This is a genomic window from Kineosporiaceae bacterium (genome assembly GCA_016713225.1).
Lineage (GTDB): Bacteria > Actinomycetota > Actinomycetes > Actinomycetales > Kineosporiaceae > JADJPO01.
In genome coordinates this window covers 1-230,686 of record JADJPO010000002.1, presented here as the reverse complement: position 1 = coordinate 230,686, position 230,686 = coordinate 1, and the positions used below count along the sequence as shown (strand labels likewise).

The 230,686-nt window shown below is 70.0% G+C and carries 195 protein-coding genes, 2 tRNA genes, 11 pseudogenes and 1 riboswitch (1 of these 209 cut by a window edge); of the genes and pseudogenes, 103 read left to right on the top strand and 105 right to left on the bottom strand.

The window, feature by feature from the left end; all coding sequences use genetic code 11:
- On the top strand, positions 1-110 hold the end of the coding sequence (locus IPK24_07155) for a hypothetical protein (GenBank protein ID MBK8075334.1). 166 nt of this gene lie to the left of the window's left edge; the window shows 110 of its 276 coding nt (coding positions 167-276); the start codon falls outside the window, past its left edge; the stop codon is at positions 108-110.
- Here IPK24_07155 and IPK24_07150 read toward each other — a convergent pair.
- Complete coding sequence (locus IPK24_07150) at positions 94-2,127, bottom strand: hypothetical protein (GenBank protein ID MBK8075333.1); 2,034 nt, start codon at positions 2,125-2,127, stop codon at positions 94-96. The two genes, IPK24_07155 and IPK24_07150, sit on opposite strands and share 17 nt — an antisense overlap.
- Before the next feature lie 135 nt (positions 2,128-2,262).
- Here IPK24_07150 and IPK24_07145 point away from each other — a divergent pair, with 135 nt between their 5' ends.
- Positions 2,263-4,293, top strand: a complete 2,031-nt coding sequence (locus IPK24_07145; GenBank protein MBK8075332.1) for a hypothetical protein — start codon at positions 2,263-2,265, stop codon at positions 4,291-4,293.
- Between the two features lie 3 nt (positions 4,294-4,296).
- On the opposite strand, the gene IPK24_07140 is transcribed toward IPK24_07145, so the two are convergent.
- A complete protein-coding gene (locus IPK24_07140) occupies positions 4,297-5,049 on the bottom strand; it encodes a 1-acyl-sn-glycerol-3-phosphate acyltransferase (protein ID MBK8075331.1) in 753 nt (250 codons plus the stop codon).
- Positions 5,050-5,087: 38 nt separating this feature from the next.
- On the opposite strand from IPK24_07140, the gene IPK24_07135 reads away from it, so the two are divergent.
- The 4 genes from IPK24_07135 (at position 5,088) to IPK24_07120 (ending at position 9,140) form a co-directional block, all read left to right on the top strand.
- Positions 5,088-7,226 carry a M3 family metallopeptidase gene (locus tag IPK24_07135; GenBank protein MBK8075330.1) on the top strand — a complete coding sequence of 713 codons (2,139 nt, stop codon included), beginning with the start codon at positions 5,088-5,090 and terminating at the stop codon, positions 7,224-7,226.
- Positions 7,227-7,310: 84 nt separating this feature from the next.
- Positions 7,311-8,078 carry a Rieske (2Fe-2S) protein gene (locus IPK24_07130; GenBank protein MBK8075329.1) on the top strand — a complete coding sequence of 256 codons (768 nt, stop codon included), beginning with the start codon at positions 7,311-7,313 and terminating at the stop codon, positions 8,076-8,078.
- 57 nt (positions 8,079-8,135) lie between these two features.
- The gene (locus IPK24_07125; protein MBK8075328.1) at positions 8,136-8,642 is read left to right on the top strand and encodes a Rieske (2Fe-2S) protein; all 507 of its coding nucleotides are present in this window, start codon (positions 8,136-8,138) and stop codon (positions 8,640-8,642) included.
- Between the two features lie 147 nt (positions 8,643-8,789).
- Positions 8,790-9,140, top strand: coding sequence for a hypothetical protein (locus IPK24_07120; protein MBK8075327.1), 351 nt, complete (start codon positions 8,790-8,792; stop codon positions 9,138-9,140).
- 4 nt (positions 9,141-9,144) lie between these two features.
- Here the strand turns inward: IPK24_07120 and IPK24_07115 are convergent, their stop codons facing one another.
- Positions 9,145-9,537 carry an acyl-CoA thioesterase gene (locus IPK24_07115; GenBank protein ID MBK8075326.1) on the bottom strand — a complete coding sequence of 131 codons (393 nt, stop codon included), beginning with the start codon at positions 9,535-9,537 and terminating at the stop codon, positions 9,145-9,147.
- A 408-nt stretch (positions 9,538-9,945) separates the two neighbouring features.
- Between IPK24_07115 and IPK24_07110 the strand changes: the two genes are divergently transcribed.
- Positions 9,946-10,998, top strand: a complete 1,053-nt coding sequence (locus tag IPK24_07110) for a hypothetical protein (GenBank protein MBK8075325.1) — start codon at positions 9,946-9,948, stop codon at positions 10,996-10,998.
- A gap of 20 nt (positions 10,999-11,018) precedes the next feature.
- On the opposite strand, the gene IPK24_07105 is transcribed toward IPK24_07110, so the two are convergent.
- The gene (locus IPK24_07105) at positions 11,019-11,528 is read right to left on the bottom strand and encodes a hypothetical protein (protein ID MBK8075324.1); all 510 of its coding nucleotides are present in this window, start codon (positions 11,526-11,528) and stop codon (positions 11,019-11,021) included.
- Between the two features lie 63 nt (positions 11,529-11,591).
- Complete coding sequence (locus IPK24_07100) at positions 11,592-12,437, bottom strand: 3-hydroxybutyryl-CoA dehydrogenase (GenBank protein ID MBK8075323.1); 846 nt, start codon at positions 12,435-12,437, stop codon at positions 11,592-11,594.
- 118 nt (positions 12,438-12,555) lie between these two features.
- On the opposite strand from IPK24_07100, the gene IPK24_07095 reads away from it, so the two are divergent.
- Positions 12,556-13,737, top strand: a complete 1,182-nt coding sequence (locus tag IPK24_07095) for a DUF3604 domain-containing protein (protein MBK8075322.1) — start codon at positions 12,556-12,558, stop codon at positions 13,735-13,737.
- Between the two features lie 35 nt (positions 13,738-13,772).
- Here the strand turns inward: IPK24_07095 and IPK24_07090 are convergent, their stop codons facing one another.
- The gene (locus IPK24_07090; protein MBK8075321.1) at positions 13,773-14,210 is read right to left on the bottom strand and encodes an OsmC family peroxiredoxin; all 438 of its coding nucleotides are present in this window, start codon (positions 14,208-14,210) and stop codon (positions 13,773-13,775) included.
- 120 nt (positions 14,211-14,330) lie between these two features.
- Between IPK24_07090 and IPK24_07085 the strand changes: the two genes are divergently transcribed.
- The 3 genes from IPK24_07085 (at position 14,331) to IPK24_07075 (ending at position 16,221) form a co-directional block, all read left to right on the top strand.
- Positions 14,331-15,611, top strand: coding sequence for a geranylgeranyl reductase family protein (locus tag IPK24_07085; protein MBK8075320.1), 1,281 nt, complete (start codon positions 14,331-14,333; stop codon positions 15,609-15,611).
- A 130-nt stretch (positions 15,612-15,741) separates the two neighbouring features.
- Positions 15,742-15,942 (top strand): hypothetical protein, encoded by a 201-nt coding sequence (locus IPK24_07080; GenBank protein ID MBK8075319.1) that lies wholly within the window; start codon positions 15,742-15,744, stop codon positions 15,940-15,942.
- Between the two features lie 111 nt (positions 15,943-16,053).
- Positions 16,054-16,221: a hypothetical protein gene (locus IPK24_07075; protein MBK8075318.1), complete on the top strand. Its 168-nt coding sequence runs from the start codon at positions 16,054-16,056 to the stop codon at positions 16,219-16,221.
- Positions 16,222-16,353: 132 nt separating this feature from the next.
- Here IPK24_07075 and IPK24_07070 read toward each other — a convergent pair whose 3' ends face one another.
- From IPK24_07070 to IPK24_07060, 3 genes and pseudogenes are all read right to left on the bottom strand, one after another.
- On the bottom strand, positions 16,354-17,961 hold the full coding sequence (locus IPK24_07070) for an amino acid permease (protein ID MBK8075317.1): 1,608 nt from the start codon (positions 17,959-17,961) through the stop codon (positions 16,354-16,356).
- Positions 17,962-18,054: 93 nt separating this feature from the next.
- Complete coding sequence (locus IPK24_07065; protein MBK8075316.1) at positions 18,055-18,984, bottom strand: phosphotransferase family protein; 930 nt, start codon at positions 18,982-18,984, stop codon at positions 18,055-18,057.
- Between the two features lie 218 nt (positions 18,985-19,202).
- Positions 19,203-20,476: pseudogene (locus IPK24_07060) on the bottom strand (MFS transporter).
- A 159-nt stretch (positions 20,477-20,635) separates the two neighbouring features.
- On the opposite strand from IPK24_07060, the gene IPK24_07055 reads away from it, so the two are divergent.
- Entirely contained in the window at positions 20,636-23,281 is a 2,646-nt protein-coding gene (locus IPK24_07055) for a GcvT family protein (GenBank protein ID MBK8075315.1), read from the top strand.
- A gap of 173 nt (positions 23,282-23,454) precedes the next feature.
- Here IPK24_07055 and IPK24_07050 read toward each other — a convergent pair whose 3' ends face one another.
- Both IPK24_07050 and IPK24_07045 read right to left on the bottom strand, forming a co-directional pair.
- On the bottom strand, positions 23,455-23,982 hold the full coding sequence (locus tag IPK24_07050) for a ferritin (protein MBK8075314.1): 528 nt from the start codon (positions 23,980-23,982) through the stop codon (positions 23,455-23,457).
- 62 nt (positions 23,983-24,044) lie between these two features.
- Complete coding sequence (locus IPK24_07045) at positions 24,045-24,884, bottom strand: hypothetical protein (GenBank protein MBK8075313.1); 840 nt, start codon at positions 24,882-24,884, stop codon at positions 24,045-24,047.
- Positions 24,885-25,061: 177 nt separating this feature from the next.
- On the opposite strand from IPK24_07045, the gene IPK24_07040 reads away from it, so the two are divergent.
- The 7 genes and pseudogenes from IPK24_07040 (at position 25,062) to IPK24_07010 (ending at position 31,787) form a co-directional block, all read left to right on the top strand.
- A complete protein-coding gene (locus IPK24_07040) occupies positions 25,062-26,705 on the top strand; it encodes an acyl-CoA synthetase (protein ID MBK8075312.1) in 1,644 nt (547 codons plus the stop codon).
- Positions 26,706-26,715: 10 nt separating this feature from the next.
- Positions 26,716-27,552, top strand: coding sequence for an enoyl-CoA hydratase (locus IPK24_07035; GenBank protein MBK8075311.1), 837 nt, complete (start codon positions 26,716-26,718; stop codon positions 27,550-27,552).
- A gap of 168 nt (positions 27,553-27,720) precedes the next feature.
- Positions 27,721-28,768 (top strand): annotated as a pseudogene (locus tag IPK24_07030) (energy-coupling factor ABC transporter permease).
- Between the two features lie 13 nt (positions 28,769-28,781).
- Positions 28,782-29,555 carry a cobalt ECF transporter T component CbiQ gene (gene cbiQ, locus IPK24_07025; protein MBK8075310.1) on the top strand — a complete coding sequence of 258 codons (774 nt, stop codon included), beginning with the start codon at positions 28,782-28,784 and terminating at the stop codon, positions 29,553-29,555.
- A complete protein-coding gene (locus tag IPK24_07020; protein MBK8075309.1) occupies positions 29,552-30,325 on the top strand; it encodes an ATP-binding cassette domain-containing protein in 774 nt (257 codons plus the stop codon). The genes cbiQ and IPK24_07020 overlap by 4 nt, the downstream gene beginning before the upstream one ends.
- A gap of 138 nt (positions 30,326-30,463) precedes the next feature.
- Positions 30,464-31,024, top strand: a complete 561-nt coding sequence (locus IPK24_07015; GenBank protein MBK8075308.1) for a hypothetical protein — start codon at positions 30,464-30,466, stop codon at positions 31,022-31,024.
- Positions 31,025-31,076: 52 nt separating this feature from the next.
- A complete protein-coding gene (locus tag IPK24_07010; GenBank protein MBK8075307.1) occupies positions 31,077-31,787 on the top strand; it encodes a DUF2993 domain-containing protein in 711 nt (236 codons plus the stop codon).
- 26 nt (positions 31,788-31,813) lie between these two features.
- On the opposite strand, the gene IPK24_07005 is transcribed toward IPK24_07010, so the two are convergent.
- Positions 31,814-32,602, bottom strand: a complete 789-nt coding sequence (locus tag IPK24_07005; protein ID MBK8075306.1) for a class I SAM-dependent methyltransferase — start codon at positions 32,600-32,602, stop codon at positions 31,814-31,816.
- 175 nt (positions 32,603-32,777) lie between these two features.
- On the opposite strand from IPK24_07005, the gene IPK24_07000 reads away from it, so the two are divergent.
- Positions 32,778-33,605, top strand: a complete 828-nt coding sequence (locus IPK24_07000) for a dioxygenase (GenBank protein MBK8075305.1) — start codon at positions 32,778-32,780, stop codon at positions 33,603-33,605.
- A 37-nt stretch (positions 33,606-33,642) separates the two neighbouring features.
- On the opposite strand, the gene IPK24_06995 is transcribed toward IPK24_07000, so the two are convergent.
- Positions 33,643-33,906 carry a metal-sensitive transcriptional regulator gene (locus IPK24_06995; GenBank protein MBK8075304.1) on the bottom strand — a complete coding sequence of 88 codons (264 nt, stop codon included), beginning with the start codon at positions 33,904-33,906 and terminating at the stop codon, positions 33,643-33,645.
- A 94-nt stretch (positions 33,907-34,000) separates the two neighbouring features.
- Complete coding sequence (locus IPK24_06990; protein ID MBK8075303.1) at positions 34,001-34,501, bottom strand: hypothetical protein; 501 nt, start codon at positions 34,499-34,501, stop codon at positions 34,001-34,003.
- 286 nt (positions 34,502-34,787) lie between these two features.
- Here IPK24_06990 and IPK24_06985 point away from each other — a divergent pair, with 286 nt between their 5' ends.
- The 6 genes from IPK24_06985 (at position 34,788) to IPK24_06960 (ending at position 40,619) form a co-directional block, all read left to right on the top strand.
- Entirely contained in the window at positions 34,788-36,068 is a 1,281-nt protein-coding gene (locus IPK24_06985) for a hypothetical protein (GenBank protein MBK8075302.1), read from the top strand.
- Positions 36,065-36,775 (top strand): response regulator transcription factor, encoded by a 711-nt coding sequence (locus tag IPK24_06980; protein MBK8075301.1) that lies wholly within the window; start codon positions 36,065-36,067, stop codon positions 36,773-36,775. The genes IPK24_06985 and IPK24_06980 overlap by 4 nt, the downstream gene beginning before the upstream one ends.
- Positions 36,776-36,797: 22 nt before the next feature.
- A complete protein-coding gene (aroQ, locus tag IPK24_06975; GenBank protein MBK8075300.1) occupies positions 36,798-37,247 on the top strand; it encodes a type II 3-dehydroquinate dehydratase in 450 nt (149 codons plus the stop codon).
- A 236-nt stretch (positions 37,248-37,483) separates the two neighbouring features.
- On the top strand, positions 37,484-38,590 hold the full coding sequence (locus IPK24_06970; GenBank protein ID MBK8075299.1) for a DUF222 domain-containing protein: 1,107 nt from the start codon (positions 37,484-37,486) through the stop codon (positions 38,588-38,590).
- 73 nt (positions 38,591-38,663) lie between these two features.
- Positions 38,664-39,314 (top strand): DUF222 domain-containing protein, encoded by a 651-nt coding sequence (locus IPK24_06965; protein MBK8075298.1) that lies wholly within the window; start codon positions 38,664-38,666, stop codon positions 39,312-39,314.
- 129 nt (positions 39,315-39,443) lie between these two features.
- Positions 39,444-40,619: an acyl-CoA dehydrogenase family protein gene (locus tag IPK24_06960; protein ID MBK8075297.1), complete on the top strand. Its 1,176-nt coding sequence runs from the start codon at positions 39,444-39,446 to the stop codon at positions 40,617-40,619.
- Positions 40,620-40,646: 27 nt separating this feature from the next.
- Here IPK24_06960 and IPK24_06955 read toward each other — a convergent pair whose 3' ends face one another.
- The 5 genes from IPK24_06955 to IPK24_06935 all read right to left on the bottom strand — a co-directional run bounded on the left by IPK24_06955 (position 40,647) and on the right by IPK24_06935 (position 47,703).
- Positions 40,647-42,353 carry a hypothetical protein gene (locus IPK24_06955; GenBank protein MBK8075296.1) on the bottom strand — a complete coding sequence of 569 codons (1,707 nt, stop codon included), beginning with the start codon at positions 42,351-42,353 and terminating at the stop codon, positions 40,647-40,649.
- Positions 42,354-42,491: 138 nt separating this feature from the next.
- Entirely contained in the window at positions 42,492-44,000 is a 1,509-nt protein-coding gene (locus tag IPK24_06950; protein MBK8075295.1) for a hypothetical protein, read from the bottom strand.
- A gap of 32 nt (positions 44,001-44,032) precedes the next feature.
- Positions 44,033-45,610 carry a DUF4173 domain-containing protein gene (locus IPK24_06945; protein ID MBK8075294.1) on the bottom strand — a complete coding sequence of 526 codons (1,578 nt, stop codon included), beginning with the start codon at positions 45,608-45,610 and terminating at the stop codon, positions 44,033-44,035.
- Between the two features lie 117 nt (positions 45,611-45,727).
- Complete coding sequence (locus IPK24_06940; protein MBK8075293.1) at positions 45,728-46,783, bottom strand: HAMP domain-containing histidine kinase; 1,056 nt, start codon at positions 46,781-46,783, stop codon at positions 45,728-45,730.
- Between the two features lie 5 nt (positions 46,784-46,788).
- Positions 46,789-47,703 (bottom strand): response regulator transcription factor, encoded by a 915-nt coding sequence (locus IPK24_06935; GenBank protein MBK8075292.1) that lies wholly within the window; start codon positions 47,701-47,703, stop codon positions 46,789-46,791.
- 62 nt (positions 47,704-47,765) lie between these two features.
- On the opposite strand from IPK24_06935, the gene IPK24_06930 reads away from it, so the two are divergent.
- Positions 47,766-50,168: a bifunctional diguanylate cyclase/phosphodiesterase gene (locus IPK24_06930; GenBank protein MBK8075291.1), complete on the top strand. Its 2,403-nt coding sequence runs from the start codon at positions 47,766-47,768 to the stop codon at positions 50,166-50,168.
- 18 nt (positions 50,169-50,186) lie between these two features.
- On the opposite strand, the gene IPK24_06925 is transcribed toward IPK24_06930, so the two are convergent.
- The 7 genes and pseudogenes from IPK24_06925 to IPK24_06895 form a co-directional block, all read right to left on the bottom strand.
- A complete protein-coding gene (locus tag IPK24_06925; protein MBK8075290.1) occupies positions 50,187-51,725 on the bottom strand; it encodes a multicopper oxidase family protein in 1,539 nt (512 codons plus the stop codon).
- Positions 51,726-51,795: 70 nt separating this feature from the next.
- A complete protein-coding gene (locus IPK24_06920; GenBank protein MBK8075289.1) occupies positions 51,796-52,566 on the bottom strand; it encodes a VOC family protein in 771 nt (256 codons plus the stop codon).
- Complete coding sequence (locus tag IPK24_06915) at positions 52,563-53,810, bottom strand: PQQ-dependent sugar dehydrogenase (protein ID MBK8075288.1); 1,248 nt, start codon at positions 53,808-53,810, stop codon at positions 52,563-52,565. Before IPK24_06915 ends, IPK24_06920 begins: the two co-directional genes overlap by 4 nt.
- A 30-nt stretch (positions 53,811-53,840) precedes the next feature.
- Entirely contained in the window at positions 53,841-55,118 is a 1,278-nt protein-coding gene (locus IPK24_06910; GenBank protein MBK8075287.1) for an FAD-dependent oxidoreductase, read from the bottom strand.
- Positions 55,115-56,248 carry a PEP/pyruvate-binding domain-containing protein gene (locus tag IPK24_06905; protein MBK8075286.1) on the bottom strand — a complete coding sequence of 378 codons (1,134 nt, stop codon included), beginning with the start codon at positions 56,246-56,248 and terminating at the stop codon, positions 55,115-55,117. The genes IPK24_06910 and IPK24_06905 overlap by 4 nt, the downstream gene beginning before the upstream one ends.
- A pseudogene (locus IPK24_06900) lies at positions 56,241-58,018 on the bottom strand (PEP-utilizing protein mobile subunit). Before IPK24_06900 ends, IPK24_06905 begins: the two are co-directional and overlap by 8 nt.
- A 124-nt stretch (positions 58,019-58,142) precedes the next feature.
- Entirely contained in the window at positions 58,143-59,714 is a 1,572-nt protein-coding gene (locus tag IPK24_06895) for a HAMP domain-containing protein (protein MBK8075285.1), read from the bottom strand.
- Between the two features lie 224 nt (positions 59,715-59,938).
- Here IPK24_06895 and IPK24_06890 point away from each other — a divergent pair, with 224 nt between their 5' ends.
- The 6 genes from IPK24_06890 to IPK24_06865 all read left to right on the top strand — a co-directional run bounded on the left by IPK24_06890 (position 59,939) and on the right by IPK24_06865 (position 66,266).
- Entirely contained in the window at positions 59,939-60,748 is an 810-nt protein-coding gene (locus IPK24_06890; GenBank protein MBK8075284.1) for a tryptophan-rich sensory protein, read from the top strand.
- 243 nt (positions 60,749-60,991) lie between these two features.
- Positions 60,992-62,104, top strand: a complete 1,113-nt coding sequence (locus IPK24_06885; protein MBK8075283.1) for a hypothetical protein — start codon at positions 60,992-60,994, stop codon at positions 62,102-62,104.
- Complete coding sequence (locus IPK24_06880; GenBank protein ID MBK8075282.1) at positions 62,101-64,794, top strand: HAMP domain-containing protein; 2,694 nt, start codon at positions 62,101-62,103, stop codon at positions 64,792-64,794. The genes IPK24_06885 and IPK24_06880 overlap by 4 nt, the downstream gene beginning before the upstream one ends.
- Positions 64,791-65,222, top strand: coding sequence for a roadblock/LC7 domain-containing protein (locus tag IPK24_06875; protein MBK8075281.1), 432 nt, complete (start codon positions 64,791-64,793; stop codon positions 65,220-65,222). The genes IPK24_06880 and IPK24_06875 overlap by 4 nt, the downstream gene beginning before the upstream one ends.
- A 35-nt stretch (positions 65,223-65,257) precedes the next feature.
- Positions 65,258-65,653: a DUF742 domain-containing protein gene (locus IPK24_06870; GenBank protein ID MBK8075280.1), complete on the top strand. Its 396-nt coding sequence runs from the start codon at positions 65,258-65,260 to the stop codon at positions 65,651-65,653.
- On the top strand, positions 65,631-66,266 hold the full coding sequence (locus IPK24_06865) for an ATP/GTP-binding protein (GenBank protein ID MBK8075279.1): 636 nt from the start codon (positions 65,631-65,633) through the stop codon (positions 66,264-66,266). The genes IPK24_06870 and IPK24_06865 overlap by 23 nt, the downstream gene beginning before the upstream one ends.
- Here the strand turns inward: IPK24_06865 and IPK24_06860 are convergent.
- Positions 66,263-67,978, bottom strand: coding sequence for a thiamine pyrophosphate-binding protein (locus tag IPK24_06860; protein ID MBK8075278.1), 1,716 nt, complete (start codon positions 67,976-67,978; stop codon positions 66,263-66,265). The genes IPK24_06865 and IPK24_06860 overlap by 4 nt on opposite strands.
- A gap of 69 nt (positions 67,979-68,047) precedes the next feature.
- Here IPK24_06860 and IPK24_06855 point away from each other — a divergent pair, with 69 nt between their 5' ends.
- From IPK24_06855 to katG, 7 genes are all read left to right on the top strand, one after another.
- The gene (locus IPK24_06855; protein MBK8075277.1) at positions 68,048-68,929 is read left to right on the top strand and encodes a homocysteine S-methyltransferase family protein; all 882 of its coding nucleotides are present in this window, start codon (positions 68,048-68,050) and stop codon (positions 68,927-68,929) included.
- A 96-nt stretch (positions 68,930-69,025) separates the two neighbouring features.
- Positions 69,026-69,661, top strand: coding sequence for a sigma-70 family RNA polymerase sigma factor (locus tag IPK24_06850; protein ID MBK8075276.1), 636 nt, complete (start codon positions 69,026-69,028; stop codon positions 69,659-69,661).
- Between the two features lie 167 nt (positions 69,662-69,828).
- Positions 69,829-70,392 carry a hypothetical protein gene (locus tag IPK24_06845; protein MBK8075275.1) on the top strand — a complete coding sequence of 188 codons (564 nt, stop codon included), beginning with the start codon at positions 69,829-69,831 and terminating at the stop codon, positions 70,390-70,392.
- A gap of 26 nt (positions 70,393-70,418) precedes the next feature.
- On the top strand, positions 70,419-71,825 hold the full coding sequence (locus IPK24_06840) for a sensor domain-containing diguanylate cyclase (GenBank protein ID MBK8075274.1): 1,407 nt from the start codon (positions 70,419-70,421) through the stop codon (positions 71,823-71,825).
- A 54-nt stretch (positions 71,826-71,879) separates the two neighbouring features.
- On the top strand, positions 71,880-72,194 hold the full coding sequence (locus IPK24_06835) for a hypothetical protein (GenBank protein ID MBK8075273.1): 315 nt from the start codon (positions 71,880-71,882) through the stop codon (positions 72,192-72,194).
- Positions 72,195-72,330: 136 nt separating this feature from the next.
- A complete protein-coding gene (locus IPK24_06830; GenBank protein MBK8075272.1) occupies positions 72,331-72,759 on the top strand; it encodes a transcriptional repressor in 429 nt (142 codons plus the stop codon).
- A gap of 92 nt (positions 72,760-72,851) precedes the next feature.
- A complete protein-coding gene (katG, locus tag IPK24_06825; protein MBK8075271.1) occupies positions 72,852-75,068 on the top strand; it encodes a catalase/peroxidase HPI in 2,217 nt (738 codons plus the stop codon).
- Between the two features lie 74 nt (positions 75,069-75,142).
- On the opposite strand, the gene IPK24_06820 is transcribed toward katG, so the two are convergent.
- Positions 75,143-75,316, bottom strand: a complete 174-nt coding sequence (locus IPK24_06820) for a CsbD family protein (GenBank protein MBK8075270.1) — start codon at positions 75,314-75,316, stop codon at positions 75,143-75,145.
- 297 nt (positions 75,317-75,613) lie between these two features.
- On the opposite strand from IPK24_06820, the gene IPK24_06815 reads away from it, so the two are divergent.
- From IPK24_06815 to IPK24_06800, 4 genes and pseudogenes are all read left to right on the top strand, one after another.
- The gene (locus tag IPK24_06815) at positions 75,614-75,880 is read left to right on the top strand and encodes a hypothetical protein (protein MBK8075269.1); all 267 of its coding nucleotides are present in this window, start codon (positions 75,614-75,616) and stop codon (positions 75,878-75,880) included.
- Positions 75,881-76,053: 173 nt separating this feature from the next.
- Positions 76,054-76,269, top strand: a complete 216-nt coding sequence (locus IPK24_06810) for a CsbD family protein (protein MBK8075268.1) — start codon at positions 76,054-76,056, stop codon at positions 76,267-76,269.
- A gap of 297 nt (positions 76,270-76,566) precedes the next feature.
- Positions 76,567-77,154, top strand: coding sequence for an ATP-binding protein (locus IPK24_06805; GenBank protein ID MBK8075267.1), 588 nt, complete (start codon positions 76,567-76,569; stop codon positions 77,152-77,154).
- A gap of 308 nt (positions 77,155-77,462) precedes the next feature.
- A pseudogene (locus IPK24_06800) lies at positions 77,463-77,904 on the top strand (hypothetical protein).
- A gap of 444 nt (positions 77,905-78,348) precedes the next feature.
- Here the strand turns inward: IPK24_06800 and IPK24_06795 are convergent.
- The 5 genes from IPK24_06795 to IPK24_06775 form a co-directional block, all read right to left on the bottom strand.
- On the bottom strand, positions 78,349-79,380 hold the full coding sequence (locus IPK24_06795) for a hypothetical protein (GenBank protein MBK8075266.1): 1,032 nt from the start codon (positions 79,378-79,380) through the stop codon (positions 78,349-78,351).
- Between the two features lie 188 nt (positions 79,381-79,568).
- On the bottom strand, positions 79,569-80,486 hold the full coding sequence (locus tag IPK24_06790; protein ID MBK8075265.1) for a CPBP family intramembrane metalloprotease: 918 nt from the start codon (positions 80,484-80,486) through the stop codon (positions 79,569-79,571).
- Positions 80,487-80,984: 498 nt separating this feature from the next.
- Positions 80,985-81,176 (bottom strand): hypothetical protein, encoded by a 192-nt coding sequence (locus IPK24_06785; protein MBK8075264.1) that lies wholly within the window; start codon positions 81,174-81,176, stop codon positions 80,985-80,987.
- 476 nt (positions 81,177-81,652) lie between these two features.
- A complete protein-coding gene (locus IPK24_06780) occupies positions 81,653-82,462 on the bottom strand; it encodes a nucleotidyl transferase AbiEii/AbiGii toxin family protein (GenBank protein ID MBK8075263.1) in 810 nt (269 codons plus the stop codon).
- Positions 82,431-83,453, bottom strand: a complete 1,023-nt coding sequence (locus IPK24_06775) for a hypothetical protein (protein MBK8075262.1) — start codon at positions 83,451-83,453, stop codon at positions 82,431-82,433. The genes IPK24_06780 and IPK24_06775 overlap by 32 nt, the downstream gene beginning before the upstream one ends.
- Positions 83,454-84,250: 797 nt before the next feature.
- Between IPK24_06775 and IPK24_06770 the strand changes: the two genes are divergently transcribed.
- Both IPK24_06770 and IPK24_06765 read left to right on the top strand, forming a co-directional pair.
- On the top strand, positions 84,251-85,093 hold the full coding sequence (locus tag IPK24_06770; protein MBK8075261.1) for a Dam family site-specific DNA-(adenine-N6)-methyltransferase: 843 nt from the start codon (positions 84,251-84,253) through the stop codon (positions 85,091-85,093).
- A gap of 556 nt (positions 85,094-85,649) precedes the next feature.
- The gene (locus IPK24_06765) at positions 85,650-87,395 is read left to right on the top strand and encodes a DGQHR domain-containing protein (protein MBK8075260.1); all 1,746 of its coding nucleotides are present in this window, start codon (positions 85,650-85,652) and stop codon (positions 87,393-87,395) included.
- 170 nt (positions 87,396-87,565) lie between these two features.
- On the opposite strand, the pseudogene IPK24_06760 reads toward IPK24_06765, so the two are convergent.
- Both IPK24_06760 and IPK24_06755 read right to left on the bottom strand, forming a co-directional pair.
- Positions 87,566-88,051, bottom strand: a pseudogene (locus tag IPK24_06760) (transposase).
- A 71-nt stretch (positions 88,052-88,122) separates the two neighbouring features.
- Entirely contained in the window at positions 88,123-88,485 is a 363-nt protein-coding gene (locus tag IPK24_06755; protein MBK8075259.1) for a transposase, read from the bottom strand.
- A gap of 345 nt (positions 88,486-88,830) precedes the next feature.
- Between IPK24_06755 and IPK24_06750 the strand changes: the two genes are divergently transcribed.
- From IPK24_06750 to IPK24_06735, 4 genes and pseudogenes are all read left to right on the top strand, one after another.
- A complete protein-coding gene (locus IPK24_06750) occupies positions 88,831-89,538 on the top strand; it encodes a hypothetical protein (protein ID MBK8075258.1) in 708 nt (235 codons plus the stop codon).
- 120 nt (positions 89,539-89,658) lie between these two features.
- Positions 89,659-90,961: pseudogene (locus IPK24_06745) on the top strand (ISL3 family transposase).
- 74 nt (positions 90,962-91,035) lie between these two features.
- Positions 91,036-91,953, top strand: a complete 918-nt coding sequence (locus tag IPK24_06740) for a hypothetical protein (GenBank protein MBK8075257.1) — start codon at positions 91,036-91,038, stop codon at positions 91,951-91,953.
- On the top strand, positions 91,950-92,777 hold the full coding sequence (locus IPK24_06735) for an ATP-binding protein (GenBank protein MBK8075256.1): 828 nt from the start codon (positions 91,950-91,952) through the stop codon (positions 92,775-92,777). Before IPK24_06740 ends, IPK24_06735 begins: the two co-directional genes overlap by 4 nt.
- A 111-nt stretch (positions 92,778-92,888) precedes the next feature.
- On the opposite strand, the gene IPK24_06730 is transcribed toward IPK24_06735, so the two are convergent.
- The 6 genes and pseudogenes from IPK24_06730 to IPK24_06705 all read right to left on the bottom strand — a co-directional run bounded on the left by IPK24_06730 (position 92,889) and on the right by IPK24_06705 (position 97,990).
- The gene (locus IPK24_06730; GenBank protein MBK8075255.1) at positions 92,889-94,199 is read right to left on the bottom strand and encodes an IS256 family transposase; all 1,311 of its coding nucleotides are present in this window, start codon (positions 94,197-94,199) and stop codon (positions 92,889-92,891) included.
- A 45-nt stretch (positions 94,200-94,244) separates the two neighbouring features.
- A pseudogene (locus tag IPK24_06725) lies at positions 94,245-94,694 on the bottom strand (site-specific integrase).
- 153 nt (positions 94,695-94,847) lie between these two features.
- Entirely contained in the window at positions 94,848-96,338 is a 1,491-nt protein-coding gene (locus tag IPK24_06720; GenBank protein ID MBK8075254.1) for an IS1634 family transposase, read from the bottom strand.
- 143 nt (positions 96,339-96,481) lie between these two features.
- The gene (locus tag IPK24_06715) at positions 96,482-96,769 is read right to left on the bottom strand and encodes a hypothetical protein (protein MBK8075253.1); all 288 of its coding nucleotides are present in this window, start codon (positions 96,767-96,769) and stop codon (positions 96,482-96,484) included.
- 69 nt (positions 96,770-96,838) lie between these two features.
- Positions 96,839-97,459, bottom strand: coding sequence for a hypothetical protein (locus tag IPK24_06710; GenBank protein MBK8075252.1), 621 nt, complete (start codon positions 97,457-97,459; stop codon positions 96,839-96,841).
- A 72-nt stretch (positions 97,460-97,531) separates the two neighbouring features.
- Positions 97,532-97,990: a hypothetical protein gene (locus tag IPK24_06705; protein ID MBK8075251.1), complete on the bottom strand. Its 459-nt coding sequence runs from the start codon at positions 97,988-97,990 to the stop codon at positions 97,532-97,534.
- An 849-nt stretch (positions 97,991-98,839) separates the two neighbouring features.
- Between IPK24_06705 and IPK24_06700 the strand changes: the two genes are divergently transcribed.
- Positions 98,840-99,049 (top strand): helix-turn-helix domain-containing protein, encoded by a 210-nt coding sequence (locus IPK24_06700; GenBank protein MBK8075250.1) that lies wholly within the window; start codon positions 98,840-98,842, stop codon positions 99,047-99,049.
- A complete protein-coding gene (locus IPK24_06695; GenBank protein ID MBK8075249.1) occupies positions 99,046-100,509 on the top strand; it encodes a tyrosine-type recombinase/integrase in 1,464 nt (487 codons plus the stop codon). The genes IPK24_06700 and IPK24_06695 overlap by 4 nt, the downstream gene beginning before the upstream one ends.
- A 45-nt stretch (positions 100,510-100,554) precedes the next feature.
- On the opposite strand, the gene IPK24_06690 is transcribed toward IPK24_06695, so the two are convergent.
- The 3 genes from IPK24_06690 to IPK24_06680 form a co-directional block, all read right to left on the bottom strand.
- Positions 100,555-100,627, bottom strand: a tRNA-Arg gene (locus tag IPK24_06690).
- Positions 100,628-100,723: 96 nt separating this feature from the next.
- Positions 100,724-101,134, bottom strand: a complete 411-nt coding sequence (locus IPK24_06685; protein ID MBK8075248.1) for a cupin domain-containing protein — start codon at positions 101,132-101,134, stop codon at positions 100,724-100,726.
- A gap of 24 nt (positions 101,135-101,158) precedes the next feature.
- Positions 101,159-101,743 carry a hypothetical protein gene (locus tag IPK24_06680; protein ID MBK8075247.1) on the bottom strand — a complete coding sequence of 195 codons (585 nt, stop codon included), beginning with the start codon at positions 101,741-101,743 and terminating at the stop codon, positions 101,159-101,161.
- 396 nt (positions 101,744-102,139) lie between these two features.
- On the opposite strand from IPK24_06680, the gene IPK24_06675 reads away from it, so the two are divergent.
- Positions 102,140-103,951: a phosphoenolpyruvate carboxykinase (GTP) gene (locus tag IPK24_06675; GenBank protein MBK8075246.1), complete on the top strand. Its 1,812-nt coding sequence runs from the start codon at positions 102,140-102,142 to the stop codon at positions 103,949-103,951.
- 392 nt (positions 103,952-104,343) lie between these two features.
- Here the strand turns inward: IPK24_06675 and IPK24_06670 are convergent.
- Positions 104,344-104,437, bottom strand: a tRNA-Ser gene (locus tag IPK24_06670).
- Positions 104,438-105,011: 574 nt separating this feature from the next.
- Between IPK24_06670 and IPK24_06665 the strand changes: the two genes are divergently transcribed.
- Entirely contained in the window at positions 105,012-106,583 is a 1,572-nt protein-coding gene (locus IPK24_06665; GenBank protein ID MBK8075245.1) for an LCP family protein, read from the top strand.
- Positions 106,584-106,697: 114 nt separating this feature from the next.
- Here the strand turns inward: IPK24_06665 and IPK24_06660 are convergent, their stop codons facing one another.
- Together IPK24_06660 and IPK24_06655 are read right to left on the bottom strand one after the other, a co-directional pair.
- Complete coding sequence (locus tag IPK24_06660; protein ID MBK8075244.1) at positions 106,698-107,960, bottom strand: cytochrome P450; 1,263 nt, start codon at positions 107,958-107,960, stop codon at positions 106,698-106,700.
- 31 nt (positions 107,961-107,991) lie between these two features.
- Entirely contained in the window at positions 107,992-109,344 is a 1,353-nt protein-coding gene (locus IPK24_06655; protein ID MBK8075243.1) for a glutamine synthetase, read from the bottom strand.
- Positions 109,345-109,477: 133 nt separating this feature from the next.
- On the opposite strand from IPK24_06655, the gene IPK24_06650 reads away from it, so the two are divergent.
- From IPK24_06650 to IPK24_06635, 4 genes are all read left to right on the top strand, one after another.
- Complete coding sequence (locus tag IPK24_06650; protein MBK8075242.1) at positions 109,478-110,284, top strand: acetoacetate decarboxylase family protein; 807 nt, start codon at positions 109,478-109,480, stop codon at positions 110,282-110,284.
- A 40-nt stretch (positions 110,285-110,324) separates the two neighbouring features.
- Entirely contained in the window at positions 110,325-110,831 is a 507-nt protein-coding gene (locus IPK24_06645) for a MarR family transcriptional regulator (protein MBK8075241.1), read from the top strand.
- Between the two features lie 117 nt (positions 110,832-110,948).
- The gene (locus IPK24_06640) at positions 110,949-111,434 is read left to right on the top strand and encodes a hypothetical protein (protein ID MBK8075240.1); all 486 of its coding nucleotides are present in this window, start codon (positions 110,949-110,951) and stop codon (positions 111,432-111,434) included.
- Positions 111,435-111,439: 5 nt separating this feature from the next.
- Positions 111,440-112,792 carry a hypothetical protein gene (locus tag IPK24_06635; GenBank protein ID MBK8075239.1) on the top strand — a complete coding sequence of 451 codons (1,353 nt, stop codon included), beginning with the start codon at positions 111,440-111,442 and terminating at the stop codon, positions 112,790-112,792.
- Between the two features lie 24 nt (positions 112,793-112,816).
- Here the strand turns inward: IPK24_06635 and IPK24_06630 are convergent, their stop codons facing one another.
- From IPK24_06630 to IPK24_06610, 5 genes and pseudogenes are all read right to left on the bottom strand, one after another.
- The gene (locus IPK24_06630) at positions 112,817-114,034 is read right to left on the bottom strand and encodes a pyridoxal phosphate-dependent aminotransferase (protein ID MBK8075238.1); all 1,218 of its coding nucleotides are present in this window, start codon (positions 114,032-114,034) and stop codon (positions 112,817-112,819) included.
- Positions 114,035-114,121: 87 nt separating this feature from the next.
- Complete coding sequence (locus tag IPK24_06625) at positions 114,122-115,399, bottom strand: GNAT family N-acetyltransferase (GenBank protein MBK8075237.1); 1,278 nt, start codon at positions 115,397-115,399, stop codon at positions 114,122-114,124.
- Positions 115,400-116,254 carry a fumarylacetoacetate hydrolase family protein gene (locus tag IPK24_06620; protein ID MBK8075236.1) on the bottom strand — a complete coding sequence of 285 codons (855 nt, stop codon included), beginning with the start codon at positions 116,252-116,254 and terminating at the stop codon, positions 115,400-115,402.
- Positions 116,255-116,397: 143 nt separating this feature from the next.
- Entirely contained in the window at positions 116,398-117,423 is a 1,026-nt protein-coding gene (locus tag IPK24_06615) for a catechol 1,2-dioxygenase (GenBank protein ID MBK8075235.1), read from the bottom strand.
- 1 nt (position 117,424) lies between these two features.
- A pseudogene (locus IPK24_06610) lies at positions 117,425-118,938 on the bottom strand (aldehyde dehydrogenase).
- Positions 118,939-119,180: 242 nt separating this feature from the next.
- On the opposite strand from IPK24_06610, the gene IPK24_06605 reads away from it, so the two are divergent.
- The gene (locus IPK24_06605) at positions 119,181-120,689 is read left to right on the top strand and encodes an APC family permease (GenBank protein ID MBK8075234.1); all 1,509 of its coding nucleotides are present in this window, start codon (positions 119,181-119,183) and stop codon (positions 120,687-120,689) included.
- A gap of 72 nt (positions 120,690-120,761) precedes the next feature.
- Here IPK24_06605 and IPK24_06600 read toward each other — a convergent pair whose 3' ends face one another.
- Both IPK24_06600 and IPK24_06595 read right to left on the bottom strand, forming a co-directional pair.
- Positions 120,762-121,778, bottom strand: a complete 1,017-nt coding sequence (locus IPK24_06600) for a Rieske 2Fe-2S domain-containing protein (GenBank protein MBK8075233.1) — start codon at positions 121,776-121,778, stop codon at positions 120,762-120,764.
- A gap of 38 nt (positions 121,779-121,816) precedes the next feature.
- A complete protein-coding gene (locus IPK24_06595) occupies positions 121,817-122,797 on the bottom strand; it encodes an oxidoreductase (protein MBK8075232.1) in 981 nt (326 codons plus the stop codon).
- 219 nt (positions 122,798-123,016) lie between these two features.
- Between IPK24_06595 and IPK24_06590 the strand changes: the two genes are divergently transcribed.
- On the top strand, positions 123,017-123,724 hold the full coding sequence (locus tag IPK24_06590; GenBank protein MBK8075231.1) for a type 1 glutamine amidotransferase: 708 nt from the start codon (positions 123,017-123,019) through the stop codon (positions 123,722-123,724).
- Positions 123,725-123,876: 152 nt separating this feature from the next.
- On the top strand, positions 123,877-125,364 hold the full coding sequence (locus IPK24_06585) for an APC family permease (GenBank protein ID MBK8075230.1): 1,488 nt from the start codon (positions 123,877-123,879) through the stop codon (positions 125,362-125,364).
- Between the two features lie 114 nt (positions 125,365-125,478).
- Here the strand turns inward: IPK24_06585 and IPK24_06580 are convergent, their stop codons facing one another.
- A complete protein-coding gene (locus tag IPK24_06580; GenBank protein MBK8075229.1) occupies positions 125,479-126,267 on the bottom strand; it encodes an SDR family oxidoreductase in 789 nt (262 codons plus the stop codon).
- 35 nt (positions 126,268-126,302) lie between these two features.
- Positions 126,303-127,265, bottom strand: coding sequence for a TIGR03619 family F420-dependent LLM class oxidoreductase (locus IPK24_06575; protein ID MBK8075228.1), 963 nt, complete (start codon positions 127,263-127,265; stop codon positions 126,303-126,305).
- 92 nt (positions 127,266-127,357) lie between these two features.
- Between IPK24_06575 and IPK24_06570 the strand changes: the two genes are divergently transcribed.
- Both IPK24_06570 and IPK24_06565 read left to right on the top strand, forming a co-directional pair.
- Positions 127,358-127,885 carry a winged helix-turn-helix transcriptional regulator gene (locus IPK24_06570; GenBank protein ID MBK8075227.1) on the top strand — a complete coding sequence of 176 codons (528 nt, stop codon included), beginning with the start codon at positions 127,358-127,360 and terminating at the stop codon, positions 127,883-127,885.
- Positions 127,886-127,912: 27 nt separating this feature from the next.
- Positions 127,913-128,368, top strand: a complete 456-nt coding sequence (locus tag IPK24_06565) for a hypothetical protein (protein ID MBK8075226.1) — start codon at positions 127,913-127,915, stop codon at positions 128,366-128,368.
- A 19-nt stretch (positions 128,369-128,387) separates the two neighbouring features.
- Here the strand turns inward: IPK24_06565 and IPK24_06560 are convergent, their stop codons facing one another.
- Positions 128,388-130,520 (bottom strand): diguanylate cyclase, encoded by a 2,133-nt coding sequence (locus IPK24_06560; protein MBK8075225.1) that lies wholly within the window; start codon positions 130,518-130,520, stop codon positions 128,388-128,390.
- Positions 130,521-130,679: 159 nt separating this feature from the next.
- Between IPK24_06560 and IPK24_06555 the strand changes: the two genes are divergently transcribed.
- Complete coding sequence (locus IPK24_06555) at positions 130,680-131,729, top strand: DUF695 domain-containing protein (GenBank protein ID MBK8075224.1); 1,050 nt, start codon at positions 130,680-130,682, stop codon at positions 131,727-131,729.
- A 42-nt stretch (positions 131,730-131,771) separates the two neighbouring features.
- Here the strand turns inward: IPK24_06555 and IPK24_06550 are convergent, their stop codons facing one another.
- Positions 131,772-133,022 (bottom strand): DUF445 domain-containing protein, encoded by a 1,251-nt coding sequence (locus tag IPK24_06550; protein MBK8075223.1) that lies wholly within the window; start codon positions 133,020-133,022, stop codon positions 131,772-131,774.
- A 193-nt stretch (positions 133,023-133,215) separates the two neighbouring features.
- Complete coding sequence (gene mscL / locus IPK24_06545) at positions 133,216-133,623, bottom strand: large conductance mechanosensitive channel protein MscL (protein ID MBK8075222.1); 408 nt, start codon at positions 133,621-133,623, stop codon at positions 133,216-133,218.
- 175 nt (positions 133,624-133,798) lie between these two features.
- On the opposite strand from mscL, the gene IPK24_06540 reads away from it, so the two are divergent.
- The gene (locus tag IPK24_06540; GenBank protein ID MBK8075221.1) at positions 133,799-135,760 is read left to right on the top strand and encodes a S8 family serine peptidase; all 1,962 of its coding nucleotides are present in this window, start codon (positions 133,799-133,801) and stop codon (positions 135,758-135,760) included.
- 10 nt (positions 135,761-135,770) lie between these two features.
- On the opposite strand, the gene IPK24_06535 is transcribed toward IPK24_06540, so the two are convergent.
- Entirely contained in the window at positions 135,771-136,316 is a 546-nt protein-coding gene (locus IPK24_06535) for a hypothetical protein (GenBank protein ID MBK8075220.1), read from the bottom strand.
- A gap of 58 nt (positions 136,317-136,374) precedes the next feature.
- Here IPK24_06535 and IPK24_06530 point away from each other — a divergent pair, with 58 nt between their 5' ends.
- On the top strand, positions 136,375-137,595 hold the full coding sequence (locus IPK24_06530) for an LCP family protein (protein MBK8075219.1): 1,221 nt from the start codon (positions 136,375-136,377) through the stop codon (positions 137,593-137,595).
- A 644-nt stretch (positions 137,596-138,239) separates the two neighbouring features.
- Here the strand turns inward: IPK24_06530 and IPK24_06525 are convergent.
- The 7 genes from IPK24_06525 to IPK24_06495 form a co-directional block, all read right to left on the bottom strand.
- Positions 138,240-139,097 carry a carbohydrate ABC transporter permease gene (locus IPK24_06525; GenBank protein MBK8075218.1) on the bottom strand — a complete coding sequence of 286 codons (858 nt, stop codon included), beginning with the start codon at positions 139,095-139,097 and terminating at the stop codon, positions 138,240-138,242.
- Positions 139,094-139,972: a sugar ABC transporter permease gene (locus IPK24_06520; protein MBK8075217.1), complete on the bottom strand. Its 879-nt coding sequence runs from the start codon at positions 139,970-139,972 to the stop codon at positions 139,094-139,096. The genes IPK24_06525 and IPK24_06520 overlap by 4 nt, the downstream gene beginning before the upstream one ends.
- Positions 139,973-140,069: 97 nt before the next feature.
- The gene (locus tag IPK24_06515) at positions 140,070-141,350 is read right to left on the bottom strand and encodes an extracellular solute-binding protein (protein MBK8075216.1); all 1,281 of its coding nucleotides are present in this window, start codon (positions 141,348-141,350) and stop codon (positions 140,070-140,072) included.
- On the bottom strand, positions 141,347-142,777 hold the full coding sequence (locus tag IPK24_06510) for a beta-N-acetylglucosaminidase domain-containing protein (protein MBK8075215.1): 1,431 nt from the start codon (positions 142,775-142,777) through the stop codon (positions 141,347-141,349). The genes IPK24_06515 and IPK24_06510 overlap by 4 nt, the downstream gene beginning before the upstream one ends.
- Entirely contained in the window at positions 142,774-143,544 is a 771-nt protein-coding gene (locus IPK24_06505; GenBank protein MBK8075214.1) for an SIS domain-containing protein, read from the bottom strand. The genes IPK24_06510 and IPK24_06505 overlap by 4 nt, the downstream gene beginning before the upstream one ends.
- Positions 143,541-144,548, bottom strand: coding sequence for an ATPase (locus tag IPK24_06500; protein MBK8075213.1), 1,008 nt, complete (start codon positions 144,546-144,548; stop codon positions 143,541-143,543). Before IPK24_06500 ends, IPK24_06505 begins: the two co-directional genes overlap by 4 nt.
- Entirely contained in the window at positions 144,541-145,317 is a 777-nt protein-coding gene (locus IPK24_06495) for a GntR family transcriptional regulator (protein ID MBK8075212.1), read from the bottom strand. Before IPK24_06495 ends, IPK24_06500 begins: the two co-directional genes overlap by 8 nt.
- Before the next feature lie 164 nt (positions 145,318-145,481).
- On the opposite strand from IPK24_06495, the gene IPK24_06490 reads away from it, so the two are divergent.
- Positions 145,482-146,057, top strand: coding sequence for a GNAT family N-acetyltransferase (locus tag IPK24_06490; protein MBK8075211.1), 576 nt, complete (start codon positions 145,482-145,484; stop codon positions 146,055-146,057).
- Between the two features lie 311 nt (positions 146,058-146,368).
- Here IPK24_06490 and IPK24_06485 read toward each other — a convergent pair whose 3' ends face one another.
- Positions 146,369-146,932 (bottom strand): hypothetical protein, encoded by a 564-nt coding sequence (locus tag IPK24_06485; GenBank protein ID MBK8075210.1) that lies wholly within the window; start codon positions 146,930-146,932, stop codon positions 146,369-146,371.
- Positions 146,933-147,240: 308 nt separating this feature from the next.
- Here IPK24_06485 and IPK24_06480 point away from each other — a divergent pair, with 308 nt between their 5' ends.
- On the top strand, positions 147,241-149,823 hold the full coding sequence (locus IPK24_06480; GenBank protein ID MBK8075209.1) for a polysaccharide deacetylase family protein: 2,583 nt from the start codon (positions 147,241-147,243) through the stop codon (positions 149,821-149,823).
- Positions 149,824-149,892: 69 nt separating this feature from the next.
- On the opposite strand, the gene IPK24_06475 is transcribed toward IPK24_06480, so the two are convergent.
- The 3 genes from IPK24_06475 to IPK24_06465 are packed head-to-tail and all read right to left on the bottom strand — an operon-like array spanning position 149,893 to position 152,112.
- Entirely contained in the window at positions 149,893-150,603 is a 711-nt protein-coding gene (locus IPK24_06475) for a DUF4097 family beta strand repeat protein (protein MBK8075208.1), read from the bottom strand.
- A gap of 1 nt (position 150,604) precedes the next feature.
- Complete coding sequence (locus IPK24_06470; protein ID MBK8075207.1) at positions 150,605-151,261, bottom strand: response regulator transcription factor; 657 nt, start codon at positions 151,259-151,261, stop codon at positions 150,605-150,607.
- Positions 151,262-151,287: 26 nt separating this feature from the next.
- Positions 151,288-152,112 (bottom strand): hypothetical protein, encoded by an 825-nt coding sequence (locus tag IPK24_06465; protein MBK8075206.1) that lies wholly within the window; start codon positions 152,110-152,112, stop codon positions 151,288-151,290.
- A gap of 700 nt (positions 152,113-152,812) precedes the next feature.
- Between IPK24_06465 and IPK24_06460 the strand changes: the two genes are divergently transcribed.
- On the top strand, positions 152,813-155,038 hold the full coding sequence (locus tag IPK24_06460) for an MMPL family transporter (protein MBK8075205.1): 2,226 nt from the start codon (positions 152,813-152,815) through the stop codon (positions 155,036-155,038).
- A gap of 154 nt (positions 155,039-155,192) precedes the next feature.
- On the opposite strand, the gene IPK24_06455 is transcribed toward IPK24_06460, so the two are convergent.
- Positions 155,193-155,630, bottom strand: coding sequence for a pyridoxamine 5'-phosphate oxidase family protein (locus IPK24_06455; protein MBK8075204.1), 438 nt, complete (start codon positions 155,628-155,630; stop codon positions 155,193-155,195).
- A gap of 216 nt (positions 155,631-155,846) precedes the next feature.
- Here IPK24_06455 and IPK24_06450 point away from each other — a divergent pair, with 216 nt between their 5' ends.
- The 3 genes from IPK24_06450 (at position 155,847) to IPK24_06440 (ending at position 159,702) form a co-directional block, all read left to right on the top strand.
- Positions 155,847-157,412, top strand: coding sequence for a PrsW family intramembrane metalloprotease (locus tag IPK24_06450; protein MBK8075203.1), 1,566 nt, complete (start codon positions 155,847-155,849; stop codon positions 157,410-157,412).
- 147 nt (positions 157,413-157,559) lie between these two features.
- A complete protein-coding gene (locus IPK24_06445) occupies positions 157,560-158,846 on the top strand; it encodes a citrate synthase (protein ID MBK8075202.1) in 1,287 nt (428 codons plus the stop codon).
- 19 nt (positions 158,847-158,865) lie between these two features.
- Positions 158,866-159,702, top strand: a complete 837-nt coding sequence (locus IPK24_06440) for a DUF4037 domain-containing protein (protein ID MBK8075201.1) — start codon at positions 158,866-158,868, stop codon at positions 159,700-159,702.
- Here the strand turns inward: IPK24_06440 and IPK24_06435 are convergent.
- Positions 159,635-160,258, bottom strand: a complete 624-nt coding sequence (locus IPK24_06435) for a YgjV family protein (protein MBK8075200.1) — start codon at positions 160,256-160,258, stop codon at positions 159,635-159,637. The genes IPK24_06440 and IPK24_06435 overlap by 68 nt on opposite strands.
- Before the next feature lie 64 nt (positions 160,259-160,322).
- Here IPK24_06435 and fgd point away from each other — a divergent pair, with 64 nt between their 5' ends.
- Positions 160,323-161,372, top strand: coding sequence for a glucose-6-phosphate dehydrogenase (coenzyme-F420) (fgd, locus tag IPK24_06430; GenBank protein MBK8075199.1), 1,050 nt, complete (start codon positions 160,323-160,325; stop codon positions 161,370-161,372).
- Here the strand turns inward: fgd and IPK24_06425 are convergent.
- Entirely contained in the window at positions 161,360-162,589 is a 1,230-nt protein-coding gene (locus IPK24_06425) for a CoA transferase (GenBank protein ID MBK8075198.1), read from the bottom strand. The two genes, fgd and IPK24_06425, sit on opposite strands and share 13 nt — an antisense overlap.
- Before the next feature lie 47 nt (positions 162,590-162,636).
- On the opposite strand from IPK24_06425, the gene IPK24_06420 reads away from it, so the two are divergent.
- Both IPK24_06420 and IPK24_06415 read left to right on the top strand, forming a co-directional pair.
- Positions 162,637-163,437 (top strand): enoyl-CoA hydratase/isomerase family protein, encoded by an 801-nt coding sequence (locus tag IPK24_06420; protein ID MBK8075197.1) that lies wholly within the window; start codon positions 162,637-162,639, stop codon positions 163,435-163,437.
- A gap of 269 nt (positions 163,438-163,706) precedes the next feature.
- A complete protein-coding gene (locus tag IPK24_06415; protein ID MBK8075196.1) occupies positions 163,707-165,251 on the top strand; it encodes a GGDEF domain-containing protein in 1,545 nt (514 codons plus the stop codon).
- A 94-nt stretch (positions 165,252-165,345) separates the two neighbouring features.
- On the opposite strand, the gene IPK24_06410 is transcribed toward IPK24_06415, so the two are convergent.
- Together IPK24_06410 and IPK24_06405 are read right to left on the bottom strand one after the other, a co-directional pair.
- Positions 165,346-166,575 carry an alpha/beta hydrolase gene (locus tag IPK24_06410; GenBank protein ID MBK8075195.1) on the bottom strand — a complete coding sequence of 410 codons (1,230 nt, stop codon included), beginning with the start codon at positions 166,573-166,575 and terminating at the stop codon, positions 165,346-165,348.
- A 77-nt stretch (positions 166,576-166,652) separates the two neighbouring features.
- Positions 166,653-167,543, bottom strand: a complete 891-nt coding sequence (locus IPK24_06405; protein MBK8075194.1) for a hypothetical protein — start codon at positions 167,541-167,543, stop codon at positions 166,653-166,655.
- A 311-nt stretch (positions 167,544-167,854) separates the two neighbouring features.
- On the opposite strand from IPK24_06405, the gene IPK24_06400 reads away from it, so the two are divergent.
- Positions 167,855-168,580: a TIGR00266 family protein gene (locus IPK24_06400; GenBank protein MBK8075193.1), complete on the top strand. Its 726-nt coding sequence runs from the start codon at positions 167,855-167,857 to the stop codon at positions 168,578-168,580.
- Positions 168,581-168,590: 10 nt separating this feature from the next.
- The gene (locus IPK24_06395) at positions 168,591-169,475 is read left to right on the top strand and encodes a diacylglycerol kinase family lipid kinase (GenBank protein MBK8075192.1); all 885 of its coding nucleotides are present in this window, start codon (positions 168,591-168,593) and stop codon (positions 169,473-169,475) included.
- 25 nt (positions 169,476-169,500) lie between these two features.
- Here IPK24_06395 and IPK24_06390 read toward each other — a convergent pair whose 3' ends face one another.
- Positions 169,501-169,938 carry a PPOX class F420-dependent oxidoreductase gene (locus tag IPK24_06390; protein ID MBK8075191.1) on the bottom strand — a complete coding sequence of 146 codons (438 nt, stop codon included), beginning with the start codon at positions 169,936-169,938 and terminating at the stop codon, positions 169,501-169,503.
- A 322-nt stretch (positions 169,939-170,260) separates the two neighbouring features.
- Here IPK24_06390 and IPK24_06385 point away from each other — a divergent pair, with 322 nt between their 5' ends.
- Positions 170,261-172,252, top strand: a complete 1,992-nt coding sequence (locus IPK24_06385) for a hypothetical protein (protein ID MBK8075190.1) — start codon at positions 170,261-170,263, stop codon at positions 172,250-172,252.
- An 11-nt stretch (positions 172,253-172,263) separates the two neighbouring features.
- On the opposite strand, the gene idi is transcribed toward IPK24_06385, so the two are convergent.
- Positions 172,264-172,833 (bottom strand): isopentenyl-diphosphate Delta-isomerase, encoded by a 570-nt coding sequence (gene idi / locus IPK24_06380; protein MBK8075189.1) that lies wholly within the window; start codon positions 172,831-172,833, stop codon positions 172,264-172,266.
- Between the two features lie 265 nt (positions 172,834-173,098).
- On the opposite strand from idi, the gene IPK24_06375 reads away from it, so the two are divergent.
- Positions 173,099-174,121, top strand: coding sequence for a hypothetical protein (locus tag IPK24_06375; GenBank protein MBK8075188.1), 1,023 nt, complete (start codon positions 173,099-173,101; stop codon positions 174,119-174,121).
- A gap of 10 nt (positions 174,122-174,131) precedes the next feature.
- Entirely contained in the window at positions 174,132-175,076 is a 945-nt protein-coding gene (locus IPK24_06370) for a hypothetical protein (GenBank protein ID MBK8075187.1), read from the top strand.
- Between the two features lie 23 nt (positions 175,077-175,099).
- On the opposite strand, the gene IPK24_06365 is transcribed toward IPK24_06370, so the two are convergent.
- Positions 175,100-175,612: a cupin domain-containing protein gene (locus tag IPK24_06365; protein MBK8075186.1), complete on the bottom strand. Its 513-nt coding sequence runs from the start codon at positions 175,610-175,612 to the stop codon at positions 175,100-175,102.
- Between the two features lie 140 nt (positions 175,613-175,752).
- On the opposite strand from IPK24_06365, the gene IPK24_06360 reads away from it, so the two are divergent.
- Positions 175,753-176,505 carry a hypothetical protein gene (locus IPK24_06360; GenBank protein MBK8075185.1) on the top strand — a complete coding sequence of 251 codons (753 nt, stop codon included), beginning with the start codon at positions 175,753-175,755 and terminating at the stop codon, positions 176,503-176,505.
- A 27-nt stretch (positions 176,506-176,532) separates the two neighbouring features.
- Here the strand turns inward: IPK24_06360 and IPK24_06355 are convergent, their stop codons facing one another.
- From IPK24_06355 to IPK24_06330, 6 genes are all read right to left on the bottom strand, one after another.
- Positions 176,533-177,264, bottom strand: a complete 732-nt coding sequence (locus IPK24_06355; GenBank protein MBK8075184.1) for an ABC transporter permease subunit — start codon at positions 177,262-177,264, stop codon at positions 176,533-176,535.
- Between the two features lie 7 nt (positions 177,265-177,271).
- A complete protein-coding gene (locus IPK24_06350; protein MBK8075183.1) occupies positions 177,272-178,222 on the bottom strand; it encodes an ABC transporter ATP-binding protein in 951 nt (316 codons plus the stop codon).
- Positions 178,219-179,103 carry an ABC transporter permease gene (locus tag IPK24_06345; GenBank protein MBK8075182.1) on the bottom strand — a complete coding sequence of 295 codons (885 nt, stop codon included), beginning with the start codon at positions 179,101-179,103 and terminating at the stop codon, positions 178,219-178,221. Before IPK24_06345 ends, IPK24_06350 begins: the two co-directional genes overlap by 4 nt.
- Entirely contained in the window at positions 179,087-180,049 is a 963-nt protein-coding gene (locus IPK24_06340; GenBank protein MBK8075181.1) for an ABC transporter ATP-binding protein, read from the bottom strand. The genes IPK24_06345 and IPK24_06340 overlap by 17 nt, the downstream gene beginning before the upstream one ends.
- A gap of 65 nt (positions 180,050-180,114) precedes the next feature.
- A complete protein-coding gene (locus tag IPK24_06335) occupies positions 180,115-181,281 on the bottom strand; it encodes a hypothetical protein (GenBank protein MBK8075180.1) in 1,167 nt (388 codons plus the stop codon).
- Between the two features lie 235 nt (positions 181,282-181,516).
- Positions 181,517-182,161, bottom strand: a complete 645-nt coding sequence (locus IPK24_06330) for a transcriptional regulator (GenBank protein ID MBK8075179.1) — start codon at positions 182,159-182,161, stop codon at positions 181,517-181,519.
- 37 nt (positions 182,162-182,198) lie between these two features.
- Positions 182,199-182,329: riboswitch (cobalamin riboswitch) on the top strand.
- On the opposite strand from IPK24_06330, the gene cobO reads away from it, so the two are divergent.
- Positions 182,314-182,883, top strand: coding sequence for a cob(I)yrinic acid a,c-diamide adenosyltransferase (gene cobO, locus IPK24_06325; protein MBK8075178.1), 570 nt, complete (start codon positions 182,314-182,316; stop codon positions 182,881-182,883). (Overlaps the previous riboswitch by 16 nt.)
- Here cobO and IPK24_06320 read toward each other — a convergent pair.
- Together IPK24_06320 and IPK24_06315 are read right to left on the bottom strand one after the other, a co-directional pair.
- Positions 182,877-183,422 carry an HXXEE domain-containing protein gene (locus IPK24_06320; GenBank protein ID MBK8075177.1) on the bottom strand — a complete coding sequence of 182 codons (546 nt, stop codon included), beginning with the start codon at positions 183,420-183,422 and terminating at the stop codon, positions 182,877-182,879. The two genes, cobO and IPK24_06320, sit on opposite strands and share 7 nt — an antisense overlap.
- A 24-nt stretch (positions 183,423-183,446) precedes the next feature.
- Positions 183,447-184,268, bottom strand: coding sequence for an enoyl-CoA hydratase/isomerase family protein (locus tag IPK24_06315; protein ID MBK8075176.1), 822 nt, complete (start codon positions 184,266-184,268; stop codon positions 183,447-183,449).
- 337 nt (positions 184,269-184,605) lie between these two features.
- On the opposite strand from IPK24_06315, the gene IPK24_06310 reads away from it, so the two are divergent.
- A complete protein-coding gene (locus IPK24_06310; GenBank protein ID MBK8075175.1) occupies positions 184,606-185,823 on the top strand; it encodes a hypothetical protein in 1,218 nt (405 codons plus the stop codon).
- A gap of 19 nt (positions 185,824-185,842) precedes the next feature.
- Positions 185,843-186,517 carry a hypothetical protein gene (locus IPK24_06305; protein ID MBK8075174.1) on the top strand — a complete coding sequence of 225 codons (675 nt, stop codon included), beginning with the start codon at positions 185,843-185,845 and terminating at the stop codon, positions 186,515-186,517.
- A gap of 42 nt (positions 186,518-186,559) precedes the next feature.
- Here IPK24_06305 and IPK24_06300 read toward each other — a convergent pair whose 3' ends face one another.
- Entirely contained in the window at positions 186,560-186,988 is a 429-nt protein-coding gene (locus IPK24_06300; protein MBK8075173.1) for a nitroreductase family deazaflavin-dependent oxidoreductase, read from the bottom strand.
- Positions 186,989-187,024: 36 nt separating this feature from the next.
- Between IPK24_06300 and IPK24_06295 the strand changes: the two genes are divergently transcribed.
- Positions 187,025-188,125 (top strand): DNA polymerase IV, encoded by a 1,101-nt coding sequence (locus IPK24_06295; GenBank protein MBK8075172.1) that lies wholly within the window; start codon positions 187,025-187,027, stop codon positions 188,123-188,125.
- 10 nt (positions 188,126-188,135) lie between these two features.
- Here IPK24_06295 and IPK24_06290 read toward each other — a convergent pair whose 3' ends face one another.
- A complete protein-coding gene (locus IPK24_06290; protein ID MBK8075171.1) occupies positions 188,136-188,936 on the bottom strand; it encodes a deoxyribonuclease IV in 801 nt (266 codons plus the stop codon).
- A 49-nt stretch (positions 188,937-188,985) separates the two neighbouring features.
- Between IPK24_06290 and IPK24_06285 the strand changes: the two genes are divergently transcribed.
- Entirely contained in the window at positions 188,986-190,215 is a 1,230-nt protein-coding gene (locus IPK24_06285) for a DUF480 domain-containing protein (GenBank protein MBK8075170.1), read from the top strand.
- Between the two features lie 53 nt (positions 190,216-190,268).
- On the opposite strand, the gene IPK24_06280 is transcribed toward IPK24_06285, so the two are convergent.
- Positions 190,269-191,429, bottom strand: coding sequence for an FIST C-terminal domain-containing protein (locus IPK24_06280; protein ID MBK8075169.1), 1,161 nt, complete (start codon positions 191,427-191,429; stop codon positions 190,269-190,271).
- Entirely contained in the window at positions 191,426-192,631 is a 1,206-nt protein-coding gene (locus tag IPK24_06275; protein ID MBK8075168.1) for a hypothetical protein, read from the bottom strand. The genes IPK24_06280 and IPK24_06275 overlap by 4 nt, the downstream gene beginning before the upstream one ends.
- Before the next feature lie 284 nt (positions 192,632-192,915).
- Between IPK24_06275 and IPK24_06270 the strand changes: the two genes are divergently transcribed.
- The gene (locus tag IPK24_06270; GenBank protein MBK8075167.1) at positions 192,916-193,764 is read left to right on the top strand and encodes a 3-hydroxyacyl-CoA dehydrogenase family protein; all 849 of its coding nucleotides are present in this window, start codon (positions 192,916-192,918) and stop codon (positions 193,762-193,764) included.
- Positions 193,765-194,059: 295 nt separating this feature from the next.
- Here IPK24_06270 and IPK24_06265 read toward each other — a convergent pair whose 3' ends face one another.
- The 9 genes from IPK24_06265 to IPK24_06225 form a co-directional block, all read right to left on the bottom strand.
- Positions 194,060-194,752 carry a response regulator transcription factor gene (locus tag IPK24_06265; protein MBK8075166.1) on the bottom strand — a complete coding sequence of 231 codons (693 nt, stop codon included), beginning with the start codon at positions 194,750-194,752 and terminating at the stop codon, positions 194,060-194,062.
- Positions 194,653-197,124 carry an ATP-binding protein gene (locus IPK24_06260; protein MBK8075165.1) on the bottom strand — a complete coding sequence of 824 codons (2,472 nt, stop codon included), beginning with the start codon at positions 197,122-197,124 and terminating at the stop codon, positions 194,653-194,655. The genes IPK24_06265 and IPK24_06260 overlap by 100 nt, the downstream gene beginning before the upstream one ends.
- A gap of 70 nt (positions 197,125-197,194) precedes the next feature.
- Positions 197,195-200,497, bottom strand: a complete 3,303-nt coding sequence (locus IPK24_06255; protein ID MBK8075164.1) for a DEAD/DEAH box helicase — start codon at positions 200,495-200,497, stop codon at positions 197,195-197,197.
- 156 nt (positions 200,498-200,653) lie between these two features.
- Positions 200,654-203,053, bottom strand: coding sequence for a 2OG-Fe(II) oxygenase (locus IPK24_06250; GenBank protein ID MBK8075163.1), 2,400 nt, complete (start codon positions 203,051-203,053; stop codon positions 200,654-200,656).
- Positions 203,054-203,078: 25 nt separating this feature from the next.
- Positions 203,079-203,501, bottom strand: a complete 423-nt coding sequence (locus IPK24_06245; protein ID MBK8075162.1) for a hypothetical protein — start codon at positions 203,499-203,501, stop codon at positions 203,079-203,081.
- A 65-nt stretch (positions 203,502-203,566) separates the two neighbouring features.
- Complete coding sequence (locus IPK24_06240; protein ID MBK8075161.1) at positions 203,567-203,986, bottom strand: SRPBCC family protein; 420 nt, start codon at positions 203,984-203,986, stop codon at positions 203,567-203,569.
- Between the two features lie 38 nt (positions 203,987-204,024).
- A complete protein-coding gene (locus tag IPK24_06235; protein MBK8075160.1) occupies positions 204,025-206,559 on the bottom strand; it encodes an ABC transporter permease in 2,535 nt (844 codons plus the stop codon).
- Position 206,560: 1 nt separating this feature from the next.
- Complete coding sequence (locus IPK24_06230) at positions 206,561-207,391, bottom strand: ABC transporter ATP-binding protein (GenBank protein ID MBK8075159.1); 831 nt, start codon at positions 207,389-207,391, stop codon at positions 206,561-206,563.
- Between the two features lie 50 nt (positions 207,392-207,441).
- Entirely contained in the window at positions 207,442-209,034 is a 1,593-nt protein-coding gene (locus IPK24_06225) for an alpha/beta hydrolase (GenBank protein ID MBK8075158.1), read from the bottom strand.
- A 315-nt stretch (positions 209,035-209,349) separates the two neighbouring features.
- On the opposite strand from IPK24_06225, the gene IPK24_06220 reads away from it, so the two are divergent.
- The 3 genes and pseudogenes from IPK24_06220 (at position 209,350) to IPK24_06210 (ending at position 211,361) form a co-directional block, all read left to right on the top strand.
- On the top strand, positions 209,350-209,979 hold the full coding sequence (locus IPK24_06220) for an SRPBCC family protein (protein MBK8075157.1): 630 nt from the start codon (positions 209,350-209,352) through the stop codon (positions 209,977-209,979).
- Positions 209,976-210,705 (top strand): annotated as a pseudogene (locus IPK24_06215) (DUF4389 domain-containing protein). Before IPK24_06220 ends, IPK24_06215 begins: the two are co-directional and overlap by 4 nt.
- Positions 210,706-210,707: 2 nt before the next feature.
- Positions 210,708-211,361, top strand: a complete 654-nt coding sequence (locus tag IPK24_06210) for a CYTH domain-containing protein (protein MBK8075156.1) — start codon at positions 210,708-210,710, stop codon at positions 211,359-211,361.
- Between the two features lie 52 nt (positions 211,362-211,413).
- On the opposite strand, the gene IPK24_06205 is transcribed toward IPK24_06210, so the two are convergent.
- On the bottom strand, positions 211,414-211,992 hold the full coding sequence (locus IPK24_06205) for a heme-binding protein (protein ID MBK8075155.1): 579 nt from the start codon (positions 211,990-211,992) through the stop codon (positions 211,414-211,416).
- 61 nt (positions 211,993-212,053) lie between these two features.
- Here IPK24_06205 and heR point away from each other — a divergent pair, with 61 nt between their 5' ends.
- The gene (heR, locus tag IPK24_06200) at positions 212,054-212,851 is read left to right on the top strand and encodes a heliorhodopsin HeR (protein ID MBK8075154.1); all 798 of its coding nucleotides are present in this window, start codon (positions 212,054-212,056) and stop codon (positions 212,849-212,851) included.
- A gap of 57 nt (positions 212,852-212,908) precedes the next feature.
- On the opposite strand, the gene IPK24_06195 is transcribed toward heR, so the two are convergent.
- Positions 212,909-213,331: a hypothetical protein gene (locus IPK24_06195; GenBank protein MBK8075153.1), complete on the bottom strand. Its 423-nt coding sequence runs from the start codon at positions 213,329-213,331 to the stop codon at positions 212,909-212,911.
- Between the two features lie 103 nt (positions 213,332-213,434).
- On the bottom strand, positions 213,435-215,075 hold the full coding sequence (locus IPK24_06190) for a methyl-accepting chemotaxis protein (GenBank protein ID MBK8075152.1): 1,641 nt from the start codon (positions 215,073-215,075) through the stop codon (positions 213,435-213,437).
- Positions 215,076-215,352: 277 nt separating this feature from the next.
- Between IPK24_06190 and IPK24_06185 the strand changes: the two genes are divergently transcribed.
- The 3 genes from IPK24_06185 to IPK24_06175 are packed head-to-tail and all read left to right on the top strand — an operon-like array spanning position 215,353 to position 218,325.
- Positions 215,353-216,417, top strand: coding sequence for a hypothetical protein (locus IPK24_06185; protein ID MBK8075151.1), 1,065 nt, complete (start codon positions 215,353-215,355; stop codon positions 216,415-216,417).
- A gap of 6 nt (positions 216,418-216,423) precedes the next feature.
- On the top strand, positions 216,424-217,371 hold the full coding sequence (locus IPK24_06180; protein MBK8075150.1) for a hypothetical protein: 948 nt from the start codon (positions 216,424-216,426) through the stop codon (positions 217,369-217,371).
- A gap of 45 nt (positions 217,372-217,416) precedes the next feature.
- The gene (locus IPK24_06175) at positions 217,417-218,325 is read left to right on the top strand and encodes an HNH endonuclease (GenBank protein ID MBK8075149.1); all 909 of its coding nucleotides are present in this window, start codon (positions 217,417-217,419) and stop codon (positions 218,323-218,325) included.
- Between the two features lie 69 nt (positions 218,326-218,394).
- Here IPK24_06175 and IPK24_06170 read toward each other — a convergent pair whose 3' ends face one another.
- Positions 218,395-219,069, bottom strand: coding sequence for a TetR/AcrR family transcriptional regulator C-terminal domain-containing protein (locus IPK24_06170; protein ID MBK8075148.1), 675 nt, complete (start codon positions 219,067-219,069; stop codon positions 218,395-218,397).
- A gap of 186 nt (positions 219,070-219,255) precedes the next feature.
- Between IPK24_06170 and IPK24_06165 the strand changes: the two genes are divergently transcribed.
- The 9 genes and pseudogenes from IPK24_06165 (at position 219,256) to IPK24_06125 (ending at position 230,026) form a co-directional block, all read left to right on the top strand.
- The gene (locus tag IPK24_06165) at positions 219,256-220,224 is read left to right on the top strand and encodes an NAD(P)-dependent alcohol dehydrogenase (GenBank protein ID MBK8075147.1); all 969 of its coding nucleotides are present in this window, start codon (positions 219,256-219,258) and stop codon (positions 220,222-220,224) included.
- 99 nt (positions 220,225-220,323) lie between these two features.
- Positions 220,324-221,067 (top strand): hypothetical protein, encoded by a 744-nt coding sequence (locus IPK24_06160; protein MBK8075146.1) that lies wholly within the window; start codon positions 220,324-220,326, stop codon positions 221,065-221,067.
- A 175-nt stretch (positions 221,068-221,242) separates the two neighbouring features.
- Positions 221,243-221,878 (top strand): hypothetical protein, encoded by a 636-nt coding sequence (locus IPK24_06155; protein MBK8075145.1) that lies wholly within the window; start codon positions 221,243-221,245, stop codon positions 221,876-221,878.
- Positions 221,879-222,365: 487 nt separating this feature from the next.
- Positions 222,366-223,547 carry a Fic family protein gene (locus tag IPK24_06150; protein MBK8075144.1) on the top strand — a complete coding sequence of 394 codons (1,182 nt, stop codon included), beginning with the start codon at positions 222,366-222,368 and terminating at the stop codon, positions 223,545-223,547.
- 553 nt (positions 223,548-224,100) lie between these two features.
- Complete coding sequence (locus IPK24_06145; protein ID MBK8075143.1) at positions 224,101-224,478, top strand: transposase; 378 nt, start codon at positions 224,101-224,103, stop codon at positions 224,476-224,478.
- Positions 224,479-224,491: 13 nt separating this feature from the next.
- Complete coding sequence (locus IPK24_06140) at positions 224,492-224,752, top strand: transposase (protein MBK8075142.1); 261 nt, start codon at positions 224,492-224,494, stop codon at positions 224,750-224,752.
- Between the two features lie 514 nt (positions 224,753-225,266).
- A pseudogene (gene ltrA / locus IPK24_06135) lies at positions 225,267-226,719 on the top strand (group II intron reverse transcriptase/maturase).
- A 131-nt stretch (positions 226,720-226,850) separates the two neighbouring features.
- Positions 226,851-227,569: pseudogene (locus IPK24_06130) on the top strand (IS256 family transposase).
- Between the two features lie 732 nt (positions 227,570-228,301).
- Positions 228,302-230,026, top strand: a complete 1,725-nt coding sequence (locus IPK24_06125; GenBank protein ID MBK8075141.1) for a hypothetical protein — start codon at positions 228,302-228,304, stop codon at positions 230,024-230,026.
- Between the two features lie 267 nt (positions 230,027-230,293).
- On the opposite strand, the gene IPK24_06120 is transcribed toward IPK24_06125, so the two are convergent.
- Positions 230,294-230,632, bottom strand: a complete 339-nt coding sequence (locus IPK24_06120; protein ID MBK8075140.1) for a hypothetical protein — start codon at positions 230,630-230,632, stop codon at positions 230,294-230,296.
- Positions 230,633-230,686: the final 54 nt, after the last annotated feature.

Sequence of the window (230,686 nt, the reverse complement as noted above, 5' to 3'; positions counted from 1 at the left end):
TCGCGCTGGGGCTGGATTCCGCGCGACGCGAGATCCGGGTCTATCGCTGCCCGTGGTGCAACGGTGGGTGGCACACCACCAGCCAACCACCGGTTACCGCGCCACGGTGAACCGCACCACGCCGGCGGCGTCCAGGTCGGTGCCGTACCGATGTGCCGCGGCGCGGTGTTCCTCGAGCGCCAGACGCAGCCACGGCATCCGGATCGCCGGAGGTACGGCCAGGGCGGTGGCCGCTGCGCCGGGAGCCACCCGGGCGGGCGCTGTGTTGTCCCCGAGACCGCCTTCGAGACCGCCCCCGAGGCCATCCCCGAGGCGATCCCGGAGACTGCCCCCGGCGCTGACCTGGGTGCCGTCCGACAGGGCGATCAGCCGCGCCGTCGCCACCAGGAGCGCATCGAGCGACTGCTCCTCCTCGGTCGCCGCCAACGGTTCGGGCATCGCCTGGCCATGCACGGTCTCGAGCAGCTCCGCGAGCAAGCGGTGGTCGCCGAGCTGATGCGCGGCCCGCACGGCGAGGTACGCCGCGTCGGCCACGACCACGGACCATCGGCTCCGCTCGCCGGCATCCGGCAGGGTCGCCGCCAGCGTGTGCAGGGTCAACAACGCGGGGACCACCTGATCGACAGCCTGTCGCGCGTCACCGATGGCCAGGTCGTGAGCCGCCAACTGGACGGCGAGCCGGGCCGCCGGGAGGCGCGCGCCGGCGGCCACCATCGCCTCGTGGCAGTCGCGCAACGCCACCTGACGCTCCTGCGGCCCACCCACGTCGGACGCCGTCACCGTCAGCAGCGCCGGCATCCACGACAGCGTCGGGAGCGCATACCGGCTACGCGGGTCGGCGCTCGCCCGGGCCACCAGATCCTCGAAGCGCGCCACGGCGGCCCGGGCCTGCTCTCGGCGCCCGGTCCGCACCAGTTCCTGCACCTCGAGCATGGCGGTCCCGGCAGCCTTGCCCAGTTCGCCGACGTCCACCAGGCGCTCGCGCAGGCCGGCCAGGACCGACCCGGTGGCCTCGTGCGGCACCTCGGCGAGGACCTCGGCCAGCTGGGCGACGACAGCGCTCTCGGGATCGCCCAGCACCTGCGCCGCCTGCGCGAACAGTCGGCCTGCCCGTGCCTGATCGCCACGGTGGAACGCCGAGGCGGCCAGCAGCCGCAGGCAGGCCGCCGCACCCGCGAGGTGGCCGACCTCGACGAGTTCGCCGTGGGCTCGGCGCAGCAAGGGCTCGGCCGCCTGGGCGTCGCCGCGCGACATCAGGGCATTGCCCCAGGCGAGGTGGACGGCGCCGGCCCCGCCACGGTCGGCGAGAGCGTCGAACTCCGCGTCCGCCGTCCGGAACCAGGTCTCGGCCAGGTCGGTCTCGTGACGGGCGAACGCCGTGATCCCCAGGTGTAGCGCGGCGTTCGCAGCCCCCGGGGCGCACGGCGCGCCACCGGCCAGGTACCCCGCACGCGCCTCACGGAACCGGTCGAGCGCCTCGTCGAGCCGCACGGCCTCCGCCGCGTCCCGGCCCGCGGCCAGCGCGGCGTCCGCGGCACACACCCCCCAGAACCGAGCCTGGTCGGTGGCGCCGCACCGCTCGGCGAGCTCGGCCGCCCGGCGATAGTCCTCGGCGGCTCCACCGTGGTCCCCGGTCTGGCGCCGCAGCGCGGCGAGCTCGGCCAGGCAGGCCGCTCGGGGCTGTGGCAGATCGAGCTCCTCGAACAACCCACAGGCGCGATGCAGGGCGACCACGGCGCCCGCGTCGTCCCGGCCGTGCAGGGCACGCCCGCGTGCCATGAGCACGTACGCCGCCCCGGCGCGCGACCCCAGCTCGAGCAACAGCTGTTCGGTGTACCGCAACGACTCCTCGAGCGAGGCGCCGTCCGGGGGCCCGGGCGCGGGCAGGCCGGCGCGGCGGTCCTCGTCCCAGCGCTCGGTGACCACCACGCCGAGCACGTCGACGAACTCACACGCCGCGGCCGGCGCCACGTCCTCGCGCACCAGGCAGCGCAGCTGCTCGGCATACTCTGCCCGGCCGGCGGCATCGCCGGCACACACCGCGTCGGCGTAGTCCGCCATCACCGGGAACAGCAGCTCGCCGAGCCGGTGCTGTTCCTCCTCGGCGTCCTCCTCGATCGAATCCATCAACCCCCCAGGTCACGTAGGGCGCCGACGACGACCTCGGCCTGACACCACCCGAGTCTATGGAGCCACCGGCCCGGGGGCAGGAGGTGGATCGAGGTATCGCCCTGGCGGAGACGTCCGCCAGGATGGCCAGCTGTGGACGAGGCAGCGAAGAGCTCCTGGCCGAGATTGCGTCAGGCGCACGGTCGGTTGTGGGACGCCCTGTGGGGCAGCGATGCCGAGCTGGACGCGGCCGTCGAGGCCGTCGCCGAGGCTCTGCTGGAGGCCGAGGATCTGATCGAGGCCGTCGATGAGCTCGACGACATGGTCACGGCGCAGCTGGATCAGGGCCTACGGATCGCACTCGACAGCGGGCAGGATCGCGACGCGCTCGGCGTGCGGCTCTACGCCGCCTGCATCGAGGACCTCTACACCGGCCTGGACTGGCCCTTCCCTGCCGCCGATACCCGGCTTCAGCGGGGGCAGCTGGCGCTCGACCTGAACCTGCTCGACGAGGCCGAGACCCTGTTGCGTGAGGCCGCGACCGCCCTCGACGAAGATCAGGACTTCCACGCCGGCACCCCCTGGCATCTGCTGGGTGAGGCTCTGAGGCGACAGCACCGGAACGCCGAGGCCGTCGAGGCGTATGCCCGGGCCGCCGAGATCTCGGCCGCCTGCTCGGCCCATGGCCAGGCCGCAGAGTCATTCGACGCCCTGGCCGGACTGGCCGTGACCACCGATCCGGAGCGCGCCGCGACAGCCTTCGAGCGCGCTGCCGGGCACTGGCGTCACGTGGAGGAGCACGCGGAGGCGGACGAGAGCGAGATCCTGGCCGGGCGGGCCGCCGTCGAGCTGCTCTCGGGCTGCGACGCGGCGGACACCGAGCGCCGGGAACGGTTCGCCCGGAAGGCGTTCGAGATCGGACGGCGCCTGGACGACGATGCGCTGGCGGCCATGGGCGCGTTGCAGCTCGGCCTGGTGCACCTGGAGCGATTGGACGCTGCTCCGGCGATCGACGTCCTGCAGTTCGGGGTCGAGAGCTGCGAACGCCTCACCGACCGCTCGCTGCAGGCCCTGACGCTGGGCATGCTCGCCGTGGCTCAGCTGCTGCGCCCGGACCTGGCGGCCGCCGAGCACGTGATCCGTCGCGCGCTGGCCCTGGCCGATCACCTCGAAGACCAGGATTTCGTCGACCTGCTCGTGACCACTCTGGCGTCCCTGACCCAGTCGCGGGCCGATCTCACCACCGCACAGCAGCTCATCGAGGTGGTGCAGGGCCGATTGATCGATCAGGACCTGGCGTTCCTGCGCGACCAGAAGGCCATCATGGAACGCCTTGCGGCCGAGGATGTCTCGGGCATGCACGAGCTCGCCGAACGGATGGTCGCCCGGGCCGGCGACGACCCGCGGTCGGCCGAGCACGCAGCCTTCGCGCTGGGCATCCTGATCCTGATGGACGCCGCGGCCCAGGACGGCGCCACAGCGACTGCGCGGTTGGCGCAGCTCGACCGCATCGTGCAGCTCGCGCGCACGGACGGGGATCGTTTCGGCGCCCGCGGGCTCGAGCTGGTCATGCCGCTGTACCGGGCTCTGGCCGCCCTGGCCCGGGGTGATCGCCAGGTCTCGATCGGCGAGCTGGAACGCTGGCACGGCGAGCTGCTCGCCGGCCGGGGCGGCAGTAGCGCCCTCGCCGCCCGGGCCGCGGCGCTGCTGGGGTTCGTCCACGGGGAGTCCGGCCGTGCCGACTCGGCCGTCGCGTGGCTGGTCCCCGCAGTGGTGTTCCACCTGCGGGAGTTCTCCCTGGTACCCAGCAGCTCCGAGCGAGCGGCGATCCGGCGTCAGCTCGATGGCGCGGTCGCGGCGGCACTGCGTGCCATCGCGGCCACCGGGGACGCCGTCCTGCTCAGCGAGTTCCTCGAGACGATCCGATCGCAGAGCATGCCCGACCCGGTCGACGACTCACCGGACCAGACGCGGTCGGTGGCCGCACTCGTGACACTGCTGACCCCGGGCCGGCTCGGCATCCACCAGGACTGGATCGAGCAGGAGACGAGCATGTCCGTGCCGCCACGGGTGGTGATGCCCTGGGGACGCATCGCCCTGGAGCACGTCGACGAGCAGGTGGCACGGTATGCCCCCGGTCCCCGGTCGTCTCCGGGGCTGGTACGCCTCCAGGTGCCGCGCTGACGCTCAGACCCCGCCGCGCTTGGCGCGATCCTCGGCGTCCAACTGCGCAGCCTCCTCGGGTGTCGGCGCAGACCCGCCCAGTGCGGCCGGCAGCCACCAGGTGTCCTCCGGGCCGGAGGGGTGTTGCGGATAGCTGTGCTGCACCCGATCGAGCATGGCCGCCATGGCCGAGATCAAGGTCTCGGACGACGCCTCGGCCGCGGCACCCTTGCCCACCGTGATCGGCTCGCCGAACGCCACCGTGATCGCCTTGCCCCGGTGACGGAAGTCCTTCGGCCGGGCCTTGGTGAAGATCCGCTGCCCACCCCACACCACCGCCGGGATCAGCGGGACGCCCGCGGCGGCCGCCATCCGCACGGCCCCCGGCTTGAAGTCCTTGAGCATGAACGAACGGCTGATGGTCGCCTCGGGGAACACCCCCACCAACTCGCCGCTCTTCAGCGCGGTCAGCGCCTCCTTGAATGCCGCCGAGCCCGCGGTGCGATCGACCGGGATGTGGTGCATGCCGCGCATCAGCGGACCCGACACCGGGTGGCGGAACACCGCGTCCTTGGCCATGAACCGGATGTACCGGTGGTGGCGCAGGGCGCCCAGGCCGAGGAAGGTGAAGTCCAGGTAGCTGACGTGGTTGCTGGCGATCACGGCACCACCGGTGCGCGGGATGTTCTCGAGGCCCTCGAAGGAGAACTTCAGGCCCAGGGCCGCGAACAGGCCGCGAGCTACGCCGACCACCGGGGGATAGACAAGGTCTCGCACGCTGCGAAGCGTAGAACGCCCCCGCCTAGAGTGTCGGCATGACGTTCGGTTCGACCGGCCTGCCCGCCGACAATCCCTTCAGCGCGCCGAGCGATCTGCCGTTCGGGCTGCCGCCGTTCGACCGGATCCGGCCCGATCACTACCGGCCCGCGTTCGCGGCGGGCATGGCGGGGCAGCGCGCCGAGGTCGAGGCCATCGCGACCGATCCCGAGCCGGCGACCTTCGTCAACACGGTCGAGGCCCTCGAACGGTCCGGCGCCCTGCTCACCCGGGTGGCGCAGGTGTTCTTCAACCTCACCAGCTCGGTCCTGACCGATGAGTTGGCCGCGATCGAGGCCGAGGTGACGCCACAGCTGGCTGCCCACAGCGACGCGATCCACCTCGATCGCCGGCTGTTCGCCCGCCTGGCCGCGCTGCATGCCGTTCAGCACGACTCGCCGGCCGGGTCGGGCGCCGACTCGAGCGCCGATTCGGGCGCCGATTCGGGCGCCGATTCGGGCCTGGACGACGAACAGCAGCGCCTGCTCGATCGGTACCACACCGACTTCGTCCGGGCCGGGGCCGCCCTCCAGCCGGCCCAACAGGACCGGTTGCGCGAGATCAACGCCGAGCTCGCCACGCTGGGCACGGCGTTCAAGAACGACCTGCTCGCCGACACGGTCGAGTTGGCGGTTCACGTCAGCGACCGCGCCGAGCTCGACGGGCTGCCGGACGGCGCGATCTCGGCCGCCGAGCAGGCCGCCTCGCCCCGCGGACTCGACGGGTACCTGCTCACCTTGGGCCTGCCCAGCAGTCAGCCCGAGCTGGAGCAGCTCACCCATCGCGGGCTGCGCGAGCGGCTGCACCGCGCCTCGGTGGCCCGAGGCGGGCGGGGTAGCGCCCACGACACGCGAGCCGCGGTGGCCCGGGTGGTCGCGCTGCGGGCGGAGCGCGCCGTCCTGCTCGGCTACCCGGATCACGCCGGCTACGTGATCGAGGACGAGACCGCCGGCTCACTGGCCGCGGTCGACGCCATGCTCTCGGGCCTGATCGCCCCGGCCGTCGCGAACGCCGAACGTGAAGCGGCAGAACTGGAGTCGGCGTTGCACGCCGACGGCCACGACGGCCCGCTGCAGGCCTGGGACTGGCCCTATTACGCCCGCATCGTGCGCGATCGCACCTACCAGGTGGACGTCGCCTCGCTGCAGCCGTACTTCGAGCTCGAGCGCGTCGTCACCGACGGCATCTTCTTCGCCGCCAACGCCTTGTACGGGTTGAGCTTCACCCCGCGCACCGACCTGGCCGGCTACGCCGACGACGTGCAGGTGTTCGAGGTCACCACTGAGGACGGCGCCGCGCTGGGTCTGTTCCTGGCCGACTGGTATGCCCGCGACTCCAAACGCGGCGGTGCCTGGATGAGCAGTTTCGTCGACCAGTCACGCCTGCTGGACGCCGCACCGGTCATCGTCATCAACCTCAATGTGCCGCGTCCGGCCGCGGGCGAACCGACGCTGCTGACGCTCGACGAGGTCGAGACCGCCTTCCACGAGTTCGGTCACGTCCTGCACGGCCTGCTGTCCGACGTCCGGTACCCGAAGCTGTCGGGCACCAACGTGCCGCGCGACTTCGTCGAGTTCCCCTCGCAGGTCAACGAGATGTGGGGGTTCCACCCCGAGGTGCTGCCCCGCTATGCGCGTCACCACGTCACCGGCGAGCCGCTGACCCAGGCGGTGATCGACGCCCTGATCGCCTCACGCGCCTACGGCCAGGGATTCACCACGACCGAATACCTGGCCGCCACCCTGCTCGATCTGGAGTGGCACCGCCTCACCCCCGCGGCCGCGGCGGCCATCGGCCCGGACGACGTCATCACCTTCGAGCGGGATGCCTTGGCGCGCAACGGAGTTGCTCTGGAACGGATCCCGCCGCGATACCGCAGCACGTACTTCGCGCACATCTTCGCCGGCGGCTACAGCGCGGGGTACTACAGCTACCTCTGGAGCGAGGTGCTGGACGCCGACATGGTGGAGTGGTTCGCCGAGAACGGTGGCCTACGCCGCGAGAACGGCCGACGCTTCGCCGACCACCTGCTCTCGCGCGGGGGTTCGGTGGACCCATTGGCGGCGTTCGTCGCCGTCCGGGGCCGGGCGCCGCGTGTCGAGCCGCTGTTGGCGCGACGCCACCTGCAGACCTCCTGAGGGTCTGCCAACTCAGGCTGATGCGTCAGCTTCTTGGGGTATGCTCCGCGGCACCGTGAACGCCGCCGCTTGGGAAGGGGCCTCATGAGCCGTCCGTCGAACCACCACCCGCACCACGCCGACCGTGACGCCGAGGCGTCCTTCGCGGTCGCGACCGGATCCACCGGGTCAGTGCAGCGTCGGTCGGTGATCCGCGCCGGCGCTGTGGTGGTCGGTATGGGTGCTTTCGGCACGACTCTGGCCGGTTGCGGGTCCGATGCCGATCCGGCCACCGGCGCCGCACCGGCTCCGACCGACGCGACATCGTCGGCGTCCGGCTCGGCATCGCCGACTGCCGAGGCGTCGGCCTCGGTACAGCCCACGCGCACGCCGTCGTCCACCTCGGCCAAGGTCAAGGCCAAGGCCTCGACAACCACCTCGCGGACCACATCCGAGGACGACGACGAGACGAGTTCCACCCGAACTACCTCGAAGACGGCCACGACCAGCAAGACCACCTCCAAGCCCACCACCACGACCAAGAAGCCCACCACCACGACCACGACAAAGACCGCCGCCCCCGACCCGACCGATATCTCGCTCGCGCAGATCCCGGTCGGCGGGGCCGTGGTGCGCACCATCAAGGGCCGCGCCGTCGTCCTGTCCCGCACCGGCTCGAACTCGGTGGTCGGCTTCGATGCCCACTGCACGCACCTCGGTTGCATCGTGCGGGCCTCGGGCGGCCGACTCGACTGCCCCTGCCACGGATCGGCCTTCGACCTGAGCTCGGGGGCGGTGCTGCAAGGACCTGCCACCTCCGCGCTCCCCCGGATCTCGGTTCGGGTGCACGACGGCGGTGTCAGCGTCGGCTGACGACGCCGGAAACGTAAGTTGTCCACCAGAGACATCAACTCCAGGAGGAAACACTCGATGACCACCCCGAAGCCGACCGAGTCCACGCGCCCCACCCGGCGCACCGTCCTGACCGCCGGCGCCGGCGCCGTCGCCGGAGTCGGCACCCTCGGAGCGCTGAGCGCCTGCGGGTCGGATGATCCTGCCGCCACGGCCTCCTCGGCCGCCGGAGCTGCGGGCTCGGTGGCGGCCTCCGCTGCCGGGGGGGCTGCTTCGGCCGCTGCCTCCGCTGCCGGTGCTGCCGCCGCCAAGCTGGCCGACATCCCGGTGGGTGGCGCCACCGTCGCCGAGATCGCCGGGCAGAAGGTCGTCCTGGCCCAGCCCGAAGCCGGCAAGGTCGTGGCCTTCGACGCCACGTGTCCGCACCGAGGCTGCGTGGTCGCACCCGCCGGAGCGAAGTTGACGTGCCCCTGCCACGGGTCGACCTTCGACGCCGCCACCGGAGCGGTCGAACAGGGTCCGGCGACCACGGGCCTGAAGAGCCTGCCCGCGACGGTCTCCGGCGACGGGGTCACCCTCGGCTGACGCCTCCATCCGCCGCAGCGGCCGTCGTCCGAATGGGCGACAGCCGCTCCTGCTTTGGGTTGGTCTTGCCTCGAGGAGCCCTGGACTGCTCATCACCACCCGGTCGCCGGACGACGATGGGGGCATCGACAGGAAGGACCAGAGGCGATGTTCGTCCCTCATCAGCAGGACGCCAGCCGGGTGCTGCACGAGAAGCTCAGCACGACTCGGGTCGGCCTGCGCTGGGAGCGCATCCTGCGCACCCACGAACGTGAGGTGGACGCCCTGATGGCGGTGCACCCCGACGTCCGGCGGCACGTGAACGAGGCCCTGGCCCACCTCGCCGACGCCGGCGAGAACTGCCGTGCCCTGGACGATACGACCATCGGCGTGGCGACGGTGGTGCTCGACGACCTGCAGCGGCTGGGTGGCTTCGAACTCAAGGCCGCCGTCACCGGGCTGCGCGAAGAACTGGCGATGGCCCGCGGTCGCAGCCTGGACGACGTCCTCGCGGGCTGAGACCTCAGCCGCGCAGCACCGCCATCAGCGCGGGAGGAATCTCGCGCTTGCCCGACCCGTCATCGGCCACCACCACGTACACGGTGCGGCCACGGCAGATGGCGACGCCGTCCCGGAGCACCTCGAAGCTGAGCGTGAAGCTGGTCCGCCCGACGTGCTCGACGCCCACCGCGATCTCGGCCGACTCGCCGTACGCCAGTCCAGAGGTCCACTCGAGCTCGGTGTGAACCAGCGAGACGTCATAGCCCGCGGCCAGCAGCTCGGGGTAGGGCAGGCCACCGTGGGCCAACCACCCCGCCAGCGCGTCGTCGAAGTAGGCGAGATACCACATGTTGAACACCACGCCCTGGCGGTCGACCTCGAGGTAGCGCGGAGTCAGTCGATGTCGGTGGTCCATGTGTCCGATAGGTCGTCGAGAGGGCGGCGACAGACGTCGCACGGCCGTGGGCAGGCCGAACTCTAACGCGGTCTGCGCGCGCCTCACGCCCAGACGGGAGTTTCGCGATGGGCTGACGGTGCCCAGTGCCGGATCAGTCACTCGGGACACCCATCGCGTCACAAATGACAGTGATCGCTCGACCTTGACATGCGCGCTCAGCTGTTGGGATCTTTGGAGCGAATTGTGACTCTTCACCACAATTTTCACGATGAAGCTTCGCTGCATCTTCCGTTGTCGCCCACGACACCTCAGGAGCCGACCATGAAACGGACGAGACTGTTCTTGGTGGTCTCCATACTGTCCCTCGCGGGGGCGGGCACCTACGCTCCGGGCGCAGCGGCAGTCGGATCGAACGCCAACCCCGCCGTGGACTTCAGCATCTCGACTGTTCGCGCAGCTGCCACGAAGGCTGCGAGGACCACCACCGCAACCGCCGCTGACCACCGGCTGGGATCGCAGGGGCTTCAGGTGGTGACCTCGCCGGCGGGCGACGCGGCGATCGTCGATACGTCCTTGATCAACCGGGGGATCATCTCGGCGGCGAGCCCTTCGTTCGTCAGCCTCTCCTGGGATGCTCATTCGCCGACAACCCGATACACGGTCACTCGGGATGGACGGCCGCTCACCCAGCTCGGGCCGGGCGTGACGACCTTCCGGGACACCAGCGTGACCGGCGGTGCGACCTACACCTACCGCGTCTCACCGAGCACCTCGGCCAGTGCTGACGCCACGATGTGGAGTATGAAGGTCGAGGTGCCCTCGTCAGCAGACACGTCGTCGGCTGCTGCTCTCACCGACGCCGCCCTGAAGCGGATGGCCGCGGCCGGCGTAGGGACCACCTCGACGCTGTCCTGGGTGACCTTCATCCCGCAGGCCCGCATCGACGCGCCCGTCATCGCCGGCAAGGCGATCTGCACCTACGGCTCGGGCTACCAGTTCGGCGGCGACAACCACGGATTCGTCTGGACAGCAGCGAGCAACCGAACCGCGGTTCATGCCGTCGTCACGTGGAGCACCAAGGCAGTCTCGAGCCACACGAGCATCGGCACGACGAATGTCTACCGAAAGAGCACCGGGGCGCTGGTTGCGCAAAGGACGGCATCCGCATCTCAGACCTACGCCAAGAAGCTGGGTTCTGGGTCGAACTATGTGGACATCCACATGGTCACTCACGCCTCGAACCCGTTCTGCCCCAGCGTTGCAGGCGCAATCGACGGCGCGTTCTCGATCACTCTGACCCAGAGCGGGAGCTACGCGATCTTCAGCGGAAAACACCGGCAGATGCCCAACCACTACGTGTACCTGTACGACCAGAGCGCAGTGAAGGATGTCTACAAGCTCACCTATGCCAACCCCTTGTGCCTCTTTGGTGCGGCCACCTGTGCCCTGGCGACCTTCTGGGGGTCAGGGAGCTTCTGACATCCAGGCGAGCGAATCGCTCACTCCTCGCTGTCATCCTGAACGGCCGTCCATTGCTCAGGCATGAACGTCGGCGTGCGCCGCCTCCAGATCAGAGCGCCGGCAGCAAAGGTGAGGATCCAATATCCCGACAAGACCGACAGCATGATGTGCAGGTACACCGAATCCCCGGACGTCGGAATGTCGATCAGGAGCATCACCAGCAGGGCATTGGCGACGAACACACCCCCCGCGAGCCACCACCGGTCGGACCGATAGTGCCCACGAGCGGAAAGACCGAGGACGGCCAAGGCATCGACGAACGTACAGAGAACAGGCGCCAGCACCAGCGGCAAGGAGAAAGACGCCACGACCCAGTTCTCGCCTGTCGATTCCCGAGTGCCGATGCGCAGGAGTACGTCGGTCGCCACCACGCTGACGAACCACGATGGCCACGCTGCGACGAGGGCAATGGTGGCGATGTCGCGCGCGGACGGCGAACCGTTCCCCGGAGATCTCCGCGGAACGTTCTGCCTGTCTCTGCTAGCCACTGGCACACCCTCCCTTCGGCACAGCCCGTGCCTCACGGTGCCCTGCGCGCTGCCGCCTCGTCGTCACTCGTAGGTGTAGAACCCACGCCCAGCCTTGCGGCCCAGCAGCCCGGCCTCGACCATGCGCGCCAGCAGCGGCGGCGGGGCGTAGAGCGGCTCCTTGAACTCATCGTAGAGCGACTCGGCCACGGCCTTGGTGGTGTCCAGGCCGATCAGGTCGGCCAGCGCCAGCGGCCCCTGCGGGTGGGCGGCGCCGAGCACCAGGCCCCGGTCGATGTCCTCGGCGGTGGCGAAGCCCGACTCCATCATGCGGATCGCCGAGAGGATGAACGGGATCAGCAGGGCGTTGACCACGAACCCGGCGCGGTCCTGGCAGTCGATCGCCGTCTTGTTCAGCTTGGTCTCGACGAAGGCATGCGAGCGCTGCAGGGTCTCTTTCGAGGTGAGCAGGCTGGGCACCAACTCGACCAGCTTGAGCACCGGCACCGGGTTGAAGAAGTGAATGCCGATCACCTGCGAGGGACGCTTGGTCCCGGCACCGAGTTTCATGATCGGGATCGAGGAGGTGTTCGAGCCGAGGATGGCTCGCGGGTCGATCACGATCTCGTCCAGCCGGTGGAACAGCTCGATCTTCGCGGCCTCGTCCTCGAGAATCGCCTCGATCACGACCTGTCGATCAGCCATCGCCTCCAGATCGGTGACCAGGTGAATCCGGTCGAGTACCTCGGCCGCCGACGCGATCTTGCCCTTGGCCTCGGCGCGCGTCAGGGACTTCTCCAGCCTGCGGCGTCCGGCCTCGAGGGCACCGGCGGTCGATTCGGCGACCACGACGTCCAGGCCGGCCCGGGCCGACACCTCGGCGATCCCCGACCCCATCAGTCCGCAGCCGACCACTCCGACTCTGTCCATCCTGGCACCCTCCGATGTCGCGCCAACCGATGTCGTTCCGGCACCGACCCCCGCCTACCCTCCGACCCCCCGGCACTGTAGCCAGCCGCCCGCTGGTAGCGTCGAGAACATCGTGGATGTGAGTTTCTCCGAGCCGTGGCGCCGATCGCGGCTGGACCCGTCGAGTCGACGCCTGGCCGTGGCCGACCTGCACAACCACTCGCTGCTGTCCGACGGGGACGGCGACCCCGAGACCGCCTTCGCCCAGATCCGCGCCGCCGGGCTGGACGTCGCGGCGCTCACCGACCACTCCTCGATTCCCCGGCACGTGCTGGCCGCGCTGCGCCGGGACGACTACCCGGACGACGACGCCTTCGCCCTGGCCCAGTTCGCACCGCGCAGCATCGACGGGGATGCCTGGAAGCGCCTGGCCGAGATCGCCGACGACCACGACGTCCCGGGGGAGTTCACCGCTCTGCGGGGCTTCGAATGGACCGAGCCCTGGTTGGGCCACGTCAATGTCTGGTTCAGCCACACCTTCGTCCCGGTGACCACGCCGGGGTCGCTCGCCGGCCTGTTCAGCTTCCTGGACGACGCCGAGCCCGAGGCGTTGTTCGGGTACAACCACCCCGGCCGCGAGCCCGGCTCACTCGACGACTTCGCGCTGCCCCCCGACCATCTGCATCACCTGCGCCCGCGCATGGTCACGCTGGAGGTGTTCAACCGGCGCGAGGACTTCCTGTTCCAGCCCCGACTCGGCGGGCCGTTCTCGCCACTGGTCGACTGCCTGGACGCCGGGTGGCGGCCGGCCCTGATCGGCAGTAGCGATGAACACGGCAGCCAGTACGCCCTCGAGGGCAAGGGCCGCACCGGCCTCTGGGTCACCGAGCTCAGCCGGTCCGGGGTGCGCGAGGCCCTCGACGCGCGGCGAGCGTTCGCCACCCGCGAGGTGGGCCTACGCCTGGACGCCCGACTCGGTGGGGTACCTGCGGGCGGCTCGCTGGTCCTCCCGCAGGCGAACGGCCAGACCCACGAGGTCGAGCTGGAGGTGGACCTGGCCTGCGCCGGTCTGGACGGGCGGGAGGTCGAACTGCAGCTGATCACCGGCCGCGGCGGGGACGTCGTCCTGCTGCACGCCGCCGGCGCCACCTGCGGTGAGGTGACCCGCTACCGCGCGCTGCTGCCCGCCGCCCTGGGCTGGGTCGTGTTGCGCGTGGCCGACCCGGCCGTGCCCTTCAGCAGCCGACGCGGCGCCTTCGAGCCCACCGGGCACCCGTGCTCGAACCGGGCGCTCGCCTACTCCAGCCCCTGGTTCGGCTGACCCTCGCACCCCACCCCGTGGGCCACCCCCACCACTCAGGTGGGATCGATCTCGAGCGTGATCTGCGTCCCGGTCAGGGCCTTGCTCACCGGGCAGGTCGCCTTGGCCTGTTCGGCGATCTCGATGAACTCCTCGGGCGTGACGCCGTCCGCCCGGCCCTGCACGGCGAGCGTGATCGACGGGATGCGGAACCCCCCGTTCGGGTCGGCACCCAGCGCCACCTCGGCTCGCACGGAGAGCTGAATGCCGGACCCGCCGGCCTGGCCCAGCAACGCCGAGAACTGCATCGCGAAGCACGCACTGTGGGCCGCCGCGATCAGTTCCTCTGGGCTGGTCACTCCCTGGGCGTCGTCCGCCGCTCGGCGAGGGAAGGAGACCTCGAACTCGGCCGTGTGCGAGCTGACCAGCTCGACCTGGCCGGTGCCGTCCTGCAGACCGCCGGACCAGGTGGTGGTGGCGCGACGAGTGGGCATGGGTCCTCCTGGGGACGGATCGGATGAGCGCTGGGTGATGCTGAGTGATCAGGACGAAGCTCTCATGCAACCGCACCCCTGACCACCCGGCCACCGCAGCCCGCCTGAGACACTGGGGGCGTGACTGCCGAGCTGCCCGAGCTGCCCGAACGCACCGACGTCCTGGTGATCGGTGCGGGCCCGGCGGGCTCGGCTGCGGCGGCCTGGTGCGCGCGAGCCGGGCTGGACGTCGTCCTGGCGGATGCGGTGACCTTTCCCCGCGACAAGCCCTGCGGTGACGGTCTCACCCCACGGGCGATCGCCGAACTGCGCCGGCTCGGGCTGAGCGACTGGTTGCGCGAGCACCACACCGTGAACTGGGGTCTGCGTGCGGCCGGGTTCGGTCAGGAGCTCTACCTGCCCTGGCCGGGCGGATCACTGCCGGCCCACGGCTCGGCGGTGCCGCGGCTCGAACTCGATACCCGCATCCGTGAGGTGGCGCTGGCCTCGGGTGCCAGGCCCCTGGACGGCGCCCGGGCGGTGGACGTGGTGCGGGACGGCGAGCGCGTGGCCGCGGTGGTGCTGAAGACCGCGGCGGGGACCCGGCTGGTGCACTGCGACCGGTTGGTGGTGGCCGACGGCGCCCGATCCCAACTCGGCCGCGCCCTGGGCCGGACCTGGCATCAGGACACGGCGTACGGTGTCGCCGCTCGCGCCTACGTCAAGTCCGCCCGCAGCGCCGATCCGTGGATCTCCTCCCACCTCGAACTGCGGGGGCGCGAGGGCGAGGTGTTGTCGGGCTATGGCTGGGTGTTCCCGCTCGGGGACGGCGAGGTGAACCTCGGCGTGGGCACCTTGGCGACGGATCGGCGTCCGGCCGACATCAACCTGCGCAGGCTGCTGACCCACTACGCCGAGCTGCGGCGCGACGAATGGGGCCTGGACGGTGACGTGCGCGCGGTGTGGTCGGCCCTGCTGCCGATGGGCGGGGCGGTCTCGGGGGTCGCGGGGCGCAACTGGGTCTTGGTCGGGGACGCCGCGGGTTGTGTGAACCCGCTGAACGGCGAGGGCATCGACTACGGCCTCGAGACCGGGCGCCTGGCTGCCGACCTGCTCGCGGCGGGCCTGGGAAATGGCGCCGTCGAACCGCTGGACGCCGCCTGGCCGACGCTGCTGACCGAGCGCTATGGCGAGGCCTTCTCGATCGCGCGACGACTGGCCGGCCTACTGACCGTGCCCGGGTTCATCCCCGCCGCCGGACCGGTGGGCATGCGCTCGCGCTCGTTGATGAAGCTGGCACTGCGAGTGATGGGCAACCTGGTCACCCCCGAGGACGACGACCTGTTGGCGCGTGTGTGGCGCGCCGCCGGCCGAGCCTCGATCCGCCTGGACGCCCGTCCCCCCTTCCAGGCGACCCCCTGACCCAACCCAAACCTGCTCATGCTCCGCAGCGGCCCGCTCATGCTCCGCAGGTCACGGCCGAACACGTACAATTCGGGCGCGGCCCGCGACAGCTGCGGAGCATGAGCCAGTTGCGGAAGGTGGAGTCGCCGTGAAGATCGCCCTGGGTGCTCTGGGAGGCATGCTCCTTGCGGTTGGCCTGACCCTGGTGCCGCCCTGGATCCAGGGCACCGGGTTCTACGAGTGGCAGGACTCGCTGGTCTGGATGGGTGTCCCGCTGGTTCTCACCGGGGCAGTCGTCGGAGCTCTCCTGACGGCTCGATCCGGCGCTCGGTTCGGCCGGAAGCCATGATCAGCCGGCGCCTTCGTGATCGATGCGGGCAACGGCCCCGGGTTTGACCCTCGGCCCCGAAACCCAGCCCCGCTGATTGCCAGCGCTCGCCCCAGGGCCGACCATGGGCGCGTGAAGTTCCTTTTCGTCTCGGTGGCCCTGCTGTACGTGGCCATCCTGACCGTCGGCGCCCTCAGCGGCCGGATCCGGCTGCGACAGCGGTGCTGCGCGCCGTCCGACCCGGCGAAGGATCTGCGCATGCGCGCCGCCTTCGAGGACGACGCCCCCCGACGGCCTTGACCACCTTCGCCCCGCCCCAAACCCGCTCATGCTCCGCGGGGAGCGGCTCCATGCTCCGCTGGTGACCCGAATGTGGGTTCCCAGCGGAGCATGGAGCGTCCCCTGCGGAGCATGAGCAGGTTTGGTGTGGGGTTACTTGTCGTCGTGCTCGCCGGTGAGGTAGCCGTGGTGCTCGTGCTCCAGGGCGATCTCGTCGGCTGACGAGACGCCGGCAGGCAGATCGATCGTGTGCTTCGGCCCCGTGTACCAGTTCTTGGCCGACACGTGCCAGCTGATCCAGAGGGCGAGCAGCGCGCCACCGGTGAGAATCGGGGCGTAGTTGACGAACTTCCAGGAGAAGTCCGGGTTGCCGGGCACAGCAGCCGGGGTGAACGGCAGCACGAAGTACACCGAGATGATCACGATCTCGGCCACCGCGACCAGGTTCATCCACTTGTACTTCTTGCCGTTGTTCCAGGGACCGGGCTGCCAGGCGTCACCGGCCTTCCAGCGCAACCAGATCGGGATCAGGAAGGCCAGGTACAGGCCGATCACCGCCACGGATACCACGGCATAGAAGGCCACCGGCACCGGGGCACCGTTGATGTCGACCTCGACCAGGGCCGGCAGCGTGATCACGATCGCGATCAGGGCCGAGACGATCACAGCGTTCGCCGGCACCTTGTTGGCGTTGACCTTCGACCACAGCGCCGAGCCCGGCACCGCACCGTCCCGGCTGAACGCGAACAGCATGCGCGAGCAACTGGTGATGCACGAGGTGGTGCAGAAGAACTGTCCCGCGGTGGCGATCAGCAGCACGGTGCCCGCCCATCCGCTGGACAATGCCTGCGTGAAGATCGAGCCGACGAAGCCACCCGCCTCGGTCACCCCGTCGGGGTCCTGGACGGCGAACAGGAACGCCAGCAACACGATCCAGCCACCGATGGCCGAATAGAAGATCGACTGCCAAATGCCCCGGGCCGCCTGGTTGGAGGCACCCTGGGTCTCCTCCGACAGGTGCGCCGAGGCGTCGAACCCGGTGATCGTGTACTGCGTGAGCAACAGACCCAGCGGCAACACCAGGAACCAGTACTTGCCGTCCGCATAGCCGGAGTTGTTGATGCGCTCGGTGAACACGAAGCTGACGCTCTGGTGCTTCTCGGGCAGGAACACCAGGATCGCCACCACCGCGGCGGCACCGAACACGTGCCACCACACGGAGATGTTGTTCACCACGGCCATCAAGTGGCCGCTGAAGACGTTCAGCAGGCCGGAGGCCAGCAGGATCACCAAGAAGATCACGAACACTCGGGTGAGCGAGTATCCGTCGGCCCAGCCGGTGCTGTAGGTGCTCAGCGTGGCGTCCAGGAAGGTGGCGCAGCCGTAGGCCACCGAGGCGACCACGGCCAACAGCCCGATCAGGTTCAGCCAGCCGGTGTAGTAGCCGGCCTTGGCGCCGCCCAACTTCGAGGCCCACCAGTAGATGCCGCCGGAGGTCGGGTAGGCCGAGACCAGCTCGGACATCGTGAACCCGATCAGCAGGATGAAGGCCGAGACGATCGGCCAGCCCCACGAGATGGCGACCGGCCCGCCGTTGTTCCACGCCTGGCCGAAGGTCGTGAAGCAGCCGGCGAGGATCGAGATGATGGAGAACGAGATCGCGAAGTTCGAAAACCCCGACCAGGAGCGTGACAGCTCCTGTTTGTACCCGAGTTCGGCGAGCCGACGTTCGTCGTCGCTCAGGTTCTGCACTTCTGCCACGGCACATTCCCTTTCTGGATCCCGAGGTGCTGCCGACGATGAGTAGCGGATGACATGTGATGACGATGACGTGACGTGCGTTGGCGCACCGGGTCAGTCGGAGCGCTGGGCCTCGTCGATCCAGCGCTCCAGGTCAGGGCCATCGAACTCGGCCACGGCCCGGTCGTACTTCTCCATCCCCCAGGACCAGAAATCGAAGTCCAGCCCGCTGATGCCGTCCTGAATGGCGGCCCACAGAGTCCAGCCGTACTTCGACATCAGGCCCAAGAGGCGCGCTCTGGCCACCTTGTGGCGCAGCGGTTCTCCGTAGTACAGCTCGATCAGGTGATCCAGCTGCTCGGGAGCGAGGTTCGACTCGCTCCACAGGTTCCCCAGTTCGAAACAGGGGTCGTTGTTCCCGGCGTACTCGTAGTCGATCAGCCAGATCTGCTCGCCGTCGTCGATCAGGTTGGCAGCCAACAGATCGTTGTGGCAGGGCACGGTGCCCTCGTCGCGCACCGACAGCGCCCCTCGGATGCGTTCGACCGTAGGCATGAATTCCAGATACCGCGCCGGCAGCCGGAACCCGTTGCGCTGCACTACGTCCAGGTAGCCGCGCTGGATCGCGAACATGTCGAAGTCGGCAGGAGAACGTTCCGCCGAATGCAGCCGGCGCAGCGCCGTGACCACTGCAGGCAGGTTGGCGTCCACCCGCAGATCCTCCGGCCCGTAGGTGCGCCCCTCGACCCATTCGATGACCAGGACGCCGACCTTGGGCGCGTAGTCCACCACCATGGGTGCCACACCGGTGCGGGCTGCGGCCACCGAACAGACGTGTTCGACGTCCCGGTCGATCGCCAACAGGGATCCGCTGGCGGTCGAGAGCCGGGCGACGAAGGTCTGCGTCCCCGCCTCGACCGGAACGGCCGGCAGGCTCACCTTGTAGTTGTGGTTGGTCAGCCCCCCGGTCAGCTCCCGAGCGCTCCAGGGACGGCCCGCGAACGCCGGCACGGCATTCAGGCGCGCCACCACGTCCAGCGGCAGGCCCGATGGCCCGGCCGGTGGCAGTGGGCCGTCCTGAGTCGGCGACGTCACGGGCACTCCTTCACCCGCCCCACCTGCGAGACGGTGGCCGGACTCTAGATCCCGTGCCACCCGACGGTCCACCCAATGCACTGGGTGATGGGTCAACTGTCACCCAGCCGAAACAACAAGCCACTCTAGGTAGATCGCCGATCGCTGAGGGTCATGAATTCGAGCCGTCACGGCACGGGGTGCCGGGCGTCGTACCGATCGAACCCGGGCTGGACGACGCGCAGCGCGGCGATGACCAGGACGCAGACGATGCCGCCCAGCACCGCCGACCACCCTTCGCCCACGCCTGCAGCGACGGCGCCGCCGAGCAGCCCTCCCAGGCGCGGACCGCCCGCCACGACGACGATGAACACGCCCTGCAATCGGCCGCGCAGATGATCGGGAGCTGCGGTCTGCAGGATCGTGGTGCGGAACACCGCGGAGACCGAGTCGCAGCCCCCGGCGAAAGCCAACCCGGCGAGGGCCACCAGCAGACCGGCCGGACGCCCGAGCCACCCCGCGGAGGTGGCCACCAGCGCCGCACCCAATCCGGCCACGCCCACCCCCAGCCCGCGATACACACCAGGATCGCCCGGCCCTGGCGGCGCACCGTGCCGAGCCGACCGGAGGTCAGCATCGAGATCATCCCGCCGATGGCGACGGCCGCGTACAGATAGCCGACGGTGCGTGCACCGCCGCCCAGGATCACCGCACCCGCGGCCGGCAACAGCACCGTCGGCTGTGCCAGCACCATGGCGGCGATGTCGGCGATGAAGGTCATCCGCACATTGGGCATGGTGGCGAGGGCGGCCAGGCCGTCGACCACCGAGCGCAGCCCACCACGAGGCCGCGCCTCGGGGTCGGGCGGAATCGGTGGCAGCGATCCGAAGCCCCACAGCGCCGCCGTCGTGATCACCGCATCGACCGCATAGGCAGCCCGAAACCCCGCGGCATCGATCAACAGGCCGCCGATGACCGGCCCGACCGCCATGGCCGTGGTCATCGAGATCACCGACAGCGCATTGGCGGCCGGCAGCAGCCGCGGCGGCAGGATGCGCGGGTAGATGCTGCTGCGTGCCGGTGACGTGACGGCGAACGACCCGCTCCAGAAGGCGGCGACCAGGTAGAGCGGCCAAGTGGCCGTGTTGCCGGCCAGGGCCAGGACGACGCAGACCACGCTGGTCGCCCAGCTGACCGCCTGCGAGAGCAGGCCCACCCGGCGCCGGTCGTACCGATCGGCCAGCGCCCCGCCGTACAGGCCCATCACCACCAGCGGCACGAACGCGAAGATCCCGACCAGCCCCACCGCGGCCGTCGAGCGGGTCAGGTCGTAGACCTGGATGCCGATGGCGGCCACGGCCATCTGGGAGCCGATGGCCGACAGCGCATTGCCGACGTACAGCCGGCGATAGGCCGGGAACTCGCGCAGCGGGGTGAGATCGGGCAGCACAGGCTGAGGCACTTCCGAGGATGGGGTGGTCCCCCAGTCTCGCAGGCCCCGGGCCACCCCTTCGGGGGGGTCGGTGAGGCACCCGAGGCGCAGCTACCGGTCGGTCGCCCCCGAACGACTCGCCTCGAGGGTTAGATTGCGGCCGTGAACCCACCCACCGATGCCCACCCCCTGCCGGAATCCGCCCGGATCGTGGTGATCGGCGGTGGCGTCGGCGGCGCCAGCGTCGCCTACCATCTGGCGCTGCGCGGCGAGCGGGACGTCGTCCTGCTCGAACGCGGCGAACTCACCAGCGGCTCGACGTTCCACTCGGCGGGACTGGTCGGTCAGCTGCGCGCCGATCCGACGCTGACCCGCATGAACATGTACTCGGTGGAGCTGTACCGCCGGTTGCAGGCCAGCACGCACCCGGTCTCGTGGACCGAGGCCGGCGGCATCAAACTGGCCTCGACGCCCGAGCGCCTGGAGGAGATCCGGCGCCAGATCAGCTGGGCGCGCACCTATGACCTTCCCCTGGTGGAGATCTCGCCCGCCGAGGTGGCCGAGATGTTCCCCCTGGTCGACCTGGGCGGGCACGACGACGTCCCGGCCGTGCTCGGCGCGGCGTACCTGAGCAGCGACGGCTACCTGGACCCCTCGTCGTTGTGCACCTCGATGGCCGCCCAGGCCCGCGGCATGGGGGTGCGTATCCGTACCCGCACCCGGGTTCTCGGCATCGACACCGCACCCGATCCCGGCTGGTCGCGGGGCGGGCTGCGCGGCGAGGTCAGGCGGGTGCGCACGAATCACGGCGACATCGAGTGCGAGATGGTCGTCGACTGCGGCGGAATGTTCGCCGCCGAGATCGCCCGCATGGTCGGGGTGCGGGTTCCGTTGGTTCCGATGGCGCACCAGTACCTGGTGACCGACGCCATGGACGCCGTGCGCAACGCCCGGCGCGACCACGGCAAACCCCTTCCCACACTGCGTGATCCAGATCTGCTGGTGTACTGGCGCCAGGAGGTCGACGGCCTGCTGATGGGCGGGTACGAGCGCCACCCTGCACCGTGGACGGCGAGCGCGACGTCACTGGACGCGGTCCCGGCCGACTTCAACGGCAAGCTGCTGCCCGCCGACTGGCCGCGGTTCGAGGAGATCACCCTCAACTCGGCGATCCGGGTGCCCGGTATGGCCGACGCCCCGATCCGCACCCTGGTCAACGGACCCGAGGCGTTCACCCCCGACAACGAGTTCTGCCTCGGCCCGACCGAGGTACCGGGCTTCTTCGTGGCGGCCGGCTTCAACGCCCACGGCATAGCCGGCGCCGGCGGTATCGGCATGGTGATGGCCGACTGGATCCTGGACGGTGACCCAGGCATGGACCTGTGGCACATGGACGTGCGTCGGTTCGGCCCCGCCTATCGCTCGCCGTCCTACACCCTGGCTCGCACCGTCGAGAACTACGCCACGTACTACGACATCCGCTACCCCGGCGAGGAACGCGCCGCGGGCCGGCCCCTGCGCACCTCACCGGTCTACGGCTGGCACGCCGAGCACGGCGCGGCCTTCGGCGAGAAGTCCGGCTGGGAGCGGGTCAATTACTACGGTGACAACGAGTTCGGGGCCACGCCATCGAGTTCTGCACCGGACGCCGAGCGGCTGCGCCCAGCGGGCTGGGCCGGCCGCACCTGGTCGCCGGCCACCGCCGCCGAGCACCGGGCGACCCGAGAGCGGGTGGGGCTGTTCGACGAGACCTCTTTCGCCAAGCTCGAGATCGCCGGCCCCGACGCCGCCCGGCTGCTGGAACGCTGCTGCGACAACGTGGTGGCCCGCGAGGTGGGCGCTGTCACCTACACCCAGATGCTCAACCACCGTGGCGGCATCGAGGCCGACGTCACGGTCACCCGGCTCGCGCCGGACCGGTTCCTGCTGGTGACCGGCACCGCCTTCGGCGGCCACGACCTGGCCTGGCTGCGCCAGCAGGCGCGTGCCCTCGGCGCTCAGACCGAGGGCGCCGGCACGTTGCAGGTGGCCCTGCACGACGTGACCGGGCAGTACGTGACCTTCGCACTGTGGGGGCCGCGAGCCCGCGACGTCCTCGCCCGATGCGTCATCGGTGGGCGAGAGGCCTTGAGCGACACGGTGTTCCCGTTCATGACCAGCCAGGAGCTCACCGTCGGTGAGGTACCGGTCCGCGCGCTGCGGGTCACCTTCGTGGGTGAGCTGGGCTGGGAGCTCTACGCGCCCTCCGAGTACGGCGCGAGGCTGTGGCACACGCTGTGGCAGGCCGGGCAGGACGACGGCATCCTCGCCTGCGGCTACCGCGCCATCGAGTCACTGCGGCTCGAGAAGGCCTACCGGGTCTGGAGCAGCGACATCACACCCGAGACCACGCCCTACGAGGCCGGTTTGGGCTTCTGCGTCAAGCTCGACCACCCGGCCAAGCCGGACGGTTTCATCGGGGACGACGCGCTGCGCGCCGCCAAGGCCGACGGCCAGGGACGACGGACCGGACGACGGCTGGCCTGCCTCACCCTCGACGGCACCGACCCGCAGGGCCGGCCGTGGGTCGCCCTGGGCAGCGAACCGGTGCGCCTGCGCAACGAGACCCCTTCAGCGAGTGAGGCTTCCGCGGCTGAGGCTTCTGCCCCGGTGCTGGGGCGCATCACCTCGGCCGGCTACGGCTACACGGTCAACGAATCCATCGCGTACGCCTACCTGCCGGTCGAGCACGCGGCGACCGGCACGACGGTCGAGGTCGATCTGTTCGGCCAGTGGATCCCCGCGACCGTCACCGACGCCCCACTGTTCGATCCGAAGGGCGACCGGTTGCGCTGACCTCCTGGAGTGAACGGCTGCACACGCTTGATGATCACGTTGAGGAGATTCGCGCACCGGTGAAGATCACGTTGCGGGATGCGTCTGCGTAAACCTGACGCCAACCCTCAACGTGATCTTCAACATGACCGCCTGGACGGCCGACTCTGACGGCGGCCAGCGCGGGCACGCCCTCAGATCGCGCCGCCGGCCACCGGCGGCGCACTGGGGTCGGCCGCCGCGGCGCCGGCGGACTCGCGCGCCAGGAAGTCCTCGATCGCGAACCAGTCCTGCCCGGCCCGGCGGGCGATCGCCAGCAGGGTCTTCATCGAGGCGACCTCCTCGACCTGCTCCTTGACGAACCACAGCATGAACTGCTCGCCGAGCACGTCGTCGTCCGCCCGGGCTGCGCGGAAGAGCTGTTCGATCTGGGTGGTGACCTGTTCTTCCTGGGTCAACGCCAACTCGAGTAGGTCGACCGGCTGCTCGAAGTCGTTGCGCACCGCGCCCACCCCGGGGATCTCGACGGTCATGTCCCGATCCATCAGGTACTGCACCATCATCAGGGCGTGGTGACGCTCCTCGACGGATTGGCGGTAGAAGTGCGCCGCCAACTGGGGCAGGTCGTGAGCGCCGAACCAGACGCCCAGCGCGACGTACTGCTGGCTCGCGGTGAACTCGTGACGGATCTGTTCGCGCAGCAGCGGGATGAACCGGGTCATGCCCGCAGCCTAAGGGGACGTGCCTCGACCCAGCCCTCACCCGAGCCGCTCGGCCCAGCCCCTCACCCGAGCCGCAGCACCACGTTGTCGATCACGCCGTTGAACTGGTCGCTCGACGGGGTGGCCAGGCTCAGCGAGGCACTCAACTTGCCACCCACGGTGAACGGCACGGTGGCCGAGTAGTTCAGCGAGCCGATCGCGCTCGCCGTCCGGGACGTCGAGGTCGCCGCACCCACCGTGCCGTCGGCGGCGATCGGCGCGACCGTGAGGGTCACGGTGTTCGAGCCGGCCGGACGCAGGCACTTCAGCCGGTAGCGCTTGCCGGCGGTGACCTTGACCGACGAGGAGAACTCGACCGCACCGCCGGAGCCCTTGACTCGGCAGCGCGGCTTACCGGAGTCGATCTCGAGCTTGAACTGCGCCTTGTCGTTGTACAGGCCGCGCTGGACGACGTTGTTGCCGTCGTCCTTGCTGCCCGACACCGCGGTGGTGCCGCTGTCGAGCACGATGTCGGCGCCGAATTCGAGCCGCGCCGTCCCCGGGTTGAGCGTGTCGGGCTGCCCGGAGGCCGGACGAATGGCCATGATCGCGCGCGCACCGGAGGTGGAGAACGCCGGGAAGTCCGCCGCCGTGCCCGAACCCGCGTACGAGGCGACCGTGATCGCCCGGCCCGCGCGCGCGGTGTCCTTGACGACCGTCGCGGTCGTGGTGGCCGCGGAGGCCCCCTCGTTGACCACCGAGGTGATCTCGGTGCCCACGGCACCGCCGTCGAAACGCAGCAGGACGACGTCCACGGTCGCCGCAGCGGCGCTGGGCATACCGAGCGCGAGCCCGGCCACGCCGGCGCCGAGTGCCAGGGCGAGGGGGACGGACCTGGTCGGCCCGCGTCGCGAACGCGCCATCGTGTCTCCCCTTCGCCGGCCGATGTCCCGCGTCACGGTAGACAGCCCGAGACACACGGCACATCCCTCGTCCGGTATGTCCGCGAGGAATTGCGCCAACCGAGTGAGACATCCAACGTCCCGCGGGAGCCGACCTCTTCTGGATTCGCCAGGTACGGCAGCCTAGATTCACCAGGTATGGCAGCCCATGATTTCGAGGTCGGTCTCGACCGGAACACCGCCAACCACGCACCGCTGACCCCGTTGCTGTTCCTGGACTGGAGCGCCGACGTGTATCCCGATCGGGTGGCCATCGCCCATGGGGCGCGGCGGTACACCTGGGCGCAGACCCGCGACCGCTGTCGCCGGCTGGCCGCGGCGTTGATCGACAGGGGCATCGGCCGCGGGGACGCCGTCGCCGTGCTGCTGCCGAACATCCCCGAGATGGTCGAGGCACACTTCGGGGTACCCCTGGCCGGGGCGGTGCTGACCACGATCAACACCCGGTTGGACGCCGCGACGATCCGCTACATCCTCGGTCACAGCGAGGCCAGGCTGGTGCTGGTGGATCGCTCGCTGAGCGGGGTGACCGCGCAGGCCCTGGCCGGGCTGGAGCACCCCCCGATCGTGGTGGACGTCGACGACAGCGAGTACTCGGGCGAGGGCGACCGGATCGGTGCCGTCGAGTACGAGGCGATGCTCGCCGCCGCGACACCGCTGGCCGAGCGCACCGAGCCGATCGACGAGTGGCAGGCCATCGCCCTGAACTACACCTCGGGCACGACCGGATTGCCCAAGGGCGTGGTCTACCACCATCGCGGCGCCTACCTGAACGCCGTCGGCAACATCCTCACCTGGGGCATGGCCCGGCACTCGGTGTACCTGTGGACTCTGCCGATGTTCCACTGCAACGGCTGGTGTTTCCCGTGGACCATGGCCGCGAACTCCGGCACCAACGTCTGCCTGCGCGCCGTGGACGCCGCCGCGGTGCTGGGATTGATCCGCGACGAGAAGGTGACCCACTTCTGCGGCGCGCCGGTGGTGCACAGCATGCTGCTGGATGCGCCGGCCGAGCTGCGCGAGTCGATCGACCACCCGGTGCAGGCGATGATCGCCGCCGCGCCGCCGCCGGCGACCACCATCGAGGGCATGGAACGGATGGGGGTGGAGCTGACCCACGTCTACGGCCTGACGGAGGTGTACGGACCGGCGACCGTGTGCGCGAAGCAGAGCGCGTGGGCCGAGCTCGAGCTGCACGACCAGGCCGTGCGCAACGGCCGCCAGGGAGTGCGGTACCTGCTGCAGGACGCCATGACCGTGCTCGATCCCGAGACCGGCGCCGAGGTGCCCGCCGACGGGGCGACGATGGGCGAGATCGTGTTCCGCGGCAACATCACCATGAAGGGCTACTTCAAGGACCCGGACGCCACGGCCGCCGCCTTCGAGGGCGGCTGGTTCCACACCGGCGATCTGGCGGTCAAGGATCCCGACGGGTACGTGAAGATCCGCGACCGCGCCAAGGACGTGATCATCTCGGGTGGGGAGAACATCTCCTCGGTCGAGGTCGAGGACGCGCTCTACGCGCACCCGGCGGTCGCCTTCGTCGGCGTGGTGGCCCGCCCCGACCCGAAGTGGGGTGAGACGCCCCGGGCCTACGTCGAGCTGAAACCCGGCCACGACGAGGTCACCGAGGCCGACCTCATCGCCCACTGCCGCACCCTGCTGCCGAGCTTCAAGCTGCCTCGCTCGGTGGTCTTCGGCGAGATCCCCAAGACCTCGACCGGAAAGATCCAGAAGCACCTGCTGCGCGAACGGGCACACTCGACGGACTCCTTCGAGTGAGGATGAGTTCATGACGGACGACGCACCCCTGGTTCTGCGCACCACCGACGGCCGTGGCGTCGTCCGGCTCACGATGAATGCGGGCGCGCGCTTCAACCCGCTCAGCCGGGCGATGATCGCGGCCCTGCGCGAGGCATTCGCCGTGGTGGCCGAGGACGACGCCGCGCGGGTCGTCGTCCTGGCCGGGGCTGGGCGAGGCTTCAGCGCCGGGCACGACCTGGCCGAGATGGGCGCGCACGCCGGGCGCGGCAGCGCGGACAGCGCGGACAGCGCGGACAGCGCCGAACAGACGGCCTGGCAGCGCGCCCTGTTCGAGGAGTGCAACGCCCTCATGGAGGCGCTGCCCGCGCTCGGGCAACCGGTCATCGCCCAGGTGCACGGCATCGCGACCGCCGCAGGGTGCCAACTGGCCGCGATGTGCGATCTGGTGGTGGCTGCCGAGGGCGCCCGGTTCGCGCTGCCCGGGGTGAACGTGGGCATCTTCTGTTCCACCCCGGCGGTGGCGGTGGCCCGCAAGGTGGGCCGGGCCCGCGCGATGGAACTGTTGCTCACCGGCGCCCCGATCGACGCCGCCACGGCCCTCGACTGGGGCTTGGTCAATCGGGTGGTGCCGGCCGATGGGCTCGAGACGGCGGTCGACGAGCTCGCGGCGTCCATCGCGGCGCGTCCGGCACCCGTGGTGGCCGGCGGCAAGCGCGCGTTCTACGCCCAGATCGAGCAGCCCCTCAGCCAGGCCTACGCGACAGCGGGCGAGGCCATGGTCTGCGACCTGTCCGGCGTCGACGCCCCCGAGGGCATCGCCGCGTTCCTGGCCAAGCGCGCCCCGGTCTGGCCCTCGTCCCGGTGAGCGCAATGTCACCTTGCGCTCGTCCCCCACGAGCGCAATGTGACAGCACGCTCGCTAGATGAGCGCGACGTGACATCGCGCTCATGAGGGAGGGCGGCCTTATTGCGAAGTATTTGCAACAAGGTACCGTGTGGGTGACGGCCTGACACCGATCGAGGGGGGCCTGCCGTGCACGTACCCGATGGTTTCATCGACGTCCCGACCTCACTCGTGGCCGGCGGTATCGCCGCCGCCGGCATCGCGGTGAGCCTGCGTGGCGCCCGACGCGAGTTGGACGACCGCACCGCTCCCCTGGCCGGCCTGGTGGCCGCCTTCATCTTCGGCGCCCAGATGATCAACTTTCCGGTGGCCGGCGGAACCAGTGGTCACCTGCTCGGCGGGGTGCTGGCCGCGGTCCTGGTCGGGCCGTACACCGGCGCACTGTGCCTGTCTGTCGTCCTTCTGGTGCAAGGGCTGTTCTTCGCGGACGGCGGGCTGACAGCCCTGGGGGTCAACGTCACCGACATGTCGATCGTCGGTGTCGTGGTCGGCTACCTGATCTTCGTGACATTGACACGTCTGCTGCCCTCGACCCGCACCGGATTGCTCACCGCCGCCGGCATCGCCGCCTTCCTCTCGGTGCCCGCCGCCGCCCTGAGCTTCACGGGGTTCTACGCCGTCGGCGCCACCTCCACCGTGCCGGTCGGCACCGTGCTCGCCGCGATGGTGGGGATCCACCTGCTGATCGGGATCGGCGAGGCCGCGATCACCGTCGCCATGATCGGCAGCGTGCTGGCCGTGCGTCCCGACCTGGTACGCGGCGCTCGTCACCTGCGCCAGAGCCTCGACCTGCGCCTCGCCCCACCGTCCGGCCTGGCGTCGTCCACCACCCCGGGAGCCTTCGATGCCTGAGCAGCAGGCTGCGCCGACCCGCCCCAAGAGCGTGTCCACCAAGGCTTTTGCGATCATCGCCCTGACCGTGACACTGCTCGTGGCCGCGGTGGTGAGTCTGTTCGCCAGCGACGCCCCCGACGGTCTCGAGAAGGTGGCGACCGACACCGGGTTCGCCGACTCCGCCGGTGAGCACGCGGCGTCCGGCTCGCCCCTGGCCGACTATCAGGCCAGCTTCCTGGACGGCGCGCTGGGCCGTAGCGTCGCCGGCGTGGTCGGCGTCGTGGTCACCTTGGCGCTGTTCTACGGCCTGACCCGACTGCTGCGCCGCAGCGCTGCCGACTGACCCGGCCGACAGCATGGCGGCAGGGCACTCGCACCGACTCTACGTACCCCGGGACACCGTGGTGCACCGGCTGGCCCCCCAGTGCAAACTCGTTGCCGCCGTGGCCTTCGTGCTTCTCGTCGTCCTCACCCCCGGACGCCGCGTGGGCGCCTTCGCGCTCTATGCGGCGCTGCTCGGCGCGGTCGCGCTGCTCGGGCGGATCCCGCTGCCGATGATCGCCCGGCGACTGTTGGTCGAGACCCCCTTCGTACTGTTCGCCGTGGCCATGCCCTTCCTGACCCCCGGCGAGCGCACCTCGGTGCTCGGCGTCCCGCTCAGTGTCGCAGGGCTCTGGGCGGCCTGGAATGTCCTGGTGAAGGCCACGATCGGCGTCATCACCTCGATCCTGCTCGCTGCCACGACCGACCTGCGGATGTTGTTGCTGGGGTTGGAGCGGCTGCACCTGCCCAGCCTGCTGGTGCAGATCATGACCTTCATGGTGCGCTACACCGACGTGGTCACCGATGAGCTGCGACGCATGCGGATCGCCCGCACCGCAAGGGGTTTCGAGGCTCGAGACCTCCGTGCCCTGCCGGTGCTGGCCCACTCGGCAGGGGCCTTGTTCATCCGCTCCTACGAACGTGGGGAGCGGGTGCACCTCGCGATGCTCTCGCGCGGCTACACCGGCCGACTGCCCGCTGTCGTCGACGTGGCCGCCGCGCCGTCCCAGTGGGCCACGGCCCTCACCCTGCCCGCTGCGGCCGCTCTGATCGCCATCGTCGCGACCACCTCGAGGATGCTCGGATGAGCCCCACCACCCAACCGGCCCAGCCCACTCAGCCCGCCCCACCCTCGCTCGCCATCGAGCAACTGGCCTACGCCTACCCTGACGGGCACCAGGCCCTGTTCGGGGTGAACCTGGTCATCGAGCGTGGCGAGCGGGTGGCGCTGCTCGGCCCCAACGGGGCCGGCAAGACCACCTTGGTGTTGCACTTGAACGGCATCCTGACCGGAGGGCACGGCGGGGTCCACGTCGCCGGGCTGGAGGTGGCCGAGCCGAACCTGCGCGAGATCCGCCGCCGAGTGGGGATCGTGTTCCAGGACCCGGACGACCAGCTGTTCATGCCGACCGTGCGCGACGACGTGGCGTTCGGGCCGGCCAACCTCGGGCTGCGAGGCGCCGAGTTGGACGCGCGGGTCGACCAGGCGCTGACGACTGTGGGGCTGCTCGACCTGGCCGACCGCCCGCCCCACCACCTCTCGTTCGGTCAGCGTCGGCGAGCAGCGGTGGCCACGGTGCTGGCGATGCAGCCCGAGATCCTGGTGCTGGACGAACCGAGCAGCAACCTCGACCCGGCCAGCCGCCGCGAACTGGCCGAGGTGCTCGAGGCGCTCGACGTCACGGTGTTGATGGTGACTCACGACCTGCCGTATGCCGCCCAGCTCTGCCCTCGGTCGGTGATCCTCTCGGCAGGCGTGGTGGCGGCCGACGGGCCGACGCGCAAGCTCCTGGCGGACAGCGACCTGCTCGCGGCCCATCGACTGGAGTTGCCCTACGGCTTCGTCCTGGACGCCTGAGCCGACCCGCCGACCGCACTCCGGGCCTTCTGCTCTGTCGCCGGCGCCCGCGAGCGCGCACGATGGAGGTGTGACGAGCACCGTGGCCACACGGCGTCGGCTGCGTCGGCACGGTGCACGGTCTTGGTGGAGGTCGTCATGGGCGCCCCGTACCCGCCCCTGTCCGAACAGGTCAGCCTCGGCGGCCTGTACTCGCCACCACGCACCCCGATGATCGTCGACGTCCCCGAGGTGGATTGCCTGGCCCGCACCGGGTCCGGACCGGCGGCGAACCTGGCCTGGGCCGAGGCGGTCGACGTCCTGCGCAGCACCTGGGCCGGGCTGCAACCGCCGGCTCTCATCCCACCACCGCTGGAGGTCATCTGGAGCGGTCACGGTGAGACCTGGACCCTGTTGCTCGCCCTGCCGGCCCCCCTGACCGCCCCCCTCGCGGTCCCCCTCACCGATCCACTGACCGACCCACAACAGCTCGCCGGATGCGAGATCCGTCGCCTGCACGAGGGCTGGTGTGCGCAGTTGATGTACTACGGCGCCGGCAACCGGCAGCCGTCGCTGGCCCGGCTCGACCGCTTCATCGATCGTCAGGGGTACCGCCCCCGCGGCCCGGCAGCCGAGTTGCACGAGATCTACCTGGACGACGGGACCAGCACACCGGCGCCACGTGTGATCCTTCGGCGCCGGGTGCGGCCGGCAGGCTGAGCCGGAGCGCCACCACCAGCCGGGTCGAGAAGAGCGTGGCAGGATCGCTCGGGTGCGTTGTCTGCCGCGACTGATCGTGATGCTGCTGATCGTTGCCGTCCTCGGCGCCATCGGCGACTCCGCCGCCAGGCGCCTGGTCGAGGGCCAGATCGCCGGTCAGGTGCGCAGCGCACAGGGGTTGACCAGCACCCCCGAGGTCACCATCCACGGCTGGCCGTTCCTCACCCAACTCGTCTCGGGACGCTTCGAGGACATCGAGGTGACCTCGCGTCAGGTCGCCACCGGCACCACGCAACAGGACCTCCAGGTGGACTCGGTCCAGGCGCGGCTGCGCGGCGTCCGGGTACCGATCCGCGACCTGATCTCCTCCGGGACGCCGCAGGTGCAGGTCGACTCGGCCCAGGTCAGTGGCGTGGTCCCGTACTCGACGCTGTCCCGACTGCTGGCGAACCGCGTCGGTTCGACCTTCACCGACGTCGCCATGCGCCCGCGCAGCGCCGACTCCCTCACCCTGACCGGTAGCTACCGCGGCGTGGCGCTGCAGCTGCCGGTGCAGGTCCGGCTGACGGGCACGCGGCTCGCGCTCAGCGTGCCCGCCGCCGACGCCGCCGCATCACCGGTCCTCGCCGCTGCGGCGCGCCGGATCAGCCTGCAGCTGACGGTGCCCACCCTGCCGTATGGCTTGAAGGTCACCTCGTTGCAGGTGCAGGACGACGGCCTGCACCTGAGTGCCTCGGCGTCCCGGCTGCGCCTGATCGGCTGAGTCGGTCGGCTGAGTCGGTCGGCTGTTCAGTCCACGTCCCACCAGATCGCGGCCAGGCGTCGCGGGCCGGGCTCGGGCTGGGCGGCGAGCACCTCGGCCACCTCCGGGTCGCGCGAGGCCGGCAGGCACAGCCGGATCCGGGTGAACTCCACCCGCTTGGCCGGCGACAGGGCGGCGCGAGGTTCACCGTCCTCCGACCAGGTGGTGAGCCGGGCGGGCAGCAAGGCCTCCTGCAGAACGGCGAGCGCGTCGTCCGCGGTCGGGCCGTTCGGGCGTTCGAGGCCCCAGAAGTGACGCCAGAGCGGTGCCATCCAGGCCAAGGGGTGGCGTTCGGGCAGCTCGAAGACCACCCGGCGTCGCGCGTGAGCACCGGCCACCAGGGCGAACGTGTGCAGGTCTGCGACGTTGTAGACGACGTGGTGGGCCACGGCGACGTCCGCGATCAGGGCGTCCTCGGCGACGTCCGGCCAGTCGCCCAGGACGGCGTGGTGCGCCAGGCCCCGACGGTCAGCCGTGGCGGCGAAGGCATCCAACATGGCCTGCTGGTGATCGACGCCGTAGACGCGCACGGCGGGCGGTGCCAGCGCGAAGGCCGCCCGACCACCACCACAGCCGATGTCGAGCACGGTGCCGCCCACGGCGGGGAGCACCTCACGCGCCAACCGATGGGAGGGCGAGTCGGGAATCGGTGCCTCGTCGTCCACCCGGAACAACTCCACCGGGTGGATCCACGGACTCTGCGGGGCTTGGTCGAGGATCTCCTGCGGGATCCGCCACGCGGCCAGCTCGGCCGCCCAGCGCTGCGCTGCGCTCATACCTCCAGACTGACCCCACTGCCGCCGATGAGCAGCCGCTACGCGCCGGAAGTGTCGCAGCCGACCGATCGACTCAGGCCAACGGTTGCCGTCCGCGATCGCGTGACGTAGGATAGTTGAAACTTTAAGGAGATTCGTGGCTGAGCACCCATATCACGCGTTCCTGCAGCGCACCATGCCGATCACTGCCGCCCAGCGCAGCTGGACCGAGGCGGACGGCGCACTACCCGCGCTCTATCTCGGCCACGGCGCACCGCCACTGCTCGAGAGCCGGACGTGGATGGGCGAGCTGTTCGACTGGGCGCAGAGCATGCCCAAGCCACGCAACATCCTCATCGTGAGCGCGCACTGGGAAGCCGCCCCGCTCGCGATCAGTGCTCCAGCCGCCAACACGCCCCTGATCTACGACTTCTCGGGCTTCGACCCGATGTACTACCGGCTGACGTACGCCACCCCCGATGCCACCGAGCTCGCCGACCGGGTGGCCGCCGGCCTGTCCCAGCCGTCGGGGCAGAGCGTGTACCGCCACCCCCGCCGCGGCCTGGACCACGGCGCCTGGGTACCCCTGATGACGATGTACCCGGCAGCCGACGTCCCGGTACTGCAGCTCAGCCTGCCCACCGACGACCCGGCTCGCCTGCTCGAGATCGGACGACGACTGCGCACCCTGCGCGAAGAGGGCACCCTGATCATCGGGTCGGGCTTCCTGACCCATGGCCTGCCGTTCCTGACCTACGAACAGTTCACCGGCAAGGCCGGGGCCCCGGGCTGGTCCCGCGACTTCGACGCCTGGGCTGCGAGCGCCCTGGCCGAGGGGAACCTCGACGAGCTGGCCGGGTACGCGACCAAGGCCCCGGGCATGCCGTACGCCCACCCGACCGTGGAGCACTTCACGCCGCTGTTCGTGGCCCTGGGTGCGGCAGAGAACCCCGAGGCTCCGGTGCAGACCACCATTGACGGGTTCTTCTTCGGGCTGTCCAAGCGGTCGTTCCAGGTGGCCTGAGACCACCGGAACCGACCGAGCGCGGTGATCGGCGGGGTCAGGCCAGCGAGAGGAAGAGCTTCTCCAACTCGTCACTCGACAACTGATCCTCGCCACCGTCGCCGTTCATGCACTGACGCAGGCCGCTCGCCACGATCTTGAATCCGGCACGGTCGAGCGCCCGGGACGCCGCCGCGAGCTGGGTGACGATGTCGCGACAGGATCTCTCCTGCTCGATCATGGCGATCACCCCGTCGATCTGCCCGCGCGCGCGGCGCAGCCGATGGATCACCTGACGTGCGTCGTCCTCGTCGATCTCCATGATCCCCGCTCCTCGCCCGAACCCGACCCGAAGCACCAGCTTACCCCGGGGGGTATCTGCGCGTCCCGGCGGCGACGGAGGAACTTCCCGTGGCTCAGCCGGCCTCGACCAGCCGGGGGTCGCGGCGCAGGCGGGCGAGCGCCCGGCGCCGCATCGGGCCGAGGCTCCCGGCGGGGATGCCGGTTCGATCGGCGACCGAGCGATACCGCGGATCCTCCTGATTCAAGAGGGCGATCAGGACGTTTCGCTGCGCATCGGGCAGGTCGATGATCGCCGCGACGAGGCGCTCGGCTTGATCGAGCTGGGCCACGTACTCGGCCGGCTCGGCCCACTCGCACACGGCCGCAGCGAGCTCCGATGACTCATCGTGAGGATCCTGTAACACCATACGATGCAGGGCTTCTCGGCGAGCCATGGCCTCGCGCTGACATGTGGCCAGGAGCCAATCCGGCAGGATGACGTCCGCCTGACGCAGCGCGGTAAGGCGCTCCAGGCAGCTCAGCCAGGTGTTCTGGACGACATCCTGCGAGTCCTGGGGCGACAAGCCCCAGCGCGACGCGGCGTCCAGCAGCCTCTCGGATTGCGCTGCAACCATCGCATCCCATGACCGAACGTCTTGATCGAGCACAGGCTTGGGTCGTCGCTCGACGGGGGGATCCCCGTCGGAGGCATCACATCCGGCGCGAGCACCCACGTGGCGAGCGTTCCCGGAGGGGCCGTATGGCGCGTCCCCCTCGAGGTTGATTGCCTGCGTCCACCCGCAGGGGGACCTCGATCAAGCTCCAGCCTGGCTGCACTGAGGTCGCGCACGACCGCCGTCCCGACTGCTCCGATCGGCGCGCAGAGCTGACGGACAACATCATCCGGGACAGACTGGCGTCATGAACGGATCAGGACCTCGGCAACGGCTGGAACTGCGGTCGGTGTCCCGAACCGCCCTGCGGCCGCTCGGTATCGCCGCACTTGTCATGATCGAGCTGCTGATGGCCTGGGACTGGCAGCGGCTCGAACGCCCATTTGCCGCGTCCGCGCTGGTCGTCCCGCTGCTCATCGTCGCCGGCTTCGCCGCGCTGAGCCGGCGCGACCGCCACCCGGTCGCGGTGTTCACCATCGTGATGATCATCTCGGCATCGGCGGCCGTGGTCCCCCTGTACCACCCGGGCGTCGTGCCGCTGGCAGCCCTGTACGCCGTCTCGATCCGATGTTCGGCACGCACCGCGCGCATCGCCCTGGGGACGACGATCCTCATGTTCCTGCTCATCAGTCTGCTCTTTCCCGAGCCCGACCTGCCCCTCGAGTCGCGATTGTTCAGCACCCTCGGGTACGCGATCTTCACCACCGCCATCTGGGTCGCCGGCCGGCACTTCGGCGCTCAGGCCCGCACGTTGACGGACGTCACGGCCCTCCGCGCCGCTGCGGTCGACTCGGCCGTGGCGGCCGAGCGGCTACGGCTGGCCCGCGAGCTGCACGACATCGTGTCCCACGCGGTGAGCATCATGGTGGTGCAGGCCGGCGGTGCCCGGCGGATGCTCGCCCGCGACCCGCAGCGCGCGGAACAGGCCCTGTACGCGGTCGAGGACGTGGGACGCGAGGCCATGGACGAGCTGCGCCGCCTGCTCACCGTGCTGCGTTCGGCCGCTGGTGACCAGGCAGCCGAGGAACAGGATGCTCCGGGACTCGACGCTCTTGCCGGCCTGGTCAGCAGGACCAGCGAGGCCGGGATCGCCACCGTGTTCGAGGTCGACGGCGAAGCGGGTTCGCTGGCCCCCAGCGTCGAGCTCACGGCGTACCGCGTCGTCCAAGAGGCTCTGACGAACACCGTCAAACATGCCGGACCGGGTGCCACGGCGCGCGTGCAGCTGAGCTGGCAGCACTCGCCGGACGACGTGACGGAGTTGTCGCTGCGGGTCAGCGACCAGCGCGCGTCCGAGCCCGACACCGTGGCCACGGGACCGACCGAGCTGTCCATCGGACTGGGCCTGGCGGGCCTGGCCGAACGGGTTACGGCCATCGGGGGGAGGTTCTCGGCGCACCCGACGGAGACCGGCTACCTGATTCAGGCCACGCTGCCGGCCACCCGCCCCGGGCGCCTCGAGATCAGTCTCAGCGAACCCTCGGCCCTCGGGGCGGGCTCCCGGCTGGGCATGGATGGGGGGACATGAGCGGCACCATCAGGGTTCTGATCGCCGACGACCGCACACTCGTCCGCGCCGGTTTGGCCATGATGCTCGACGCCGAGGACGACATCGAGGTGGTCGGTGAGGCCTCCGACGGCCAGGACGCCGTCGACCAGGCCCGCACGGTACTGCCGGACGTCGTCCTGATGGACATCAAGATGTCGCCGATGAACGGCGTCGAGGCCACCAAGATCCTGGTCGGTGACGGCTTCACCGACGACCCCGACCGACTGGTGCGGGTGCTGGTGCTGACGACCTTCCGCGCCGACGACCACGTGTATGCCGCGTTGCGCGCGGGGGCTTCGGGCTTCCTGCTCAAGGACGCCGCGCCGCGTGACCTGATCAACGCCGTGCGGGCGATCGCGGCCGGCGACGGGTGGCTGGACCCGGGCGTGATCCGCAACTTGATCACCGAGTTCGCCCGGCGTCCCGAGCAGTGGACCAACAGCTCCACGGCCTTCGCGAACCTCACCCCGCGTGAGCTGGAGGTGCTGGTGCTGGTGGCCTACGGCATGTCCAACCGCGAGATCGCCGACTGGCTGACCCTGGGTGAGGCCACGGTCAAGACCCACCTGGCCAGGGTTCTGATGAAGACCGGGCTGCGCGACCGGGCGCAGGCCATCGCTGCGGCCTATCAGAGTGGGCTGGTGCTACCCGGCACCCAGCCGCCGCCTCCTACGGGCCGCACCTGACTCTGCGTGAGAAGCTGACCTCATGCGCATGCTGGTGATCAACGGGCCGAACCTCAACCTGCTCGGGACCCGCGAGCCGTCGGTGTACGGCGCCACCACCTTGGCGGACGTCGAGACCGGGCTGCGAGCCCTGGCGGCCGAGCTCGGACTGACCGTCGACTTCGTGCAGAGCAACCACGAAGGTGTCCTGGTCGACGCGATCCAGCAGGCGCGCGAGGACGGCGTCCGGTACGTGATCATCAATCCGGGCGCCTACACCCACACCAGTGTGGCGATCCGCGATGCCTTCTCGGCCGTGGCGATCCCGTTCGTCGAGGTGCACATCTCGAACGTGCACGCCCGCGAGGAGTTTCGCCACCACTCGTACCTGTCGCCCATCGCGACCGGGGTGATCGCCGGGCTCGGTACCCTGGGCTACGCGTTGGCGCTGCGCTTCGTGCACTCGCAGTTGGTCCACACCCTGCACGCCTGATCCCCCGTCGGAGCCTGCGACGGTCCGGGCACGGGATGCGGGGATCTCGGCCGCCATCGGGCGGCGCTCGGTATGCCCAGGCACTGGCCCCGAGCGCAGGGTCTCCCCGAGAGGAAGGTGCCGGTGCGGGGCATTCTGTGACAGTGACATCTCGCACAAAAGTTGTTCTGCTGCAATGGCTTTCATTGCCGCCTGGGGCGGCTTGATTGTCGGTGGTCGCCCGTAGCGTCTGATTCATGGAACCGGAGCAGACACCCACCCCGGACGGCGAGGAGACCGTCGGGAACAGTGGCCTGCCCGGTATCCCGGACGGCGACGCTGACGCGGCCGCGATGAGCACCCCACCGGTCGTGGCGGTGCTGGAGGACGTCTCGGCCCAGCTCCGGTCGCTGCAGACCGCACCGACGTTGACCCTGTCGGACGGCGAGCTGCGCGACGCGCTCATCGCCGCCCACCGGGTGGCCAACCAGGTCGAGGCCGGCACCTTGCACCTGGTCCGGGCGCTGGATGACCGGCCCGAGACAATGCCGACCTGCGTGCCCGGCAAGGTCGCCGCGACGTTCCTGGTGCACGCGCTCCGGGTCGATCCGGGTACCGCGGCCCGCGACGTCGCTGCCGCTCGTGCCCTGGATCCGGACGGCGCCGGGGTCGGCGTCACCGGAACCGACGGATTGGGTCCGGACGGCGCCGCCGCGGTGGGGCTACCGGAGGTCGGTGCGGCGTTGGCTGCCGGGGACATCTCCCGCCGCCATGTCGACCACGCCACCGGGTGCCTCGGCCGCATCGACCGGGACGTGTTGGCGCACGTGGACCCGGACGGGATCTCCGGGATCCGGCGGGTGGACGATTTCCTGGCCGAGATGGCGCGCCAGCATGCCCCGCACGTGTTTCGGCGGCTGTGTACCCAACTCGAAGAGGCGTTGAACCCGGACAAGGGCTTCGACCCGAAGGCCCATGAGAAGCGGTTCCTGCACCTGGGTACCGACGCCACTGGGATGCTGGTCGGCCGGTTCGCGTTGTCGCCTGCGGATGGGTTGCTCGTCCGGAATGTGATCCATGCGTTGAGCAAGCCCACCACGGCCGGCAGGACCACCGACGCCGAGGCGGACACCGAGGCGGGTGGGGACGGGCAGGTGCAGGGCGCGCTGCCGCTGCGTGACCCCAGGACCGCGGCGCAACGCCGCGCGGACGCCTTGACCCACCTGGCTCGACTGGCCCTGCACCGCGGCAGCGACACCGACGCCGCGAGACCCCGACCCCCCCCCCCCCCCCCACGACGACGGCATGGCAAGCGGCGATCGCCGTGGCAGTGGCAGTGGCAGTGGCAGTGGCAGTGGCAGTGATGACGATGTAAGCGGCTCCGCGTCGACTGCCGAGCCGACGACACGCCAAGCCACCGCAGCCAGCACCCGGCCCGTGCCCACCACTCGGCGCGCGCCCACCCCACCGCCCTCCACCGGCGTGCACATCTCGCTGATCGCCACCCTCGACCAACTCACCGCCGCCCTCCGACCGGCACCCACCCCGGGCGCCGGGTTGGGCAGCGACCTCGGCCCCGGCGGCGGACCCCTACCCCGCCACGTCCTGGCCCAGAACCTCTGCACCGCCCTGATCTCCCCGACCCTCCTCGACAGCGGCGGAGCCGTCCTGGCTCAAGGACGTGCCCAACGCCTGGCCACCCCCGCGCAACGCCGGGCGGTGTTCGCCCGAGATCGGGGCTGCGTGATCCCCGGCTGCACCGCGCCACCGGACTGGTGCGACGTCCACCACGTGGTGCCCTGGGCTCAGGGCGGCCTCACCGACGTCGACAAGATGGCCCTGGTCTGCGACCGCGACCACACCGGCGTCCACGCCGGGATCTGGACCATCACCATGATCAACGGCGTGCCCTGGGTCATCCCACCCCTCTGGATCGACCCGCACCAACGACCACGACGCAACACCCTGCACGACGACGAACACACCGCCCGCCGGCTCGCCCGACACCTCGGCGACCAACTCACCCTCGACCTCGACACCAGCCCCGGGGTCGGGGGCGGCCATGACGACGAGGACGACCCACCGTGACAGATCTCCTGGGTGGGGTCCGGCACGGCCCGGACCGTCCGACTCGGACGTGCTTCGCGCGCCATGACGGGCGGGGCTGCGGCCCATTCGATGTAATGACCACAACCCCGACGGAGGAGGCGACCGCAAATGCCGGTCGAACGGGAACTGCCCACCCCCGAGGCACGCGACCTGCTCGCGATGACCCGCGAGGTGGCCGACGCCGAGTTGGCGCCTCGCGTCGCGGCCGACGAGCGCGCCGAGCGCTTTCCGCGCGACCTCTTCGCCCAACTCGGGGAGCTGGGGCTGATGGGGCTGCCGTTCGGCGAGGACGTCGGCGGGGGCGGCCAGCCCTACGCCGTCTACCTTCAAGTCGTCGAGGAGCTCGCCATGCGCTGGGCCAGCGTGGCCCTCGGTCTCAGCGTGCACACCTTGAGCGCGTTCGCGGTCGATCACTTCGGTCGCCCCGCCCAACGAGATGACTGGCTGCCGGCCATGGTCAGTGGGCAGTGGCTCGGCGCCTACTGCCTCTCGGAGGCGCACGCCGGCTCGGACCCCTCGGCGCTGGCGGCGCGCGCCGTCCCTGACCAGCACCCTTCGGGCGAACCGGACGACCCACCGCACGCCTGGACGGCGAACGGCGCCAAGGCCTGGGTCACCCACGGCGGGCTTGCGGATTTCTACACCATGTTCCTGCGAACCTCGGACGACGGGGGACGAGGTATCTCCTGCTTCCACGTGCCGGCCGGCACCCCTGGCCTGGTCGCCTCTCGGCCCGAGGACAAGATGGGGATGACCGCCTCACCCACGGCCACGATGAACCTGGACGACGCGCGCCTGGACGGTCACCTGCTGATCGGCCGGCCGGGTCAGGGTTTGCCGATCGCGTTGGCGGCGTTGGACTCCGGACGGCTCGGGGTCAGCGCGGTCGCGGTCGGACTGGCCCAGTCGGCCCTCGACCACGCGGTGACCTACGCCCGATCTCGGGAGACCTTCGGCAAGGCGATCATCGAGCACCAAGGGCTGGCGTTCCTGCTCGCGGACATGGCTGCGGCCGTGGAGTCGGCCCGCGCCACGTACCTGCACGCCGCGCGCCTGCGGGATGCGGGGCGCCCCTACGCGCGGCAGGCCTCGATCGCGAAGTTGGTCGCCACCGATGCCGCGATGCGGGTCACCACGGACGCCGTTCAGGTCTTCGGGGGTGCCGGCTACACCCGTGATGTCCCGGTGGAGCGGCTCATGCGTGAGGCCAAGGTGATGCAGATCTTCGAGGGCAGCAATCAGATTCAGCGCATGGTGATCGCGCGTGATCTGGCCCGCAGCTGAGCCACCCGACCGGGCGCCGCGAGGGGATCAGCGCACCGTCATCGTCGTGACGGATCGCCCGGCCGCGGTGGAGATGAACAGCTGGACGCCCTTCACGCGAACGCCATAGCTCGGGTAGAGCCAGCCGGCGAGCGGGTTGGTGCTCCCGCGGCGCACCGTGATCGCTCCGGTGCTGGCGACGGTGAGCCGGCGGCTTCCCGACGTCAAGGTGACGGTGTGCCGGTCACGGCTGGTGGTGGCGAGCGCCCAGCGACTGTCGAGGTGCAGCAGGGTCGTCGCACGCCGGGCGATCACGTCGGTGAGGCGTACCCGGTGATGGGCATGATCGATGATCCACTGCCGGGTGTGCGGCACCCCGTACTGCCGATCGCTCAGGACATAACCGTGGGCCGGACCGGTTCGCGACGTCGCGCCGAGCGCGACCGAGGCACCCGGGTTCAGCGTGCCACCGACCGGCACCTGGGTGTTGTGGGCCACCGCTGTGCGACTCCAGGCGGCATGAGAGATCGCGATGTCGTTGCCGAAGGTCGCCGGGTCGACGAGCACCGGCAGGCCCAGGGTGTTCCACACCAACGAGCCGCGATCCTGGTGGCCGTGCATGCGCCGAGGTCCCCCGAAGCGCAGCAGGTAGTAGTCGGTACTCGCATTGGTCCACGACCAGCGCCCGGTGGCTACCCCCGCCCGATCGTCACGGAACACCAGCGACGGTTGCGGCGTGCGGACGCCGACCGTGGGGCCGCCGTCCCCGTAGGGCACCACGGTGCCGTTCGGCGCGGTGATGTGAGCGTGAGCGCCGCGGGCGCGAGCGACATCGGCCCTGATCCGCACCACGCCTGCTGCAGCATCCGGATAGGAGGCCAGCACATCGGCGGCAGCCGACCACAACGCGACGTTGAACAGGCTGTATCCACCGGACTGCTCGAACGAGAGCCCGGAGGGTGTCCAGGCACCCCCACTGTCGCGAACCATGCGGGCGATCGCGGTCGTCCGCCAGGACGCGTTGTCCAGCAGGGTTCCCGCGTCCAGCAGCGCCAGGTTGGCCATCAGACCGTGGTTGTGCGCCGGGTACTTCGGCAAGCCGGAGTAGCGGTTCATGTCGAGGTTGGCCGCCGCGGTCGCCTCGATCGCCGGGCGCAGCGCAGCATTGCCCCCGCTGACCCGCCACAGGCAATTGAGCGCCTGCTGTCGGCGCAGGTTCGTCCCCTCGTCCCATCCACCCGAGCCATTGCCGGTATCGGGATTCGCGGCGAACAGCTGAACGACGGCGTTCACCAGCGCGTCGACGGTGGCGGTGTCGTCGGTGTCAGCGGCTGCCACGGCGACGGGGCCGACCCACATCAACCCGGCGTTGTAGAGCGCGAAGACCGGTGAACTCACCGGCGGCTGTCGCCACCAACTCGTCGGGATGCTGCCGAGCGAGAAGGTGTGCGCAAACCCGTTGATGGTGATCTGCATCGACGAGCCCGTGCCGCTGGTCGTCACCGGGAACGAGGCACACCCGGTGCGGTCGAGGGACTGGGCCGTCACCGTGCCTCGAGCGGCGGGCCGAGGCGGCGCGGTCGAGCCCGTCTCGAGCTGGTCGGCGAGTGCGGTGAAGCTGCTGAGGGCGGCGGGCGCCGGGGGAATCGATGATCCGAGGGTCGCGTCCGCTGCCCGGGCGTTCCCCACCGGCACCAGCCCCAGGCCGAGCACCGCGCTGATCACCGCGCAGACCACCGGCGACCGGCGGGGCATGGTCCCGCCAAGGTTCCCGCGGCCCCCACGTCTCATGATCGTGTTGTCGGGGCCGGCGGAGGCGACTTGACACCCGAGTGCCCGATTCGCCCCCGAGTTCACCCCCCTGGGCCAGGGTCATGCTGCCCGACCCGGCCATCAGCGGGCTGCGCGCCGCCGGGAGGCCAACCACAGCCACCGGACGACGGAACCCAACCCGGCCGTGACGAGCACCGTGGCGGCGCTGCCGGTGATCACTCCGGCCGTGAAGACCGTGGCGGCCGACCGGCTCAGGCTGAACCCCCGGGCAGCATGCGAGCCCGCCACGAGGCGCAGGTTCAGCACCTCGGCGCGCGTGGATCCGTCGGCGCCGACCAGTCGCGCCGTCACCAGGTGCTCTCCCGGCGCGCCGTCGGACAGCATCAGGTAGCGCCCCGCGCGAGGCACCGGATGCCCCGTGAGCGCCTCGAACGCCGGCACGCCGTCCAGGTCGAGCTCGATGCGTTCATGGCCGGTGGCATCGCGCACCTGCAGATCGAACTCGATCAACTGCTCACCCGGGGCGCTCACCACGATCGCCGCGGCGGGTACGCCGGCCGTCAGGTCCAACCGCACCGGGACCGGCCGCCGGGGCGCCGCGGCCACGACGGACTCGAGCCGGTGGAACACCCGGCGACCGGCCGCCCCCAACGGCTCACCAACGTGTCGGCGCAGCACCAGGGGTCGCTGCGGCAGCGGGGCGTGATACCAGGAGTGCAATCGCACCGGATCATCACCGGCGAGCGGCGACCAGCCGTAACCGACCGGGGCAGAACGCTTTCCGTGTCGGTGGCCGTGCCGTAGCGGGTCGTCACCCGTGACGGCACGCACCGAGCGGGCGTACCACTCCACCGGATACAGATGCGCGGCGTTGATGGCCTTGACCGGATCGCGTGTGAGCACGAGCGGTACGCCGAGCAGCACGTCCACCACCGCCGACAGACCCGGCCGCCGGTGATAGGGCCGGCCGAACACCGAGGCGTAGGAGTCGACGAACGTCGTCCCCCGCTCGCGGCCGGGACGCAACCGCGGCAACACCATGTCGATCAGGTCGCTCGCCCCGCCGAGTCGGCTGATCGGATCCTCGGGGGCGTCCAACAGGGTGACCTGGGCGGGCGGCAGCGTCATGCTCACGGCCGCGTGGGTGACCACCGCGCTGCCGTGGCTGTGACCGATCAGGTGCACCCGGCTGCGGTGGTGGGCCAGGGCCAGCTGCACCGCCATGGCCAGGCGCCGCCCGTTGACCTGGGTGGCCTGACGCGAGCGGTGCGCCTGGAACACATCGGCCTCGGTGGCCGACTCGTCCAGCCACGAGTACCAGAGCACCGCGTGATCGGGCCCCAGTCCGGCGAGGGCCTGCAGCAGACCGGTGTAGTCCGCGATCAACGCCCGCCCGGCGGAGTCGACCAGTCGCGGATCCCAGGCGGGCAGGGCGGTCACCCCGTCGGCCGTGGCCAACAATCGCTCCTGCACCCGGTACCCCGGCTGCCAGCCGTGAGCGAACACGTGCACGATGGCGGCATCGATCGTGCCGGGCCCGACCGGCCGGAACCCGGTGCCGTCGAACCGGGCCAGCCGGTCGAGCACGGGGTCGTTCACCGCCGACCGCTGATCAGGAACGCTGTTCACGAAACCCAGCATTCACCACAGCGGTTCCGGCTTCACCCCAGTGGGTCCCTCTCCCCGCAGCGCGCCGGCGGGGACGCCGTCCCGGCCACGGCCGGAGCCACCTCTGCCGCTCGCCGGCGCGAGAGGTTGATCGCGTACCAGGGCGCCGGATGCCGGGCCGAGCCGATCGCCTCGGATCGCAGCGGCTCCGGCAGCCGGTTCAGGGCGGGCCAGGCATCGGCCGACAGCGTGGCGGCGTAGCAGACGTCGAACCGACCGGTGCGCTCGAACCGGGCCACGTTCCACCGAGCCACCAGGGCATCGGGGCCGGCGAGCGCCAACACCAGCAACGCCACGCCGGCCCACGCCACGAGCAGTCGCGGCACCCCCGCCACCCGACCGCGCACCCAGGCCCACGCCGCCAGCACCAGGGCCACCGCCAACCAGAGCTCGAACGCGCCGACCTGCAGCCGCAGCACGGTCCACCCGAAGGCCTGCTGGTAGGCCCACATCCGCGCCAGTGCACTGGCCACGAGCACCCCGGTGCCCGCCAGAGCCGCGCCGCCGAGCCCGGTGAGGGCGAGCCGGTGGCGGCCGTTGGCCGGGTCGGCGCACCGTGCCGTCCAGACCAGGGTGGCGGCGACCAGCACGGTCACCACGACCAGCTGCCAGAAGCCGTGCCGCGCCCGCTCGGCGGGGGTGGCGCCGTCCGCGATGATCCCCTGCGGGAACGCGCCGGCCACCACCAGGGCCTGCACCGCCGCGAAGGCCAACAGCACCGCGTCGAGCAGCGCCAACGGCACGGCCCATTCCACGGCCGGACGGCGCCGCGGCCTGGCCGTGGCCGGCCACGACCAGCCGGTCGGCACGACCCGCGCCATGGTGAGGGCCGCAGCGAACAGGGTCACCGCCACCACGACCGGCAGCCGCACCCCGGGCCGCGGATCCGCGCGCGGCAGCAGGTGCTGCACCAGCGAGCCGAACGCTGCATCGGCCGAGCTGAGCAGCACCAGCACCGCCGTGGTGACGCCGAGCCCGATCACCAGACCGCGCATCCAGGAGGCCAGGCGTGCCCGGTCCCGCGCCGTGGATCGCGCTGGGACGGCGTACCACACCACCGACCGCACCGCGCTGCGGGCCAGCACGAGGGGCACGGCACCCCAGGCCGGCCAACTGCGCGGCCGGAGGACGGCGGCGGTGGCCAGACCCACGCCGGCGATCAGGCACAGGGTCACCATCACGGGGTTGGTCCGCACCGCCGCCACGGCGATCAGGGCCAGCGCCAGTGCCAGCACCGCGCGGTCGCCTCGGCCCATCGGACCGGCGCCCGGTCTCGGCGCGGTGGCCGGAGTGGTTGCCGGTGCGGGCACCGAGGCGACGATGGCGGCGATCACGCCCGCGATCACCGGCCAGTGGGCTCCGGGGGGAGCGGCGGCGGTCAGGCCCACCACCAGCGCCAGACCGGCCAGGTAGAGCACCGTGGCCCTGGGCGGCGGCGCGGCATCGACCCGCAACCGTTCGAGCCATGGCCGCGACACCGGGGGCGAAGGCGCCCCCCACGGCGGGGTCGGCAGCGGCGGCGGAAGAGCAACCGACGAACGGACCGGCGGGACACCGGCGGAACCAGACATGACAACTCCCCGAGGTCATGGCGGATGACGCGACACGGTCTGTGCCGCGCAGAGAGGACGACGTGATGAACGAGACGGGTGAACGAGACGGGTCAGGCAGACCCGAGACAGACCGCCCTAGCCGGGGGCGGCGTCCGGCACCGCGACGCGGATGTGGCAGCCGGCCTCCGACGGCGCCACCTCGATCCGGCCACCGTGCAGCTCCACGGCCCAACGGGCGATCGCCAGACCGAGACCTGTTCCGCCCGTTGGGGTTGCGGTCTGGTGACCGGAACCTCCCACCGATTCGGCAGCTGCCGGCACCGCGCCCCGCCGGAACCGCTCGAAGACCTGGGTCCGGTCCTGCTCGGCGATCCCCGGGCCGTCGTCCACCACCTCGAGCAGCAGGGCGCCGGCCTGGTCCAGCTCGGCGCGGACCAGCACCGTGCCGTGGTCGCCGGCATGGCGGGTGGCGTTGTCGACCAGGTTGGTGATCACCTGTCGCATCCGGGACGGGTCCACCTCCACCGCCAGCGACTCGGACATCTCGACCACGATCCGGACGTCGGGACGCACCGCCCCGACATCGGCCACCACCGCGTCCACCACCTCACGCAACACCACCAGGCGTCGCGCCAACGGCGTCACCCCGGCCTCGGCCCGGGCCAGCCCCAGCAGGTCGTCGAGCAGCCCGGACAGGTTCTCGACCTGGTCGAGCACCTCACCGAGGGCGGCCTCGTCGGCCGGACGCACGCCGTCCACCAGATTCTCGAGCTGTGCCCGGACCGCGGCCAGCGGGGTGCGCAGCTCGTGGGCCACGTTGGCCATCAGGTCACGGCGCTGGGCATCGGCCGAGGCCAGATCGCCGGCCATGGCGGTGAACGCCCGGGCCAGGTCGCCGACCTCGTCCCGACTGGTGGTGCTCACCGGGCCGGGTGGACGGCCGACCGCCATCTGCCGGGCGGCCGCCGTCATCTGCCGCAGCGGGCTGGTCATCCCGTGGGCGAGGAACTGGGTGACAGCGAGGCCCACCAGCACCGAGACCGTCAGTCCGTAACGCGCCCGCCAGCCGAAGACGACCAGGCAGAAGTAGATCAACAGGGCCGAGGCCGTGATGCTGGCGAAGACCAGCAGGCCCAGTTTGGCTTTGATCGAGCGCACCGGGTCGAGCGGGCGCAACCCCTCGGGGAGCACCGGCCTCACGGCAGGTCCTCCAGGGCGTAACCGACTCCGTGCACCGTGCGGATCCGCTCGGCGCCGATCTTGCGGCGCAGCGCCTTGACGTGGCTGTCCATGGTGCGGGCGGCACCGGCCCGGACGGCGTGGGCCGCCGCCCGCGGATCCCAGTCCCAGATCTCGGCCAGCAGGCTGTCCCGCTCGGCGACCCGGCCGGCCCGGCGAGCCAGCGCCTCGAGCAGGTCGAACTCGGTGCGCGTCAGGTGCACGGCGGTGCCGTCGACGCTGACCCTGCGCGTGCCGCGGTCGAGCTGGACGGCGCCGACGGTCACCACCGCATCCGGCGAGTCCGGCGAGTGCGGCACGGCAGCAGCCAGCACCGCGGCCCGGTCGACCCGTCGCAGCAACGCCGCGATCCGGGCCACGAGTTCGCGCGGGCTGAACGGCTTGGTCAGGTAGTCGTCGGCCCCGACGGCCAACCCCACGAGCCGATCGGCCTCCTCGTCACGGGCGGTGAGCATGAGCACCGGCACCGGCCGCGTGGCCTGGACCTGCCGGCAGACCTCGAGTCCGTTCAGGCCGGGCAGCATCACATCGAGCACGATCGCGTCGTAGACCGTGGTCCTCGCCGCGGTCACGGCAGCGGGGCCGTCGTGGGCCAGATCGACCTCGTAGCCCGATCCGCGCAACCGGCGCACCACGGCGTCCGCGATCGCCCGATCGTCCTCGACGACGAGCAGCCGACGCGGCCGCCGCTCGGCCCCGGGTGGAGTGGTCAGCGTGGTCACGATCACGACGCTAGCGGCCGGGCTCTGGGGACGGGCTGGAGGCCGTGTGGAGATTCCGTGGAGGGCGTGAGGGCAGTTCAGCGACGCTTGGCTGCCAAGGCATGACAAAGAGTGATCATGTTCGGCGCGCCTGTGACAACCAGTACCCATCCGGCGTATCGTCCGATCTGGCCCAGATCCAACCGTCCCTTCGCCGAGCAGGAAGGCTCGCCATGTCGACGGGAGACCCGGGCCTCGCCATGCGCCGGCGCCGATCCGTGTGCTGCCGTGACGCGCTGCGCCTGCTGCTGTGGCCCATCTGGATCATCACCGTTCTGCTGCTGATCGCCCAGGCCGCGTCCCCCAGCCCGATCTTCTCCGCCTCGACGGCCCGGCTCACCGAGCTCCTGCTGCCCGCCGCGGCGGGACTGGTCGCCAGCGCACTCTGTGCCCGGGCTGCCGTCCGCCACGACGCCGACACCCGGCGCGGCTGGACCTGGGCGGCGATCGCCGCCGGCTGCACCGCTGTCGGGCATGTCGTGGCGGTGCTCGCCGGCACGGGTAGCGGCTCGGAACCCGTCGACGTCGCGACACTCTTCACGGTCTTCGCTGCGGCGACGGCGACCGGGTTGCTGCCGGGCCGGCCCGGTGGCGGCGGCAGCCGCGAGGTGCTGGACGGCGCGCTGCTCGCCGTGGGCACGACGGCGTTGTGCCTGGTCGGGGTGCAGAGCACCGGTGGTTCCGCCGTTCACCCGTTCGGCGCAGGCCACCTCGGCGTCGCTGTCACCTTGGCCAGCCTGGCTCTGGTCGGCACCCGGGTGGGCCGCCAGGTCTCCCCGCGCTGGGCCAGCACACTGGTGGCGTCCTTCGCCCTGGCCGAACTGCTCGCCCGCCAACTCGACGACCGGCTCGGGGCCGCGCTGCTGGTCCTCGGGCTACCGCAGGCCGGCGGGTTCGCCATGCTGGGGCTGGCGGCACTGCACCGGCACCGGATCGGCGCGGCCGAACCCAGCGCCCCCAGCTCCTGGCCGTTCCTCGTCCCGACGGCTGCCCTGGCACTGGTCGGTCTGTACTGGCGCCGCGGTGACAGCCCGGCGCCGGCCACCCTGGTGATCCTGTTGATCGCCATCGGGTTGGCCCTGGTGCGCCACCTGCTGGCCCTGCGGGACAACGCCTCGCTCATCGCCGAGGTCGCCGCCACCCGCGACCGGGCGGATCGGCACGACACCTTCGACCTGCTGACCGGGCTGGCCCGCCGCCCCCTGTTCACGAGGCGCCTGCACGAGGCACTGCAACGTCAGGTGGACGACGGGTCCTCGATCGCGGTGCTGCTGTGCGACCTGGACTCCTTCACCGCCCTCAACGACCGTCTGGGTCACGCCGTGGGCGACCGGTTGCTGGCCGAGGCGGGCCACCGGCTCGAACGCCGGCTGCCGGCGGCGGCCAGCATGGCCCGGCTGGGGGGCGACGAGTTCGCCGTCCTGGTCGAACGACTGCACCCGAAGGATGCCGCCGCCCGAGCCGGCACCCTGGCCGAGGCCCTGAGGGCCGCCATCGATGCCCCGTTCCAGGTTGACGGCATCGACGTCAGCATGAGCGTGGGCGTGGGTGTTGCCGTGGTCGACGCCCAGATGCCGCGCCCGGGGGCAGGTGAGGTGTTGAGCCGGGCGGATGTCGCGCTCCACACCGCCAAGCGCACCGACCTTCGGCGACCCGTGGTCTACTCCGAGGGCCTGACGTTGCCCGAGGAGCACGACTGGCTGTTGCGCCCGGCGCTCCTGCACGCCTTGGCGGACGGCGGGATCGTGGCCCACTACCAACCCGTCATCGAGCTCGGCAACGGGAGGGTCCGGGCGGTGGAGGCGCTGGCCCGTTGGCAACGAGTGGGTGAGGCGGCGGCGCCGGCGATCTTCCTGCCGGTCCTGGCCCGAGCCGGGGCGTTGCCCGATCTCACCGCGCACATGTTGCGACTGACCACTGCCCAGCTGGCCGGCTGGCGCCGCGACGGGGCGGATCCGAGGATGCGGGTGAGCGTCAACGTTCCCCCGCCGCTGATCGGCGATCCGGCGTTCACCGACATGGTGCACGCCGCCCTCGACAGCGCCGAGCTGCCGGCCTGTGGGTTGATCCTCGAGATCACCGAGGACCGACTGATCGAGGACCTGGACGCCGCAGCACGGGTGGTGTCCTCGCTGCAGCGTCTCGGCGTCCAGGTCTGGCTCGACGACTTCGGCGCCGGGTACTCCTCGCTGGCCCTGCTGCACCGGCTGCCACTCAACGCGGTCAAGCTCGACAAGTGCCTGATCGCCACCTTGCACACCGACCCCTGGTTGCGCCGGCTGGTCGGCGGAGTGATCAGCCTGGGCGATGACCTGGGGCTGGACGTGATCGCCGAGGGGATCGACCGGGGCGAGCAACTCGACGTCCTGCGGGATCTGGGCTGCACGCTGGGGCAGGGGCACCGGCTGGCGCGCCCCGCGCCGCCCCGCCAGCTGTCCGCTCGGCTGCTCAGCCACGGCCTCGAGGGCTTCGGCGGCCTCGGGGGCCAGTCCGCCGATCACCCCCTACGGCTGCCCACTGCCCGGACACACGGGCCGGGACACTCGACCACCTCGGCAGCCGCGCCGGCCGGCTGAGCTCGTCGCAGCGCCCGGTCAGGCGTAGTCGAGGCGGGTCATCATGCCTGCCTCCATGTGAAACATGTTGTGGCAGTGCAGCATCCAGGCGCCGGGGTTGTCCGCGCGCACCTCGACGTCCAGGCCGGCCATGGCCGGCACGACGACGGTGTCCTTGCGGGGTGAGCCCGGCACCCCGCGAACGGCGAAGGTGTGACCGTGCAGGTGCACCGGGTGCAGCATCATCGAGCGGTTGGTGATCCGCAGCCGGGTCAGCTGCCCCTCGCGCACGGTCAGCGGCTCGGCGTCGGCATACGTCGTCCCGTTGATGGTCCAGCGGTATCCGCCACCCATGGTGCCCGCGAGGGCAACAGCCTGTTCCGTGTCGGGCGTGCGGTCGGGCCATCGGACGGCGTCTGCGGCGACCAGATCGCCCAACGTCAGGCGCCTGCCGGTGAGTTCGCCGGGGCGCCATCCGGGCGCCGGAGCACCGCCGGACGCCGTGCGGATCAGGACCCGCGCCGCCGTCCCGGACTTACCGGTGGGAAGCGCGGTCAGCGGGAACACCCCATCGGCGAGCGTGACGGTGACGTCGTAACGCTCGCCCATGGCGATCTGCAGCGTGTCGACCGTCACCGGAATCACCGGGAAGCCATCGGTGTGGGTCACGGTCAGCCGGTGTCCCCCGAGAGCGACGTCGAAGGTGGTGTCGGCGGCCGCATTGATCAGCCGGATCCGCACCCGGTCACCGGGCCGAGCGGCGACCGAGCGCGGTGCCGTCGGCAGCCGGCCGTTCGCCAGGTAGGCGGGGTAAGCGACGTCACCGGCGTCGTTCATCCCCCCACCGTGTCCCATGCCACCCATACCGCCCATGCCGCTCATGGAGCCCCCATCGGCGGTCAGGTCGGCGAAGAGTTGCTCGGGGGTCTTGCCCAGCCCGACGGTCCAGTCGTCGAGCATCACGACGAGTTCGCTGTCGTAGCGGCCCGGCTCCTGCGGGTCGTCGATGATCACCGGGGCCGACAGGCCCCAGTCCAACTGCATCCCGGTGTGCGGGTGCAGCCAATACGTGCCCGGGTCGGGGACGACGAAGCTCACCTCCGTGCGCGAACCCGCCGCGATCGCCGGTCCGGTCACGCCGGGTACTCCGTCGGCGTCGTGTCGCAGTGCCAGACCGTGCCAGTGCACGCTGGTCTCGCCGTCCAACTGATTGCTGATGCTCACCCGTGCCAGGTCGCCGGCGCGGAGCCGCACCGTCGGGCCGGGCAGCTCACCGCCATAGGTGAGCGCCTCGACCGTCGTCCCGCCCAGATCGACCGTGGAGCGGCGGGCCACCAGGTCGACGGCGGTGGTGCGGCCGCTGCGAGCACGGGCCGCCTCGACGCGCGCCGCGGCGGAGGCGTCGATGCTCACCGCCGGGCCGATGTGGCCGCCGGGGGCGGTGGTGTGTGAGGCCGCACCACGCAGCCGCTGGACGCCGAAACCGCCGAGCAGAGCCACACCGCCGCCCACCGCGGCGGCCAGCACGGTGCGCCGACCGAGGACGGCGCCGCTCGGATGTTCCTCGCCCCACGTCATGACTGCACGCTGGGCGACGACCCCCGGGATTTCGATGAAGAAACCCCGAGGATTCGCTGCCGGTGAAACCTCAGACCCGCCGACCGGTCATCGGGTCCCGTCCGATCACGCAGTAGTCCAGCCCCGCCGGGTCACGCAGCACCACCCAGTACGCGCCCTCGAACACCCACTGCGCGCCGAGGGCCAGGTGCCGGGCCACCTCCGCGGCCACGTCGTCCGACCAGAACTCGAGGTGGGCGCGTGTGGTGGTACCTGCGTCGTCCGGACCGAGCCGCTGCGCGATCACCCGCAACGGCAGCCCCGATGCGACCGGCGAGGCCGCCCGAAACGCGACCACGCCGTCCACCGCGGCGAAGGCCTGGACCGTCCAGCCGGTGAGCCGGGCGACGAAGTCGACCTCGGCGTCCAGCAGCGCGGGCGGGACGTCGAGGCACACCTGGGCGAGCCGGCTGCGGTGCCCGGCGGGCCAGGTCTGCGGCGGCGGCACCGCCCCGGGCGGGTGCGGCACCAGGCAGAGGACGAACCCACCCGGCGAGCGCAGGATCACGTGACCACCGCAGTCGGCGACCTCGATGGCCCCGAGGTCGAGGGCCTGCTTGCGGGCGCCACGGACGTCGGCCACCGACAGGTCCAGGTGCACCCGGGCCGGCTCCTCCAGCCGCTGCACCTTCAGGTAGCCGGTGCCCTCGGCCGGGACGAGCGTGGCGAACTGCCCGTCGGCACCGCGGGGCGGCGACAGCGTGGTCCCGGTGGCGGCCGACCAGAACCTCACCGTGGCGGCGTGGCGATCGCTCGGCAGGTCGATGAAGGCGGTCACCCAGCCGATGTCCAGTGCCGTCATGGGGCGCCTCCCGCGCTGGGGGTGATGCGGAGCAGGGCGTCGTCGGCCCCGTTGGTGGTGGTGACATAGAGCGCGCCGTCCGGGCCGAGCCGGGCCGCCCGCAGCCGGCCGAACGCACCGTTGGTCTGCTGCGGGATGGCGATGCTCCGCACCGCCCCCGCCGGGTCGAGGTGGATCAGGACCAGTTTGGCGCCCTTCAACGCTGTGACCACCAGTGCCCCGTTCAACTCGCCCCACTGTGGACCGTCGAGAAACGTTGCGGCACACAGGGCCTGGGTGACATCGCCGGTTTGCCACACCGCGGGCACGGCGTCCGGGAACCGGTCGAGGTCGGTCATCGGCACGCTCTCGTCATAGCCGTCGACGGTGCCGCCGCGGGAGGGGTCCCAGCCGTGGTTGCCGCCCGCACGCAGCAGATTCACCTCGTCGTTCACCCTCGGGCCGTGCTCGGCGGTGTAGATCTGACCGGTGCCGGGCCGGATCGCGACACCCTGCACATTGCGGTGACCGTAGCTGTAGACATAACGCTCGAACCGGTTCTCCGACGTGACGAAGGGATTGTCCGGCAAGGGGTTCCCGGTCTGCAGGTCCAACCGCAGCACCTTGCCGCCCAGGCTGGTCCGGTCTTGCGGCACCCTGCCGTCGGCGGTGTCGCCGGTGCCGACCAGCAGTGCCCCGTCGGCCGCCAGCGTGGGTCGGCACCCGGAGTGGCGACCGCCGGCCGCGATCGGCAGCCCGGTCAGCAGGTCACCGACCCGAACCGCGGAGCGGGAATCGTCCGCCAGCCGCCAGGTGACCAGGCGGATGTCGACCGGCCGACCGTTCTCGTGATGGTTCTGGCAGGTGGTGAACCGGCGACTGGTGGCGAAGTCGGGGTGCACCACCAGGCCGAGCAGACCACCCTCGCCCTGCGCGAACACGTCGGACAGGTCGGCGCCCACCCGAGCGGTCGTGGCCCCCGGCCGCAGGCTCGACACCAGGGTGATCCGACCCGGACGCTCGCTGACGAGTGCCGAGCCGTCGGGCAGGAAGCCGATGTCCCAGCCGTGTTCGAGACCGCGAGTGACCACCTCGACCTGCAGCGGTGGGGCACTGCGCTGCGCCGGCGGGCCGGCCGAACCTGGCGCCGTCGGTGTCCCTCGCGGCGTCGGCACCTCACCGCGATCATCACCGGAGCACCCGACCACCGCGGTCAGCACCGGGACGGCGATCAGGGCCGCGAGGACGGCGAGCGGGTGGCGCATGCCCCCAGCATGGTCACCGGAGCCGAAAGGTCAACCGCTCAGTGCGGCCAGGGGCCGGGTCGCGTCGGCCAGGGCTGCGAGGTCCGGGGCGACGCGCACGGCGATCAGCCGCTGGGCCGCTCGGATGTCGCGGGCCACCGCATTGCCGCTGCCGATGGCTCCCGCCGAGCGCAGCCGACCGTCATCGGCCAGGCCGAAGTGCAGCCGGACGCCGTCGGGACGAACCCGCGTCACGGCGACATCGGAGGGGTCGGGCAGACCGGCCATCTGCAGCGTCCGGTCGTACTGGTCCGACCAGAACCAGGGCACGGCGGCGAAGGGGGTCGCGGGGGGATCGGTGAGCATGGCGGTCGCCAGGTAGGTGCCCTGATCCTGAGCGTTGCGCCACGACTCCACGCGCACCCGCCGGCCGCCCTCGTAGGCCAGCGGGAAGGCGCAACAGTCGCCGCCGGCCCAGATGGCGGGGTCGGCGGTCCGGAGGAACGCGTCGACCACGATGCCGTCGTCCACGGTCAGTCCTGCGGCGGCCGCCGGTTCGGTGCGGGGCTGCGCCCCGACCCCGGCCACCACGACATCGGCCCGCAGGGTCTCGGTGCCGGGCACGCCCTCTCCTGGTGAGCCCGCCAGGTCGACCAGGATGCCGCCGTCCGGTCCGGGCTCGGCCCGCAGCCGCTCGATCCGCACCCCGCACCGCACCTCGACCCCATGCGCCGCGTGGACGCCGGCCACCTCGGTGGCCAACGCGGGCGGCACGCTACGCCCCAGCAGGCGCGGCGCGGCCTCGAGCACCCGTACCCGAGCACCCCGGGCCACCGCGGCCGCCGCCACCTCGAGGCCGACGAACCCTCCCCCGATCACGATCACGTCGGCCCCGGCGACCAGCCGGGCGCTCAGCCGATCGGCGTCGTCGTGGTCGCGCAGGGACAACGCCAGCTCGCCGCCGGGCACGCTCAACGGGCGGGCACGGCAGCCGGTGGCCAGCAGCACCCGGTCGTAGTCGATCGACTCGCCGCCCTGCAGGACGACGCGGCGCGCCGCCCGGTCGATCGAGACGACGGGGACCCCTGCCCGCACCAGCACCCCCGCGGCACGGAGCGCGGCCTGGCCACCGATCAGCGGTGCTTGCGAACCAGGGTGCAGCAGAACCTCTTTCGACAACGGCGGGCGCTCGTAGGCCACTCGCCGCTCGGCCGCGACGAGCGTGAGTGGACCGGTATGGCCGGCCTGACGCAGCCCGAGGGCGGCGAAGGTTCCGGTGGCGCCTCCCCCGACGACGACGATCCGCTCGTGACGAGCAGTCGAGGTCACGGGGCGCCCTCGTCGGCGTCGTGCTGACCGAAGACGTACTTGGCCGCGAAGGCCACCGGATCCCACACCAGACCCGGCTCATCGGCTTCGCCGGGCCCGCCGGGCCGGTGTGCGGGCGGCTGCGATGCGGTCTCGAGCTGCCCCGCATCGGGGTGCAGCACGGTGATCGGGCGCGCTTGCAGCACGGTGACCGGGTCGCCCGGGCGGCGGTGGCGCGAGACCGCCCACTCGACGTCCACCGGGTGGCCGTAGTGGGACGCCACGACCTGCACCGCGTGGGCCACGGCGGCGATCTGCTCGGCGTCCAGCACCGGGCGGCCACGCAGCCGCAGTGGCATCGGGCGCGACGTCACCTCACCGGCGACGTAGTCGAACACCGAGATCACGTCCTTGCGGTTGACGATGTGGTCGATCACCCGGCCGTCGAGCCCCACTTGGATGTGGTCGGGGGTGACGAGCCCCTGCACCACCGCCTCGCCACAGCCAAAGTTGGCCTCGATCACCACCCGGTCGCGGGCGCCGGTGACCGGGTGCACCGAGAACGCCACCCCGGACGCCCGGGCCGGAACCAGTTCCAGCACCCCGACCGCCATCGCCGTGGGGGCCGGCGGGCCGCCCGACTCGACCTCCTCGCGATAGGCCAGCGCGCGCGAGCCGAACAAGCTCGCCCAACACCGCCGGACGGCGTCCAGCACCCGGGTCGAGCCCGACATGCCCAGGAAGGTGTCGAAGGCGCCGGCGAAGCTGGTTGCCGCACCGTCCTCGCCGACCGCCGAACTGCGCACGGCGACCGGGAGCCCGAGATCGAGGTGTTGCTCGCAGAGCTCGTCATAGGCCGCCGTGATCGCCGAGGCCAGAGCCGGTTCGACCGCTTCGGTCAGCAAGCGGGACCGGGCTGCCTCGGGTGCCAGACCGGTCAGGCCCAGGTGCGCGGCTTGGTGCCGATAGCCGGCGACAGTGACCGCGAAACCCGAGGGAACGCTCAGCCCACGCCCGATCGACCCGGCCGATCCGACCAGCGCGGCCAGTTCGGCCAGCCGCCCCAACTTGGCACCGACCTCCCGCTCCAGCCCGCGGTCGAGCGGCACCACCAGCTCGGGCGGCCGAGGGGCCGTCGCCGGATCACCCACGGCCCAGCACCGTGACCACCCCGGCGCTGCCGTCCACCTCGACCATGTCACCGTCCTTGATCAACGCCGTCGCCAGGCCGACCGCGGTCACCGTCGGGACGCCGTACTCGCGCCCCACGATCGCCGCATGGCTCAGGATGCCGCCACCGTCGCACACACAGGCCGCCAGCTTGCCGAAGGCCGGGGTCCAGTTCGGTGACGTGGACTCACAGACCAGCACCTCACCCGGTTCCACCAGGTGCAGCGTGTCGGCGTCGGTGAGCACCCGGGCGATCCCGCGCGCCAGGCCACCGGACGCCGCCAGCCCGACCAGTCGGACGCCGCGCGAGGCCTCGCCCGGTTCGCCTGGAGCGCCCGGGGCGGGGGCCGCCGAGGGAGCTGACCCGCCGACCGCGGACAGGAAGGTGCGATTCAAGCCGAAGATCTCGATCAGGATCGGGTCGTGGACCCGATCGGGAACGGTACCGAGGGTCTTGGGCATGGCGATGCGACGAACCCGCCAGTGATCGAAGTACTCCCGACGGTCCTCGACCAGCCCGCGCAGGCCGCGGTCGTAGTCGCGGCGTCCCTCGGCGACGTCCAGCAGCTCGGGCCAGAACAGGAACAGCGTGTCGTCGGCCCGATCGGCGCCGATCCGGTCGGCGATCGCCAGTGCGGCCCACCGCATCGGCAACGCGGCCCGCAGGTCGATGGCCGCGTTGTGCTCCTCCTGCCACCAGGTGAAGTTGGCCGCCTGCACCGAGGCCAGGCCGGCGTCGAAGACCACCCGCTGGGCCGAGGTCAACCGGGTCCGGGCGTCCTCGATCGCCGCATCGCGCTCGGCGAGCAGGGTGGCCCGGGCGGCGTCGAAGTCGTGTTCGTGGGCCTGCAGCAGGAAGGTCTTGATGGTGCCGAGCGGCGGGGTCGGGTCCTCGATCCAACTGGGCAACGCGATGTCGCTGGTTCCCTCACTGCGCCAACCGAATTCGGCCATCACCTCGCGAAAATCCGTCATCCAGGCCGCAGCCGGCCCTCCCGCCGTGTCCAGGGTGGCGGCGAGGTCGGCGGGGTCGGTGGCGGCGAACACGGATGCCAGACCGGTTTCGCGGGCCCGGTGGGTGAGGCGCCAGAGTTCCCGGTCGGTCTGGCTGATCCGGGTGTCGACACCCTGCAGGAAGACCCCGGTGCGCGAGGGGTCGAGCCCCATCTCGGTGCAGGCGCCGTGAAACCCCAGGTAGTTCACCAGGAGCGGGTACATGATCTCGAAATGGATCTCGAAGGCCCGTTTGTGGAACCGGCGGGCCTCGCGCAGCATGACGGCGAGCTCCGGCAGGCTCAGCCCGGTCACGTCCAGGCCTCGCAGGCGATTCCACCCGCGGTCGATCTCGGCCTCACGGTCGGCCCAGATCATCCTGAAGTCCCGCAGGAACGCCGGCAGCCGGCGCGCCAGCCGCGCCGTCCGCTCTCGCATCTCGAACGAGGAGGAGACCTCGATCGGTGAGGCGTACGTATGGGTGCCGGCCATGCGCTGGGCGATCCCCGGCCGGGGGGCAGCGGCAGCGTCTCGGCCGCGAACTGGCTGCCCCAGGAGTAGCCGTCCTCGTTCCAGATCATGCCCATCGGGGTGAGCCCCCGGGACCAGTGGTAGTCCAGGAACCAGAACCGGTCGACGTCCCGCGCCTCGAACGTGCGCAACGGCTCGACCACGAACGGCGAGTGTCCATGCGCGGGGCGGAATCCGGGGTACCACTCGTCGGTGACGAAGTCGTCGATCGGGATGACGGTCGGCATCACGATCCTCCGCAGGCTGGCCACGCCCCAGTGCGCGCGCGCCCCCACGGTGACAGCACGATCAGGACGGCGGCAAGTCGTTGCCCGAGGTCACGGCCGGCCGGCCGAGCGCCTCGCAGCCGGCTCACACCCGGTAGCGGTCGACCAGGGAGTGCAGTTCGCTGCTCATGCGGGCCAGGTCATCGACCGCCGCGCGGGCACTGGCCATCGACTCGGTGGTGGTGGCTGCGGCCTCGGCGACCTCGTCGATGCCGCCGGCGATCTGCGAGGAGTGGGCCGAGGCGACGTCCACCACCCGGGACAGCTCGGCCGTGGTGGCGCTCTGCTCCTCCACCGCACCGGCGATCGAGGACTGATAATCGTTGATCTGCCCGATCACCATCGCGATCTCGCCGATGGCCGTCACCGCATCGCCGGTCTGGGCCTGGATCTGCTCGATGCGCCGGGCGATGTCGCTGGTGGCCCGGGCCGTCTCCTGCGCCAGATCCTTGACCTCGTTGGCCACCACGGCGAACCCGGCACCGGCCTCGCCGGCCCGGGCGGCCTCGATCGTCGCGTTCAGGGCGAGCAGGTTGGTCTGGGCGGCCACGCTCTCGATCACGTTGACCACCTCGCTGATCTGAGCCGAGGACGCCCCGAGCAGCTGCACGGTGTCGGTGGTGGTCTCGGCCAGGCGCACCGCCGAGGCGGCCACCTCGGCCGCCTGTGAGGCGTTGTGCGAGATCTCCTGGATCGACTGGCCCAACTCACCGGCGGCCACGGTGAACCCGCCGACCGATGCGTCGACGCCGCGGGCGGCGTCCACCATGCCGGTGGACCGGCTCGCCGTCCGGTCGGCCACATCGGCGACCACGGACGACGTCGCAGCCAGTTCCTCGGCCGCGGCGGCCAGGGTGGCCGCGGAGTCGGTGACCCGCCGCACCATGCCGGCGATCTGCTCGACGAAGGTGTTGAACAACTGTGCGATCCGGGACATCTCGTCCTCGCCGCGCACCTCGAGGCGGGCCGTCAGGTCGCCGTCTCCCTCGGCGATCTCACGCAACCGATTGATGACCGCGAGCATGCCCCGGCGCACCGAGACCAGCACCAGCGTGCTGCTGATGGCCACCAGGAGGGCCGCGACGATGCCGACCACGGCGATGACCGTGATCACCCGGTCAGCGGTGCTCCGCATGGACTTCTCGGCGGCGGCCACACTGTCGACCATGGCCTCGTCCGCCGCACCCAGCTTCTCCTCCAGCTGGTCGAACAGCTCCAGGAAGGCCGGTAGGTCGGTCGCCGCGCCGGCCCTGTCCTTCTCGGCTCGGGCCACGATGGCGATGCCCGACTGGCCGTACTTCTCGATCGTGGGCCGCATGGCCTCGAACTGCGGCACTATCGCGGCCGGGGCGACCTTGGCCGCCGCGTCGATCTGCTCGAGCATGGTGGCCGCGTCCTGCGTCACCCGCTCGGCGTCGAGCTGCTCGCGCAGCTGCGGTGTGGTGGCGTAGAGCGCACCCAGCACGTCGGCCTTGATGCCGTCGTGCATCATGTCGGCGTTCCAGGTGTGCGACAGGGCCGTCGAGGTGTCTGCCATCGTTGTCGCGGCGGCCCGCTCTGTGACGGCGTTGGCCAGGGCGATCCCCCCCAGGCCGAGCACGGCGACCACTGACACCGTTGTCGTGGCCACCAGCCGGGCAGTGACGGTCAGCTTCATCGACACACTCGTTTCCTCGTGAGGGCCACGGGCCCACCAACACGACGTCAACGCGATACCAAGGAAGGTCATCGGGCGCCGATACCGGTGACCTCGACGCGGACACCCGAGATCACTCCAACGGAGGCGTTCCACCTCACCCGGATGGCGCAGCGTCGTCCGAACGGACCTCGGCCGCCGTCGCCGATCACTCCGGGTGGCCGACGGCGCGACGAGCTGATCAGATGGCCGGTATGGATCACGCCCGCAGGGTCACCGTGGTGATCGCCGAAGTGTTCTGCGTCATCGGCACTCTCGTGGGAGTGGGGGTGCTGGGCACCCGGGTGCAGGAGGCCTCCGGCGGAGCCCTCGCCGCGGACGCCACGCTGCTGGCCCCGGCGGGCCCCGCCTTCTCGATCTGGTCGGTGATCTACCTCGGACTGCTCGGGTACACCGTCTGGCAGGCCCTGCCCTCGACCCTGACCAGCACCCGAGCCCGGACGACGGGGTGGCTGGCGGCGGCGTCGATGGTGCTCAATGCCGGGTGGCTGCTGGTGACCCAGCAGGGGTGGCTGTGGGTCAGCGTCGGCGTGATCGTGGCCCTGCTGGCGGTGCTGACCGTGATCGGACGCCGGCTGGCCGCACTCGACGCAGCCGCGACCTCGGCCTCCGGCCTCGAACGGCTGGTCGTGGACGCCACCTTCGGGCTGTACCTGGGGTGGGTGGCCGTCGCCACGTGCGCCAACATCACGGCCACGCTGGTGGCCTCGGGCGTCGACGCCTCGGCGGGCGTCGGTGCCGCCATCGCCGTGGTGGTGCTGGCCGTGGCCGGCGGCGTCGGGGTGCTGCTGATGCGCTCGGTCGGTGCGCGCTGGGCGGTGGCCGCCGCCATGGCCTGGGGCCTGACCTGGATCGCGATCGGCCGCACCGGCGATGCGCCCCGGTCGACCGTCACCGCCGTGACCGCGCTGATCGCCGCGGTCGCGATCCTGGCGGCCGCGGTGGCGGTCGGCCGCTCGACCACCTCGAGGGCCGGCGAAGGTCACGACGTGTGATCCACGATCATCCATCCGCAATCGAACAACTACCGTGCGTGATGAAGATCGAACTTTTGATCCAAATTTTGACCAAGCACCGGACAGAACGTGGTGGACCTGACTACATACATTACGCCGAGGCACATCGTCCAGCGTGATCGACGTGACACGCGACGGGGGCCGGACCCGAGGAGCCGTCACCGACGGTGATCACCGTCCGACTCCTGCGAGCCCACCTCGGTCGTGAGCGAAAGGACCACCGTGGTCGATCGGACCGTCAGCGGCCCCCGTGGCGTGCACACCAGACTCGGCCGCTGGGCGGCCGTGGGGACAATCCTGCTGTTGCTCGTACCGTTGGGGCTGTCCCTGACCACGCTCTGGCAGAGCACGGGTTCAGACCTCACGTTCGACGCGCGCGAGCGGGACGGCGTGCGCTATCTCCGCCCGCTGGTCCGATTGCTCAGCACGACACTGGACGCGCAGAACGCGGCGGTCGCGGGCACTGCTGTGGACGCCGACGCCGTGAGGGCCGCGCTGAAGGATGTCGACGGTGTCGACGACCGCGTGGGGGCGACGTTGGGCACGACCGTGCGATGGACGGACCTGAAGGCCAGGCTCGACACCCTGACCGCCGGCAACGCTCGCGGCCGAGCCGCGCTGAGGGCCTACTCGGTGGTCGTCGACCTCGAGGTCGCTCTCATCGCCCGTGTCGGGGACAGCTCGAACCTGATCCTCGATCCCGAGCTCGATGCGTACTACGTCATGGACGCGACCCTGCTGCGGATCCCTGCGATCCTCGTCGACTCGGCACACGCGACCGGCCTGGCCGCGCTCGCCCGATCCGAAGCCGCCGGCTCCGACCAGAGCGACGCCGACCAACTGGCTGCGGCGGTTGCCCTCACCAAGGTCCGATCCGACATCACCGCGGTGGACGACGGCCTGCGCAAGAGCTTCGGTATCACTCAGAGCCGCACCCTCGGGGCCGGCCTGCTCAGCGACCTCGACAAGCTACGTGACGCCGTCACGGACTTCGCCCCGCCCAGCACCGAGGTCGGCGCAGCGACCGGTCAGCGGCCCGGCGCGGACCTGCTCAGGGGCTGGGGCACGGTGCGCGACGCTGCGCTGGCGTTCGAGGCCTCGGCGCTGACCGAGTTGGACGCTCTGCTGGTGGCGCGCTCAGACCGGATCGAGGGACAACGACGGTTCGTGGTCTGGGTCTCGGCAGTCGGGCTGCTCCTGGCCCTGGGGCTGGCCGGGGTGTGGGCCTGGACGACCACCCGCGTGGCCCCCGCCAGGGCTCCGGGCGCCCCTGCTCGTGAACTGTCGTCCGACGGCGACCTGATCGGCGCCGGCGCCGCCGGGAACGACCGATGATCCTCGGTCGACTTCGGGTGGGCGCGAAGCTGAACCTGCTCGTCGTCATCCCGTTGCTGGTCGTCGTCCTGCTCTACATCCCGTTGCTCTCGGGGCGGCTCTCCGCGGCCCGGACCTCCGCCACCACCGAGGCCGTCGCCCGCACCGGTCGGCAGATCGCCATCCTCGTGGAGGAGCTGCAGCAGGCTCGGCTCTTGGCCGTGGCGCGCAAGGGCTCCCCGGCCGTCGCCCCCAACGATCTGGTCGTCCAGCTGCAGTTGGTACGAGAGCTGGGATCGCAGATCCAGCCGACCGGCGCACACGCCGCCGAGTTGCGGGCCGCCCTCACGGGGGTGGACAGGTTGGTGATCGACACCGGCCCCCGACTGGTCGCCGGCACGCTGGCACCCGATTCGGTCATCGCCGCCTTCGGTGCCGTGGTCGACCGGCTGGTCGCTGCTGTCGGCCTGCCCCGCCAGATCACCGAGAACTCCGAGGATGCCTGGGCACTCACCTCCCTGGACGCCCTCCTGCGCTCCAACGAGGCGACCAGCCGGGCCGGGGCGTTGCTCCTGGCGGCCACCTCGGCCGACGCAACGCGACGACAGACCCTGCTGAGCTCGGCGATCGACTTCACCGCTCGCGCGACGGAGGCGGGCGCGCAATTCCGGCAAGTGGCCACCCCACGCGCCACCGAGGTGTTCGACCGAGCGGCCAAGAGTCTCGCCTCGGCCAAGATCGCTGCCGGTACCCGGCAGGTGTCGCTGCTGAGCGAAGACGCCGACACGGGCGACCTCACGGTCGAGATGTTCGCCGCGGTCCAGTCCCAGACCGGCTTGCGCCAGCTGGCCCAGGGTGAGATCTCGCAGAGCGTCGCGGTGGCCACGCAGGCACAGGCACGCCAGGCGCGCCTGACCGCGCTCGCGGTGACCGTGATCTCGGCGCTGGTGATGCTCGCGGTGTTGGCTCTCTCGGTGCTCATCGGCCGCTCGGTCTCACGCCCTCTGCGACGGCTCACCCACGCCGCGGGGCGGGTCGCCGACCTCGCCGAGGCCGAGCTGCAGCGAGTCAGCGACGAGGATTCCCTGGACGACGCCCTGCCACGGCTGGCCGAGATCGGCGTCAGCACCCAGGACGAGATCGGCGAGCTGGCCCAGGCATACAACCGAGTTCAGACGACGGCCTCGCGACTCCTGGAGCGACAGGTGGTCAGTCGCCGCAACGTGGCGGCGATGTTCGCCAGCATCGGACGGCGCACCACCAACCTGGTCGGACGCCAGCTCGCCCTGATCGACTCCCTGGAACGTCGCGAGGAGGACAACGCCACCCTCGCCACCCTGTACCAGCTCGACCACCTCTCCACCCGGCTGCGGCGCAACGCGACCAGCCTCGTGGTGCTCTCCGGTGGTTCCGAGTCAGCCGGTGGCGGGCGCCCCTTGGCCCTGGTGGACGCGATTCGCGGATCGCTCGGATCGGTCGAGGACTACACCCGGGTGGAGGTCGACCGGCTGCCGAACGTGGGAATCGCCCCCGGCGCGCTGGGTGACCTGCTGCTGATGTTCGCCGAGGTCCTCGAGAACGCCGTGCTCTTCTCGCCGCCATCGACCTCGGTACGCGTGACCGGTGAACTGGACGAGCACGGCGCCTGTCACCTGGCGGTGATCGACCTCGGCCTGGGCATGCCCACCGACCGGTTGCTGCAGGAGAACGAGCGGCTGCGGCGCCGTGAGCGCCTGGACCTGGCACCGAGCCACGTCCTCGGGCTGTTCGTGGTCGGGCGGATCGCCCGGCGTCACGAGATCGACGTTCGACTCGAGCCGAATCCGGATCGCGGGATCACGGCACGCATCGACCTGCCGGCCTCGCTCCTGCTGCCGCTGGCAGACTCTCCCACGGGTGCAGCCCCCGCCGCGCCGGCGCGGCACCCCGCACCGCCCCGTACCGCGCCCTCGGCGCCTGCCCCGACGGCCCAGCCGGCCGGCCCAGCGGCCTCCACGCCGGTCTCGCTGCCGGCAGGCTCCGGCGAGGTGACGCCCCGTGAGGACGCCGACTCGGTTCCGAGCATCCGCCGCCGGGTGCCTGGCGCTCAGCTGCCCACGGCAGAACGCAACCAACGGCCGGAGCCGAAGCTCGTCGTTCCCGTGGCCGACCCCGAGCGCGCCCGCCGCCAGGTCGACGACCTGGAACAGGCGATCGCGCGGGCGGCCGAGGCTCCCGCGGCCTCGGCACCGCCGCCCCCGCCGGACGCCCGGGCCGGGATCACCAGGCGGGTGCGTGGCTCCGCGCTGCAGGCGCTGGGTTCTGACGCCACACCGCGTCAGGGCGCAGGCACCCCCGTGGTGCACGACCCCGAGTCGCTGCGCTCGGATCTGGACCAGGTCGGGGCAGCCATCGACCTGGCCGGGCACGGCCTGCCTCAGGTCTCCCCCGCCGAGGAGCGGCGTGCGGCCGAGGCCGCCGAGTCGGCGCTGCGCGAGGCCACCGGTCGCCGAGACGAACAGCGCGAGGCGATGAGCGCCCTGGCCGACGAACTGCGATCGGGCTCCCACGTCCTCGATCCGATCGACAGCGAGACCATCGAGGCCACTCCCGCCCCACCCCAACCGGACGGCATCCTGCCGCCGCGACGTATACCGGGGCGTGCGCTCGCCGAACTCGAGCCGAACGCCGAACCCCACCCCACAACAGGCGCAGACGGAGGGTCATCATGACCGATGCCACAACCACGCTGAGCGAGTCGGCACAGGACTTCACCTGGCTCCTGGCGAAGTTCGCCCGCGAGACAGCGGGAGTGGTCGACGTCATCGCCGTCTCGTCGGACGGTCTGTTGATGGCGACGGCCGAGGATGCCGATCGGGCCACCAGCGACCGGCTCTCGGCGATCGTGTCGGGCATGGCAAGCCTGGCCGCAGGGGCAGGGACGAGCTACGGGCTCGGCGCGCTGAACAAGGTGATCATCGACGCCGAGGGCGGTTTCCTGGTGGTGATGGCCATGGGCGCGGGCGCTCTGCTCGGTGCCGTGGCGGACACCAACGCCTCGCTGGCGACGGTCGCCTACGAGATGGCCGTGTTCATCAATCGGATCAACGGAACCCTGAACCCGCGCCTGATCAACGAGTTGAAGAACTCGGTGAACTGATGGGCGACGATCCGACGACGCCCGGGGACGCCGGCATGATCAGGCCGTTCCTGGTCGGCCCGGGGAACGAGCGCGACCCGCTCGACCTGCCCGAGCCCGCGAACGCCGTCCGGCCCTTCCTGCTCACCCGGGGCCGTACGGCTGCCGACGCCTCGATCGCCGTCGAGACCCAGGTGGCCGCAACTCCTGCCGGTCGGCGCGCGGTGTCCAGCCTGTCGCTCGAGTACCGCGACATCGTGCTGGCCTGCGAGCAGCCACTCGCCGTGGCCGAGGTCGCGGCCATGCTCGACCTGCACCTGGGCGTCGCCCGGGTGCTCATCTCGGACCTGACCCAACAGGGAATGGTGTCGACCGAGGTCCCCGACGGGGACGCCGCCGACGATGTGGAGACGATCATGCGAGTCATCGATGGCCTACGACAGCGCACCTGAGCCCGCCGCGCAGGCGGGCGACGGGCGGGCCGCGACGGTGACCCGCGGTCGCCCGCCGGTTCCGGTGAAGATCCTCGTCGCCGGTGGCTTCGGCGTGGGCAAGACGACGGTGGTGACGACGATCTCCGAGATCGCCCCGCTCACCACCGAGGCCGAGATGACCTCCGTGGCCGCCGGGGTCGACAACAACGAACTGGTGCCCACGAAGACCACCACCACCGTGGCGATGGACTTCGGACGGATCACGATCGACCAGAGCATCAAGCTCTACGTCTTCGGCACCCCCGGCCAGGACCGGTTCGGCTTCATGTGGAACGACCTGGCGAACGGTGCCCTGGGAGCGTTGGTGCTGGTGGATGACCGGCGGCTCGACGAGTGTTACGCCGCCGTCGACTACTTCGAGAAGGCGGGTCTGCCGTTCGTGGTCGGGGTGAACCGGTTCGACGGGCAGGTCCAGCACGATCCCGAGACCATCCGATGGGCCCTGGCGATCGGGCCGGCGGTGCCGATCGTCGAACTCGATGCGCGCAGCTTCCTGTCGGTGCGCGACGCGATCCTGGTCATGCTCGAGGAGGCTCTCGCTCGCGCCCGTGCCCGGCAGGCGAACTCCTAGGGCCGTTGCTGCCCCGGTGAACGACTCGGCGCACCACGCACCAGGGATGACATCGACACCCCTGGCACCAGTACGTCGGGATCGGTGTGCACCGCGATGACGCGCGGCCGGTCGAACCGGGCGGCCACGGCCAGCGCGTCGTCCAGCTGGTCGGCGGCCGTGACGTCCAGCCCGTCGGCGCCCAGCGCCCGGGCCAATCCGGCGATGTCCACCGCACCGATGTCGGTGCCCGCGGTGCGGGCGAACCGCCGCGCCTGATGCATCGCAATCGTGGCGTACGACCGGTTCACGAAGACCACGCAGAGCACCGGAACCCCGTGGCGCACAGCGGTCTCCAGCTCGACCGCGGTCATCAGGAAGCCACCGTCACCAGCGAGCGCCACCACCGGCCGGCCCGGCTCGGCCAACCCGGCGCCGATGGCCGCGGGCAGTCCGTACCCCATCGCCCCGGAGATCGGCCCGAGTTGGCTGCGTGGGTGGGTGAACCGCCAGTACCGGTGCGCGAAGACCGAGAAGTTGCCGGCGTCGTTGGTCACGATGGTGTCGGCCGGCAGGTGGCGCGCCAGCGCGGCGATCACCGCTGCCGGGTGCACACCGCCGGACGACGACGCGGCGAGGTCGGGCACCGTCGAACCGGTCAGGTAGACGCCGTGCTCGGCCGACCAGTCCCGGGGTGACGCCACCGGCAGCTCGAGCAGCGCCCGAGCACAGGCCTCGACGTCGGCGCGCACGCTCCAGGCCAGCGTGACCGGCGTCCGCAGCGCCCGCGGATCGAGGTCGACATGGATCACCGCGGCGCCGGGAGCGGGCAGCGTGAAATCCTGAGAGGTGGTGTCCCCCAAGCGTGTCCCGAGCGCGAGCACCACGTCCGCCTGCTGCAGCGGACGCACCAGCTCGGGTGCCGTTCGCAGGGTGAGGTGACCGAGGTAGTTCGGGTGGTCGTTGCGGAAGGTGTCCTGCCGCCGGAAGGCGGTGTACACCCCGAGGCCGTAGCGCTCGGCCAGCGCATGCACGGCGTCCCAGGCCCCCTGCGCCCCCTGGCCGAGGATCATCACCGGACGGCGTGCCTCGCGCAACAGGGTGGCGATCTCGGCCGCGGCCGCCGGGTCGGGTCCCACCGGGGCACTCCGTCCCGGAGCGAGCTCGCGGGCGCCGTCGGGCGCGGGCCGACCCAGGATGTCCGCCGGCAACGCCAGCACGGCCGGTCCGGGTCGCGCCGTCGTGGCCGCCCAGTGCGCCCGGGCGGCCGCCTCACCGGCGCGGGCCGGGTCGTGCAGGGTCTCGCCGTGCACACTGACCGATCCGAAGAACGTGGGGAGGTCCACTTCCTGAAATGCCCTGCGGCCCAAAGTATTCGACTCGACCTGTCCGCACAGCACGATCATCGGCGTGGAATCCTCCCACGCGGTCTGCACCCCGATCATCAGGTTCGAGGCGCCGACCGCACGGGTGCCCATGGCCACCGCCGGACGGCCGGTCAGCTTGCCCTCGGCCTCGGCCATGAACGCGGCCCCCGACTCGTGTCGCGTCGAGATCAACTGCAGTCCGGGGGTCTGCTCGACGGCGTCCAGCACCTCGAGGAAGCTCTCGCCGGGCACCGTGTAGAACCGTCGGACCCCGCGCCGCGCCAAGGTCTCGACGATCGCCTGCCCGGCCGAACGGCCCGACGCGGGGTTGGTCGCTGGCCCGCTCGCTGGCTCGGTCGCCGTCATGGGGCGGATGCTCGCACAACCGCGGACCCCGGTGTGCACTCGTACCCGCCTGCGGAATACCGTCGCGGCATGACCGCACTCACCGATCTGGTCCGCACACAGGGTTTCGTGGTGTTCGACGGCGCGATGGGCACGATGCTCCAGGCCGCCGGGCTGGACGACGGCGGCGCCCCCGAGCTGTGGAACGTCGAGCAGCCGGACATCATCGGTGGCATCCACGAGGCGTATCTGCGCGCCGGCGCCCGAGTGATCACCACGAACACGTTCGGTGGCACCCGGCCACGCCTGGCGATGCACGGCCTCGGCGATCGGGTGGTCGAACTGAGCGAGGCCGGGGCACGGCTGGCCCGGCAGACCGCCGACACCTTCGGTGCGCTGGTGGCCGGTGATCTCGGGCCGACCGGTGAGCTGCTCGAACCACTGGGCGATCTGACCCCGCAGCAGGCCCGGGATCTGTTCGTCGAGCAACTGCAGGGGTTGGTGGCCGGCGGCATCGACCTGGTGCTGGTCGAGACCATGAGCGATCTCGCCGAGGTCGAGGCCGCGGTACGCGCGGCACAGCAGGTGGCTCCCGAGCTGCCGGTGGTGGCCACGCTGTCCTTCGACACCCACGGCCGCACCATGATGGGCGTCACCCCGGCCCAGGCCGTCGCTGCTCTGGCGGCGCTCGGCGTTGCCGCGGTCGGGGGCAACTGTGGCCGCGGCCCCGGTGAGATGGAGGCCGTGATGTCCGAGATGGTCGCCGCTCGACCCGAGGGATTGCTGCTGATCGCCCAGTCCAATGCCGGCCTGCCCCAGCTGGTCGGCGACCGGTTCGAGTACACCGCACCACCCCCGGTGCTGGCTGCGCACGCCGTCCGGCTGCGGGAACAGGGCGTCGACCTGATCGGCGCCTGCTGCGGCTCCACCCCCGACCACACCCGCGCCGTCCACGCAGCCTTGATGCGCTGACCCGAGCTGACCCGGGGCACCTCGGGCTGCGGTCGGTGATGTTCGGTGCTCTCATGCCGGTGAGGAAGGCACCTGCACGAAAGCGTGGTGATCATCGTGCCGCGTCCCGACGCACCGGCCGGGCACATCGTCGAGCCGGGCGACCACGACCGGCTGCTGCGCGCGGCGGCCCGCGGTGACGACCTCGCCTGGGCCGAGCTGGTGCGCCGTCACGCCGAGTTGGTCCGCACCGTGTGCCGGCGGTGCGGCGTGTTCGGAGCCTGTGCGGACGACGTCGCGCAGGTCACCTGGTTGGCCCTGTTCACCCACATCGAGAGGATCCACACCCCTCACGGGATCACGGCGTGGCTGCGGACGACGGCCCGCCGGGAGTGCCTGTCCCTGCGGCGTCGCGCGGCCCGCGAGGTGCCCCGCCACGATCTGGACGCCCCGGTCGTGGGCCCGGACCCCGACGACTGGCTCGAGGCCCACCGGGTACAACAGGTGATCCGCCATGCGGTGAGCCTGCTGCACGGTCGCGAACGCGCACTGGTCGAGCTCCTGCTCCAGCCGGATCCACCCAGCTACATCGAGATCTCGCGGCGGCTGGGTATGCCGCTGGGAGCTGTCGGGCCGGTGCGGCAACGCGCCCTGCGGCGACTGCGAACCGTTCTGGGCGCAGAGCTCGTCGGCGACACCGGGTCGGTCCCGACCACCGACGGGCTGATCACCGGGTATCCCGCCACGGCCTGACGGCCCGCCGCACACTGAGCCGACCCGCCACGGACCGACCTGCCACCGCGGTGTCCCGCCCGCCGCTTCAGAGCCTTGTCGGGCGAGCCGACATACGGGAATGGCCTCTGGTGCTGCCGACCGGACGGTGCGGCCCATCGAGGGCCCGAGGCGAGAAGGGGTGAAGTGTGAGCGAAGAGATCCTGCGACTCGTGGCCCAGGCGTATCGCGAGGAGGGGCCGTTCGGGCAACCCGTCCTGGTGAGGTCGTTCCTGACCACGATGTCCCGCGAGAGCGTCGAGGCACAGCTGGGCGCTCTGCTGGACTCCGGCGTACTCGTCGCCGGGGCGGGCGGCACCGTGAGCCTGGCCGCCGCGGTCCGAGTGCCGATCGTGAACCAACGTGTGTTGGGCTACTGGGTCCGGGTGGCCACCAACGGCCAGGAGGACCTTCGCACGGTGAGGCTCACCTGCATCCGGGCCGAGTTGCGTGAGCTGGCCGCGTACTGCCTGTCCTCGCAGACCCTGCCCGAGGCCACGGTGCACCGTGGCCTGCAGTTGCTGGGCGTCCTTGCCATGCGCGACCTCGACGCAGCGGCCATGGACCTGATGGCCGGCCTGACCGGCCCGGTGCGCCAGCAGATGCAGGACCTTGCCGCGGTCCCGGAGGGTAGCTGCCGCAGCCTGAAGGAACTCCAGGCTCGGATGCGTCGGTACGTGACCACCGAGTTCCTCGCCGAGACCGGCGCCTGAGCAGGACTGAGCCGAGGGTGTCGGGAGTGCTGCGACGGTCAGCGGCGTTCGCTCGCTGGTTGGCGTTCACCGCCGTCTGCTACGGCGTCGCGGTCCAGGTCGGCCTCGAGCTGAGGGACCCCGAGTCCTCGATCGCCCTGTTCTGGCCCGCGGCCGGCGTGGGCGCCGCCCTGATGATCCGCGCGCGGCGCCGCAGCCGGCTCGCCGTGGTCGCGGTCGTCCTCGCCCTGCTGATCGACAACCTCGTGCTCAACCTGAGCGCCGGCAACTCTCTCGGCACGTCGCTGGGGTTCACTCTGGCCAACGCCCTCGAGCCACTCGTCGTGGCGACGACATACACCCGTTTGCGGCGCCGGTGGCCCGAGGTCACCGTGGCCATGCCACTACTGGTCATCGCCGCGCTGGCCGGGGTGGCCACCAGCACTCCGCTGGCTGTTGCCCTGCTGACGCCGAGCTTGCCCGACCCCTGGTGGCAGATCGCCGCCACCTGGTCGGTGCCCGACGTCGCGGGGGTGGCGGCGGTCGGGCCGGCCCTGTTGGCCCCGCTCCGCCTGCCCAATGGGCGCTGGCGCGAGGCCATCGGTCAGGGGGTGGTGTCGGCCGGTCTCACGGTGCTGGTGTTCTGGTCGACCAGCGGGATCCCCATCGCCTGGCTCAGCCTGCCGGCACTGGTGTGGTCGGCGCAGCGGCTGGGGATCAGCTGGACCGCCCTGAACGCCACCACGGTCGCCGTCAGTGCCTCGGTCGCCGGGATCCACGGCCGGGGACCGTTCGGCGTCCCGGCGCACAGCGTGGTCAACCTGCTCTCGGCCCAGGCCTTCTCGGTGGTCATCGGCTTCACGGCGCTGGCCACGGCCACCGCGGTGGCCGAGCGAGAACGCGTGGCGCGGATGCTGGCTCTGCAAGACCCCTTGACCGGGTTGCCGAATCGTCGCTGGTTCACCGAACATGCCGAGGGCATCCTGGCCCGGAGGCCTCGGGAGGGGACCATCGTGGCCGTGCTGTACTGCGACCTCGACGGGTTCAAGGCGATCAACGACACGTACGGGCACCACGTCGGCGACGAGGTGCTGCGAGTGACCGCCCAGCGTCTCGTGTCGGCGGTGAGACCGACCGACATGGTGGCCCGACTGGGTGGTGACGAGTTCGCCATCCTGTGCCCGGGGATCGACCATCGCGCGGAGGCCGAGTCGATCCGCGAGCGGCTCGGCGAGCGCTGTGGCGTTCCGATCGTCGTGGACGGCGCCGAGGTGGTTCCCGAGGTCAGTGTCGGGCTGGTCCTGATGGACGACCATTCATCGCTCGAGGACCTGCTGCACGAGGCAGATCAGAGCATGTACCTCGCCAAGCGAGGGGCCAAGGAGCGCCGCCGAGCGGCTCTGCCGGCGCCGCGGACCTCGATCGAGACCGATGTGGAGCATCGCACCATCTGACCCGGCCGGCTCGGGGCCGGGGCCGGTCTGCGACGGGTCTGTCACCCTGATCGGGTGCCGCGCAGCAACCGTCCCCGTCGCCGCGCCAGGGGCGAGCCTTCCCCGGAGCCGGTGATCGATCGCGACCGAGCGCTGTACGGCACCGGCCGACTCGAGCAGCACCCGGACGGCGAGTGGCTGGTCCGGCCGGTGAGTGCGGCCGCCGCGGGCAAGGCCTACCTGTGCCCGGGTTGTCGCCAGCAGATCCCGCCACGCGTCGCGCATCTGGTCGCCTGGCCCGCCGAGGAGCCGATCGGTGCCTTCGGCGGCGTGGAGGACCGGCGACACTGGCACCGTGCCTGTTGGACCGCGCGCCACCGCCGCCGCTGACCGACACTGACCCGCCGCAGCCCGCCCGACGCAGCCCGTGAGCGACGACCGCGATGGGACGGGCAGGCGCTGCACCTTTGGAATTGATCCAGATTAGTTCTGGACTAGTTCCAGAAAACGCGGCAGACTACGGCCCGTGAGGACGACGCCCGAGGCCGAAGCCCTGCTCCGCGAGGCGGGACTGCGTGTGACCCGCCCCCGGGTCGCCGTGTTGCGCGCCGTCCACACGCACTCCCACGCCGACACCGACTCGATCATCCGGATCGTCCGCGACGAACTCGGCGAGGTGTCGACCCAGGCCGTCTACGACGTCCTGCGCGCCCTGACCACGGCAGGACTGCTACGGCGCATCGAACCAGCCGGCTCGGTTCCCCGCTACGAGGCGCGGGTCGGCGACAACCACCACCACATCATCTGCCGCCGTTGCGGCGCCATCGCGGACGTCGACTGCGCGGTCGACTACACGCCCTGCCTGACCGCCTCCGACGATCACGGCTACGTCATCGACGAGGCCGAGGTCGTCTACTGGGGCACCTGCCCCACCTGCTCCCCCGCCGCCACCTGACCAACCGCCGTCCACCACCGCCCGGGCACCTCGCCCACCGTTCGATCGATGCACCCGGATCGATGCACCGTTCACGACCCGATATGTGACAGATGTCCCCAATGAAGGAGAGCACTGTGGCCGACGAGACCAACCCTGCCCTGGTGGCCGCCGAGGGACGCACCACGCGTGCCCGGTCCAACAACGACTGGTGGCCCAATCAACTCGACGTCAGCGTGCTGCATCAGCGGCCGGCCTCGGGTGACCCGATGGGCGCCGATTTCGACTACGCCGCAGAGTTCTCCAGCCTCGACCTGGCGGCCGTGAAGGCGGACATCGAGACCGTCATGACCACCTCGCAGGACTGGTGGCCGGCCGACTGGGGCCACTACGGGCCGCTGTTCATCCGCATGGCCTGGCACAGCGCCGGCACCTACCGGATCCAGGACGGTCGCGGTGGCGCCGGTGCCGGGCAGCAGCGGTTCGCGCCGCTGAACAGCTGGCCGGACAACGCCAACCTCGACAAGGCCCGCCGGCTGCTGTGGCCGGTCAAGCAGAAGTACGGCCGCAAACTGTCGTGGGCCGACCTGATGGTGCTGGCCGGCAACTGTGCCCTGGAGTCCATGGGCTTTCGCACCTTCGGCTTCGGCGGTGGGCGCCAGGACGTCTGGGAGCCCGAGCACGTCGACTGGGGCAACGAGGGCGAGTGGCTGGGCGATCAGCGCTACAACGGTGATCGCAAGCTCGCCAACCCGCTGGCCGCCGTCCAGATGGGCCTGATCTACGTCAACCCCGAGGGTCCGAACGGACAGCCGAGCGCGCTGGCCGCCGCCCACGACATTCGCGAGACGTTCGCGCGCATGGCGATGAACGACGAGGAGACCGTGGCGCTGATCGCCGGTGGGCACTCCTTCGGCAAGACCCACGGCGCCGCGCCGGCGACGCACGTCGGCCCCGAGCCCGAGGCTGCCCCGATCCAGGCGATGGGCCTGGGCTGGCAGAACAGCAACGGATCGGGCAAGGGCGGCGACACCATCACCAGTGGTCTCGAGGGCGCCTGGACGCCGACCCCCACCACGTGGGACAACAGCTTCTTCGAGACGCTGTTCCGCTACGACTGGGACCTGGTCAAGAGCCCGGCGGGCGCCTGGCAGTGGGTGCCGACCGACCCCGCGGCGGCAGATGCCGTGCCCGATGCGCACGACCCGACCAAGCGCAACCCTCCGGTGATGCTGACCACCGACCTCGCGCTGCGGCTCGACCCGATCTACGGGCCGATCTCCCGGCGCTTCTACGAGAACCCGGACCAGTTCGCCGACGCGTTCGCCCGGGCATGGTTCAAGCTGACCCACCGCGACATGGGTCCGATCCAGCGCTACCTCGGCCCCGAGGTGCCGTCCGAGCAGCTCATCTGGCAAGACCCGGTGCCGGCGGTCACGCACGAGCTCATCGGCCCGGACGACGTCGCAACCCTGAAGCAGACCATTCTCGGCTCGGATCTGACGGTGGCCGAACTGGTCTCGACCGCCTGGGCCTCGGCCTCGACGTTCCGCGGCACCGACAAGCGGGGCGGCGCGAACGGCGCCCGCATCCGGTTGGCGCCCCAGAATCAGTGGGAGGTCAACGATCCGGCGCAGCTGGCCAAGGTGCTGCGCACCCTGGAAGGCATCCAGCAGGGCTTCAACGCCGCGCAATCCGCTGGTGGCAAGCAGGTTTCGCTGGCCGACCTGATCGTGCTCGGCGGCTGCGCCGCGGTCGAGAAGGCCGCCGGGGACGCCGGGGTGAGCCTCGTCGTCCCGTTCACGCCGGGCCGTACCGACGCCACGCAGGAGCAGACGGACGTCGAGTCCTTCGCGGTGCTCGAGCCGACCAGCGACGGGTTCCGCAACTACCTCGGCAAGGGCAGCGAGCGTCCGACCGAGGCCCGGCTGATCGACCGGGCGCAGCTGCTGACGCTGAGCGCGCCGGAGCTGACCGTGCTGGTGGCCGGGCTGCGCGTGCTGGGCGCGAACGCGCAGGGTTCGTCGCACGGGGTGTTCACGCAGCGGCCGGGTGCACTGACGGCCGACTTCCTGGTCAACATCCTCGACCTGTCGACGACCTGGTCGCCGACCTCTGAGGGCGAGGAGACCTTCGAGGGCCGGGACGCCGCCTCCGGTCAGGTGCGTTGGACCGCCACCCGCAATGACCTGGTCTTCGGGTCGAACTCGGTGCTGCGGGCCATCGCCGAGGTGTACGCAGCCGACGACGCGGGGGAGAAGTTCGTCCGCGACTTCGTCGGCGCGTGGGACAAGGTGATGATGCTCGACCGCTTCGACGCGCACCGCTGAGGTCGGGTCACGAACCCGGGGCGCCGTGCGGGCCATTGGCTCGCACGGCGCCCCGTGCCCGTTCATCGTTCGCCTCAGGATCCGAAGGCCTTCTTGACCTTCTGGCCGGCCTGCTTCAGATTCGCCTTCGCCTGGTCGGTGCGGCCCTCGGCCTCGAGCTCCTCGTCGTCCGTGGCCTTTCCAGCGCCTTCCTTGGCCTTGCCGCGCAGTTCCTCGGCCGTGTTGCCGATCGTGTCGTCGATACCCATAGCGTTGCCCTCTCTCGCAGACCCGTCGTGTACGGGCACGGTGCATCTACCCCACGGGCGCCCGGGTAACCACAGCTCGGTCGCTGAGGTGCACGTGGCCGACGACGGCAGAGTCCGTCCGCGGCGCTGCATGAGATCGGCCTCCCGGGGTACCTCCCTCGCCATGACCGGAGGCATCGTCCTGCTCACTGCCGGGTGGCTCGTCCTGGGAGTGTTCCTGCTCTTCCTGGCACGCATCCTGCGGCACGAAGAACCCAGACGCCGAACGTGACTCGGGACGGGAGCGGGAGGCCGCAGATGGAAGACAACCAGGATCGGGATCGACTCACCGAGCGCGAGTTGATGCTGCTCCACGACATCGAGGCGCAACTGCGCCAGGATGCGCGGCTGGCCCGGGCCTTCGCGACCCGGCGCGCCGTGTGGCTGAGGGTGCCCAATGTGGATCTACGATCGGGCTGGGGTGGCTTGGTGGCGGCGGTCAGCCGACTCGCCCGAGCTGCGGTGGGGACTCGCAGCGGACCCGTGAGCTGGTCTGAGCGTCATCGACCCGAACGCTTGGGGTGAAGCCGCGTTCACGCGGCCTGCACATGACCATGAACAGCACGGTTCACGTGCGCACGATCGAGCGCCTCACCCAGCATGGCCGGGGTATAGGAAGCCCCTATCGGGGTATGACCCGTCTCATGCGCCGACATCGATGGGCAGCTCTGACGAGCAAGCGACGTAGCCGTCAGGGTATGAGCGACCAGAACCAGAACCGGAACCCACACTCCGGGCGCAGTTCGGAGCTCGATCCTCACCAGGTGGAGGATCTCGAGGGGAGGGCGAAGGAGGCCATGGGCCGATCCAGCGGTAACCCTTCCCTGGAGGACGAGGGCCTTCGGGAACAGCAACATGCTCGATCGCAGTCGATGGAGCGCGAGCCCGGGGACACCCCGGACGACACCCCGTAGCTCGAGTCACGCGCTGGTGCCTGGAGCCGGCAGAACGGTGCCCGCCTTGGCGCGGGAATGGCGTGATCCAACGCCACATTGCACGATCAGTGCACTCTGACGCATCACCGCGTTCCGGCCTCAGGGCAGACTCGGTAACGTCGCATACATGTGCGCTTTCGCCTGCGTGACGCGCCCCCGCCGTTCTCACTGACGGCGCGGGCACCTCGCCGGTCCTTCCTCGGTTCCGCGCCGTCAGGCTTCCCGCCAGACGGCCGTTCCGCGTTGTCTGGCCCCGCCTTCGACCAGGAGCCATGCATGCGCGCACCGCAGCACGAGCCATCCGATCCACGCGTCGGATCCCCCGACGCCACACTGTTCTTGATGGTCGGGCTGCCTGCCGCCGGTAAGACGACCCTCGCCCGCGAGCTGGCCGGGTCGCATCGCGCACTGCGGCTCACCCCCGACGAGTGGCACCTCCCCTTGTTCGGCGAGTCACTGACCGCCGACGGCAAGCGCGACATCCTGGAGGGCCGAATGATCACTCTGGCGCTGCAGGCCCTGCGGCTGGGGACCAGCGTGGTCCTCGATTTCGGGCTCTGGGGTCGAGACGAGCGGTCGGCTCTGCGTTGGCTGGCCGACGAGGCCGACGTGGCGTGTCGGGTGGTGTACCTGCCCGTCGAGCTGGACGTCCAACTCGCCCGTATCGCGCACCGTCAAGCGGAGAGGCCACACGAGAGCTTCCCGATGCCCGAGTCAGATGTTGTCTCCTGGCGTGGCCAGTTCCAGGCGCCGGACGCCGCCGAACTCGCGGGAGAGGAGATCCCCGGCCCACCGAGCGAGTGGTCGACCTGGCTCGCCTGGGCGGTGGATCGATGGCCGACGCTCGACCCGTCGACGAGCTGAGCAACCGGCGGTGAGTCCACCTTTCACGCACTGCGGACTGCACATTCCACGCGGCGCCTCCGTCCGTGGGCGGGAGGTCAGCGACGGGTCTGCGTGGAAGGTGCCGGCTGCACCCCGCCGCTCGGGCACGTCAAAGCCACCTCACGGATCCCTGCCCTTCGAACCGAATCACCAGCCCGGTCACATGACGTGGTGATGTGACCTCACCACGTCGGTTCCTAGCGTCATCGACATCGGCCACTCGCTCGGCGGTCGCCGCTTCGGCATCGCCGGGCTACCACAAACCTCCACCGCGAAGGAGTAGCACCATGTCCACCGCCACCTCTGCCACCTCTGCCCCCACCGTCACCGCCGAGCTGTCACTCATCCGGTTGAACCTGATGCGTGGCGGGCTACCTGTTCATGGGCCTCGGACTCGCCCTCGTCAAGTGGCCGCTGCTCCGGGACGCCTCCTCCATGCCGCTCTACGAGGGCGTCACCCTGACCATGTTGGTCGCCATGTCCCTCGGGGCACTCCTGGGCCTGCGACACCCGCTGATGATGCTGCCGGTACTGCTGTTCGAGTCCGCCTGGAAGCTGCTGTGGCTCGGGCTGGTCGCGCTGCCGCAGGCCCTCGGCGACGGCCTCGACTCGGCCACCACCGACATGCTGGTCAAGAACTCACTCGTCGTGGTCATCCTCGCGGTCGTCCCGTGGCCGTACGTCTGGCGGCGCTACGTCCGCGCAGCCGGCGTCCGGTGGACGCGATGACCACGCCGCACCGCTCTCGGAAGGGCTGTTCATCGGGAACTCACGCTGCGCGCCGGAAGGGATTCGAACCCCTGACCTCTTGATCCGAAACCGCCACACGGTCGATGCGCCGCGGGCCGCATTCGCGGCAGGACGCTGATGGTGGGGCGTTCGTGGGGCGAGAGGTCCGAAGGGCGTCACGATGGTCGACTCGGGCCGCATGGTCAGGAGGCGACCTCCGCACCGAAACCGTTGGCGAGTGGAGTCCGAGGACATTGAGCCTGTGGTCGTAGGCGGGCCACGACGCGACGGCGACCGCGATGTCGACATCGCGGGTACCTCGTTGAGGCAAGCGGCCGAACAGGCCGATGGACAGGATGTTTCGAGCTGTGGCGCCGATGACCATGAGGCCAGATGCTGGGGCGCCGAGGGCAGCGGTGAGTCGGCCGAGGGCCTGCCAGGAGGTCAGCTTCCGTCGAGCCGACGCAGTCGAGCATCACCACTCCTCACTCGCAGAGCGTGTTCGCGCTGACGGGGATCTCCCGAGACCAGCAGATCGGCATAGACCAACACCGAGGGCGCCAACCCCTGCGGTTCCGTCCGATCCGACTCCTGCGGGACGGTCCAGAACCGCCTGCGCACCACCACGTTTGCCTCGTCAGGTCGCTGGACGCGGCGGCACCGATGGGCGGCCAGCACGCCCGCCGGGACTGTCTCGGCGTAGAGGATCGCCCCGCTGGGGCGCAGATGCGCATCCATCCGCGACGCGGCCGCCTCACCCCCCAGATCGACCCCCGCGTCGAGCAACTCCTCGCCGGCATCGGTCCACCAGCGCGGGTCCTCGACGTGGTACGTGCCCAACTCGAGCGAGGCGTAGAGCGACAGGGCATAGGCCTCCGCCCACCGGGTCAGCAATTCCCCGCCACGCACCAAGCGCCGCCCGGCGCCGGCCCCGACCAGGTAGCCACCCGTGATCAGGTCCTGCAGTACAGCCTGTGCCGTGCCCACCGCCGTCCCACTGGCCGCGGCGATCTCGCGCACACTCGTCGCGCACAGCTGCGGCCAGGACAACAGACAGAAGGTCACCTGCGCCCCCGAACGCGTGAACGGACGCCGCGCGCTCGGCGCGGTCACCGGGACATCGGCCACGACCCGGCGCCGTCCACGAACGTCGATCCAGACGCCGCCCCAGCGCAACGACACGTTCCCGGCGGCATCCACATAGTCCACACCCCGCCCACGCAACACCACAGCCGCCGGCTCCGGAACGAACGGTGCCACCACCAACGTCGCCGCACCCGCCGCCTCACCAGGTGCCTCGATCGCCCCCGCCACCGGCGCCGTCATCCGATCACGAACCACGAGCCGGTACCTGCGGTGCGCGCCATCCCCGGCGTGGACCACCACCCCCTCACCTCGCCGGACCGCTCGGAGTCCCACGTCGGCCAGGCCAGCCAGCGCGCGATCCACCACATCCACATCGTTCAATAGGGGCACTCGTTCATTATGCATGAACAGGGGTCAAGAATGAACGCGCGCCCAGCGGCGTCCGGGCGGCGCTCGAAGTCGGACGTGGGTGGCCGGGCGACCAGGACGGTGTCCGCGGCGCCGAGCCCCTGCTTCGACGAGAGCCGATGACCGACGAGGTCCTCATGCACGACCGTGGGCGCGACGTGACCCGGCGTTCACCGCTGGGCCGTGGTCCTCAAGCGGACGCCTGCCCCCGGTCGAGAGTCGGCAGCTCCGGTGCCGCCTGAGTGTCCAGCGGACTGATAGGAGAGCGTCCCCCGTGTCGCGAGCACGAGAACCACACCGACGACCCCAAACAACACATCGACGGCCATCGACGCGGTCCGACCGGCGACCAACGCTGTGCCGGCGTTGAGCGATGCGTGGGCCAGCACAGCGAGGAGCACGCTGCCACCGGTGTGGTTGAACAGCCACGTCAGCAGCAGGGACTGCCCGACCGTGCCGGCGGCCGTGAAGACCACTACGCTCCCGGCGATGCTGGCCACGCCAGCGCCGGCGAAGTTGTACCCAGGCACGAGGATGAACACCGGTAGGTGCCACAGGCCCCACAGCACCCCCAAGACCACCGACGCCGCGAGAGGCCCCATGCGCTCCTGCATGCGAGGTAGTGCGAATCCGCGCCATCCGGGCTCTTCCTGCCCACCCCCCAAGACCGCCACGAGGGACAACGTCGCGAGGTACGTCACGGCCACCGATGGGCCCGACCCGGCGAACCGCTCGCTCCAGTCCCGGGACAGCAGCCCGACAAGCAGTCCCAGCGCCGGAAGGCCGACCAGCGCCAGCACGTACCACCGCGCCCCGACCCGCCACTGGACCCAGCGCCGCAGGAACGCTCGAGTACCGGCCCGGCCCTCAAGCAGCCCCGTCACGATCAGCGCGGCGAGTGGAGGCCCGAAGGCGCCAGGAATGAACCAGGCAAGCGTGTCTCGTCCCATGATCCCGAGCACAAACAGCCAGTACACCCAGCTGAGGAGGTAGGCCAGCACGAAGAACGCGGCTACCGGGTGAGTCAGCAAGAGGACCGCCGCAGGCGTGCTGCGTCGGTCATACCCTTCACGCATAATTGCGGCCATGGGTCGACTCCTTCATCGAGCACGATCCCGCTAGGCGCGCTGTCTGCTCCGCAACGACTTCGGTCTGCCCGAGGGGTGAACGCACCGATGCCGACGCACGCCGACACCTGCTTCTTCGACGCTAGCCCTGGCGCGCTGCTGGCCCCTGGGCCAAGGTCCTCAGCACACAGGGTGCGAGAGGCGACGCAGGGGCACCGTCCTCGGAGTTACCGCCAAAGACGAAGATCCCGAGGCTTGGCAACTGGTCTTGCATCCAGGAGCAGGTGCGAGGTCGTGCACCTGTTCTCCCGCGCTGACACACACGACCAACACGACTGCCCAGCGGCAAGGCCTCTGACGTGAGTTTGCAGTGAGGCTAAGCCTCCCGCTCGTCGGCATTGTGCGCGTTGTCGCTCCGCGGCGTGACGGACATCTTCTGCGCCAGCTGAGCCTTTCGCGAAGTAACGAGTCATCCTCTGCCGCGAATCCCTCGTGGCGTCGCTCAGGGTACCTGCGGGCTCAGGCCCTTGACGCGGCGCGGTGGATCTGGCCGCGCACGGTGTTCAGGCTGATGCCCTGGCTCTCTTCGACCAGGGCTTGGTGGACGTAGATCGACGGCCGGCGGGCTGAGTCGCCGCCGGCGGCCACGGCCTGGTTGAAGAGCCCGGCGACCTTCCCAGTTGGCTGCCGGCGGGGCGTGACCGGGCACACGGCCGGCTCGGCGCGGTGAGGGTCTCGAGGTTCGGGCGGCGGCTCGGCGGGCGTCCTTGCTCAAAGCACGGGAGGTGGCCTTGGGTGGCGAGCAGCACCGCAAGGGTAGCGCGCGCCGCCTCGGCGATCTCCCCCGCCCGGAGCGAGCGCAGCGCGGGGTGGTTCACCTCGACCAGCCCGCCCATGGGGCGGAAGGGCACCGAAGACCATTCCCGACCCGACCACGACCGGACACAACCAGAACAGCCCCTGACCACGTCACCACTGGTCAGAGGCTGTTTACTGAGGAATGCACTGCGCGCCCGAAGGGATTCGAACCCCTAACCTTTTGATCCGTAGACCGCCGCACAATCGATGCGCCGCGGGCCGCTGACCTGTGACAACGCGGGCTGCATTCGCGGCAGGACGCTGATGGTGGGGCGTTCGTGGGGCGAGAGGTCCGAAGGGCGTCACGATGGTCGACTCGGGCCGTGTGGTCAGGAGGCGACCTCCGCACCGAAACCGTTGGCGAGTGCGTCGAGGCGGTGAGGATGCCGGGTGGCCGATCGCAGCATGTCGCCGGCGAGTCGAGCGCGGCGATCTTGACCGAGGAGGGCCTCGATCGCGACGTGGGCAGCGGGCGACAGGAGCGCGCTGACGTCGGATCCGAGGCGATGCGCGGCGGCCAGTTCGATGTCGAAGTCGTAGAGCTCGAGCAGCGCGACGTCCGCGTACAACGCGTCGAGGAAGCGGCCCTGGGCGTACCAGCCGATGATCTCGTCGAGGTCCACGGCATCGCGTCGATGCAGCAGGTGGCGCTCAGACCAGGCGACCAGCTTCAGCAGGGTCAGTCCGGGCACGGTGGGCACCCTCACCTGGACGTCGCCGGGCAGCCGCGCGGTCTGGGCGGTGGCGAAGGCCTCACGGAGTCCGAGGACATTGAGCCTGTGGTCATCGGGTAGGTCGACCGTGCGGTCGACCGCTTCGATACCGCCGTAGGGGACGACATCGACCGGCACGTGCACGCCGTCGACGTCGACGGTGAAGGCGTGCACACCAGCCCGGCGCCGCAACGTCGCCGTGGCTCGCTCGTAGGCGGACCACGACGCGACGGCGACCGCGATGTCGACATCGCGGGTACCTCGTCGGGGCAAGCGGCCGAACAGGCCGACGGACAGGATGTTTCGAGCCGTGGCGCCGATGACCATGAGGCCAGATGCTGGGGCGCCCAGGGCAGCGGTGAGTCGGCCGAGGGCCTGCGCCTCCAGCAGGAGGTCAGCTTCCGTCGAGCCGACGCAGTCGAGCATCACCACTCCTCACTCGCAGAGCGTGTTCGCGCTGACGGGGATCTCCCGAGACCAGCAGATCGGCGTAGACCAACACCGAGGGCGCCAACCCCTGCGGTTCCGTCGGATCCGACTCCTGCGGGACGGTCCAGAACCGCCTGCGCACCACCACGTTTGCCTCGTCAGGTCGCTGGACGCGGCGGCACCGATGGGCGGCCAGCACGCCCGCCGGGACTGTCTCGGCGTAGAGGATCGCCCCGCTGGGGCGCAGATGCGCATCCATCCGCGACGCGGCCGCCTCACCCCCCAGATCGACCCCCGCGTCGAGCAACTCCTCGCCGGCATCGGTCCACCAGCGCGGGTCCTCGGCGTGGTACGTGCCCAACTCGAGCGAGGCGTAGAGCGACAGGGCATAGGCCTCCGCCCACCGGGTCAGCAATTCCCCGCCACGCACCAAGCGCCGCCCGGCGCCGGCCCCGACCAGGTAGCCACCCGTGATCAGGTCCTGCAGTACAGCCTGTGCCGTGCCCACCGCCGTCCCACTGGCCGCGGCGATCTCGCGCACACTCGTCGCGCACAGCTGCGGCCAGGACAACAGACAGAAGGTCACCTGCGCCCCCGAACGCGTGAACGGACGCCGCGCGCTCGGCGCGGTCACCGGGACATCGGCCATGACCCGGCGCCGTCCACGAACGTCGATCCAGACGCCGCCCCAGCGCAACGACACGTTCCCGGCGGCATCCACATAGTCCACACCCCGCCCACGCAACACCACAGCCGCCGGCTCCGGAACGAACGGTGCCACCACCAACGTCGCCGCACCCGACGCCTCACCAGGTGCCTCGATCGCCCCCGCCACCGGCGCCGTCATCCGATCACGAACCACGAGCCGGTACCTGCGGTGCGCGCCATCCCCGGCGTGGACCACCACTCCCTCACCTCGCCGGACCGCTCGGAGTCCCACGTCGGCCAGGCCAGCCAGCGCGCGATCCACCACATCCACATCGTTCAATAAAGGCACTCGTTCATTATGCATGAACAGGGGTTAGCAATGAACAACAGTCGGTCTCCGGCTGAACCGGCCTCTTGATCCGTAGCTCTGCTACGGAGAGTAACCATCATGGCCTCACCGTCGCCGCAAGCGCCCGAGAATAGCCTCGGAGCTGGGGAGGGAGGAGTACCGGGATCGCAACCCGCTCAGTCGCCTGGGCGGCGGTGGGTGTTTCGGTGACAGCTCAGCCTGCTTTCGGGCCCCGCCGAAGCGGCTCGGCGACCTCGCGGCGCTCGGCCGCGGTCAGCATGACGGGGCCACGAGCCCCTACGCCCTCACGACACCCGCTCAAAGTCGCAGAGCTCGCAAACCTGCGTTGGCCGAGCACCCAATGCATAGACCACTCAACCGAACCGATTCACTGCATGGGTGTCGGGTCAGCTCGCAAGCGCTCTGCGGCACAACCCTTGTCCGAGTCTGCGTCCTTTCCGAGGTCATACCTATGTCGTGCAGCCACGCCGCGGTGACGACCGCTTCGGACTCGTCAGCGTGCAGCAGCGCCGCCGAGATGGCCGACGCGTGAGCCGCGACAGCAACTACACGAAGCCACCGTCGGCCGAGCGGCTCTACGAGTGGCGCTGCAGGAGTGGCTGCCGGCCGGTCCTTTCAGGCAATCCGTCAGAGCCGGACCAGCGAGGCTGGCAGCTCGGATGGCGTTTGGCCGACCGGCAGGATATGGCGCTTCGCGCCGCTGACGGTCATGCGACATCAGTCTCCATCGTCCTGACTCGATCAACGGGATCGGCTAGCATCGCCGAATGACCGGCAACGGTGTTCCCCTCGGCTCAGGAGCGCAGCCGGTACTGCGATGGGCGGGCGGGAAGCGCTGGCTTGTCCCCACGTTGCGACAAATGTTGAACTCGACTTCATTTAAGAATTACCACGAGCCGTTTCTTGGTGGCGCCTCGGTGTTTCTCGGAATACTCCCCTCAGGAAAGTCATACCTTGCGGACCTCAACGCGGAACTTGTCGAGACCTACCAGCAGATTCGCGACGATCCAGAGGGTGTTGCCGACATTTTGCGCACGCATCGAAACACTCCCGAGTATTACTACCATCTCCGCGACTCCAAGCCGCGCACAGCGAAGGGTCGAGCGGCCCGATTCATTTTCCTGAACGCTACGTCCTTTAATGGAATTTATCGAGTCAACCTCAAAGGGATATACAACGTCCCCTATGGTAGTCGCGAGAAGGAACACATCCCGAATCGTAAATGGCTCCGCGCGGTCTCCGCGCCACTCCAGGGAACAGAACTACGCGTTGCAGACTTCGCGGAATGCATCGACAACGTTACGGATGGAGACCTTGTCTTCTTGGATCCTCCATACACGGTTGCCCACAACAATAATGGCTTCGTAAAGTACAATCAGAAGCTCTTTTCCTTTGAAGATCAGCATCGCCTCAGCGACCTGGTGGATGCAATCAAGGAGCGGGGTGCGTTCTACATTCTCACCAACGCCGCCCACTCCTCTATCGCGCAGCTCTTCGACAAGGGAGACACACGCATCGAGCTGACGCGGCGCAACAATGTTGGTGGAACCGGCTCGGTCCGAGGAAACGCATCCGAGTACATCTTCACTAACCTACCGGACTGCCGATGAGCACAGCCCGCGTTCCCGACGCATTCACCTCCGATTCGTGGGTGCCGCCTCGAGGGGTCCGGCCCGAGACCAGGAAGCGACTGAACCCTTCCCTTTTCCGGACGGTGCGGCCCTCGATGGTGCCTGCGCTTGAAGACGAGGGATGGGTTGTAGACCGTCGCCTAAAGTCATCCGTGAGAATGCGCGTGCCAAAGGCTCACGACGCCGCGTTCTTGGACCGTACTTGGGCGGCGCTGGCACGGCTGTACTTCCCAACGATTAGCAGAGGGTCGTCGATTTCCATTCCGCTCGCCGGTGGAGCGTCGAGCGACAGGAATGTTTCCTTATCGCTGCTGACGATGAGGTTGTTCTTGTTGTGGATTGCGTTTCGATGGATACTTTGCGCGCTTACACCTTCCGCGATGAACTAGCAGCCATTCAGGAGACTCGCTCTCAGGTCATGGCCTCCCTGCGTAGAAGTTTCCCTGAGCGTAAGGTGAAGTTCGTAGTCGCCTCTAGCAATTGCATCATCTCCCGATCGACCGCTGACAAGTTCATAGAATCAGACGTCGTTCACATGGACGAGGACGTTATCGACTACTACCTCGACCTTGCCGAACACCTCGGAAGGGCCGCTCGCTACCAGTTGCTCGGAAGTCTGTTTGCGGGTATGAAAATTCCGGGCCTCGAACCAAGGGTAGCTGCCATACAGTGCAACATGGGCGGACACAAGTACTACTCGTTCGTTATCGAGCCGGATCGACTCCTCAAGCTCGGATACATCTTGCACAGAAACAAGGCCAACAGCAGCTTGATGCCGACCTATCAGCGACTGATCAAGAAGACGCGCCTGAAGCAAGTCTCTCAGTTCATTGAAGCCGGGGGGTTCTTTCCCAATTCTCTCATCATCAGCGTGGACCCAGGACGCCGGCCGCTTAGGTTCGACCCCGTTAGCAAGGGAGAAGGTTCCCCGCGAATGGGGATTCTTCATTTGCCTCAGACCTATCGCGCCGCGTACATCATCGATGGGCAGCATCGTCTATACGGATACGCCGACTCGCCACGCTCTGAGACGGATCTAATTCCTGTGGTTGCGTTCGTTGATCTCCCCCGCTCGGAGCAGGTGCGAATCTTCATGGAGATCAACGAGAATCAGCAGGCGGTTCCAAAGAACCTTCGCAACACGCTTAACGCAGACTTGCTGTGGAGTTCCACGGACCTACGTGAGCAAGCGAGGGCGCTCAAGCTACGTGTGGCACAGCAACTTGGCGAGAGCAGGGGCTCTCCCCTCTTCGGCAGGGTCATCATCGGCGAAGACAAGAGGACGTTGACGCGGTGCGTCACGATTGACGCCATCAGTCGCGGCCTCGACCGCGGCACTTTGCTGGGCTCCTACACGCGCACGGAAGTCCGAGACCGCGGGAACCTAGTGCGGGGAAGCAATGACGCCACCTACGACCTACTCAGCGAATTCCTTACTCTGTGTTTCGGGCACATTCGGGGAGGCCTCTCCACCCAATGGTCATTGGGTGCTGCGGAGGGTGGGTTCGTATTCATTAACAACGGTATTGAGTCGCTCCTTCGAATGTTCAGTGATATTGTTGATCACCTTCTGAATCGCGGTCAGATTGCTCATGACAGCGAGGATGCGGATGAACTCTTTCACGCATGCTTGCCATATCTGGATGCGCTCGTTAGGCATCTCTCTGGCGTATCCGGCGATGAAGCTGCAGGTTATAGAAGCCAGTATGGGTCCGGCGGTGCTACGAAGTACTGGCGTCGGCTCCAGGAAGCTGTTCGCTCACAGATTCCCGAATTTGACCCTCCCGGCCTTGAGGAATACCTTGCGGGGCAGGCCCGCCAGGACGATGCCGACTCTCAGGAACGCGTCAGGCTTATCGAGCTATTCCTCAAGAACGACGTTCGTAGGCGCCTGGAGAACGAGTTCGGATCGAACTGGTTCCAGTCTGGAGTTCCGAAGGGTGTCAAGAAGAGCGCCGGAACGCTCGCTGCCGAGAAGAATGCGGATGCCGCGTCCGTCGACGAGCAGGTCGAACCGTGGGATTGCCTGTACATCGTTGACTACCACGCGATTCTCACGCAGGACAGTGGACTCTGGGGCCGACAGTTCGAGAAGCAATACACGCGACCCGGTGATGAAAAGAAGCCTGGGGGTTGGAAGGCGCGTCCCTCTTGGCTTCAGAGACTGAACTCTCTACGCAATGATCTTGCGCATGGGCGAAGCATCGGGCCAGACGATCATGAATTCCTTATTTCGCTGGAGACGTGGCTTGTGAAGGGCCAGGCGGACAACGATCTCTAGCCTTGATCATTCGCGGGTGAGGTGAGCCGGCCTTCAGGAGCGAGTTGTGTGGATCTTCACCTCCTGTATCGCGGTTCAGGTTGTGGCGGTGGCCCGGCTGTCGTGTCGGTGGTCGCCGGTTCCACGGGCCGGGCGGGTTCCTCGGTCGAATCGGACAGGGCGCCGCTGGTTCAGGTCGTCATCGGCAGCGTGAGCGCCGTGGTGAGCGCGCTGGCCAGTTCGCGGGCCCAGGGCCAGGTCTGGGGGATGCGGATTCTGCGTCGGCGTTGGCCGCGGATGATGCGGGCGGCGGTGTGCAGCAGCCGGTAGCGCAGCGTCTTGGGTTCGGCTTTGGCCAGGTCGCCGGACAGGCACAGCAGCCGTAGCCAGGCCAGCAGGTCCACGGCGATCGCGGCGGCGATGCACCAGGCCTGATTGAGCGAGTAGTGCTTGCTGGGCAGATGGCCGAGCCCGGTGCTCTTCGCGTTGCGGATGCTGTCCTCGACTCGGGCGTGGGCGCGGTGGCGGGCCTCCAGGTAGGCCAGTTGCCCGAGCTTGCCGCCGATGCGGGTGGGGGTGTTGGTGGCGAAGACCTGGTAGCGCCAGCCGTCGGCCTCCTCGAACAGGGACAGCTGCGCGCCGGGGTGCGGGCGTTCGCGGCGGACGATGACACGCATGGCCTTCGGCCAGGTCTTCAGCTGGTCGACGACCTTGCCGTCGGGGCCGGCGGATTCCCGCAGCAGGCCGGTCAGCTCGACGACGCCGGCGTACTCCGGGTCACGTGCGCTACCGTCGGCGTTGATGACGTTCTCCCACACGCTTCCGGGACCTTGTCGATCGCGCTCCGGCACCGGTGGTCGAGGTCGAACCCGACCGAGTAGCGCACCCGCCGCCCGGGCGCAGCGTTCAGCGTGGTGATGTGCGTCAGGAGGTCCTTGGTGGCACCGGCGCCGTCGCAGGTGATCAGCAGGTCTCGGCGGAAGCTCGCAGGGATCTGGGCGATCGCGGCGGTGAGGACCTCGAGGTGGTCGGTGACGGTGTTGCTGCCCGCCGACCCGGTGCGCAGCTTCAGTGCGAGGTTCTCGCCGGTGTTGTCGCACCAGGCTGTCAACGGGTGATGCCCCCAGGTCCTCCTGTTGACTGAACTTGATCTTCAGGGGGTGTTAGCGGGTCGGTAGGCCGAGGCCGACGGGCGCTCGGGGGTTGGTGATCTGGTCGAGCTGGATGAGCTTGGCGCGGGCCCCGGCCAGGCTGATCTGCAGCCCTTCCACTTCACCGAGCCATCCCTCCCGGCGTGTCGCCTGCCACGGTGATGGGACCGCCGTGAGTTGAGTTCTGCCACGGTCATGGGACCACTGGTTCTGCCAGTTATGGGACCACTCGGCGCGTCCACGGACGGGCTGGGTCTGGGGCGCTTTCGATCGTCACGTCGTACTGGTGGGCGTGAGGAGTCGTGGTGGCGTTCCGGGAGGTCGATGTGGTCGAGGTCCGTGAGGTGCTGCGGGGTTGGCTGGGCGGGGGTGGGCTGCGCACGATCGCCGAGCGAGCGGGCGTGGACCGCAAGACCGCCCGCCGCTATGTCGAGGCCGCGCAGGCAGCCGGTCTGGCCCGCGACGCCGACCTGGGCGCGGTGGATGATGCGCTGATCGGCGCGGTGATCGACGTGGTCCGCCCGGCCCGGCCGAACGGGCACGGGACCGCGTGGGAGGTCCTGCTGGGCCGTCGCCAGGACGTCACCGATTGGGTGGGGCAGGGCTTGTCGATCGTGAAGATCGGTGAGCTGTTGACCCGGTCCGGGACGGTGGTGCCGTATCGGACGCTGCACCGGTTCGCGGTCGCGCAGTGCGGCTTCCAAGGTCGCGGCGCCCGCCGGGTGACGGTGCGGGTGGTCGATGGGGATCCGGGGGTGGAGTGTCAGATCGACTTCGCCCAGATGGGCTACCTCGCCGAGCCCGACCCGCCCGGAGAGGCCTCACCGGGCCGGCGCCGCAAGGTCCACGCGTTGATCTTCACTGCGGTGGTGTCCCGGTACATGTACGTCCACCTGTCCCACGGCCAGACGTTGAGCGATGTGATCGCCGGCTGTGAGGCGGCGTGGGCGTTCTTCGGCGGCGTGTTCAAGGTCCTCGTCCCGGACAACCTCAAACCGGCTCTTGGTAGTTGAGCGTGGAGTTTCATGATCACGACACGGCGGGTTGGTGGCTGGCCGGTGATGTAGGGGGCTCGTGGTCCTGCGCTGGGATGGGTGTTGCGAGGCACTCATCCAGTCGAGGGACCACGAGCCATGTTCGAGCCTACGGGCTTGCCGCGGGATGCGGCGAGTGTGCTGTTCGACCTGCCCGGCTACCGCGTCGTGCAGGCGGTCGACGATGTCGACGACGACGGCTGCCCGGTGCGGGTGGTCACGATCGCCTCGGAGGCCGCAGAGGCGGCGTGCCCGGCCTGTGGGGTGCTGTCGGACCGGGTGCATCAGGTCCGTGCCTCGCGGCTGCGGGACATCCCGGTCGCCGGCCGGGTGGAGGTGGTCCTGCGCCGGCGCAGGTTCGTCTGCGCCGAAACCCTGTGCGGGAAGCGGACGTTCGCCGAGGTCACCGATGAGGTCCCGTTGCGGGCGAAGGCCACGACCCGGCTTCGGGGGGCGGTGCTGGACGCGGTGATCTGCTCGGGGCGGGCCGTGGTCGAGGTCGCCGCCGCGTACGGCATCGCTTGGTGGACCGTGCAGGCATCGGTGAACGCGGCCGTCCTGGTGCTGCCGGCTGTCGACGCCACGATGGTGCGCCGGCTCGGGATCGATGAGCACCGTTACCGGTCGGTCCGGTTCTTCCGCGACGAGCACGGCGCGTGGAAGCGCAGGGAGCCGTGGATGACCACCCTGGTCGACCTGGACACCGGGCAGGTCCTCGCCGTGGTCGACGGGCGCACCTCGACGGGGGGCCGGGGACTGGCTGGCCGGACGCACCGACACCTGGCGAGCAGGCATCGAGGTGGTCGCGATCGACCCGTCCGCGGCCTACCGCAAGGCGATCAGCGAGCACCTGCCCGAGGCCGCGGTCGCGGTCGATGTGTTCCATCTGGTCAAGCTCGCAGGCGACGCGTTGACCCAGGTCCGGCAACGGGTGATCCGGGAACGGTTCGGTCGCCGGGGCCGGCGCCGGGACGCGGCGTGGGCGAACCGGCGGCTGCTGCTGCGCGCCGGTGACACCCTGTCCCCGAAGGCGTTGGCCCGGCTGCGGCGCACGTTCACCGCCGATGACCCGACCGACGAGCTCGGCGCGGCCTGGGCCGTGAAGGAACAGCTCCGCCGCCTGCTGGCCTGCTCCAGCCTGGCCACCGCCCAGGAGGAGAAGATGCGCCTGGGCGCCTACGTCCTGACCGCACGCATGCCGGAGACCGACCGGCTGTGGGCGACGATCTGCACCTGGTGGCCGCACATCGAGGTCGCCATCATCACCGGCGTCACCAACGCCCGCACCGAAGCCGCGAACACCGGGATCAAGCACATCAAGCGGACCGGCCGAGGATTTCGGAACGAGAGCCACTACAAGGCCCGTATCCTCCTGGCCAGCGCCGCCCGGACGGCAGCGTGAACACCTTGATCAACACAGGACATCACGCGGAACTACGAAGAGCCCTCAAACCCGTTGTCACCCAGGCTGACGCGGTGACACCGAGGTTGTCGATCGGGTGGTTGGACTATGCCCAGCACGCCGGGTTCGCCACCGACCCCGCCCGGGTCCGGGCGCCGCAGGACAAACCCCGGGTCGAGCGGGTCGTGCAGTACGTCCGCGGCAACTTCTGGGCCGGCGAAGCCTTCACCGACCTCGCCACCGCGCAGGCCGCCGCCACGCGGTGGTGCCGCGAGGTCGCCGGGATGCGGATGCACGGCACCCTGGCTGCGCGGCCGCTGGAGGTGTTCACCGACCTAGAGGCGCCGGTCCTGCTGCCGGTCCCGGCGGCCTATGACGTGCCGGTGCTGCGGGTGGTGAAGGTGCACCGCGACCACCACGTGGAGATCGCCAAGGCGTTGTACTCGGTCCCCACCGACTGGATCGGCACCCACCTGGACGCCCGCGCCGACCGTGATCTGGTGAAGCTGTTCCACCGCGGCCGCCTGATCAAGACCCACCCCCGCCAACCGCCCGGCGGCCGCTCCACCGACCCGAGCGACCTGCCGGTGGAGCGGGTCGGGTATGCGATGCGCGACCTGGACCGCCTCCACGCCACCGCGCAGCGCCACGGCCACCACATCGGGATCTACGTCCAGCGGCTGTTGGACGAGCCGTTGCCCTGGACCCGGATGCGCAGCGTCTACCGCCTGCTCGGCCTGGTCCGCCGCTACGGTCCCGGCCCCGTCGAGGACGCCTGCCGCACAGCGTTGGACCTCGACGTGGTCTCCGTGGCGAAGATCGCCGCGATGCTCGCTCGGGCCCTGGAGACCACCCCACCGCAGCTGCCCACCAGCGCGGGGATCTCGGGCCGGTTCGCCCGCGACCCCGCCGAGTTCACGACCTCGCTCAACAATCCGCGGCGGCGTCTGACCGTCGTGCCCGACCCCATCGAGGAGGACCTCACCCCATGACCCTGACCACCCCGACCATCCCGCCGAATACGACGATGCCGGTGGATCCGCTGGGCAGCGATCTGTTGGCGCTGCTGCGGGCGTTGAAGCTGTCCGGGCTGAAGGACACCCTCCCCGAGCGGCTCCTGCTGGCCAAGAGTCGGCAGCTGTCTCATCACCAGTTCCTGGAGCAGATCCTGGGCGACGAGGTCGCCCGCCGGGAGAACCGCTCCGCGGCGACCCGGGCCACCCGGGCGGGGCTGATCCCTCGGATGCGGATCGAGACCTGGACCGAACCCGCCGACCTGATCTACGACCGGGCCGCGTTCGCTGACCTGATCTCGTTGCGGTTCCTGGACGCCGGCCACAATCTGCTCGTCCTGGGCCCGGTCGGCGTCGGGAAGAGTCACTGCGCGAATGCCCTGGGCCACATCGCGGTCCGTCGCCGGCACACCGTGCACATGGTCCGCGCGGAGAAGCTGTTCACCCGCCTGCGCGCCGCGCGCCTCGACCAAACCCTGGAGACCGAGTTCCGCCGGCTCGCCCGCCTCGACCTACTGATCATCGACGACTTCGCGCTGAAGGCCCTGGATCCGGTCACCACGAACGACTTCTACGAACTCGCCGTCGAACGCCACGCGAGAGCCGCGTCGACGATCGTGACCAGCAACCGGGACCCGTCTGAGTGGCTCGCAATGACGAGCGACCAGCTCCTGGCCCAAGCAGCCGTGGACCGGCTCACCGGCCACGCCCACACCCTGATCCTCGACGGACCCTCCTACCGGCAACGCCCCCACGCCCCAGCACCTGCCCGGCTTGACCCCGACAGCGACCGAACCCCATGATCAAGCCGCCCCACAGTGGTCCCATCCTCGTGGCAGAACGGGTGGTCCCATCACGCTGGCAAGCGACACGGCGAGACTGTGGGCGCAACGGTGTAACCGGCGGTTGGTGTTTTAGAGGCTAGCAGGGGTGGGCATGCGGTCGGCGAAAACGACCGCCAGGACGTTCAGGACGGGTTTCCAGCGGGTGATCCATCGTTTCTGTCCGGTTCCTTTCGGGTCGAGGCTACGGGTGGTCAAGTACAGGGTTTTCATGGCTGCCTGCTCGGTGGGGAAATGACCTTTCGCGTCCACGGACCGCCGATACCGGGCATTCATCGATTCAATCGCGTTCGTCGAGCAGAGCAGTCTGCGGATCTCGATGTCGTAGTCCAAGAATGGGATGAAGTTCTCCCAGGCATTCCGCCACAGGTTACTGATCGCGGGATACTGCTTCCCCCATTTCTCCTCCAACGATTCGAACGCCGCCCACGCCGCCGTGGCGTCCACCGCCGTATAGATCGCTTTCACGTCCCGGGCGAGCTCACCCCAATACCTCTTCGAGGAATACCGGAACGTGTTCCGGATCAGATGCACGACACAGGTCTGCACGATCGTGTCGGGATAGATCGTGTTCACTGAATCGGGCATGCCTTTCAAGCCGTCACAGACCAGGTAGAAGATGTCGATCACCCCACGATTCTTCAACTCGGTTAAGATAGAGATCCAATACTTGGACGACTCACCCATCCCGGCGGTGCCGGCCCACAGGCCCAGCACGTCCCTGCGGCCCTGCAGGTCCACGCCGATGGCCGCGTAGAAGGGCCGGTTGGCGACCTGCCCGTCCCGGACCTTCACATGCACCGCGTCGACGAACACGGCCACGTAGTGCGAGGCCAACGGCCGGGTCGACCATTCCGTCATTTCCTCGATCACCTGATCGGTGATCGCCGAGACCACATTCTTCGACACACTCGCGCCGTAGACCTCCGCGAAATGTGCGCTGATCTCACCGGTGGTCAACCCGCGCGCATACAGCGACAAGACGATCGCATCGACATCACCCATCCGGCGCTGACGTTTCTTCACAATGACCGGATCGAAACTTCCATCCCGGTCCCGCGGGACATCGATCTCGATCGGCCCGACCGAATCAGTCAACACCGTCTTCGACCGGATCCCGTTACGGGAATTCCCGCCGTCGCGGCCTTCCACGGCGTGCTTCTCATAACCGAGGTGACCGGTCATTTCCTCATCCAGCGCTGTTTCCAGCACCGTCTTGGTGAGGATCTTCAACAAGCCATCCGGCCCGGTCAAAGCAAGACCACGATCCTTGGCAGATTTCACCATCTCCCGGATCGCGGCCCGCTCAGCATCACCAGGCTTGAGCTCAGACATCTCGATTCTCTTAGCCAGAGCATTCATGCCCTGCATCTTGTCGGCCATCACTGGACCTTCCTGGCAGACACGCTGGTCTACCCGTCAGGCCGGTTACACCGTTGGCCCTACAGACCCGACACGGCGAGCCTCGTCGATCCGGGCGATGAGGTTGTCTCGGACGTCGACGAGGCGGTGGCGTTGAGCGGGATCGGGGCGCAGCAGCGGGCAGCGCAGGCAGGAGTGTTCGTGGATGCAGGCGGTGGCGTAGGAGCGCCCGCAGGTGCCCAGGGAGACCTTGCGGTGCTCGAAGTGGCCGAGGAACTCCTGCCACTCGGCATCAGTCGGGGCGCGGTACTCCTCGCTGGGTCGCAGGGCTCGTCGACGGGCGATGAACGCGTGGTGGCCGTTGATCGCTTCCTCGGGATAGACGGCCTTGTAACCCATGGTGGTGTTGATGTCCCGGTGCCCGGCGACGAGTTGAGCGATGTGGGGTGGCATGCCGTGCAGCACGGCGTCGGTGATGAAGATCCTTCGAAAGTCATGCGGGGTGAACCGTAGCGGCCCTCCCGCCGAGCTCGTCTGCCCGGCGCCCTCGCGGCCGGTGTCAGCCGGCCCGGTGTCAGGCAGTGACCGGCAGATCCAGTCCCTGATCGTGCCGGCGGGGATGGCGCGGGTGTCCATACCGATCTGGCGTTGGACCCGACTTGGCTCAGGCTAGTGTCGTCCGGTTGAGTTGATCTTGGTGATGATGTCGCGGATCTCGTGCGGTAGGGGGTCTTCGGCGGTGATGGTGTGGGCGCCGGCCTGGATGGTGATGGTGCGGTAGCGCCGCAGGGTCCGCACGAACTTCTTGATCGACCAGTCGGTGGTGGTCTCGATCCAGTGGGAGATGGCCAGGGCGGCGAACACGATGGTCAGGTGGGCTTCGATCGATTCCTTCTTGTGGTGGTAGATCGGTCGGGCTGCCAGGTCGTGCTTGGACATGCGGAAGGCCTTCTCGATCAGGTAGAGCCGGTGGTAGGCGCCGATCACGAAGTCGGCGGTGATCGCGGTGCCGTCGGGGCAGGCGGCCAGGTTGGTGACGTAGCCCTTGATCCCGGCCAGGGACCGGGCCTTGGTTTCCAGGGCGCGGTTGACGCTCTTGTCGGCGCCGGTGAGTTTGACGAACCGGTTCCGTTTGATGGCGGTCTTGCCGGCGACGGCCTTCTCGGCCTTGGCGACCTGTTCGTCGATGCCGCGTAGCGTGCGCCGGCCACGATCAGCGCGGTACTGGTAGTAGATGACCTGGTCGCGGCGGGTGTCCTTGGCGCCGGCGGGCCAGGGTTGGGTGAAGATCTGCCCGTCGGTGAACGGCTCACCGGGGTTCTTGGCCTGCCAGGTCCGCACGCAGTAGGGCAGTTCGGGGATCTTCACGGCGAGGATGAACGACAGGCCCGCTTCCTCGATCGCCTCCTGGTTGGCCGCGGAGATCATCCCGGCGTCGGCGACCACCGTCACGTCTCTGAGTTGGTGAGCGCGCATGAAGGCCTCGATGACCGGGAGCATGGTGGCCTTCTCCGCCTTGTTGCCCTCGAACGCGTTGACCGCCAACGGGAATCCCGATGCGTCGGTGAGCAGGCCGATCGTGATCTGTGGTTCCAGGCGGCGTTCCTTGGAGAATCCGCTCTCCCGGAACCCGTCTCCCTGATCGGTCTCGAAATACAGGGTGGACACGTCGAACAGGACCAGGCTGGCCGGACCCAGCCCGGCATGGGCGGCGCATGCCGCGGACAGCTTCTGCTGCCAGGACGCCTTGGCATACATCGGAAGTCGCCGCTTCAACGTCGCATACGACGCGGCCGGCACACCCGCCTCCTCCAACACCCGGGCCGCGTCGAGCTTGCTGGTCGGCTCGATGATCCGGGCCAGCACCAGATCCCGGAACACCCCGTCCCCACCGGCCGCGGCATCGAACCCCAGGACCTGGTAGGCACGACTCAACGCCTCCCACAGGTACCCCATCCGCGAGGCCGTGATCGGCAACGGAGCACCCCGACCAGCAGACCCACCCGACCCACCCTCCAGGCCGAGGTCGAGCTCACCCTGCCCGGCCGCCACCTGCTGCCACGCCGCGGCCTTCAACACCTCCCACTCGGCATCGGTGTGCGCCGACCCGACATGAGTGATCTCCCGCGACCCCCGCCGCGACGAGTGCACGATCTGCACCGCCCGCGCACCCGAAGACGTCCGCACCGTCCGAACGTAAGGAGACACCCACCGAGCCTACGACCCACACCCCCCGGCTAGTGCACACCAAACCCATGATCAATCAACGTCGCCGCAGGTCACAGCCCCGCAACACACCAAGATCACCAAACGTGAGCCAAGTCGGGTCCCGCCGAGCTCGTCTGCCCGGCGCCCTCGCGGCCGGTGTCAGCCGGCCCGGTGTCAGGCAGTGACCGGCAGATCCAGTCCCTGATCGTGCCGGCGGGGATGGCGCGGGTGTCCATACCGATCTGGCGTTGGAACAGCAGCGGCATCGGCGGGTTCCAGACCCGTTCGTGCGGGTCGTAGGACGCCACGCAGGCGACCGAACCGGAGGGTTGCCGGATGCGGTGGATGACGGTGGCCAGGACGTCGGCTGGCGTGACGGACATCTTCTGCGCCACTGAGCCTTGCGCGAGAGTGAGGAGTCGTCCGCTGCCATGCATCCCGCATAGCGTCGGTCAGGGTGCGAGTGGGATGAGGCCTTTGACGCGGGCGCGGTGTATCTGGCCGCGGACGGTGTTCAGGCTGACGTCTTGGCCCTCTTCGACGAGGGCTTGGTGGACGTAGATCGAGGGTCGGCGGGCTGAGTCGCCGCCGGCTGCGACGGCCTGATTGAAGAGTCCGGCGACCTTCTCCAGTTGGCTGCCGGCGGGGCGTGACCGGGCGCCCGGCCGGCTCGGCGCGGTGAGGGTCTCCAGGGTTCGGGCGGCGGCTTGGCGGGCGTCCTTACTCAAGGCACGGGACGTGGCCTTGGTGGCCAGCAGAACCGCAAGGGTGGCGCGGGCGGCCTCGGCGATCTCGCCCGCTCTGAGCGAGCGCAGCGCGGGGTGGTTCACCTCGACCAGCCCGCCCGTGCCCGGCACCGGTTCGCCGTCGGCATCGAGGGTGAAGCTGCGGATGTCCAGGCCGACCAGCATCGTGCGCCCGTCCACCCTGGCCAGGTGACAGGTCAACGTGTACGGGCCGTCGGCCTCTGGCCAGGCCAGTTCCACGTGACTGCCGTCCGGAGCGGGGGTGAGCCACTCGACGTCCGGCGCGGGTTGCACCGGCGTTGCTGGGCGTGTCCTGCGGCTGCGCACTCCGCCACCCTACGGGGGTAGGGGCTGCGCGGTCCTACCAGCTGCCCCGGTGGCCGCCACTGCGTCGAGGGCTCAGGCGGCAGGCGGATCGTATTCGCCGTGGGTGCAGACACGGCAGTAGCGCGCTCGTCCGCTCGGCCAGCGGCCGCTGAGTGACGGACCCATCTCCGTCCAGGGCGCCCAGACATGGCCGAGTCCTTGGCAAGCCTGTTGCAGGGCGCAGTCTGGGCAGGACCCGTCCACGCTCACCGCGCTGGCGGGAATCGGCTGGATGTCGACGCCGCACCGCCAGCACGCGACAGTGGCGATGTCTTCCTCCGTGACGGGCGTGGCGTCGTCCTCTGGGCCGATGTCGACCGCAGCACGCGGCGCTTCACCGTTGACTCCGATGACGTGCCCCTCTTCGACGCGTGGTCGGGGATGACGGGCACGGTGACGACGGGGGTTCACGGAATGACGGTCAAGGGCCGTCACAGACTCGCTCGGTTCGATCGACGCGGTGCGTTCTTGGTCATCGGTGGGCTTCTTCACGCCGTGAACCGTTGCCAACGGACGTTCGTCGACCCGTCACCCATCGGGCCGATGACGGATAGGTGACGAGGCCACGCGGTGGGGTAACGGTCCGCTGACGAAGGTGAGTACCCCCACCGGCCTTTCCGCCCCAGATCGGATGACGGTGCAGGTCAGCGCCCGTGTTACCCCCTGTCTCCGCATCCGGGTGACGGGCCGGGAGAACGGGATCGCCTCAGGGGTGACACCCGTGGCCGACCCGCGGGCCGGGGTGATGACGGATGACGGATTTGGGGGTCAGCCGCTATTACCCGCGTACGCGTATACGTACGCGGGAAAATGTGGAAAAGGCTCTGATCCGTCATCCGTCATCACCCTCCTGGCGATGCCGCGAACGCCAGGCGCGGGCCCCCCGTCGCCAAGGGCACCGATCTGGCCACGGGCACCGGGCGGACGCCTGCGACAGCCTCTGGACACCGTCGGCGTCAGACCCGGCGCCCCTGGACGGCATGCCCTTCCAGTCTGCGATGACCACGGCGGGAGTCCTTCCGAGGGCCGCTCAGGCCCTGCGCCCGGGGCGCCTTCGCCCGCCCTTGTGGCGACGAGACCCCCTCTGGTTCAGGCGGGAGCGAGCTAGAGGTAGTGACGTCACTACGCGAGCTGCACGCCCGCTGGGCGCGGCCCGGCGGGGCCGCCCCACCACGTCGACCGGGCGCGGTCGAACCCACTGGCACAACCACCTGAAGCGGCGCGACTCAGCGACAGTCGCGTACCTGCAACGCCTGGTACGTCCCTACGGTCCGTGCTACTTTGTTGCGACCGAGCGATCTCGGCTCAGCCCGACTGCATCAACTCACCTGGAGGTGCCACATGGGCACGCTCACCCGCCTCGCCGGCGAATCACGCACCAGCCTGACGCTCCCCCAGGTCTGCGCGGAGCTGCAGATCTCGCGATCGACGTTCTACGACTGGCGGGCCAAGGGCCGCGCTCCTCGGTGCATCAAGCTGCCGAACGGCGCGATCCGGGTGCGGCGCTCCGAACTCGACCGGTGGCTGCGCGGCCGCGAGGAAGCGGCTTGAGGCAGACCACCTTCGACGTCCGCGTCTGGTCGGTCGAGAGGTACGTCGGCAAGCGCGCCACCAGCTATCGGGTCACCTGGTTCGTCGCCGGACGCCGATGGAAGTCGGTCTTCCGGACGGCCGCAGCTGCCGACAGCTTCCGGTCCGAACTCGTCGCGGCCCAACGCAAGGGCGAGGCCTTCGATATCGAGAGCGGTCGCCCGGTGAGCACCATCCGCGGCTCGGTCTCGAGACTCACCTGGTACGACTTCGCCTGCCGGTACATCGACATGAAGTGGCCCGACGCATCGCCGAACCACCGCAAGTCCATCGCCGAGGCGCTCGCCTCGATCACCCCGGTGCTGCTCACCATCGAGGTCTCCACGGACGAGGCCCAGGCGGCGCGCTCCGCGCTCTACAACTGGGCGTTCAACACCAGACGACGCGGCACCCCCGAACAGCCTGAAGACGTCACGGCCCTCCTGGACAGCCTTCAGCGGCACGCCCGTCCACTGGGCGACCTCCAGCAACCCGACGTCCTGCGCTTGGTCGTCGAGCGGATCTCCACCCGGCTGGACGGCCAGCGCGCCGCGGGACGGTCCACGACACTCAAACGCCGGATCCTCTCCAATGCCTTCTCCTACGCCGTCGAGCTCGGGGTCCTCGACCACAACCCGCTCACCACGCTCAGCTGGAAGACCCCGCGCACAGCAGGCACCGTCGACCGCCGCGCCGTGGCCAACCCCGACCAGGTCCGCGCCCTGCTCGACGCGGTCCGGAACACCCCGCGCAGCGGACCACATCTGGTCGCGTTCTTCGGCTGCCTGTACTACGCCGCGCTGCGCCCGGAGGAGGCCGTCGCCCTTCGACCCTTCGACCTCGACCTGCCCGACGGCGACGGCTGGGGATGGATCACCGCCTGCCGCGCCGCCCCCGAGATCGAACGCCAGTGGACCGACGACAACACCCGGCGCAGCACCCGCCAGCTCAAGCACCGCAGCCGTGGCGAGTCCCGCCGCACCCCCGCACCGCCGGCCCTCGTCGCCCTGCTGCGCCACCACCTCGCCACCTGGCCCTGCGGCGAGACCGACCCGATCTTCCGCGGCGAGCGCGGCGAGGCCCTGTCCAGCCTCACCTACCGCACCATCTGGCGACGTGCCCGAGATCGGGCACTCACCGCCGCCCAGGCCGCTTCCCCCCTCGCCGCCCGCCCCTACGACCTGCGCCACGCCGCCGTCTCCACCTGGCTCAGCGCCGGCGTCCCCGCGCCCCAAGTCGCCGAATGGGCCGGACACAGCGTCGAGGTCCTGTTGCGCGTCTACGCCAAGTGCATCGACGGCGGCGTCGACGCCCACCTCACCCGGATCCAGGCCACCATCGGCGAGGCAACGACACCAAACGGTGGGGCGCCGGTGGGGCGGAAGGACACCGAAGACCACTCCGACCCGACCACGACCGGACAGGACGAGAACAGCCCCTGACCACGTCACCGCTGGTCAGAGGCTGTTTACTGAGGAAATGCGCTGCGCGCCCGAAGGGATTCGAACCCCTAACCTTTTGATCCGTAGTCAAATGCTCTATCCGTTGAGCTACGGGCGCTGGCGCTGCTGACCGCAGGGACAGCAGCAGGAGACGATGTTAGCGGACGGCCCCCCGACTGGCCGAATCGGATTCGGGGGTGTGTCCCGCGCCGCGTCAGTGGTGATGCTCGGCGGCGTCCGACTCGGCCTTGGTGGCGTGGACGGTGCCGTGCGGGTGCTCCGGCGGGCCGTAGATCGAGTAGACCTTCAGCGCGTCGTCCCCGATGTTGGTGATGTTGTGCCAGGACCCCGCCGGCACCAGGACCGCATCGTCGTCGGCCACCTCGCGCTCGAACGTCAGCTGGTCGGACGCCGGACCCATCTGCACCCGACCTCGCCCGGATTCGATCCGCAGAAACTGGTCGATGTCGCCGTGCACCTCGAGCCCGATCTCACCGCCCACCGGGATGCTCATGACGGTGAGCTGCAGCGTCGTCCCGGTCCAGATCGTGGTCCGGAAGGCCGTGTTCTCCAGCGTGGCCGCCTCGATGTTCACGACATACGGGTCTGATCCGTGATCTGCCATGACCTTCACGCTACCCCGGCCGGATCACCGAGGCGCCAGCGCGGCGAACTCGGCCAGCAGCTCGGCCGAGGCCCGCAGCCGCAGCACTCCGTTGGCGGCGTCGCGACACGGCGCCGGACGCACCAGTACCGCGGCGTCCGGACCCTGGCCGTAGGTGAACCGGACCCACTCGGCTGCCGCCGGCGCCGCGCACCTCGGCGCCGAGGCAGCGGCCACCTGGGCGGCTGTCATCGGGGGGATCGTCTTGGCCGCCAGGGCATCGAGCGGCCAACCGCCAACCGGGGTGGCCAGCACCGCCGCGAGCCGCGCGCTGCGCGCGGCGTCCAGATCGAAGGCGGCGGTCAGCGCGCCGTCCGGACCGTATCGGCACCACACCGCGGTCACCGGGGCCAAGGCCCGGTAGCCCACGGGAAGCACCGTCCGGTCGCGATCGGCGCGCGGCGGGTAGGCGACCTGCCCGGACGACGCCGCGCACCGTCCCGGGTCGGCCACCGACACCCCAGCCCGGTGCGCACCGGTCGGGCCGCCGATCGCCAGGGCCAGCGCCACGGCGGTCAGCACCCCGGCGACGGCCGCCGTCGGGGTGTTCTGCCCAGCTCGGCGTGGCACCGGTCCTCACCTCTTCGACCCGCAGGATTCACCTACCCGTCCCCCCATCGTCCCCCACTCGTCCCCCACTCGTCGTGGGCAGGTGCAGGGTCGACTCGCGGGCGGGTCGGACCCTCCGGCAGGCAACCCTGGCGTGATATCCAACACGCCGTCCGCAACCAGGGCAACATGCGGCTTCACCTGCGGCTTTGACCTCCAGAGGTGATCGGCCCGAGTGACCCGTACAGTTCATGGGGACCTCTGTCCGGGGGACGCCGAAAGGCGACCCCGTAGGGTCGAAACAGCCGTCCACGTGAGCTGCCGTCCGGCCGGCAAACGTGGGTTGAGACGACGCCGCTCTGGGGCGTGCCCCCGAGCGTTTCCCCAAACGGGTCCGAGCTCGAGGAAGGCAGCCACGTGACCACATCCACCACCACTGACGCCCCCACCAACCATGACGCCCTCAAGGCGTGGGTGGACGAGATCGCCGCCCTGACCAAGCCGGACGCCGTGTACTGGTGTGACGGCTCCGAGGCCGAGAACGAGCAGATGATGGCCAGCCTGATCGCCGGCGGCACGTTCACCAAGCTCGACAAGAAGCCCGACAGCTACTGGTGCGCCTCCGACCCCAGCGACGTCGCCCGGGTCGAGGACCGCACGTTCATCTGTTCGGTCGACCCCGAGGACGCCGGCCCCACCAACCACTGGATGGCCCCGGACGCGATGAAGGCCACCCTCACCCCGCTGTTCGACGGGGCGATGCGCGGCCGCACCATGTACGTGATCCCGTTCGTGATGGGTCGGCTCAATGCCGAGAAGCCCGTGCTGGGTGTCGAGATCACCGACAGCCCCTACGTGGTCGTCTCGATGCGCATCATGACCCGCATGGGCCAGGACGTGCTCGACGCCATGGGCACCGACGCCCCGTTCGTGAAGTGCCTGCACAGTGTGGGCGCCCCGCTCGCCGACCACGAGCAGGACGTGCCGTGGCCGTGCAACGACACCAAGTACATCAGCCACTTCCCCGAGAGCCGCGAGATCTGGTCCTACGGCTCCGGTTACGGCGGCAACGCCCTGCTGGGCAAGAAGTGCTACGCCCTGCGCATCGCCTCGGTCATGGCCCGGGACGAGGGCTGGATGGCCGAGCACATGCTGATCCTCAAGCTGACCAGCCCGGCCGAGAAGTCCTACTACATCGCCGCAGCGTTCCCGAGCGCGTGTGGCAAGACCAACCTGGCCATGCTCGAACCCACCGTTCCCGGCTGGAAGGCCGAGATGATCGGTGACGACATCGCCTGGATCCGGTTCGGCCCCGACGGCCGGCTCTACGCGCAGAACCCCGAGGCGGGTCTGTTCGGCGTCGCCCCCGGCACCGGCTGGGACACCAACGCCAACGCGATGCGCGCCGCCGCCGCCGGTGGCTCGATCTTCACCAACGTCGCCCTGACCGACGACGGCGACGTCTGGTGGGAGGGCGCCACCAAGGAGCCCCCGGCGCACCTGACCGACTGGAAGAAGCGTTCCTGGACGCCGGACGGCGGCGAGCTCAGCAGCCACCCGAACAGCCGGTTCTGCACCCCGATCAAGAACTGCACCATCCTGGCCGAGGAGTACGACGACCCGCAGGGCGTGCCGATCTCGGCGATCCTGTTCGGCGGCCGCCGTCGCGCCGTCGTCCCGCTGGTGACCGAGGCCCGCGACTGGGCGCACGGCGTGTTCATCGGCGCCACCACGAGCAGCGAGACCACCGCTGCCGCCACCGGCGCCGTCGGCGTCGTGCGACGTGACCCGATGGCGATGCTGCCGTTCATCGGCTACCACGCGGGCGACTACTTCAAGCACTGGCTGTCGATCGGCAAGACCGCCGACGAGACCAAGCTGCCGAAGATCTTCTTCGTCAACTGGTTCCGCAAGAGCGAGGAGGGCCGCTTCCTGTGGCCCGGATTCGGCGACAACAGCCGCGTGCTCGAGTGGATCATCGGTCGCATCGAGGGCACGGCCGACGCGGTCGAGACCCCGATCGGCATGGTGCCGGCGCACGGCTCGCTCGACGTGTCCGGCCTGGACATCTCGGAGGCCGACGTCGACGAGGTCACCTCGGTGGACGCCGAGGCCTGGCGCAACGAGGTCCCGCTGATCGAGGAGTGGTTCGCCAAGATCGGTCCGAAGACGCCGTCCACGCTGCTCGACGAGCTGGACTCTCTGAAGACCCGTCTCGGCATGCAGTGATCTCAGCACTCCGTTCCTGACTCCAACCCCCGGGTCATCCTGGGCAACAGAGTGTGGGTGGCCGGTCTCCGTGGTGGGCGACCGGCCACTCCTCTGTTTGAGCCCTCAGCCCTCAGCCCCTCAGCCCTCAGCCCCTCAGCCCCCAGCCCCCAGCCCCCAGCCCCCAGCCCCAGCCCCCAGCCCCATGATCACCGTTGGATCGCAGTTTGCTCCGCCTGGACCGGTGCAAACTGCGATCTAACGGTGATCATGGCCGCAAGGGGGAACTTCTCCTGCGGAGGCGGCGGGAACCGCGGGAAGGAGGCCCGCTCCGCGCGCCTCCTTGCCACTCCCGGCACCACCGCCGCCTCCGGCCACGAGAAAGCCCCGGGCTGACGCCCGGGGCTTCTCGTTGGCGGAGGCGGCGGGATTTGAACCCGCGATGGGGTTTTAGCCCCAAACCCGCTTAGCAGGCGGGCGCCATAGACCGGACTAGGCGACACCTCCTCCTGACTGCGCCAGGGTAGCGGTCGCAGCCGACAGCGGGCAAAGCGGTAGCCCCGGTGACCGATCGGCCGATCGAGCGATTCCTCGGCATCCCCCGGCAGGGCTCGGTGCCCTCCGGAACGACCACACAGAGTCACCCTGTTGTGACACAACCCTAGTGCCACGGCCCTCCGTTCCCGGTCTGTGCCCGAGACCACAGCCGAGCCCCTGACCTGCAGTGATGGCGATTACTGAACGCCTTGGAGTGCGTTGCGGCGGCAGGGTTTCGACGGCCATCGATGCCCTCGACAGACCGACCGTATGCGACGATGATGCCTACCGAACATGCACGGCACGATCCGATGACCTGGCCGTCGACCGCGCGACCATCGGATGGGCTCCCGTGCACCATTCCTCGGAGGTGCCTGCTGTGACCCAGGTCGCGCCGCACTCCGGTCGGCATTCCTGGCGCGACTCAGAGGCTCCGATGCGTCGTCGCGACGCCCGAGAGGCCCAGCGTGGTCACCACGGCCAAGCTCAACACACCTCGTCCGCACCACCACCCGATGGCTACACCGACGCGTCCGGGCCCTCCATGCCCTCATCGGGCGCGCCCCGAGGGTACGGCCCGGAGGCCGTCACCAGCCTGCAACGTGACCCCGATCCGGCACGCGGACGACACGCCACGAGTTACGGGCAGAACTACCCCCGGGTCGTCGGCTGGACGTTGCTGGGCACCCTCCTGCCCGGTGCCGGGCTGATCGCCGCCGGGCGCCGGATCAGCGGCACCATCGCCATCGCCATCGCCTCACTGGTGTTCTCCGCCGCGGTCACCTTCGCCCTGGTGGGCGATCCGGTGGGCCTGGTCGGCTCGATGGTGAGCAACCCCAACCGGCTGATCGTGCTCGCGGTCGGTCTGCTCACGATCCTGCTGCTCTGGGTCGCCGTGGTGCTCGGCACCCACGCCTCGCTGCGGCGATACGCCCACCTGGGCACCGGGCAGCGGCTGGTGAGCTCGCTGCTGGTCGCGGCGCTGGTCACCCTGGTGGCGCTGCCCACGGCCAAGGCCGGTAGCTACGCCCTCATCCTGCGCGACACCGTGACGGGCATCTTCGGCAGCGGCACGGGTACCACGACTGCCGGGGGCGCCCGGCCCAACAAGGCCAACGGCGGCGACCCCTGGGCCAGCCTGCCCCGGGTGAACGTGTTGCTCATCGGTTCGGACGCCGGGGCCGACCGGATCGGCATCCGCCCCGACACCCTGATCCTGGCCAGTATCAACACCCGCACCGGCGACACCGTGTTGTTCTCACTGCCCCGCAACCTGCAGAAGGTGCCCTTCCCCCCGGGCAGCCGGCAGGCCGCCGACAACGTCGGGGGCTACTTCGAGTGCCAGGACGCCGCCGGCGTGCCCCAGTGCCTGCTCAACGCCATGTGGACCTTCGGCGAGGAGAACTGGAAGCAGTACTACGCCGATCAGCCCTCGGCCTACGACGCCGGCCTGCGCGCGACGTCCGATGCGGTGGAACAGGTCACCGGCCTGCCGGTGCACCAGTACTCCATGCTCAACCTGCGTGGGTTCATGCAGTTCGTCGACGCCATCGGCGGCATCACGGTCAACGTCCGGCAGCGCCTGCCGATCGGTGGCAGCTCCGAGAACCACACCGCCACCGGCGGCTGGATCGAGGCCGGCCCGAACCAGCACCTCGACGGCTACCACGCCCTCTGGTACGCGCGTTCGCGCTGGTCGACCGATGACTTCGACCGGATGCGCCGCCAGCGCTGCGTCATCGGTGCCGTCATCAAGGAGGCCGATCCGGCCAAACTGGCCCTGGCCTTCCCGCAGATCGCGGCTGCGGCCAAGTCCAACATCACCACCGGCATCCCGCTGGCCGATCTGAGCGCCTGGGTGAGCCTGACCCAGAAGGTGCAGAAGGCCACGGTGCGCTCGCTGCCGTTCACCTCCTCGGTGATCAACACCGCCGACCCGGACATCGCCGCGGTCCACCGCCTGGTGCAAGAGGCCATCAACCCGACCGCCGAGCCCACCCCGTCCGTCGAGCCGTCACCGGCAGCGACCCCCGGCAACGGCAAGCCCACCCCGTCCCCGAGCAAGTCCGGACCGGCGGACACCAAGCAGGCCCAGGACATCAACGCCGTGTGCTGACGCTGCCCCCTGGACAGCGCCGGCGGAACTGCAGCGGCCGCACCGAAACGGCGATCGGGCTGCTCACCGTGATGGTGAGCAGCCCGATCGGCGTCGTGAACCGGGTGTCGAGCCTCAGGCAGGCGTGACGCGCACCGGGAACTTCTTGATCCCGTTGACGAAGTTCGACCGCACCCGGGTCACCTCGCCGGCCAGTTCGATCGAGCCGATGCGCGGCAGCAGCTCCTCGAACATCAGCCGGATCTCCAGCCGGGCCAGGTTGTTGCCCAGGCACAGGTGGGGGCTGGACTTGCCGAACGTCATGTGGTCGACGTTCGTGCGGGTCAGGTCGAGGGTGTACGGCTCGGGGAAGACGTCCTCGTCGCGGTTGCCCGAGGCGAACCACATGACGACCTTGTCGCCCTCCTTGATGGTCTTGCCGTGCAGCTCGATGTCGCGGGTCGCCGTCCGGCGGAAGTGATAGACCGGCGAGGCCCAGCGCAGCAGCTCCTCGAGCGCCCCTCCGATCCGCGAGGGGTCCTCCTGCAGGTACCGCAACTGCTCGGGGTGGTTGATCAGCGCGAGCATGGCGTGACTGATCGAGTGCCGGGTGGTCTCGTTGCCGGCGATCACCAGCAGCGTGAAGTAGTTCTCGAAGTCCTTCTGGCTCAACGGAATGCCGTCCTCGGGCATGCGGTTGGCCAGGATCGAGATCAGATCGGTGCCGTCGCCCCCGGTGCGCTCGGCCTTGAGGTTGTTGCCGTAGTCCCAAACCTCCTGCACCGTCGGTGAGCGGAACGGCAGGTGCTTGTACTTGTCGCTCTCGGGCAGGTCGGCGCGGAACTTGGTGTAGTCGGGGTCGGTGTTGCCGACGAACTCGTTGCCCCAGGCGATGAGCTGGCCGGTGTGCTCCTTGGGGACGTCGAGCAGCCGCGCCAGCACCTGGATCGGGAAGTCGGCGCTGATCTTCTTCACAAAGTCGAACTCGGGCGTGCTCAGCGCCTCGTCGACGGTGACCCGGGTGAGCTGGCGCAGGAAGTCCTCGTACTGACGCAGGTTGCGCGGTGAGAACTCGCGCTGCACCAGCTTGCGCAGCGCCGCGTGACGCACGCCGTCCGTCTCGAGGATCGAGCGACGGGCGTCCATCAGATCGTCGTCCACCTCTTCGATGTTGACGAACTTGGACGACGTGAACGTGTCCGGGTCGCCGTCGACGGCGGCGATGTCCTCGTACCGGGTGACCGACCAGAACCCCTTGTTGGGCGCGGGCTCGTCACTCCAGTGCAGCGGGTCCTCGCGGCGCAAGGTATCGAACTGCCCCCAACCCAGATTGTCCCGGAACGAGTCCAGGTTGTTCAGGTCGATCTGGTCCAGGGGGACGGGGGTCGGGGCGATCACTGCAGCTCCTTCGCTCGCGGGGCGGTCGAACTCAGATGTGGTACGTGTACTCGCGGAACTCCCAGTCGGTGATCCACTGGGAGAAACGCTCGATCTCGTTGCGCTTGTAGGCCAGGAAGGTCTTCACGAACGCCTCGCCCAGCACCTCGGTGATCTCGGCATCCGCCTCGAGGGCATCCAGGGCCTGACCCAGGTCGCTCGGCAGCTTGGGCGAGATCTCGGGGTTGTAGCCGTACCCCTCCAGCGGCGCCGGCGGCTCGATCTTGTCGCGGATGCCGACGTAGGCCCCGGCCAGCAACGCACCGATGGCCAGGTAGGGATTGGCGCTGGAGTCGCCCAGACGAAGCTCCAGCCGGGCGGCGCTGCCGCGCTCGGGCGGGATGCGCACCATCGCGGAGCGGTTGTCCAGACCCCAGTCGATCAGCCAGGGCGCCAGGGTGTCGGGCCCGAACCGCTTGTAGGAGTTGATGGTCGGGTTGCTCACCGCCGCCAGGGCAGCTGCGTGCTGCAGCACGCCACCGATGGCCCACCGGGCGACGTCGGACAGGCCGTGCTCGCCCTTCGGGTCGTCGAACAGCGGGGTGCCGTCGTCCGACCAGGTGGAGAAGTGGATGTGGAAGCCCGAGCCACCTTCGTCGTTGAACGGCTTGGGCATGAACGTGGCCAGCTTGCCCACCGAACGGGCGAGCTCCTTGACGGCGGCCTTGAACCGGTGCGCCCGGTCGGCGGCATCGAGCGCCTCGGAGTGCCACAGGTTGATCTCGAACTGGCCGGAGGAGAACTCGTGGTTGGCGGCGACGACGTCGATGCCGTAGGCCCCGAGCTGGCGCAGCGCGTTCAGCAGGACATTCTCCGGGTCGCCCTTCAGGCCGGAGACGTACACGTTGCCCGGGGACTCGCCGTAGCGCTCCCAGCCGGTGGGGGTACGGGTCGATTCCTGCAGCAGGTAGAACTCCAGCTCCGGGCCGGCGACGGGCTTCATGCCGAGCTCGGCGAACTTGCCCACCACCCGGCGCAGCACCTGCCGCGGTGATTCGTCGGACGGGGACCCGTCGGGGTTGTACAGGTCGGCGATGCAGTGCGCGACGCCCTGCTCCCACGGGATCGGCTGCATCGTCGTGACATCCGGCACGGCCACGATGTCGGGCAGACCGGCGGCCAGACCGCCCTCGATGTCGACGACGTCACCCATCGGCGTGGTGCCGTAGACCGAGCGGCAGAACGCCACGCCGTGCCCGGCCGTCCGCGCGAAGCGGTTGACCAACAGGTCACGGCCACGGTCGGTGCCGATCAGGTCGGCATATCCGAGCCGGATGACGTCGATGCCCTGTTCGGCACACCGGTCCGCAGCGGCCTGCAGAGCACTTTCATCGACGTGAGCCACGCCACACCTCCATTCGTTTGGGCACGAACAATATCCGTCCCTCACGACGGCGACAAGAGGTTCCCCTGTGACCGACCGAGCGATTATCGTACGGAACCTAACGACTCGCAGAGCCTGGACACCCGGAGGACCGATGACCGATGTGAAGGGGTTCTTCTACCCTCGCACAGCCCAGGGCAATTCCGGCGTCATCCCCTCGCCACCCTGGTTCTACTCCGGCGACCTGCTCACCGTGGAGTACCGCACCGACCCGGCGCGGGTCGCCGAGTTGCTGCCGGCCCCGCTCGAGCTCGCCGAGGAGGACCCCGGCGCGGTCGCGCTGATCTGGGCCGACTGGCAGTCGTGTTCGACCTCGCGCGCCGAACTGCTCGACCCGGTGCGCGCCCAGTACAAGGAGGCGTTCGTCGTCGTCCGCTGCTCCTACCGCGGGACGACGTACTCGCGATGCGTCTACATCTGGGTCGACAAGGACTTCGCCATCGCCCGCGGCATCCACCAGGGCTATCCCAAGAAGCTGGGCTCGATGTGGCAGACACGGCCGCACCCGTTCGCCCAGGGCGCGCCGCAGATCGGCCCGGGTGGGATGTTCGGGGCCACCCTGGCTGCCGGCGACCGACGCCTGGCCGAAGCCGTGGTGACGCTGCGCGAGCCGAGCCAGACCAACGGGTTCGTCAACGGCCACCCGATGGCCCACCACCGGATCTACCCGGGCATCGGTCGCGGTGAGCCGGACGCGTTCGCCGAGCTGATCTCGTCGTCCGGGGCCGCGTTCGAGCGGGGCCAGGCCTGGACCGGGGACGTCGACGTGCGGCTGTTCCCCTCCCCCACCGAGGAACTCGACCGGCTGAGCGTCGACGAGATCATCGGCGGCTACTACTGCCAGGTCGGGGTGGTCTGGGACGGCGGCACCTCACTGGAGCGATTGACCCCTTCGCCCTAGCCAGCGACAGCACCGGCAGTTCGGCACCGGATGGTGAGCAATGATCCGACGGCACTCCCTGGCCGAGATCGAACAGGCCATGACGGAGCAGGTGCAACACCTGGCGCTGGACTTCCCGGTGGCGCTGGCGGTCTCGAACCTGCATCGGGCGGCCAACGCCGTCCGAAATCACTTGACCCGCACCGTGTTACGGCCCGCCGGCCTGACCTGGAGCGGATTCACGGTGCTGTGGACGGTGTGGCTCTGGCACGGTCTCGAGACCCGTGAGGTCGCCGAACTCGCCAGCATCTCCAAGGCCACGCTGACCGGGGTGGTCAAGACCCTGGAGCGGGATGGGCTGCTGCAGCGTCGTCCGGTCGAGGGGGATCGGCGCTTGGTGTTCCTCGACCTCACCGATGCCGGACGCGAGCTGCTGGAGCGGCTCTACCCCGCCTTCAACGCCGCCGAGGCCGAGACGGTCACCGCACTGGACGACGGCGCGCTGGCGGAGCTGACCGCCCACCTTCGCCGGGTCACCACCCGGGTCCAGGACCTGTCGGACTCCTGACCCCTCGACGTCCCACCGGCACCTCGAGGACGTCCGGGTGGGCCGGTTGCCCGCGCCTGCCGGGACAGTTCATCATCATCCGGACACGCCCCGGGCTCTCGTCGAGAAAGTGGTGCCATGCACACCTACGCCAGCGCACTGGACCTGATCGGTGTCACCGTGCCCGACCACCTTGTCGCGGACGCCACCGTCCCCATCCTGACCGGGCCGCAGGCCCAAGGGGATCTCATGGTGGTGCCGATCGAGAACGCTCCCGAGCAGGGGTGGCAGCCGCTGCCCGAGGACGGCGTCCAGCTGATCCGCGGCGAGGCCACCGGCAACACGCATTGGCTGCACCGGGGATTCGACAGTCCGGACGTCACATGGCAGCGCCACGCGCCGTCCACGACGGGCGCCGCGGCGGACGACGACACCTTGGTGGTTGCCCAGCTGCAGGTGCCGGCAGGACAGTCGGCGTTGCTCATCCACACCGACGAGCACGGCGCCAACGGCATCGGCCCGGGCCGCTTCGTGATCCGGCGCAAGCGCGAGCAGCGATTCGAGCTGATCCAGACCGAGACCACCGCAGACGACGCCCCGTACGTCGACTATGTCGCCGACTGACGCGCATGTCGGATGAGCCCGTCGACCCTGACCCCGATCGTGAGGCGCTCCGCCGCGCCCAGGCGCTCGTCGTGGTCGAGGCCTGGGGCCTGCCCGCCGACGGTCCTCATCCCCTGACGGACGCCGACCGGGCCGAGATCGAGCGCGGCGTCCGGCAGTTCCGGACGTGCCATCGGCTGCGACCGGGCGAACCCCTCGTCTGGGTTCGCTCACCGGACGAGCTCCGCGGGTTCGCCGATATCCGGCAGCGCCTACCCCGGATGAGCCGGGCGTCACGGCGACGGCGGATCCTGCGCGGCGGACGCCAGCTCCTCAGCGTGGTGCTGTTCTTCGCCTCCGCTCTGCTGGCCGTGGGGATCCTGATCGACGAGCGCCGCGGCGCGGGGTTACGCATCCTCGTCCTCGCCGTCGCCGTCGTCGTCGGTTCGATCTGGTGGGCGGCTCTGGAGCAGGCGCCAGAGGCCGGCAGTGATGTGGTCGGCCCCGCGTCGGGTCTGACCGCCACGGCAACGGCGACGTTCGCGAACGGCGCTCCCTTGACCCGCGTCGGGTTCGTCCACCCGAACCTCGGCTCCTATGTTCCGACGTGGCGCATCGACCTGGACGCACGGGTGCTCGTGCCGAGGGGAACACTGACGCACCACGGGTCGCACTTCAGGAACGGTGTGCGGTACGTGACCATCGTGCCTCCCGACGGGGATCACCGAGCCGGCGTCGATCGGACCATGGCGATGACCGAGCTGGCCTGGTTCGTGGCCTGCGGTGACCTGGTGCCGAACGAGCCGACCCGACGCCTGCTCGAGGCGGCGCATGCGCTGCGCAAGACCTACGTCGTCGCCGTGTTCCGCTACCTCACGCTCGTGCTCGAACCGCCCACCACGATGCGGTTCGAACGGGGGACGGATTGGCGGGAAGAGCTCATCCTGCATGGTGAGGATGGGCCGGCGATCGTGTGGCCCACCGGTGATGCCCAGTACTTCTTCCACGGCACCGAGGTCTCGGGCGAGCTCGTGCGCGGTGAACTCTCGGTTCGCGAGATCCATGCCCTGGGCAACAGTGAGATCCGACGCTTCGCGATCGAACGCCTGGGCTGGCAGAACTACCTCACGCGCGGTGGCTTCACCCCGATCGCCGAGGCACCCGACCCGGGCAACCCCTCGGCCACACTGCGGCTGTACGCGATCCCGGACGTCGACGGGCACCTGCTCGTGATGCGCAACGGCAGCCCCGACCGCTCGGGCGCCCCGCGCCACTACGCCGAACTGGTTCCGGCCTCGATCACCGACCCGGTGGAGGCTGCCGCCTGGCAGTACGGCGTCCCGGTCGAGGTCTATCGCGGACTGCAGCGGCGGACCTGAGGGGCGGGCACTCGGTCGAGACGGTCAGGCGCGCAGTGTCTCGAGATAGTCGGCGATCCGCTCGATGGCCTCGGTGAGCACCGTCACGTCCGGCAGGGTCACCAGGCGGAAGTGGTCGGGGTCGAACCAGTTGAAGCCGGTGCCGTGGGTGACCAGCAGCTTCTTGGCCCGCAGCAGGTCGATGACGAACGCCTCGTCGTCCTTGATCGGGTACACGTCCGGGTCGAGCCGCGGGAAGCAGTACAGCGCGCCCATCGGCTCGACGCACGAGACCCCGGGGATCTCGTTGAGCATCCGCGAGGCCAGCTTCGACTGCTCGTAGAACCGCCCGCCCGGCACGATCAGCTCGTTGATCGACTGGTAGCCGCCGAGCGCGGTCTGGATCGCGTGCTGCGCCGGCACGTTGGAGCACATCCGCATGTTGGACAGCAGGGTCAGACCCTCGAGGAAGTCCTCGGCCAGGTGCTTCGGCCCCGAGATCATCACCCAGCCGGAGCGATAGCCGCAGACCCGGTAGGCCTTCGACAGCCCCGAGAAGGTCAGGCAGAGGACGTCATCGCCGGCGAAGGTCGCCGCATGGTGGTGCACCGCGTCGTCGAACAGGATCTTCTCGTAGATCTCGTCGGCCATGATCACCAGGTCGTGGCGGCGGGCGATGTCGACCAGCGCCCGCACCGTGGCCTCGCTGTACACCGCGCCGGTCGGGTTGTTCGGATTGATGATCACCAGGGCATGCGTGTTCTCGGTGATCTTCGATTCGATGTCGGCCAGGTCGGGATTCCAGCCGTTCGTCTCGTCACACCGGTAGTGCACCGGTGTCCCGCCGGACAGCGAGACCGCCCCGGTCCACAGGGGGTAATCCGGTGCCGGCACCAGGATCTCGTTGCCGTCGTCCAGGAACGCCTGCAGCACCATGGTGATCAGCTCGCTGACCCCGTTGCCGACGAAGACGTCGTCCACCGAGGTCTCGGTGAGCCCGTGCGACTGGTAGTACTGCGCCACCGCGGTGCGCGCCGAGTAGATGCCGCGGGAATCGACGTAACCCTGCGCGTCGGGCAGGTGGTGGATCATGTCGGCCACGATCGCCTCGGGCGCCTGGAACCCGAACGGTGCCGTGTTGCCGATGTTCAGCTTGAGGATCTTGTGGCCCTCGGCCTCGAGTCGCTGCGCCTCGACCAGGATCGGACCACGGACGTCGTAGCGAACATGCTGCAGCTTCTTGCTCTGAATGATGCGGCGCATGAGGTGCAGTCTCTCAGCCGCGTCCAACGAATTGTGCGGCGGTGCGCCGACCGGGCCGAGCCGGACGACGAGAGTGGCCGCGGCGCATCACGCCCGGACGCCGCGGGCCGCTGCGGCGCGCACGTGCGCGGCGAAGATCGCCGCCTGGTCAGGGTTCTCGCGTGCGGTGTCCTCGGGGTGCCACTGGACGCCCAGGAACCAGCCGGACGCCGCGGGCAGCGCGTACGCCTCGGGGATGCCGTCCTCGGCCCGGGCGATCACCACCATGCCCTCGCCGGGGGCGTCGACACACTGGTGGTGGTAGCACGAGATCTCGATCCGCTGATTCGGGACCACTTCGGCCAGAACGGAATCCGCCTCGACGTCCACCGTGTGCACGTGGTGACGGTGATCGGCCCTGGCCGCGTCCGGAAGATCTCCCAGGTGTTGTACCAGCGTGCCACCGAGGGCCACGGTGACCACCTGCAGACCACGGCAGATCGCCAGCAGCGGGATGCCGTCGTTCAGGCAGACCCGGGCCAGCGCCAGGTCGAAGGCGTCCTGTTCCTCGTCGACGTCGTAGAGCCGATCGTGCTCGCCGGCGCCGTACCACCGGGCCGACAGGTCCCCACCACCGGGTAGCAGGACGCCGTCCGCCCTCGCGATCCGCTCGCGCACCGCGCCGTGGTCGACCCGGCCGCCCGGGGCATGCGGATGGATCAGTACCGGTTCTCCCCCGGCCGCGAACACCGCCGTGATCAGCGCCTCGGCGCCGACCTCCGCGCGGTAACGCAGTGCCGCGGCCGACTGCGAGAACCGAGCCGGAATGGCGATCACCGGACGGCGCGCACCCGACCAGGCGCCGGCCTCGACCTTGGCGGCGTCCGCGCGATGCTCCCAGGTCGTCCGGTCGATTCGGTACACCGTGCAGTCATCCTCGCCGAACCGGCGCGGTCCGATCTCGACGAAGCCGAGCCGGGCGTAGAACCGGCGGGCGTCGACATTGACGGTCAGCGGATCCAGCAGCACCCCGGTCACCTCGGGCGCGGCGAAGCACCGCGCCAGCGCCGAGCGCATCATCTGTGTGCCCAGCCCTCGGCCCAGGTCCGCCGGTTCGCCGATCCAGATGTCGAGCGCCCGTTGGTCGGGCTCGACCTCACCCCAGTAGTGGGTGTGCTCACGCGCCGGGTCGATGATCGCCAGGTAACCGACCGGGCGGCCGTCGTCCTCGGCGATCACGTGCTCGGTGAACGCATCGGCCTCGGTGAGCTCCACCGTCCAGTCATAGGGCTCGTCGTTGTTCAGCGCGGCGAGCACGTGCGGTTGGCGGTTCCAGTCGGTGAGCAGCGGGACGTCGTCCAGCACCGCCCGGCGCAGCCGGAGCACTCAGTGCGCCGGGGGCTTGGGCTTGCGGATGCCGCGGAACTCCCAGTCGCCGCCCTGCGCGGTCGAGAGCACCTCTTCGCTCTCGGTCGGCTGGGCGCCGACGTCGGTGCGGATCGGCGTCGGGCCGGTGATGATGTGGTTGCGCAGGGTGCCCAGGCCCTCGACCTCCACCTCGACCACGTCGCCGGGGTAGACCGTGCGCGAGATCGCCGGGGTGCCGCTGAACAGCAGGTCGCCGGGCTGCAGCGTGATGGTGCGGGCGATGTCGGCGACGAGGTAGTGCATGTCCCACTCCATCTCGTCGGTGGTGCCGTCCTGCTTCACCACCCCGTTGACCCGGGTCTGGATGCCCTTGCCGCGGAAGTCCCAGCCCTCGACGATGCCGGGGCCGACCGGCGCCAGGGTGTCGGCGCCCTTGACCCGCAGCATCGAGCCGGAGTCGGTGTCGCGGAAGTCGTGCAGGCCGTAGTCGTTGCCGACCGTGTAGCCGCGGATGTAGTCGCCCGCCTCGGCCGGGGAGATGTTGCGGCAGGTGCGCCCGATCACGATGACGATCTCGCCCTCGTAGTTGAGCCACGTGCAGCCCTCGGGCCGGACGACGGCGCTCTCGTGCGCGTTGAGCGCCGAGACCGGCTTGTGGAAGTAGGTCGGCGCCGGCGGCAGCGACGTCATCATCTCGGTCACCCGGGAGATGTAGTTCAGGTGCACACAGACGATCTTGGACGGCGTCACCGGCGGCAGGTGGACGGCGTCCGCGATCGCCACCTCGCGACCGTCACCGGCCCGCAGCGACTCGCCGTCCCGGACGACGTCCACGGCATTGCCGTCCAGCAGGATCCGGCGGTACTCACGCAGCTGACTCAACGGACGAACTCCTTTGGATCGACAAGGCCTTCGTGATCAGGCAATCCGTGCCCAAGCCCGGCTGCGAGTGTGCAGCGATTGCATGATCACGGGCCAATTGTGCACGGATTGCATGATCACCGAGGGTGGGGGGATCAGCCGGCGGCGGGGAGGTCGACGGTGGGGGCGGCCGGGTCGGTGCCGGACAGTGCAGCCTTCTGGCGCAGGGTGTCGGCGTCGATCTCGGTGCGGTGTGGACGGGGGAAGCCGCCCTCGGGCCGGTCGAACCACAGGTGCACCTGCCCGGTGCCGATCGAGTTCTCGTACTCGCCGTACTGCCGCGAGGGCGCGGTCAGGTCGGACTCACCGAGCGCTCCGGCCATCATCAGGTAGTGGGCGAACATCGCCTCGGGCCGGTAGGGCATGAACTCGTCCATGGTGGCCAGCACCCGGGCGTGGTCGCCGGCGGCGAACCACTCCAGGCGCTGCAGGTCGGCCTGGTAGGCCTCGGGGGTGTGGATGTGTTCCGGCGCGGCGGCCTCGTGATCGCGCAACTGACGCAGCTTCCAGAACGTGTGCGACAGCGCGCCGGAGGCGATCAGGATGACCTTGCGGTCGGTGGCGGCGATGGCATCGCCGAGCGCCCGGCCGGCGCGCAGGAAGTCCTCCCGGTCGCCGGTCTGGGCCACCGAGACGGCGATCCAGCGCTTGTCGCGGCCCGGGTCCAGCCCCTCGCCCAGGCCCGATCCGGAAGCGCCCACTCCCTCACCGAGGAACTTCCACATGTTCAGCATCGGGTAGTACATCGGCAGGTACGGGTCGTCGTTCGCCGTGATCCAGGTGCCGTGGGCATCGGCCGCGGCGGCATGGGCGTGCGCCAGCTCGGGGTCACCGCGCCAGTCGTAGGGCACCCGGCACATGCCGCGCGGCAGTTCCTCGGCGGTGAACAGGCCCGCCCGCCGGTCCTGCGCGGTGACCACGAACTCGACCGTGGTGAACCAGTGCGAGTCGAGCACCACGACGGTGTCGTAGTCGAGGGTCTCGAAGACCTCGCGGCGCAGGTCGTACAGCCCCTGCACCAGCGTGGTGTCCCCCGGCCCGTACAGCTCGTGCCGAACCGCCTCGGGCAACATGATCGTCGGGACGTGGGCCAGCAGGCCCGCCCCCACCACTTCACCCATCTCAGCTCTCCTGACCTGTCTCAACGGACGCAGTCCACCCGCGCGGGGCGAACACGGTGTTCTTGATGTCGGTGTAGAAGTCGAACGACCAGATGCCACCCTCACGTCCGATACCGGACGTGCCATTGCCGCCGAACGGCGCCCCGAGATCACGGACGAAGAAGCAGTTCACCCAGACCGTGCCCGCATTGAGCTGGGCCGAAACCCGCTCGGCGCGTTCGGGATCACCGGTGACCATGGTGGCCGCCAGCCCGAACCGGGTGTTGTTGGCCAGCGCGATGGCCTCGGCCTCATCGCTGAAGGTCTGCACCGTCAGCACCGGCCCGAAGACCTCCTCGGTGAGGATCTCGCACCCGGGCGTAGCCCCGGTCAGGATCGTCGGGCTGAAGTAGAGCCCGCCCAGTTCGGTGTTCGGCCCACCCCCAGGACGACGCGCGCGCCGTCCGCGACCGCGCGTTCGACGAAGCCGCACACCTTCTCGAAGTGCGGGCGCGAGACCAGGGCCGAGATGTCGGTCGCCTCGTCGCGCGGATCGCCCTGGGTGATGGTGCGCGCCTTGGCGACCACCTTCTCGAGGAAGGTGTCGTGGATCGATTCGTGCACCAGGATCCGGAACGCGCCCAAGCAGACCTGGCCGGCGTTGTCGAACTGCTCGACCGCCAGGTCGACCGCCAGATCGAGGTCACTGTCCTCGAAGACCACCAGCGGCGACTTGCCGCCCAGCTCGAACGACAGCGGCACGATGTTCGGCGCCGCCGCGGCGGCGATCACACCCGCGGTCGGCACCGAGCCGGTGAAGCTCAGCCGGTTGATGCCGGGGTGGCGGGTCAGTGGTGCTCCGGCCTGCGCTCCGGTGCCCTGGACGACGTTGAACACCCCGGCCGGCACACCGGCCTCGGCCATGATGTCGGCGAGCAGGCTGGCGGTCAGCGGCGCCCACTCCGGGGGCTTGAGCACGACGGTGTTGCCGGCAGCGAGCGCCGGACCGATGCGCCAGGTGGCCAGCATCAGCGGGGCGTTCCACGGCGTGATGATCGCGACGACGCCGGCCGGGTCGTAGCTGATCCGCTCGCGGTGGCCGCGCACCTCCATCTCGGGGTGGGCCAGCTCGTGCTCGGCGAAGTCGGCGAAGTAGCGGAAGTTCATCGCCACCCGTGGCATGACGCCGCGGCGGTGGCTGCGGATCAGCGACCCGTTGTCTCGGGTCTCCACCCGGGACAAGTCCTCCACCCGGGCCTCGACGCCCTCGGCCACCCGGCGCAGGATGGCCGAGCGCTCGGCCACCGGCAGCGCTGCCCAGGCCGGGAAGGCTTCACGAGCCGCGGCGACCGCGGCGTCCACCTCGGCCTGACCGCCGGCGCAGACCTGCGCGATCTCGGCCTCGTCGATCGGGGAGATGTCGGCGAAGGTGGCCTCGGTGGCCACGCGCCGTCCGCCGATCCAGTGCCGGACGTCGACCGGCACGCCCTCGACCTCGACCGTGAAGGCGCCAGGAACATCGACCGTGCCATCCACCGTGCCATCCACCGGGTGCTGCAAACGGGTCACCGCCTCGACTCTGGGATCTACCGACCCAACCAGTGCTGCATGGTGGGTCTGGCCGGGACCATCCGGCAAATCGTTCGGGGCCAAACGGTATGTCCCATGCGTCGGTGGGGTCAAGGGCTCGATCCGCGCGATGGGCTTCCCCTTGTGTCCTGGGTCACTTCGTCATATCGTTCGCTTCCAAACGATATTCCTCGTGACAGGAGATACCTGTGAGTGCTGAACGCCCCGAGGCCACCGGCGCCTCGACCGCCGAGCACCAACTCCGCCGCGGATCGCTGGGGGTGGTCGGCATCGCCTTCTTCGTGATCTCTGCGGCGGCACCGCTGACCGCCATGGCCGGCGGCGCGCCGGTGGCGATGCTGCTCGGCAACGGCGCCGGCGTGCCGTTCGCCTACGTCATCGTGAGCCTGCTGCTGCTGCTCTTCGCGGTCGGCTACACCACGATGGCGCGTCATCACACCAGCACCGGGGCGTTCTACAGCTACGTCACCAGGGGTCTACGCCAGCCACTCGGGGGCGCCTCGGCGATCATCGCCGTCCTCGGCTACAACGCCATGCAGATCGGCCTCTACGGACTGTTCGGGGCGGCCACGGCCGGATTCATGTCGGACCAGTTCGGCGTCGACCTCGCCTGGTGGGTCTACGTGCTGACCGCCATTGCCGTGATCGCCGTCCTGGGCTATCGGCAGGTCGACCTGTCGCTCAAGGTGCTCGGCGTCCTGGTGGCCGCCGAGTTCCTGATCGTGCTGCTGCTCGACCTCGCCATCGTCATCAACGGCGGGCAGGGCGGTTCGACCGGGCTCAGCCTGAGCGCCTTCAGCCCCAGCGCCCTCACCTCGGGCTCCCTGGCCATCGCCCTGCTGTTCAACAGCGCCTCGTTCATCGGATTCGAGGCCACCACGATCTACAGCGAGGAGGCCCGCGAACCGCAGCGCACCGTGCCCCGGGCCACCTACGTGGCGGTGCTGACCATCGGGCTCTTCTACACCGTGACCACCTGGCTGATGGTCAACGCCCAGGGGGCCGACGGCCTGGTCGACCACATCGGCGGCCTGAAGCCGGACCCCACGGCGTTCCTCTTCGAGATCTCGGGCACCTACCTGGGCTCGGCTGCCACCACCGCGATGACACTGCTGTTCGCGACCAGCGTGTTCGCGGCCCTGCTCGCGTTTCACAACGCGGTGGCCCGCTACCTGTACGCGCTCGGTCGCGAGGGCATCCTGCCCACTCCGCTGGGGCACACGCACAAGATCCACCTCAGCCCACACAAGGGCTCGGTGAGTCAGAGCGCGCTGGCGCTGGTCGTCGTCCTGCTGTTCGTGATCACCGACAAGAACCCGGTCCTGGCCCTGTTCACCTGGCTGACCCAGCTGGGCACCCTGGCGATCCTGGTGCTGATGGCCCTGGCCTCGTTCGCCGTGGTGGCCTTCTTCCGCCGGCACCGCGAACTGGACACCAACCTCGCCCGCACCCTGGTGGCGCCGCTGGTGTCCGGCCTGGCCCTGGTCTGGGTGGCCGGGTACGCGGCGTCCGAGTTCGGCAACCTGATCGGTGATCCGGCGAGCCCGTTGCGCTGGCAGCTGCCCGCACTGATCCCGGCGGCTGCCGCGGTCGGCCTGTTGCTGGCGCTGCGCTTGCGCAGCCTGTCGCCGGAGCGCTACGCCTCGATGGGACGCCACCGCGGCGAGGAGATCTTCTCCGACGCCCCGCTGGACTGATCACCGAAGCCAGAACCCACGGCGGGTGGCCCACCGAGTTCGGTGGACCACCCGCTGTCGTGTGGTGCGGACTCAGCCGCGCAGTGCCTCGTCGGCCACCAGCCGGCGCATGATCTTGCGGACCGCCATGCCCGCGGCATCGGCCGTGACGTTGACGTCCGGCCGGGCGCCGTCCCGGTCGACCACCTGCTGCAGGGTCTCGAGGATCAACTGCACACTGCGGTAGTACCGCTCGAAGATCGGCAGCAGGGTGGCGCTGGTGGCCTCGTCGAGGGCGGCATTGCGGCTCACCCGCCAGGCGTGGCGTGTCGTTCGGTCGTCGACCGGGGTCAGCGCATGGGTGAACACGAAGGTCAGTGCCTGCCCCGAGCCGCCGTCGGGCAGCACGTCCCAGCGGTCGACCCACAACCCCGGCGAGACGAACCGTCCCTCCTCGCGCTGCTCGTGACGGGCCTCGACCGGCAGGCCCAACGCCCGGGCGTGCCAGGCCGCCAGCGGCGCCGGGTCGAAGCTGCGCCAGAACCGCACCGAGGTCTCACTGACCTCGACCTCGAGTGGCGGCGGGGTGGCCGCGGACAGCACCGGCGGGGCGATGTACTCGTCGACCACGGCAACGTGGCTGATGTCGGCGAAGTTGTCCTGCAACACCTCGATGCCCGCGGCGGTCTGCCACTCCTGCCCGAAGCTGGCCCACTCCGGCGAGGTCAGCCACGGCGCCTGCGGTGCCGGACGCAACGCCGCCGACTCGGGCGTGCCGACCCAGACCCAGACGAACGCGCCGTCGTCGTGGACCGGGAAGGCACGCACCCGCGCCCCCACCGGCACGTGCTGCTGCGTCGGCACGCGCACGCACGCGCCGTCCGGGGCGTAGGCGAAGCCGGTATAACCCGAGACGATCAGGTCGCCGTCCAGCCGGCCCAGACTCAGCGGGTACGGGCGGTGGGCGCAGCGGTCCTCGAGTGCCACGACCGAGCCCGTCGTGGTGCGGAACAACACCACGGACTCGCCGAGCACGCGGCGTCCGATCGGCACCCGGCTGACATCGTCCGACGAGGCGGCGGCGTACCAGGCCTGGCGAGGAGCAGTCATCGCGGTCCCTTTCCCACGTCTTCCCACGTCCGGTGCCATCACAGGTCCAGCGTCAGGCGCTCGCCGCGACAGCGCGAGACGCAGATCATCATGTACTCGTTCTCCTCCTGCTCCTCGGCGCTGAGCACCGAGTCGCGGTGGTCGACCGCCCCATCCAGGACGCCGGTCTCGCAGGTGCCGCAGACGCCTTTCAGGCACGAGCCGAGCACGCTCACCCCGGCCGCCCGGACGGCGTCGAAGATCGAGGTGTCGGCCGCCACCGGCACGGTGATCCCCGAGCGCTGCAGCACCACCTCGAATGCGCTGTCGCCGCCCTCGGCCGCCACGACCGGCTTGGCGCCGAACCGCTCGAGGTGAAGCGCCCCGGCCGGCCACGCGGCGCACCGATCCTCGACCGCGGCGAGCAGCGGTTCGGGACCGCAGCAGTAGACCAGCGTGTCGGGCGCCGGGGTGCCCAGGATGGTGGCCAGGTCGAGCAGCCCGGCTTCGTCCTGGGGCACCAGGGTGACCCGGTCGGCACCGCCCGGGTGAGCGGCGAGCTCGTCGACGAACGCCATCGAGGCCCGGCTGCGACCGCCGTAAAAGAGGTGCCAGTCGGCACCGGCCGCCTGGGCGGCTTCCAGCATGGGCAGCATCGGGGTGATGCCGATGCCGCCGGCGATGAAGATGTACCGCGGCGCGGCGGCCAACGCGAAGTGGTTGCGTGGTCCCCTCACCCGCACCGTCGCGCCCTGCGCGAGATGATCGTGGACGTGGATCGACCCACCCTGACCGGCGGGGTCGCGCAGCACGGCGACGCGCCAGGTGGTGGCGTCCGACGGGCTGCCGCACAGGGAGTACTGCCGGGTCAGCTCGTCGGTGAGGACCAGGTCGATGTGCGCCCCGGGCGTCCAGTCCGGCAGGGCGGTGGCGTCCGGTGCGGCCAGGGTGAGCGCGACGACGCCGTCGGCCACCTCACGCCGGTCACGCACCACGAGGTCGGCCTCGTGTTCCCTGACGTGCGTCTGGGTGATCGTCATCGCACCATCCGTTCGCTCTCCCGGTCACGGCAGGTCGACCAGCCGATTCGTTCGGATGCAAACGGTAAGGGCTGACCGGACGACGGGCAAGGGTCCACCCCGTCCCGCAGACTGGTCAGCTCCCGGACGGCACGCCCGGCGAGTTGCCCGGGGGACCGTCCGGGTACCGACCGCGGGCATGATGACCCGGCCGCGCCACGACCCATCGCCGGAGGGATCATGACCCGCACCGCCCTGCTCATCGAGCACGACGCCTACACCCGTCCCGCCCTGGTCGGCGAGGCGCTCGAGCGCCACGGGTACGACGTCGTCCGGCGACTCGTCGTCCCCGAGGATCGGTTTCACACCCCGGATGTCGAGCACGACTTTCCCGATCCGCGCGCCTGGGACCTGATCGTGCCCATGGGCGCCCCCTGGTCGGTCGACGATCACGCCACCATCGGCAGCTGGATTCGCGACGAGCTCGAGATGCTGGCCACCGCCCACGCCGAGGGGGTGCCGGTGCTCGGCATCTGCTTCGGCGGGCAGGCGATGTCGGTGGCCCTCGGTGGCGGCGTCCAGCGGGCCGGTCAGTGGGAGATCGGCTGGGGTGAGATCGAGACGGACGACGCGGCGCTGGTCGGGCCGGGGCCGTGGTTCCAGTTCCACAAGGACGCGATGGTGCTGCCACCGGGAGCCGTCGAGATCGCGCGCAATGCGGTGTGTTCGCAGGCCTGGCGGGCCGGGCGCACCCTCGCCGTGCAGTTCCACCCCGAGCTCACCCTGGAGATCCTCGATCTGTGGCTGGCCAATGGCGCCACTCAGGTACTGCAGGCCGAGGGGCTGGACGTCGAGACGGTGCGTCGCCAGGCCGAGCACTCCGCCGCATCCGCACGGTCACGTACCGTGACTCTGATTGAATCCTTCCTCGAGCGGATCGCGCACTGACGACCGGCATATCCGACATGATCACCAACCCCGGCCCACCCGAGTGATCACATGGATCGGGACGGTGCTGGCGAATGTGACGGAGCGCAATCTAGACTCGCGCCCGCACGGGTGTGCTCCGAGTCACACCTGACCTGAGGAAAGGGATCCCGGTGGCCCAGCAAAAGGCAGCGCCGAACCGGCTTGAAGGCAAGCTCACCCTGATCGATGCAACAGCTCAGTCCATCGGCTTCATGGGCCCGGTGTTCTCGATGGCGTTCCTCGTGCCGCTGTTGGTCGGCATGAACGCCTCGGAGAAGGGCGCCGGCATGGCGGCGCCCCTGGCGGTGTTGCTCGCCGCCGTCGGGGTACTCGGCCTGGGGTGGATCGTCTCCGAGTACGCCCGCCGGATCGCTGCGGCCGGTTCGCTGTACGACTACATCAGCGACGGCTTCGGCTCACGGGTGGGCGCCGCGTTCGGCTTCCTCTACTACGGCGGCATCCTGGGCCTGGGCGCCGGACTACTGGTGCTGATCGGCGGCACCATTCACGACACCCTGCTGGGCGAGTTCGAGCACGCGCTGCTGCCCGAGGGCGTCTGGGACATCCTGCTGCTGATCATCGTCGGGGTGGTGCTCTACCTGGGCGTGGCCCTGTCGACCCGCACCCAGCTGGTGCTGGCGATGGTCTCGATCGCCGCGGTGCTGCTGTTCGCCCTGTACGTGATCATCAAGGTCGGCGGCGACAACGACCTGGTGACCGCGTTCAACCCCTCGGCCTCGACCACCGGCGGATTCAACGGCATCTTCTTCGGCGTGCTCTACGGCGTATTGCTGTTCACCGGATTCGAGACCGCCGCCAACCTCGGCGAGGAGACCGCTCACCCCAAGCGCGACATCCCCCGGGCCGTGCTGATCTCGGTCATCACCATCGCCGGGTTCTACGTCCTGGTCACCTACGCCCAGGTCGCCGGCTACGGCTTCAACATGGACAACCTCGGCGCGAACGCCGGTGCCCCGCTGTTCGGTTTGACCGGCCCGGTCGCCGACGGCGGGTTCGGCTCGACCGGCATCCGCATCCTGATCGAGATCATGGTCATCCTCGACATGCTGGCCGTGCTGATCGGTGTCTCGGTGGCCGCCTCGCGCGGCATCTTCGCCCTGGCCCGCGACAAGCGCCTGCCGCACGGTCTGGCCACCGTCTCCTCGCGCAGCACCCCGCTCAACGCCACCGCCCTGGTCGTGGCGTTGTACGCGGTGCTGGTGCTGGTCACCCTGTTCGTGCCGAGCTTCGTGGCCCAGTCGACCCCGGACGGTCCGCTGCCGCACTACGTGGCCGTCTTCTACTGGTTCTCGACCCTGGGCAGCGTCAGCCTGGCCACGATCTACCTGGTGATGTCGATCGGCGCCTACCGGGGGCTGGCCGACCACCCGAGCCGAACTGGGGTCTACCTGGCCGCCACCGTCGGCACGCTGGTCACCGGAGCCGCCCTGTTCGGCGCCGTCTACAAGGTGCCGGCGCCGCTGATCTACGCCGCCTACACCGCACTCGGCGTGTTGATCGTCGGCGGCATCCTCACCGTGGTCTTCCCCGGTGAGGACCACGTCGGCGACCAGTGGGAGCCCCTGGCCGAGGCCGACCACGGCCCGCAGAAGCTCTGATCGACGCCTCGATCACGAGCACGAGAGGGGCTCGTCCGACCCGGTCACGGGTGGGGCGAGCCCCTCTCGCCGTGATCATGCAATCCGTGCACGTTTCGTGCACGGATTGCATGATCACGGCGAGGGGGGGTCGGTGAAGGCGATGGTGGGCAGGTCGACGGCGGTGGCACCGCCGTCCACCGGGATCACGGCGCCACTGACCGCCGAGGACGCCGTTCCGGCCAGGAAGCAGATCACCTCGGCCACCTCGTCGGCGGTGATCGCCCGGCCCAACGGCGTGTGACGCGTCGCCAGCACGTAGGCCGCCTCACGGTCCGCCAGACCCTGCTGGACGGCGAGCGCATCCATCTCGCCGTCGGCCATCGGCGTGCGCACCCAGCCCGGGCAGACCGCGTTGGCCCGCACCCCGGACGCGCCGAAGTCCCGGGCCAGCGAGCGGGTCAGGCCGACCAGGGCGTGCTTGGCCACGGTGTACGGCGCCAACTCCGGTGGGGCCGCCAGCCCCGCCAGCGAACTGACCACCACGATGGCGCCGCGTCGGGCGATCAGAGCCGGCAAGCAGGCCCGCGCCGAGGCGACCGCCGTCATCAGGTTCACCTGCAACGCCTGCTGCCAGTCGGCGTCCTCGACATCGAGCACGCTGCCGGTGCCCTCACCGCCCGCATTGGCGACCAGGGCGTCCAACCCACCGAACCGGGACGTCGCGGCGTCCACCACGGCCCGCATCGCGGCGACATCGGCGGCATCGGCGGGCAGGGCCAGCGCCGCCTCACCGAGCTCGCCAGCCACCTCGGCCAGCGGCTCCGGACGGCGCCCGGTCAGCACCACCCGACCACCGTGACCCACCCACGCCCGGGCGGTCGCCGCGCCGATGCCGGTGCCGGCCCCGGTGATCAGCGCCACCGGCCCGGGTGGTCCGGACTTCGGTGCCGCCGCGCTCACGACAGCAGGCGTTCGGTGCGGGCGACCACCTCGCGGCAGAAGTCGCCCACCAGAGCCGGGTCGTCGATGAACTGGCTCGGCTTGATGCAGAACGTGCCGAAGCCCTGGGCCAGCTGATCGGGGACCGATTCCAGCGCCTCGCCGATGTCGGCGCACGAGGTGTCGTCGGGAAAGCGTGCCCGGGTACTGCCGATCATCTCCAGCGAGGCCGCGGTGCGTCCGGCGGCCTGCATCGCATCGGCCAGGTGCACCAGCATGGCCGGGGTCGGCCGGCCCAGCGGGTTGTAGCCCGAACCGTGGCGCACCAGGCGCCGCACCAGGGCCGGGTGCAGGGTCTCGCCCCCGAACCACAGCGGCGGGCCCTCGGATCGGGCCGGCCCCGGCGAGATCCACACGTCGTCGAAGGCGTAGAACCGGCCGCGATAGCTCACCGGTTCGTCCTTGACGCACGACCGCCACACGGCGTCCCAGATGTCGAGCTGCTCGTCGAGCCGGGCGCCGCGTTCGGCGAAGGGCACCCCGAGTGCGGCGTACTCGTCGCGATGCCAGCTCACTGTGGGTTGCACCACCAGCCGGCCGCCGCTCAGCCGGTCGAGTGTGGCGAAGTCCTTGGCCAGCAGCAACGGGTGACGCAGCGGCGAGATCACAGCGGAGGCGATCAACCGGATCCGCTCGGTGCAGGCGGCGACCCCGGCCAGCATCAGCAACGACGACGGCCACGGCGTCGCCGGGTCCTGGTTGCCGGGCAGGGCGTACTCGCGGGGGTTGGCCATGCGACCGGCGCTGCCCGCACTCAGCCCGAGGACGACGTGCTCGCTGGTCATCACACCGTCGAACCCGGCGTCCTCGGCCTCTCGGGCCCACCGCACCACCGTGGTGAGCATGTCGCGGGGCGCGCCGCCGGCGAGCATGGTCCAGTTCTCGGTCAGCACCAGGACGAATCGGGGCAGCACGCCCACCAGTATGGGTCCGAGGCGGCGACCTGCCTAGGATCTAGGGGTCTCGCCGGACGTGGTGAGTCGGCACGCGGTCGACACATCAGGAGGGGAACATGACCGGCCAGTACACCTTGGATCAGACCGAACATGCCGTGTCCGAACGCCTGAGCGGGCTCCCGGTCGATCACCAGGCCATGGCGGCCATCGGGGGGCTCTATCGTGCCGCCGGAGCCGTCCGCAATCACTTCGAACGCGCCGTCCTCGCCGGGTACGACCTCACCTGGACCGGGTGGGTCGTGCTGTGGGTCGTCTGGGTCTGGCAGGACATCGAGACCCGGCACGCGGCGTCCGAGGCGGGGATCACCAAGTCCACGTTGACCGGGGTGGTCAAGACCCTCGAGGCGCGTGGGCTGATGCGGCGGCGGACCCATCCGGGCGATGGACGACGGGTGATCCTGTCGCTCACCCCGCAGGCCACCGACCTGATGGTCGAGCTGTTCCCGAAGCTCAACGCGCAGGAGGTGGCGGTGGTCGGCGCCCTGAGTGAGAGCGAACTGGGCGCCCTGGTCTCGGCGTTGCGCACGATCGTGCTCGGGTTGGAGTCGGACAGCGAGCCGCCCGACCTGCACCTGCCCGTCTGATCGATGGGCCTCGCAACGGCTCGGCGCATGCCGACAGCGCCCGTGTCCGTCGTGGCGGCCGGGCTCACCCTGGTGGTCGTCGCGGTGGTGAACTGGGCACCCGCCCGGATCGACATCGCCGACCCCGCGCCCTCGGCGTCGCCCGAGCAGGTGGTGGAGGTCTACCTGACCGCGGTCACGGCGCGGGACTTCGCCACCGCGAACCGGCTCACCCTCGGCGACCGGTTCAGGTACTCACGCCTCGACCGCGCCCCGCGCTACCTCGAGCTGCGCGTGGGCCCGGCGCAGAACCTGAAGCCGGGCGATCCGACCGACGGACAGTCGAGTGCCGACGCCTTCGCCCAGGCCGCCCGGGTGCCGGTCTCGTTCCACCTGCACGGTGGTGACACGTCCCAGACCGACGGCCCCACGGAATTCGGATACCTGGTGGTGCGCAACGACGACTCCGAGCCCTGGCTGATCGTCGACAGTGGAGTGGTCTGACCCGGCGCCCCGGGCGAGGTCAGAACGTGGTGTGCTCCCAGCGCGCCTGGACCCGCTGGGCGGCGAGGGCTCGCGCTCCCTCGGCGAGCACCTCGTCGGGGCTGCCCTGCACCGGAACGACCACCGGACGCAGCCGCAACGGCTGGTCGAGGCCATAGGACTCGGCCAGCGCCGTGTCGACCTCGTCCACCAGCCGAATCGCCACCCGCTCGCCGGACTCGACATCCGTGGCCGCGAGCATCACGGCCAGTTCCTCGGTATCCAGGCGGTAGGCCACGTCGCCGACCCGCAGCCCCGTGTGCAGGGTGTGGGCGATCAGGTGCAGCGCCTCGTCGGCTGTCTCGTCGCCGTGCTCGGTGCGCATCCGGGCGAGGCCGTCGATCTCGGCCATCACCAGCGTGACCACCATGCCGTGATCGTCACGGCTGTTCAGGGCGGCCTTCAGATCGTGCGTCAGACACGATGCCGGGGCCAGGCCGGTGACCGAGTCGCGCTCCTGCCCCTCGCTGCGCAACACGCCACGACGGGTCAGCGCATCGAGCGAGGACCCGGCGATCCGTGCCAGCCGATCGAGCAGGTCCTGGTCGGCGATCTCGAACGGCCGTTCGCCCTCACGCCGGGCGATCACCGCACCGATGAAGGCGCCGGCTCCGGCGACCGGCACGACCAGCAGCGCCGAACTGCCACCATCGGCCAACGGGTCGCCGGCGAGCACCTCGCGCATGGCCACACCGGTCAGCAACGCCGCCAGGGTCTGCGGTCCCCAGATCTCGGTGGCGCTCGGGTCGAGCCCCAGCACCTGCGGGCCTTCGATGGAGCGGACGACGAGCACGGCCTGGTCGGCCTCGATCAGGGCGCGGGCCTCCTGCGTGACGACCTCGGCGATGCCGAGCCGGGTCGTCTGCGCGGCCAGTCGCACCCGGATGGCGGCCAGGGCGTCGTGCACCGCCGGCAGCTCGGCGGCCCGCTGCGTCGGCACCCACACCACCGGCTCCGCGACCGGGTCTGCTTCGATCTCCGTCCCGGCTTCCGCCTCGGCCCAGGGAGCGGTCCAGGCCGGATGGTCGACGGGCTCGTCGATCACGTCGGTCTCCGGCTCGGTCCACTCGGTCGCCGGCTCGACCCACTCATGGGCCGACTCGACCCACTCGGTCGCCGGTTCGGCAACCCAGTCCGGGGCCGGTTCCGGCAGGGCCTGCGTCGTCGCCGGAGCCACCGCGACGTCCGGCATCGCGATCACGGGCATCCGGGCGGGCGGCGGGGTGACGACACGCGCGACCGGCACCTCGGCGGCACGACCGAAGGCGATGTCCGCCTCCTCGATCGAGCTGCGCCAGAGCGAGAGCGTGGACGGCGGCTCGGCCGGCGTCGTGTCGGCCGGCGCAGTGTCGGGTGGGGTCGTGCCGGGTGGCGTCGTGCCGGCCGAGGTCGCCGCCGCGACCCAGCCCTCGGCCCAGCCGTCGGGGTGGTGGACGCCGTCCACATCTCCCCAGTCGAGGTCCTCGCCCCAATCGATCGCGTAACGGGCCTGAGCCCGGCTGGGCTCCGCGTCAGCCGTCGAGCCGGAGGACCCGGCCGAGGTCTCGGCCGAGACCGCGACGACCTCCGTCTCCGACCCCGCTGCCGGCTCGATCGACGATTCGACCGACGACTCCGCACCAGCGAGGTGGATGACCTCCAAGATCTCCTCCTCCGGGCTCACCTCGAGCAGCACCGCAGCGGACGGCGGCGGGCAGGTGCGGCTCAATCCAGCGGCCCAGGCAGGCACCGTGCGGTGCCGTCCGGGGGCGTTCATCGGGTGCGTCGTGCCCAGCCTCGCGGCCAGCTCGGCGTCCTGGGTGCTCAGGACCCGCGGCGCTGGGCGTTCGCTCGCGGGCGGCGTCCGCGAGGGCAGCACGGTGATCGCCACCACGGGTTCGGCGATGAACGAGGCCGGACGCACCACCTCACCGAGACCTGCCAGCAGCAGGGCATCCGCGGGGGCGGCGCCGACCAGGCGCGCATGGCGACGACGCATCACGGGCTTGGCCAACCGGTAACCGACGGCGGCGGTGAACAGCCCCAGTGAGGCGAGGGCTGCCTCCCGCGCGCCGGTCACCGCGGGCACAGAGGTGAGCGCGGGGGCTGTGTAGATCAGGGCGTCCAGAGGCACGCAGACTCATCGGCAGCTCTAGGCCGAAAGTGGAGTCCTCGCCCGAGATCTCTTGATGTCCGGCCCCCGATGCCGATACGTGACCTTCTCGCGCTACATCCGGGTCACCTCGTCACCATTCGCACTCGGGTTGGGGGTGCCGGGTGATGTGATGAGCCCATGGCTCTGTTCCGGCGTCGACACCCGCCCATCGTGGTGTCGCCCACCTCGCAGGCCATCGACGGATTCTGGGCCTGGTGGGCGCGCAACGCCGACGACGTGACGACCGCGGTGACCGCCGGGCACACCTACACGGTCGAGTCGATGGTCGGCCCCGAGGTGGCCCGGATCCATCCCCACCTGACCTGGGAGCTGTGCCCCGGCAGCGGGTCCACGTTCCTGTTCGCGATCTCCAGCGATGGACACCCCGAGCTGCGCACCCTGGCTGAACGCTGGCATCGCGCCGCGCCGCCGGACGACGCGGTGTGGCAGTTCCGGCCCGCCCGCCTGCCCGACCCGACCGCCTTCCGTCGCGGCAACGTCGTCGAGGCCGGTAGCGCCGAGATCGACCTGTCGACCGTCGTGGTGCAGGCCCTCGCCGACGACCAGCGGTGCCGCCTGGACGTGTCCATCTACCACCCGCGGTTCTTCCAGATGACCGAGCAGGCCCGGGCGCACCTGAGCTTCCTGGTGCTCGACTGGGCGCTGGGTGAGGACGACGTCGAACGCTGGGTCGGCGCGGTCGAGGCGGTCACCGTGGCGCCGATCGACCCCATCCCGGTCGCCGACCTGCCGGAGGTCGTGCGCCGTGCCGCGCAGACCTGGGGTGGCGAACGCTGGGCTCTGATGGAGGGGTGGCACGGCGAACGGCGCCTGCAGGTGGCGATCCGCCACCCCCTGCACCGGGTGGACCGCCCGCTGTTCGACGAGCACGTCGAGATCCGCCTGCCCTATCGCGATCAGCTGTCCGACGGGTTGCCGGGTGAACGGGCGCTGGGTGACCTGCGGGCCTTCCAGGAGACCGTGATCGGACGCCTGGGCGAGACGGCGCTGTTGGTGGGCCACGAGACCAGCGCCGGCGAGCGGCTGCTGCACCTGTACGACGACTGCACGGCGTCCGTGACCCCGGTGATCCAGGGCATGTTGCGGGCCTACGCCGGCGGGGGCGCCTCGGTGCGCGACGAACCGGACGCCGCGTGGCAGGCGGTGAACCACCTCCGCCCACAGTGATCGCCCTGATCACCCCTGATCACCCACGGGCGTCGAGCCGGCTCAGTCGATCAGCACGGTCAGGGTGTGGATGAGCAACCCGACCAGACCGCCGACCACGGTGCCGTTGATGCGGATGAACTGCAGGTCCCGCCCGACGTGCAGTTCGATGCGCCGCGAGGCCTCCTCGCCGTCCCAGCGCTGCACGGTCTCGGAGATCACGGTGACCACCTCGTCGCGATAGCTGGTGACCAGGTGCGCCGCGGCGTCCTCGGCGTAGCCGTCGAGGCGCTGCTGCAACACGGCGTCACCCGCCAGCCGCTCGCCGAAGGTCTGGACGGCGTCGGTGGCCCGCACCCGCAGGTCGCTCCCCGGATCGTCGACCGCCTGCTCGAGCGAACGGCGCACCGTCGTCCAGAGCTGCTCGACGGCACCTCGCACGTCGGGATGGGACAGCAGCCGATCACGGAAGGCATCGGCCTTGGCCTGCGCCGCGGGATCATGCTGCAGGTCACGGGCGAACTCGGCGAGCAGGTTGTCCAGCGCCTTGCGGGCGCGGTGGTGCGGATCGGCCCGGACGTCGCCGGCGAACGTCACCGCCTCGAGGTAGGCCCGCTGGGCGACCTTGTGGTCGAGCCAGGTCGGCGTCCAGGCGGGTGCCCGCTCGAGCACCAGCCGCACGATGACGTCCTCGTGCTCGGCCAGCCAGTCGTGCAGGTGGTCGACGCCGACGTCGACCAGCCGGTGGTGGGCGCCGTCCTCGACGATGCGGGCCAGCAGCCGGCCGGACGGTGGCCCCCACGGCCGGTTGAGCACCTTACGGACGAAGATCTCGTCCAGGACGGCGAGCACCGTCTCGTCCTTCATCACGGTCATGGCGCCGCGCGCCAGGCTGGCCAGCTCGCTGGTGGCTCGCTCGGCCCCGGCCCGCCGGCTCAGCCAGACCCCCACCCGCCGCGCGATCTGGGCGCGTGAGACCCGCTCACGCACCACGTCCTCGGCCATGAAGTGGGTCCCGACGAAATCCTCGAGGTTGTGCCCGAGGGCGTCCTTGCGGGTGGGGATGATCGCCGTGTGCGGGATCTTCAGCCCCAGCGGGTGGCGGAACAGCGCCGTGACGGCGAACCAGTCGGCGACCGCGCCGACCATGGCGGCCTCGGCCATCGTGTTGACGAAGCCCACCCAGCCCGCGTCCCGTCCGGGCAGGCTCACCAGGTAGATCAGCGCTGCCAGGGCCAGGAGTGAGGTGGCGACCAGTTTCATCCGGCGCAGCTGCGCCCGACGCAGGTCGTCCGTAGCCGTGACTGCCACCATGCTTCCCACTCTGACATGCAGCGAGCCGACGCGCGCTCCACACTCACGGCGGCCCGATACCCACCCCCGCGCGGCTGACCAGGGGTGCGCCGACCACCCACCCGGGCGCCCATGATCACTGTTAGATCGCACTCTGCACCGCCTTGGCGGTGGTGAACTGCGATCTAACGGTGATCTTGCTCCGACAGGAGCGTCAGTCGGGCATCACGGGTTCGATCTCGCTGGTGCAGAACATGCACCTGGTGGCATCGACCGGCACGAACGACTTGCAGAAGTCGCACTCACGGTTGCCCTGGGCGCGGAAGTTCATGCCGACGCGCATCAGCAGCTTGACCATCAGGAGCAGCACGCTGGCGATCAGCAGGAAGTTCACCAAGGCGGTGAGGAACTTGCCGATCTGGATCGAGCCCTTGCCGACGGCTATGGAGATGCCCGAGAAGTCCGGCTCCCCGAAGATCGCCGCGACCAGCTGCATCAGCACGTCGTTGGCGAAGGACTCCACCACCGCACCGAACGCCACACCGAGGATCACACCGATGGCAAGGTCCACGACGTTGCCGGACAGGGCGAAGCCCTTGAAGTCTTTGATCAATCCACCCACCGGGCGAGCGTAGCCATCGGCCGCCCGGTGGAGGCGCAGACACGCGAGACTTGCCGTTCAGCTCGCCTGCCCCGTCCAGCCGTGTCACTGTATGTGCGTGATCTGGCACTCTCCGTGGTCCTCTGGGCGTCGACGTTGCGGAACGCACACCCTCCGCTCCCTCCGGCGCACCCCGATGATCCCCCTGCTGGTGCTGCCGGCTGCGCTGGGGTTGCCGTCGCTGCCGCTGAGCGTGGATCCCCTGCCCGCCTCGGCGCCGGTCCTGGCCACTGCACCCTCGGACGCCGCCACCGCCCCCGCCGAGACCTCGGCACCAGCCCCCGACACGGCGCCAGCAGCTGGCGGAGCACTCGCCGAACCCCCGTCGCCACCGGCCACGGCGCCGGGCGGTGCACCCGTCACCGCGCCGGCCCCGGCTCCAGCCGCTACTCCGGCTACTCCGGCTGCTACTCCTACCGTGTCCGCCTGGTCGCCGCCCTTGCGTCAGCGCCCCCGCCCCGTGACCAGCGAGGTCCTGCGCCAGGCGCCGGTGTTCGGCACGGTCCGCCTGGTCACCGTCCGCGAGCAGAACGGCCGCCCGGTGGCGACCGACTCGACAGCTCCCAACCGGGCGCAGGCCACCGCCGCCGTGGCCCGTGCTCTGAGTGACCCCACGGTGCTGGCGATCAGCCTGGCCGAGGAGGTCCACGCCGAGGCCACCGGACCCGATCCACTGCGCGGGCAACAGTGGGCGCTCGACCGACTGCAGGCCGACCAGGTATGGGCGTTACAGAACGCCACCGGAGTGACCGTTGCGGTGGTCGACAGCGGCGTCGACGCCGGCCACCCCGACCTGGCCGGGGTGGTGTTGCCCGGCACGGATCTGGTGACAGCCGGCAACGGCCAGAGCGACCCGTACGGTCACGGCACCCACGTGGCCGGCGTGATCGCCGCCGTCCGAGGCAATGCCCTGGGCATCGCCGGCCTCGCGCCAGGCGCCCGCATCCTGCCGGTTCGGGTGCTGGACGCCGCGGGCAACGGCAGCGACGCCGACCTGGCCAACGGCATCGTCTGGGCCGTCGACCACGGCGCCCGCGTGATCAACCTGTCGGTCGGGTCGCCGGACTACTCCCCCGCCGAGGCCGCAGCGGTCGCCTACGCCGTCCAGAAGGGCGCGGTCGTGATCGCCTCGGCGGGCAACGAGCGGGCCAAGGGCAATCCGGTGATGTACCCCGCCGCGTTCCCGTCGGTGATCGGTGTCGCCGCCACCGGGACCGACAACCGCACCCTGTCCTTCTCCAGTTCGGGCAGCTACGTCGACCTGGCCGCCCCGGGGACGGGGATCGTCTCCACCTATCGACGCGGCTACTCCGCACTGGCCGGCACCTCCGCCTCGGCTCCGTTGGTCTCGGCCACCGCCGCTCTGGTGCGCGCGGCGGCGCCCGGGTTGAGCAACATCCAGGTGGCCTCCCTGCTGACCTCGACCGCCCAGGACGTCGAGACCACCGGCCGCGACAACCTCAGCGGCAGTGGCCTGGTCCGGCCGCTGGTCGCCGTGACCCAGGCCAAGGCGATCGCCCGGGGCGCCGCCGTACCGCCGGCGACCCCCACGACGCCGACCCCGGCGGTCATCGCGGTGACCAGCGCCCCGGCCCGGGCCGGCTACGCCAGCACGGTGACCGCGACGTTCCGCATCGCCGCGGGCGGTGCCCCGCTGGCGTCCGCGCGCGTCTCGATCTGTCAGGCCATGGCCCCGGCCACCAAGGCGACGTGTGTCGCGGCCACCAGCACCGCCTCGGGCCTGGTGACGCGCAGCGTGGTGCTCACCGGCCACCTGAGCCTGTGGGTGCAGTACGCCGGGACGACGCGGATCGGGCCCGCGATGTCGGCGCCCCGGACGATCCAGGCCCTGCCGTCCGCCACGGTACGGGCCGGCACGAAGTCGTTCGTCCTGACCCTCAGGCCGGTGGCCCCGAACGAGCGGATCGGGATCCAGCGCCGCAGTGGGTCGACCTGGGTCGGGGTCACCACCAAGGTGATACCCACCAGCGGCGTGCTCACCGTGACCGGGCTGGTCAGCGGCGGGGTCTACCGGGCCAGCATCCCCGCGACCGATCGCACGCTGGCCGCGACCACCAGCGCGGTCACCGTGAGGTGAGGCGAGCGCCTCAGACCAGCGGCATGCGCAACACGAAGAAGAAGCCGGTACCCGCCGTGGCCATGGCGCAGTGCCCGGCGTTGACCGGGATCCACAGCGACAGCGGAGCATGGCCGACGAGGGACCCCTCGTTGTAGAGGTCGAACTCGAGTGGCCGGTCAGGATCCCCCGGCAACAGGACGTTGAGCTCGGCCGCATCGTCGTGGTGGTGGATCACGCAGTAGTCCGCCACCAACTGCGTGGTGTCGACGATCTGGTGCAGCGCTCCGTGCACCGGCGCGCCCAGGAAGGCGAACCGCCGCAAACCGGGGCCCGCGTCCTTGTGGCCCGGGACGCCGTCCAAGGTGCGTTCGACACTGTCCCAGCGACCGTGCGGCAGCTCCTGCTCGAAGCCCGGCAGTGGCGTGTAGCTCAGTCGCGCGGTGATCTGGGGACAGCTGACGACGACCTCGTTCCCCTTCAGCTCGAGCACCGGGTTCTCGGTGATCGGTGCCCAGGGACCGGTCTGTATCTCCATGATCTGGAACGGAGATTCCACGGTCGTAGGAATAGTCATGTTCGCGAGGTTATCCCGCTCCTCACGTCGATGAGTCCCGCGTGGCACGATCGGGTGCATGGACCGACGCCGGGCGAGCCACGACGTGCCCGCCCGACGGGGGTCGCACGCCGCCCCGTCCCGGCCTCGGTGGGCACGACGCATCCTGGCGGGCGTGGGCGTCCTGGTGTTGCTCATCGGGGGTGGCACCGTCGTGGCGGCCACCGTCCTGAAACGCAACATCACCACCGTCGACCTCACCCCGGCTCTCGGCACCGACCGCCCCTCGGCCGCCCCCATCGACCCGGACGGCGGGCGAGCGGTGAACTTCCTCGTCATGGGCTCGGACTCGCGGGCCGGCGACAACGGCTTCGTGGGGGGTGCGATCGACGCCCCGAAGTCGGACACCACGCTGCTCGTGCACCTGGCGGCCGACCGCAGCCGCGCCGTGGCCGTGAGCATCCCCCGGGACTCCCTGGTCGACGTCCCGTCCTGCACCGACCCGGTCACGCGCCAGACCACCCCGGGCTCGCGGCGCATGTTCAACAACGCATTCGAGACCGGTGGCCCCGCCTGCACCCTGCGCACCGTCGAATCGCTCACCGGGATCCGGATCGACCACTGGGTCGTGGTCGAGTTCAACGGCTTCAAGAACGTGGTCGACGCGCTCGGTACCGTGCCGATCTGCCTGGCCCAACCCGTCAACGACGACCAGCACAACATCCACCTACCGGCCGGGCGCAGCGAGGTCGACGGTGAGACGGCTCTGAAGTACGTCCGCGAGCGCTACAAGATCGGGGACGGCAGCGACCTGGGCCGCATCGATCGCCAGCAGGCGTTCATCGCCTCGGTGCTCCAGAAGGCCACCAGCACGGGCACCCTGAGCAATCCCGCCAAGACCTACGCCGTGCTGAGAGCCGTGACCGGCGCCCTGACCATGAACCCGGAGTTGTCCAGCCTGACCCGGCTGGCCGGCTTCGCCCAGGCCATCCAGCACGTCGGCCTGAAGAAGATCCGGTTCCTGACGGTGCCGACCGGCCCGGCCCCGGACGACGTCAACCGGCTGGTCTGGACCGACCAGGCCGAGCAGGTGTGGACGGCGCTGCGGGAGGACCGCCCACTCGAGACCGCCGCAGACCGAGACACAGACCAGGACGGCACGCCGTCCCCGACCCGCTCACCGTCCCGTGGCGCCACCCCGGGCACCTCGTCGGGTGCCTCGGCCTCGCCGAGCCCGTCGGGCGTCGTCCTGGACGGCGTGAAGGTGCGCAGCGCGGACGCCGACATCTGCCCGAGCTGAGCCAGCTTCACACCCCCCGTGATCATGCAATCCATGCACAAATCCGCCGTGATCATGCAATCCGTGCACACTGTCCGACAATGTGCAACGGATTGCAGGGTGCGCTCCGCGAAGACGGCCCGGCTGAGGGTCCGACCCCTCACCCTGTCCTCCACCGTCCAGAGGGCAGCGTCCGGCCGGCCGGAGTCGGCCATCGCCGTCGCCATGAGCGCGTCCGCCTGCACCCTCGGATCTCGACCCGCGTGACGGCGTCGATCTTCGTCACGTCGGCGGCGGGCAGAGCGCCCGACGCGTTGGCGTCGCGTAGCTCCCGGAATTGGGCGCGCCGCTTCCTGTCGCCGGTGCCAGTGTCCCGCTTCAGGTCGGCGGCACCGCGCCGATCATCCTCGTGTCACACGCCAACGCGGAGGATCCGGGTGACGGCGGCGTTCCCGACGGCTCGCTGCAGGTGCAGGAGCGCGGCCACCGTCATACGCGAATGGCAGACCATCGGGCGGAATCGCGTGCTCCCGGCGCGCGATCGCGTCGGGCCGAGGAAGTGCGCCTCAAGTGGAGGACTGCGGCGGACGGCTCACCGCCGACCTCGAACGGCAGCACTGACCCCGACGTCCTGCACGCCGCCGTGCTGCCCAGCTCGGCCTGCGCTATTTCAGGCTGCCGGCGGTCAGGCCCGAGACGATCTGCCGGTTGAAGACCACGTAGACCACGATCATCGGGATCGTCACGATCGACAGCGCGGCGAACAGCAACCCGTAGTCGGTCACGTAGCGGCTCGAGAAGGCGAGCAACCCGGTCGGGATCGTCTTCAGCGCGTCGTCCTGGATGTAGAGCAGGGCCAGCAGGAACTCGTTCCAGGCGCTCAGCGCCGAGAACACCGTGACCGTCGCCAGCCCCGGGCGCACCAGCGGGACGGCGAGCATCACGAAAGTGCGCAGGTCACCGGCCCCGTCGATCCGGGCGGCTTCGAAGATCTCCTCGGGGATGGCGTCCAGATAGACCGTGATCAGGTACGTCGCCAGCGGGATCCCCATGGCGGTGTAGGGAATGATCAGCGCCCACCGGGTGTCGGTGAGCTGCAGCCGCGTGAACAGCGTCGACTGAGCGATGAAGTACGACTGCAGCGGCAGCAGCAGGCCCAGGCCGAGGGCGCCCATCAGCACCGAGCGGCCGCGGAACCGGAACCGGCTGAACGCGTACCCCGCGGCCGTCGCACAGGTCAGGATCGCCACCACCGAGACCGTGGTGACGATGGCGCTGTTGACGACATAGCGGCCGATCCGGCCGACCCGCCAGGCCTCGGCCCACTGCCCGAGATCGAGCCGGCTGGGCAGCGAGAACGGGTTGTTGAAGATCTCGGAGTTGGTCTTGAAGCTGTTCATCACCAACCACAGCATCGGGAAGGCGAAGATCAGCGCCACCACGACGAACCCGACCCGGGCCACCAGGTCGATCGCCCGCACCCGGCCCTGGACGTGCCGAACCGTGACCTCGTGCGCACTCATCGCAGCTCTCCCGTCCACCGGGTCCGCAATCGGTTGAAGACCGCTCCCAGCACGATCACCACGACGGTGAGCACCATGGCCATCGCCGAGCCGTAGCCGACCTCGCCGTTGCGGAACACCGCCCGCACCAGGTAAGTGGTCGGGATCTCGGTCGCGTTGTACGGGCCGCCGTTGGTCATCACGTAGAACAGGTCGAAGCCCTGGAAGCCGCCGGTGACACAGAGCAGGACGGCGACGCCGGTGGCGTTGGCGATCAACGGCACCTTGATCTTCCAGAAGATCGACCACTCGCCCGCCCCGTCGAGTCGGGCGGCCTCGACGACCTCCTGGGGAATCTGGGCGAGCGCGGCGTAGAAGATCGTCATGTAGAAGCCGGCGAAGACCCAGCCCGAGACCACGCAGACCGCCCAGAGCGCGGTCGACTCCTCACCCAGCCAGACCCGTTGCAGCTGTTCGAGGCCCAGTGAGCCGAGCAGTGAGTTCACCAGCCCGACGTCCGGGTTGTAGACGAACGACCAGAGCACCGCGACCACCACCATGGGCAGCATCACCGGGGTGAACAGCGCCACCCGGAACCAGGCCGTGCCACCGCGCCGAGCGGCCAGCAGACCGGCCAGGCACAACCCGACCATCACCTCGAGCACCAACGTGGCCAGGATGTAGAGCGTGACGTGCCAGAACGAGGCCCGGAACAACTCATCCGCGGCGATGTCGCGGTAGTTCTGCAGGCCGACGAACACCCGGGGGCCGAAACCGTCCCACTCGGTGAGGCTGTAGTAGGCAGTCAGGGTCAAGGGCAGCAGCACCGCGAAGCCGAAGACGCTCAGCGCCGGCGCCGCGAACAGGTACGGGGTCCAACCTCGGGTCGGCCTCACCGCGACCTCCTGGGTCGTGTCTGGAGGGAGGGCAGCCGGGATCCTGGCGCCGCCGCCGGAGGGGACGGCGGCGCCAGGCGTCTCGGGCCTGCCTCGACTACTTCAGGGCGGCGAGCGTGGCGAGCGCCTGATCGGGGGTCGCCTTGCCGCCGAGGACCTCGGCCACTGCACGATAGAGCGCCTCGGCCCGCTTCAGGTCGTAACCCGTGTCCGGCGGGTTGACCACGACCGGGGCCTTGGCGGTCAGCTCGCTGAGCCGGGTACTGCGGGCGTCCACCGGCGAGCCCTTGCCGATCGAGACGATCGGGGTGGTCTCGGCCTTGACGAACTGGTCGACGAAGGTCGAGGAGTTGACCATCGCCAGGAACGCCACCGCCAGGTCGATGTTGGCGCTCTTGGCGTTCACCACGTGCCCGGTGGTCACCGCGATCACGCTGTCCTGGTTGCCCTTGCCACCGGTGACCGTCGGCAGGTTGACGTAGTCGAAGTCGAGCCCGGGCGCCTCGTCGATCGCCCAGCTGACCAACCACGAGCCGATCGGGTGCATGGCGGCCTTGCCCCGGAAGAACAGCTGCGCACCCTCGTTGTCGGTGATGGCGTTGGCGCTGGGGTTCACGCACTTGTGGTCCTTCAGTTGCACCACGGCGTCGAAGGCGGGCTTCCAGGTGGCGGCGTCGAACCCGGCGCTGCCGGACAGCGCGGCGTCGTAGGCCTGTTCGCCGACGATCCGCGAGGACAGGTGTGCCAGGAAGTTCCCGGCCGCCCACAGGTCCTTGTTGCCGGAGGCGATCGGGGTGATCCCCTTGCCGTTCAACGTGTCACAGGCCGCCAGCAACTCGTCCCAGGTCTTCGGGGGCGTGACGCCGGCGTCGGCGAGCAGCCTCTTGTTGAACCACAGCACATTGGTCACGTCGGAGGTGTGCGGGATCAGGTACTGCTTGCCGCCGACCTGACCCAGTGCGAGCTGGTCTGCCGTGAACGTCTGCGACAGTGGGGCCTTGGTGGCCTGAGCGCTCAGGTCGGCGGCGAAGCCGTCCTTCACCCGCGTCTCGAGCCGGTGACCCACCCACTCGAAGTAGATGTCCGGGGCGTTGCGACCGTTGAGCAGGTTCGGCAGGCCGATGGTCTGGTACAGGTCGTCGTCCTGGTAGTTCATCTCGACCTTGACGCCGGCGTGCTCGGTCTCGAACTGACGCGCGATCGCGTCCCAGACCTTGATCTGGGCCTCGCCGGGCGAGCCCATGGCCACGCGGAGCACCGGGGGTTCGGCCTTCGCCGATCCGGACGACGTCCCCGAGCCACCGCCCGAGGAACACCCGGTCAGGGCGAGCGCCAATACCGCACCGGCCCCGAGGGCACGCTTCCAGGTGAGCTTCATCGATCCTCCACTGCAGTTTGCGGCGTTGTCGTCGAGAGGTCCTGCCCGCTGCCGCCCTCGGTGACCCCGGTGTCCCGGGCGAATCCGACGGCATCGGACAGCGCCATGGTCAACGCGTCGCCGTAGACGCGTCTCCCGCTGGCGCGCAAGGCGTCGAGGTATTCCTCGGCGGTTGCGGCGATCTGGGTGGGGTGTGCCCCGGCCGCCACGGCGGCAGCGAGCGCGGCCATCGCGGCGGCTCCGATGGCGGCGGTCTGCAGCCAGGGCCGGGCCTCGTCGATCAACGGGTGCCCGGTCACGGCGAGCAGCCGCTCGACGGCCGAGCCGACCCGGTCGGCGGTGACGGCCAACCCCGTTGCCGCACCGGCGTCGTCGCCCAGGCCGAGTCGGAACGCGAACTCCCCCAACGCCTGGGTCACCTCGGGGGCGTCGTCGGCGTTCAGACACGAGCCGCGGACGGCGTCCGCGAAGATCGTGAAGTCGGCCGCCAGGTCGGGGCCGGCGACGTCCTCGATCGCCCGGTGCCAACTCGCCTCGGGGTCGTAGCCCTCGGGATCGGCCAGGTAGTCGGCGATCGTGGCCAGCGGGATCTTGGAGCACTCGGCCAGTTCCATCGGATTGGCCACCACGCCCCGCGCGAACCGGTACAGATGACGGTCTCGGCCCAGGTACGGGCCGAGGTGCAGCTCGTGGGTCATCGCGACGTCGTTGACCGGGTAGTTGTCCCAGTACGTGGGCGGCCGGTTCATGCTGCGGGCCACCGCCGCCGCGTCCGCCAGCGAGATGGACGGCGCGCAGATCGCCCGCCCGGTCCAGAACAGGTCGATCCTCGGGTCGAGTCCGGCGCCGAGCCGGCGCAGCGAGGTCTCCTCACCGGTGCCCCAGTACTCGGTGGGGCACACGATCAGGCCGGCCGCTGGATCGACCTCGCGCAGCCGGGCCGCGACGTTGTTGGCCAGCTCGATCTGCGCCTGCAACAGGTCGTCGAAGGCGGCGACGTCCTCGGGGTGCTGCAGCGTGGTGGGAATGTCGTCGACCAGCAGCCCGAACTCACCGACGCCGAGTGCGGCCACGTCGACGTACTTGGCGAGCAGGGCCTCTCGATCGGTCGCACTGCTGTAGCGCATGGTCAATCCGGGGGACAGGCAGAACACGAAGGTCATTCCTCGTGCGGTGCAGGCAGCGATCAGCTCGGCCAACCGCTCGCGGGTGGCACCCCGGTAGGGCTCACGCCAGCGGTGGCGCATCAGCGGATCGTCCTTGGGGCTGTAGACGAACGTGTTCAGGCCGCGACGGGCCAGAAAGTCGATCATGTCCAGGCGCTGGGCATGGGTCCAGGGGGTGCCGTAGAACCCCTCGACAACGCCTCGGACGGCGAACGGCCCCGGCGCGGGGAGCGGACCGGAGGTCGAGGTCGGGTGGCTCACTGCCCACCCCGAGCACTCGGCGCGGTGGCGAGCAGTCGCTCGTTCACGTCGTCCCCGCCGGCGAGGTTGCTGCTCAGGTAGACCTCGGGCGGTGTGCCGCGCTCGGCCATCAGCGCGACGGCCTCGACCACCACGGCGTTGATCAGCGCGGCACCGATCACCGTCGAGGTCGGGCCGACCCGGGAGGCCATGCCGGCGATCTCGATGGCGGCATCACCGGTCGTGCCGTGGTTGTCCAGCACGATGTCGGCGATCTCGTGCAGCCGGGGGTGGCTGGTGTGCCGCGCCTGGTCCGACCGGGCATGGCGCAGGCTGGTCACGGCGATCACGGTGGCACCGCGCTGGCGGGCCGCCTGGGCCAGCTGCGAGGTGACCGCGTTGCCCCCCGAGTTGGAGATCGCGAAGAGCACGTCGCCGGAGCGGATCGGGTGATGGGCGAGCAACACGTCGGCCAGGCCGTCCAGCCGCTCCAGCGTGGTGCTCAGCGGGGCGTCGGCGTGCAGCATCAGGCCCTCGAACAGGATCGGGCGGATCCGGGCCAGGCCACCGGCCCGGTAGAACGGCTCCTCGGCCAGCAGGTGCGAGTGCCCGGTGCCGAACAGGTGCACCTCACCCCCGCGTGGGTAGGTCTCGGCCACCACGGCAGCAGCCGCCTGAATGGCCGGCCACTCGGTGCCGCGCAACCGTTCCAGCCGGTCGAGACAGTCGGCCAGATAGGACAGCCCGGGCCGTCCGCTGCTGGTGCTGCCGGTGTCGTCGACGGTCATCCCCGCTCCCCTGCGCTCCAGACGTGTACCAGGTGGCCGTAGTGCTCCGGCCGCAGCTCGGCCCCCAGCCGCAGCGCGCCGTCCAGCGGGGTGCCGGACGCCGCGACCACCGTCAGGGGGTCGGCCCCCTCGGGCGCCGGCCGCCGCAGCGCCACCTCGAGCCGAGCGCGCAGCGCGCCCTGCCGGAGCAGCCGCCCACCCAGGGCCACCGGGATCGGCGACCCTGAGTTCGCAGACCCCGGATCCTCGGCACCGCAACGGATCTCCGCGCCGAGCCAGGCCGCCGCCGCGGCAACGGTGCGCACCAATCGGGCTGCGGCGTCGTCCACCACCGCGGTGGCCACCGCGTCGCCACCGGCGGTCGCGGCCAGCACCTCGACCGCGAACCGGGCGATGGCGTCCACCGCCCGCGGCTGCGCGTGCACCGCCTCGGGCAGCACCGCCAGGTCTCCGAACCGCTCCCGGGCGGCCACCGTCAGGGCGGTCGGCGGGCCGTAGCCGTCGCGATGGTGCAGCACGGCGGCCAGGCCGGCGCGTCCGATCCAGAACCCGGCCCCCTCGTCACCCAAGAGGTACCCGTGGCCGTCGAAGAACCGGACCCGTCCGGAGCGGGTCAGCGCGGTGCAGGCCACCCCGGTGCCGGCGATCAGCGAGACCCCGACGCGCTCACCCAGGGCTGCGTGGTGTGCCGTGAGCCGGTCGTCGGTGAGCCAGACCTGCCGGGCCTGCGTCACGGTGGCGATCCGCGTCGCCAGCCGATCCCGGGCCGCCGGGCTCGCCGGCAGCGTGGTGAGCCCGAGGACGACGCGCGCCTGCGGCGGCAGCCGGTGGGCCGTCCAGGCCCGGTGCAGCAACCCGACCAGGGTGTCGTCGGGGTCGCCCTCCAGCCGGCTGATGCCGGGCAGCTCGTACACCGTCGGCGAGCCGGCCCGCTGCACCCGGGTCTGTGACTGGCCGCCGTCCACGCCGACCAGCGGCGAGTTCCGGGCGTCGGTCTCACCCACGACCCACCTCCCGGTGCTGCCCGACGCGATCGGCGCGATCGGCGCGAGCAGTGCGGTCGGCACGGGTCACCTGAGCGGTGAGGGTGTAGCGGTCACCGCGGTAGATGCAGTCGGCCAGCATCACGGTGCGGTGCGCCGGGTCGCGATCGACCATGCGGATGCTCAGGCAGGGCTGCTGATCGGCGATGTCGAGCAGGGCGGCTGTCGCGGCGTCCGGCAGCACCGGTTCGACGGTCACCTGGGCGGTGGTGGTGACGATGCCGTAGCGGCGGCCGAGCACCTCGTAGAGCGAACCGTCGAGGTCCTGCGGGCTCAGACCGGGCACCGAGCGGCTCGGTATCCACACCGTCTCGACCGCGAACGGGGTGCCGCTGCCCAGCCGCAGCCGCTGCACCCGGGTCACCGGGGCATCCACGTCGATACCCAGACCGGCGGCCAGGGACGGGGTGGCGCCGGACTGCTCCAGTCCCAGCAACCGCGAGCTCGGCGTCAACCCGCGTCGGCGCATATCCTCGCTGAACGAGGTCAGGCCCAGGGTGCGCACCACCGGGCGGGGCCGGGCGTAGGCACCCGAGCCGGGACGGCGCTCGACCAGCCCCTCACGCACCAGGTCGTCGACCGCTCGGCGCAACGTCATGCGGGCGACGCCGTAGCGGGTACACAGTTCTCGTTCGCCGGGCAACCGTCCGCCCGCCTCCAGCCGCGAGACCAGATGGCGCAGCGACGTGGCCACGATCTGGCGCGGCGTCGGGAGCGAGTCGGTGGTCATCACGCAGGATTAGAGCCCGCCAGGGCGTCGACGACAAGGCGTTGATAGACCAGTTGGGCGATCACCGCAGTGATTGATGCCCCTGGTACAGGGGATGTAACCGACTTGTGACCACCGTGGAGGTAGACCAGTTGCGGCAGTTCAGATCAGCACAACCGTGCGACATGCCCGGCGCCTATCGGGTGTGTCTGCTCACCGGCGACGCCGGCGAGGACGCCTCCGGTCGGCACGACAACCCCGATCTGCTGGGACACACCTACGTCGGGCCGTACCTGGCCGCCGACGACGGCCTGAACCTGGTGGTCGTCGACTCCGAGGGGGTCTGCGGCTACCTGCTGGCCACCGCGGACACGACACGGTTCGAGCGCTGGCGTGAGGCCGAGTGGCTCCCCGCGCTGCGGGCGCAGTACCCGATCGGTTCGGGCACCCCGCGGGACGGCGAGCTGACCGGGCTGCTGCACCACCCCCCGTGCAGCCCGCCGGAGCTGCTCACCGACCATCCGGCCCACCTGCACATCGACCTGCTGCCGCGCGCGCAGGGGCAGGGTTGGGGACGACGCCTGATGGACCACCTGGCGGACACGCTGCAGGCGCGCGGCGTCCGGGGGGTGCACCTCGGGGTGAGCCCGGACAATGCCCGAGCCCGCGGCTTCTACGCCCGCCTCGGGTATCGCGAGCTCCTGCAGGGCGACGACGTCATCTACCTCGGCCTGGGCCTCCGCCGACAAACCCCTCCGTGATCCCCCGCCGTGATCATGCAATCCGCGCACAAATCCACCGTGATCATGTAATCCGTGCACAGTGTCCGCCAGCGTGCGCAGATAGTCCGATCACCACGATGGCGGCGGGTGGGCCGATCGGGTGAACGGAGTCGAACAGGCGTTCGGGTCAACGGGTTGCCGATGTTATCGTCGAAGCAGGGTCGAGCGTCCGTGGTGGTGTACCGGAAGGCAACCCGATGAGCAGCGCCCCTCGCATTTTTCGTGCCATCCCCGACGGCCCGGTGACTCCGGCGTCCTCCCCGATCGCCGTGATCGTCGCCATGCACTGGTCAACGGGTGAGGTGACCGACATCCGGGCCGAGGCCCTGGCGTGGACCCGCGAGGCCGTCCAGGTGCGATGGACGCCGTCCGGCGGCACCGAGCGCACCGACTGGGTCACGGCGGCCGACGTCCGACGGGTCACCCCCGGCGCTCGACCGGCGGCGCCTCGGGGAGCCAGCGCCGGCGACCTGCCCCGCAGCCCGAACCGACACCGGCCGCGGTGGTGACACCCGGTGCAGACCGACACCGGACGGCGCCAGCCGGCGCCCAACGATCGCCAGGGCGAGCAGGGGTGGCCAGAGGTCGGCCACGGTGAGGCCATGACCGGCGGAGATCGTCCACAACACCGCCACCTCGAACGCCTGATTCGCTCGTGACCACATCAGCGCGCAGGCCACGAAGGCCAGGTGGGCCGGGCCACTGGGACGCACCACTGCCCAGAGCGCCGACCCCACCATCAGGCCCAGGACCAGCAGTTGGTGCTCCCGCGGGATACCGCCCAGGGCATCGCCGACCACCATCGCGTCCATCGCGGCCCAGCCGGGTGGCGGGCCGCCCACCGTGTTCGTCACCCGAAGGCCGTCGGCAGGTCACGGCGCGGGCTTCAGCCCACCGGCCGACCCCGTGAACGCATGAGGAAAATTTCACGTAGTTATCACGTTTCTCTGCCATCTCCCCCCGAAGACCAGCCCTGCGCTGCTAGAAACGTGCTCATCGAGATCGGGGACTTGATGGCGCGCAGCGTTTGTCCGACCGGTGCTGCGTGGCGCCTCGTGCGCCCTCCCTCATCCATCAGGCGGTCTTGCCGGCGGGGGCTGTTCTCAGCTTCCACTCATGGCTCATCTGGCGATGACGAACGTGGCGACGGAGGACGAACGGTATGAGGGTCACCTCGACGGGACGACGGCTGCCGGCTCTGTACCTGGCACTGATCGCGCTGCTCGGCGTGCTGGTGCCGGCGCTGGCGACAGCTCCAGCCCGCGCGGCCGGGTCCGGCATGGTGAGCTTCACCTTCGACGACGGCAAGAGCAGCCAGTACGCCAACGCACGGCCGATTTTGAACACGGCCGGGGTCAAGGGCACCTTCTTCATCATCGGTGACGCCTTCACCTGGGGCGCCACCAACATGAACGCCGCTCAGGTCAAGACCCTGGCCACCGACGGCCACGAGATCGGCAACCACACCCAGAACCACCCCTACCTGACCAGCCTCAGTTCCCGTCAGATCCGCGCCGAGTTCACCCAGTCCCAGAACGCCATCGCCGCCGCCACCGGCATCACCCCGAAGAACTGCGCCTACCCCTACGGCGCCAGCAACGCCACCGTGCAGAACATCGCCAAGACCTACTTCACCAGTTGCCGTGGCGTCACCGGCGGTCAGAACACCCTGGGCTCGAACACCTACGACCTGCGCACCTACTACGTGCAGACCTCCACCACGGCGGCGCAGATCCGGGCAGCGGCCGACCAGGCCAAGGCCAACAACACCTGGCTGGTGCTGATCTACCACGGTGTCGGCACCGTCCAGTCCAGCGACGACGTGTCCACCAGCACCTTCACCGCCCACGTCAACGCGGTGAAGGCCGCCGGCGTCCCCACCGCGACCGTCGCCCAGGCTCTGGCCGGCGGAGTCCCGACGCCGACCCCGACCCCGACGCCGTCCGCCTCGGTGACCCCGACGCCGACACCCACCCCGTCGAAGTCCGTCACCCCGACGCCCACGCCGACGCCCACCCCGTCGAAGTCCGTCACCCCGACGCCCACCCCGACACCGACGCCGACCCCGACGGTCACTCCCACGCCGACCCCGACCCCGTCGCCGTCCGTCACCCCGACCCCGACACCCACCCCGTCGCCGTCCGTCACCCCGACACCGACACCGACCCCGACGCCGACACCGACGCCGTCCGCCTCCGTCACACCGACACCGACACCGACACCGACGCCGTCCGCCTCGGTGACCCCGACGCCGACACCCACCCCGTCGAAGTCCGTCACCCCGACACCGACGCCGTCAGCGACGCCCACTCCGACGCCCACTCCGACCCCGGCCACCTCGGGCATGGTGAGCTTCACGTTCGACGACGGAAAGATCGGCCAGTACACCACCGCCAAGCCGATCCTGAGCGCTGCCGGGGTGAAGGGCACCTTCTTCATCATCGGTGACGCGTTCACCTGGGGCGGCACCAACATGAACGCCACCCAGGTCAAGGCCATGGCCACCGACGGCCACGAGATCGGCAACCACACCCAGAACCACCCCTACCTGACCAGCCTCAACTCCACCCAGATCCGCGCCGAGTTCACCCAGTCCCAGAACGCCATCGCCGCCGCCACCGGCATCACCCCGAAGAACTGCGCCTACCCCTACGGCGCCAGCAACGCCACCGTGCAGACCATCGCCGCGACGTACTTCACCTCCTGCCGCGGCGTCACCGGCGGTCAGAACGTTCGCGGTGCCAACCTGTACGACCTGCGCACCTACTACGTGCAGACCTCCACCACGGCGGCGCAGATCCGGGCAGCGGCCGACCAGGCCAAGGCCAACAACACCTGGTTGGTGCTGATCTACCACGGTGTCGGCACCGTCGAGTCCAGCGACGACGTCACCGGCGCCACCCTGACCGCCCACGTCAACGCGGTGAAGGCCGCCGGCGTCCCGACCAAGACCGTCGCCGAGGCCCTCGGCGGCGGCACCCCACCCACTCCGACGCCGACTCCGACGCCGTCTGCCTCGGTGACCCCGACGCCGACCCCCACCCCGTCTGCCTCGGTGACCCCGACGCCGACGCCGACCGCCAGCGTGCCCGCGCCCACCCAGGGCGTGGTCAGCTTCACCTTCGACGACGGCAAGCTGAGCCAGCTCGACTACGCCGTCCCGGCACTGAACGCCAACGGCATCAAGGGAACCTTCTTCATCATCGGCGACGCCCTCACCTGGGGTGCCCCGCACATGAACGCGACCCAGCTGCGCAGCGTGGCGAACGCCGGTCACGACATCGGCAACCACAGCCAGAACCACCCCTACCTCGGCTCGATGAGCACCAGCGAGATCCAGGCGGAGTTCAGCCAAGCGCAGAGCGCCATCACCGCTGCGGCGGGGGTCACTCCGAAGGCCTGCGCCTACCCGTACGGCGACTACAACGCCACCGTGCAATCCGTGGCGGCGCAGTTCTTCCGGGGCTGCCGGACGACGGACGGTGGGGTCAATGCCCTCAGCCCCAGCCGGTACGCGCTGCGGACGCTCTACGTGCACAACGACACCAGTGCCGCCGAGATTCGAGCCGCAGCCGACGAGGCTCGGGCCAGCAACACCTGGTTGATCCTGACCTACCACGCGGTCGGGGTGAACGACAGCGGCTACAGCGGTGACGAGGTGACCACCCAGCAGTTCGCCGATCACATCGCCGCGGTGAAGGCCTCCGGGGTCTCGATCCGCACGGTCTCCCAGATGCTGGGCTGACCTCGCTCGACGAAGGCCCCGCCCCCGGGGGCGGGGCCTTCGTCGTCCCCGCGGACTCCCTCGGGCCGGTCAGTTGTCGATGACGACCTGGACGTCGCCGGTAGAGGTCCGGGCGAGCAAGGGCCGCCCCGATGCCGGATCGCTCGCCACCTCGACCCGGGTGTCCCCGACATCGGTCCCGGCCTGGACGGCGAAGCTCTCGCCCGACGCCACGGCCACCCGAACGTCGCCGGTGGCCGAGATGGCCCGCACCGAGGGCGTCCCGGCCGAGACGAACACCCGGACATCACCGACCGAGGTCTCGGCCGAGAGGTCGGCGCCCGCGCCGCCGCCGTGCACGATCACGTCCCCCACGTCGGTGACCGCGGTGACGTCCGCCGACGTCGGATCGACCCGAATGTCGCCCATGCTGGTGGACACCCGCACCGGCGATCCGGGGGCGACCACGAGCTCGACATCGACAGTGCACAACGCACCGATGGGTGGGCAACTCGCCCGAGCCTCGACCCGCCCGTCCACCTGGCGAAGACTGTGGGACGGCGACCAGAAAGCCCACCGCAGACGTTGTTCCAGCCGCGGACGTTCGCCGGGGGCCGCCACCCGGACGGTGATATCGCCGACGTCCGTGGTGGCCTCCACCACGGCAGCCGTCTCGGGGAGCCATTGCGTGTCGACGCGGCTCTGCCGACCCAGGTAGCCGGCCACCGTGATCGCCTGGAAGAGCACCGCGGTCCCGGCCAGACTCCCCAGGACGATCCGTACCGTGCGGACGGGGGCCATGTCAGTTCTCCTCCGCTCGCTGCATCCAGCGCAACACGGCGAGCACCCGGCGATGGTCGGTCTCGGCGGGGCTGAGGTCGAGCTTGGTGAAGATGCCGGAAACGTGCTTCTCGACTGCGCCCTCACTCACCACCAGGGCAGCCGCGATGGCTGTGTTCGAGCGCCCCTCGGCCATCAGCGCCAACACTTGCGACTCGCGAGGTGTCAACCGCTGCAACGGATCTCGCCGACGCGCCCGGGTGAGCAGCTGCAACACCAGCTCCGGGTCGAGCGCTGTACCACCGCCCGCCACCCGCCGGACCGCCTCGACGAAGTCGGCGACGTCGGCCACCCGGTCCTTGAGGATGTAGCCGACCCCGGTGGGACGTCCCGCCACCAGGTCCGTGGCGTAGTTCTCCTCGACATACTGGCTGAGCACCAGAACCGCCGTGTCCGGGTGTTCCTGCCGGATCACCAGTGCGGCCCGCACCCCCTCGTCGGTGAACGTGGGCGGCATCCGAACGTCGACCAGCGCCAGGTCCGGCTGATGCACAGCGACCGCGCGCAGCAACTGCTCCGCGTCGGAGCAGGCCTGCACGACCTCCATGCCGGCATCGGAGAGCAGCCGCACCAGGCCCTCACGCAGCAGCACCGAGTCCTCGGCGATGACAATCCGCAACGCGCCGTCCTGAACACCCGAGCCGCTCACGACACCCCACCCATCGGCAACTCCATCACCAGACGCGTACCACGACCCGGCGGTGACTCGACCACCAGCGTGCCGTCGACGGCGGCGAGCCGCTGCCGCAACCCACCCAACCCGGTGCCCAGCGCAGGGTCGGCGCCACCCACTCCGTCGTCGCTCACCACGATGCGCAGTACCTCGGCACCCGCGGCCGACCCGACGGTGCCCGCCTGCACCCGGGCCGTCTGGGCGCGCGCGTGTTTGGCGATGTTGGTCAGGGCCTCGGAGACACAGAAGTAGGCGATGGCCTCGACCGTGGCGTCCGGGCGACGGGGCAGGGTCACATCGACCTGCACCGGCACCGGCGAGCGCGCGGCCAGCGCCGACAACGCGGCGTCCAGGCCCCGGTCGGTCAGCACCGGCGGGTGGATCCCCCGCACCACCTGCCGCAGTTCGATGATGGCCTCCTTCGAAGCGGCGTGAGCGCGGTCGATCAGCGAGCGGACGGCGGCGGCGTCCTCGGCATCGCCGGTGTCCAGCTTGACCCGGGCCATGCCCAGGTCCATGGCGATGGCGACCAGGCGCTGCTGGGGGCCGTCGTGCAGATCGCGCTCGATGCGTCGGCGCTCCGTCTCGGCCACCTCGACCGCACCGGCCCGGGTCTCGGTCAGGGTGTGCACCCGTTCGGTCAGCGCCGCGACCTGCTGCCGCCCGCCCTGGCCGATCAACCAGTCGGCCAGGGCCACGTCGACCCCGACGAACACCCTCGCCACCAGGGGCGAGACCAGCAGCAGGGCCGCGCCGAGCAGCCAGACCAGCGGGCTCGCCGCGACACTGCCGATCACCGGGACGGCGAGCCCGTCGTCCGGCAGCCAGGTGGCGTACCCCGGCACGGCGAACAGCGCCACTCCCGTGCCCAGCAGCGCCAGGATCACCGAGCCCCCCACCACGCCCCACAGCGCGATCAGCGCCAGATGGCCCTGGGCCCGCCAATCGCTCGGGTCGAGCATCCAGCGACGCCACCAGGGCGCGTTCATCGCGGTCATCGCGCTGGGCGCCGGGGCCGGTACCCGGGTGCCGACCAGGGCGAACAGCCGCAGCCGTTCGAAGTGGGCCAGCACCCGGCCCAGCCAGAGCGTCGGGATCAGCAGTGGCACCCCGATGGCGAACACCGGGACCAACACCACGGCGGTGATCAGCAGCGAGCTGATGGTGAGGTAGATCGCCGCGAGTAACAGGTCGGTGATCAGCTGAACCGCCGCGCCCCAGCCCCACAACCAGGTGCGGGCGACGGCGTGGGGCCACCCGAGTGGGGGGGCCGTGGGCATCGAGGTCACTCCCCGAGGCTAGAAGCCCGGCGATGCGCCGTACATCCGGCGGGCCGCAGCCGCGGGCGGGGGGATAACCCCACCCCCGATCGGGCAGTGGGCACCAGTGATTCGTCGCCCCGATCGCAGCACGGTGGACGGTATGAAGACACCACTGCCATCGCCCCGGACGGCGCAGCCATCGTCCGGCGCACGCACGCTCGATCCCGTCCCCCCGCTGCGCGGCGCGAGTGGCTGGAGCCTGCGGCATCGCTGGACGACGCTGCTCGGCGCGCTGCTGATCGTCGCCGGTGCCGTCGTCCTGCTGACCGGTGGCCTGAAGACCACCGCCCCGGCCGAGCAACTGATCGGTGACTCCGCACGGGCCGAGAAGATCCGAGCCAGCGCCGACTTCGGCGACCGACCGATCGAGAACGTCGTGATCAGCCGCCCCGGCACTCCCGCGCCGGTACTGGACGAGGCCACGGCGGCCGCCGTCGCCACCGAGTTGCGCGCCGCGTATCGGGGGCTGAAAGGCATTGCCGCCGTGTCCGATCCGGTGCTCTCCTCGGATCGCCGGGTGCTGCTGCTGCCGGTGGCGCTGGACGCCGCGCCCGACACGATGACCGAACCGCCGGCCGGAGCGGTCAGCGCCCAGGACGCCGTCGGGCCGATGCTCGAGGCCACCCAGCGCGTCGCCGCGGCGCACCCCGAGTTGCGCATCGGCCAGGTCGGCCCCGGGTCGATCAATGCCGAGGTGGGCGAGCAACTGGACGCCGACTTCCGTCGCGCCGAGCTGGTCAGCCTGCCGGTCACCCTGGCCATCCTGCTGTTCGCCTTCGGCGCCGTGGTGGCCGCCGGCGTGCCGGTACTGCTGGGAATCGCCGCGGTCGCGACGGCCCTGGGCCTGACCGCGCTGGCCTCGCGGCACCTGATCCCGGTCCACCCGAACGCCCAGCCGATGGTGCTGTTGATCGGGCTGGCCGTGGGCGTCGACTATGCCCTGTTCGTGCTGCGCCGGGCTCGGGAGGAGCGTGCCCGCGGGTACTCGGCCACCGACTCGGTCGTCATCGCCACCCGCCACGCCGGACGCGCCGTGATGATCAGTGGGATCACCGTGGTGGTGGCCATGGCCGGCATGCTCGTCGCCGGTGGCCTGTTCACCTCGATCGCCGTCGGCACCGTGCTCGTGGTCACGGTCGCCGTCCTGGCCTCGGCCACCGTCCTGCCCGCCGTGCTGGGCCTGCTCGGCGACCGCGTCGAGGCCCTCCGTCTCCCCTTCCGCCGCCGTCCCACCCCCGCCCCCGCCCCCGATGAGCGCGATGTCACATTGCACTCGTCCAGCGAGCGTGATGTCACATTGCGCTCGCCCGGGGTGAGCGGATTCTGGGCCAAGCTGGCGGGAATGGTCACTCAGCGTCCCGCGGTGTGGTCGGGGGTGGCCGCCGTCGCGCTCGTGGCGCTTGCCCTCCCGGCGCTCGGCATGCGGACGGCGCTGCCCGGGGCCGAGAGCCTGCCCAGCAGTTTCGCCACCGTGGACGCCTACAACCGACTGTCCGCCGCGTTCCCCCAGGACGGCACCACGGTCGACGTCGTCGTCAAGACCCCGGCCAGCGCCGCGGAGCGCGTGGAATCCGCTCTGGCCCAAGGGTTCCGGACGGCGCTGCGCACCGGCCAAGTGGTCGGCGAGGCCCCGGAGATCACCGCCTCCACCGACCGGACGGTGCACGTGCTGTCCCTGGCGGTGCCGTTGCAGGAGAGTGATCCGGCCATGGACGACGTGGTCGCCCGGGTGCGGGCCGAGGTGGTGCCGGTCATCACCTCGAACCTGAACGGGGTGAGCGCCGAGGTGAACGTGGGCGGCGCAGCAGCCGGGTCCGACCTGGCGATCTGGATGACCGACCGACTGGTTCCGGTGGTGGCCTTCGTGCTGGTGCTGACCCTGCTGGTCATGCTGGTGGCCTTCGGCTCACCCGCCCTCGCCCTGGCCACGGTGGGGTTGAACCTGCTCTCGGTGGCAGCCGCGTACGGGGTGATGACCCTGGTGTTCCAGCACACCTGGGCCGAGGGGCTGTTCGACTTCACCTCGATCGGTTCGATCGCCTCCTGGCTGCCCTTGGTGCTGTTCGTGATCCTCTTCGGGTTGTCGATGGATTACCACGTGTTCGTGGTCAGCCGGGTCCGCGAGGCCTACTCGGCCGGCGCGACGCCGCGTGAGGCGGTGCGGCTCGGTGTGGCCCGCTCGGCGGGGGTGGTGACCAGCGCGGCCGTGGTCATGGTGGCAGTGTTCGCGATCTTCGCGACGCTGTCGTCGCTGGAGATGAAGGAGCTGGGCATCGGTCTGGCCAGCGCAATCCTGATCGACGCCACCGTGGTGCGCGGAGTGTTGCTGCCCGGCGTCCTGGCCCTGCTCGGACAACGCGCCCACACCGGCCCGCGCTGGATCCCGGTGCTGCACCACTGACCCCACCCAACCCGCTCATGCTCCGCGGCTGGCGCTCGATGCTCCGTTGGTAGCCCACCTGGGCTTCCTGCGCGGAGCATGACGGGGCACCCGCGGAGCATGAGCGGGTTTGCGGTGGGGCCAGGTGACCGGCGGTGGTCAGGTGGGAGAAGGGCTACGCCGGGCCGACGCGTCGTCCGGTGAGCTCGTCGACGTGAAGCCGCAGGACGACGTCCCGGTCGCCGTGCGCCCACGCTTCGAGCTTGCGGTGGGCGAGGGCGACCAGCTCGGCGTCGTCCTCGCGGTGCAGCCGTCCGGTGGCGATCACCGACCAGCCCGAGCGACCGGCCGCCGACGCGCTGTCGACCTCGTAGACCACCTCGAGCCCCGGCCCCCCGCCGGGCCCCTCGTCGGTCAGGTGACGCACCAGCCAGGCGTCCGGCGCGGTGCGGAAGAACACCCCCTCGCGATACACCAGGTGATTCAAGACGATGATCTTCGGTTTGCCCTCCGCCACCAGGGCCAGGCGCCCGACCTGGGTTGCGGCCAGCAGCCGGGAACACGCTGCCGGGTCGAGGGTCTCGATCTGCTCGTCCGGTTCGAACACCGCCATCTGGTCCACCCCTCGTCCCCCCGAACCTGCTGAACGCCCGGGCCGGACGGCCCGACGTGACACGCCCCACCTTCCCGCGGTTCCCCCGACCGGACAAACGGCGCCGCCCACCCCTGGCGACACCGAGGGCTCCGAGCGGGTTACCGTGTGCGCGTGTCCTTGCGCAGAGCTCGGCCCGCACCGCGGGTCGGCGGGTAGTCCGACGGGGGTCGAGGCGTGGCCAACTGGTTCATCAACGTCGACGGGTTCACCTCGGGCCCGCATCCGGTGGACCACGTGCGTCACTGGGTCACCCATCGGCAGTTGCCCGAGACCACCCTGTTCTGGCCGGACGGCGGCAGCACCTGGCTGCCCGCCGTCCAGGCGGCGCCCCTGATCGTCGGATCAGGCGGGCCGGCGCCCGCACCCTGGGCACGGACGGCGCCCACCCCCGGCCCGGTCGCCCGGCCGACGGCCGCTCCCGCGCCCGCATCGACTCCCCTGCCCGCACCCAGCCCCCTACCCCAGCCCAGCCCCGGGCCTGCCCCCGGGATGCCTCAGCACCAGGGCATGCCTCAGCACCAGGGCATGCACCACCCCGGCGCCGGGCCGAGTGCACCAACGCCGGCCGAGACCTCCTACCCCGGCCATGCGACGTACTCCGCCCCGTACGCCGCCGCCTACGCACCCCCGCAGGGCGCGCCCCACGGCTACGGCTACCCCGCGCACCAGGCGCAACGCGGCGGGCTGCACGCCTTCGCCGACCGGTTGGCCGACTTCGCCGGTGTCGAACGGATCACCGGTTTCCGTCCCCGCGAGCTGATGTCCCTGGCCTTGCGCAAACACAGCCAGGACGAACTGGAGCAGACCTTCGCCACCGGACTACCGGGCTTCACGCCACCACTGGACAAGGTGCTCTCGGACTGGCCCAAGCCGTGGATCTTCGTCCGGCTGTACGCGACCGCCTCGATGCTGTTCCTGGGGTTCGTGGCCCTGGTCGAGATCTTCGAGAACTACAACCTGCTGCCCGGACTGCTGGTGGTGGGCAGCTTCGCCGTCCCGCTCTCGGTGCTGGTGTTGTTCTTCGAGCTCAACACCCCCCGCAACATCTCGCTCTACGCCATCACCCGGGCCTTCCTGATCGGCGGCGTGATCTCCCTGGCGATCACGCTGGTACTGATCCAGTTCGGCAACAGTCAGAACGCGATCCTCGGACCGCTGCTCACCGGCATCCTCGAAGAGGTCGGCAAGCTGCTCGCGGTGTTCGTGATCGCCCTGCGCATGCCCGGCCTGCGCTACCCCTGGATCCTCAACGGCATGCTGTTCGGGGCCGCGGTCGGCGCGGGTTTCGCCGCCTTCGAGTCCGCCGGCTATGCCATGACGACCATGCTCAGCCAGAGCAACGAGACCGGACTGGGGGTCGGCCCGGCGATCACCGTGATCTTCCTGCGGGGGGCGCTGGCCCCGTTCGGCCATGTGGTGTGGACCGCCCTGGCCGCCGGTGCCCTGTGGCGGGTCAAGCGCGATCGGGGCATGAGCCCGGCCATGCTGGTCGACCTGCGGGTGCTGCGGGTGCTCGCGATGGTGATCGCACTGCACGCCATCTGGGACTTCGGCGTCCAACTGCCGTTCATGCTCAAGTACGCCGCACTGGGGGTGACGGCATGGGTTCTGGTGTTGGGCATGGTCACCGCAGGCTTGAAGCAGATCAAGGCCACCCAGGTCAACGCCGCCCGCGGCGGTCCCGGCCTGCCGCAGGCCACAGCTCTGCAACCGAGCGTGCCGCCGGTCGGCAGCCGTTGAGCTCCGCTCGTCGGCCCGTCCACGACACCCAGCGACCGGCTGGGTGACCAACGAGGAACCATTGCGTAGGTTGAGCCTCTGGAACTGCACCAGCAGTGCACGTCGATCCTGGCCCCACCAGGCCGTAAGGATGAGGGAGTCCATCGCATGAGCCACACCTGTCGCATCGAGCTCGACGGAACGTCGCACGACTTCCCGGTGGTCGAGGGCACCGAGAACGAGCTGGCCATCGACATCAGCAAACTGCGCGACACGACGGGCTACATCACCCTGGACGACGGCTACGGCAACACCGGGTCGTGCAAGTCGGCCGTCACCTACATCGACGGGGACGCCGGCATCCTGCGCTACCGCGGCATCCCCATCGAGACGCTGGCCGAGCACAGCTCGTTCATCGAGGCCGCCTGGCTGGTGATCTTCGGCAAGCTGCAGACCCCCGCGGACCGCGACCGGTTCAGTGACCTGCTCACCGAGAACTCCGCCATGCCGCTGAGCATGCGCAAGCACTTCGACGCCTTCCCGCCGAACGCGCACCCGATGGCCATCCTGTCGGCCATGATCAATTCGCTCAGCGTGCACGAGCCGCAGGCCCACATCGACGACGACTGGGCGCTCGAGGTGGTCGCCGCCCGGCTGATCTCGAAGGTGCGCACGATCGCCGCCGCGAGCTACAAGTCCTCGATCGACCAGGCGATCATGCACCCGCGCTACGACCTGAAGTACGTCGACAACTTCCTGCACATGATGTTCTCGCAGCCCTATCACGAGTACCACCCGTCCCCCGAGGTCTCGCGGGCGCTCAACCTGTTCCTGTTGCTGCACGCCGACCACGAGCAGAACTGCTCCACCAGCACGGTGCGCATGGTGGCCTCGAGCCAGGCCAACATGTACGCCAGCTGCGCCGCGGGGGTCTGCGCACTGTGGGGTCCGTTGCACGGTGGCGCCAACGTCGCGGTGATGGACATGCTGCAGGAGATCAAGGAGCGCAAGATCCCGGTCTCCGAGTACGTGCGCAAGGTCAAGGACAAGGAGGACGGCGTCAAGCTCATGGGCTTCGGCCACCGGGTCTACAAGAACTTCGACCCGCGTTCGAAGATCCTGCGCGACGCCGCCGAGAAGGTGCTCGCCCAGAGCGGCGGCGGCGACGAGCTGCTCGACATCGCCACCGAGCTGGCGGATGCCGCGCTCAACGACGACTACTTCATCGAGCGCAAGCTCTACCCGAACGTCGACTTCTACTCGGGCATGATCCTGCGAGCCATCGGCATCCCCACCAACATGTTCACGGTCATGTTCGCGATCGGCCGCATGCCGGGCTGGATCGCCAACTGGAAGGAGATCCACGACGACCCGAAGTCGCGGATCTACCGGCCGCGCCAGGTATACATCGGCAACACCCAGAGCGAGTGGGTCCCGCGCGACGCTCGCGGCTGATCCGCCTCCCCTCTGCGTCATGACCCCGATCCCGGACGGCGTGCGCCGGCTCGCCGACGCCGCCGTCCGGATCGCGGGGGTCAAGGCCGTGACCCTCGGCGGCTCGCATGCCACGGGGATGGCCGACGCGGGCTCCGACATCGACCTGCACGTCTATTGGCGCTCGCCCCTGGCTGCAGCTGCCGACCGCGCGGCCGTCCTGGCCCCGGCCCTCGACGAGGCCGGCCCGGTCCGGGAACTCACGGCCTGGGGCCTCGAGGATCACGCGATCCTGGACGGCGTCCCGGTCGAGCTGGTCTACGTCGAACTCGACCCGTTGCGCGCCGAGATCGACCGAGCGATCGAGGTCGGCCTGGACGGCGAGGCGTTCGCCACCGCGGTTCTGCACAGCGTGACCGCAGGCCCGCTGCTGGCCGACCCGGACGGCGAGCTGGCGAGCTTGCGCGCCCGGCTGGCCGACTACCCGCCGGCGACCTACCGGCGTCAACTCGACGTGCTCCCCGGCTTGCTGCACGCCTATCTCGGCCAGCTCACGAAGGCCCGCTCACGCGGGGACCTGCTGTTCGTCCAACACCGCCGCTACAGCGTGCAGCTGGTCTGGTTCGCCCTGCTGTTCGCGCTGAACCGCCGCTATCACCCCGGCGAGAAGCGATTGCTCGACCACGGTGAGCGCTGCGCCGTCCGGGTCGCCGGCCAACGCGAACGGTGGGAACAGATCGCCGAGTTCGGGGCCAGGGATCCCCGGCTGCCCACCGCCCTGGCCGGCCTGGTGGCCGACCTCGTCGCGCTCATCCCTGAAGGTCCAGCACCATCCCCGAGCTCTCGGGGCGAAAGCCCACCGACCGCAGATAGCTGATGTGACTGGCGGTGTCGGCCGGGGCGACCAGCCGGGTGAGGCCGATGTCGCGGAACACCCGCGCACCCGGGCCGTAGAGCCACCGTCCGAGACGTGAGTCGCGGTACGGCTTCAGCACATAGTCGAGGACGACGACCAGCTCATCGCCCTCGCGACGCCCCACCAGTGCCCCGGCGGGCAGACCGTCACGGGTGAGCAGCCAGGCGCACGAATCCGGTGTCACCCCGGCGAAGTCCGGCTGGAACTGCCGGATGTCGGCGTCGTGGCTGTGCAGGAAGTCGAGCAGGAACGGAGCATCGACGGCGATCGGGACGGCGCCCAGATCGCGGCCCGAGCGCGAGAACTCCTTGCGCAGGAACCAGAGATTCAGCATCGCGATGCACGCATTGGTGATCACGACCGGGATCGATCCGATCAGCAGGCCGTACGCCACGAAGACGACCGAGCCGGCCAGCGAGATCACCCGCAGCCGGACCACGGAGGTCATCGCCAGGGAGATCACGACCAGGGCCGAGGCGAGGTAGCCGATCAGCTCGACGCTACCGAAAGAGGGCATCCGGCCATGCTAGTTTCCCGGCCCGGACGAGCCCTTCACCTGCGCGGATGACATGCTGAACGCCATGACGACCGGCGGCTCGACCCCCCTGCGCATCGGCTACAAGGCCTCGGCCGAACAGTTCAGCCCCCAGGACCTGGCGCGCTACGCCGTCCTGGCCGAACAGGTGGGCCTCGACAGCGTCACCATCTCGGACCACTTCCAGCCCTGGCGCCTGACCGGCGGGCACGCGCCGTCCTCGCTGGTGTGGCTGTCGAACGTGGCGGCCCGCACCGAGCGCGTGCTGCTCGGGACGTCGGTGCTCACCCCGACGTTCCGCTACAACCCCGCGATCATCGCCCAGTCGTTCGCCACGCTGGCCTGTCTCGCCCCGGGTCGGGTGATGCTGGGTGTGGGCACCGGGGAGGCGCTCAACGAAGTGGCGGTCGGGGCCGTGGGCACCGGTGAGGACGCCTGGCCCGAGTTCAAGGAGCGGTTCGCCCGGTTGCGCGAGGCGGTCGACCTGATCCGTCGGCTGTGGACGCAGGATCGGGTCGACTTCGAGGGCACCTACTACCGCACCGCGGATGCCGCGATCTACGACCGCCCGGACCAGGTGGTGCCGATCTACATCGCCGCCGGCGGCCCGGTGGTCGCCAAGTACGCCGGCCGGGTCGGTGACGGCTTCATCGCCACCTCGGGCAAGGGTCGCGAACTGTACGCGGACAAGCTGATTCCCGCTGTGGCCCAAGGAGTTTCCGATTCCGGCCGCACCGGGGGCGCCGTGGACCGGATGATCGAGATCAAGGTCTCGTGGGACCCGGATCCCGCCCTCGCCCTGGAGAACACCCGGTTCTGGGCGCCGCTGTCGCTGTCCGCGGAGCAGAAGCACTCGATCCACTCCCCCGCCGAGATGGAGGCCGCCGCCGACGCCCTGCCCATCGAGCAGGTGGCCACCCGGTGGATCGTCGCCTCTCGACCCGAGGACGTGGTCGGAGCGGTGAAGCTGTACACCGACCTCGGGTTCAACCATCTGGTGTTGCACGGCCCGGGTCATGACCAGGAGCGTTTCCTGCGGACCTTCGCCGACCAGGTGCTGCCGGGCCTGCGTGAACTCGTGCCTCAGTCGATCTGAACGACGACCCCCGACGCCAGCAGACCGTCGACCTCCACCTCGCTGAAGCCCCGCGCCAGCAACACGTTTCGCGTGTCGGCGCCGGCCGACCGGGCGGGCGTCGGCTCGCCCGCGGGGGTGGCCGAGAACCGCGGCGCCACCCGGGGTTGCACCACGCCGTCCACCTCGGTGAACACCCCACGGGCGGCCAGGTGCGGGTGGGACGGCGCCTCGCTCAGTCCCAGCACCGGGGCCACACAGGCATCGCTCCCGTCGAACCGAGCCGCCCATTCGTCGCGGGTCCGCGTGGCGAAGAGCTCGGTGAACAGCCGCCGCTGCTCGGGCCAGGTCGCCTCGTCCCACTGTGCCCGGCGCAGGTCCTCGCGTTCGCCCAGCCCCAAGCCGTCGAGCAGCGCAGCGTAGAACTGCGGCTCCAGCGGCCCGACGGCCACGAACCTGCCGTCCGCGCAGCGGTAGGTGTCATAGAACGGCAGCCCGCCGTCCAGCATGTTCACGCCACGTTCGTCGCGCCACAAACCGGTGCCGTACATGGCGTACACCATCGTCACCAGCGACGCTGTGCCGTCCACCATGGCCGCATCGATCACCTGGCCGGCACCGGTGGCCTGCCGGGCGTGCAGCGCCGAGAGCACCCCGACGAGCAGGTACATCGTTCCGCCACCGAAGTCGGCCAGCAGGTTCGCCGGCACCACGGGTCGTTCAGCCGGACCGACCAGGTGCAGCGCCCCGGTGATGGCCGCGTAGGTGATGTCGTGCCCGGCCCGCTGCGCCCACGGGCCATCCTGCCCCCACCCGGTCATCCGGGCGTAGATCAGGCGCGGATTGCGGGCCAGGCAGTCCTCGGGCCCGAGCCCCAGCCGCTCGCACACCCCGGGCCGCCATCCCTCGAGCACCACGTCGGCCTGCTCGATCAGGCGCATCGCCACGGCGGCACCCTCGGGGTGCTTGAGGTCGAGGGCCACCGAGGGGCGCGACCGGTTCAGGCCGCTGAGGGCGCTCGACAAGGCACCGCCACCATCGGACCGATCGATCCGGACGACGTCCGCGCCCAGCTCCGCCAGGATCAACGCCGCGAACGGCGCCGGGCCGATGCCGGCGAACTCCACCACGACGAGCCCGGCCAAGGGTCCCCGGCCACCGGTTCCCGGGCCGCGGCCTGCCTCCGGAGAGGGCGGGTGACGGTCGGGCTGTGGCCCCGGCGGGGTGGCAGTGGTCATCGGCCGCCTACTCTACGGGCAGGCAACCACCCGCACCGGAGGCCCCGATGACGCCCGCGCCATCACTGCCCAGCCGCACCGAACTGGTCACGATCGTGGTCGAGGGCGCCGTCGGCCGGATCACCCTGAACGCCCCCGAACGCCTGAACGCGGTCGACGCCGCCATGCTCGAGACGATCGCGGACGGCGTGACCGCGCTCGGTGCGCGCCCCGACATCCGGGTGATCACGGTGACCGGCACCGGACGGGGATTCTGTTCCGGGGCACACCTGGACGCGGTGTCGGGGCTGGACGACGTGGGTGCCACGACCCTGGACAGTGTGGGCCGGGCGATCCGTGCCCTGGTGGGCAGTCCGGTGCCGGTACTGGGCCTGGTGAACGGGGTGGCTGCGGGGGTGGGCTTCTCCCTTGCGCTGGCCACGCACTACATCCTGGCCGCAGAGTCGGCGTCGTTCCTGTTGGGATTCAACAAGATCGGCTTGATGCCGGACGGCGCCGCGACGGCCTTGGTCGCCGCCTCGGCCGGCCGGGCTCGCGCCCTGCGCCTGGCCCTGACCGGCGAACAGATCTCGGCGGCGACGGCCCTGGACTGGGGCCTGATCGCTCAGACCTGCCCCGATGAGGAGTTCGGCGAGGTGGCACACCACCTGGAGCAGGCGTTCGCGAATGGCGCACCACAGGCGCTGGCCGCCACGGCCGCTGCCATCAACGCGGCCACCCTGCCCGAACTGCACCAGGTACTGGCCCGCGAGGAGGTCGGGCAACGGCAGCTGCTGACCACCGATGACTTCCGAGAGGGAGTGCTCGCGTTCCGGGAGCGCCGGACCCCGCGCTTCCACGGAGAGTGATCCAGGGCCGAGATCTCATCACCGAGGGTATTCCTGCCGCCTCTGCTGATGCCTGATCACCCATGACGCTGACGACGCGTTACCGATGATCGATCCCACGTCATCAGCGTCTGATCCATTGGTCCATCCGAGGGTGATACCGCAACCTGAGCAGCGGATCCTTCGCGACGTGCAATGATCCACCGCGTGGCCCACCACGGTCCCTTTGCCGTGCCTTTGTGCACACACGACCCAGTGTGCCCTCGGTTGATTACAGAGAGTAATCGATCATGATGGACGGGCATCGCGCGGCGAAGATCCGGGCCTACGAGTTGGTCGAGCTCGCGCAGATCGATCCGCAGTCGGGCGAGGTCGACGAACTGCTGACGTCGGCCCGCCGGGAGGGCTGGATCGATGTCGAGTTCATGGCGCACTTCGCCCGCCTCGCGGCGGCGCTCGACCAGGCCGAGGACGCGGAACCGCATCTCGAGGACATGCTCACGGCGATCGAAGGGGCGAAGCACGACGCCCTCCTCGCCACCGCGCTGGCGATGCGCGCCTACACGCCCACACACGACGAGCACGAGTGGGCGGCGGCCTCGAGTGATCTGGCCAGGGCCGTCGCCCTGCTCGACGACGGCAACGGTGACCCGGTCGACCGGCCCATGGCCTACACCTCGTGCGGCCTCTCGTATCACACCCGCGGGCTGTGGGAGCTCGCCCTCGAGATGCACGACCTCGCGGCCGAGGCCCTCGCCGGGGTGTCCCCCGCGTACGCCCGGATCGCGGAGCTGACGCGACGCGTCGTCGTCCTGAACCAGTACGAGAGCGTGGTCCCCCTGGCCTGCTCTCTGGCCGAGGTCGGCTCCCGCGAGGAGGCCCGCACACTCGCCCGCGGACGCCCCGCACTCACGCCGGCGTTCCTGCAGACCATGCACCCGTTGTGGGCGGACGAGACGGCCGCACTGGACTACCTGATGGCGGCCTTCGCCGGCGAGGCGGACGACCAGCCGCCCGAGCAGCTCCTGCAGCGACTACACCCGCTCCACCGACCTCGCTATCGCGCCTGCGTCCACCTCGGTCAGGCCATTCGGGCCGCGGACGACGGCGACGGCACCACCGCAGCGGCTCATGCCGAGATCGCCTTGATGCATCTCGACCACGAGAGCGAGGCGGGCATGAGGCCGTACATCCTCAGCCTGACCACGCTGGCCAGCCCACCCGCGCGATCCTGGCGACGCTACGCCGAGACCATCGCCCGGCAACGGTGGCAGTCGCATCTGACCGACATGGCCGCGGCTCGCACCCAGATCGAACTGGCCCGCGTCGTCCTCGAGAATCAGCGACTGTCGGAACGTGCCTACGTCGATGAGCTCACCGGCCTGGCCAACCGCCACGCCTACGCCCGTCACCTGACCCGGCTGCGCCACGAGCGCGCCGACGAGCAGGTGGCAGCGTTCATGATCGATATCGACCGGTTCAAGGCGGTCAACGACACCCACGGACACCCGGTGGGCGATGAGGTGCTGCGCCGGGTCGCCTCGGTCCTGGTCGAACTCACCCGGGCCGGCGACCTCGCGGTCCGCATGGGGGGCGACGAGTTCCTGGTCTTCCTGTCCGGCACCTCCCGGATGGACCTTCCGCTGCGTGGTGAGGACCTGCTCGCCGGGGTCAGCAACCACCCCTGGGACGAGGTCGTCGAGGGCCTGCGCATCACCATCAGCGTCGGTATGGCCACCGGGCCGTCCGTCGAGGCCGACCAGCTCGTCCAGCAGGCGGATCAGCGGCTCTACGCGGCCAAGTCCGCCGGCCGGGGCCGACTGATCCACTCCTGACGAGCCCGGGGTCCGCGAACACCTGTCGGTGCCCGCGGCGTCCCATCTGCTGCCGGCCCGCCGGCGTGGCCGGCGGGTGATCCACCGGCGCTGATCAGGGCTGGCGGGCCAGCCGGGCCAGGCCGCTCATCGCGGGGCCGAAGAGGCCGTCGAACTCGGGTGCCGAGTGCCCCGCTCCGTCGACCAGGGTGAACGACACCGAGGCCCCGGCCTTCTTCAGGGCGGCCACCAACTGCAGCGACTGGCCGTAGGGCACCAGGCAGTCACGGTTGCCGTGGGCCACCACGAACGGCGGCAGGTGCGCGGCCTTGGCCAGGTAGCGCATCGGGTTCGAGGTGGCCGCGAGGGCCGGCACCGACTGGACCGGCGCCCCGAGCCACTGCGATTCCGGGGAGTCGCCCGCATCGTGGACCTGTGGCCCGTCGGCACATCCCCCGGGATCGGCGGCCTGAGCGTCCATGCTCAGGAAGTCGCCGGGGCCGTAGAGATCCACCACCAACTGCACCGCGCTGCTGACCTTGGCGTTGCCCAGGCTCGCGTCGTCCAGGGTGGTGCGTTGATCACCGGTGACGCCGAGCATCGTGGCCAGATAGCCGCCGGCGGAGGTGCCCCAGGCCGCGAACCGATCGGGGTGCAGCCCGTGGGACGCCGCGTGCGCCCGCAACCAGCGAACGGCCGCCTTGACATCGCGCACCCCGGCCGGGAACTGCGCTTCGCCGGAGAGTCGGTAGTTCAGGCTGGCGACCGCGAACCCCTTGCCCCGCAACGCCTCGGCTTGTTCGGCGTCATCACCCTTGTCACCACCCACGAAAGCGCCGCCGTGGATCAGGATCACGAGCGGTACGGCCGTGCCGGTACGTGCCGGGAGGTAGAGGTCGAGCTTCTGCGCCTCCGAGCCGGAGGCATAGGCCAGGTCGACCAGCGTCTGCTCCCCGGCCCGGACGCCGCGCGGCGCCGGCGTCGTGGCGCGGGTCGTGGTCTTCGGTCGCGGGGCGGTGGCGACCGACGGTGCACGGCTCGGGACGACGCCGCGACTCACCGTCGTCGGCCCGGCGGACAGGCTGTCCATCGGCACCGGGGCCATGGCGCCGCCGGCCGAGCTGGTACCGCCCGAGGAGGCCGCGGTCAGGTTGGTCACCGCCACGTCGGGCTGGAGCAGGAGGCCGGCACCCCAGCCGATCGGCGTGAGCACGGCCATCACCAGCAGGGCACGACCGGCGCGGGACGACCACGGGCGCGCGGGGAGGCGGTGCGTGCGGCGGCGAGCGGCCTGCTCACGCGCGGCGCGGCGCGTCAGGGCCGGGGGGCCTGCCGAGGTGTTCACTGGCTCCACGCTAGGCCCCGCTGGATAAGAGGGGGTCATGACAATGCCATGTCTGCCCTGCGGGAGGGAGGTCGCGGTCAGCCCGCCCGGAGCGAACTGAGCAGGTGATACCCGCTCGGGTCGAGCGCACCCTCCAGCTCGATCTGCGAGAGCAGGGCGGTCGCGATCGCCTTGTGCTGACCGGTGTCGACACCCACCGCGGTCATCGCCACGTGGCAGGTGGCGAGCTCCTGGCGGGCCCGGGCGTCGCCGGGACGAACCGACTCCAGCCAGGTACGCAACCCGAGCTCCTCGCGCAGCAGCACCTCGGCCCGAGGCTCGCGCAGCGTCAGCAACAACGCGCCCAGATCGGCCAGCGCGGCGGCGACCAGGGCGACCAACCGGTGATCCACCGGGTCGGCCGAACAGGTCACCCGGGCGGTGGTGAGCCGCTCCTCGAGCAGGTTGCGGGCCTCCTCGTACGAGCCGATCTCACGCGCGGCGTTGCCTGCCCGGCGCAGGCTGTAGCACAACTCCGTCTGCAGGCTCACCTGGTCACCGTGACGACGTACCAGCTCACGCAACACGGCCGCCCGGCCGTGGTTGCCGTGGCACTCCAGAACCGTCCAGTGGTCACCGAGCTTGCGGGCGAGGTCGCCGAGCTCGTCCAGCGCGGTCAGCAGGTCGACCTGGTGGTTGGCCGTCGGCTCGACCGAGGCCACCCGTCGCGCCAGGTCGGCGAGGAACTCGCGGACCTGACGAGCACCGGCGAGATCGCCCGTCGCCTCGCGCAGCTCGGCGAGGAGTCGATGGGATTGGCGCAGCTCGGCCGCGGTCTGTGCCTCACGGCACAGCGCCTCGGCGGCGGAGCAGGCGCTCGGCAGATCGCCCAGGCTCCTGAGGTTGACGGCCCACTGGAGCAGGGCATGGAACATTTTGGGCGCGGCTGCACCATCGGCGTACACGTGCTCCTCCGGAAACCGAGTCAAGGGGGAAGGCCTCGGTCTTCAGAACGCCCGTGAACGACCCCGCTCATACAGCCGGGCGCGAGAAGATTGGGCCAAGGTAGCGTCTCCCGAGTGCTGCTGCACACGGTTGCACCCAAGGTGTTCAAGACACTACGCAGTGACAGTAAAGGTTCTGTTTTCGCCTGAGCAGGCGCCGATTTCACGATCATCGACGCGCCACAGTGACCACGCGACCACACCTGGTGCGCGCGACCTGGTGTAGTTGTCCCGACGTGATCGGTCACCGGCCGGACGACCCGCTCCGGCCCTCGGCGTGAGGAGAACGACCCACCATGCAGGTCCAGTTGCGACACAACCCCTCGTTCACGGTGGCCCGCTGCCACCTGGCTCCGGGCGAACCGATGCGGGTCGAGGGCGGTGCCATGCTCGCCCACTCGACCGGGGTGCAGCTCCAGTCCAAGGCCGAGGGCGGCATCCTCAAGGGCCTCAAGCGGGCGGCCCTGGGTGGGGAGTCATTCTTCGTCACCACTTACACCGCGCCGGCTCAGGGCGGCTGGGTGGACGTCGCCGGCGTCCTGCCCGGTGACGTCGTCGCGATCCCGATCAGCCCTGAGCGACCGTTCTTCCTCGGCCGCAGCAACTGGATCGCCAACTCGCACGGCGTCCAGGTCGACACCCAGTGGGGTGGCATGGCCAACCTGTTCGGCGGCGAGGGCGGCTTCGGTCTGCGCGCCACCGGTCAGGGCGAGGCCCTGGTGAGCGTGTACGGCGCGATCGACTTCTTCGACCTCGAGCCGGGGCAGAGCGTGACCATCGACACCGGGCACGTCGTCGCCTACGACCTGCACATCACCTTCCGGATGCGCCAGGCGGTCGAGGGCCGCATGTTCCAGTCGATGAAGACCGGCGAGGGCTTCGTCTTCGACTTCACCGGCCCGGGCAGGGTGCTGGTGCAGTCCCGCAACCCGGCAGCGTTCACCCAGTGGGTCGCCGCCTCGACGCCCAGCCAGAACCCCCAGGGCGGGATCGGTGGCCTCGGGATGTTCGGGGGTGACTGATCACTGCCGCGTGACGGTGGTGATCAACCCGATCAAGCGGCAGGCGCAGCGGGCCGTCGAGGTGATCCGCGACCAGATCGCGGCCCTCGGCTGGCCCGCCCCCCACGTGCTGACCACGACCGTGGCCGAACCCGGTGGACCGCAGGCCCGCACGGCCTTGCGCGACGGCGCCGACCGTGTGGTGGTCGGTGGTGGCGACGGAACCGTGCGGGAGGTGGCCCGTGAACTGGCCGGCACCGGCGTGGGCCTGGGGATCGTGCCGCTCGGCACCGGCAACCTGTTCGCGCACAACCTGGGCCTGGGTGGCCACCGGCTCGATCGCGTGGTGGCCACTGCCCTGACCGGCCCGACCACGGCGCTGGACGCCGGCTGGGCCGGCTTCGACGGCGAGCGTCACCTGTTCCTGGTGCTGGCCGGCATCGGGCACGACGCGGCCACGGCGCGAGAGACCCGGGAATGGCTGAAGCACCACGCGGGATGGCTGGCCTACGCCGAGTCCGGCGTCCGGCACGCCCTGCGTCGGCCGATCCCGATGACCGTGAGCCTGGACGACGCGCCGCCGCGCGCCGTCCAGGCCTGGGCGGTGCTCGCCGGCAACTGCAGCCGGGTACGCGGCGGGATCGTGGTGTTCCCCGAGGCCCGACTGGACGACGGACTGCTGGACGTCATGGAGGTGACGGTGCGGTATCCCTGGCAGTGGCTGCCGATCGCCGTGAAGGGGCTGACCGGCCTGCGCCGCGACGTCCCCGCCCTGCGCTATACCGCCGCCCGACGCGTGACCATCGCCTCGGCCACCCCGGTGACGGTGCAGTTGGACGGCGACACGTTCCCCGACGTGAGCGAACTGCACCTCGAGGTGGCGCCCGGGGCGCTGGCCGTGGCCGTCGATCGCTGATCAACCCGGCGGCTGATCAACCTGGTCAGGCCATGCCGTAGACCCGATCGATCGGCAGCGTCAGCACCAACCGGCGTTCGACGACCATGGCCTCGCGGAACTCCTGCCAGTCGGAGTGCTCCCCCGCCACCGCACGGTAGATCTCGACCAGTTGATCGACCACTGCGTCACCCGGGGCCTGTGCCACCGGCGAGAGCTCGGCGATCGCCTCGGCGACGACGTAGGACCACCCGTCGGACGACGACACGTGCAACCCCGCCCGGGGGTCCCGGCGCAGGTTGGCGGTCTTGGCCCGGCCGCTGGTGATCGACACCGTGATCCGGCGCTGGTCGGGCTCGAACCGGTAGACCACGGTGGACAGCTGCGGGCGACCGTCCCGCTTGATCGTGGCCAGGACGCCGAGCCGCCCCGCCGCGAGCAGCGCCCAGAGTGCCGCTCCGGGGTCCGGCGCCGTCTCACCCATGCTCACTCATGCCGCTTCCTCTCAGGTGCCGGCGCAACCTCGGTGATCAGGCAATCGTGCACATCGTGGCCGGCCAGGTGCGAGATCACAGTAGGGGCTGTGATCTCATCGGCGAGCCGGCCTCGGCGTCGGGACCTCGGGTGAGCCAGGTGCGCCAGGTGCGCCAGGTGCCACGAGTGAATGCCCCCTGCCCCCCTCCCTGCCCCTCCTGCTCACCGCGAGATGCAGGCATGGCACGGGGCGATGTCACGAGTCGGTTCTCCCTCGATACGCGATGATTCACCCTCTTGTCATCGTACATATGTTCGATTAGACTGGTCTCATGTCCGTGATGCTGGCCTGCTTCGCCGAGTCGGGTGACCCCGACGAGGTCGCTGCGCTGCGCGCGGAGTGCGCCCTGTTGCGGGCGCGCGACGGTGAACTGCGGACGGCGTGTGGTCGCCTGGAGCGGCGTGTGAACCGGTTGAGTGAGGAACAGGACTGGGCCACCCGACGGATCGCCCGCCTCACCGAGCGGTGTACCCACCTGGCCGAGCTGGTGCCCGTGGCCGCCCTGACCACACCGCCCACCGGGAACGCACCGGAAGCCCAGACCGCATCGAACGACGTAAGCGCCGCCCCTGACGGGTTGGTGGCGGCCCTGGCCGGTGTGGGTGGTGCCCGGTTGGCGGCGGCGGTGCAGACCGCGGTCGGTGACCTGGCCGCCCTGTCGGTGCCCGACCCCGACGCGGGCGTGGAGTTGGGGTGCCTGGCGGATCTACCCGACCGGGCCGTCGCCGACCTGGCCGCCGCCGGATGCCGCCTGGCGACCTGGGCCAAACTCGCCGCCACCATCGCCGCCGAAGAACTGGTCACCCGGTGGGAGAACGGCGCCGCCGACGATGCGGACAGCCCGGTCAACGCCCAACCCGTCTTCCCCGACCACGACCTGGGCTACCGCGCCGCGATCGCCGAAACCGCCACCACCTGCGTGATCGCCGAGTCCACCCTGGCCGCCCGGGTGGACACCCTGCGCGAACTGCCCACCCGCCTACCCGGCCTGTGGCACCTACTTGCCACCGGGGAGGTCGACATCGACACCGCCCGCCTGGTCCAGGCCAAGACCCGCCACCTACCCGCCGAGGTACTGACCCGGCTGGGACCGCAGATCCTGGTCAAGGTGGTCGCCCTGACCTACGGTCAGCTCGCGGCGTGGCTGGACCGGGTGGTCGCGAAGGCTGATCCGCGGGACCTGGCCGAACAGATCGCCGACAACGTCGAACATCGCCGGGTCGCCTTCCGTACCGCCGGGCCAGGGACTGGGCGGATGACGTTGACCGCCTCGGTCGCCGACATCGAAGCCATCCAGATGGCCCTGCTCGCCCACGCCTCCGCCGGCGATGACCCCGACCAGCCCCGACCCGCGGCCGCAGTCCGCGCCGACATCATCACCGACCTCATCACCGGCACCCACCCCAGCGCCGGGACCGGGAGCGCATCCACCGATCCCGCGACCGAGCCAGAACCAGAGACCGAATACCCCTCCAGCGCAGCAGCCGACCATGAGGCCGAGGCCCAGCCCGAGCCCCAGGCGGAGGCAGGGGTCCAGCCCGACGCAAACGCCGAATCGGCGGCAGACGCCGCCTCCGCGCCCGACGCCGAGCCGGAGGCCGAGTTCGACACCGAGGCCAACGACGACGCCCCCGACACCCACGCCCGCACCGGCACCGGCACCCCAACCGCCGCAGCCAGCCCAACAGGCTGCCGACCACCCCAACCCTTCACGCCCGACTCGCTCGCATCCCTGCCCGGACCCCGCGTCCACATCACCGTGCCCCTGTCCGCCGTCCTCGGCGCCGACGGCATCGGCGAAGCCAACGACTACGGACCACTCACCGCCGACGCCATCCGCGAACTGCTCGCCGGACTCCACCGCATGGGGGCGACCGCCATCTGGCGGTGCCTCGTCACCGACGACACCCCCGGTTCACCCACCCACGGCACGGTATTGGGTATCGGCAAGGCACCCCACGCCCTGGTCCGCACCGCCACCGGGCTCTTGCGCGAACTGGTCCAAGCCCGGGAGCAGTGCTGCACGTTCCCCGGCTGCCGACGCCGCGCCATCACCTGCGAAGTCGACCACCGCACCCCACACGCCGAGGGCGGCCCGACGTGCGAGTGCAACCTGCACCCCCTGTGCAAGCACCACCACCGGCTCCGCGACCGAGGCTTCACGCCCACCCTGGTCGACCCCGGCACCGGACTGCCCATCACCCAATGGGTCACCCCCACCGGCAGAGTCATCCGGACCGAGAGCGAACACCCACCCTTCTGAGCGAGATCGCCTTACAGCCACCCTCCGGCGATCAGCTGTGGGAACTGCAATACCAGCCACGGACTGAGGGTCACGTCGCCGGCCTCCACCCGGGCAGCGACAGCGGCCACGTCGGTCCACTGCCAATCCGCCACCTCATCGGGATCGGGCCGGAGCGCATCGCCGGTGGTGGCGACGAAGACCGGGCAGATCTCGTTCTCCTGCACGCCATTCGCCATGGTCGCCGTGTACCTGAAGTCGGGCAGCGCCAGCCGCAGTCCCACCGGTTCGATCCCGAGCTCACCCCGGACCCGACGACGTGCGGCGTCCTCGAAACTCTCCCCCGGCGCCGGGTGACCACAGCACGCGTTGGTCCACACCCCTGGCCAGGTCCGCTTGGTCAACGCTCGCCGAGTGAGCAGCACCCCGCCGGCGTCGTCCAGCAGCCAGCACGAGAAGGCCAGGTGCAGCGGCGTGGCCGTGGTGTGCACCTGCGACTTCAAACAGGTGCCGATGCTGCGACCGGCGTCGTCGGCGAGGACCACGTACTCAGCCTCGGTGTCCACCCGGTCGTACGTGTCCGCCGAGCCCTCGCGATTCATGCGCAGACCCTAAGCCAGTGCATCCGGTAGCGGCATCTCGAGTGATGGATCAGCGACTGCACGTCACCGTGGAACCGCCGCCAACCGGCACTTCATGGTGCACCTGATCACCTTCGCGGTGCTGGGTCTGATCGTGGTGGTCGCCACCCGGGGTATCAGCTGTCGAGGCACCGGACTCTTGTCTGCAACCCGCCCGAGGCCTTCGTCGGATCCCCGTCCACCGCAGGGGTCGAGATCGAAGGCCGCTGCCGAGGAGGTGGCGGCGATGCAACGCTCGAACCTGTGTCGAGAGAGCGCCGTGGTGGCGCTCCTCCTCTCGCTGGCCGGGTGCGGGGCCGACCCGATCCAGGTCGAGCCGGCAGCTCTCGCCTCGGACAACGTGGCCGCCTCCACCGACCCCCAGGGCAGCGGCCAGGTCGGCCTCGATGGTCGGGCTTCATCGGATCCCGGATCCGATTCCGGCAGTGGGGTTTCCGGAGACGGAGCGGTCGGCCAGGGGGGTGCGGGCGGTCAGGACGGCGCATCCGCCGGCGCCGACCCCGGTGGCGCGGCCGAGCCACCACCCGAAGGCAGCGGGCCGGAGGCACCACAACCCACCCGTGCGGGCGAGCCGGTGCTGTCCCTGCCGTCGTTGCCGATGGGTGGCGACTCGGCGGACGGCTCGGACGGGCCACAGCAGTGCGTCCAGGTCTCGTGGCTGAGTTCGAGGGTGCCCCCGCCTGGGCTGCGCGTGAGGATCACCGGGCACGCCTTCTCGCCCGATGGCCCCTTCAGCGTGGGAGGGTCCGCTTGTGCGGGTCGGTCTCCGTTGTGCCTGAGCGGTTTCGCCTTCACCGCCAACGAGATCGACAACGGTCGCAGGAGTTGCTACATCCCGGTGCAGGCCAGCGGCAGCGGCGACCCCGGCAGCTCGGTGACCTTGATCCTGTCCGGTGAGATGCCCTGCCCGCCGAGCCAACTCGCCGCCTGCCGGACGTTCGAGCTGGAGGTGGGCAACAGCTCTTCCCAGGTCTCGCTGAGCGTGCCCTACCCGCCGGAGACGACTGCGCCGGAACCGACTGGGCCGGAACCGACTGCGGTGAAGCCGACCGCGTCGACGTCCGCGGCGGCATCGAGCAGTGCGGCGGACAAGCCCTCGCCCCCCGCCGCGAGCAGTCCCTTGTCCGCCGACGAGTCCTCCGCCGGCGAGTCCTCAGCGGGCGGGTCCTCGGACAAGTCCCCGGCCGACAAGTCCCCGGCCGGCGACGCGTCGTCCGACAGCTCACCCGCCTCGTCGGCCGCAAGCTGACCGCGCACCGATGAGCGACACGGCAGCCGAGACGGGCCGGGTGCACCAGCTGATCACCACGGCCACGGCCCTGATCGCCCCGACCACACTGTTCACCGCGCTGCTGTTCTACTTCGGATACGCCTTCACCAAGGCGCAGTACGCCTATTTCGGACTGGACGTCGCCACCATCGGGCTCAGTACCCAGGACTACGTGATGCGCAGTCCCACCCCGTTGGTGCTGCCGGCCCTGATCCTGGCGTTGCTCGCAGCGGCGGTGATGGCGGGGCAGGCCGCGGCCCTGCGCCGGATCGACGCCGATCCGGTCGGTGCCGCGGCCGGCCGGTGGCACACCCTGTCGCGGGTGGTCCTGCTCGGCGGGGTGGCCGCGATGAGCCTGGGCACGGTGCTGCTGGCGGTGTTCGCCCTCGGCGCCCTACGGGACTGGGCGCTGCTCCCGCTGGTCACCGCAGCGCTGTACGCCGCAGGAGCCACCGCCTCCCTGGCCGGCCTGCGGTTCGAGACCCGGCTGGGCCGGCGTCCGCCGTCGGGGCCCACCACGGTGCTGCCGCTGTACGTCGTCCTGATCGGCGGAGTGTTCTGGGCGGCGGCCACCTTGGCGCCGTCCATCGGGCGAGGCGAGGCCCGGACGACGGCCCGTCACCTCGATCAGCTGCCTGCCGTCATCGTCGACACCCGCGAGAAGCTGTACCTGCGTTCGCCGGGGATCCTCGAGAGCCGGCTCGACTCGGCGACGCCGACCAAGACAACCGCGGCCACCGCAACCAACGCTGCCTCCACCGCCAAGGATCAGACGTTCCACTACCGCTACCGCAGGCTGCGGCTGCTGATCCAGGGCGACAACCTGATGTTCCTGGTGCCGGATACCTGGAGCGCCAGCAACTCCACCCTGGTGTTGCCGATCGACGACGGCTCGGTTCGAGTGCAGTTCCAGTTCCAGAACGACCCACCCTGACCGAGAGCCGCGCCGGGCCTCGATCACAGCCAGATGTTGTCGTGCGCGGCATAGAAGGCCGCCCGTTCGTCGTCCGTCATGGTCAGGCCCTCGCCGACCTGTGCCAGCGTCTCGAAGTAGCCCTCGCGTGGGGCGCCGGGGGCGAACAGGATGAGCATCGAGGCCGGCTCGTCCGACTCGTGGCGAAAACCGTGGACGCCGCCGGCGGGCACGAACAGGAAGTCGCCGGCACCGGCATCGATCCAGTTGGCGCCGTCGAACAGCCGCACCGTTCCGTCGAGCACGAAGAACGACTCCGACATGGTGCGGTGGAAGTGCGGGTCCGGGCCGCTCACCCCGGTGCCGAACGTCCATCGGTACAGGCCGAACTGGTTGTCGGTCAGCACGTTCGTCGCGAGGTAGCCGACCGTGCCGCCGTGGCGATAGGTCAATTCCGGCGGCGTATCGGCTCGACGCAGCACGGCCGAGACCTCACCGGTCTCGCCGTGATAGGTGGCGGGCGGATAGGACGTGTAGCGCGGGTCGAGGGTGCTCATGTCGCCTCCGGGAGGGTGGCCGGCTCATTGCCCGGGCACCGTCTCACGTCGTCCGCGCACGCGCCCATCGGCGTATCAACCGGCCTTGGCACGCCCTCTGTGTCATCACACGTCCGGCACCGGCAGAGCGAGGCCACGACATGCAGCGAGCAGCCTTCTTCGACATCGGCGACACCCTGGGGTCCGTCCGGATCGCCGGCGACGGGATCGAGATCGACGCCTTCCCCGGGGTGGTGCCGGCGTTGCGCGCCCTGCACGACGACGGGGTTCGCCTGGGCATCCTGTCGCATCGCGGCTCGATCCCGGCGGCGTCGGTGCGCTCGGCCTTGGACCTGATCGGGGTGCTCGCGCTGCTCGATCCCGACCTGATCGTGTTCGGGCGCAAGGATTCCGCGACCATCTTCGGTCAGGCAGCCGACCTCGTCGCCGCGCCGCGCACGGTGACCTTCGTCGGGGAGAACGCCGCCGAGCGCGCGTTCGCCCGCGAGGCCGGGTTGGGCACCTGCACCTCGCCGCTGCTGACACCACACCTGCTCCTCGGGCAGGGCACTGCGCCGCGCTATGTCCGCATCACCGTGCCGGCCTCGATGTCACCGGGGCCGCAGCCGGACTCCTGGCGGACGGTCCTGCGCGAGCTGCTCACCGTGCCACTGCTCGACGGCCCGGTCGCCGATCCCCCCATCGTGTACGCGATCACGGACGACGCCGGGGCCGCCCAGTTGGACGGGCACGGGTTCTGGGTCGATCGGCTCGGTGCCGCCGGCGAGCCCGACGCGAGCGAGCTGGTGCTGCTCTCGTCGGCGCCGGCCGGTGACGCCCCGCACGAGGTGCCGGCAGGGCGCGTCCTGGCCTCGACGGCCGAGGGCCGTTACGTCGCCGTCCCGTTCGACTGATCAGCGCCCCGACGAGGAGGGGGACCACTACTCCGAGGCGAGCAGTCGCAGGGTGCGCAGCCGCATCCCGGCGTACACCGTGCTCGCCACCGTGAGCACCACCAGCGCGATCAGGCCCGCCGTGGTGCCGACGGCGGCGTCCACGCCCAATCGCTCTGCCTCACCGGTACCCAGGACCCACTGGGCCAGCGCCAGCGACCACTGACGCACCGAGAGCGCCTGCGCGCCGGGGATCAGGTTGGCGATCGTGGTCTCCCAGACCACGGCGTAGAGCAGCCCGACGATCACCGCGTGGCGGGTGAGGATGGCGAGCATCAGGAACAGCGCGCAGTAGCAGAGCACCGCCACCGTGGCCCCCAGCGCGAGCGGTGGTCCCAGACGGGCCGGGTGTTCGGCGAGTGCCACGGCTGCCACCACCACCGGGACGGCGCCCAGCACCAGGGCACTGACCACGGCCACGGCCAGCTTGGAGCCCACGATGGTGAACCGGCTGATGGGCTTGGACAGCAGGTAGATGATCGCGCCGTCATCGATCTCCGGCCCGATCGAGCCGGTGCCGGCGAGCAGGGCGATCAGCGGCACCAGGGTGCTCAGACCCAGACCCGAGGCGATCGTCCAGGCCAGCCCGTCGTCCGTGCCGGTGAGCACGCGCACCAGGACCGCCAGCACCACGAGCACCGCCGACAGACTGAGCAGCAGCCAGAACCGCTTGTGACCCAACAAGGTTCGGGCCGTGAGCCGCATGACGGTGGGATTCATCGCTGCCTCACGACCGGGTGACGAGGTAGGCGAACACGCTCTCGAGGGACTCGTCGGTCGGTGACACCTCGAGCAACCGCACCCCCGTCTGCTGCGCCAGCCAGGGCAGCGCCTTGACGAACCGGGCGACGTCCACGGCCTCCACGTGCAGCGCTGCCGAGTGATCACCCGCCACGCCGTCGGGTCGCTGTGCCCCGACGAGCTGGACCGCCGAGGTGGAGACGTCGGCCACCAACGCCGAGGCCAGCCGGCGGTTGTCGCTGGAACGGATCGTGTACTGGTGGGGCTTCTCGGTCATCAACCGGCGGATCTCGCGGAAGTCACCTGACGCCGCGTGCCGCCCGGCGACCATCACCTGGATGCTGCCGGCGAGTTGCTCGACCTCTTCGAGGATGTGCGAGGAGAACAGCACGCTGCGCCCGCCGGCAGCCATGCGCTGCAACAGGTCCATCAGGTGCATCCGTTGGCGCGGGTCCATACCGTTGAACGGCTCGTCGAGCAGCAGCACCGCCGGGTCGTGCACCAGGGCGGTGGCCACCTTGATGCGCTGCTTCATACCCTTGGAGTAGGTCGCGATGCCGCGATCCTGCGCCGCCGTCATGTCGACGGTCTCGATCGCGTGCCGGGCAGCGCGTTCGGGGTCGCGCAGCTTGTGCAGTTTCGCGTTGGCCAGCACCAGGTCCCACCCCGAGACCACCTCGTACATGCCCTCGCGCTCGGGCACCAATCCGATCCGGGAGTAGATGGCCTGATTGCGCCAGGTCGGCTCGCCGTCGATGGTCACCGTGCCGGACGAGGGCGGCAGGAAGCCGGCCATCATCGAGATCAGCGTCGACTTGCCGGCACCGTTCGGCCCGAGCAGCCCCGTGATGCCGGGGCCGATCTGCATGGTGACGTCGTTGACCGCCACCACGTTGCCGTACCAACGCGAGACCCGGTCGATGACGATGGTGCTCACGTGACCGACACCTTTCGATACCGCAACGCCAGGAAGGCGATCGAGCCGGCGATGACCACCAGCACCGCGGCGATCCAGGCCAGGCCTGCCGTCCCTTCGGGCACCGTGCCCGAACCCGAGTCGATGTCGAAGGCCCAGGCGACCAGCCCGTCGACGGTCGCCCCCGGCGAGATCAGCTGCGACCAGGGGGCCAGGTCACTGCGGTCCTGCTCCATCAGGATCCCCTGCACCGCACCGTGCATCGCCCAGGCGATGATCAGGACGGCGACCACCGCCGCCACCCCGAGGCCGCGCCGAGGCGTCACCGAGGCGATGGCCAGCGCGATACCGGCGAGCATCGGGGCCAGCAGGACGACGACCAGCAGCGACTGCGCGAATCCCACCAGCACGTCCCGGGCGGGCACGTCGGACAACAGCAGCCCGCCGGTCAACAGCAGCAGCGGCAGCATCATCACGATGACCAGCGCCGTGCTGAGGGCGGCGAACTTGGCCGCCACGTAGTCGTTGCGACTCAACGGCCGCGAGAAGTACAGCGTCGTCACCCGAAACCGCAGATCTCGGCTGACGCTGGCCGGCGCCTGGCCGCCGGCATAGAGGATCAGCAGGGGGTAGACGAACGTCGGGTAGATGGAGATCGGGAACGGCAGCTCGTCGTCCCCGCTGACGTTGACCACGATCGCGACCACGATCGCCGGCAGGCAACTGACCGCCAGCAACAACATGGGCGCGATCTTGCTCTTGGTCGAGCGCCCCAGCCCGAAGGCCCCTCGCAGGCTGTCGAGGTACAACGACCGGACGACGGCACCGCGACCGAGCCGCGGCCCGCGATAGTGGCGGTAGCCGATGTCGTGGATGACACCGGCCTCAGGGGATGCGGACACCGCCGGCCTCCTCTCCGGTGCTCCGAGCCGCCGCGGCACGGGGATCGGCACGGGGATCGACCTGATCGAACACCTCGACCATGCGGTGGCGACGACGTTCCATGCGCACCAGGCCCAACCCCAGCTGCGCCGCGGCGTCCCGAATGATGTCGTAGGTCTGTTCACCGGCCAGGGCGACCTCGAGCATCCGGCCCGCGGGCCGCACCGCGACGCCGGCCTGGTGCAGCGCACCGCCCAGCGCCTCGGGCCGTTCGTCCACCTCGACCAGCAGCACGCCGCTGGCGGCGGTCACATCGGCCGTCGAGGACGAACGCAGCAGCTGACCGCCCTCGATCACCACGACGTGGTCGCAGATGCGTTCGAGTTCACCCAGCAGGTGGCTGGTCACCAGCACCGAGATGCCGAAGTCGGCATGCACGCGGCGGATCAGGCCGAGCATGTCGTCCCGACCGGCCGGGTCGAGTCCGTTGGTCGGCTCGTCCAGCAGCACCAGCGCGGGGTCGTGTACCAGGGCCTGGGCCAGCTTGACCCGCTGCTTCATGCCGGTCGAGTAGCCCCCGATGGCGCGGTACCGCTCCTCGTACAGTCCGACGTGACGCAGCACGTCGGCGGTGCGTTCGCGGGCTGCGGTCATCGGCAGCCCGGACATGCGCCCCATGTGGACGACGAACTCGGTCGCCGAGGTGTCGGCGGGCAGGCAGTCGTGTTCGGGCATGTAGCCGACCCGGGCCCGGATCGCCTCGCTGTCGGTGGCGACATCCAGGCCGAGCACCTGGGCCCGACCCTCGGTGGCCGGCAGCAGACCGAGCAGAATCTTGATCATCGTCGACTTGCCGGCGCCGTTGGCCCCGACCAGCCCGACCACACCGGGCTCGACGGACACCGTCAACCGGTCCAGCGCCGTGGTCGGGCCGAACCGCATCGTCAGGGCATCCGTGGAGATCAACGGCACGCCGCCACCCTACGGTGCACGGTGCAGGTTCGCGTGACGGCACGGCCCGGCAGATCCCGTCAGCGGGCGAGCGTCGTCCCTGTCGTCAGGCTGGGCGACCGCGCACCCAGGAAGAAGATCCCCGGCAGGCCGGTGGTCTCGAAGCCCTTGCTCACGTTGCGGCGCAGCGTCGAGGCCGCCAGCGTCGCCGTCCCGGTGCGGTCGTTGCTCACGAAGAACACGGCACCACCGCCCTCGGGGGCGGTGTTGTCCTCGATCAGGCATCCCCGCAGGTCGAGCCGAATGGTGTTGCCGTCCATGTAGATCGCACCACCACTACCCCCGCCGGGGGTTCCCGACCTGGCCGGGTTCGCGCCGCGCCCGGTGACCACGTTGCCGCGGAAGATGCTGTTCACCACGGTCCACGAGGTCCCGATGCTGCTCAGGGCACCTCCGTTCGAGCACCGACCGCCGGTGAACGAACTGCCCACGATGAGAACGGCGTAGCTGCGGCTCTCGTGCAACACCCGGATCGCCGCACCCCCGACATCGGGGCCGCTGGTGTCGCACCGGTTGCCGGTGAATCGAGAGTTGATCACGGTCAGCTTGCCGCCACGCACGAAGATCGCTCCGCCGCCTCCGCCCTCCGCGGTCTGGCCGGTGGAGTTGCCGTCGGCCAGCGTGAGGTTCTGCACCACCAGGGACGGCGTGAGCTGATCCTGGCAGTGGGTGGTGGTCCAGCCCTGGGCGCCGTCACAGGTGTTCTGGTACAGGATCCGATGTGCCCCGCCGCCGGACAGCGTGACCCGGCCGCCGCCGTCCACCACGGTGCGCGCGTTGGTGTTGCGAACCTTGGCCGTCGCGGTCATCCGGATGGTCACCGGGGCCGGCCCGCAGTCGAAGGTGATGATGCCGCCCGCGGCCACCGCCTTGACCACAGCCGCCGAGGTGCAGCTCGCCGCCGTCCCGGTACCGACCACCCGGGTCGGGTGGCGGGTGTCGACCGGGCGCCCCTCGGCGGGTACCGCGACCCTTCCGGTGCCGGCCGGGCGCACCGCGACGGACGTCGTGGCGCGAGACGGCGTCCGGGTGGGGGAGGCGACGCGGACGGATCGGATGGGGCTCGGCGTGGCACGGGTGGAGGCAGGTCGGGTGGGGGAACCCGCTGCATCGCCCGGCGGGGGGAGTGCCGACGATGCAGCGGGCTCGGCGTGAGAGGTCGCCGTGGGGCGGGGCGAGGAGGCCACCGCGGTGACCGTTCCCGGTGCGACGACCGAACATCCGGACGTCGCGAGGACGGCGCTGGTCACGGCCAGGACCGATGCCCAGCCGGACCACAGGCGCCACGCCCGGGAACCGTCAGCCACCCCGCGATGCGATTCCTCCCACACCCGCCGCACGGTAGGCCGCGGAGGATCAGGGGAACATCATCACGAGGTCATGACCAGCTCTCGGTGCCCGCGTCATGTCGACGGGCACGATTCAGACCCGGCGATCGGCGGCGGAGCGATCGATCCCCAGGGTCGCGAGCAGGTCCTCGTGCAACTCGAACCAGACCACGTGGCACGAGTCGATGCCGACCCCGTCGACGTACTGGCGGCGGCCGTGGTCGACCTGCTGCAGGGCGTCGTCCAACCGCGCGCCATAGCCGTCGAATCGGGCCAGGGCCTCGGCGAGCCGGACGGCGATCGGCTCCACTCGCCGCCGCAGGCTCGCCAAGGAGTCGAGCACCCGCTCGTCCCACCGCCAGTCGCCGTGGTCGTTCTCGGCCATCGCATCCCACGACGTGGGCCGGATCTGCCAGTTCGTCATGGCCTTCAGGAAGGCCGCGTTGAGCGCCGCGAAATCCCGGTGAGCTGCCTCGATCTCGCCGCGCTGCCCGCAGGCGTCGAGCTCGGCCGCCAGCCGCCGCTCGTTCTCGACCCGACCGCTGATGGTCAGTCCCCATCCCACCTGATCCTGAAAGCCCACCCGCTGCACCCAGCCGCACGCCTCGTCGTCCAGCATCAGCTCCTCGACCAGGTCGGCGTCCAGGTCGAAGCGGCGGCCGATACCGGCCACATCACTCATACCCATGATCCGGACGGCGTGCAGCGCCAACAGCTCGGGAGGGGACTGAACGGCCACTCGCTCAGTGTGCCGGACCCCGGGTGCTAGCGTCGGCAGTGCCCCGAACCCTCGGGGCGCCATGGACGCAGCGAAGTCCGGTGCATTCCGGCGCTGTCCCGCAACTGTGAGGCCGTCACCCCCGGTGATGGACGAGCCAGGTCGCCTGCCCCATGGCCACGAAGTCCTCGGACGAAGGGCCTGTTGTGAACACTGCGCGTCGTCGCGTCGAGTCGCTCGTCCTGGTCAACACCGGGCACGGCAAGGGCAAGTCCACCGCCGCCTTCGGCACCGCCCTACGGGCGATCAGCCGCGGCTGGCCGGTCACCGTCATCCAGTTCATGAAATCCGGGCGGTGGCGGGTCGGCGAGGAGCAGGCCGGCCTGCAGCTCGGCATGACCTGGTGGACCATCGGCGATGGATTCACCTGGGAGAGTGACGATCTCGACCGCTCCGCGGCCATCGCCGGCAAGGCATGGGAGGCCTCCCGTGCGGCACTGAGCTCGGGCGAGGTGGGCCTGCTGGTGCTCGACGAGATCACCTATGCGATGAACTACGGCTGGATCGACGCCGACGAGGTGGTGCGCTGCATTGCCGAGCGCACGCCGTCCACGTATGTGATCTGCACCGGCCGGGACGCGCCCCAGGCCCTGATCGACATCGCCGACACCGTGACCGAGATGACGAAGGTCAAACACGCCTACGACACCGGGGTTCCGGCCCGGCGCGGCTTCGACTACTGAGAAGCGGTCGGCTCACCGCGCGCAGCCATCCGCGACTCGACGAGTCGGCCGATCCATCGAGAACCCCCGAGCACCACGGGCAGCAACACGAAGATGAGCCCGATCTCCGCCGGGTCCACCGGGTGACTCAGACCGGCCTCGCCCAGTCTGTGCCAGGCCCAGAGGGAGAACGGCGCCACCAGGATGACGGCCGTGACCACGCCGGGGGTGTAGCCACGAGCCACGGCGCTCATCGCCAGGTGCGTCACCGCATGCCATCCGAAACCGAGCAGCATGAGCTGGAAGTAGTCCGAGCGCCCTGCTGTCGCGGCTCCCCGCGCCGCCGCGACGGCCATGGCGATCCCGATGATGCCGATGGCCACGCCCGATTCGATCCGACCTGGGGCGATCAGGCTCCACAGTCGGCCCGGCACCCGCGGATGGCGGGCACGCAGCCTCGGCAGTCGAGCCGACCACCACGGCACGGCCAGGAACTCCTCCGCATCATGGATCACCCAGGCGACGAGCAACCCCCAGGTCACAGCAGGTGTCATGATCATCCCCCGATATATCTCACCACACGGTCACCGGCCGGTGAACAGCGGCGGTCGCTTCTCCATGAAGGCGCGTCGTCCCTCGCGGTAGTCCTCACTCTCGAGGCAGCGCGCAGCCAACTCCTCGATCGCAGCCACCTCGCCCAGCCCGCGGGCGATGTGATCGATGGCCAGCTTGGCGTGACGGATCGACAACGGGGCGTTCGCCGCGAGTGTGGAAGCGATGTCGTGGACGGTGGCCTGGAGGTCACCCGGCGCGACGACCTGATCGACCAACCCCATGCGGTAGGACTCCTCGGCATCGAATGCCTTGGCAGAGAACAGGATCCACTTGGCCCGAGCGGGGCCGACCAAGCTGACCAACGCTTCGATCGAGTCGTGGGGGTACGTCACGCCGAGCCGAGCTGCCGGAATGCTGAACTGCGACCCCTCGGTCGCCACCCGCACGTCGGCCCGCAGCGCAATGGCCACTCCGGCGCCGAAACAGAACCCCTCGATCGCCGCCACCAGTGGCGTGCCGCACGTGTCGAGGGCCTGCCACGCCCGATCGAGCACGTCGGTGTAGTCACCCGCCGAGGCGGCGTCGTGGCGATGGGTCTCGAACTGGCTGATGTCGGCCCCCGAGACGAAGGCCCGCCCCCCGGCACCGGACATCACGATGACCTTGATCAGCGGGTCGCGATCGAGATCGCCCAGGATCTCGGGGATCGCCCGCCACATGTCCAGCGACACCGCGTTGCGCCGCTCGGGGTTGTTGAAGATCATCCAGCCGACGGCACCCTGGGTCCGGGCGATCATGCGCGGCGTGCTGGTCGGCAGCGTGGTGATCGGCACATCGGTCGCGTCGTCCATGCAGGGCTCCTTGCGGGCACGTCATCAGTGCCGGACGGCGAGACCACCCGACGGCACTGATTCTCGACCACCGCGGTGCGCTCGACAGCCCTGCCGGGCATGGCGCGCGCCTCACCGACGTACCGACGCATCGATCCAACACCCGAGCCCGCCGCTCGGGTGAACGGCCCGCGGCCTCGGCAACCGCCCCCTGCCGACCGGACGGCGCAGCTAGGCTGAAGCGTCAGCGTTGCCACACGACCTGCGCCCTCACGTACCGACAGCGCCTCGGGGGAGTCGCGTCCACGCCTCACGCCTGGGCAGCCACTCACCGGGGCGTCCCGCCAGAAGAGGACCTGTGACCCGGACACCACACGCCCTGGACGACGCTGCCGGACTTGCGCTGACCGGGCAACCCGGGCGTCCCCGACGGCAGCGCCGCGGACCGCGCACCGGGGTGATCGCCGCGGTGGCGGGAACCGGACTGCTGCTGGCCGGCGGCGGCTGGGCGGCCACGACCCTGGGCGATTCCGGCGAACCGCGCAAAACGACCTCCACCCCCGCCGTATCGGTGAGCGCCGCGCCGTCCCCGATGGCGGCCACGCCGACGCCGAGCCCGACGCCCTCGGGACCGATGGTCGGTGGCTGGTACGCCGGGGCTTCGGGCCTGGGCGTCGCCGACGGCACCTTCGCGGCCTGGCTTCGCCAACCGGTGAGCATTGCCGGCACCTGGGCCGACCAGGATGCCCGCGCGCAGACCCAGCTGACCCCGTTGAGCACCGAGTACAAGTCCTGGAAGGGCGCCCTCGACATCGCCGTGGCCGGCACCGTGCTGGGCAGCCGCGAGAACTACCGGGCCGCCGCGCGGGGCGCCTACGACGCCCGGTGGCGCTCGGCGGCCAAGACCCTCGCCGCCCGGCGCGGCAAGGCCACCGCCCCGACCTTCGCGCGGCCGTTCCACGAGATGAACGGGTTCTGGTACCGCAACTGGCAGGTCACCAAGGCCAACGTGACCGACTACAAGGCCGCGCACGCCCGCTACGTGAAGATCCTGCGGACGGCGATGCCGACCGTTCTCATCTCGTGGTCACCGAACTTCCGCGACCATTCCGGTATGCCGATCGAGCAGTGGTACCCGGGCGACGCGGTGGTCGACTGCATCGCGCCGGACTACTACAACGACGTGGCCACCCACTGGACCGTGGCCGCCTGGAACACCGCCGCCGACGACGTCGACGCGCTCGGCAACCCCCTCGGCCCCGAGGCCTGGCGTCAGTTCGCCTTGAAACACGGCAAGCCGCTGTGTTTCCCCGAGACCGGGCTCAAACCGAGTGGTGGCGGAACCGACCATCCGCAGTGGATCACGGCCTTCAACACGTGGCTGAACCTGCACGCCAACCAGAGCAGCTGGCATCTGGGCGAGCCGATCCCCGCCGAGGCCGCCGGCACGGTGCTCTACTCGATCTACTTCAACGTGCCGCACGAGGGGCAGAACGGCTTCACGATTCACGGCCGCGGGGCGAACCCCAAGTCCGAGAAGGTGTTCCGCTCGTTGCCCTGGGGACGCAAGCCCTGATCGACCGAGGATGCGTGTGATGAGGCCCGCCGCAACGTCCCGTGCCGCTCGATGGGGCTCGGTGGCGTTCGTCACGGTGCTCGCGTCGGGCCTGTCCGGCTGCAGCACCGGCAACTCGGTGACCTTCGCCGATCCTCTCCCCGTCGACAGCCCGGCCACCCCGAGAACGCCGGCCGGTCCGTCGAGCACGCGCGCGACAGCCCGAACGTCCATCACACCCTCCACGGCCACGGTGGCAGGCGGTTCGGGGCGCATCGTGGCCGGGTCCCCACAGGATCGGCTGCAGGCGTCCGTCGACACCAGCGCGGCTCGGGGCACCGACGCGATCGCCGTGGCCCGCGTCGTCCGCAGCTACTTCGCGCTGACCACGCGCTGGAATCACGAGGGCCGCGAAGGCAACGCCGCCGAACTCGATGCCATCGCCTCCGGGGCAGCGGCGCGTGAGGCCCTTCAGGTGTCCCCGGGCCAGCGGACGGTCGGCACGGCCGCCGTGAGACTGACGGCGATCGAGGTCGCCGGAGCCGATGCCCTGGTGCGGGCGTGCGGCAGCTACGACGTGCAGGTGATCGACGAGTCCGGGTCTGTCGTGCAGAACCTGAACACCACCACCGGCTTTCGGATCGAGGCCGCGGTGATCGACACGACCTGGAAGGTCACCACGTGGGTCGAGGTGACCGACGAGGCCTGTCGGTGAATCGCGGGCTTGATGATCACCCCCGGTGATGGGGGAACGATCTCAGGCCCCGGGCTCGCAGATCACCACCGGGATCTCGCGGTCGGTCTTGAGCTGGTACTTGGCGAACCCCGGGTTGACCGCCACGGCACGATCCCAGAGCGCTTGGCGCTCATCCGGGCCGGCCACCCGGGCCAGCATCGCTCGCACGGTGTCGCCGTACTGGATCTGCACGTGCGGGTCGGCCACCAGGTTGTGATACCAGTCCGGATGCGTGTCGGCCCCACCGTTGGAGGCGATCACCACGAACCGATCCCCGTCCGGGACGACGGCCAACGGCGTGGTGCGCCGGGCGCCGCTCTTGCGACCGGTCGTGGTCAGCAGCACGCCCTCGACCTTGCCCATCGAGCGCCCGACCCGGCCACCGGTCCAGCGGTAGATCCGCGCGTGTGCACCGGTGACGAAGCGTTGGCCCTGCCTGGCGATACCCATGGCGCGCACCGTAGCCCCAGGACGCAGACTGGTGCCATGTCCAACCGGGACGGCGCCGAGCACCCCTGGGTGCTGCACGTCGACCTCGACCAGTTCATCGCGGCGGTCGAGGTGTTGCGGCGTCCCGAGTTGGCCGGGCTTCCGGTGATCGTGGGTGGGCGGGGCGACCCCACCGAGCGGGCCGTGGTCTCGACCGCTTCCTACGAGGCGCGGGCGTTCGGCGTCGGATCCGGTATGCCGTTGCGGCTGGCGGCGCGCAAGGCACCCGAGGCGGTCATCCTGCCGGTCGACGGACCCGCCTACGACGCCGCCTCGGCCGAGGTGATGGCGACGTTGCGGGCGATGGACGGCGCCGTGGTGCAGGTGCTCGGCTGGGACGAGGCCTTCGTCGGGGTGACCACCGACGATCCCGAAACCTACGCCCGGCAACTGCAGACGGCGGTGCTCGATGCCACCCGGCTGCACTGCTCGGTCGGGATTGGTGACAGTACGGTGCGCGCCAAGATCGCGACCGGGTTCGGCAAGCCCCGCGGGGTGTTCCGGCTGACCGCGGCGAACTGGTTCGAGGTGATGGGCGAACGGCCCACTCGCGACCTGTGGGGTGTCGGGGCGAAGGTGTCGGGGCGGTTGAGCCGGCTCGGCATCGGCACCGTGCGTGAACTGGCCGACGCGGACGTCTCCCTCCTGGTCACCGAGTTCGGCCCCCGGATGGGCACCTGGTACCGCGACCTGGGCCACGGCCGGGGTTCGACCGTGGTGGACGACTCACCGTGGATCGCCCGCGGTCACAGTCGCGAGACCACGTATCAGCACGACTTGACCGAGCCGGCCGAGATCGAGGACGCCGTCCGCCACCTGGTGAACGACGTGCTGGCGGACATCGACCGTGAGGGGCGTCCCGCCATCCGGCTCACGATGAAGATTCGCTACAAGCCGTTCTTCACCAAGACGTTCAGCCGCACCCTGCCCGAGGCCACCAACGACCCCGAGACGATTCTGGCCGAGACGTTGGCGCTGGTCGCCAAGCGTGACCGGGACCGCCCGATTCGGCTTTTGGGGGTGCGGCTCGAGATGACCCCGCCCGACGACCAGGTGCCCGAGGGCGTCGAACGGACCCCGATCCGCGGCCGGATGTAGGGATGCGCGGTCAGCCGACGCGCTCGCGCAACCATTCGATGTCGGCCGACTGGCCCTCGACGCCACCGGGGGTCTCGCAGACCACCTGGGCACCGGCTTCACGGACGATGGCGACCAGCGCCTCGCCGTCCACGTGGCCCGATCCGAAGTTGGTGTGCCGGTCGGCGCCGGAATCGAAGGCGTCGCGGGAGTCGTTGGCGTGTACCAGGTCGATGCGTCCGGTGATGGCGCGGATCTTCTCGACCACCCCCACCAGGTCGATGCCACCGGCGTGCGCGTGGCAGGTGTCGAGGCAGAAGCCCACCATGTCGGCGCCCTCGGCCCGGCCGATCGCCTCCCAGAGCCGGTCGATCGCCTCGAGCCGTCGGGCCATGGCGTTGTCGCCGCCGGCGGTGTTCTCGATCAGCAGCGGGATCGGCAGGTCCAATCCCTGAATGCACTTGCGCCAGTTGTCGAATCCGACACCGGCGTCCTCGTCGACACCGAGGTGGCCACCGTGAACCACCACCCCCTTGGCACCGATCTCGGCGGCAGCCAACACATGTTGTTGCAACAGCTTTCGGCCCGGGATCCGGATCCGATTGTTGGTCGCGGCGACGTTGATCGGGTAGGGCGAGTGCACGTACAGGTCGACGCCTGCCGCCTCGGCATCCACCCGCAGCGCCTCGGCGCCGCCCGGGTAGGCCACCTTCGGACCCTTGTAGCTCTGCGGGTCGCCCAGGAAGATCTGCACGACGCTGGTCTGGCGGGCCGCCGCCTCGGCGAGCGGATCGGCATTGTCGACGTGTGCCCCGATGGCGAGTTCACCCATGCCCCCACCGTAGGCGCTGGCGGCAGATCGCTCCCACTAGCGTGTGCTCATGACCGATCTGCCCATTCTGGACGCCGTCGATCAACGCGTACTCGGCTGCCTGCTGGAGAAGCAGGTCACGGTACCTGCCACCTACCCGCTGACCCTCAATGCGTTGCGGACCGCCTGCAACCAGTCCTCCAGCCGCGACCCGGTGATGGACCTGGACGAGGCGACCGTGGTCACGGCGGCCCGGGCGCTGCGTGATCGTGGCCTGGTGCGCATCGTCTGGGCCGACACCGGACGCCGCGTGCTCAAGCACCATCAGACGCTCACCGAGGCGATCGACCTCACCGACGACGAGCGTGCGCTGCTCACGGTGTTGCTGCTGCGCGGCGCTCAGGCGCCGGGTGAGTTGAAGGCCCGCACCGAGCGGCTGCACGCCTTCGCCGATCGGGACGCCGTCGAGGCCTGCCTGCAGCGGATGGCCTCGCGCGCCGAACCGCTGGTGCGACGGCTGGACCGTCGTCCGGGGCAACAGGACCATCGGTGGGTGCACCTGCTCGGTCCGGTCGCCGACGCGGTCGGTGTCGAGCACGCAGGGCCTGCCGCCACACCGGCCGTCGATCGCGAACAGCCCCTGGCGGACGGCGCCGCCGCCCGGGACGACCGGGTGCGCGCCACCTATGCCGCCGTCGCCGCGGACTACGCCGTGACGCTCGCCGACGAACTCGACCAGCTACCGTTCGAGCGGTGGTTGCTCGACCGGGCGATCGACGCGGCGGGGTCACGGCCGATCGTGGACGCCGGGTGCGGACCAGGCCACGTGACGGCGTACCTGTCCGACTCCGGTGTCGAGGCCCGCGGCATCGACCTGAGCCCCGAGATGATCGCGCAGGCCCTGGATCGCTATCCCGGCGTCCGGTATGACGTCGGCGATCTGCGCCACCTGATGCGCCCCGAGACCGCCGACGCCTGGGGAGCGGTGCTCGGCTGGTACTCGCTGATCCACCTCGCGGGGTCGGAGCTGCCCGGCGCGATCGCGGCGCTGGCCCGCCCACTGGCACCCGGCGGCATGCTGCTGCTGGGCTTGCACGCCGGGCGCGAGGTACGCCACATGGACTCGTGGTTCGAGCAGGCTGTCGAGCTGGACTTCGTCCAGCACGATCCCGAGGACGTGGTCGCCGCGGTCACCGCGGCAGGCATCGAGGACGTCGAGTGGTATCGGCGCGGACCGATCGCGGCGCGCGGTGAGACCACCGAACGGCTCTACGTGCTGGGCCGGCGGGCCCCACGCTGATCAGACACCATGGACCACGACCGAACGGCTCCTGATCCTCCCCGGCGGTTCTCTCAGCCGAAGACGACACCGGTCAACGTCTGGTTCACGTGAGCCATCCACGTCTCGCCGTACGTGTGGAACCCGGCGACCGGCAATCCGCCGAAGGCGTCGACGAACTCCTGACCGACGCCGAGGGAGTCCATCTCGAGGCGGCGCAGGATGCAGTTGAACATCACCCCACCACTGGTGAACCCCCGCAGGCCGCGGACGGCGGTGCGCAGCGCCTCACGCGTGCCGGCGACCAGGTCATCGGTGCGCATCAGCGAGACGTCCATGCCCAGGGGCATCTGCGCCAGGAACCGGATCCCACCCGCCTCGGCCAGGCCCTGCGGGCTGCGCACCCACGGTTCGCCGGAGATCATCTGCCCCACCGGGAATCGCATGAACACCGAGCTGTCCAGGGCGGCCACGTCGACTCCGATGGCCTCGGCGTAGGCCTGGGCCGCCGGCCGGCCGTCGAACCGGGTCACCACTCGTTTGCTCTCGTCGATCTCGGTGATCCGCAGCGTGACACCGGTGGGCTGGACGGCGCACGTCTTGATCACCCGAAACGGCACCTCGACCCGGCAGATCATCAGGGCCACGCCCTGGTAGCTGTACTGCTCGCCCGCCGCGACCCAGGTGCGCTCGAACGCCAGGTCGTCGCCGGCCGATCCCCCGACGATGTCGAGCAGCGGCGCCGCGTTGCCCAGGGCCTCGTTCACCGCCTCCTCGGCCTGATGCATCCCGTCGATGAGCACGAAGCCGACATGGTCGGCCGGGTCCAGCTCGCGCAACGGCAGGCGCAGCCCGGACTCGACCCGGTCGATCGCCCCGGTGATGCCGGCACTCACCCCCTGCGCCAGATCGCCGAGTGCCGCGGTGGCTCGCCCCACGATGCCGTGCGGTATCGCCACGGCGGTGATGGCACCCGTCGTGGTCTGGACATCGGTGAACTCACCCGCGGTCGAGCACCCGATCACGGCGGCCTCGGGGAAAGCGGCTGCCATCGGGCCGACCACCTCGTCGGGGTGGAACCGAGACGAGGCGAAGTACAGCACGGCGGCGGCGCTCGCCTGGTCGAGCCCGGCACGCAGGCCGGCGATGAGCTCGGGGACGGCGTGCGCGGCGGGACCCGAGGCGTGCGCCCGGGCCAGGCTGGTCACCGGCGTCCCGGCACTGGTGCTGGTCACTGGAGGTCCGTCCTCACGTCGTAGCCCATGCTGCCCAAGACCGACAGCACCTGGCGGACCGCGTCCGGGTCGGCGGCCTGATCCTGGCGAGGGCTTCGGATGTCGACGCCGGTGCGTAGCGCGATCCGGGTGGCCACGCTGTCGAGTGCCCAGTCCTGACCCGCCAGGACACCGGTGCGCAATCGGTCGTGGAGTTCGGGGATGGTCTGCGGTGCCGCGACGTCCGAGGAGGCAGCGGGCGGCGGCGCGGCGGCGCGCTGCGTGAGCCGGATCCACCAGCGCACCAGGCGCGATCGAGGACGGCGACCCGGTTCATGCGGCCCGGGTCTCGCCGCGTGCGTCGGCCCGGGACGCGGCCGGGACGGGTTGCGGACCGGGGCTGATCCGTTGTCCCGGAAGAGGTTCGCATCCACGAGGGCCGACGCGCCGGACGGAGCAGCCGGCTCGTCGGCGCGTTCCCGGCCGAGGGGAAAGCCCATGCTGGCCAAGGTGCCCAGGACCGCGGTGACCACGGCCGGGTCCCGCTCCTGATCGGGGCGGGGTTGACGAATGTCGACGCCGGTGCGCAGCGCCACCCGGGTGAGCACAGCGGCCAGCCCCCGAGGGTTCCCCGGGAAGGCCTCACGCTGCGCGAGCTGCACTATCTCGCCGAGCGAGGTGGGGTCTGCCGCGGTGGCCGCGCGCAGGCTCGGCAGCTCGGCGCCTCGGCGGCGGGCGTCGTCCGCGCCGTGGGCCAGGCGGTCACCGGCCCACTCGAGGTAGGTCACCCACGGCGAGCCGCCGGCCACGTCCTCCACCTGAACGCCGATGTCACGGGCCGCGTGCCGCAGGGCGTACGTCGCCTCCGGATACCCCTCGGCCGGGATTCCCTGCTCGACCAATCGAGCGCCGGTGGCCTGGAGCCGTCGGCTGACGGCATTCAGGGGAAGGTCGCTCACCGCTGACTCGAGCAACTCACGGACGAGCTCGGCGGCGGTCAGGCGACCGTGGTCCCCGGGGTTCTGCAGAATCCCCGGAACCAGCCCGATCAGCCGTTGATAACAGGCCTCCATCAGGCGGCCACGATGCTCGGCCAGCAGCACCCGGGCAGGCGGGCGGACGGCGTCCCGGGGGTCGGTCTGCAGGGTGGGCGCGGACCCCTGCCCCGGCTCGACACCCGGGACGCCGACCGTGGCGCCGGACGACCGGATCTCAGGCGGCATGGGTCTCCCGTACTCGTGGAATGTCCCATGTATCGCCGATGCACGGGCCCGCGGTCAAGGGCTCGACGGTGCCAACTGCGAGCGCGCCCGGCCGAGGGGGTCCGGGTGAATCCGCTGTCGCCGGTGCGCGGCCCGACCGTGACCTCCGAGACATCCGACCGGTGACGTCCCTGACCCGGGTCCACGCCGACCCGGTAGGGACGTAGCCCACATCGACAGGCCTGGTTTCGCCCGAGCGATGCGACAGGATTTCCTCACCACATCACGCTGGAGAGGACACCCCCATGCCGTCAACTGTCGCCGTGGTCGGAGCCGGTCTCATGGGATCGGGCATCGCTCAGGTCGCCGCGGTGGCCGGGCACGACGTCGTCCTCCGGGATGTGAGCCAGGACGCGGTGAGCCGGGGGCTCGAGGCGATCTCGACGTCCCTGGCACGGTTCGCCGCCAAGAACAAGATCACCGCAGCGGACGCCGACGCCGCCCTCGCGCGGATCACCGGCACGACGGACCTGGCCGCCGTGGGTCTGGCCGACATCGTGGTCGAGGCGGTCTTCGAGAGCGTCGAGGTCAAGACCGCTGTCTTCGCCGAGTTGGACGGCGTGGCCAAGGACGGCGCCGTGCTCGCCACGAACACCTCGGCCATCCCGATCACCCGGATCGCCGCGGCCACCACACGGCCGGAGTTCGTCGTCGGGACCCACTTCTTCTCGCCGGTACCGATGATGAAGCTGTGCGAGGTGGTGCGGGGCTACCGCACCTCCGACGCCACCATGGACGTCACGGCGGAGTTCATCCGTGGGCTGGGAAAGACCGCGGTGATCGTGACCCGGGACGTCGCCGGGTTCGTCGCCAACCGGATGTTCCTGGCCCTGGTGGTCGAGGCGGTCACCCTGCTCGAGAACGGGGTGGCCAGCGCCGAGGACATCGACGTCGCCTGCCGGGACGGCTTCGGGCATGCGATGGGGCCGCTGCAGACCTCCGACCTGGCCGGTCTCGACGTCACGCTGTCGGCGATCCGCAACATCTACGACGACACCCAGGACCCGAAGTTCGCCCCGCCGCCGATGATGGCGCGCATGGTCGCCGCCGGGGACCTGGGGCGCAAGACCCGCCGAGGGTTTTACTCGTACTGACGCCGGCCCGGGCCGGTTGCCACCGGCCGTGCACGATGGCAGTCGGCCGGTGGCAACTCGTGCACCCGAGTGGCAGGCTCGATCGCCGCTCGGGCTGGTCCCCTCCACCTGCCCCGGCGCCGATTGACCCGGCGTGGCCTCCATGCTCGCCTGATCCCTGCGGCACGGTCCTGCCCAGCCACCCTCGCGACCCCTGAACGGGTGTCCTGCGATCATCACACCTGACCCCAGAACGGGGGACATGACCGGTCGCCGCGAGAAGCGTCGAGTGAGCTCTCGCGATCAGGTCTCGCGATCAGGTCTCGCGGTTCAGCAGCCCATCCTGGCGAGCCGCTTCGTACAGGTCGGTCTTGGTGCGCGCCTCGCGACCGACACCCGCCCACTTGCGCCGGGCGCGTTCGACGTACTGGCGGGCCGTGTCGTAGCCGACCCCCATCTGTCGTGCCACCGAGGCCATCGTGAGCCCGCCGGCGTAGAGGGTGACGGCCTCCAGCTCCCGCTCGCTCAGCGCCGGCCGCACCGGGTCCCGCGCGACGATCTCCGCCAGCTCACGCGACGTCCAGGTGTTGCCGGTGGCGGCAGCCTCGATGGCCGCGAGCAGCTCCCGCGAGGAGTCCTCCTTCGCCACGAAGCCCGCGGCACCGGCTCGCAGAATCGCCTGCAGCACCACGGCGTCACGGGTTCCCGAGACGATCAGGACCCGCATCCCGCGCTCGACCAGCGTCTCGACGTCGCCGACCCCGACCAGGCCACCGGTCAGGCGCAGATCGAGCAAGACGACCTGCGGATGCCTGGTCTGGGGCGTGGCCGTGAGCCATTCCCCGAACTGGTCCAGATCGGCACAGGCGACCACGACGCGGTGAGCACCGCGCTCCTGCACCGTGAAGATCAGGCCGTCGCGGAAGAGGGCGTGGTCGTCGACGATGCCGACCCGGACTCCCCCACCGGGCGCGACCGGTCGGCTGGGTCCCGTGCGGGCGTCGTCCATGCCTGTCCCCTCCATCGAAACTCGATCAGGTACTGCTCGACGAGGTCCGAGCACCGGACGTCCCATCCGGCTTCCCGCGCCGCCTCCAGCGTGCCGGGTGAGGCGATGCCGGCCAAGCCGGGTGGCGAGCTGCACGGCGCCGTGATGGTCAGCCGCGAGCCGACACCAGACCCGAGATGGACGACGGTGACCGTGTCACCTCGCCGGCAGGCGTCGAGGACGGCGTGCAGCACGGCCGCCATCGTCGTGGCTGCCTCGGCGGTCGGCACGTCGTCCTCCCCGAGCCGAAGCACCAGGGCGACACCTGCCGCGTGGGCGAGACCGAGCGCCACGGTCAGAATGGCGCCCAGCTCGTCGTGACGGTGCTGCAACCGAGTCAGTTGGCGCACATGGCGTTCCATCAGGGCGCACTGTTCGCGGGTGACGGGGTCTCGGGGGTCGAGGTCCCCCGAGGCGATCCGGCGCAACAGCCCGGATGCCTCGTGCAGAACGGTGGCGAGGTCGGCCCGGCGCACCCTCAGCGTCGCCTCACGCTCCACCTCGCCCAGGCGCGCCGCCCGGGCACGCGCGTTCGCGACCGAGGCCCGACGAGCCACCCGGGACAGGTACATCCGGAAGTAGATCATGGCGATCACGGCGACGGCATCGAGCACACCGGCGAGGACCGCGGCGGTCCCGCATCCCGCCGACCAGACCGACTGCGCCACCACCCCCACGGCCCCCGAGTAGACCAGCAGACCGGCCGCCGTCGGCCACCATCCCCGGGACAGGAAGACCAACAGGACGAACGGGACCAGTGCGCCATCGGTGCCCCACCACGAGGTGCTGACGCGGTTGCACCCGGTCGCGCCCAGGCCGGGCAGCCCGATGAGTGCGGGGATCACCGCGATCACCAGACCGACACCGGCAGCGGTCAGCCACCCCTGATCGTCGAGCCGGCCGGGGGCCGTGACGAGGACGACGGCCAGCACCCCCAACGCCAGCCACGACGACCAGGACGACCATCCCGTCGTCGTGATCAGGGTGAGGCAGGCGCACATCCCCGCCACGCTGTAGCCGATCCGAGCCGCGAACGGGCGGCGGACCGAACGCAGCAGTTCCTCGCTGTCGAAGATCGCCTGGCGGTCGGACGCCGCCCCGGCCGGGTCGGCGTCCGATGGCTCGTACCCGAAGACCACGCGGGTGCCTCGCCCCGGGGCCGAGTCGATCCGGACGTCGACCCCCACGGCCGCACAGCGTTGCAGAACCGACACGTGCAGACCGCGGCCGGGGATCACCCGACCATCGAAGCCGGCACCGTCGTCCGCGACCACGATCTCGAACACCTCGTCCGTGGCCCGGACCTCGACCCGGGCGAGGTTTCGCCCACTGTGGCGGGCGACGTTGACGAGGGCCTCACGGACGGCACCGACCAGGGCCGCGCGGACCGGGTCCGGCACCCGACCGAGCAGGACGCCGAACTCCTCGGGGCTCACGCCGATGAGCTCGACCCCGGCACCGGGCGCGGCCTCACCCTGCCGCGCGCCGTCCAGGATCCGGCCGACCGGGTCGGTCAGGTCGGCGACGTCACCACCGGCCAGGATGCTGTCGACCGTGTCGGCGGAGTGGACGCACGCCGCCCGGATCGCCTGCTGATCCAGCACGTCCCCCCGGACGACGAGCGCGGACAGCGTGTTGATCACCGTGTCGTGCAGCCGAGCGGCCAGCTCGAGGGCGATCGCCCGCCGACTGGCCGCGCGCTCCTGAGCCGCGCGCTCGGCGTCCGCCCTGGTCATCTCGCGATCCGCCGCTGCGGCGACGTCGCGCATGGCCCGGGTCAGCAAGATGGCGGCCACCCCGTCGGTGAGGGTGAAACAGATCGACTCCAGCGCGGTGGTGAGCCCCGGACGCCATCCGGCGACGGGCACCACGCGCGACAGGATGAGCGTGGCCGACCCGCCGGCCACGGCCAGGATGATCAGTCGGGAAACCCGCTCTCGCAGCAGGAATCCGGCGCTCACCGCGACCACTCCCGGCAACCAGAAGACGACGAACCCGTGGTCGCTGGCGCGACGCAGATCGGTCAGCAGCAGATCGGCGACCAGGGCGATACTGCTGCCGCCGACCAACCAGGCCGCCGGTACGGACGGACGCAGGCCGACGATCACGCTGGTGATCAGGCCCACCCCGATCGCGGCCGCGGCGAGCAGCGGCGCGTGGAAGGTGTTGGCGGGCGCGGTCAGCACGCCGTAGCCCTCGACCGCGAGCCAGGCCCCGACGAGCACCGAGGCCATGCGGCGCGAGGTCAGCGCCACCGTGACGCTCGGCCACGACACCGGCGTGGCGTCCGCCGGCACCGGGTCGGAGGCCGCAGCGTGCATCGACACCGTCATCCTCGGGTCCCTCGTCTTCGCCGCCGGCGCGCCCACCGTACCGGTGGGCAGCGGCCTGCTCAGGTCACGCCTACAACAGACCCCTGATGTCCTCGGCGGTCAGGCTGCCCGAGGCGAGCGCCCCGTCGTCCACCACGCTCGCGAACAGCTCACGCTTGCGGTCTTGCAGGGCCACCACCTTGTCCTCGATGGTGTCGGCGCTGACCAGCCGATAGACGTTGACGGGTTTGTCCTGCCCGATCCGATGGGTCCGGTCGATGGCCTGGGCCTCGACAGCGGGGTTCCACCACGGGTCGAGCAGGAAGACGTAGTCGGCCTCGGTCAGGGTCAACCCCACTCCGCCGGCCTTGAGCGAGATCAGGAAGACCTGGTTTCTGCCGGTCCGGAACTCCTCGACCACCTGCTGCCGATCGCGGGTGCTGCCATCGAGGTAACTGAAGGGCACTCCCTCCACCACCAGCCGTTCGCGCACCAGGGCCAGGAAGGAGGTGAACTGGCTGAAGACCAGCACCTTGTGCCCCTCGGCGATCACCGGGGACACCAGCTCGATCAAGGTGTCGATCTTGGCGCAGGACTGACCACGGTGCTCGGGCTCGACCAGACCGGGGTGCAGGCTCAGCTGGCGCAGCACCGTCAACGCGCGGAAGATCGCGATCCGGTTGCGGGCGGCGTCCTCGAGCAGGCCGAGCACCCGCTGCCGCTGCCGTGCCAGCCCGCGGTCGTAGACCCGGCGGTGCTTGGGTGGCAGCTCGACGTGCACCACCTGCTCCTGCTTGGGCGGCAGATCACGAGCGACCTCGTTCTTGGTGCGGCGCAACATCACCGGCCGGATCCGGCGCCGCAGCGTGGCCAGCCGCTCGGGCGCCGAACCACTCTCGATCGGACGACGGAAGTGCTCGGCGAAGGCCTTCGGGTGTGGGAACAACCCGGGGGCGACGATGGACAGCAGCGCCCACAGCTCCATCAGGTTGTTCTCCATCGGAGTGCCGGTGATGGCGAACTTGATGCCTGCCGACAGTCGTCGAGCGCACTGGTAGGTGGCCGACTGGTGGTTCTTCACCGCCTGCGCCTCGTCGAGGATCAGTCCTGACCAGGCCCGCTCGGCGAAGGCCGTCTCGTCGAGCCGGAACACGGCGTACGAGGTCACCACGAGGTCGACGTTCTCGGGGACCTGACCCACCCCCGCACCGCGCCGGTTCGTGCTGGACGCGACCGCCACCTTCAGGCCTGGCGCGAACCGCTCGGCCTCACCGGCCCACACCGAGAGCACCGAGGCGGGGGCGACCACCAACCACGGAGCGTCGTCCGCGGCGTCCTCGCGGGCCTGGACGATCATGGCGAGAGCCTGCATGGTCTTGCCCAGCCCCATGTCGTCCGCGAGCACCCCGCCCAGGCCGTGGCGTCGCAGGAACGTGAGCCACGAGAAGCCGTCCTGTTGGTAGGGGCGCAGCGTGGCGCGCAGCCCGGACGGCGTGGCCACGGGTTCGAGCGAGTCGGCCGAGAGCCCCTTGACCAGGCTCGACCACCGCTCGCTCTGCTCGTCGACGATGCCCAGTGCCTCGAGTTCGGACCACAGATCAGCCTGGTAGGGCGAGAGCCGCAACGGACCACGGGGGTCGTCCTGCATGGCGCGGGCCTCGTCGACCAGGCGCCTCAGGTCGGCCAGCTCGGGACGATCGACGCGGAACCAGGTGCCCGAGGGCAGGATCACCCGAGGCTGCCCGAGCGTGAGGGCGGTGATCAGGGGCGCCATGGGCACGTCCTCGTCGCCGACGCTGACGGCGACCGACAGGTCGAACCAGTCGGGGCCGGCGTTCGGGTCGGACTCGGTCAGCGCCAGCCGCACCGTCGGCGGGTGGACGGCCTCGGTGTAGGTGACCTCGTCGCCGCTGATCTCGAGGTCGACGTCGGGGTGTTGGCGCAGCCGCGGGACCACCCGGTTCAGGAAGTCGACGACGTCGAATCCGACCAGGGCGGACGCCGGTTCGGGGACGGCGCCGCGGGTGGGGGTCGGCGGGCGAACCAACCGGGGTGGCAGGTCCGCCACGAGATCGGCCAGCAGGGTTGTCTCGGCGTCGCGGTCTCGGATGGCGGCGTGATCGGCTGAGTCGAGACCGACCCGGACGGCATCCGGCCCCACCTGGTAGCGGAACGACCAGGTCAGCGCGAGCCGGACCTCGGGCAGATGGGTCAGCTGAAGGTGCACCCGCGGTGGGGCGACCTCGCTGACCTGGACGCTGCCGTCCGGCGAGGTCACCGGGAACCGGCGGGCCAGCACCGGTGCGACCGTGGTGAGGAATCGCTCGGCGTCGTGGACCGGGATGTCGAGCGGACCGTGCTGCAGCAACCGCGCCGACTCGGCGTCCAGGGGCGGGTCGAAACCGGCCAGCCACAGGTCGTTGCCGGCGCTGGACCACAGGCCCACCGGCGGGGAGCCCACGGTGATCCACGACCGCGGCTCGCCGGTCTCCGAGTCGTCGAACTCGTCGGGAAGGGCCACCGAGGGCAGCAACCGGATAGCGCCGTCCGCGGCTCGGACCAGGTCGATCGCCAGGTGGGCCGGCTCGCCGGCCAGGCGCACCTCGCCGCTGTGCCGCTGGTCGGTGAGCAGGGTGACGCCAGAGCGCTGGCACTGACGTAGCGCGTCGAGCCACCCGTGCCCCAGGTGCTCGAGGTCGACGACGTCCGGCGGGGAGTAGTAGCGGTGCGTCTCGGTGGCCATCGCCTGCAGCCGCAACAGGGCTTGCTGCTGCCGCGGAACCGGCGCGGCAGTGCCATAGCCGAGGTAGCTCAGCTTGCTCCAGGACACCCCGGTCTTGATCCAGCCGGTCTTGCCCGGGATGAGCGGGCGCAGGGTGATCCGTGGGGAGCTGTTGCGCGGTTCGGCGCCGTAGTAGGTCGGACGCGGCGCGGTCACCTCGAGCAGCAGGCCCAACGGTGTGTAGGTCGCAGCCTCGACCGGGGCGGTGACCAAGCCGGTCAGCAGTAGCTCCCAGTCGGGTGTCGCGGGGACGGCGCGCAGCGGCCTCACCGCCGCGGCAGCGCTCGGCCCCACCGACCCTGCTCGCCCCACACCGCCGGCCATGCCGAACGTCTCACGCGCCGTGATGGTCACGGCGACAACGTGTTTGCAGTCGCCCCCGATCGGGCAGGAACAGTCGCCGCCGAGGAACTCACCGCCCTCGGACAACTCGACCTGGGTCGAGTAGGAGCGCCCCGACCCCCGGACCGTGGCCATCACCCCCCGCGAGCCGTTCGGACGCAAGCTGCCCACTCGTCGCTGCCGGACGTAGTCGCGGCCGCGGCGCAGACAAGCGTCGCCGACCAGATCGCGCAGGTCCTCGTCGGTGACACGACGCAACAGCTGCGCCAATTCCGGTAGCTGCGAGCTCACGAGGACAGTCCAACACGAACCACCGACAGTCCGTGGCCAGGCACACACCGAGGGGGCCTTCTCCTCGGCGTCGAGTCCCGTCGGGCACACCTCCCGCGCCTCACCCGGCTCATCGGTCTCATCGGCCCCACCTGGTCATCCCTGCCCACCGAGGCCCCAGTCGACCTCGAGGCGTGCCAGGTCGTGTTGGTCGGCTTCGCGGGCCCGGCGCTCGCGCCCGTGCAGCTCCTCGGTCTTGGTGAGCACCAACGTGAACGGACTCCCGACGCGGCGCGTCTGGTGACGCACCGGCAGCTCGGCACGGTCGAGGCGAGCGTGCACGTGCGATCGCCGGTCCTGCCGCAGCGGCCACTCGAACAGCTGCCGTGATCGCGCTGCCAGAAAGGTGCCCAGCTGCACGCACAGTTCGCAGGTGCACCCCGGTGGTAGGACGATCGACCAGTCGTCGTCGGCGCGCACCGGGCAGGCCAGCCGAGCGCGCAACCGGTCGGCGACCGGGCGCGCCAACGCGGCGAATCCCGCGTCCCGACGGACGTCGTCCGGCAGCATGGCACCGACGCTCAGAGCCGGCATCAGACAGGCGATGACCCGTTCGTCGGCCCGCAGGCGTGTGCGGCACGCCGACACGATCCGATCGCGCACGGCGGGGGCCGAGGCCAGGGCTGTGGCCTCCAGCACAGCGGCCAGGGGCATCCCCCACGTCGCCAACTGCGTCGAGACCGCGCTCGGCGGATCAGCGGCCAGAGCGGAGCCGATCCGGCCCTCCAGGCCGGCCCACGCCCGGGTGAGCACCAGCTCGGCCAGGCCGGGCGCCGGCAGGAGCGGACCGGCCAGCGCAGGCAGTGTGGACAGCCATTCGCGTCGTCCCGCGGCAAGGTCCGGCCGGGCCACCTGACCGAACCACTCGCCCACCACGTCGTCCGCCCAACGCTGCCCGTGCCGATCCGCCAGTCGGATCAGCGCCGGCACCTGGGTCGGGCTCAGGGTCTCGACCCGGAACGGGCGCAGCAGCGCTGCGGCTGCGGCCTCGTCGTCCACGAGCACGGCGAGCTGTAGTGCCTTGCCCAGCAACCGGTCCTGATGCGGAGCACCGCTGGCGACCTGATGCCAGAGCGGCATCATGCTGGCCAGCTCGGCACGGACCTGTTCGCGCTGCTCGTCCTGCTTCGCGGCGCGCCAGCGGGTCGTCAGGTTCTGCACGGCCCAGGACGGCGAGGCCTGCGCCCGATTGGCGAACGCCAGTTCGCGAGGCCAGACCAACAAGGCAGCACGGCGGTACCAGAGGTCGAGCGTGTTGCCGTAGTTGCCCATGTAGCCCTCGAAGGCCTGCTCGTAGGGCCGCAGGTTCGCCGATGGTGTGCTGGTGCAGACCTCGTCATCGTCGAGGGACAGGCGAACCTGTTCGATGGTCGTGCCGCCCGGGTCGGTCCAGTGGGTGAGCCCGAACTCGCTCTCCACGAGGGAGTTCACCTCATAGCTGCCGAGGTCGCCGTCATCGAAGGCCCCGTCCCCATCGGAATCGACGTCGGAATCGTCATCGACGTCATCGACGTCATCGACGTCACGGTCGTACCAATCCCCGTAGGCGTCGTGCTCGTAGGCATCCCAGGTCTCGTGCACCTCGCTCAACGCCAGGACGACATCACAATCCGCTCGGTCGGCGGCGGCACGCAGCAGGCCGGCGCGCTCGGCGTCGACCCCCTTGAGCCGTTCCCAGCTCAGGCCACGGGCGGTGTACTGGTGGTCGAGCAGGTAGGCCAGGCGCAACGGCGGGTCGAGCGGCGTGCTGTCGTACCGACCGACGCGAGCCGTGGCGAAGTGGCGACGCAGCAGCCGCGCGAGTTGCTCGACGGCGATGTCGTTCTCCCATGCCCCCGGGCAGGGCGTGGTGCTGCCCTCGACCAGCAGGTTGAAGGTGAGGGTGATCCGGTACCCGGTGCGGACCGGTTTCACCTCGTGCAGCCGGTCGGCGTAGAAGGCGACACACGTTGCCTCCGTGCGAGATCCGGCGTAACTCTCCTCGCCGTGGACGTCGTGGACGACGAGCTCGCCACCGGTGTGGGCGCTGGGCAGCATCACCACCAACGTGGCGAGCATGTCGTCGTCCGTGACCGAATCCTGGTGCGCGACGAAGAACTGGCCGCGCTCGTAGACCAGCATCGAGTGGAACTGCGCGCCGAGTCGGCAGGTCCGTGGCAGTCCCAGGGCACCGCGGGCCTCGTCGAGCAGTTCGGGCAGCCGGCCACCCCAGTCGATGGTGACCCTGTCGGAGGGGACGTGCCAGGTGTTGCGCACCTGCGGATCGGTCAAGGTCTGCTCACCGCGCCCGTACCGGGCGGGCGCAGCGAACTCACACAGCTTCTTGGCCCGTGCCGCGGTGACCGGCAGCACGAGCGGGCCGATCCCGTCGACGTGTACCTGCAGGTCGTCGATCGGGACGGTGAGCCGAGCGCTCGACTGCAGTGGGCCGGCCGAGGCCCCGAGCAGGTCAGCGAGTTCCTCGCGCGGCGCGAGGGATCGGGCGGAACGGGTCATGACATGCCCTTTCGTGCTGGGACTACTACGCGGCGCGGGTCAACGGAACCGGACGGCTGCCGTCACGCGTCACCACGTGCACCCCGAGCAGTCGCCAACTGCCGCGCGCGGACTCGACGGCGGCAGCCCACTGTTCGTCGTCCGGGGTCACCGAGAGGCCGCCGCGCCGGGCGATCGCGACCACGTAGGACCCGTTCTCGCCCAGGTGATGTGTCATGCCGACCACGCTGGCCATCAACTCCTCGCGGCCGGCCAGGTCGGTCGGCGCCTCGAGCAGATCGATGGCGATGGGTTGCACCAGCCGGGCGTGCTCGTCGCAGAGCAACACGTACAGGGCGCCGTCTCGGCGGGACTGCTCGGACACCACCAGGTCGAGGACGTCGGCCAGCAGACGCTGGTCGGTCAGGGGTAGTTCGGGCCAGTTGTCGGGGAGATCGTCGAAACTCATGCGGAGCATCATGGACCGGGAATCACGGCCCGAATCAGTTATCCACAGCCCTTTCTCGGCCCGGATCAGGGATTGACGAGACGGTGCAGGGCGAGCCGAGCGATCGGTGCGTAGCCGGCCACCAGGGGCGCGGCGAACACCGACGCCGAGATCGTCAGCGCGGTCTGCGACCCGCCGGCACGCGCCTGCACGGTGTGTGCCAGGTCGAGCGTCACAGGCAGGGTGATGCGTGATCCGAGCGCGGGTCGTACCTGCCACCGCCAGGTTCGGGCGGCCTCGTCGAGCTCGGTCACCACGAAGCCGGCCGCGATCCCGACCGGACCGTGCACCACCCCGGCGAGCCCGATGCTCAACCGCGCACCCGCCGGCTCGACCCGCCGGATGTGCGGCGACCAGGTCGGCCACAGGTCCAGCTGCGCATACCGCTCCCACGCCAGGTCGGGATCGGCGGCGCCGTGGGCGCGCAGGGTGAGGGTCGAGCGCATGCCGCCATCCTCCGTCACCGGTGGGGGTCCGGGTCGCCTCACCCGTCGGTGGCGATCGCCGTCAGGATGTCGAGCCGGACGGCACGCAGCGCCGGCAGAACCGCCGCGAGGACGCCGACCGCACCGGCTGCGACGATCATCGCGATCAGGATGGGCCAGGAGACGGCGAGGGAATCAACCCCCTGCGGGACCAGTCCGTGCTGCAGCGCGACGCCGAGCCCCAGGCCGAGCACGGTGCCCAGGACGGCGCCGAACACCGCGGTGGCGATCGCCTCGATGGTGATCATCTCGGAGAGCTGCCGGCGGCGTAGTCCCACGGCCCTGAGCAGGCCGATCTCGCGGGTGCGTTCGAACACCGACAACGCCAACGTGTTCACGATTCCGAGAACGGCCACGATGACGCTGAACAGCAGCAGCACGTAGAGCAGGTTGAGCCGGGTGTCGACCGAGGCGCCGGTGGCGTCGCTGAACTCCTGCCGGTCCTGGACGGAGACCACCAGGTAGGGCTTGGCCACGGTGACGAGCTCGTCGTGCAGGGTGGCGGCATCGGTGCCGGGAACGGCCTTGACGTACACCTCGTCGTCCGACTGCTGATTGGCGGGAACGGCCTCCAGATAGAGCGCACGACTCACGATCAGGTGGGCGCTGAAGGCCTGGCTGGCCTTGAAGATCCCGGCGATGGTGAGGGGCTCACGGGTCAGGGCACCCACCGCGACGTCGAGCCGGGTGCCGACCGTCCACCCCCGGGCCGTGGCGGTGAGATCGTCCACCAGGGCGGTGTCCCGGCCGAGGGCGTCGACCCGGCCCGAGCGGAACGTCAGGGCGAAGTTCTGCGCCAACGCGACGGGATCGATCGCGACGGCAGCGGTGGCGAACGATCCGATCGTGGCGTCGACGTGCCCGATCCGGGCGACCGACCCGACCCCGGGCAGGGTCGCGATGGCCACCCCGACCGGTGCCGGCACCGAGCCCGCCCCGGCGGTGAGCACGAAGTCGGACGTGATGTCGCGGGTCACCGTCTCGGCCACGCTGGTCTTCACGCTGGCGGCGAGCACCGAGATGGCGGCGATCAGCGCCAGGCCGATCATGAGCGCACTGGCCGTGCTCGCCGTCCGGCGTGGCACCCGCAGGGCACTCTCGCGGGCCAGGGTGCCCACCACACCGCCGAAACGTTCGAACGGCCAGGTGATCACCCGCACCACGGGTCGGGTGGCGGCGGGTGCCGCGACCAGCATGCCCAGCACGGTCAGGGCCGCACCGATTCCGGCGAGGGTCCAGAGTGGGTCGGAGCGCCAGACGCCGATCCCGAGCACGATCGCCCCGACCACGAGCATCGCGGCACCGGCGGCACCACGCAGCCGCAGACCGGTCGAGGTGATGGTGGAGTCGGCCCGCATCGCCGCCATCGGTGCGGTGCGCGAGGCGCGGCGGGCCGGTATGGCGGCAGCGATGAGGGTGACCGCGGTGCCGACCAGCAGGCTCCACGCCACGGTGTCGAGGTGCACCGGCAGGCCGGACCCGACGTCCGCTCCGGTGAACGCCCGGATCGCCCACTGGGCTGCTGCGGCGATCAGCATGCCGAAACCGAGACCCAGGCCGGAACCGACCAGCCCAACGAGCGCGGCCTCGCCGAGCACCATCCGCAGCACCTGCCCGCGAGAGGCGCCGAGGGCGCGGAGCAGCGCCAGCTCGCGGGTGCGCTGGGCCACGAGCATCGAGAACGTGTTGATGATGATGAACGAGCCGACGAACAGGGCGACGCCGGCGAACACCAGCAGGAACGTGGTGAAGAAGCCGAGCCCGGTCTTCACGGTGGCCGCGCTCTCGCGCTCCATGGTGGCGCCGGTGACCGCCTCGGCGGTGTCGGGCAGGACGGCGGCCACGGCGGTGCGCAGCGCCTCCTGACTGGTGCCCGAGGCGGCGGTGATCGAGAACGAGGGAATGGTCCCGTCGGGGGCGAACGCCGTCCGGGCGGTGGCCTCGTCGACCAGGACGGCGGTGGCGCCGAACAGCGAGCCGAAGGTCACCTCACCGGTGATCAGGACGGCGCGGGTCTGGCCGCCGATCACGGCCTGGGTGCGGTCACCTACCGCCAGCTCGGCCTTCTCGAGCGTCAGTTGCTCCACGGCGACCTCGCCCGGCCCGGTCGGGCCGCGACCCTGCACCAGCGTGAAGGCGGAGCTGTCGGCTCGGAAGGCGAACCCGAGGCCGGGAGCGCCCCCGCCACCACCGACCGCCGTCCCGTCCCGGCCGGCGATCAGGGCGCTGCCCTGGTACTCGGGTACGACGCGAGCCACCCCGGGCACCCCAGCCAACGTCTGCTCCAGCGCCAGCGGCAGTTCGGTGGTGGTGCCACCGCTGCTGATCGCGGCGCCGGTCTGCGAATCCGCCGAGCGAACCGTGACGTCAACGCCCTTCAGCGAGTTGGACAACAGGCCCGTCAGGGTGGCGTCGATGCTGTCGCTGAGGACGAACGTGCCGGCGACGAACGAGACGCCGAGCATCACCGAGAAGGCGGTCAGCAGAAAGCGCGCCAGGTGTCCGCGGGCGCTGGCCAGGGTGAGGCGCAGCATCTCAATCCTGCCCGGGTGAATCGAGCGTGGCCATCGTGGTCAGGACGGCGGACACGGTCGGGTGGGCGAGGTCGGCGACGATCCGCCCGTCGACCAGGAACAGCACCCGGTCGGCGTAGGCGGCGGCCGTCGGGTCGTGGGTGACCATGACGATGCTCTGCCCGAACTCGTCGACGGACCGGCGCAGGAAGCGCAGGATCTCGGCGCTCGCGCGGGAGTCGAGGTTGCCGGTCGGCTCGTCGGCGAAGATGATCGCGGGTCGGCTGACCAGTGCCCGGGCACACGCCACCCGTTGCTGCTGACCGCCGGACAACTCATTCGGGCGATGGGTCAACCGGTCTCGGATGCCGAGGGTGTCGACGACGGTGTCGAACCAGGCGAGGTCGAGCCGGGCGCCGGCGATGTCGACGGGCAGGGTGATGTTCTCGCGGGCGGTCAGGGTGGGCACCAGGTTGTAGGCCTGGAAGACGAAGCCGAGCCGATCGCGTCGCAGCTGGGTCAGATCCCGGTCGCCGAGGCCACCCAGGTCCACTCCGTCGACGATGACCCGGCCGGACGTCGGCACATCGAGGGCTGCCATGCAGTGCATCAGGGTGGACTTGCCCGACCCGGACGGTCCCATGATCGCGGTGAGCTCGCCTCGAGTGAACCTGACCGTCACGTCGTCCAGCGCCGTCACCAGGGCTGATCCGGTGCCGTAGACCTTGCTCAATCCGATGGCCTCGGCCACGACGGACGGCGCCGCGCCGTCAGCGGGGGCCTCGGCGTTGACGGTGACAGGGGGGACGGCGGCGCGAAGGGTAGCGGTCTCGGGTCGGGTGTGTCCGAGCATGGGAGAGCCTTCCTGCGGGGTAGTGGACCTTGGGGCGCTGCCGGCTCTGGTCATCGAGCCCGGGTCTGGGGCAGCACGGTCTCGGTCATCACCTGGTTGAACAGTTCGGGTTGCTGGAACAGGGCTCGGTGGCCGGCGTCCGGGAACGTGATGAGCTGCTTGGTGGGAGCCCTCAACACCCGGAACCACTCGGCGGCCGGTTCGGCCCGGGCGCGGGTCTCACGGCCTCCCTGCACCAGGTACACCGGGATGGCCAACGTGGTGACCTGGGTCCGGAAGTCGACTTCCTGCAACTGCGGGTACAAGAACGAGAACACGTTCAGCGTCCCGCCCAGCACATGCACCTTCTCGAGCAGGTTGTACTCGGGGTAGATGATGTTGCCGGAGACCCCGTATGCGCTCTCGGCCAAGCGGCTGTCGTCGTAGGGGTACACCTCTTGCTCGTTGCCCAGCGCCGGTTCGTACTTCAACGCGTCGGCGTATGGGGGCGGCCCGTTGCGGGTGAGTTGTTGTACCAGTGAGGAATTGCCGGTCCGCTGCGCCCAGGCCAGGGTGTCCTGGTAGTAGATCCGGTCCGTCGCCAACGGATCGACCATCTGGCCGGAGCCGACGAATGCCGCGAACAACTCGGGGTGCTGTTGGGCGGCGAGCACCCCGAGGAGCGACCCCCAAGAGTTGCCGACCAGGTAGATCTTGTCCTGGTGGAACCGCGCACGGAGGTAGTTGGTGACCACGATCGCGTCGTCGATCGCCCCGGCCAGGGTCAAGGTGGACGTCGGGTCGAGGGAGTCGAAGGACTTCCCGGCGCCACGCTGGTCATAGCTGGCGACGGTGAAGGTCTTCTCCAACCCCTCGCCGTTGCGGCGCAGACCGCCGAGGTCACTGCCACCCGGGCCACCTGCCAGGTACAACAGCACCGGGTTCGTCACGCTGTTGCCGCGGATCATGATGCCCAGCTTGCTGCCGTTGACCTCGATCCGACTCAGCTCGGACACGCTGCCCACCAACGCTTTGCCGTCCGTTCCGAGGATCGGGGCCGTGGTCGCGGGGCGGGCCAGACCCACGGTGAGGGCCACGACGCCGGCCGCCACCACCACCGTGACGGTGCGTCGGCCCCAGCGGGCGATCCCGGCCCCGAGACGGTGCGGGGTACTGTCGCCGTTCACCCACCGGGCACGTCCGGCGCCGAGCGCAGCGCCGAGCGCCATCGGCATGAGGACCAACATCACGTCGAGGCCACGGCCCGAGGCGAACGCCAGGACGCCGTAGGTGCCGCCCAGGTGGATCCCGTCCACCAGCGGCCCACTGGTGCCGAGGCGAGTGAGTTCGAACAGCGCGGCAAACCCGATGGGGGCGAGGAGTATTGCCCACCGAGTGGCGGCCAGGAAACCCGCGGCGATGCCTACCAGCAGACTCACCGCGATCGCCGTCAGGGCCTGCCCGGTGGTCTCGGCCCCCCGCGGGGTCGACCAGCCGGTCAGGACGGCATCCAGGGCCACCAGAACGATGGCTACGGCGAATGCGGCTCGGCGGCTCCGCCACATCGGTGATCGATCACCCTCGCGCCGACCGCGCAGGCCGGAATCGCCAGGGCCGTGGACCACGGGATGTGAGATGTCGACGCGCTTGTCTGTGCTGCTCAATGGAACTCCCCCTCGGACTGCGACCGGAAATGCCTCGGTCACTGCAGGGGCTGGGCAGCACGGCTCTGAACGGCCGGATGAGTTCGAGCATACGTGGCCACGCGTGATCCGCCACTCCATGGTCGATCGCACACGGCACCGGTGCCGAACCCCGCGTAGGCTGCATGACACAGGCTCACCGGTGACTCATCCAGAGCCTGCACTGCCCAGTCCCCGCAGTGAGCGCCGACTCGCGGTCGTCAGACTGCCGATCAGTGGGGACACATGCAGGGCACTACTCCAGCTGGGAAGAGCCGTCGGGGCGCCGCGCGTGCCCTGGCGCTCCGGGTGCTGTTGCCGTCGAGCGCCCTCATCGGCGCGACGTGGGCGCTGCGGCGGTGGTCACTCCATTTCGGCGCCGTCGACGACGAGGCCACCACGGCCCTGCCCGGGGACGTCCTGATCCTCCACCCGAGCCTGCAGTCCACGCGAGCCATCACCATTGCTGCCGACCCTCACGGCATCTGGCCTTGGGTGGTGCAGCTCGGCCAGAGCCGGGGTGGTTTCTACAGCTATTCCCTCCTGGAGAATCTCTTCGGCGCCGACATCCACAATGCCGATGAGATCGTCTCGGAATGGCAGCACCTCGCCGTCGGCGACGAGATTCAGCTCGCGCCGGGAATGGCCTTGGGCGTCGTCCAGGTGGATCCCGACCACGCTCTGGTGCTGCGCGGCGGCGTCCCGGCCGGTGGCGCGGCGTCACCCTTCGAGTTCACCTGGGCTTTCGTGATTCGCGAAACTGTTTCCGGGACAAGCCGCCTCGTCGTCCGCGAGCGGTACGGGTACACGCGTCGATGGGCCGCGCTGATGGTCGAGCCGACTGAGATGGTGAGCTTCCTGATGAGCCAGCGGATGCTTCGCGGCATCAGGGACCGTGCCGAACGCTCGCCCGAGAGAACGTCATGACGACACCCTCGCTCCAGCCGGTTCACCTCGAAGCGGAGCTCGAACCGCACCTGTCCCGGTGGCTGTGGTCGGTGAAGTGGGTGTTGGCGATTCCGCACTACGTGGTACTGGCCTGCCTGTGGGTCGCCTTCAGCGTGACGTCGGTGATGGCCTTCTTCGCCATCGTCGTCACCGGCCGATACCCGCTGGCGCTCTTCACGTTCAACGTGGGCGTGCTGCGCTGGACATGGCGGGTGAGCTACTACGCCTACGGCGCGCTGGGCACCGATCGGTACCCACCGTTCAGCCTGCACGACGTGCCGGACTATCCGGCCCACCTCTCGGTCGACCACCCCCAACGCCTCTCTCGTGGGCTCGTGCTGGTCAAGTGGTGGCTGTTGGCCCTGCCGCACTACCTCATCGTCGCCATCCTGGTGGGCGGGGGGGGTGTGGAGCGCCAGATGGGCCGCCGGTCCGGGCACCTGGGCGATGCAGAACGGCGCGGGGTTGATCGGGCTGCTCGTCCTCGCCGCTGCCGTGACCCTCACCGTGACGGGGACCTATCCGAGGCTCCTCTTCGACGTGATCCTGGGGCTGGATCGATGGACGGTGCGGGTTGCCGCCTATGCGGCGCTCATGACCGACACCTATCCGCCCTTTCGGCTCGACATCGGCGGCCAGGACCCCGCCGACCCGGCCCTCGCGGCCCTCGCGGCCCATCGAACACCTCACCTGGGGACGACATGACCATGACCGTTCTGGATCAGGACGCAGTGACACCGACCATCGCCACCGAGGTGGAGTACAAGTTCGAGGTGCCGGCTGACTTCACGATCCCGGACCTGTCGACCATCATCCCCGGATCGCGTCTGGGAGCCGCTCAGCTGCGGCTGCTCGACGCGGTCTACCTCGACACCACGGAGCTGACCCTGCTCCGGCTCGGGATCACGCTGCGCAGGCGCATCGGCGGGCACGATGCGGGATGGCACCTGAAACTCCCTCGAGCGCACGGGGAGCGAGTCGAGATACGCATGCCTTTGAGTGACTCGGCCTACACCAGCGAGCTACGCGCGCCAGCCGGTCTCGCGCGACGGGTGAACGCCTACGTGCAGGGGGCTTCGTTGCGACCCGTGGCGCGGCTGCGGACCCACCGCGTCGCCTACCCGCTCCTGGGCGGCGGCGGGATCGTCCTGGCCGAGTTCACCGTGGACGACGTCCTGGCCACCGTGCTGCTGAAGGCCGCCACCCTGCCCATCTCGACGACGTGGTCAGAGCTCGAGGTCGAGCTCGTCGAGGGTGACCGTCCGCTCCTCGAGGCGATCCGTGGGCTGCTGCTGACCTCGGGTGCACGCGCGGCTCGGACGGCGTCCAAGCTCGAGCGGGCGCTCAGTCGAGAGCTCTGAGGGCGTGCACCGCCGACGGGCATGTCGCGAGGCGGAAGGGCCTCAGGTCTGGTCAGCGCAGGTCGGGCGAGGCGATGGGCAGCAGAACCTCGTTGCGGCGCAGGAACCACGGCTTCCATGGTGGGTCGTACCTGGCCCACTGTGCCGGGCCGGTGACGTCGAGGCCGGCCGCCTGCGTCGCCCGGTGAAGTGCCTGGGCGTGCTCGTCATAACTGTCCTGGGTCCAGCGCCCGGAGTACCGCACGGCAGCCATGAACTGCTCCGGGACGGCGCGCAGGGTGACGCTCGGATCCTTGGGCGCCGGAAGGGTCCGCAATGACTCGCCCGCCGGCATCACGAAACTCACGATCGACTCGTCCGAATGGTGCGTCGCCTGCTGCAGAACCGGTGCGGTCATGGCGATCGACCGTCCAGCGGCCACGGCCCGCTGCAACACCGGCGCGGTCATCGCGACCGGGCGTGCGGACGTGTTGGCGCCACCGATGTAGCCGGCGAGCGTGCCGAATGCCCGATTGCCCGCCTTGTCAGCCGGCCCGGGGACGACGACCTCGGCCACCACGTGCGCCTCGTAGCGCCGGATCTCGAGGTCCGGGCGCTGCGCCAGGACGGTGTATCTCTGGGTTTCGGTCACGTCCCACTGTAGGCAGGTCCTGTCTCTTCCGCGCATCTCGAGGGAATTTGGAGTCATTCACATGGTCGACACTCTCGGTGGGCACCGTCACGTCGGTGCCCACGTCATCGCCTCGGAGCGCCTCGGTTCGCTGCGCCGCTGGAATCTCGGGCTCGCACTGCTGCACCTCAGCCAGGCGGTCGCCGTCCTCGCGTTGGGCGGATCGTTCGCCATCGCCGTTACCTCGTCGGTCCCGGTCGGCCCGCCCGGGTCGATTGCCGTTGCGCCAGAGCGGTTGTTCGACGTGCAGATCGCCTGGGCCGTTGCCATCTTCCTGACCTTGGCAGCCGTCGATCACCTGCTGACGGCTACCTGGTCTCGGCGACGGTACGAGAGTGATCTGGGCAAGGGGATCAATCGATTCCGATGGGTCGAGTACTCGTTCAGCGCGACGCTGATGGTGATCCTGATCGGCTTCTACTCGGGTATGACGAGCATCAACGTCGTCATCGCCGTCGCCGGCGCCAACGTGGCCATGATCTTCTTCGGCTGGCTGCAGGAACTCATGAACTCCCCACAGCGGACGTCCACCACGATGCTGCCGTTCTGGTTCGGCACCATCGTCGGTCTCGCGCCGTGGGTATCGATCGTCTACAACGTGGCCGCCGCCGACACCGTCCCCGGCTTCGTCTACGGAATCGTCCTGACCCAAGCCCTGCTCTTCTTCAGCTTCGGACTGAACCAGTGGTTCCAGTACCGCAGGATCGGTCGATGGTCCGACTACGTTTACGGGGAGAGGACCTATCTGGTCCTCAGCCTCGTCGCCAAGTCGTTGCTGGCCTGGCAGATCTTCGCCGGCTCACTCGTCGGCAGCTCCTGACCACCCTGCTCGTGCCGTCGAACATCACGATGCGGGGGATCATCGAGTCCTTGTGTCTCAGGCGGCACGGGTCAACGGAATGGGCCGGCTGCCGTCGCGCGTCACCACATGCACCCCGAGCAACCGCCAGCTGCCCTGGGTGGAGCGGACGGCAGCCGCCCATTGTTCGTCGTCCGGGGTCACCGAGTGGCCGCCGCGCCGGGCGATCGCGACCACGTAGGACCCGTTCTCGCCCAGGTGATGTGTCATGCCGACCACGCTGGCCATCAACTCCTCGCGGCCGGCCAGGTCGGTCGGCGCCTCGAGCAGATCGATGGCGATGGGTTGCACCAGTCGGGCCTGCTCGTCGCAGAGCAACACGTACAGGGCGCCGTCTCGGCGGGACTGCTCGGACACCACCAGGTCGAGGACGTCGGCCAGCAGACGCTGGTCGGTCAGGGGTAGTTCGGGCCAGTTGTCGGGGAGATCGTCGAAACTCATGCGCTGAATGATGGCCCGCGAATCCCTGCCCCGATCAGTTGTCCACAGGCCAATCTCTCTCGTCGTGGTCGAAGCGGATGCGTTCCCGTTCCAGCAACACCCGTCAGTGTCGGAATCGGGCAACGATGTCGTGCAGGTCACTGGACATCCGGGCGAGCGACTCGGTGGCGGTTCGGGCTTGGTGCGCGCCCTCAGCGGTGGACAGGCTGGCGTGGGACACGCCGGCCACCGCGTGGGCGATCTGCCCGGTCCGCTCCGAGGCCGCGATGACGCTGCGCGTGATCTCGGCGGTGGTGGCCGTCTGTTCCTCGACGGCGGCGGCGATGGTGCCCTGGAAGGTCCCGAGTTGTCCGATCACCTCGGTGATCTCACCGATCGCCGCAACCGCACTGATCGTGTCGGCCTGGATGGCCTCGATGCGATGAGCAATGTCCTCGGTAGCGCGCGCGGTGGTCTGGGCGAGGTCCTTGACCTCGGTGGCAACCACGGCGAATCCCTTACCGGCGTCGCCGGCTCGAGCGGCTTCGATGGTGGCGTTCAAGGCGAGCAGGTTGGTCTGTTCGGCCACCGACGTGATCATCTTGATCACGTTGCCGATCTCCTCGGAGGACTCACCGAGCTTGCTGATGGTCGCGTTCGCCGACCCCGCCAATTCACGAGCCTGTTCGCCCAACCGTGCTGCATCACTGGCAGTTTGGGAGATCTCATTGATCGCCGAGGACATCTGATCCGTACCGGAGGCCATGGCCTGGACATCGCCCGAGACTCTGTCGGCGGCTTCGGTCGCCGTCCGGGCGGCGGCAGAGGTGTCAGCAGCGGACGTGTCGATCTGCCCGGTGCTCGCTGCCAACTCCTCAGCGGCGCCGGCCAGCGCCGCCGCGGAGGCGGCCAACTCGTGCACCGTCTGCTGCGTCGTGGCCGTGGCGGTGTCGAAAGCCCTTGCGGTTTGGGCTATTTCGTCGCAACCCTGCAGGTTGGCGCGTTGGGTGAGATCACCCTGTGCCACGGCGGCGAACACATCGCGCATCCGCCGCAGCGGAGTGACCATGTGCCTGATCACGAGCAGGGCCAGCACGAGGGCAAGGGCCGCGCTGACCGCGCTGACCGTCCACAAGATCCACCGTGCCGTGAGGTACGTCCGTTCATTGGCTGCCACTTGGGCGGCAGTCTGCTGCGCCAGCGACGTGGTCAGCATGTCCAGACGCTGTTGAATGGTCACAGCTGCGGGTTTGACGTAGGTGTCGCGCATCTGCAGGTACTGCGTTCGCTGGCCGGCCCGGGCCGCCTCGAGAATCTTGCCCGCCACCAGAGACCGGTACGTGGTCCATGCGGCGGTCAGATCCTGGACCGCAGCGCGCTGCTCTGGGGTGAGGGGCTGCGCCTCGCAGTCGCGAAGGGCTCCGTCCATGGCCTGAAGGTCGGCCAGGAACGCCTTGTGCTCAGGGCCGTCATCGCTCTGACCGATCCACTCGTCGGCCAGCGCGTCCACCCGGGTCTGCAGGTAGGCACGCCTGACCTGATCCAGAGCCCTCATCGGAGCGACCGCTCGGGTGTCCATGGCGCGGGCGCTGTCGCGCAACTGCCCCAAGTGGATCATCGAGGTCGTGGCGATCACCAGCATCCCGAGACAGGCGGTCAAGACGGCCCCCAGGACCTTCACCGCGACCGACCGGTCTCGCCACACCGCAGCCAGCCCGCGTGCCGTGCCGGTCTGGCGCGTCGATCCGGAGTCCCTGTTGCCCACGGCCCCACGCTCCTCAGACGAGACATTCTTCGGCCCACTCAGGTGCTCGGCACCTGAATGGGCGCGCTTGAGGCACGAGCGACGTCACCACCGGGTGGGGTTCGGTTCCCGACGTCGTGGCGCGCAATCGGTCAAACATGTCCAACGGCAGTGACCACAGGGGTGCTGGCCAAGAGGAAGCCAGTTCTCGGAATCCGACACGATGTCGTGCCGACGTGTCAGTACCGTGTGCGCAGTCAGGGAGCAACTCGGGGGCCGAGACCAGAGGAGCAGGTGCGTGGTAAACCCGATTCCCGAGGACCTCGACGCACTTCTCGACCGCGGCAACACGCTGCTGGCCGAGGGCGCTGCCGAGGCCGCTGTGGCTGTGTTCGACGAGGCGGTGGCCCTGTGCCGCGTGCTGGTCGAGGAGACGATCCTTCCCGGGGTCGCCCTGGTGCGGGCGATCGGCCGGCACGCGATGGCCCTCAGCGCCAGCGGTGAGAGTGCCGAGGCGGTCAAGGTCGCGCGCGAGGGGTCCGAGCTGACCGGGCAGCTCTACGGCCGTGAGTCCGACTTCACCACCGTCGACATGGTGCTCGTGGAGGTCAACTTCGCCCGGCTGCTCGCGGCGGACGGCCAGGGCGACGAGGCCCTGAGGTACGCCTACTACGCGCTGCAGAACCTGAACGACCTGACGCCGACGGATCCTGCCCGCTACCTCGCCTGGCGTGCCGCCCTGTTGCGCGACGTGGCCGAGGTCTCGCCCGAGGCGGACGAGCCGGACCTGGCCGAGGTCGACGTCCGCCGAGACCTGGTCGAGACCTGCCGCGCGTTGCTCGACCTTCACCCCGAGGACGCCGACGCGCGCGGCGAGCTGGCCGACGCCCTGCTGCTGCTGGCCAGGACCGCGGACGGCGACGTCGCCCAGGCCCGAGAAGCGGTGACGTTGCGGCTCGCGGACCCGCACGGGACGGACGGCGCGAACGCGCTCGCCCGGGCGCTCGCCCTGCTCGCCGAACTGCTCGGCGACGAGGGCCGCGACGACGAGGCCGACGAACTGATCACCGAGGCCGCCACGCACCTCGACGAGCCCTGGCGCAGTGGTCTGCCGGTACTGGTGCTGGTCTGGCAGTGGGTCTCGGCGCCCACCTTCCGAGCCGAGCAGGACGTGGTGGAGTACCACGACGTCCTGCTCGAACCGGCGTCGGACGGAATGGTCGATGCCGCACTGGAGGAGCTGGCGCAGTCCGAGGCGAACCGGCTGCGGGCACTACGGGCGGCGTCCCGCGAGGTGGGGGTTGCCGAGGCCTATGCGCGCCGCGCCGCGGATCCCCTCGGATTCCTCGTCACGTTCGCCTGAAACGCCATGGCCGACAACGATTCCGACGACCCGGCGGACCTGATGAGCCGAGCCGAGGACCACCGGCTCATGGGTGACGCCGTGCTCGCCTGCGACCTCGCCTCGCAGGCGCTTCAATCGATCATCACCCGCGGGGAGCATGCCCGGATCCCGGCGGCGGCAGCCCTGCTCGGTCACGCCCAGGGCCTCGTCGGGCAGGTGGCCGAGGCGGAGCGTTCCTTTCTGACGGCGGGCGAGTTCGCTCGCGGGTTGGCGCGCGCCGACGTGCACCTGACCGGGCGGCCGGCGGCACGCTGGGGGTGGTTTCTGCGCACGACCTATCGGTGGCAGGACGCCGACGAGCTGCTGAAGCGCAGCTCAGCCCGGTGTACCGAGGCGGGTGATCAGGTGGGCGCTGCGCTGGCCCAGGTCGAGATTGCCGCGCTCGAGCTGGACAAGAAGCTCGCCGGGGCGACCGTGCTGCACGTGAACCGGGTGCTGGACGTGCTGGACGGCGAGGGCCTGGTCGCCGACGCGGCGCAGGCTCGACTGCTGCTCTGTCGCGCCCTGAGCGCTCGGGGACGGCACGACGAGGCCGGCGCCACCTTGGAGGGCGTGTTCGACGTCTGCCATGACCAGGGCTTGCTGCTGACCCGGATCGAGGCGCTCACCGCTCGGTCGGCACGCCGGCTCACCGTGCATGACGACACCCGTGCCGCCGAGGACGACGCCCGAGCGGCCCTCGAACTCGCCGAACCTCGGCAGCTGGCCTGGCATCGGATCACGGCGCTGTTCGCCCTGGCCGCGGTGGACGACGTGAGCCGGGAGCATGCCGGGGAAACCCCTCGGCCGCAGGGGATCCCGGCGAGTGAGGCGTCGTTCTTCGGGCAGGCGGCGCGGCTGAGGTCGTCCCTGGAGAATCAGGTCTTCGACCTGCACCCGTTGCGCACCGTGGAGAAGCGCACCGACGCCTGAGGCGTCGGCACGTCTGCCGACGATCAGGTCTGGCAGGCTGAGTCCATGTGGACCGCCGACGACGACCTCGCGCTGCGCGAGAGCGCCATCGAGTGGCTACGGCAACGCACCAACGACGGCCTCGACGCCATCGACAGCGAGGAGATCTCCGAGTTCACCTTCCGCGGGGAGCCCTTTCGGCTGATGGACGCGCAGCGGGGAATCCGCAAACCGGCCGTCCTCGCGTCGGCGCTGTCGATTCGCACCACGTTCCGCCCGGCGGGAGCACCTCGCCCGTACGACGATGTCGTGGGGATCGACGGACTGGTGCGCTACAAGTGGCGTGGTGACGACCCGCAACACGCCGAGAACCGGGCACTGCGCGCAGCGATGCGCGCCAGCGTCCCTCTGATCTGGTTCTGGGGGGTCGGCGTGGCCCTCTACAAGCCCATCTTTCCGATCTACCTGATCGCCGAGGAACCCAGCGCCCAACAATTCGTCGTGGCGACCGATGGCCTGCAGCATCTGGGAGCCACCGGGTCGGCCGTGGAAGAGGTGATGCGCCGATACCTTCATCGCGAGACCAGGCAGCGTCTGCACCAACCCGTGTTCCGCAGCATGGTGATGCGCGCCTACAACACTCGGTGCTGTGTCTGCGAACTCGGGCACAGTGTGCTCCTCGACGCTGCACACATCGTCGAGGACGGACATGAGGCGGGCATTGCAGCAGTTCGCAACGGACTGTCCTTGTGCAAGATCCACCATGCCGCCTACGACGCCGGCATCCTCGGGCTCACCCCGGACTACCGCGTGGAGATTCGCGACGACGTGCTCGCCGAGATCGACGGGCCGCTGCTCGAGCATGGCTTGAAAGCATTGCATCATCAGCACTTACGCGTGATCCCCAGGTCACGAGCCGAACGCCCCGATCGCGATCTGCTGGCGATCCGCCATGATCGATTCCTCGCAGGCTGACCTCCCCACGGATCGTCGCGTCGGCGGGATGCGACCCTCCAGTCCCCGCGCGATGGCCCGTGAGCGTCGCTATGCGGAGGCTCTCAGGGACTCGAGGGCGGCCAGGACGAGGTCGAGGCCGAAGATGAACTCCTCTGCCGGGTTGTAGTCGGCAGCGAGCAGCGCCGCGGCGGCCTCGTTGAGGTAGGGGAACGCGTCCGGAGGAAGCTGGGGCAGGTAGACGTCCTCGGCCATGTCCGCGAACTCAGCGGGGGTGTCGAACGGCAGGCTGGCTTCCTGCAGGGCGAACCCGTAGAGGTAGCTGTCGAGCAACCAGTTGGCGTGCGTCGCCATCACGACCGAGAAGCCCGCCCTGCGAAGGCAGGCGGTGACCGCTTCGCGGTGGCGCAGGTTCGCGGGCCCCGGAGATGTCCGCGACTCCATCAGGCCGATCGCCCACGGGTGGCGTGCGAGAACCTGCCGGGCAGATATCGACCGGCTTCGCATCGCCGACTGCCAGTCGGTCTCCTCGGGCGGGAGCTCGATCTCCTCGAACACGACGTCGATCATGGCGTCCAGCAACTCGTCCTTGCTCGCCACGTAGTGGTAGAGCGACATCGCGCCCGCGCCGAGCTCGACAGCCAGCCGGCGCATGCTCAGCCCGGCGACCCCCTCGCGGTCGGCGAGCCGAACCGCCTCGACCACCACCCGCTGCTTGCTCAGCCCCGCGTCCGGCGCGACCTGGCGTTGTCCCCTCACAGACAGGAGTCTCCTCGCTCCCTCGATCGACTTGACACTCGTACAGCGTACGCCCATAGTACAGCGTACGACGTACGGTGTACGAATCAGCGAGGGTCCCCTCGGACGTGAGGAGCTTCAGTGGGAACCGAACAGCGATCGAACGCCGGAGCACGCCTGGTACCGGGGGCGAGTCCGGCCAGGGCGGCGACGATGCGGGCCGCCGTCCAGCACCGCTACGGCCCGCCCTCGGTGCTCGAGTCGTCCGAGGTCGACCGGCCGCTGCCCGGACGAGGCGAGGTGCTCGTCCAGGTGGGCGCGGCCTCGATTCATCCCGGCGACTTCTTCATCATGACCGGTCAGCCGTACCTGGTGCGCCTGGCGTTCGGGCTCCGCCGACCGCGCCACGGCATCCCCGGCATGGACCTCGCCGGCGTGGTGACAGCGGTCGGAGAGGATGTCACCGCTCTCCGCCCCGGCGACGAGGTGTTCGGCTGGAGCACCGCAGGAGCGCTCGCGGAGTACGCCTGCGTCCCGGCGGACCACCTCGTGTCCGTGCCGGCCAACCTGTCGGTCGCGGAGGCGGCAGCGGTGCCCACGTCGGCCATGACGGCGTTGCAGGCCTTGCGCGACATCGCGAACGTTCGACCGGGCCAGACGGTGCTGGTCACGGGTGCGTCGGGCGGAGTGGGCTCCTTCGCCGTCCAGATCGCCAAGACGTTCGGCGCCGAGGTGACGGGGGTGTGCAGCACTCGCAACGTCGACCTGGTCCGCTCGCTCGGTGCCGCCCACGTCGTCGACTACACGAGGACGGACTTCACCCAGACCGGGAAGCGCTACGACGTCATCCTCGACAACGTGGAGGCCCAGCCCCTGGCGGATGTCCGCCGAGCGCTGACGCCCACCGGCACCCTCATCCCCAACAGCGGACGCGGCGGCCGCTGGCTCGGGCCCATCGGTCGGATCGTCACAGCGCGCGTGCTGTCCGGGTTCACCCGACAGCGGCTGAAGCCGTTCCTGTCGGTCGGCAAGCGCTCGGACCTGCTCGCCCTGGCCGACCTGCTCGCGACCGAGCAGGTCAGGCCGGTCATCGACCGTACTTACCCCCTCCACGAGGCAGCAGACGCCCTGCGCCACGTCGGGGCCGGGCACACCCGAGGGAAAGTCATCGTCACCGTCTGACGACCGGACCGCTCCCCTCAGAGGAAGCGACGACTACCCGCACGAACACACCCACCTGCTCGAGAACCCGCCCCTGCGCGTGACATGAGGAGTAACGACGTGAGAACCCGTGAGGCCGTGAACAAGCGCGTGGGCACCGTCCCTCAATCGGTCGTCCCCTCGAGGACAGACCTCGACCAACCTGTGGACCGTCGTCCGTTGCTGCGTGGCGCCGGCATCACCGGCATCAGCGGAAGCCTGCTGATGCTGGCAGCGTTCGTGGTCGTCGGCACGCTCGGCCTGCCGAACCCCTCGAGCGCGGAGAGTCTGCAGCGTTTCCCCGACATCCAGCAGGCGCGGGTCGTCGAGAACCTGCTCTACCTCGCGGCTGTCGTGTTCTGGGCTGTTCAGCACGACCTGCTCCACCGGCTGCTGAGCTCCACCGGGCCGGTGCTGACCAGCGCCGCTCGGACCGTCGGCCACCTCGCCGTCGCCGCACTCGCGGCCTCGGCGCTGCTCCATCTGTCGACCGCGCCGATGTCGCAGGCCTACCAGCAGGCCGGCGAAGCCGACCGGGACGGTGTTGTCCAGGCCTGGACCGCTGCGCAGGCCGTGATGGATGCGCTGCTGATCACGGGTGCGCTGCTGCTACCGGTCACGGTCGTCCTGTTCGGGGTCGCGTCGCGCCGTCTCCTGGGGCCTGTCCTGGGCTGGAGCGCTGTCGCCCTGGGCGCCGCGGGTGTTGTCGGCGCCACCCTCGCCGCTGCCAACGGGCCGTCCGTGCTCGTCGCCGTCAGCGTCCTCGGCGCGCTGGTCTTCCATCTGGCTGTGGGCGTCCGCTGCATTCGGCTGTCCCGCGGCTGAAAGGGCGCTGGACGACGTCAGCACCTCGACGCTGCCCTCCGCCGACATCGGCCCCGAACCTGCTCGACAACCCGCCATCCGAACGAAGCGAAGGAGTAACGACGTGAGAACCCCTGGAGCAGAACTCACCGCGACCGAGGACCGGCCGGTCCCGGACCGGGTGTCCACGACGCGAATCGTCGGCGGGGCCGCGGTTGCCTATGCCGTGTCGGTGGGCGTTCAGATCGCAGCATTGACTGGAGCGCCCACCTACAGCGACCCTCTCGGTGAGGTCCTCGCCTACCACGCCGCGAACCGGGCCGCCGTGGCCGTCACCGTGGGGATGGAGGCATTGAACCTGCCCCTGCTCCTGCTCTTCGTCACGGGACTGCACGGCCTCGTGCAGCGCCGCGGCGGCGCAGGGGCGGACTGGTCGCGGCTCGCAGTGGCAGCTGGAGCGACGCTCTCAGCGGTCTATGTCCTCGCCATGAGCACACACGTCGCGGTCGTACTCGCCGCGGACGGCCTGGCCCAGCCAACCCCTGCCTTCGAGCTGATGTGGCAGTTCCACGCCTCGGCCTACGCGTTCTCACTCCCCGCCCTCGGGACGACCTTGATCGGCGCTGCGCTGGCCACCCACGCCAGCGGGCTGACGTGGCCGTGGCAGCGACTGCTCGGCGTGGCGGGTGGCAGCTTGCTCATCTCGGCCGGCGTCGGAAACCTCGCCATCGCGGACGGCTCGCCGCTGCTGTTCGTCGGGGTTGCGGGCTGGGCCGCGTGGCTCGTCTGGCTCGTGGTCACCGGCCTACGGCTCATTCGTGGGCGGGGCTGAGGTCAGCAGCTCCCGTCCGGACACTGTCGCGGGCTCGGCGGACGGCGCGTGCGCCGGCATCGACTGGGCGTCCGCAGATGCTCGGGGCGTCGATGTCGGTCGAGGTCAGCCGTTCGAGAACCGGCCAGCAGTCCGGCTTCCGGATCAGCCGGTCTCACCGTGCCAGCCGACGGCGAGCCTGCCCGCCCGCGTCGTAGCCCCGACAACGCCGACCCGACCGCAGCCAACACCCGCCTACCCAGCGATCTGACCTGTGCAAACGAGGACTGTGCCCCCTGTAGGCAGTCTGCACCAGGTAGGAAGTCGGCTAAGCGTGAGGCGCTACAGATTCTGTAACGCTACGCGTGACGAGACGGCTAACTACAGTGCACGCACGCTGCGCTTCGTGCTTGCATCGAACGTGTGACCTATAGATCCACCGATGAGATTTATAGGATCAGGCCACGAACCTATAGATTGAGGTTCCACATCTATAGGAAGGACATCCGTGGACTGCCAAGCGTTCGAGAGCTCTCCCGTCGGCAGCCTGCGACGGATCACCGGTCACGATGCGTACCTTCGCAAGGACTACGACCACTTCGCGTTCGTTCCGAACGAGCTACCTGCGAGCCTCCCGTTGGAGCCACTCTCATACAAGATGGCCAGTGAGGCGGAGCGAGAGGTAGGACGGCTCGACGCGAGCACCAAGCGCCTTCCCAACCCCAAACTGCTCGTGCGCCCTGCTCTCATCCGTGAGGCCGTCAGCACCAGCGCCCTCGAGGGCACCTACGCCCCCCTGATCGAGGTTCTGGAAGCCGACTACCTCGAAGCGACCCAACGCCGGAGCGAAGTTCGAGAGATCCTCAACTGGATCGAGGCCGCAGAGCGTGGCATCGAGCTGATCGCGCACAAGCCCCTGTGCGTAACGATGTTCAACGAGCTCCAGCAGATACTCGTTCACGGGACCCACGGCGACGGCGCAGATGCCGGACAGCTCAGGAACGGCCAGGTCTTCATCGGGCAACGTCACGACGGCATCGAGAGGTCCAGATATGTCCCCCCACCCGCCGGGGAGCTGCTCATCGCCGGCGTGGACGCTTGGGAGCGCTGGATCAACGAAGATCACCACTTCCCGCTCGTGGTGAAGCTCGCACTCACTCATTACCAGTTCGAGACCCTGCACCCGTACCACGACGGCAACGGGCGGCTCGGGCGGCTCATCGCCGTTCTGCAGCTGATCACCGCAAAGGCGATCGAGTACCCCCTCCTGAACCTCTCGCCTTGGCTCGAGCCACGGAAGGAGCGGTACAAGGACCTGATGCTCCAAGTCAGCATGACCGGCGACTTCGACCCCTGGGTTCAGTTCTTCGCGGAAGCCGTGCGAGCGTCAGCGCTGGAAGCGGTGAGCCGTGTCGATCGCCTGATCGACTTCCGCACACACGTTCTGGATCAACTCAAGTCGGACAGGGCGCGAGGCGTCGTCCTGGACGTAGTCGACGACTTGATCAGCTATCCACTTGTGAGCATCAGTCAGGTGGCAGCCAAGAATGGAGTCACGTATCCGCCGGCAGCGGGCGCCATCGAGCGCCTGACCAGGCTGGGTTTCCTCGAGGAGATCACCGGCCGGTCCTACGGCAGGGTGTTCGCCTGCCACCAGGTCATGCAAATCGTTAACGAGCCTGCCTCGTGACACAGCTGGTGGCCACTTCGCGTCGGTTCCGGTGGGTCTTTGATCTTCTGCGGAGGGAGAGGGACTCCGCGGACTCGCTCGTGCCTCGGGAGTTCGCTCCCCGTCATCCAGCGCCCTCCGCCTGCGCCAGCGGTGCAAGCGCCGACGGCGCTCAGCGGAGGGCGAGGGATTCGAACCCCCGAGCACGGATGGTTACGCGCTGGCGGTTTTCAAGGCACTCACTCGAACGGGCGTTGACCTGCAGTGATGCCAGTCCGAGGCGATCACGGACCACGGGTGGACCACGGGTGGCTGTGGACGGTCGGGCTCGGTCGGTGACGGCTGGACGTCGATGCCCACGGGGCAGCTGCCCGCGCCTTCGAGGATACGTCGGCCTCATCTCCATCCGGGGTGCTCAGTGGTCGGCAAACGGTGATCTCCTCCAGCCACGAGATCTGTTGCTACTCATCGACCCTCACGCAGTCGGTCCGGGTCAGGGTCTGTTCGAGCTTCGGTGTAACTGGCCTGATGGGTGGACCAGTGTGTCTGCCGGGAAGGTCCGATGATGACCGAGATGATCCAGGACGTGACTGACCTGGGACGAACGATCGACAAGACCCTCAGCAAGCCTGGCGAGGCCGAACGGGCGGCGATCCGGGAGATGGTGAAGTCGGCCACGGATCGTGGTCTGGCGTGGACCGGGCCGGATGGCTTGTTGAAGATCATGACGAAGACGGTGCTGGAGACCGCGCTCGATGAGGAGATGACGGCGCACCTGGGTTATGAGAAACATGCCGTCGAGGGCCGTGACGGCGGGAATTCCCGCGACGGTCGGCGGGTCAAGACGGTGCTCACCGACAATGTCGGTCCGGTCGAGATCGAGGTCCCGCGGGACCGGGCGGGCAGTTTCGAACCGGTGATCGTCGCGAAACGGCAGCGGCGCCTGGGGTGATGTCGACGCGGTCGTGTTGTCGCTGTATTCGCGGGGGTTGACCACCGGTGAGATCAGCGCGCATTTCGCGGAGGTCTACGGCGCCAGTATCGCCAAGAGTGTCGTCTCGACGATCACCGAGCGGGTCATCGAGGAGATGACCGAGTGGTCGAGTCGGCCACTGGCCTCCACTACGTGGCGGTGTTCGTGGACGCGATCGTGCGCCACGAGGCGCTGTGTTACCGAGTGGAGGTGGAAGACCTGCACCGCCTGGCCGTCGCAGCGGCTGGGTTGAAGCTGGAGGCAGCCTGATCCGGGGGACGCCGGTGAGGGTGGGAAGCAGCCTCGACAACGACGGGACGTGTCAGCACTGCCAGATGGCGCGGGTCCGGCTAGCGAGATGAGAGGGCGTACGAACAGGAACCAGCGTTGACGTCTCGTAAGCGACGAACCGGCTCGAATCTGGTGGATGTGGGCCGGGGTGCAGCGCACGACCGACCAGTGCGGTAGTGGTTGGTTGACTTCGGGTTCGGCTGATTGCGTCGGGTCCGGAGGCCACGGTGAAGGCCTGCGGCGTAGTCGTGGCGATGCTGTCGGGATAGCAGCTGGGCGCCAGACTCGTCGATCGGTACGCAGTGAACGTGGGAACCATTGGTGATCGCCCGGCTGCCGCGCGGCCAGCGTGGTGGTGGGCAGGTCCGTCGTCGGCTGATGGTCACCGGTGGGGCGGAGGTCTCGTAGTAGTCGGCGGCCGGGAGAGCCGGTCACAGGGCGAAGGAGACCAGTGAGTCGGCAGGGAGGAGATTGGAATGCCAGGAGGGGCATCGGTGAACATCGGTGCGCCGGATCAGGTGTGGCCGTCCTTCGGTCAGGCCCGAGCCCGGGTACTGGGGATCCAGACCAAACTGCACCAGTGGGCGAGGAGTGATGCTCATCGCCGGTTTGATGACCTGTTCAACCTCGTGGCCGATCCCGCGTTCTTGATCGTGGCGTGGGATCGGGTGCGGGGCAACTCAGGAGCCCGGTCGGCGGGCGTGGACGGCCAGACGGCCTACTACGTCGAGACCGAACGGGGCACGACCGCGTTCCTCACCGAGGTGCGGGACGCGTTGCGGGCGGGCACGTTCCGTCCGTTGCCGGTCAAGGAGCGGATGATCCCGAAGCCAGGCACGCGTCAGCGGCGCCGGTTGGGGATCCCGACGGTGACCGACAGGGTCGTGCAGGCTTCCTTGAAGCTGGTGTTGGAGCCGATCTTCGAGGCGGACTTCGCTCCGTGCTCGTATGGGTTCCGCCCTGGCAGGCGTGCGCACGACGCGGTCGCCGAGGTGCGCCACTTCACGTCCAACCCACGCAACTACGAGTGGGTGGTGGAGGGCGACATCACGGCGTGCTTCGACGAGATCTCTCACCCGGCGCTGATGGAGCGGGTGCGGGACCGGATCGCGGACAAGCGGGTGCTGGCGCTGGTCAAGGCATTCCTGAAGGCGGGCATCCTCAGCCGGGACACCGGGCTGCGCCGAACGGACACCGGCACCCCGCAAGGCGGGATCCTCTCCCCGCTGTTGTCCAACATCGCCCTGAGCGTGCTCGATGAGCACTTCGGCGCCCAGTGGCGCGGTTGGAGCCGATGGCAACGCGAGCAGCGCCGCAAGAAGGGACTCGGGACGTGGAGGTTCGTCCGGTACGCCGACGACTTCGTGATCCTGGTCCACGGCGATCGTTCGCACGCCGAGGCCCTGCGCGAGCAGGCAGCAGCGGTCTTGGCGCCGATGGGACTGCGCCTGTCGCAGGCCAAGACGTTGATCACGCATATCGACGAGGACTGGACTTCCTGGGCTGGCGCATCCAACGCCACCGCCGCAAGGAGACACCCGGCGGTTCGTCTACAACTACCCGTCGAAGAAGGCACTAGCCTCGATCACGGGCAAGGTCAAGACGATCTGTCGGCAGGACCTGAACCTGGACCTGGCCATCGTGCTGCACCAACTGAACTCGGTGCTGCGCGGCTGGACCACCTACTTCCGGCCCGGCGTGTCGTTCCAGACGTTCCGGTATCTGCGCGCTTCATCTGGCGCCAGATCATCCACCGGCTGCGTCGGCGACACCGTCGGATCACCTGGAAGGAACTACGCCGCCGCTACTGCGACCGGCGCTGGTGGCCGAGACAAGGCGAGGTGATCCTGTTCAACCCCACCGACGCGGGCACCACCCGCTACCGGTACCGGGTCGCAGATCCCCTCGCCCTGGCCAACCGCAGCCTGAGCACCCCCCGAACCCACGGGGACCCGCGGAGAGCCGGATGCGGTGAGAGTCGCACGTCCGGTTCGGGAGGCGGGCCGCAGAAACGGACCGAGTCGTAAGACCGGCACCGCGCTGCGGCCCGACCTCACCACGTGAAGGTCCGTGACGGGCAGGTCGCCAACCGGCCCTTCTACGCCGCGATCGGGGTGGACCTGCGCGGCCGTCGGGATGTCCTGGGCCTGTGGGCCGGCACGCCCGGGCACGGGGAGTCGGCGAAGTTCTGGCTGGGCATCCTGACCGAGCTGAAGAACCGGGGCGTGGTCGACATCTTCTACCTGGTCTGTGACGGCCTGAAAGGCATGCCCGACTCGGTGGGGGTCGTCTTCCCCGACACGGTCGTGCAGACCTGCATCATCCATTTGATCCGGAACACGTTCAAGTACGCCTCCAAACGGTACTGGGGTGAACTGGCCAAGGACGTCAAGGACATCTACACCGCCCCGAATGCGAAAGCAGCGTGGGCGGCGTTCAACTCCTGGAGGAGAAATGGGGAAAGACATACCCCGCGATCCCGAAATTGTGGCGCAACGCGTGGGAACAATTCATTCCGTTTCTCGACTACGACATCGAGATCCGTCGGGTGTTGTGTTCCACGAACGCGATCGAGTCGCTGAATGCCCGCTACCGGCGGGCCGTGGATCTCAGGGGTCATTTCCCCAGCGAGAACGCTGCCCTGAAGACCCTGTACCTGACCACCCGCAGCCTGGACCCCAAGGGCACCGGACAACAGCGCTGGATGACCCGCTGGAAGCCCGTCCTGAACGTCCTGGCGATCGTCTTCGCCGACCGCATGCCCACCGCTAACCTCTAGATCAACAACCGCCGGTTACACCGTTGCCCGCACAGTCTCCAGGGTCACCTTGGCCCCGTAGGGGGTCACTCTCCGGTTCGTGCGATGTTGGCCGGACCCGGGCGTGGCAGGGTCCCCGTCCGTCGGCTGATCCCTGGCCAGTACCGTTGATCACTAGCCGGGGGCGGTCGTGGGTTGGGGTGCAGCCCGGGTCGGACGGTTGCTGGTAGATGAGTGTTCTGCGGTCTGGCGTGTTGAGCAGCGCCGGTGGGGGGAGCTTGAGGTGCATCGTCGGTGGGTCGGCGTCGGTGTCGGCGTGCTCGCGCTCGTGTCTCTGGTTGCAGGGCTTCTCTGGTGGCTGCACCCGTGGGACGGGTCTTCATCCTCGGCGGCAGCGGCTTCGCCGGGTGCGTCGGGGTTCGCTTCCGCCAGTGGGGTGCCATCGCGGTCTGCGGGACCGTCGCTGGCGCCGCCGACGGCCGAGCAGGTGACAGCTCTCTTGGCAAGTCTGACCAGCGGAGAGGCGGCCCAGGTCAGTACCGCCGTTTGGATGGGCAATGGGCAGCCGGTGCCGGCGTCGGCGGTGGCAGGGTTCAAGTCGCTGGCGCCGTTGAAGGCACAGGGCACTGTCGAGAAGGCGAGCGACGGATCGGGGGTGGCGACGGTGCCAATCACGACTGCGGCCGGGGCGAAGTGGACCGTTGTGCTCGCTCCAGTCGACGGCAGATGGCTGATCGTCGACACTTGGGCCGGGTGATGGCGGTGCTGCTCACCGTCGCCCGCTGTCAAGGCACTGCTGGGTCCCGCGGTGTTCAGGGCGGCCGCCGCGGCCGCCGGCTGTCCACTCTTGCGGCCACCTGCGTCGTCGGCGTGGCTGTGGGCTTGCTGGCCGTCACGGCGACCGCCAACGCGGCTCAGCCGCCGCCACCTACACAAGCCGTCTCAATAGCTGGCGCTCGCGAGGCCGTGGCGGCCGGGTCGGAATCCTGCCCTGGCCGCTCCCAGATACAACAGAAGGTCTCCGCGGCCGACCTGGCGCCCGTCGCTGGGCAGGTGCTGCGCCCGGTCGTCCTCGTGCACGGATGGGATGCGGCCAAGGACTCGATGGAGCCGCTCGCGGCATTCATCGACGAGATTACGCCGAAGAGAGGCGTGCAGGGCTACAAGACCTTCCTGTTCAACTACGGGGAGAACTCCGCGCGCTGGGCGGCCCGGCCCGAGATCGCGGCGTGTCTGGCGGCGTATCTGCGGGAGGTGTCGGCGGCTTATAGGGCTGCCGGCGGAAAGGACGGGATGGTCCTGGGTGTCGGCCACTCGATGGGTGGCCTGGCGCTGCGGTTTGCCGCCAGCGGGCAGTACGCCACCAACCCGGCTGACAAGGTCCTGGGGGGCATCGTCACGATCGACACCCCACACACGGGCGCGCCCTGGGGTGGGACGCTCTGGGCGCAACTGCCCCAAGTGCTCAACCACGGCTTCCAGGGCATGTTGCCGTTCCCGCCCGGCTCCGATGGCGGGTATTGCCTCGCCCCGCACCAGGGCGACAAGGGCATGCAACCCGGCTGCGCGGTGCCGCCGTGGCTGCCCAAGAACGCCTGGGTCGGGCAGGTCGTCGGCGATATCGTGATTCACCGCCAACTGTTCGGCTTCGAACTCGAGACCCGCGACACCAGCAGCGACGGGATCGTCTCGATCGCGTCCTCGGGTGGCTACTCGTCCAGCGGGCCGGGAAAGTTCCCAGGCGCCGCGAAGGTCGAGACCCGGCAGATCACCTGCGACCTCGTCACCGGAAAGGCCAAGACGGGCCTGGGGGGCCTGATCGCCTCGTACGGTTCGGCGTGGTGGGCCGCACTGCAGGACAACGCCGCGAACCTGTGGACAATGCTGCCGGGCAACAAAGCACTCGACCTAGCTGCCGGTATCAATTTCGGCAGCGAGTGCGGCCACACGAGCATGCAGAACCCGGACAAGAACCTGCTGTCAGCCGCAGCAATCGTCGCCCTCCTCAACCACCAACGCGACGCCATGCCCGACGCGCGGGCGCTCCTGGACAAGGTCGCCTACCAGACCTACACGAACCCCCGATTCAGCTTTTCGCTGCAGTTGCCCAAGTCGATGCAAGCCGGTGACCCCCCGGCCAACGGGGACGGGCTCACCTTCACTGACGTCGCGGGCGCCACAGTGACGATCAGCGGGATGAACAACGTGCTCGGCAGCACGCCCTCAAACGAGCGGCAGCTTGCACTGAACACCACGTTCGCCGGAGCGTTGGTCACTTTGGACGTCATCCACTCCAACGCGCTGACGTTGTCCGGCCGTCGAGGCGGCAAGATTATCTACTTGCATACGGTGGTGGGGGCAGGACACCTAGTCACGCTGACCTGGACTTACCCGGCCACCCAGAAGGTCATGTGGGACCAAGCGGTATCCCGCTCGGTGTCAACCCTATCGACAAAAGCGCTGGACCAACCGCGCTAATACAACAGTCCGATTGCGCGATCTGCCCGTGGTGAGGGCCTGTACTGCGACGCTGCGCTGTCTCGTGCCTGCCGGCACCACTCCGACGGCGGCTCAAAGCAGCTCGATGGCCCCAAAGTCAGCCCACGACTGCGCCGCATCAACGCACTCGAGGGGCACCGGTTGGTTGCCCGCCTGGCACCACGTCCATCCGCGGTGGTCCATCTGCAGTTGGTCTACAAACCAGCAGTTCCGCGGAGTGCCCGAGATTCGCCCAAGCACGAATGGTTAGGCGCCCAGGCCGCGACCTTGGCCAGCTGCCCCTCCGTCGGAGCGCTGCTTGCTGACACCGAAGATGTATCCGAACACCCCAGTTATAGCTGGGAAGACCGAAGAGAAGATTGAGATCTGAGCAAGATCTTTAATCGATGACAGCCATGCCTGCCGTGTTGCAGCTACGCCAGCCAGTCGCTCTGCGGCGGAAGCCTCCGAGCCAAGAACTGTAAGAATCTGCTGATCCGTCGGATAGGTCCGCCACGCGTAGACCGAAATTAGTGCCACGAGTACTGCGACCAGCAGAAGCAGCCACTTGAAGATCCGGAAGCCGATCCACGGCAACTGCATCATGGGGTCCTTCGCCAACGATTTGGACAGCGACCCTGAACCAAGAATTGCGGCAAT

Excerpts from the sequence above, each read along its gene's own strand:
- IPK24_06865 (MBK8075279.1), top strand. The coding sequence starts at position 65,631 with ATGGCCTACGACAGCGCACCTGAGCCCGCCGCGCAGGCGGGCGACGGG.
- IPK24_06735 (MBK8075256.1), top strand. The coding sequence starts at position 91,950 with ATGACCCTGACCACCCCGACCATCCCGCCGAATACGACGATGCCGGTG.
- IPK24_07125 (MBK8075328.1), top strand. The coding sequence starts at position 8,136 with ATGACCACCCCGAAGCCGACCGAGTCCACGCGCCCCACCCGGCGCACC.
- IPK24_07045 (MBK8075313.1), bottom strand. The coding sequence starts at position 24,884 with ATGGCGCGTTCGCGACGCGGGCCGACCAGGTCCGTCCCCCTCGCCCTG.
- IPK24_06980 (MBK8075301.1), top strand. The coding sequence starts at position 36,065 with ATGAGCGGCACCATCAGGGTTCTGATCGCCGACGACCGCACACTCGTC.
- IPK24_06890 (MBK8075284.1), top strand. The coding sequence starts at position 59,939 with ATGGCCGGTATGGATCACGCCCGCAGGGTCACCGTGGTGATCGCCGAA.
- IPK24_06525 (MBK8075218.1), bottom strand. The coding sequence starts at position 139,097 with ATGAGTGCGCACGAGGTCACGGTTCGGCACGTCCAGGGCCGGGTGCGG.
- IPK24_06770 (MBK8075261.1), top strand. The coding sequence starts at position 84,251 with ATGACCGGCAACGGTGTTCCCCTCGGCTCAGGAGCGCAGCCGGTACTG.
- IPK24_07000 (MBK8075305.1), top strand. The coding sequence starts at position 32,778 with ATGCCGATCACTGCCGCCCAGCGCAGCTGGACCGAGGCGGACGGCGCA.
- IPK24_06730 (MBK8075255.1), bottom strand. The coding sequence starts at position 94,199 with ATGGCCGACAAGATGCAGGGCATGAATGCTCTGGCTAAGAGAATCGAG.
- IPK24_06425 (MBK8075198.1), bottom strand. The coding sequence starts at position 162,589 with ATGACCACTGCCACCCCGCCGGGGCCACAGCCCGACCGTCACCCGCCC.
- IPK24_06305 (MBK8075174.1), top strand. The coding sequence starts at position 185,843 with ATGAGGCCCGCCGCAACGTCCCGTGCCGCTCGATGGGGCTCGGTGGCG.
- IPK24_06440 (MBK8075201.1), top strand. The coding sequence starts at position 158,866 with ATGACCCCGATCCCGGACGGCGTGCGCCGGCTCGCCGACGCCGCCGTC.
- IPK24_06315 (MBK8075176.1), bottom strand. The coding sequence starts at position 184,268 with ATGGACGACGCGACCGATGTGCCGATCACCACGCTGCCGACCAGCACG.
- IPK24_06515 (MBK8075216.1), bottom strand. The coding sequence starts at position 141,350 with ATGAAGCTCACCTGGAAGCGTGCCCTCGGGGCCGGTGCGGTATTGGCG.
- IPK24_06780 (MBK8075263.1), bottom strand. The coding sequence starts at position 82,462 with ATGCTCGACTGCGTCGGCTCGACGGAAGCTGACCTCCTGCTGGAGGCG.
- IPK24_07020 (MBK8075309.1), top strand. The coding sequence starts at position 29,552 with ATGAGCCCCACCACCCAACCGGCCCAGCCCACTCAGCCCGCCCCACCC.
- IPK24_06365 (MBK8075186.1), bottom strand. The coding sequence starts at position 175,612 with ATGAGCACCCTCGACCCGCGCTACACGTCCTATCCGCCCGCCACCTAT.
- IPK24_06455 (MBK8075204.1), bottom strand. The coding sequence starts at position 155,630 with ATGGCGGTGTTCGAACCGGACGAGCAGATCGAGACCCTCGACCCGGCA.
- IPK24_06635 (MBK8075239.1), top strand. The coding sequence starts at position 111,440 with ATGTCGGATGAGCCCGTCGACCCTGACCCCGATCGTGAGGCGCTCCGC.
- IPK24_06870 (MBK8075280.1), top strand. The coding sequence starts at position 65,258 with ATGATCAGGCCGTTCCTGGTCGGCCCGGGGAACGAGCGCGACCCGCTC.
- IPK24_06945 (MBK8075294.1), bottom strand. The coding sequence starts at position 45,610 with ATGTCTGGTTCCGCCGGTGTCCCGCCGGTCCGTTCGTCGGTTGCTCTT.
- IPK24_06540 (MBK8075221.1), top strand. The coding sequence starts at position 133,799 with ATGATCCCCCTGCTGGTGCTGCCGGCTGCGCTGGGGTTGCCGTCGCTG.
- IPK24_07040 (MBK8075312.1), top strand. The coding sequence starts at position 25,062 with ATGGCAGCCCATGATTTCGAGGTCGGTCTCGACCGGAACACCGCCAAC.
- heR (MBK8075154.1), top strand. The coding sequence starts at position 212,054 with ATGGTCGACACTCTCGGTGGGCACCGTCACGTCGGTGCCCACGTCATC.
- IPK24_06250 (MBK8075163.1), bottom strand. The coding sequence starts at position 203,053 with ATGACCCGTTCCGCCCGATCCCTCGCGCCGCGCGAGGAACTCGCTGAC.
- IPK24_06630 (MBK8075238.1), bottom strand. The coding sequence starts at position 114,034 with ATGCGCCGCATCATTCAGAGCAAGAAGCTGCAGCATGTTCGCTACGAC.
- IPK24_06860 (MBK8075278.1), bottom strand. The coding sequence starts at position 67,978 with ATGACGGCGACCGAGCCAGCGAGCGGGCCAGCGACCAACCCCGCGTCG.
- IPK24_06960 (MBK8075297.1), top strand. The coding sequence starts at position 39,444 with ATGCCGGTCGAACGGGAACTGCCCACCCCCGAGGCACGCGACCTGCTC.
- IPK24_06230 (MBK8075159.1), bottom strand. The coding sequence starts at position 207,391 with ATGCTCGGACACACCCGACCCGAGACCGCTACCCTTCGCGCCGCCGTC.
- IPK24_06240 (MBK8075161.1), bottom strand. The coding sequence starts at position 203,986 with ATGCGCTCGACCCTCACCCTGCGCGCCCACGGCGCCGCCGATCCCGAC.
- IPK24_06650 (MBK8075242.1), top strand. The coding sequence starts at position 109,478 with ATGACCGATGTGAAGGGGTTCTTCTACCCTCGCACAGCCCAGGGCAAT.
- IPK24_07135 (MBK8075330.1), top strand. The coding sequence starts at position 5,088 with ATGACGTTCGGTTCGACCGGCCTGCCCGCCGACAATCCCTTCAGCGCG.
- IPK24_06320 (MBK8075177.1), bottom strand. The coding sequence starts at position 183,422 with ATGATCATGACACCTGCTGTGACCTGGGGGTTGCTCGTCGCCTGGGTG.
- IPK24_06990 (MBK8075303.1), bottom strand. The coding sequence starts at position 34,501 with ATGGTTGCAGCGCAATCCGAGAGGCTGCTGGACGCCGCGTCGCGCTGG.
- IPK24_06790 (MBK8075265.1), bottom strand. The coding sequence starts at position 80,486 with ATGGCCGCAATTATGCGTGAAGGGTATGACCGACGCAGCACGCCTGCG.
- IPK24_06565 (MBK8075226.1), top strand. The coding sequence starts at position 127,913 with ATGCCGACAGCGCCCGTGTCCGTCGTGGCGGCCGGGCTCACCCTGGTG.
- IPK24_06120 (MBK8075140.1), bottom strand. The coding sequence starts at position 230,632 with ATGATGCAGTTGCCGTGGATCGGCTTCCGGATCTTCAAGTGGCTGCTT.
- IPK24_06920 (MBK8075289.1), bottom strand. The coding sequence starts at position 52,566 with ATGACGGCACTGGACATCGGCTGGGTGACCGCCTTCATCGACCTGCCG.
- IPK24_06685 (MBK8075248.1), bottom strand. The coding sequence starts at position 101,134 with ATGGCAGATCACGGATCAGACCCGTATGTCGTGAACATCGAGGCGGCC.
- IPK24_06985 (MBK8075302.1), top strand. The coding sequence starts at position 34,788 with ATGAACGGATCAGGACCTCGGCAACGGCTGGAACTGCGGTCGGTGTCC.
- IPK24_06295 (MBK8075172.1), top strand. The coding sequence starts at position 187,025 with ATGTCCAACCGGGACGGCGCCGAGCACCCCTGGGTGCTGCACGTCGAC.
- IPK24_06375 (MBK8075188.1), top strand. The coding sequence starts at position 173,099 with ATGCAACGCTCGAACCTGTGTCGAGAGAGCGCCGTGGTGGCGCTCCTC.
- katG (MBK8075271.1), top strand. The coding sequence starts at position 72,852 with ATGTCCCCAATGAAGGAGAGCACTGTGGCCGACGAGACCAACCCTGCC.
- IPK24_06180 (MBK8075150.1), top strand. The coding sequence starts at position 216,424 with ATGGCCGACAACGATTCCGACGACCCGGCGGACCTGATGAGCCGAGCC.
- IPK24_06370 (MBK8075187.1), top strand. The coding sequence starts at position 174,132 with ATGAGCGACACGGCAGCCGAGACGGGCCGGGTGCACCAGCTGATCACC.
- IPK24_06880 (MBK8075282.1), top strand. The coding sequence starts at position 62,101 with ATGATCCTCGGTCGACTTCGGGTGGGCGCGAAGCTGAACCTGCTCGTC.
- IPK24_06505 (MBK8075214.1), bottom strand. The coding sequence starts at position 143,544 with ATGACCGTCGACGACACCGGCAGCACCAGCAGCGGACGGCCCGGGCTG.
- IPK24_06165 (MBK8075147.1), top strand. The coding sequence starts at position 219,256 with ATGCGGGCCGCCGTCCAGCACCGCTACGGCCCGCCCTCGGTGCTCGAG.
- IPK24_06175 (MBK8075149.1), top strand. The coding sequence starts at position 217,417 with ATGTGGACCGCCGACGACGACCTCGCGCTGCGCGAGAGCGCCATCGAG.
- IPK24_07130 (MBK8075329.1), top strand. The coding sequence starts at position 7,311 with ATGAGCCGTCCGTCGAACCACCACCCGCACCACGCCGACCGTGACGCC.
- IPK24_06955 (MBK8075296.1), bottom strand. The coding sequence starts at position 42,353 with ATGCCCCGCCGGTCGCCGGTGGTCTGCGCGGTGATCAGCGCGGTGCTC.
- IPK24_06195 (MBK8075153.1), bottom strand. The coding sequence starts at position 213,331 with ATGAGTTTCGACGATCTCCCCGACAACTGGCCCGAACTACCCCTGACC.
- IPK24_06495 (MBK8075212.1), bottom strand. The coding sequence starts at position 145,317 with ATGACCACCGACTCGCTCCCGACGCCGCGCCAGATCGTGGCCACGTCG.
- IPK24_06765 (MBK8075260.1), top strand. The coding sequence starts at position 85,650 with ATGGACGAGGACGTTATCGACTACTACCTCGACCTTGCCGAACACCTC.
- cobO (MBK8075178.1), top strand. The coding sequence starts at position 182,314 with ATGGCCACGAAGTCCTCGGACGAAGGGCCTGTTGTGAACACTGCGCGT.
- IPK24_06535 (MBK8075220.1), bottom strand. The coding sequence starts at position 136,316 with ATGACTATTCCTACGACCGTGGAATCTCCGTTCCAGATCATGGAGATA.
- IPK24_06285 (MBK8075170.1), top strand. The coding sequence starts at position 188,986 with ATGACCGATCTGCCCATTCTGGACGCCGTCGATCAACGCGTACTCGGC.
- IPK24_06360 (MBK8075185.1), top strand. The coding sequence starts at position 175,753 with ATGCAGCGAGCAGCCTTCTTCGACATCGGCGACACCCTGGGGTCCGTC.
- IPK24_06445 (MBK8075202.1), top strand. The coding sequence starts at position 157,560 with ATGAGCCACACCTGTCGCATCGAGCTCGACGGAACGTCGCACGACTTC.
- IPK24_06815 (MBK8075269.1), top strand. The coding sequence starts at position 75,614 with ATGGAAGACAACCAGGATCGGGATCGACTCACCGAGCGCGAGTTGATG.
- IPK24_06570 (MBK8075227.1), top strand. The coding sequence starts at position 127,358 with ATGACCGGCCAGTACACCTTGGATCAGACCGAACATGCCGTGTCCGAA.
- IPK24_06235 (MBK8075160.1), bottom strand. The coding sequence starts at position 206,559 with ATGCTGCGCCTCACCCTGGCCAGCGCCCGCGGACACCTGGCGCGCTTT.
- IPK24_06995 (MBK8075304.1), bottom strand. The coding sequence starts at position 33,906 with ATGGAGATCGACGAGGACGACGCACGTCAGGTGATCCATCGGCTGCGC.
- IPK24_06415 (MBK8075196.1), top strand. The coding sequence starts at position 163,707 with ATGATGGACGGGCATCGCGCGGCGAAGATCCGGGCCTACGAGTTGGTC.
- IPK24_06550 (MBK8075223.1), bottom strand. The coding sequence starts at position 133,022 with ATGGTGGCAGTCACGGCTACGGACGACCTGCGTCGGGCGCAGCTGCGC.
- IPK24_06805 (MBK8075267.1), top strand. The coding sequence starts at position 76,567 with ATGCGCGCACCGCAGCACGAGCCATCCGATCCACGCGTCGGATCCCCC.
- IPK24_06210 (MBK8075156.1), top strand. The coding sequence starts at position 210,708 with ATGACCGTTCTGGATCAGGACGCAGTGACACCGACCATCGCCACCGAG.
- IPK24_06145 (MBK8075143.1), top strand. The coding sequence starts at position 224,101 with ATGATCCAGGACGTGACTGACCTGGGACGAACGATCGACAAGACCCTC.
- IPK24_06480 (MBK8075209.1), top strand. The coding sequence starts at position 147,241 with ATGAGGGTCACCTCGACGGGACGACGGCTGCCGGCTCTGTACCTGGCA.
- IPK24_07150 (MBK8075333.1), bottom strand. The coding sequence starts at position 2,127 with ATGGATTCGATCGAGGAGGACGCCGAGGAGGAACAGCACCGGCTCGGC.
- IPK24_06970 (MBK8075299.1), top strand. The coding sequence starts at position 37,484 with ATGGAACCGGAGCAGACACCCACCCCGGACGGCGAGGAGACCGTCGGG.
- IPK24_07115 (MBK8075326.1), bottom strand. The coding sequence starts at position 9,537 with ATGGACCACCGACATCGACTGACTCCGCGCTACCTCGAGGTCGACCGC.
- IPK24_06435 (MBK8075200.1), bottom strand. The coding sequence starts at position 160,258 with ATGCCCTCTTTCGGTAGCGTCGAGCTGATCGGCTACCTCGCCTCGGCC.
- fgd (MBK8075199.1), top strand. The coding sequence starts at position 160,323 with ATGACGACCGGCGGCTCGACCCCCCTGCGCATCGGCTACAAGGCCTCG.
- IPK24_06925 (MBK8075290.1), bottom strand. The coding sequence starts at position 51,725 with ATGACGTGGGGCGAGGAACATCCGAGCGGCGCCGTCCTCGGTCGGCGC.
- IPK24_06935 (MBK8075292.1), bottom strand. The coding sequence starts at position 47,703 with ATGGGTACTGGTTGTCACAGGCGCGCCGAACATGATCACTCTTTGTCA.
- IPK24_06420 (MBK8075197.1), top strand. The coding sequence starts at position 162,637 with ATGACGCCCGCGCCATCACTGCCCAGCCGCACCGAACTGGTCACGATC.
- IPK24_06245 (MBK8075162.1), bottom strand. The coding sequence starts at position 203,501 with ATGAGTTTCGACGATCTCCCCGACAACTGGCCCGAACTACCCCTGACC.
- IPK24_07050 (MBK8075314.1), bottom strand. The coding sequence starts at position 23,982 with ATGACCCGGTTCATCCCGCTGCTGCGCGAACAGATCCGTCACGAGTTC.
- IPK24_06665 (MBK8075245.1), top strand. The coding sequence starts at position 105,012 with ATGCCCTCATCGGGCGCGCCCCGAGGGTACGGCCCGGAGGCCGTCACC.
- IPK24_06640 (MBK8075240.1), top strand. The coding sequence starts at position 110,949 with ATGCACACCTACGCCAGCGCACTGGACCTGATCGGTGTCACCGTGCCC.
- IPK24_07120 (MBK8075327.1), top strand. The coding sequence starts at position 8,790 with ATGTTCGTCCCTCATCAGCAGGACGCCAGCCGGGTGCTGCACGAGAAG.
- IPK24_06810 (MBK8075268.1), top strand. The coding sequence starts at position 76,054 with ATGAGCGACCAGAACCAGAACCGGAACCCACACTCCGGGCGCAGTTCG.
- IPK24_06260 (MBK8075165.1), bottom strand. The coding sequence starts at position 197,124 with ATGACGGTGTCGATGCACGCTGCGGCCTCCGACCCGGTGCCGGCGGAC.
- IPK24_06530 (MBK8075219.1), top strand. The coding sequence starts at position 136,375 with ATGGACCGACGCCGGGCGAGCCACGACGTGCCCGCCCGACGGGGGTCG.
- IPK24_06645 (MBK8075241.1), top strand. The coding sequence starts at position 110,325 with ATGATCCGACGGCACTCCCTGGCCGAGATCGAACAGGCCATGACGGAG.
- IPK24_07090 (MBK8075321.1), bottom strand. The coding sequence starts at position 14,210 with ATGCCCACTCGTCGCGCCACCACCACCTGGTCCGGCGGTCTGCAGGAC.
- IPK24_06700 (MBK8075250.1), top strand. The coding sequence starts at position 98,840 with ATGGGCACGCTCACCCGCCTCGCCGGCGAATCACGCACCAGCCTGACG.
- cbiQ (MBK8075310.1), top strand. The coding sequence starts at position 28,782 with ATGGCGGCAGGGCACTCGCACCGACTCTACGTACCCCGGGACACCGTG.
- IPK24_07015 (MBK8075308.1), top strand. The coding sequence starts at position 30,464 with ATGGGCGCCCCGTACCCGCCCCTGTCCGAACAGGTCAGCCTCGGCGGC.
- IPK24_06715 (MBK8075253.1), bottom strand. The coding sequence starts at position 96,769 with ATGTCCGTCACGCCAGCCGACGTCCTGGCCACCGTCATCCACCGCATC.
- IPK24_06400 (MBK8075193.1), top strand. The coding sequence starts at position 167,855 with ATGCAGGTCCAGTTGCGACACAACCCCTCGTTCACGGTGGCCCGCTGC.
- IPK24_06490 (MBK8075211.1), top strand. The coding sequence starts at position 145,482 with ATGCCCGGCGCCTATCGGGTGTGTCTGCTCACCGGCGACGCCGGCGAG.
- IPK24_06590 (MBK8075231.1), top strand. The coding sequence starts at position 123,017 with ATGACCCGCACCGCCCTGCTCATCGAGCACGACGCCTACACCCGTCCC.
- IPK24_06855 (MBK8075277.1), top strand. The coding sequence starts at position 68,048 with ATGACCGCACTCACCGATCTGGTCCGCACACAGGGTTTCGTGGTGTTC.
- aroQ (MBK8075300.1), top strand. The coding sequence starts at position 36,798 with ATGCGCATGCTGGTGATCAACGGGCCGAACCTCAACCTGCTCGGGACC.
- IPK24_06290 (MBK8075171.1), bottom strand. The coding sequence starts at position 188,936 with ATGGGTGAACTCGCCATCGGGGCACACGTCGACAATGCCGATCCGCTC.
- IPK24_06895 (MBK8075285.1), bottom strand. The coding sequence starts at position 59,714 with ATGAAGCTGACCGTCACTGCCCGGCTGGTGGCCACGACAACGGTGTCA.
- IPK24_07005 (MBK8075306.1), bottom strand. The coding sequence starts at position 32,602 with ATGAGCGCAGCGCAGCGCTGGGCGGCCGAGCTGGCCGCGTGGCGGATC.
- IPK24_06555 (MBK8075224.1), top strand. The coding sequence starts at position 130,680 with ATGGCTCTGTTCCGGCGTCGACACCCGCCCATCGTGGTGTCGCCCACC.
- IPK24_06820 (MBK8075270.1), bottom strand. The coding sequence starts at position 75,316 with ATGGGTATCGACGACACGATCGGCAACACGGCCGAGGAACTGCGCGGC.
- IPK24_06390 (MBK8075191.1), bottom strand. The coding sequence starts at position 169,938 with ATGGGTGAGACGGCGCCGGACCCCGGAGCGGCACTCTGGGCGCTGCTC.
- IPK24_06915 (MBK8075288.1), bottom strand. The coding sequence starts at position 53,810 with ATGCGCCACCCGCTCGCCGTCCTCGCGGCCCTGATCGCCGTCCCGGTG.
- IPK24_07035 (MBK8075311.1), top strand. The coding sequence starts at position 26,716 with ATGACGGACGACGCACCCCTGGTTCTGCGCACCACCGACGGCCGTGGC.
- idi (MBK8075189.1), bottom strand. The coding sequence starts at position 172,833 with ATGAATCGCGAGGGCTCGGCGGACACGTACGACCGGGTGGACACCGAG.
- IPK24_06265 (MBK8075166.1), bottom strand. The coding sequence starts at position 194,752 with ATGGACGACGCCCGCACGGGACCCAGCCGACCGGTCGCGCCCGGTGGG.
- IPK24_06355 (MBK8075184.1), bottom strand. The coding sequence starts at position 177,264 with ATGAATCCCACCGTCATGCGGCTCACGGCCCGAACCTTGTTGGGTCAC.
- IPK24_07100 (MBK8075323.1), bottom strand. The coding sequence starts at position 12,437 with ATGGACAGAGTCGGAGTGGTCGGCTGCGGACTGATGGGGTCGGGGATC.
- IPK24_06385 (MBK8075190.1), top strand. The coding sequence starts at position 170,261 with ATGTCCGTGATGCTGGCCTGCTTCGCCGAGTCGGGTGACCCCGACGAG.
- IPK24_06595 (MBK8075232.1), bottom strand. The coding sequence starts at position 122,797 with ATGACGATCACCCAGACGCACGTCAGGGAACACGAGGCCGACCTCGTG.
- IPK24_06600 (MBK8075233.1), bottom strand. The coding sequence starts at position 121,778 with ATGACTGCTCCTCGCCAGGCCTGGTACGCCGCCGCCTCGTCGGACGAT.
- IPK24_06300 (MBK8075173.1), bottom strand. The coding sequence starts at position 186,988 with ATGGGTATCGCCAGGCAGGGCCAACGCTTCGTCACCGGTGCACACGCG.
- IPK24_06930 (MBK8075291.1), top strand. The coding sequence starts at position 47,766 with ATGTCGACGGGAGACCCGGGCCTCGCCATGCGCCGGCGCCGATCCGTG.
- IPK24_06875 (MBK8075281.1), top strand. The coding sequence starts at position 64,791 with ATGACCGATGCCACAACCACGCTGAGCGAGTCGGCACAGGACTTCACC.
- IPK24_06270 (MBK8075167.1), top strand. The coding sequence starts at position 192,916 with ATGCCGTCAACTGTCGCCGTGGTCGGAGCCGGTCTCATGGGATCGGGC.
- IPK24_06275 (MBK8075168.1), bottom strand. The coding sequence starts at position 192,631 with ATGCCGCCTGAGATCCGGTCGTCCGGCGCCACGGTCGGCGTCCCGGGT.
- IPK24_06475 (MBK8075208.1), bottom strand. The coding sequence starts at position 150,603 with ATGGCCCCCGTCCGCACGGTACGGATCGTCCTGGGGAGTCTGGCCGGG.
- IPK24_06615 (MBK8075235.1), bottom strand. The coding sequence starts at position 117,423 with ATGGGTGAAGTGGTGGGGGCGGGCCTGCTGGCCCACGTCCCGACGATC.